The organism is Microbacterium sp. UNCCL10, assembly GCF_000746195.1.
Lineage (GTDB): Bacteria > Actinomycetota > Actinomycetes > Actinomycetales > Microbacteriaceae > Microbacterium > Microbacterium saccharophilum.
Window position 1 is genome coordinate 506,422 of sequence record NZ_JQKT01000007.1, and the last position, 229,103, is coordinate 735,524.

The 229,103-nt window shown below is 72.2% G+C and carries 209 protein-coding genes, 3 tRNA genes and 2 riboswitches (2 of these 214 only partly in view); of the genes, 120 read left to right on the plus strand and 92 right to left on the minus strand.

Annotation, left to right across the window (positions count from 1 at the left end):
- Positions 1-30, plus strand: partial view of a M20/M25/M40 family metallo-hydrolase gene (locus BR85_RS02640; RefSeq protein ID WP_028495122.1) — the 3' end only. 1,323 nt of this gene lie to the left of the window's left edge; only the last 30 of its 1,353 coding nucleotides appear in the window; its start codon lies off the left edge, out of view; the stop codon is at positions 28-30.
- Here BR85_RS02640 and BR85_RS15600 read toward each other — a convergent pair.
- Positions 17-193 carry a hypothetical protein gene (locus tag BR85_RS15600; RefSeq protein WP_231478553.1) on the minus strand — a complete coding sequence of 59 codons (177 nt, stop codon included), beginning with the start codon at positions 191-193 and terminating at the stop codon, positions 17-19. The genes BR85_RS02640 and BR85_RS15600 overlap by 14 nt on opposite strands.
- 497 nt (positions 194-690) lie before the next feature.
- Between BR85_RS15600 and BR85_RS02650 the strand changes: the two genes are divergently transcribed.
- The 6 genes from BR85_RS02650 (at position 691) to BR85_RS15360 (ending at position 6,821) form a co-directional block, all read left to right on the plus strand.
- Positions 691-1,701, plus strand: a complete 1,011-nt coding sequence (locus BR85_RS02650) for a LacI family DNA-binding transcriptional regulator (protein ID WP_028495123.1) — start codon at positions 691-693, stop codon at positions 1,699-1,701.
- Positions 1,702-1,895: 194 nt separating this feature from the next.
- Positions 1,896-2,588, plus strand: coding sequence for an L-ribulose-5-phosphate 4-epimerase (locus BR85_RS02655; protein WP_028495124.1), 693 nt, complete (start codon positions 1,896-1,898; stop codon positions 2,586-2,588).
- 70 nt (positions 2,589-2,658) lie between these two features.
- Positions 2,659-3,780 (plus strand): multiple monosaccharide ABC transporter substrate-binding protein, encoded by a 1,122-nt coding sequence (chvE, locus tag BR85_RS02660; RefSeq protein WP_028495125.1) that lies wholly within the window; start codon positions 2,659-2,661, stop codon positions 3,778-3,780.
- A gap of 101 nt (positions 3,781-3,881) precedes the next feature.
- A complete protein-coding gene (gene mmsA, locus BR85_RS02665) occupies positions 3,882-5,411 on the plus strand; it encodes a multiple monosaccharide ABC transporter ATP-binding protein (RefSeq protein ID WP_028495126.1) in 1,530 nt (509 codons plus the stop codon).
- 17 nt (positions 5,412-5,428) lie between these two features.
- Positions 5,429-6,661, plus strand: a complete 1,233-nt coding sequence (gene mmsB / locus BR85_RS02670) for a multiple monosaccharide ABC transporter permease (protein WP_036272162.1) — start codon at positions 5,429-5,431, stop codon at positions 6,659-6,661.
- Between the two features lies 1 nt (position 6,662).
- Entirely contained in the window at positions 6,663-6,821 is a 159-nt protein-coding gene (locus BR85_RS15360) for a hypothetical protein (protein WP_155947948.1), read from the plus strand.
- A 27-nt stretch (positions 6,822-6,848) separates the two neighbouring features.
- Here BR85_RS15360 and BR85_RS02675 read toward each other — a convergent pair whose 3' ends face one another.
- The gene (locus tag BR85_RS02675) at positions 6,849-7,802 is read right to left on the minus strand and encodes a quinone oxidoreductase family protein (RefSeq protein ID WP_028495128.1); all 954 of its coding nucleotides are present in this window, start codon (positions 7,800-7,802) and stop codon (positions 6,849-6,851) included.
- Positions 7,803-7,820: 18 nt separating this feature from the next.
- Positions 7,821-11,693 carry an ATP-dependent RNA helicase HrpA gene (gene hrpA, locus BR85_RS02680; RefSeq protein WP_028495129.1) on the minus strand — a complete coding sequence of 1,291 codons (3,873 nt, stop codon included), beginning with the start codon at positions 11,691-11,693 and terminating at the stop codon, positions 7,821-7,823.
- 54 nt (positions 11,694-11,747) lie between these two features.
- Between hrpA and BR85_RS02685 the strand changes: the two genes are divergently transcribed.
- Positions 11,748-12,575: an aldo/keto reductase gene (locus BR85_RS02685; RefSeq protein ID WP_028495130.1), complete on the plus strand. Its 828-nt coding sequence runs from the start codon at positions 11,748-11,750 to the stop codon at positions 12,573-12,575.
- On the opposite strand, the gene BR85_RS02690 is transcribed toward BR85_RS02685, so the two are convergent.
- On the minus strand, positions 12,572-14,161 hold the full coding sequence (locus BR85_RS02690; RefSeq protein WP_028495131.1) for a dolichyl-phosphate-mannose--protein mannosyltransferase: 1,590 nt from the start codon (positions 14,159-14,161) through the stop codon (positions 12,572-12,574). The genes BR85_RS02685 and BR85_RS02690 overlap by 4 nt on opposite strands.
- 24 nt (positions 14,162-14,185) lie before the next feature.
- Here BR85_RS02690 and rsmI point away from each other — a divergent pair, with 24 nt between their 5' ends.
- Positions 14,186-15,013, plus strand: a complete 828-nt coding sequence (gene rsmI / locus BR85_RS02695; protein WP_028495132.1) for a 16S rRNA (cytidine(1402)-2'-O)-methyltransferase — start codon at positions 14,186-14,188, stop codon at positions 15,011-15,013.
- 20 nt (positions 15,014-15,033) lie between these two features.
- Here the strand turns inward: rsmI and BR85_RS02700 are convergent, their stop codons facing one another.
- From BR85_RS02700 to BR85_RS02715, 4 genes are all read right to left on the minus strand, one after another.
- Entirely contained in the window at positions 15,034-15,948 is a 915-nt protein-coding gene (locus BR85_RS02700) for a sugar ABC transporter permease (RefSeq protein WP_028495133.1), read from the minus strand.
- The gene (locus BR85_RS02705; RefSeq protein WP_028495134.1) at positions 15,948-17,579 is read right to left on the minus strand and encodes an ABC transporter permease subunit; all 1,632 of its coding nucleotides are present in this window, start codon (positions 17,577-17,579) and stop codon (positions 15,948-15,950) included. Before BR85_RS02705 ends, BR85_RS02700 begins: the two co-directional genes overlap by 1 nt.
- A 69-nt stretch (positions 17,580-17,648) precedes the next feature.
- A complete protein-coding gene (locus BR85_RS02710; protein ID WP_028495135.1) occupies positions 17,649-18,893 on the minus strand; it encodes a sugar ABC transporter substrate-binding protein in 1,245 nt (414 codons plus the stop codon).
- A 158-nt stretch (positions 18,894-19,051) separates the two neighbouring features.
- The gene (locus BR85_RS02715; RefSeq protein ID WP_028495136.1) at positions 19,052-21,076 is read right to left on the minus strand and encodes a beta-galactosidase; all 2,025 of its coding nucleotides are present in this window, start codon (positions 21,074-21,076) and stop codon (positions 19,052-19,054) included.
- Positions 21,077-21,244: 168 nt separating this feature from the next.
- Between BR85_RS02715 and BR85_RS02720 the strand changes: the two genes are divergently transcribed.
- From BR85_RS02720 to BR85_RS02730, 3 genes are all read left to right on the plus strand, one after another.
- A complete protein-coding gene (locus tag BR85_RS02720; protein WP_028495137.1) occupies positions 21,245-22,258 on the plus strand; it encodes a LacI family DNA-binding transcriptional regulator in 1,014 nt (337 codons plus the stop codon).
- A 279-nt stretch (positions 22,259-22,537) separates the two neighbouring features.
- Complete coding sequence (metG, locus tag BR85_RS02725) at positions 22,538-24,106, plus strand: methionine--tRNA ligase (protein ID WP_028495138.1); 1,569 nt, start codon at positions 22,538-22,540, stop codon at positions 24,104-24,106.
- Between the two features lie 20 nt (positions 24,107-24,126).
- Positions 24,127-25,023: a TatD family hydrolase gene (locus BR85_RS02730; RefSeq protein WP_036272164.1), complete on the plus strand. Its 897-nt coding sequence runs from the start codon at positions 24,127-24,129 to the stop codon at positions 25,021-25,023.
- Between the two features lie 31 nt (positions 25,024-25,054).
- Here the strand turns inward: BR85_RS02730 and BR85_RS02735 are convergent, their stop codons facing one another.
- Together BR85_RS02735 and BR85_RS02740 are read right to left on the minus strand one after the other, a co-directional pair.
- On the minus strand, positions 25,055-26,032 hold the full coding sequence (locus BR85_RS02735) for a LacI family DNA-binding transcriptional regulator (protein ID WP_028495140.1): 978 nt from the start codon (positions 26,030-26,032) through the stop codon (positions 25,055-25,057).
- Entirely contained in the window at positions 26,029-27,330 is a 1,302-nt protein-coding gene (locus BR85_RS02740) for a glutamyl-tRNA reductase (protein WP_231478554.1), read from the minus strand. Before BR85_RS02740 ends, BR85_RS02735 begins: the two co-directional genes overlap by 4 nt.
- A gap of 93 nt (positions 27,331-27,423) precedes the next feature.
- On the opposite strand from BR85_RS02740, the gene hemE reads away from it, so the two are divergent.
- The 9 genes from hemE to BR85_RS02785 all read left to right on the plus strand — a co-directional run bounded on the left by hemE (position 27,424) and on the right by BR85_RS02785 (position 37,412).
- Positions 27,424-28,488, plus strand: a complete 1,065-nt coding sequence (hemE, locus tag BR85_RS02745) for a uroporphyrinogen decarboxylase (RefSeq protein WP_231565522.1) — start codon at positions 27,424-27,426, stop codon at positions 28,486-28,488.
- Positions 28,473-29,888: a protoporphyrinogen/coproporphyrinogen oxidase gene (locus BR85_RS02750; protein ID WP_231478556.1), complete on the plus strand. Its 1,416-nt coding sequence runs from the start codon at positions 28,473-28,475 to the stop codon at positions 29,886-29,888. Before hemE ends, BR85_RS02750 begins: the two co-directional genes overlap by 16 nt.
- A gap of 11 nt (positions 29,889-29,899) precedes the next feature.
- Entirely contained in the window at positions 29,900-30,574 is a 675-nt protein-coding gene (gene hemQ, locus BR85_RS02755) for a hydrogen peroxide-dependent heme synthase (RefSeq protein ID WP_028495143.1), read from the plus strand.
- Positions 30,574-31,788 (plus strand): ferrochelatase, encoded by a 1,215-nt coding sequence (locus tag BR85_RS02760; RefSeq protein WP_036272406.1) that lies wholly within the window; start codon positions 30,574-30,576, stop codon positions 31,786-31,788. The genes hemQ and BR85_RS02760 overlap by 1 nt, the downstream gene beginning before the upstream one ends.
- Entirely contained in the window at positions 31,785-32,726 is a 942-nt protein-coding gene (gene hemC, locus BR85_RS02765; protein ID WP_028495145.1) for a hydroxymethylbilane synthase, read from the plus strand. The genes BR85_RS02760 and hemC overlap by 4 nt, the downstream gene beginning before the upstream one ends.
- Complete coding sequence (locus BR85_RS02770; RefSeq protein WP_028495146.1) at positions 32,723-33,499, plus strand: uroporphyrinogen-III synthase; 777 nt, start codon at positions 32,723-32,725, stop codon at positions 33,497-33,499. The genes hemC and BR85_RS02770 overlap by 4 nt, the downstream gene beginning before the upstream one ends.
- On the plus strand, positions 33,496-34,494 hold the full coding sequence (hemB, locus tag BR85_RS02775; protein WP_028495147.1) for a porphobilinogen synthase: 999 nt from the start codon (positions 33,496-33,498) through the stop codon (positions 34,492-34,494). Before BR85_RS02770 ends, hemB begins: the two co-directional genes overlap by 4 nt.
- A complete protein-coding gene (gene hemL, locus BR85_RS02780; RefSeq protein ID WP_028495148.1) occupies positions 34,491-35,801 on the plus strand; it encodes a glutamate-1-semialdehyde 2,1-aminomutase in 1,311 nt (436 codons plus the stop codon). Before hemB ends, hemL begins: the two co-directional genes overlap by 4 nt.
- 144 nt (positions 35,802-35,945) lie before the next feature.
- Complete coding sequence (locus tag BR85_RS02785; RefSeq protein WP_028495149.1) at positions 35,946-37,412, plus strand: HNH endonuclease signature motif containing protein; 1,467 nt, start codon at positions 35,946-35,948, stop codon at positions 37,410-37,412.
- 84 nt (positions 37,413-37,496) lie between these two features.
- On the opposite strand, the gene BR85_RS02790 is transcribed toward BR85_RS02785, so the two are convergent.
- The 3 genes from BR85_RS02790 to BR85_RS02800 are packed head-to-tail and all read right to left on the minus strand — an operon-like array spanning position 37,497 to position 41,886.
- The gene (locus BR85_RS02790) at positions 37,497-39,476 is read right to left on the minus strand and encodes a glycosyl hydrolase (protein ID WP_036272167.1); all 1,980 of its coding nucleotides are present in this window, start codon (positions 39,474-39,476) and stop codon (positions 37,497-37,499) included.
- Positions 39,473-40,204, minus strand: coding sequence for an efflux RND transporter periplasmic adaptor subunit (locus tag BR85_RS02795; protein WP_028495150.1), 732 nt, complete (start codon positions 40,202-40,204; stop codon positions 39,473-39,475). Before BR85_RS02795 ends, BR85_RS02790 begins: the two co-directional genes overlap by 4 nt.
- Complete coding sequence (locus BR85_RS02800; protein ID WP_231478557.1) at positions 40,201-41,886, minus strand: glycosyltransferase family 2 protein; 1,686 nt, start codon at positions 41,884-41,886, stop codon at positions 40,201-40,203. Before BR85_RS02800 ends, BR85_RS02795 begins: the two co-directional genes overlap by 4 nt.
- Positions 41,887-42,049: 163 nt before the next feature.
- On the opposite strand from BR85_RS02800, the gene rsmA reads away from it, so the two are divergent.
- Positions 42,050-42,925, plus strand: a complete 876-nt coding sequence (gene rsmA, locus BR85_RS02805) for a 16S rRNA (adenine(1518)-N(6)/adenine(1519)-N(6))-dimethyltransferase RsmA (protein ID WP_028495151.1) — start codon at positions 42,050-42,052, stop codon at positions 42,923-42,925.
- 55 nt (positions 42,926-42,980) lie between these two features.
- A complete protein-coding gene (locus tag BR85_RS02810) occupies positions 42,981-43,910 on the plus strand; it encodes a phosphodiesterase (RefSeq protein ID WP_028495152.1) in 930 nt (309 codons plus the stop codon).
- Here the strand turns inward: BR85_RS02810 and BR85_RS02815 are convergent.
- Positions 43,858-45,444, minus strand: a complete 1,587-nt coding sequence (locus BR85_RS02815; RefSeq protein ID WP_028495153.1) for a stealth conserved region 3 domain-containing protein — start codon at positions 45,442-45,444, stop codon at positions 43,858-43,860. The genes BR85_RS02810 and BR85_RS02815 overlap by 53 nt on opposite strands.
- A 98-nt stretch (positions 45,445-45,542) precedes the next feature.
- On the opposite strand from BR85_RS02815, the gene BR85_RS02820 reads away from it, so the two are divergent.
- Genes BR85_RS02820 through BR85_RS02830 form a run of 3 tightly spaced genes read left to right on the plus strand, consistent with a single transcriptional unit; the run spans position 45,543 to position 48,843 of the window.
- Entirely contained in the window at positions 45,543-46,613 is a 1,071-nt protein-coding gene (locus BR85_RS02820; RefSeq protein WP_028495154.1) for an aldo/keto reductase, read from the plus strand.
- Positions 46,610-47,542: a 4-(cytidine 5'-diphospho)-2-C-methyl-D-erythritol kinase gene (locus BR85_RS02825; RefSeq protein ID WP_036272169.1), complete on the plus strand. Its 933-nt coding sequence runs from the start codon at positions 46,610-46,612 to the stop codon at positions 47,540-47,542. The genes BR85_RS02820 and BR85_RS02825 overlap by 4 nt, the downstream gene beginning before the upstream one ends.
- Positions 47,539-48,843, plus strand: a complete 1,305-nt coding sequence (locus BR85_RS02830) for a GNAT family N-acetyltransferase (protein ID WP_028495156.1) — start codon at positions 47,539-47,541, stop codon at positions 48,841-48,843. Before BR85_RS02825 ends, BR85_RS02830 begins: the two co-directional genes overlap by 4 nt.
- Before the next feature lie 10 nt (positions 48,844-48,853).
- Here BR85_RS02830 and BR85_RS02835 read toward each other — a convergent pair whose 3' ends face one another.
- Together BR85_RS02835 and BR85_RS02840 are read right to left on the minus strand one after the other, a co-directional pair.
- A complete protein-coding gene (locus tag BR85_RS02835; RefSeq protein ID WP_028495157.1) occupies positions 48,854-50,647 on the minus strand; it encodes an ABC-F family ATP-binding cassette domain-containing protein in 1,794 nt (597 codons plus the stop codon).
- Positions 50,648-50,670: 23 nt separating this feature from the next.
- On the minus strand, positions 50,671-51,168 hold the full coding sequence (locus tag BR85_RS02840; protein WP_028495158.1) for a MarR family winged helix-turn-helix transcriptional regulator: 498 nt from the start codon (positions 51,166-51,168) through the stop codon (positions 50,671-50,673).
- Positions 51,169-51,279: 111 nt separating this feature from the next.
- Here BR85_RS02840 and BR85_RS15755 point away from each other — a divergent pair, with 111 nt between their 5' ends.
- The 8 genes from BR85_RS15755 to BR85_RS02880 all read left to right on the plus strand — a co-directional run bounded on the left by BR85_RS15755 (position 51,280) and on the right by BR85_RS02880 (position 63,164).
- Entirely contained in the window at positions 51,280-54,882 is a 3,603-nt protein-coding gene (locus tag BR85_RS15755; RefSeq protein ID WP_197018581.1) for a glycosyl hydrolase 53 family protein, read from the plus strand.
- A 57-nt stretch (positions 54,883-54,939) separates the two neighbouring features.
- Positions 54,940-55,011 (plus strand) — tRNA-Gln (locus BR85_RS02850).
- A 1-nt stretch (position 55,012) separates the two neighbouring features.
- The gene (gene glmU / locus BR85_RS02855) at positions 55,013-56,485 is read left to right on the plus strand and encodes a bifunctional UDP-N-acetylglucosamine diphosphorylase/glucosamine-1-phosphate N-acetyltransferase GlmU (RefSeq protein WP_028495160.1); all 1,473 of its coding nucleotides are present in this window, start codon (positions 55,013-55,015) and stop codon (positions 56,483-56,485) included.
- On the plus strand, positions 56,460-57,494 hold the full coding sequence (locus BR85_RS02860; protein ID WP_028495161.1) for a ribose-phosphate diphosphokinase: 1,035 nt from the start codon (positions 56,460-56,462) through the stop codon (positions 57,492-57,494). Before glmU ends, BR85_RS02860 begins: the two co-directional genes overlap by 26 nt.
- A gap of 19 nt (positions 57,495-57,513) precedes the next feature.
- Positions 57,514-60,189: an HAD-IC family P-type ATPase gene (locus tag BR85_RS02865; protein ID WP_028495162.1), complete on the plus strand. Its 2,676-nt coding sequence runs from the start codon at positions 57,514-57,516 to the stop codon at positions 60,187-60,189.
- 88 nt (positions 60,190-60,277) lie between these two features.
- Positions 60,278-60,742, plus strand: a complete 465-nt coding sequence (locus BR85_RS02870) for an FMN-binding protein (RefSeq protein WP_028495163.1) — start codon at positions 60,278-60,280, stop codon at positions 60,740-60,742.
- A complete protein-coding gene (locus BR85_RS02875) occupies positions 60,739-61,617 on the plus strand; it encodes an FAD:protein FMN transferase (RefSeq protein WP_028495164.1) in 879 nt (292 codons plus the stop codon). Before BR85_RS02870 ends, BR85_RS02875 begins: the two co-directional genes overlap by 4 nt.
- Positions 61,614-63,164, plus strand: coding sequence for an FAD-dependent oxidoreductase (locus BR85_RS02880; protein WP_036272171.1), 1,551 nt, complete (start codon positions 61,614-61,616; stop codon positions 63,162-63,164). The genes BR85_RS02875 and BR85_RS02880 overlap by 4 nt, the downstream gene beginning before the upstream one ends.
- Before the next feature lie 16 nt (positions 63,165-63,180).
- On the opposite strand, the gene BR85_RS02885 is transcribed toward BR85_RS02880, so the two are convergent.
- Both BR85_RS02885 and BR85_RS02890 read right to left on the minus strand, forming a co-directional pair.
- Positions 63,181-64,713, minus strand: coding sequence for a sensor histidine kinase (locus tag BR85_RS02885; RefSeq protein ID WP_331280838.1), 1,533 nt, complete (start codon positions 64,711-64,713; stop codon positions 63,181-63,183).
- Complete coding sequence (locus BR85_RS02890; protein WP_028495166.1) at positions 64,710-65,438, minus strand: response regulator transcription factor; 729 nt, start codon at positions 65,436-65,438, stop codon at positions 64,710-64,712. The genes BR85_RS02885 and BR85_RS02890 overlap by 4 nt, the downstream gene beginning before the upstream one ends.
- A 155-nt stretch (positions 65,439-65,593) precedes the next feature.
- On the opposite strand from BR85_RS02890, the gene BR85_RS02895 reads away from it, so the two are divergent.
- Positions 65,594-66,607 (plus strand): magnesium and cobalt transport protein CorA, encoded by a 1,014-nt coding sequence (locus BR85_RS02895; RefSeq protein WP_028495167.1) that lies wholly within the window; start codon positions 65,594-65,596, stop codon positions 66,605-66,607.
- A gap of 9 nt (positions 66,608-66,616) precedes the next feature.
- Here BR85_RS02895 and BR85_RS02900 read toward each other — a convergent pair whose 3' ends face one another.
- Positions 66,617-67,051, minus strand: a complete 435-nt coding sequence (locus tag BR85_RS02900) for a VanZ family protein (RefSeq protein WP_231478558.1) — start codon at positions 67,049-67,051, stop codon at positions 66,617-66,619.
- 23 nt (positions 67,052-67,074) lie between these two features.
- Entirely contained in the window at positions 67,075-68,523 is a 1,449-nt protein-coding gene (gene gndA, locus BR85_RS02905; RefSeq protein ID WP_028495169.1) for an NADP-dependent phosphogluconate dehydrogenase, read from the minus strand.
- A gap of 85 nt (positions 68,524-68,608) precedes the next feature.
- Between gndA and BR85_RS02910 the strand changes: the two genes are divergently transcribed.
- On the plus strand, positions 68,609-69,112 hold the full coding sequence (locus BR85_RS02910) for a gluconokinase (protein WP_036272174.1): 504 nt from the start codon (positions 68,609-68,611) through the stop codon (positions 69,110-69,112).
- Positions 69,113-69,119: 7 nt separating this feature from the next.
- On the opposite strand, the gene BR85_RS15760 is transcribed toward BR85_RS02910, so the two are convergent.
- Positions 69,120-69,242, minus strand: a complete 123-nt coding sequence (locus BR85_RS15760; RefSeq protein WP_261798689.1) for a hypothetical protein — start codon at positions 69,240-69,242, stop codon at positions 69,120-69,122.
- Positions 69,243-69,440: 198 nt separating this feature from the next.
- Between BR85_RS15760 and BR85_RS02915 the strand changes: the two genes are divergently transcribed.
- From BR85_RS02915 to mfd, 3 genes are all read left to right on the plus strand, one after another.
- On the plus strand, positions 69,441-70,076 hold the full coding sequence (locus BR85_RS02915; RefSeq protein ID WP_028495171.1) for a 50S ribosomal protein L25/general stress protein Ctc: 636 nt from the start codon (positions 69,441-69,443) through the stop codon (positions 70,074-70,076).
- Between the two features lie 77 nt (positions 70,077-70,153).
- Positions 70,154-70,738 (plus strand): aminoacyl-tRNA hydrolase, encoded by a 585-nt coding sequence (gene pth / locus BR85_RS02920; RefSeq protein ID WP_028495172.1) that lies wholly within the window; start codon positions 70,154-70,156, stop codon positions 70,736-70,738.
- A 34-nt stretch (positions 70,739-70,772) separates the two neighbouring features.
- On the plus strand, positions 70,773-74,384 hold the full coding sequence (gene mfd, locus BR85_RS02925) for a transcription-repair coupling factor (protein ID WP_028495173.1): 3,612 nt from the start codon (positions 70,773-70,775) through the stop codon (positions 74,382-74,384).
- A 3-nt stretch (positions 74,385-74,387) separates the two neighbouring features.
- Here the strand turns inward: mfd and BR85_RS02930 are convergent, their stop codons facing one another.
- Together BR85_RS02930 and gdhA are read right to left on the minus strand one after the other, a co-directional pair.
- Positions 74,388-75,812: a basic amino acid/polyamine antiporter gene (locus BR85_RS02930; protein ID WP_028495174.1), complete on the minus strand. Its 1,425-nt coding sequence runs from the start codon at positions 75,810-75,812 to the stop codon at positions 74,388-74,390.
- 16 nt (positions 75,813-75,828) lie between these two features.
- Complete coding sequence (gene gdhA, locus BR85_RS02935; protein WP_092896820.1) at positions 75,829-77,190, minus strand: NADP-specific glutamate dehydrogenase; 1,362 nt, start codon at positions 77,188-77,190, stop codon at positions 75,829-75,831.
- 154 nt (positions 77,191-77,344) lie between these two features.
- Between gdhA and BR85_RS02940 the strand changes: the two genes are divergently transcribed.
- Positions 77,345-77,944, plus strand: coding sequence for a gamma carbonic anhydrase family protein (locus tag BR85_RS02940; RefSeq protein ID WP_028495176.1), 600 nt, complete (start codon positions 77,345-77,347; stop codon positions 77,942-77,944).
- 6 nt (positions 77,945-77,950) lie between these two features.
- Here the strand turns inward: BR85_RS02940 and BR85_RS15365 are convergent, their stop codons facing one another.
- Positions 77,951-78,127, minus strand: a complete 177-nt coding sequence (locus BR85_RS15365) for a hypothetical protein (protein WP_155947949.1) — start codon at positions 78,125-78,127, stop codon at positions 77,951-77,953.
- A 40-nt stretch (positions 78,128-78,167) separates the two neighbouring features.
- The gene (locus tag BR85_RS02945) at positions 78,168-80,837 is read right to left on the minus strand and encodes a phosphoenolpyruvate carboxylase (protein ID WP_028495177.1); all 2,670 of its coding nucleotides are present in this window, start codon (positions 80,835-80,837) and stop codon (positions 78,168-78,170) included.
- Between the two features lie 108 nt (positions 80,838-80,945).
- On the opposite strand from BR85_RS02945, the gene BR85_RS02950 reads away from it, so the two are divergent.
- The 4 genes from BR85_RS02950 to BR85_RS02965 are packed head-to-tail and all read left to right on the plus strand — an operon-like array spanning position 80,946 to position 84,360.
- Complete coding sequence (locus BR85_RS02950; RefSeq protein WP_028495178.1) at positions 80,946-82,103, plus strand: Na+/H+ antiporter NhaA; 1,158 nt, start codon at positions 80,946-80,948, stop codon at positions 82,101-82,103.
- Positions 82,104-82,122: 19 nt separating this feature from the next.
- Positions 82,123-82,785: a nucleoside triphosphate pyrophosphohydrolase gene (locus tag BR85_RS02955; protein WP_028495179.1), complete on the plus strand. Its 663-nt coding sequence runs from the start codon at positions 82,123-82,125 to the stop codon at positions 82,783-82,785.
- Positions 82,786-82,824: 39 nt separating this feature from the next.
- A complete protein-coding gene (hisS, locus tag BR85_RS02960; RefSeq protein WP_028495180.1) occupies positions 82,825-84,087 on the plus strand; it encodes a histidine--tRNA ligase in 1,263 nt (420 codons plus the stop codon).
- A gap of 33 nt (positions 84,088-84,120) precedes the next feature.
- Positions 84,121-84,360, plus strand: coding sequence for a DUF1905 domain-containing protein (locus BR85_RS02965; RefSeq protein ID WP_231478559.1), 240 nt, complete (start codon positions 84,121-84,123; stop codon positions 84,358-84,360).
- A 126-nt stretch (positions 84,361-84,486) separates the two neighbouring features.
- On the opposite strand, the gene BR85_RS02970 is transcribed toward BR85_RS02965, so the two are convergent.
- Complete coding sequence (locus tag BR85_RS02970) at positions 84,487-84,957, minus strand: DUF4442 domain-containing protein (protein ID WP_028495181.1); 471 nt, start codon at positions 84,955-84,957, stop codon at positions 84,487-84,489.
- A gap of 107 nt (positions 84,958-85,064) precedes the next feature.
- On the opposite strand from BR85_RS02970, the gene BR85_RS02975 reads away from it, so the two are divergent.
- The 14 genes from BR85_RS02975 to ilvA all read left to right on the plus strand — a co-directional run bounded on the left by BR85_RS02975 (position 85,065) and on the right by ilvA (position 98,686).
- On the plus strand, positions 85,065-85,739 hold the full coding sequence (locus BR85_RS02975) for an O-methyltransferase (RefSeq protein ID WP_028495182.1): 675 nt from the start codon (positions 85,065-85,067) through the stop codon (positions 85,737-85,739).
- A gap of 99 nt (positions 85,740-85,838) precedes the next feature.
- A complete protein-coding gene (eno, locus tag BR85_RS02980; protein WP_028495183.1) occupies positions 85,839-87,119 on the plus strand; it encodes a phosphopyruvate hydratase in 1,281 nt (426 codons plus the stop codon).
- 22 nt (positions 87,120-87,141) lie between these two features.
- Positions 87,142-87,612: an FtsB family cell division protein gene (locus BR85_RS02985; RefSeq protein ID WP_028495184.1), complete on the plus strand. Its 471-nt coding sequence runs from the start codon at positions 87,142-87,144 to the stop codon at positions 87,610-87,612.
- Between the two features lie 108 nt (positions 87,613-87,720).
- A complete protein-coding gene (locus BR85_RS02990; protein ID WP_051526229.1) occupies positions 87,721-88,191 on the plus strand; it encodes a DUF501 domain-containing protein in 471 nt (156 codons plus the stop codon).
- On the plus strand, positions 88,164-89,498 hold the full coding sequence (locus tag BR85_RS02995) for a S8 family peptidase (RefSeq protein ID WP_028495186.1): 1,335 nt from the start codon (positions 88,164-88,166) through the stop codon (positions 89,496-89,498). Before BR85_RS02990 ends, BR85_RS02995 begins: the two co-directional genes overlap by 28 nt.
- A gap of 32 nt (positions 89,499-89,530) precedes the next feature.
- On the plus strand, positions 89,531-90,949 hold the full coding sequence (locus BR85_RS03000) for an NAD(P)/FAD-dependent oxidoreductase (RefSeq protein WP_028495187.1): 1,419 nt from the start codon (positions 89,531-89,533) through the stop codon (positions 90,947-90,949).
- A gap of 40 nt (positions 90,950-90,989) precedes the next feature.
- Positions 90,990-91,062, plus strand: a tRNA-Leu gene (locus BR85_RS03005).
- 71 nt (positions 91,063-91,133) lie between these two features.
- Complete coding sequence (locus tag BR85_RS03010; RefSeq protein ID WP_028495188.1) at positions 91,134-91,478, plus strand: cupin domain-containing protein; 345 nt, start codon at positions 91,134-91,136, stop codon at positions 91,476-91,478.
- A 418-nt stretch (positions 91,479-91,896) separates the two neighbouring features.
- Positions 91,897-93,126 (plus strand): alanine racemase, encoded by a 1,230-nt coding sequence (locus tag BR85_RS03015; protein ID WP_028495189.1) that lies wholly within the window; start codon positions 91,897-91,899, stop codon positions 93,124-93,126.
- The gene (locus BR85_RS03020; RefSeq protein WP_028495190.1) at positions 93,123-94,436 is read left to right on the plus strand and encodes a D-arabinono-1,4-lactone oxidase; all 1,314 of its coding nucleotides are present in this window, start codon (positions 93,123-93,125) and stop codon (positions 94,434-94,436) included. Before BR85_RS03015 ends, BR85_RS03020 begins: the two co-directional genes overlap by 4 nt.
- Before the next feature lie 78 nt (positions 94,437-94,514).
- Positions 94,515-95,081: a LemA family protein gene (locus tag BR85_RS03025; RefSeq protein WP_028495191.1), complete on the plus strand. Its 567-nt coding sequence runs from the start codon at positions 94,515-94,517 to the stop codon at positions 95,079-95,081.
- 27 nt (positions 95,082-95,108) lie between these two features.
- Positions 95,109-96,194, plus strand: coding sequence for a DNA glycosylase AlkZ-like family protein (locus BR85_RS03030; RefSeq protein WP_028495192.1), 1,086 nt, complete (start codon positions 95,109-95,111; stop codon positions 96,192-96,194).
- A 63-nt stretch (positions 96,195-96,257) separates the two neighbouring features.
- On the plus strand, positions 96,258-97,445 hold the full coding sequence (locus tag BR85_RS03035; RefSeq protein WP_028495193.1) for an AI-2E family transporter: 1,188 nt from the start codon (positions 96,258-96,260) through the stop codon (positions 97,443-97,445).
- Between the two features lie 14 nt (positions 97,446-97,459).
- Positions 97,460-98,686, plus strand: coding sequence for a threonine ammonia-lyase (gene ilvA, locus BR85_RS03040; RefSeq protein WP_028495194.1), 1,227 nt, complete (start codon positions 97,460-97,462; stop codon positions 98,684-98,686).
- A 3-nt stretch (positions 98,687-98,689) separates the two neighbouring features.
- Here ilvA and greA read toward each other — a convergent pair whose 3' ends face one another.
- Both greA and BR85_RS03050 read right to left on the minus strand, forming a co-directional pair.
- Positions 98,690-99,181, minus strand: a complete 492-nt coding sequence (gene greA, locus BR85_RS03045) for a transcription elongation factor GreA (RefSeq protein ID WP_028495195.1) — start codon at positions 99,179-99,181, stop codon at positions 98,690-98,692.
- A 73-nt stretch (positions 99,182-99,254) separates the two neighbouring features.
- Positions 99,255-99,656 (minus strand): DUF4307 domain-containing protein, encoded by a 402-nt coding sequence (locus BR85_RS03050; protein WP_028495196.1) that lies wholly within the window; start codon positions 99,654-99,656, stop codon positions 99,255-99,257.
- A gap of 60 nt (positions 99,657-99,716) precedes the next feature.
- Between BR85_RS03050 and BR85_RS03055 the strand changes: the two genes are divergently transcribed.
- Positions 99,717-99,998 (plus strand): hypothetical protein, encoded by a 282-nt coding sequence (locus BR85_RS03055; RefSeq protein ID WP_036272182.1) that lies wholly within the window; start codon positions 99,717-99,719, stop codon positions 99,996-99,998.
- 8 nt (positions 99,999-100,006) lie between these two features.
- On the opposite strand, the gene trhA is transcribed toward BR85_RS03055, so the two are convergent.
- Entirely contained in the window at positions 100,007-100,705 is a 699-nt protein-coding gene (trhA, locus tag BR85_RS03060) for a PAQR family membrane homeostasis protein TrhA (RefSeq protein WP_028495198.1), read from the minus strand.
- Positions 100,706-100,805: 100 nt separating this feature from the next.
- On the opposite strand from trhA, the gene BR85_RS03065 reads away from it, so the two are divergent.
- The 3 genes from BR85_RS03065 to BR85_RS03075 all read left to right on the plus strand — a co-directional run bounded on the left by BR85_RS03065 (position 100,806) and on the right by BR85_RS03075 (position 104,310).
- A complete protein-coding gene (locus BR85_RS03065) occupies positions 100,806-101,591 on the plus strand; it encodes an isoprenyl transferase (protein WP_028495199.1) in 786 nt (261 codons plus the stop codon).
- Between the two features lie 30 nt (positions 101,592-101,621).
- Positions 101,622-102,776, plus strand: a complete 1,155-nt coding sequence (locus BR85_RS03070) for an aminotransferase class V-fold PLP-dependent enzyme (RefSeq protein ID WP_051526124.1) — start codon at positions 101,622-101,624, stop codon at positions 102,774-102,776.
- 166 nt (positions 102,777-102,942) lie between these two features.
- Positions 102,943-104,310: a PhoH family protein gene (locus tag BR85_RS03075; RefSeq protein ID WP_028495200.1), complete on the plus strand. Its 1,368-nt coding sequence runs from the start codon at positions 102,943-102,945 to the stop codon at positions 104,308-104,310.
- A 48-nt stretch (positions 104,311-104,358) separates the two neighbouring features.
- Here the strand turns inward: BR85_RS03075 and BR85_RS03080 are convergent, their stop codons facing one another.
- Genes BR85_RS03080 through xseA form a run of 7 tightly spaced genes read right to left on the minus strand, consistent with a single transcriptional unit; the run spans position 104,359 to position 110,268 of the window.
- Positions 104,359-105,018, minus strand: a complete 660-nt coding sequence (locus BR85_RS03080; protein WP_028495201.1) for a response regulator transcription factor — start codon at positions 105,016-105,018, stop codon at positions 104,359-104,361.
- Complete coding sequence (locus tag BR85_RS03085; RefSeq protein WP_028495202.1) at positions 105,015-105,992, minus strand: sensor histidine kinase; 978 nt, start codon at positions 105,990-105,992, stop codon at positions 105,015-105,017. Before BR85_RS03085 ends, BR85_RS03080 begins: the two co-directional genes overlap by 4 nt.
- Before the next feature lie 10 nt (positions 105,993-106,002).
- Entirely contained in the window at positions 106,003-107,397 is a 1,395-nt protein-coding gene (locus BR85_RS03090; protein ID WP_028495203.1) for a class II fumarate hydratase, read from the minus strand.
- Between the two features lie 49 nt (positions 107,398-107,446).
- Positions 107,447-108,061, minus strand: a complete 615-nt coding sequence (locus BR85_RS03095) for a carbonic anhydrase (RefSeq protein WP_166657795.1) — start codon at positions 108,059-108,061, stop codon at positions 107,447-107,449.
- A 35-nt stretch (positions 108,062-108,096) separates the two neighbouring features.
- Complete coding sequence (locus BR85_RS03100; RefSeq protein ID WP_028495205.1) at positions 108,097-108,723, minus strand: DUF4245 family protein; 627 nt, start codon at positions 108,721-108,723, stop codon at positions 108,097-108,099.
- Positions 108,723-108,947, minus strand: coding sequence for an exodeoxyribonuclease VII small subunit (locus BR85_RS03105; protein WP_028495206.1), 225 nt, complete (start codon positions 108,945-108,947; stop codon positions 108,723-108,725). The genes BR85_RS03100 and BR85_RS03105 overlap by 1 nt, the downstream gene beginning before the upstream one ends.
- A 10-nt stretch (positions 108,948-108,957) precedes the next feature.
- A complete protein-coding gene (gene xseA / locus BR85_RS03110; RefSeq protein WP_028495207.1) occupies positions 108,958-110,268 on the minus strand; it encodes an exodeoxyribonuclease VII large subunit in 1,311 nt (436 codons plus the stop codon).
- Positions 110,269-110,351: 83 nt separating this feature from the next.
- Between xseA and BR85_RS03115 the strand changes: the two genes are divergently transcribed.
- The 3 genes from BR85_RS03115 to BR85_RS03125 are packed head-to-tail and all read left to right on the plus strand — an operon-like array spanning position 110,352 to position 112,538.
- A complete protein-coding gene (locus tag BR85_RS03115) occupies positions 110,352-111,404 on the plus strand; it encodes a 4-hydroxy-3-methylbut-2-enyl diphosphate reductase (RefSeq protein ID WP_371863051.1) in 1,053 nt (350 codons plus the stop codon).
- Positions 111,401-111,955, plus strand: a complete 555-nt coding sequence (locus BR85_RS03120; RefSeq protein ID WP_028495209.1) for a DUF6264 family protein — start codon at positions 111,401-111,403, stop codon at positions 111,953-111,955. The genes BR85_RS03115 and BR85_RS03120 overlap by 4 nt, the downstream gene beginning before the upstream one ends.
- Positions 111,956-111,989: 34 nt before the next feature.
- A complete protein-coding gene (locus tag BR85_RS03125) occupies positions 111,990-112,538 on the plus strand; it encodes an MOSC domain-containing protein (RefSeq protein WP_028495210.1) in 549 nt (182 codons plus the stop codon).
- Positions 112,539-112,595: 57 nt separating this feature from the next.
- Here BR85_RS03125 and fbaA read toward each other — a convergent pair whose 3' ends face one another.
- The gene (gene fbaA, locus BR85_RS03130; protein WP_028495211.1) at positions 112,596-113,627 is read right to left on the minus strand and encodes a class II fructose-bisphosphate aldolase; all 1,032 of its coding nucleotides are present in this window, start codon (positions 113,625-113,627) and stop codon (positions 112,596-112,598) included.
- A gap of 196 nt (positions 113,628-113,823) precedes the next feature.
- Here fbaA and glpX point away from each other — a divergent pair, with 196 nt between their 5' ends.
- Positions 113,824-114,816: a class II fructose-bisphosphatase gene (gene glpX, locus BR85_RS03135; RefSeq protein WP_028495212.1), complete on the plus strand. Its 993-nt coding sequence runs from the start codon at positions 113,824-113,826 to the stop codon at positions 114,814-114,816.
- 143 nt (positions 114,817-114,959) lie between these two features.
- A complete protein-coding gene (locus BR85_RS03140) occupies positions 114,960-115,151 on the plus strand; it encodes a hypothetical protein (RefSeq protein ID WP_051526125.1) in 192 nt (63 codons plus the stop codon).
- Here BR85_RS03140 and BR85_RS03145 read toward each other — a convergent pair.
- Together BR85_RS03145 and BR85_RS03150 are read right to left on the minus strand one after the other, a co-directional pair.
- Positions 115,126-116,448 carry a DNA recombination protein RmuC gene (locus BR85_RS03145; protein WP_028495214.1) on the minus strand — a complete coding sequence of 441 codons (1,323 nt, stop codon included), beginning with the start codon at positions 116,446-116,448 and terminating at the stop codon, positions 115,126-115,128. The two genes, BR85_RS03140 and BR85_RS03145, sit on opposite strands and share 26 nt — an antisense overlap.
- Positions 116,449-116,491: 43 nt before the next feature.
- On the minus strand, positions 116,492-117,103 hold the full coding sequence (locus tag BR85_RS03150) for an exonuclease domain-containing protein (RefSeq protein ID WP_036272185.1): 612 nt from the start codon (positions 117,101-117,103) through the stop codon (positions 116,492-116,494).
- Positions 117,104-117,172: 69 nt separating this feature from the next.
- Here BR85_RS03150 and BR85_RS03155 point away from each other — a divergent pair, with 69 nt between their 5' ends.
- Together BR85_RS03155 and ychF are read left to right on the plus strand one after the other, a co-directional pair.
- Positions 117,173-117,925: a class I SAM-dependent methyltransferase gene (locus BR85_RS03155; protein WP_028495215.1), complete on the plus strand. Its 753-nt coding sequence runs from the start codon at positions 117,173-117,175 to the stop codon at positions 117,923-117,925.
- Positions 117,926-117,996: 71 nt separating this feature from the next.
- Positions 117,997-119,070 carry a redox-regulated ATPase YchF gene (gene ychF / locus BR85_RS03160; RefSeq protein WP_028495216.1) on the plus strand — a complete coding sequence of 358 codons (1,074 nt, stop codon included), beginning with the start codon at positions 117,997-117,999 and terminating at the stop codon, positions 119,068-119,070.
- 69 nt (positions 119,071-119,139) lie between these two features.
- Here ychF and BR85_RS03165 read toward each other — a convergent pair whose 3' ends face one another.
- Positions 119,140-120,216 (minus strand): 2,3-butanediol dehydrogenase, encoded by a 1,077-nt coding sequence (locus BR85_RS03165; RefSeq protein WP_028495217.1) that lies wholly within the window; start codon positions 120,214-120,216, stop codon positions 119,140-119,142.
- A 138-nt stretch (positions 120,217-120,354) separates the two neighbouring features.
- Between BR85_RS03165 and BR85_RS03170 the strand changes: the two genes are divergently transcribed.
- From BR85_RS03170 to BR85_RS03180, 3 genes are all read left to right on the plus strand, one after another.
- Positions 120,355-120,936: an IMPACT family protein gene (locus BR85_RS03170; RefSeq protein WP_028495218.1), complete on the plus strand. Its 582-nt coding sequence runs from the start codon at positions 120,355-120,357 to the stop codon at positions 120,934-120,936.
- Between the two features lie 82 nt (positions 120,937-121,018).
- Positions 121,019-121,237, plus strand: a complete 219-nt coding sequence (locus tag BR85_RS03175; RefSeq protein WP_028495219.1) for a PLDc N-terminal domain-containing protein — start codon at positions 121,019-121,021, stop codon at positions 121,235-121,237.
- A gap of 29 nt (positions 121,238-121,266) precedes the next feature.
- On the plus strand, positions 121,267-121,653 hold the full coding sequence (locus tag BR85_RS03180) for an MmcQ/YjbR family DNA-binding protein (RefSeq protein WP_036272187.1): 387 nt from the start codon (positions 121,267-121,269) through the stop codon (positions 121,651-121,653).
- Between the two features lie 7 nt (positions 121,654-121,660).
- On the opposite strand, the gene BR85_RS15825 is transcribed toward BR85_RS03180, so the two are convergent.
- Positions 121,661-122,200, minus strand: a complete 540-nt coding sequence (locus BR85_RS15825; protein ID WP_051526126.1) for an NAD(P)/FAD-dependent oxidoreductase — start codon at positions 122,198-122,200, stop codon at positions 121,661-121,663.
- Complete coding sequence (locus tag BR85_RS15830; RefSeq protein WP_051526127.1) at positions 122,179-122,685, minus strand: FAD-dependent oxidoreductase; 507 nt, start codon at positions 122,683-122,685, stop codon at positions 122,179-122,181. Before BR85_RS15830 ends, BR85_RS15825 begins: the two co-directional genes overlap by 22 nt.
- A 99-nt stretch (positions 122,686-122,784) precedes the next feature.
- Here BR85_RS15830 and BR85_RS03190 point away from each other — a divergent pair, with 99 nt between their 5' ends.
- Positions 122,785-124,446: an ABC-F family ATP-binding cassette domain-containing protein gene (locus tag BR85_RS03190; RefSeq protein WP_028495220.1), complete on the plus strand. Its 1,662-nt coding sequence runs from the start codon at positions 122,785-122,787 to the stop codon at positions 124,444-124,446.
- A 4-nt stretch (positions 124,447-124,450) separates the two neighbouring features.
- On the opposite strand, the gene BR85_RS03195 is transcribed toward BR85_RS03190, so the two are convergent.
- From BR85_RS03195 to BR85_RS03205, 3 genes are read right to left on the minus strand one after another with little or no spacing between them, the layout of a single operon-like run.
- Positions 124,451-124,798: a LysR family transcriptional regulator gene (locus tag BR85_RS03195; RefSeq protein ID WP_028495221.1), complete on the minus strand. Its 348-nt coding sequence runs from the start codon at positions 124,796-124,798 to the stop codon at positions 124,451-124,453.
- A 25-nt stretch (positions 124,799-124,823) separates the two neighbouring features.
- Positions 124,824-125,933, minus strand: a complete 1,110-nt coding sequence (arsB, locus tag BR85_RS03200; protein ID WP_051526231.1) for an ACR3 family arsenite efflux transporter — start codon at positions 125,931-125,933, stop codon at positions 124,824-124,826.
- A gap of 10 nt (positions 125,934-125,943) precedes the next feature.
- Positions 125,944-126,294, minus strand: a complete 351-nt coding sequence (locus BR85_RS03205) for an ArsR/SmtB family transcription factor (protein ID WP_028495222.1) — start codon at positions 126,292-126,294, stop codon at positions 125,944-125,946.
- A gap of 108 nt (positions 126,295-126,402) precedes the next feature.
- On the opposite strand from BR85_RS03205, the gene BR85_RS03210 reads away from it, so the two are divergent.
- The 4 genes from BR85_RS03210 to BR85_RS03225 are packed head-to-tail and all read left to right on the plus strand — an operon-like array spanning position 126,403 to position 130,376.
- Positions 126,403-127,713: an NAD(P)-binding domain-containing protein gene (locus BR85_RS03210; RefSeq protein ID WP_028495223.1), complete on the plus strand. Its 1,311-nt coding sequence runs from the start codon at positions 126,403-126,405 to the stop codon at positions 127,711-127,713.
- Entirely contained in the window at positions 127,701-128,240 is a 540-nt protein-coding gene (locus BR85_RS03215; protein WP_036272189.1) for a GNAT family N-acetyltransferase, read from the plus strand. Before BR85_RS03210 ends, BR85_RS03215 begins: the two co-directional genes overlap by 13 nt.
- Positions 128,237-128,644, plus strand: coding sequence for an arsenate reductase ArsC (locus tag BR85_RS03220; RefSeq protein ID WP_028495225.1), 408 nt, complete (start codon positions 128,237-128,239; stop codon positions 128,642-128,644). Before BR85_RS03215 ends, BR85_RS03220 begins: the two co-directional genes overlap by 4 nt.
- A 7-nt stretch (positions 128,645-128,651) precedes the next feature.
- Entirely contained in the window at positions 128,652-130,376 is a 1,725-nt protein-coding gene (locus BR85_RS03225; RefSeq protein WP_028495226.1) for a long-chain-fatty-acid--CoA ligase, read from the plus strand.
- On the opposite strand, the gene BR85_RS14825 is transcribed toward BR85_RS03225, so the two are convergent.
- Both BR85_RS14825 and BR85_RS03235 read right to left on the minus strand, forming a co-directional pair.
- A complete protein-coding gene (locus BR85_RS14825) occupies positions 130,373-131,770 on the minus strand; it encodes an HNH endonuclease signature motif containing protein (RefSeq protein WP_051526128.1) in 1,398 nt (465 codons plus the stop codon). The two genes, BR85_RS03225 and BR85_RS14825, sit on opposite strands and share 4 nt — an antisense overlap.
- A 66-nt stretch (positions 131,771-131,836) precedes the next feature.
- Positions 131,837-132,028: a hypothetical protein gene (locus tag BR85_RS03235; protein WP_036272191.1), complete on the minus strand. Its 192-nt coding sequence runs from the start codon at positions 132,026-132,028 to the stop codon at positions 131,837-131,839.
- A 157-nt stretch (positions 132,029-132,185) separates the two neighbouring features.
- Here BR85_RS03235 and BR85_RS03240 point away from each other — a divergent pair, with 157 nt between their 5' ends.
- Genes BR85_RS03240 through BR85_RS03255 form a run of 4 tightly spaced genes read left to right on the plus strand, consistent with a single transcriptional unit; the run spans position 132,186 to position 135,331 of the window.
- A complete protein-coding gene (locus BR85_RS03240) occupies positions 132,186-133,082 on the plus strand; it encodes an SDR family oxidoreductase (RefSeq protein WP_028495227.1) in 897 nt (298 codons plus the stop codon).
- Between the two features lie 5 nt (positions 133,083-133,087).
- The gene (locus BR85_RS03245) at positions 133,088-133,552 is read left to right on the plus strand and encodes a transglycosylase SLT domain-containing protein (protein WP_231478560.1); all 465 of its coding nucleotides are present in this window, start codon (positions 133,088-133,090) and stop codon (positions 133,550-133,552) included.
- Complete coding sequence (locus BR85_RS03250) at positions 133,549-134,526, plus strand: cation diffusion facilitator family transporter (protein WP_028495229.1); 978 nt, start codon at positions 133,549-133,551, stop codon at positions 134,524-134,526. The genes BR85_RS03245 and BR85_RS03250 overlap by 4 nt, the downstream gene beginning before the upstream one ends.
- A gap of 4 nt (positions 134,527-134,530) precedes the next feature.
- Positions 134,531-135,331 (plus strand): DNA-formamidopyrimidine glycosylase family protein, encoded by an 801-nt coding sequence (locus BR85_RS03255; RefSeq protein ID WP_028495230.1) that lies wholly within the window; start codon positions 134,531-134,533, stop codon positions 135,329-135,331.
- A 163-nt stretch (positions 135,332-135,494) separates the two neighbouring features.
- Here BR85_RS03255 and BR85_RS03260 read toward each other — a convergent pair whose 3' ends face one another.
- On the minus strand, positions 135,495-136,073 hold the full coding sequence (locus tag BR85_RS03260; protein WP_028495231.1) for a carboxymuconolactone decarboxylase family protein: 579 nt from the start codon (positions 136,071-136,073) through the stop codon (positions 135,495-135,497).
- 65 nt (positions 136,074-136,138) lie between these two features.
- The gene (locus BR85_RS03265; protein ID WP_028495232.1) at positions 136,139-137,638 is read right to left on the minus strand and encodes a DHA2 family efflux MFS transporter permease subunit; all 1,500 of its coding nucleotides are present in this window, start codon (positions 137,636-137,638) and stop codon (positions 136,139-136,141) included.
- A 116-nt stretch (positions 137,639-137,754) separates the two neighbouring features.
- On the opposite strand from BR85_RS03265, the gene BR85_RS03270 reads away from it, so the two are divergent.
- Both BR85_RS03270 and BR85_RS03275 read left to right on the plus strand, forming a co-directional pair.
- Entirely contained in the window at positions 137,755-138,396 is a 642-nt protein-coding gene (locus BR85_RS03270; protein ID WP_028495233.1) for a DUF1345 domain-containing protein, read from the plus strand.
- Positions 138,397-138,419: 23 nt separating this feature from the next.
- Positions 138,420-140,429, plus strand: coding sequence for an ABC transporter ATP-binding protein (locus tag BR85_RS03275; RefSeq protein WP_028495234.1), 2,010 nt, complete (start codon positions 138,420-138,422; stop codon positions 140,427-140,429).
- 9 nt (positions 140,430-140,438) lie between these two features.
- Here BR85_RS03275 and BR85_RS03280 read toward each other — a convergent pair whose 3' ends face one another.
- The 6 genes from BR85_RS03280 to BR85_RS03305 are packed head-to-tail and all read right to left on the minus strand — an operon-like array spanning position 140,439 to position 147,021.
- Positions 140,439-141,413, minus strand: a complete 975-nt coding sequence (locus BR85_RS03280; RefSeq protein WP_028495235.1) for a glycosyltransferase family 2 protein — start codon at positions 141,411-141,413, stop codon at positions 140,439-140,441.
- Positions 141,410-142,558 (minus strand): cysteine desulfurase family protein, encoded by a 1,149-nt coding sequence (locus BR85_RS03285; RefSeq protein ID WP_028495236.1) that lies wholly within the window; start codon positions 142,556-142,558, stop codon positions 141,410-141,412. Before BR85_RS03285 ends, BR85_RS03280 begins: the two co-directional genes overlap by 4 nt.
- Positions 142,558-143,412, minus strand: a complete 855-nt coding sequence (gene nadC / locus BR85_RS03290; protein ID WP_028495237.1) for a carboxylating nicotinate-nucleotide diphosphorylase — start codon at positions 143,410-143,412, stop codon at positions 142,558-142,560. Before nadC ends, BR85_RS03285 begins: the two co-directional genes overlap by 1 nt.
- Entirely contained in the window at positions 143,412-144,974 is a 1,563-nt protein-coding gene (nadB, locus tag BR85_RS03295; RefSeq protein ID WP_028495238.1) for an L-aspartate oxidase, read from the minus strand. Before nadB ends, nadC begins: the two co-directional genes overlap by 1 nt.
- On the minus strand, positions 144,971-146,329 hold the full coding sequence (nadA, locus tag BR85_RS03300; RefSeq protein WP_028495239.1) for a quinolinate synthase NadA: 1,359 nt from the start codon (positions 146,327-146,329) through the stop codon (positions 144,971-144,973). Before nadA ends, nadB begins: the two co-directional genes overlap by 4 nt.
- On the minus strand, positions 146,326-147,021 hold the full coding sequence (locus BR85_RS03305) for an NUDIX hydrolase (protein WP_028495240.1): 696 nt from the start codon (positions 147,019-147,021) through the stop codon (positions 146,326-146,328). Before BR85_RS03305 ends, nadA begins: the two co-directional genes overlap by 4 nt.
- A gap of 92 nt (positions 147,022-147,113) precedes the next feature.
- Between BR85_RS03305 and BR85_RS03310 the strand changes: the two genes are divergently transcribed.
- The 5 genes from BR85_RS03310 to BR85_RS03330 all read left to right on the plus strand — a co-directional run bounded on the left by BR85_RS03310 (position 147,114) and on the right by BR85_RS03330 (position 153,643).
- Positions 147,114-148,292, plus strand: a complete 1,179-nt coding sequence (locus BR85_RS03310) for a MarP family serine protease (protein WP_036272193.1) — start codon at positions 147,114-147,116, stop codon at positions 148,290-148,292.
- Positions 148,293-148,333: 41 nt separating this feature from the next.
- A riboswitch (glycine riboswitch) is annotated at positions 148,334-148,436 on the plus strand.
- Positions 148,437-148,530: riboswitch (glycine riboswitch) on the plus strand.
- A 46-nt stretch (positions 148,531-148,576) separates the two neighbouring features.
- A complete protein-coding gene (gcvT, locus tag BR85_RS03315; RefSeq protein ID WP_028495242.1) occupies positions 148,577-149,692 on the plus strand; it encodes a glycine cleavage system aminomethyltransferase GcvT in 1,116 nt (371 codons plus the stop codon).
- Complete coding sequence (gcvH, locus tag BR85_RS03320; RefSeq protein WP_028495243.1) at positions 149,689-150,072, plus strand: glycine cleavage system protein GcvH; 384 nt, start codon at positions 149,689-149,691, stop codon at positions 150,070-150,072. The genes gcvT and gcvH overlap by 4 nt, the downstream gene beginning before the upstream one ends.
- A gap of 53 nt (positions 150,073-150,125) precedes the next feature.
- A complete protein-coding gene (gcvP, locus tag BR85_RS03325) occupies positions 150,126-152,927 on the plus strand; it encodes an aminomethyl-transferring glycine dehydrogenase (protein ID WP_231478606.1) in 2,802 nt (933 codons plus the stop codon).
- Between the two features lie 53 nt (positions 152,928-152,980).
- Positions 152,981-153,643, plus strand: coding sequence for a GntR family transcriptional regulator (locus BR85_RS03330; protein ID WP_028495245.1), 663 nt, complete (start codon positions 152,981-152,983; stop codon positions 153,641-153,643).
- Here the strand turns inward: BR85_RS03330 and BR85_RS03335 are convergent.
- Positions 153,632-154,480 carry a CPBP family intramembrane glutamic endopeptidase gene (locus tag BR85_RS03335; protein ID WP_028495246.1) on the minus strand — a complete coding sequence of 283 codons (849 nt, stop codon included), beginning with the start codon at positions 154,478-154,480 and terminating at the stop codon, positions 153,632-153,634. The genes BR85_RS03330 and BR85_RS03335 overlap by 12 nt on opposite strands.
- Positions 154,481-154,627: 147 nt before the next feature.
- Here BR85_RS03335 and BR85_RS03340 point away from each other — a divergent pair, with 147 nt between their 5' ends.
- The 3 genes from BR85_RS03340 (at position 154,628) to BR85_RS03350 (ending at position 159,239) form a co-directional block, all read left to right on the plus strand.
- Positions 154,628-156,469 carry an ABC transporter family substrate-binding protein gene (locus BR85_RS03340; RefSeq protein ID WP_028495247.1) on the plus strand — a complete coding sequence of 614 codons (1,842 nt, stop codon included), beginning with the start codon at positions 154,628-154,630 and terminating at the stop codon, positions 156,467-156,469.
- A gap of 150 nt (positions 156,470-156,619) precedes the next feature.
- Positions 156,620-158,146 carry an ABC transporter permease gene (locus BR85_RS03345; RefSeq protein WP_028495248.1) on the plus strand — a complete coding sequence of 509 codons (1,527 nt, stop codon included), beginning with the start codon at positions 156,620-156,622 and terminating at the stop codon, positions 158,144-158,146.
- 1 nt (position 158,147) lies between these two features.
- Positions 158,148-159,239, plus strand: coding sequence for an ABC transporter permease (locus BR85_RS03350; protein ID WP_081782647.1), 1,092 nt, complete (start codon positions 158,148-158,150; stop codon positions 159,237-159,239).
- Positions 159,240-159,241: 2 nt separating this feature from the next.
- Here the strand turns inward: BR85_RS03350 and BR85_RS14830 are convergent, their stop codons facing one another.
- On the minus strand, positions 159,242-159,877 hold the full coding sequence (locus BR85_RS14830; protein ID WP_028495249.1) for a hypothetical protein: 636 nt from the start codon (positions 159,875-159,877) through the stop codon (positions 159,242-159,244).
- A gap of 44 nt (positions 159,878-159,921) precedes the next feature.
- Here BR85_RS14830 and BR85_RS03360 point away from each other — a divergent pair, with 44 nt between their 5' ends.
- From BR85_RS03360 to BR85_RS03395, 8 genes are all read left to right on the plus strand, one after another.
- Positions 159,922-161,712, plus strand: coding sequence for an ABC transporter ATP-binding protein (locus BR85_RS03360; RefSeq protein ID WP_081782648.1), 1,791 nt, complete (start codon positions 159,922-159,924; stop codon positions 161,710-161,712).
- An 83-nt stretch (positions 161,713-161,795) separates the two neighbouring features.
- A complete protein-coding gene (gene typA / locus BR85_RS03365) occupies positions 161,796-163,709 on the plus strand; it encodes a translational GTPase TypA (protein WP_028495250.1) in 1,914 nt (637 codons plus the stop codon).
- Between the two features lie 6 nt (positions 163,710-163,715).
- On the plus strand, positions 163,716-164,453 hold the full coding sequence (locus tag BR85_RS03370; protein WP_028495251.1) for an AzlC family ABC transporter permease: 738 nt from the start codon (positions 163,716-163,718) through the stop codon (positions 164,451-164,453).
- The gene (locus BR85_RS03375) at positions 164,450-164,764 is read left to right on the plus strand and encodes an AzlD domain-containing protein (protein WP_028495252.1); all 315 of its coding nucleotides are present in this window, start codon (positions 164,450-164,452) and stop codon (positions 164,762-164,764) included. The genes BR85_RS03370 and BR85_RS03375 overlap by 4 nt, the downstream gene beginning before the upstream one ends.
- Positions 164,765-164,784: 20 nt before the next feature.
- Complete coding sequence (locus BR85_RS03380) at positions 164,785-165,180, plus strand: DUF6113 family protein (protein ID WP_331280839.1); 396 nt, start codon at positions 164,785-164,787, stop codon at positions 165,178-165,180.
- A 10-nt stretch (positions 165,181-165,190) separates the two neighbouring features.
- Positions 165,191-165,511: a ferredoxin gene (gene fdxA, locus BR85_RS03385; RefSeq protein WP_028495254.1), complete on the plus strand. Its 321-nt coding sequence runs from the start codon at positions 165,191-165,193 to the stop codon at positions 165,509-165,511.
- 8 nt (positions 165,512-165,519) lie between these two features.
- Positions 165,520-166,641, plus strand: coding sequence for a succinyldiaminopimelate transaminase (gene dapC, locus BR85_RS03390; protein ID WP_028495255.1), 1,122 nt, complete (start codon positions 165,520-165,522; stop codon positions 166,639-166,641).
- A gap of 101 nt (positions 166,642-166,742) precedes the next feature.
- On the plus strand, positions 166,743-168,038 hold the full coding sequence (locus BR85_RS03395; protein WP_081782649.1) for a citrate synthase: 1,296 nt from the start codon (positions 166,743-166,745) through the stop codon (positions 168,036-168,038).
- A 1-nt stretch (position 168,039) separates the two neighbouring features.
- Here BR85_RS03395 and ppk2 read toward each other — a convergent pair whose 3' ends face one another.
- Together ppk2 and dapD are read right to left on the minus strand one after the other, a co-directional pair.
- Complete coding sequence (gene ppk2 / locus BR85_RS03400) at positions 168,040-168,855, minus strand: polyphosphate kinase 2 (RefSeq protein ID WP_197018582.1); 816 nt, start codon at positions 168,853-168,855, stop codon at positions 168,040-168,042.
- A gap of 24 nt (positions 168,856-168,879) precedes the next feature.
- Entirely contained in the window at positions 168,880-169,824 is a 945-nt protein-coding gene (gene dapD / locus BR85_RS03405; RefSeq protein ID WP_028495258.1) for a 2,3,4,5-tetrahydropyridine-2,6-dicarboxylate N-succinyltransferase, read from the minus strand.
- Positions 169,825-169,878: 54 nt separating this feature from the next.
- Here dapD and dapE point away from each other — a divergent pair, with 54 nt between their 5' ends.
- The 3 genes from dapE (at position 169,879) to BR85_RS15120 (ending at position 172,418) form a co-directional block, all read left to right on the plus strand.
- Positions 169,879-170,955, plus strand: coding sequence for a succinyl-diaminopimelate desuccinylase (gene dapE, locus BR85_RS03410; RefSeq protein WP_028495259.1), 1,077 nt, complete (start codon positions 169,879-169,881; stop codon positions 170,953-170,955).
- Entirely contained in the window at positions 170,937-172,148 is a 1,212-nt protein-coding gene (locus tag BR85_RS03415; protein ID WP_028496167.1) for a membrane protein, read from the plus strand. Before dapE ends, BR85_RS03415 begins: the two co-directional genes overlap by 19 nt.
- A gap of 96 nt (positions 172,149-172,244) precedes the next feature.
- Positions 172,245-172,418 (plus strand): DUF3117 domain-containing protein, encoded by a 174-nt coding sequence (locus BR85_RS15120; protein ID WP_081782650.1) that lies wholly within the window; start codon positions 172,245-172,247, stop codon positions 172,416-172,418.
- A 72-nt stretch (positions 172,419-172,490) separates the two neighbouring features.
- On the opposite strand, the gene BR85_RS03420 is transcribed toward BR85_RS15120, so the two are convergent.
- On the minus strand, positions 172,491-173,126 hold the full coding sequence (locus BR85_RS03420) for an O-methyltransferase (protein WP_028495260.1): 636 nt from the start codon (positions 173,124-173,126) through the stop codon (positions 172,491-172,493).
- Between the two features lie 72 nt (positions 173,127-173,198).
- On the opposite strand from BR85_RS03420, the gene BR85_RS03425 reads away from it, so the two are divergent.
- Complete coding sequence (locus BR85_RS03425) at positions 173,199-173,570, plus strand: twin-arginine translocase TatA/TatE family subunit (protein WP_028495261.1); 372 nt, start codon at positions 173,199-173,201, stop codon at positions 173,568-173,570.
- Here BR85_RS03425 and BR85_RS03430 read toward each other — a convergent pair whose 3' ends face one another.
- The 3 genes from BR85_RS03430 to BR85_RS03440 are packed head-to-tail and all read right to left on the minus strand — an operon-like array spanning position 173,571 to position 176,556.
- A complete protein-coding gene (locus BR85_RS03430) occupies positions 173,571-174,719 on the minus strand; it encodes an Mrp/NBP35 family ATP-binding protein (protein ID WP_028495262.1) in 1,149 nt (382 codons plus the stop codon).
- The gene (locus BR85_RS03435; RefSeq protein ID WP_028495263.1) at positions 174,716-175,255 is read right to left on the minus strand and encodes a DUF1003 domain-containing protein; all 540 of its coding nucleotides are present in this window, start codon (positions 175,253-175,255) and stop codon (positions 174,716-174,718) included. Before BR85_RS03435 ends, BR85_RS03430 begins: the two co-directional genes overlap by 4 nt.
- On the minus strand, positions 175,255-176,556 hold the full coding sequence (locus BR85_RS03440; protein ID WP_036272196.1) for a magnesium transporter MgtE N-terminal domain-containing protein: 1,302 nt from the start codon (positions 176,554-176,556) through the stop codon (positions 175,255-175,257). Before BR85_RS03440 ends, BR85_RS03435 begins: the two co-directional genes overlap by 1 nt.
- 26 nt (positions 176,557-176,582) lie before the next feature.
- On the opposite strand from BR85_RS03440, the gene BR85_RS03445 reads away from it, so the two are divergent.
- Together BR85_RS03445 and BR85_RS03450 are read left to right on the plus strand one after the other, a co-directional pair.
- Positions 176,583-177,287 carry a YflT domain-containing protein gene (locus tag BR85_RS03445; protein ID WP_442921739.1) on the plus strand — a complete coding sequence of 235 codons (705 nt, stop codon included), beginning with the start codon at positions 176,583-176,585 and terminating at the stop codon, positions 177,285-177,287.
- On the plus strand, positions 177,284-177,961 hold the full coding sequence (locus BR85_RS03450; protein WP_036272198.1) for an alpha/beta hydrolase family protein: 678 nt from the start codon (positions 177,284-177,286) through the stop codon (positions 177,959-177,961). The genes BR85_RS03445 and BR85_RS03450 overlap by 4 nt, the downstream gene beginning before the upstream one ends.
- On the opposite strand, the gene BR85_RS03455 is transcribed toward BR85_RS03450, so the two are convergent.
- From BR85_RS03455 to BR85_RS03465, 3 genes are read right to left on the minus strand one after another with little or no spacing between them, the layout of a single operon-like run.
- Positions 177,943-179,661: a gamma-glutamyltransferase family protein gene (locus tag BR85_RS03455; RefSeq protein ID WP_081782705.1), complete on the minus strand. Its 1,719-nt coding sequence runs from the start codon at positions 179,659-179,661 to the stop codon at positions 177,943-177,945. The genes BR85_RS03450 and BR85_RS03455 overlap by 19 nt on opposite strands.
- Positions 179,662-179,720: 59 nt before the next feature.
- Positions 179,721-181,115, minus strand: a complete 1,395-nt coding sequence (locus BR85_RS03460; RefSeq protein WP_028495267.1) for an aminopeptidase P family protein — start codon at positions 181,113-181,115, stop codon at positions 179,721-179,723.
- 38 nt (positions 181,116-181,153) lie between these two features.
- The gene (locus tag BR85_RS03465; protein ID WP_028495268.1) at positions 181,154-182,167 is read right to left on the minus strand and encodes an endonuclease/exonuclease/phosphatase family protein; all 1,014 of its coding nucleotides are present in this window, start codon (positions 182,165-182,167) and stop codon (positions 181,154-181,156) included.
- 86 nt (positions 182,168-182,253) lie between these two features.
- On the opposite strand from BR85_RS03465, the gene BR85_RS03470 reads away from it, so the two are divergent.
- A complete protein-coding gene (locus BR85_RS03470) occupies positions 182,254-183,120 on the plus strand; it encodes a PHP domain-containing protein (RefSeq protein ID WP_028495269.1) in 867 nt (288 codons plus the stop codon).
- A 37-nt stretch (positions 183,121-183,157) separates the two neighbouring features.
- Here the strand turns inward: BR85_RS03470 and BR85_RS03475 are convergent, their stop codons facing one another.
- Positions 183,158-184,672 (minus strand): DEAD/DEAH box helicase, encoded by a 1,515-nt coding sequence (locus tag BR85_RS03475; protein ID WP_028495270.1) that lies wholly within the window; start codon positions 184,670-184,672, stop codon positions 183,158-183,160.
- Positions 184,673-184,836: 164 nt separating this feature from the next.
- Between BR85_RS03475 and BR85_RS03480 the strand changes: the two genes are divergently transcribed.
- Positions 184,837-185,553 carry a ferritin-like fold-containing protein gene (locus tag BR85_RS03480; protein WP_028495271.1) on the plus strand — a complete coding sequence of 239 codons (717 nt, stop codon included), beginning with the start codon at positions 184,837-184,839 and terminating at the stop codon, positions 185,551-185,553.
- Between the two features lie 213 nt (positions 185,554-185,766).
- Here the strand turns inward: BR85_RS03480 and BR85_RS03485 are convergent, their stop codons facing one another.
- Positions 185,767-186,054 carry a hypothetical protein gene (locus BR85_RS03485; RefSeq protein ID WP_028495272.1) on the minus strand — a complete coding sequence of 96 codons (288 nt, stop codon included), beginning with the start codon at positions 186,052-186,054 and terminating at the stop codon, positions 185,767-185,769.
- Position 186,055: 1 nt separating this feature from the next.
- Positions 186,056-186,280, minus strand: a complete 225-nt coding sequence (locus BR85_RS03490) for a DUF3107 domain-containing protein (RefSeq protein ID WP_028495273.1) — start codon at positions 186,278-186,280, stop codon at positions 186,056-186,058.
- Between the two features lie 136 nt (positions 186,281-186,416).
- On the opposite strand from BR85_RS03490, the gene BR85_RS03495 reads away from it, so the two are divergent.
- Together BR85_RS03495 and BR85_RS03500 are read left to right on the plus strand one after the other, a co-directional pair.
- Positions 186,417-189,536 carry an ATP-dependent DNA helicase gene (locus tag BR85_RS03495; protein ID WP_028495274.1) on the plus strand — a complete coding sequence of 1,040 codons (3,120 nt, stop codon included), beginning with the start codon at positions 186,417-186,419 and terminating at the stop codon, positions 189,534-189,536.
- Positions 189,533-192,823 (plus strand): ATP-dependent DNA helicase, encoded by a 3,291-nt coding sequence (locus BR85_RS03500; protein ID WP_028495275.1) that lies wholly within the window; start codon positions 189,533-189,535, stop codon positions 192,821-192,823. Before BR85_RS03495 ends, BR85_RS03500 begins: the two co-directional genes overlap by 4 nt.
- A 13-nt stretch (positions 192,824-192,836) precedes the next feature.
- Here the strand turns inward: BR85_RS03500 and BR85_RS03505 are convergent, their stop codons facing one another.
- A complete protein-coding gene (locus tag BR85_RS03505) occupies positions 192,837-194,117 on the minus strand; it encodes a phosphotransferase (protein ID WP_028495276.1) in 1,281 nt (426 codons plus the stop codon).
- 64 nt (positions 194,118-194,181) lie between these two features.
- On the opposite strand from BR85_RS03505, the gene nudC reads away from it, so the two are divergent.
- Together nudC and BR85_RS03515 are read left to right on the plus strand one after the other, a co-directional pair.
- Entirely contained in the window at positions 194,182-195,084 is a 903-nt protein-coding gene (gene nudC, locus BR85_RS03510; protein ID WP_028495277.1) for an NAD(+) diphosphatase, read from the plus strand.
- Complete coding sequence (locus BR85_RS03515; RefSeq protein WP_028495278.1) at positions 195,081-196,793, plus strand: ATP-dependent helicase; 1,713 nt, start codon at positions 195,081-195,083, stop codon at positions 196,791-196,793. The genes nudC and BR85_RS03515 overlap by 4 nt, the downstream gene beginning before the upstream one ends.
- An 804-nt stretch (positions 196,794-197,597) precedes the next feature.
- Here the strand turns inward: BR85_RS03515 and BR85_RS03520 are convergent.
- Positions 197,598-199,007 (minus strand): zinc-dependent metalloprotease, encoded by a 1,410-nt coding sequence (locus tag BR85_RS03520; RefSeq protein WP_028495279.1) that lies wholly within the window; start codon positions 199,005-199,007, stop codon positions 197,598-197,600.
- A 127-nt stretch (positions 199,008-199,134) separates the two neighbouring features.
- Here BR85_RS03520 and BR85_RS03525 point away from each other — a divergent pair, with 127 nt between their 5' ends.
- Positions 199,135-200,259, plus strand: a complete 1,125-nt coding sequence (locus BR85_RS03525) for a YlbL family protein (RefSeq protein ID WP_028495280.1) — start codon at positions 199,135-199,137, stop codon at positions 200,257-200,259.
- A 51-nt stretch (positions 200,260-200,310) separates the two neighbouring features.
- Positions 200,311-203,205, plus strand: a complete 2,895-nt coding sequence (locus BR85_RS03530) for a UPF0182 family membrane protein (protein ID WP_028495281.1) — start codon at positions 200,311-200,313, stop codon at positions 203,203-203,205.
- Positions 203,206-203,232: 27 nt separating this feature from the next.
- Here BR85_RS03530 and BR85_RS03535 read toward each other — a convergent pair whose 3' ends face one another.
- From BR85_RS03535 to idi, 7 genes are read right to left on the minus strand one after another with little or no spacing between them, the layout of a single operon-like run.
- Positions 203,233-204,108 (minus strand): prenyltransferase, encoded by an 876-nt coding sequence (locus tag BR85_RS03535; RefSeq protein WP_028495282.1) that lies wholly within the window; start codon positions 204,106-204,108, stop codon positions 203,233-203,235.
- Positions 204,105-204,410: a lycopene cyclase domain-containing protein gene (locus BR85_RS03540; RefSeq protein WP_028495283.1), complete on the minus strand. Its 306-nt coding sequence runs from the start codon at positions 204,408-204,410 to the stop codon at positions 204,105-204,107. The genes BR85_RS03535 and BR85_RS03540 overlap by 4 nt, the downstream gene beginning before the upstream one ends.
- Positions 204,407-204,742, minus strand: a complete 336-nt coding sequence (locus tag BR85_RS03545; protein ID WP_028495284.1) for a lycopene cyclase domain-containing protein — start codon at positions 204,740-204,742, stop codon at positions 204,407-204,409. The genes BR85_RS03540 and BR85_RS03545 overlap by 4 nt, the downstream gene beginning before the upstream one ends.
- Before the next feature lies 1 nt (position 204,743).
- A complete protein-coding gene (gene crtI / locus BR85_RS03550; protein ID WP_028495285.1) occupies positions 204,744-206,303 on the minus strand; it encodes a phytoene desaturase family protein in 1,560 nt (519 codons plus the stop codon).
- Positions 206,300-207,169, minus strand: a complete 870-nt coding sequence (locus BR85_RS03555; RefSeq protein WP_028495286.1) for a phytoene/squalene synthase family protein — start codon at positions 207,167-207,169, stop codon at positions 206,300-206,302. The genes crtI and BR85_RS03555 overlap by 4 nt, the downstream gene beginning before the upstream one ends.
- Positions 207,166-208,227 (minus strand): polyprenyl synthetase family protein, encoded by a 1,062-nt coding sequence (locus BR85_RS03560; RefSeq protein ID WP_028495287.1) that lies wholly within the window; start codon positions 208,225-208,227, stop codon positions 207,166-207,168. Before BR85_RS03560 ends, BR85_RS03555 begins: the two co-directional genes overlap by 4 nt.
- The gene (gene idi, locus BR85_RS03565) at positions 208,224-208,772 is read right to left on the minus strand and encodes an isopentenyl-diphosphate Delta-isomerase (protein WP_028495288.1); all 549 of its coding nucleotides are present in this window, start codon (positions 208,770-208,772) and stop codon (positions 208,224-208,226) included. Before idi ends, BR85_RS03560 begins: the two co-directional genes overlap by 4 nt.
- 71 nt (positions 208,773-208,843) lie before the next feature.
- Here idi and BR85_RS03570 point away from each other — a divergent pair, with 71 nt between their 5' ends.
- On the plus strand, positions 208,844-209,314 hold the full coding sequence (locus BR85_RS03570; RefSeq protein ID WP_028495289.1) for a MarR family winged helix-turn-helix transcriptional regulator: 471 nt from the start codon (positions 208,844-208,846) through the stop codon (positions 209,312-209,314).
- A 67-nt stretch (positions 209,315-209,381) separates the two neighbouring features.
- Here BR85_RS03570 and BR85_RS03575 read toward each other — a convergent pair.
- Positions 209,382-209,458, minus strand: a tRNA-Met gene (locus BR85_RS03575).
- A gap of 81 nt (positions 209,459-209,539) precedes the next feature.
- Here BR85_RS03575 and BR85_RS03580 point away from each other — a divergent pair.
- Both BR85_RS03580 and BR85_RS03585 read left to right on the plus strand, forming a co-directional pair.
- The gene (locus BR85_RS03580) at positions 209,540-210,094 is read left to right on the plus strand and encodes a DUF6328 family protein (RefSeq protein ID WP_051526129.1); all 555 of its coding nucleotides are present in this window, start codon (positions 209,540-209,542) and stop codon (positions 210,092-210,094) included.
- The gene (locus BR85_RS03585) at positions 210,091-210,900 is read left to right on the plus strand and encodes a carbon-nitrogen hydrolase family protein (protein ID WP_028495290.1); all 810 of its coding nucleotides are present in this window, start codon (positions 210,091-210,093) and stop codon (positions 210,898-210,900) included. The genes BR85_RS03580 and BR85_RS03585 overlap by 4 nt, the downstream gene beginning before the upstream one ends.
- On the opposite strand, the gene BR85_RS03590 is transcribed toward BR85_RS03585, so the two are convergent.
- The gene (locus BR85_RS03590; protein ID WP_028495291.1) at positions 210,884-212,083 is read right to left on the minus strand and encodes an aminotransferase class I/II-fold pyridoxal phosphate-dependent enzyme; all 1,200 of its coding nucleotides are present in this window, start codon (positions 212,081-212,083) and stop codon (positions 210,884-210,886) included. The two genes, BR85_RS03585 and BR85_RS03590, sit on opposite strands and share 17 nt — an antisense overlap.
- 97 nt (positions 212,084-212,180) lie before the next feature.
- On the opposite strand from BR85_RS03590, the gene BR85_RS03595 reads away from it, so the two are divergent.
- The 3 genes from BR85_RS03595 to BR85_RS03605 are packed head-to-tail and all read left to right on the plus strand — an operon-like array spanning position 212,181 to position 216,411.
- The gene (locus BR85_RS03595; RefSeq protein ID WP_028495292.1) at positions 212,181-213,668 is read left to right on the plus strand and encodes a S1C family serine protease; all 1,488 of its coding nucleotides are present in this window, start codon (positions 212,181-212,183) and stop codon (positions 213,666-213,668) included.
- A gap of 47 nt (positions 213,669-213,715) precedes the next feature.
- Positions 213,716-214,966 carry a CDP-glycerol glycerophosphotransferase family protein gene (locus tag BR85_RS03600; protein WP_028495293.1) on the plus strand — a complete coding sequence of 417 codons (1,251 nt, stop codon included), beginning with the start codon at positions 213,716-213,718 and terminating at the stop codon, positions 214,964-214,966.
- On the plus strand, positions 214,963-216,411 hold the full coding sequence (locus tag BR85_RS03605) for a CDP-glycerol glycerophosphotransferase family protein (RefSeq protein ID WP_028495294.1): 1,449 nt from the start codon (positions 214,963-214,965) through the stop codon (positions 216,409-216,411). The genes BR85_RS03600 and BR85_RS03605 overlap by 4 nt, the downstream gene beginning before the upstream one ends.
- A 9-nt stretch (positions 216,412-216,420) precedes the next feature.
- On the opposite strand, the gene BR85_RS03610 is transcribed toward BR85_RS03605, so the two are convergent.
- Positions 216,421-217,443, minus strand: coding sequence for a glycosyltransferase family 2 protein (locus BR85_RS03610; protein ID WP_051526234.1), 1,023 nt, complete (start codon positions 217,441-217,443; stop codon positions 216,421-216,423).
- A gap of 105 nt (positions 217,444-217,548) precedes the next feature.
- Between BR85_RS03610 and BR85_RS03615 the strand changes: the two genes are divergently transcribed.
- Positions 217,549-218,844 (plus strand): membrane protein, encoded by a 1,296-nt coding sequence (locus BR85_RS03615; protein ID WP_028495296.1) that lies wholly within the window; start codon positions 217,549-217,551, stop codon positions 218,842-218,844.
- Between the two features lie 6 nt (positions 218,845-218,850).
- Here the strand turns inward: BR85_RS03615 and BR85_RS03620 are convergent, their stop codons facing one another.
- The 11 genes from BR85_RS03620 to BR85_RS03670 all read right to left on the minus strand — a co-directional run.
- Complete coding sequence (locus BR85_RS03620; protein WP_028495297.1) at positions 218,851-219,072, minus strand: SCO4848 family membrane protein; 222 nt, start codon at positions 219,070-219,072, stop codon at positions 218,851-218,853.
- 39 nt (positions 219,073-219,111) lie between these two features.
- The gene (locus tag BR85_RS03625; RefSeq protein ID WP_036272203.1) at positions 219,112-219,330 is read right to left on the minus strand and encodes a hypothetical protein; all 219 of its coding nucleotides are present in this window, start codon (positions 219,328-219,330) and stop codon (positions 219,112-219,114) included.
- Between the two features lie 49 nt (positions 219,331-219,379).
- A complete protein-coding gene (locus tag BR85_RS03630) occupies positions 219,380-220,696 on the minus strand; it encodes a patatin-like phospholipase family protein (protein WP_036272205.1) in 1,317 nt (438 codons plus the stop codon).
- Positions 220,696-221,061 carry a hypothetical protein gene (locus BR85_RS03635; protein ID WP_051526130.1) on the minus strand — a complete coding sequence of 122 codons (366 nt, stop codon included), beginning with the start codon at positions 221,059-221,061 and terminating at the stop codon, positions 220,696-220,698. The genes BR85_RS03630 and BR85_RS03635 overlap by 1 nt, the downstream gene beginning before the upstream one ends.
- Positions 221,058-221,549, minus strand: coding sequence for a DUF1772 domain-containing protein (locus BR85_RS03640; protein ID WP_028495298.1), 492 nt, complete (start codon positions 221,547-221,549; stop codon positions 221,058-221,060). Before BR85_RS03640 ends, BR85_RS03635 begins: the two co-directional genes overlap by 4 nt.
- Before the next feature lies 1 nt (position 221,550).
- Positions 221,551-222,489 (minus strand): acetoacetate decarboxylase family protein, encoded by a 939-nt coding sequence (locus BR85_RS03645; RefSeq protein WP_051526131.1) that lies wholly within the window; start codon positions 222,487-222,489, stop codon positions 221,551-221,553.
- Positions 222,486-223,547, minus strand: coding sequence for an alpha/beta hydrolase (locus BR85_RS03650; protein ID WP_028495300.1), 1,062 nt, complete (start codon positions 223,545-223,547; stop codon positions 222,486-222,488). Before BR85_RS03650 ends, BR85_RS03645 begins: the two co-directional genes overlap by 4 nt.
- Positions 223,544-225,394, minus strand: a complete 1,851-nt coding sequence (locus BR85_RS03655) for a metallophosphoesterase family protein (protein WP_036272209.1) — start codon at positions 225,392-225,394, stop codon at positions 223,544-223,546. Before BR85_RS03655 ends, BR85_RS03650 begins: the two co-directional genes overlap by 4 nt.
- Positions 225,391-227,811, minus strand: coding sequence for a GMC oxidoreductase (locus BR85_RS03660; protein ID WP_028495301.1), 2,421 nt, complete (start codon positions 227,809-227,811; stop codon positions 225,391-225,393). Before BR85_RS03660 ends, BR85_RS03655 begins: the two co-directional genes overlap by 4 nt.
- A gap of 141 nt (positions 227,812-227,952) precedes the next feature.
- Entirely contained in the window at positions 227,953-228,879 is a 927-nt protein-coding gene (locus BR85_RS03665; protein ID WP_231478561.1) for a hypothetical protein, read from the minus strand.
- A 53-nt stretch (positions 228,880-228,932) separates the two neighbouring features.
- A protein-coding gene (locus tag BR85_RS03670) for a phosphocholine cytidylyltransferase family protein (RefSeq protein ID WP_028495302.1) crosses the window boundary here: on the minus strand, positions 228,933-229,103 show its end. It continues 522 nt past the right edge of the window; only the last 171 of its 693 coding nucleotides appear in the window; the start codon falls outside the window, past its right edge; the stop codon is at positions 228,933-228,935.

Sequence of the window (229,103 nt, forward strand, 5' to 3'; positions counted from 1 at the left end):
TTCTACCGCGCGCTGCTCAGCGGCGGGTGAGACGCGGCGCGTCGTCGCTGAGCGCCAGCACGAAGGCGAGGATCTCCCGCGCCGTGCCCTCCCGCACCGGCCCGTGGCCGAACGACCAGTCGGCGTCGGTCGCGTGCACCGTGCTGCCGGCGAGCACCGCACGCCGTTCGAACGGTGCGCGGGTGGGCCGCATACAGCGCCACGGCGCCGCTCGTGGTGGGATCCAGCGCCACGTCGCGGTCACCGGCGAGCCGGATCAGCGCGCGGGTCGCCGCCGTCAGGCTCGAGATCCGCCGGCGCCCGCCGATCCGCACCGCGGCCGCGACGGCGAGGAGAGCGGCGTCCGGGAACTCGCCTGCCAGTCGTGCATCCGCGAGGAACCCTCGGGCCTCCTCGTGTCCCGCTGCGAGGCCCGCGGCGAGCGCGATCACGCCCGCGAGGGCCTCCCGCCAGTCGCCGCTCACAGACGACTCGTCGGAGGGGGTGCGGTTGCTCAGGGGGAGATGGCGGGACAGGTCGGCCATGGCGCAAGCATAGGCGGCGACCCGAATGTGACAAGTGCGCAGGTGTCACATGCGCCCGGCCTGCTGGATGTGACGTCACATTCTGGATGCCGCACATTTCGCCGTGGAGTGGGCATAATGGTGCGCGAAGGATGTGACCGTACACATCCGCGGACGTGGAGTTCCCATGAGCGACGACGCCGGAGGCCGCAGGCCCAGCATCCGTGATGTCGCCCGCCTGGCCGGCGTCTCGCATCAGACCGTCTCCCGCGTGCTCAACGATCACCCCAGCATCCGCCCGGAGACACGGGACCGCGTCCGGGCCGTCATGGCCGACCTCTCCTACAGCCCGAACCGTGCCGCCCGAGCGCTCGTCACGAGCCGATCCCGCACGATCGGCATCCTCGCGGCCTCGGCCACCCAGTACGGTCCGGCGTCGTCGATCGCCGCCATCGAGGAGGCGGCGCGGGAGCGCGGCTACTGGGTGTCCACCGCGAACATCGACGCCGGCGACCCGCAGTCCATTCCGGACGGGCTGTCCCACCTGACCGCGCAGGCGATCGAGGGCCTCGTCGTCATCGCGCCGCAGGTGCGGGTCATCCGGGCCCTCGCGGCGCAGCACATCGACCTCCCGTACGTCACGCTGCAGTCGACCGACATCGACCCGGGCCATACGCTCTCCGTCGACCAGATCGCGGGTGCGCGTTTGGCCACGCGCCACCTCATCGAACTCGGGCACCGCCACATCTACCACCTCGCCGGACCGCAGGACTGGATCGAGGCGGAGGCGCGGATGCGGGGGTTCCTCGAGGAGATGAGCGCCTGGGACATCCCCACGACCGCGCCCGTGCTCGGCGACTGGACCGCCGATTTCGGCTACTACGCGGGACGCGAGCTGATGCGCTTCCGCGACTTCACCGCGATCTTCTCCTCGAACGACCAGATGGCCCTCGGGCTGCTGCACGCCATCCGCGACGAGGGACTGGAGTGCCCCCGCGACATCAGCATCGTCGGATTCGACGACATCCCGGAGTCCGGGCACTTCGGCCCGCCGCTGACGACGGTGCGGCAGGACTTCGCGGAACTGGGGCGCCGGTGCGTCGCGCTGCTGCTGGACGGCGCCGCGGCACGCACGGCTCCGGTGATCACGCCGGAGCTGATCGTGCGGTCCTCCACGGGCCCCGCGCCGCGCCTCTAGCGCTCCGTTACCAACCCGTTATCGCGTTCCGGCGTACGCAGGTTGACAGGCGTGCGGAGGGCAGGCCTATAGTGTGGCGATGTGAACGGTCACATGGACCGTCACACGAAAGCGAAACCGCCGCGTGTGCGAGCGCGGGACAAAGGAGTCGGGCAGTGGTGTCGAGCAGCGACGCGGAACGGTACGTCACCGGGGTGCGGACCGAAGTCACGATCGCCCGCGTCCGCGCCGACGTCGCAGCCCTGCACGCCGAACTCGTGCGCAACGGCCTCGTGGTCTGGACCGGCGGCAACGTCTCCGGGCGCGTCCCCGGCGCCGACCTCTTCGTGATCAAGCCGTCGGGCGTCTCCTACGACGAGCTGGCGCCGGAGAACATGATCCTCTGCGACCTCGACGGCAACGTCGTCCCCGGGACGCCGGGCAGCGAGCGCTCACCGTCCAGCGACACCGCCGCGCACGCCTACGTCTACCGGCACATGCCCGAGGTGGGCGGCGTCGTGCACACGCACTCCGACTACGCGGTGGCCTGGGCCGCGCGCGGCGAGGAGATCCCCTGCGTCATCACCGCGATGGCGGACGAGTTCGGCGGCCCGATCCCGGTCGGCCCGTTCGCGATCATCGGCGACGACTCGATCGGCCGCGGGATCGTCGAGACGCTCTCCGGCCACCGCTCCCGCGCCGTCCTGATGCAGAACCACGGACCGTTCACCATCGGCGCGACCGCGAAGGATGCCGTGAAGGCCGCCGTCATGCTCGAAGACGTCGCGCGCACCGTCCACATCGCCCGGCAGGGCGGGGAGCTCATCCCCATCCCGCAGGAGGCGATCGACAGCCTCTACGGCCGATACCAGAACGTCTACGGACAGACCACCGACGACCGCCGGTAGCCCGAGAACCGGGCGCGGTCACACCTGAAAACCGAACACCAAGACATCGATGTCCAGGGAAGGACTCACAGTGAAGTTGAAGCGGATTCTCGTCGCAGGCCTCGCCGCCGGCGCACTCGCCCTCACCGCCTGCGCAGGCGGCACGAGCGGCTCCGGCTCCGAGGGGGAGGGTGACGGCGGACTGATCGGCGTCGCCATGCCCACGAAGAGCTCCGAGCGCTGGATCCAGGACGGCAACGCCGTCAAGGCCGCGCTCGAGGAGCAGGGCTACAAGGTCGACCTGCAGTACGCAGAGGACGACATCCCCACCCAGGTCTCGCAGATCGAGAACATGATCACGAAGGGCGCCGAGGCGCTGATCGTGGCGTCCATCGACGGCACGACCCTGTCCGAGGTGCTGCAGACCGCGGCCGACAGCGACATCCCGGTGATCGCGTACGACCGCCTCATCAAGGGCACGGAGAACGTCGACTACTACGCGACGTTCGACAACGAGCTCGTCGGCAACCAGCAGGCGTGGACGGTGCTCAACGGCCTCGGCCTGACCGACCTCGAGGGCAACCCCCTGCCGGACGCCCCCGCCGGTCCGTTCAACATCGAGCTGTTCGCCGGCTCGCTGGACGACAACAACGCGTTCTTCTTCTTCAACGGCGCGATGGACGTCTTCAAGCCGTTCATCGACGACGGCACGCTCGTGGTGAAGTCGGGCCAGACCGACATCGAGCAGGCCGCCACGCTCCGCTGGGACGGCGAAGAGGCGCAGAGCCGCATGGAGAACCTGATCACGGCGAACTACTCCGACGGCTCCAAGGTCGACGCAGTGCTCTCGCCCTACGACGGCATCTCGCGCGGCATCATCGGCGCCCTCACCGACGCCGGCTACAGCGTCGGCGAGGACTGGCCGATCATCTCCGGCCAGGACGCCGAGGTCGACTCGGTCAAGGCCATCCTCTCCGGCGAGCAGTTCGCGACCATCTTCAAGGACACGCGTGAGCTGGCCAAGGTCGCCGCCGGCATGGCCGTCGCCGTCCTCAACGGCGAAGAGCCCGAGGTCAACGACACCGAGACGTACGACAACGACGTGAAGGTCGTGCCGTCCTACCTGCTGGCCCCCGTGCCGGTTGTGAAGGACAACGTCGAGTCGGCGCTCGTCGAGACCGGCTACTGGACGGCGGAGGAGCTGGGTCTCTGACCCGGCTCGTCAGCTGAACGCCGCGTCGGCGGCGGGGCGACCGCCTCGCCGCCGACGCACCCCGTAACCTCCCCCCAAGTCCACCAAGGAAGTCGGAGATCGTGACCGAGACCATCCTCGAGATGCGCGGCATCACCAAGACGTTCCCAGGCGTGAAGGCGCTGTCCAACGTCAACTTCGCCGTCGAGCGTGGCGAGATCCACGCCATCTGCGGCGAGAACGGCGCCGGGAAGTCCACTCTCATGAAGGTGCTCTCGGGCGTGTACCCGCACGGCACCTACGACGGCGAGATCGTCTACGCGGGCGACACCGTCGAGTTCAAGAACCTCCGCGACAGCGAGGCGCGCGGCATCGTCATCATCCATCAGGAGCTGGCGCTCAGCCCGTACCTGTCCATCGCCGAGAACATCTTCCTCAACAACGAGCGCAAGGGCGCCGGCGGCCTCATCGACTGGAACAAGACCAACTTCGAGGCGGGCAAGCTCCTGCAGCGGGTCGGGCTGCGTGAGAACCCGACCACCAAGGTCAACCAGATCGGCGTCGGCAAGCAGCAGCTCGTCGAGATCGCGAAGGCGCTGTCGAAGGAGGTGAAGCTCCTCATCCTCGACGAGCCGACCGCGGCCCTCAACGACGAGGACTCCGACCACCTGCTCGACCTCATCCTGAGCCTGCGCGAGCAGGGGATCACGTCGATCATCATCAGCCACAAGCTCAACGAGATCAAGAAGGTGGCCGACACCGTCACGGTGATCCGCGACGGCAAGACGATCGAGACCATCGCGAAGTCCGACGTGACCGAAGACCGGATCATCAAGGACATGGTCGGCCGCGACCTCGAGCACCGCTACCCCGACCACGAGCCGCAGATCGGCGAGGAGCTGCTGCGGGTCGAGGACTGGACCGCGCACCACCCGCAGGACCCCACGCGCGTCATGGTGGACAAGGTCTCGCTCACCGTCCGCGCCGGCGAGATCGTCGGCATCGCGGGGCTCATGGGGGCGGGACGCACCGAGTTCGCGATGAGCCTGTTCGGACACAGCTACGGCTCGCGGATCTCCGGCAAGGTGTACCTGCGCGGCAAGGAGATCAAGACGCGCACCGTCGCCGAAGCCATCGACAACGGCCTGGCGTACGCGACGGAGGACCGCAAGACGTACGGCCTCAACCTCATCGAGGACATCAAGCGCAACATCTCGATGGCGTCGCTGAAGAAGCTCGAGAAGGCCGGACTCGTCGACGACAACGAGGAGTTCAAAGTCGCCAACGAGTACCGCACGAGCATGAACATCAAGGCGCCGAACGTCCTGGTGCCCACGGGCAAGCTCTCCGGCGGCAACCAGCAGAAGGTCGTCCTGTCGAAGTGGATCTACTCCGACCCCGACGTCCTCATCCTCGACGAACCGACCCGCGGCATCGACGTGGGCGCCAAGTACGAGATCTACACGATCATCAACAAGCTCGCCGCAGCCGGCAAGGGGATCATCGTGATCTCCTCCGAGCTGCCCGAGCTCCTCGGAATCTCCGACCGCGTGTACGCGCTGTCGGAGGGCCGGATCACCGGTGAGATGCCGATCAGCGAGGCCACGCCCGAGACCGTCCTGAAGCTCATGACCATGGAGAAGCCCCGCTGACGGGGCAGGAGAGACACATGTCGAACGACACCCTCATTTCCGAGACCCCCTCGGGCACCGGCAGCAACCCGACCGACAACCGGTTCACGCGCTGGCTCACGACCGTCCTGTCCGACCTCGGCAAGAACGGCATCTTCATCGCCCTCATCGCCGTCGTGGCGCTGTTCGCGGTCCTCACCGACGGCATCCTGCTGCGGCCGCAGAACATCTCCAACCTGATCGTGCAGAACGGGTACATCCTGGTCCTCGCGATCGGCATGGTGATGATCATCATCGCCGGCCACATCGACCTGTCCGTCGGCTCGGTGGCCGCCTTCATCGGCGCCGTGTCCGGCGTCCTGGCGGTGAAGATGGGCCTGCCGTGGTGGCTGGCGATCATCCTCTCCCTGCTGATCGGTGCTCTGGTGGGCGCCTGGCAGGGGTTCTGGGTCGCGTACGTCGGGATCCCCGCGTTCATCGTGACCCTCGCCGGCATGCTGATCTTCCGCGGACTCGCGCTCGTCGTCCTCGGCAACGCGAACATCGGCTCGTTCCCCACCGAATACCGAGCACTCGGGAACGGCTTCCTCGGCGGGATCTTCGGTGAGACCGATCCGGACGTGTTCACCCTCGTGATCGGCGTCGTGGCCATCGTCGCGCTCGTCGTGCAGCAGGTGCGCACGCGGATGGCCCGCCAGAAGTACAAGCAGGACGTCGACCCCACCATCTGGTTCGTCGTGAAGCTCGCGCTCGTCGCGCTCGTCATCGGCTGGTTCACGTGGGCGCTCGCCTCGTACAAGGGCATCCCGGTGACCCTCATCATCCTGGCGGCGCTCGTGATGATCTACGGCGTCGTGATGAACCGGACGGTCTTCGGACGCCACATCTACGCGATCGGCGGCAACCGTCACGCCGCGGAGCTCTCCGGCATCAAGACGCGCCGGGTCGATTTCTGGCTCTTCGTGAACATGGGCGTGCTCGCGGCCCTCGCGGGACTCATCTTCACGGCGCGACTGAACCTCGCCGGGCCCAAGGCCGGTGACGGCTTCGAACTCGAGGCCATCTCCGCCGCGTTCATCGGCGGCGCGGCCGTTCAGGGCGGCGTCGGCACCATCGGCGGCGCGATCATCGGTGGTCTCATCATCGGCGTCCTGAACAACGGCATGTCGATCATGGGCATCGGCATCGAGTGGCAGCAGGCGGTCAAGGGCCTCGTGCTGCTGCTGGCGGTCGCGTTCGACGTCTACAACAAGCGCCGCGCAGGTCACTGACGTGGCGAAGGAGTCCTTCGGGCTCGGGGAGGGCCGGCCGGGCGACGATGCGTCGCCCGGCGGGCCCTCGACCGCACGCATCACGATGTGGATCATCGGCGGCGCCGTCGGCCTCTACATGGTCGTCACCGGTCTCGTCGGCGCGCTGACCGGCGGCTGACCCTCCCGCCGGCGCTCCGGTGAGCGCTCAGGGGAGCAGGACGATCTTGCCGTCGGTGCCCGCCTCCACGAGACGGTGCGCCGCGGAGGCGTCGGCGAGCGGCAGCCGGGGGCCGACCTCCACGGCGAAGCGGCCCGCCGCCATGAGATGCAGGGCCACCGGGATCGCCTCGGCGCGCCACGCCTGCTCCTGCGCGTTCAGGGGGCGGGGGCTCCCGCCCAGGAACGCGCGGATGCCGAGCCCGGCGGCGTCCTTGCCGCGGACGAGGGTCACGATGCGGTGCCGGTCGGCCACGAGGTCGAGGGAGGTCTGGATCGCCTCGTCGGTGCCGGCGATGTCGATGACGGCGGTGACCCCGCCGGGCGCCGCCGCGCGCACCCGCTCGGTGAGCGTGCCGCCCTCCGGGTCGTCGTAGCGCAGGGCGGTGCCGCCGAGCGCCGTCACCCGCTCCGCACGGCGGGTGCTCGTCGTCGCGAGGACCGTGACCCCCCACAGGACGGCGAACTGGATGACGGCCTGACCCACGGAGCCGGACCCGCCGTGCACGAGCAGCGTGTCGCCCGCGCGCACGTCGAGGGAGCGCAGCGTCTGGTAGGCCGTGCCGATCGGGACGCCGAGCGCCGCACCCTCGGCCGCGGACACCTGCGGAGGGCGCGGCGCGAGCTGGGCGGCGGGGACGACGATGTCGGAGGCGTAGACGCCGGCGGCACCGAAGACGACGACCTCGTCGCCGGCGCGGAAGCCCTCGACGTCCGCGCCGACGGCCGTGACGACACCCGAGCCGTCGCTGCCGACGCGGCGCGGATCCGTGATGGGTCCGGACGCACGGGCGCCGGAGCGCAGCTTGTGGTCGAGCGGATTGACGCCCGCCGCCGTGACGCGCACCGCGACCTCGTCCGCCCCGGGTGCGGGCACCTGGATCTCGGTGAGGGTGAGGACCTCGGGTCCTCCGAATGCGGTGTAGGTGATCGCCGTCGCCATGGCGGGTCCTCTCGGTCGTCAGTCCTTGCCGGACAGGGCCTTCGTGATGCGCTGGATCGACACCGGCTGCGCCGTGCCGAGCTGCTGCGCGAACAGGCTGACACGGTACTCCTCGAGAAGCCAGCGCGCGGCGTGCAGGGTCGCGGGGGCGTCCGGGTCGAGCGGGATCGTGCCGCCGGCATCCGTGTAGAGAGCGGCGGCGCGTTCGTACTCGGTCTGCCGCTGCCGGTCGCGGCCCGGGTTGTCGCCGAGCCCGCGGACACGCTCGAGCGCCCCCTGCAGATAACGGGGCAGGTGCGCGAGCCGCGCCGTGCCGGTCCGGGAGAGGAACGCGGGATGCAGCAGGCCCGCGACCTGCGCCTTCACATCGCCGAGGGCGGAGAGGAGCGTCATCGAGTTCTGCGCGCGGACGGCCCGGTCGACGTCACGCTGCAGCGTGAGGATGCGGGCGGCCAGTGACACGGTCCGGAACAGGTCGTCGACGATCACGGCCGACAGGCGGTCGCGGGTGGCCTCGAAGGCGGCGGTCGTGCGCACCTCGGCTCCCGCCAGGACGGCGTCGGCGACGGCGACGCGGGCGTCCTCGATGAGCGCCTTCGCGGACGGGTAGGGAGAGGTCGCGAGGGCGAGCTTCTCCGCGGCGGTGAGGTGCTCGAGCACATAGGCGGCGGGCGAGGGGACGGCCAGCAGCAGGAGGCGGCGGACGCCGTCCTGCGAGAGGCGCACGGCGCGCTCGGCCGTCGCCTCGATCCGCAGGGCGACGCTTGCGCCCTCGTCGACGAGGGCCGGGTAGCCGCGGACGACGCCGCCGGCGACCTTCGTGTCGACGACGGCGGGGAGGTCGCCGACGTCCCATGTCGTCAGGCCCGAGCGCTCCAGCGGCGCGGCGGCCGCCGGTGCCGCGGGTGAGGGTCGCGCGGTCCGCGCCGGGGCGCTCAGCGACCGCGCGACGGATTCCCGCGCGCGACCGGACAGCCGGTCCTGCAGTTCGCGGAGGTCCCGCCCGGAGCCGACCGCGCGCCCGCGCTGGTCGACGGCGCGGAACGAGACCATCAGGTGCGGGGGCACGCGGGAGAGGTCGAAGTCGGCCGCCGACACGCGCTGGTTCGCGACCGGCTGGACGCGGGCGGCGAGGGCCTCGAGGAGACTGGCCGGGGGAAGCCCGTCGTGCGACTCCGGACCGGCGCCGGCGAGCTCGTCGCCGAGCTTGGCGGCCCAGTCCGCGGCGGGGACGACGTGCCGGCGGATCGCCTTCGGCAGCGCCCGGAGGAGCGCCGTGATGAGCTCGCCGCGGAGTCCCGGCACCTGCCAGTCGAAGCCGTCCGGGCGCAGCTGGGCGAGGAGGGCGAGCGGCACGACGACGCTGACGCCGTCGTCCGGGGCTCCCGGCTCGAACCGGTAGGCCAGGGAGAGCACCTGATCGCCCTGCGTCCAGCGGGTCGGGAAGTCGCGCTCGTCCGCGCGGGAGGCGTCGTCGATGAGGTCGGCCGCGGTCATGTCCAGGAGCCGCGGCGTCCGCGCCGAGGCCTCCCGCCACCACGTCTCGAAGGACCGGACGTCGAAGACGTCGCGGGGCACCCGCGCGGCGTAGAACGCGTACACGGCCTCGTCGCCGACGAGGATGTCGCGTCGGCGCTCCCGCTCCTCGACCTTCTCCAGGTTCCGGCGGAGCTCGAGGTTCCGGCGCTCGAACGCCGTCAGCTTCTTGTCCAGGTGGTGCGTGTTCCACTCCCCGTCGACGAGCGCGTGCCGCAGGAACAGCTCACGGGCGAGGTCCCGGTCGATCCGCGCGAGCTGCACGCGGCGGCGCGGGATGATCTCGACCCCGAAGAGCGTGACCTTCTCCGCGGCGACGGCGGCGCCGGCATCCTTCGACCAGTGCGGGTCGCTGATGCTGCGGTGCGCGAGGTCGCCGGCGAGCTCCTCGGCCCACGCCGGGTCGATCGCGGCGACCGTCCGGGCGAACAGGCGCGAGGTCTCCACGAGCTCGGCCGCCATGACGGCATCCGGTGACGCCTTCCGCAGCCCCGAGCCGGGGAAGATCGCGAACCTCGCCCCGCGCGCGCCGCGGTACTCCGCGAGGGGCCGCCGCTTCGGATCGGGCTTCGCGCCGCCGGTCTTCCCGGCGCTGCGCGTGTCGAGGATGCCGATGTGCGAGAGCAGCCCGGAGAGGATCGCGCGGTGCACGGCGGCCGGGTCGGCGGCGGCCCCCTCCGTCGTGGCGCTCCGCCGCTCCCCGTCGCGCCCGCCGCGACGCTCCCCGCTCAGCTGGCGCAGCTGGCGGTGCACGTCGAACCACTCCCGCACCCGCACGTAGTTGAGGTGCTCCGCGCGGCACAGGCGCCGGAAGGCGCTCGAGCCGAGTTCGGCCTGCTGCTCCTGCAGGTGGTTCCACAGGTTCAGCAGCGTGAGGAAGTCGCTCGTCGGGTCGGTGAATCGGGCGTGGAGGCGGTCGGCCTCCTCGCGTCGCTCCTCGGGGCGCTCGCGGACGTCCTGGATCGAGAGCCCGGCGACGATCGCGAGGACGTCGGGAGTGACGTTCAGGCGCCGCGCCTCCAGCAGCATCCGGGCGAATCGCGGGTCGATGGGGAGCCGGGCGATCTCCCGGCCCATCTTCGTCAGCTTCGGGGTCGTCCCGCCGGTGATCGCCTGCAGCTCGGTGAGGAGTTCGAGCGCCGCCTTGACGCCGCGGGAGTCGGGCGGGGTGAGGAACGGGAACTCCGAGATGTCGCCGAAGCCGAGCGCGAGCATCTGCAGGATGACGGAGGCCAGCGATGTGCGGAGGATCTCCGGCTCGGTGAACTCCGGCCGGGCCGCGAAGTCCTCCTCGGCGTAGAGGCGGATGGCGATGCCGGGCGAGGTGCGCCCCGCGCGGCCGGACCGCTGCTGCGCCGACGCCTGCGAGATCGCCTCGATGGGGAGCCGCTGGATCTTCGAGCGTGCGCTGTAGCGCGAGATGCGCGCGGTGCCGGCGTCGACGACGTAGCGGATGCCGGGGACCGTGAGGCTCGTCTCGGCGACGTTCGTCGCGAGGATGATGCGGCGGCGGACGCCCCGCACGGTCGACGGCTCGAACACGCGGTGCTGCTCGGCGGCGGAGAGCCGGCCGAACAGGGGCAGGACCTCGGTGGGCCGCGCGTCCTTCGCGTACCGGCCGCGGACGGCATCCATCGCGTCGCGGATCTCCGCCTCGCCGGGCAGGAAGACGAGCACGTCGCCGTCGGACTCGCGGTCGAGCTCCCCGAGCGCGCCGAGCAGGGCATCCACGTCGTCGTCGGTGTCGTCGTGCGCGCGGTAGCGGATCTCGACGGGGTAGGTCCGGCCGGAGACCTCGATGACCGGGGCGGGCGTGCCGTCGGGCGCGGCGAAGTGGCGCGCGAAGCTCTCCGGATCGATCGTCGCGGACGTCACGATGACCTTGAGGTCGGGGCGCTCGGGGAGGATCCGCGAGAGGTACCCGATGAGGAAGTCGACGTTGAGCGAGCGCTCGTGCGCCTCGTCGATGATGATCGTGTCGTAGCGGCGCAGCAGCCGATCGCGGTGGATCTCGTTGAGGAGGATGCCGTCGGTCAGCAGCGCGACCTTCGTGTCGGCGGAGACCTGGTCGGTGAAGCGGACCTTGAAGCCCACGGTCGAGCCGAGGGGCACATCCATCTCCTGCGCGATGCGCTCGGCGATCGTCCGGGCCGCGATGCGGCGCGGCTGCGTGTGCGCGATGGACTGCCGGCCGAGCTCGAGGCAGATCTTCGGCAGCTGCGTCGTCTTGCCCGATCCGGTGGCGCCGGCCACGATGACGACCTGGTGCTCCGCGATGGCGCGCGCGATCTCCTCCCGCGCGGCGCTGACGGGCAGCTCCGGCGGGTAGAGGATGCGGGGTTCCGGCGCGGGCATAGCGTTCCATCGTATGACGGTCCGGGCCGTGGCCGGGTTCCTTAGGCTGGACCCATGACGATTCCCGCGCTCACGCTCAACGACGGCCACACCATCCCCCAGCTCGGCTTCGGCGTCTTCAAGGTCGACCCCGCCGAGACCGAGCGGATCGTCTCGGAGGCCCTCGCCGCCGGCTACCGGCACATCGACACCGCCGCGATCTACGGCAACGAGGAGGGTGTCGGCCGCGCGATCGCCGCCAGCGGCATCCCGCGCGAGGAGCTCTTCGTCACGACGAAGCTGTGGTTCGAGGACCAGGCCGGAGACAAGCCGCTCGCCGCGATCGACACGAGCCTGGACAAGCTCGGCCTCGACCGCGTCGACCTGTACCTCTCGCACTGGCCGGCACCGAAGAACGGCCACTTCGTCAACGCCTGGGAGCGCATGATCGAGATCCGGGATGCCGGCAAGGCCACGAGCATCGGCGTCTCCAACCACCTGCCCGAGCACCTCGAGAAGGTCATCGCGGCCACCGGCGTGACGCCCGCCGTCGACCAGATCGAGCTGCACCCCGCCTATCAGCAGCGCGAGGTGACGAGCTTCGCCGCCGATCGCGGCATCCTCATCGAGGCGTGGGGGCCGCTCGGCCAGGGCAAGTACCCGCTGTTCGAGGAGGAGCCCGTTGCCGCGGCGGCCGCTGCGCACGGCAAGACCCCCGCGCAGGTCGTGCTGCGCTGGCACCTCCAGCAGGGCCACATCGTGTTCCCGAAGTCGGGCACGCCGGAGCGCATCCGGGAGAACCTCGACGTCTTCGGCTTCGCGCTCACCGACGACGAGCAGGCCGCCATCACGGCGCTCGAGCGGGGCGGGCGGGTCTCCGCGCACCCCGACGAGGTGAACTAGACCCAGCCCTGCATCCAGTTGTGCAGGCGGTAGAACTCGTACGGCACCTGCATCGCCGACCACAGCGGATACCAGAAGACCGAGAGCGCGAGGGCGACCGCCAGCACGACCAGGACGACCCGCTGCCCCGCGAGCCGCCGTGCCGCCGAGGCGTGGGCGGGCCCGGCGATGTCGCGGAGCGCGAAGGTCAGCGCGAGCAGCAGGAACGGCAGCAGGGCGATCGTGTAGAACTGGAACACCGTGCGCTCCGGGAAGAGCAGCCACGGCAGCCAGGTCGCCGCGATCGCGGTGAGGAGCACGGCGTACCGCCAGTCACGGACCACGACGAAGCGGTACCCGATCCACACCGTCGCGGCGACGCTCGCGTACCAGAGCAGCGGGTTGGGCATCGAGTAGAGGATCTGCAGGCAGCCCTGCGCGCTCGCGCAGCCGTCCTGGCCGTCCGGGACGCTGCCGGTGAACATCGCCGTCGGGCGCCAGAGGAACGGCCACGCCCACGCCGGCGACATGTAGCTGTGCGGCGTCGACATGCCGGCCATCGAGGTGTAGATCGTCTCGTGGTAGCGCCAGAGGCTCTGCAGCGACAGGGGGACCCAGCTCCAGACGCCCGTCGCGGGCTGCGCGTCGGCGTCGTGGCGGCCGTAGCCGCCGTCGGTCAGCAGCCACCCCGCCCAGGAGGACAGGTAGACGACGAACGCGACGGGGACGAGCAGGACGAAGGACGCCGCGCCCTGGCGGACGGCGTCCATCGGCCAGAACGAGATGCCGAGGCGCCGCCGCTCGAGGGCATCGGTGACGACGAGGTAGAGGCCGACGGCGGCGAGCACCCAGACGCCGGACCACTTCACGGCGCACGCGGCGCCCGCCGCCGCGCCGGCCGCGACGACCCACGGCCGGTTCCAGCGCACCGGGCCCCACCGCGGGGGTGCACCACCGTCGGTGCGCGCGCGCACGATCCCGGCGAGCCGGTCGAGGTGCGCGCGGCGGTCGAGGACCATGAACCACACCGCCAGCAGGATGAAGAACGCCAGGAAGATGTCCAGCAGGGAGACGCGGCTCATGACGATCGCCTGGCCGTCGATCGCCAGGAGCCCCGCGGCGATCGTCGCGAAGACGACCGAGGGCACGAGCGCCTTGGCGAGGACGTACAGCACGAGCACGCATGCCGTGCCGATGAGGGCCGCCGCGATCCGCCAGCCGAACGACGAGTCCGCGCCGAACAGCGCCATTCCCGCGCCGATGAGGTACTTCCCGAGCGGCGGGTGCACGACGAAGCTCGGGTCCGTCGTGAAGATGTCGGTCTCCCCGGCGGCGAACCGCGCGTTGGCGTCCTCCGGCCAGGTCGCGGCGTACCCCAGGACCCATTGCGACCAGGCGTCCTTCACGTAGTAGGTCTCGTCGAAGACGAGGGCGTGCGGGTGGCCGAGGTTCACGAGCCGCAGCACGGCGGCGAGCAGGGTGACGAGCAGGGGAGCGAGCCACCCGGCGACGCGGCGGAGGCGGGGCTCGCCGGACAGCCGGGCGCGCCAGCGCTCGTAGGGGGTCGGGGGTGCCGTCGGCAGGAGGGTCTCGACCGTCGTCGTCACGTCGACCAGCCTATGCTGGGGCGGGTGATCATCCTCGCCGCGACGCCCATCGGCAACCTGGGGGATGCCTCGCCCCGCCTCGTCGCGGCGCTAGAAGCCGCCACCGTGATCGCGGCGGAGGACACCCGCACGGCGCAGCGGCTCCTGCAGGCGCTCGGCGTCGACAACCGGCCGCGGCTCGTCGCCCTCCACGAGCACAACGAGCGCCAGCGCGCCGCCGACCTCGTGGAGCGGGCGCGGGAGGAGGACCTCCTGGTCCTCAGCGACGCCGGCATGCCGACCGTGAGCGACCCCGGCTACGCGCTGGTCGTGGAGGCCGTCTCGCAGGGGGTGGCGGTCACCGCGATCCCCGGCCCGAGCGCCGTCGTCACGGCGCTCGCCGTCGCGGGACTGCCCACGGACCGCTTCACCTTCGAGGGGTTCCTCCCACGCAAGGCCGGAGACCGGCGATCGACGCTCGCCCCACTGTCCGCAGAGCGGCGCACCATGGTCTTCTTCGAGGCCCCGTCGCGCATCGCGGAGAGCCTCGCCGCAATGGCGGGCGCCTTCGGCGCCGACCGGCCCGCGGCCGTCTGCCGCGAACTGACGAAGCTGCACGAGGAGGTCGTGCGCGGACCGCTCGGCGAGCTCGCGACGTGGGCAGAGGGCGGCGTGCGCGGTGAGATCGTCGTCGTCGTCGCCGGGGCCCCGGCGCGCGAGGTGTCCGCCGAGGATGCCGTCGCCGAAGTGCATCGGCTCGTCGCCGACGGCATCCGTCTCAAGGATGCCGCCGCCGAGGTGTCGGCGCAGACGGGCCTGTCGTCGCGGACGCTGTACCAGGCGGCTCTCGCCGCCCGGTCAGCCACCTCCTGAGGCGCGCGTGACGCGCCCGATCAGCCCTTGACGGAGCCGGCGGTCAGGCCGCCGATGATGTAGCGCTGCAGCGCGAGGAACAGCACGAGCACCGGGATGGCGGCGAGGATCGCTCCGGCCGCGAACAGCCCCCAGTTGCTGGAGAGCTGGTTGGACACCCACTGGAACATGCCGACGGCGAGCGTCCAGTTGTCCTCGGAGACCAGGATGATCTTCGAGATGATGTAGTCCCCGAACGCCGAGATGAACGCCAGCAGCGCCACGACCGCGAGAATCGGAGTCACGAGCGGGAAGATCAGCCGCCAGAAGATCACGGCGTGCGAGGCGCCGTCGATCTTCGCGGACTCGTCGATCTCGATCGGGACCGTGTTGAAGAACCCGTACATGAGGAACGTGTTCACGCCCAGGGCGCCGCCGAGGTACACGCAGATCAGGGCGATCTTCGAGTTCAGGCCGAGGGCGGGGAAGACCTCGCCGAGAGCCAGCAGCATGAGGAAGATCGCGACGAACGCGAGCGCCTGCGGGAACATCTGGATGATGAGCAGCGCGGTGAGGCTCGTCCGGCGGCCCTTGAAGCGGAACCGGGAGAACGCGTAGGCCGCCGCGGCGCCCATCATGACGGCGCCGATCGCCGAGACGCCGCCGACCAGCAGCGTGTTGCCGTACCAGGTCCAGTAGCGGGTCTCCGACAGGGCGGCGTAGTTCCCGAGGTCCAGCACGCTGAAGATGGCGTTGCTGGCGGCCAGGTTGCCGTTGGGGTTCAGCGACGCGGACAGCACGTACACGAGCGGGAAGATCGCGTAGAAGAGGATCACGAGGGCGACGAGGTACTTCCAGCCGACCTCGGTCAGCCAGCGTCGCCGCCGCGCCTTCGTCCGGTCCTGGGCCGGGCCGTGGTCCGAGGTCGTCGCGCGCGTCTGAGTGGGAGCGGACATCACTGGTACTCCTCGAGCTTCTTGGTCTGGCGGAACGCCAGGGCGGAGATGAGGCCGACGACGATGAACACGAGGATCGACAGGGCGCTGGCGAGGCCGTAGTCCGCCTTGCCGCCGGAGACCCCCGAGATGTCCCAGATCGCGGAGATCAGGATGTCGGTGGATCCGAGCGCGTACGGGGCGCCGGGTATCGCGGGGCCGCCGTTGTTGAACATGTAGATGATGGTGAAGTTGTTGAAGCTGAAGGCGAAGGACGAGATCAGCAGCGGCGCCGTCGCGACGAGCACGAGCGGAAGGATGATGGAGCGCAGCTGCCGGAAGCGGCCCGCCCCGTCGATCGACGCGGCCTCCAGGGCGTCCGCGGGCAGCGCCTGGATCGCGCCGGTGCAGACGAGGAAGTAGTACGGGTAGGTCAGCCACACGTTGACGAACAGCACGGCCCCCCGGGCGAGCCACGGGTCGCCGAGCCAGTCGATGTTCGCCCCGCCGAAGAAGAACTCGTTGATGACGCCGAACTCGGCGTTGAACATGCCCCGGAACAGCAGCGCCGACATGAACGCCGGGAAGGCGTAGGGGAGGATGAACAAGGTCCGCAGGATCTTCCGGCCCTTGACCCGTTCGTCGTTGAAGATGATCGCGAAGACGAGCCCCATCGCGAAGGGGATCAGCACCGAGAGGATCGCCCACGCGAACGTCCACACGGTCACGAGGCCGAGCGGCTCGAAGAGGTCCGGATCGGTGAAGAGGCGGACGAAGTTTGCGAAGCCGACGTTCGCGGTCCAGCCCGTGGCGAGGGTCGTCCCGTCCTCGGCGGCGAAGGTGCCGTCCGCGGTGGCGGAGTAGACCGTGCCCGTCGCCGTGTCGGTGATCGTCTGCGCGTCCGGGTTCCACTCCATCGTGGAGAGGTAGACGGCGCCCGTCGTGCCTTCACGCGTGCGGATCGAGCCGTCGTTGGGGTCGTCGGAGATGGGCACCCGCAGCTCGACGACGGCGTCCTGCATGGCCGGGTCGCTGATGAGCGTGTTGCGCGGCACGACGTTCCAGCCGGGCACCTCGGTGGCGGCGCCCGATCCGGACGCGTCGCCGACGACCTGCAGCGGCTGGTCGGCGGTGCCGGCCTTGATCTCGCCGTCCTCGACGATCGCGAACCCGAGTTCGCCGTTCTGCTCGATGACGGTGAGCGGGTAGGAGGGGGAGCCCTCGACGCGGCGCTCGCCCTGGCTGAGCGCGGCGTTGACGGCCTGCTCCTGCGAACCGACGTGGCCGGCGCCGTAGTTGGTGAAGGCGATGTACGCCGTGTAGCCGAAGATGAAGACCTGGAAGATCAGCAGGAACGTCAGTCCCGGCAGGAGGTACTTCAGCGGCAGGGCTCGCTTGGTGAAGTAGATGATGTCGGCTGCCACCAGGACGAGGACCGCGGCGGCGAAGATCAGCCACGCTTCCGCCCGGAACGCGGCGACGATGCCCATCAGCCCGAAGGCGTTGATCACGGCCATGATGGCGAGCTTCACGAGGAAGCCCCAGCCGAGGCCGCGCCAGTCGCGGCCGTGGGGTTCCTTCGAGGGGGCCGGTGACAGCGGCGCCTTCGGCGGCGTCGTGTCAGCGGCGATCGTGCCCTGCGGGACCGACATGTTCATCTCCTTCGACGAGGCGAATGGTTCCGGGGGCGGGCGGCGTGCGCCGCCCGCCCCCGGAGGGGATCAGCCGATCGTGGCCTCGAGGTCGGCGACCATCTTGTCCCACGTCGACACGGGGTCGGCGCCCTTGATGATCTGCACCTGAGCGGCGTTCCACAGGTCCCAGACGGAGCCCATCTGGGGGATGTTCGGCATCGGGACGCCGTTCTGCGACGACGCGACGAAGCCGGCGATCACCGGGTCGGCCGAGACCTCTTCGGCGATGGTCGACCACGCGGGGATGCGGGGGTCGGCCTCGTAGAGGGCGCGCTGCGCGTCCTCGGTGGCGAGGTAGTTCACCAGGAACTCCTGCGCGACGAGGGCGTTCTCGCTCTCCGCGCTCAGGTAGAAGCCCTGCACGCCGACGAACGGCGATGCGGTCTCGCCACCCGCGGACGGGATCGGGTTGACCTTGACGTTCGCGCCCTGCGCGGTGAGCGCCTCGATGGCCCAGGGACCCTGGATCGTGTAGGCGGCCTTGCCGGAGGCGAACAGCTCGTTGTTCGTGTCGTAGTCGACCGTGGTCGAGATGTTCCCGGTGCCGGTCTCGCCCTTCTCGCCGAGCCACGCGGCGAAGGCCTGGCCGGCCTCGCCGCCCATGCCGACCTCGGTCGTGTAGCTGCCCGAGTCGTCCTGGACGAACACCGGCGCGCCGAACGAGGTCTGGAAGCCGTACATCGTGTACGCGTCACCGGTCTGGCCGGCCGTGTTGATCACGAACGGGCGCTCGGCGCCGGACGCGGTGCCGGCGGCGACCATCTCGTCCCACGTCGCGGGGGCGTCCTCACCGACGAGGTCGGTGTTCTGCACGAGCGCGATGGTCTCGAGGGAGTAGGGCAGCGCGTAGAGCTGGCCGTCGTAGCTGAACGCGTCCAGCGCGACCTGCTCGAACTCGCCCGCCACGTCGCCGAGGTCGAGCGTGGAGACGACACCGGCTTCGACGAGGCCGCCGAGCCAGTCGTGCGCGCCGATCGTGATGTCGGGGCCCTCGCCGGTCGGAACCTGGTTGGTGAAGTCGGTGCGGATGTCGTCGAAGTTCTTCTCGACGAGCTCGACGGTCGCGCCGGTCTCCTCTTCGAACGTCGCGGCGGCCGCCTCGATGGCCGGCTGGCGGTTGGCGTCGGTCCAGATCGTCAGCGTCACGCCGCTGGCGTCGATGGGTCCGGCGTCGGTCTCGTCCGGGGCCGGGGTGTTGCCGCCGCCGGAGCAGCCGGCGAGGAGGATGGTGGTCGCGGCGAGCGCGGCGACTCCGATTCCCAACTTGCGCATGGATTTTCCTTCCATAGGGTGGTCGATCCTGCGAGGCCTCTTACGAGGTCGCGCCGTCACGACCGATGGTGGTTGCTGCGGCCAGCCGGCCGCAACGGGTGTTTCTCAGTGCGATGTGCGCGGGAGGGTGCCCGCACACGGTGTGGTGATGTGGAGTGTCAGGACTGCGCACTCCGATCTGCTGTGTGCGGCGAGCGGATGACGGCGACGTCGCCGCCCGCAAGCTCCAGCATGCCGTCGGTTGCGGTCTGCGTCAGCAGATCCACCCCCGAAACTGACAACGAAACGGTCACGGCCGAATGGTTGATCGCGACGAGGAAGTCGGCGTCCGCACTCGTGCGCCGGACGACCTCGACACCGGCCGGGAGACCGGCGGGGGCGACGCCGGCGTCGGCGTAGACCTCGGTCATGACCGCCGCGAGACCCTCGGCATCCGGGCGGGTGCTGATGTACCAGCCGGTGCCGGCCCCGTGCCGGTTTCGCGTGATGGCCGGCTCACCGGCGGCGGGGCCGTCGACGTACACGCCGCGGACGTCGGCGCCGGAGAGGACGAGGTCCTCCTGCCAGACGTCGGCCGTGACGGGGCGGCCGGCGAAGTCGACGGTGCACGTCGCGCCTTCGCGCAGCGGCAGGTGCTCCTCGACGCGCAGCCCGAGCGCGGGCTCGAGGGGAGCGGCGAAGCCGCCCGCGTGCACGGCGTCGTTCTCGTCGACGACGGCGGAGAAGAACGAGACGACGAGCGTGCCGCCCTGCGCCACGTAGCGGTTCAGGTTGTCGGCATCCGCGGTGCGCAGCATGTACTGGGCCGGCGCGAGGACGAGCTTGTAGCCGGAGAGGTCGTGGCCCGGCAGCGCGAAGTCGGCGGTGATGCCGTCGCGCCACAGGCGCTCGTAGAAGGCGCGGATGCGCTCGCCGTGGTCGACGTCCTCGGAGGGGCGCCATTCGAGATCCTGCGCCCAGAACGACTCGAAGTCCCACAGGATCGCGACATCGGCCTGCACGCGCGAGCCGCGCACCTCGTTCAGTCCCGACAGCTTCTCGCCGAGGTCGACGACCTCGCGCCAGACGCGGGAGGTCGTGCCGGCATGGGGGAGCATCGCGGAGTGGAACTTCTCCGCGCCGGAGCGGGAGGCCCGCCACTGGAAGAACAGGATGCCGTCGGCGCCGCGCCCGAGGTGGGAGAGCGAGTTGCGCGCCATCTCTCCGGGGCGCTTCGCGACGTTGCGGGGCTGCCAGTTCACGGCCGAGGTGGAGTGCTCCATGAGGATCCACGGGGTGCCGCCGCCGACCGATCGGGTGAGGTCCGCGGCGATGGCGAGGCCGATCTCGCCTTCCTCGTCCGCCGCCCAGAGGTAGTGGTCGTCCGAGACGATGTCCACCTCCCGCGCCCACGCCCACAGGTCGCAGCCGTTGTGCTGGTTGGCCATGAAGTTCGTCGTGATCGGGCGGTCGCTGTGCGCGCGGATGGCGTCGCGCTCGGCGATGTAGCACTGGCGCAGCTGGTGGTCGGTGAAGCGCGCGAAGTCGAGGCGCTGCGCGGGGTTCACGACGCTGGGCGCGGCGGCGGGGGCGCCGACGTGCTCCCAGTCGCCATAGTGCTGACCCCAGAACGCGGTGCCCCACGCGGCGTTGAGCGCGTCGAGCGACCCGTAGCGCTCCTGCAGCCAGAGCCGCCAGGCGCGGACGGCGTTCGGGGAGTAGTCCTCGCCGACCGGGACGCCGTACTCGTTGTGCACGTGCCACAGCACGACGGCCGGGTGGTTCCCATAGCGACGGGCGAGCTCGGTCGCGATGCGGACGGCGGCCGCGCGGTACGCGGGGGAGGAGTGCGACGCCATGCCGCGCGCGCCGAAGCCCATCGTGACGCCGTCGCGCGTGAGGACGCGGGCGTCGGGGTGATTCGCGAAGAACCAGGCCGGGGGAGAGGCCGTCGGGGTCCCCATGTCGACGGAGATGCCGTTCTCGTGCAGGAGCTCGACCACCTCGTCGAGCCACGTGAAGTCGAAGACGCCCTCGCTCGTCTCGATGAGCGCCCAGGCGAAGATGCCGATGCTCACGAGGTTGACGCCTGCCTCGCGCATGAGCGCGACGTCCTCGCGCCAGGTCTCGCGGGACCACTGCTCCGGCGTGTAGTCGCCGCCGAACGCGATCGCGTCGAGCTTCGGCCAGGTGGGAGCGGTCATTGCTTCGGGTCCTCGAGAGTCTCGGGGGCTGTGACCGGTCACAGCCTGTGCCGTCAGTTTACGTGCCCGAAACATGCGCCGCGGGGACTCGTTACCGAACTGTGACCGGTCCCATCTTCATGCGCGCCGGGCCGGGCGGCGTGGAGGCGCAGGGGTAGAGTCTCGACCGTGGCATCCCCCGACAGCGTGCGAAAGCCGACGATCCGTGACGTCGCGCGCGTCGCGGGCGTCTCGCACGGGACGGTGTCCCGGGTTATCAACGGCGGTCACTGGGTCTCGCCGGAGGCGCGGACCGCCGTCGAGGAGGCCATCGCCCGCACCGGGTACACCGTCAGTCACGCCGCGCGGAGCCTCGCGACGGGCCGGGCGAACTCGGTCGCGTTCCTGCTCACCGAGCCGCACCACCTGCTCTTCAACGACCCGACCTTCGCCCTGCTGCTGCGCGGGGCGACCGAGACGCTCGCGCAGCGCTCGATGACGCTCGTGCTGCTCGTGGCGGACACGGCCGCGGAGCGGGCGAACATCGAGCACTACGTCCGCGCCGGTCACGTCGACGGTGTCCTCCTCATCTCCTCGCACGAATCCAACCCGCTGCTCGCCTCGCTCATCGCGGCCGGCATCCCGACCGTCTGCAGCGGCGTCCCGCTCGGCGATCGCGCGCATGTGCCGACGGTCTCCGTCGACGAGGAGGGCTCGGCGCGGGAGATGACCCGGTACCTGATGACGCGGGGATACCGGAAGATCGCCGTCATCACCGGCCCCGACGACACCCCGGGCGGTCGCTTCCGGCTCATCGGGTTCCGCCAGGAGATGGGCGACCGGTTCGACCCGGATCTCGTCGAGCAGGACGTCTACTCGAGCGAGGCGGGCGCCGCCGCCATGACGCGGCTGCTGGAGCGCGCCCCCGACATCGACGCCGTCTTCGCGGCATCCGATGTCATGGCCGTCGGCGCGATCGCCGCGATCCGCCGCGCCGGCAAGCGCGTGCCCGAGGACATCGCCGTCGCCGGCTTCGACGACTCCGGGCTCGCCGAGACGCACGACCCTCCCCTCACGACGATGCGCCAGCCCTGGGCGGACATCTCCCGCACGATGGTCGACATGGTGCTGGACGTGATCAGCGGCACCCCGCGCGAGTCGGTCGTGCTCCCGACGACCCTCGTGGTGCGCGAGAGCGCCTGAGCGTCGGCGCGCTGGCGCCCCTGCCACTTCCCCTGCCCGCGGCGTGTCACACCACCGGCGGGTGACCTGCGACCGCATTCGCCGTTGCTGTGACACGGCACGAGGGCGTGTCACACTACGCGCGGGTAGCCCAGGCCCGGACCCGCAGATTCTGTGACACCCCGGAACGGTGGGGAACGCCGGACGGTGACGGCGGCGGCGGGCGGCGCCGGCGGAGGACGAGAAGGGGTGGGCGTCATCTGACCCTGCGGCATCCGGCGCCCCGCCTAGAATCGACGGGTGACTTCCGGCGGCTCGTTCTACATCACCACCCCGATCTACTACCCCTCCGACCTGCCCCACATCGGACACGGGTACACGACGGTGGCCGTCGACGCGCTCGCGCGCTGGCACCGGCAGGCCGGTGACGACACCTGGATGCTGACCGGCACCGACGAGCACGGTCAGAAGATGCTGCGCGCCGCGGCCGCCAACGGCGTGACGCCGCAGGAGTGGGTCGACAAGCTCGTCCAGGAGTCGTGGTTCCCGCTGCTGGAGACCCTCGACGTCGCCAACGACGACTTCATCCGCACGACGCAGCCCCGCCACGAGGAGCGCGTCCAGCAGTTCGTGCAGGCGCTGTACGACCGCGGCTACATCTACGCGGGCGAGTACGAGGCGCTCTACTGCGTCGGCTGCGAGGAGTTCAAGCCCGAGTCCGAGATCGTGGACGGCACCGGTGCGTTCGAGGGCCTCAAGGTCTGCGCCATCCACTCCAAGCCCCTCGAGCTCCTGCAGGAGAAGAACTACTTCTTCAAGCTCAGCGAGTTCCAGGACCGCCTCCTGGAGCTCTACAAGACCGAGCCGGACTTCGTCCGCCCCGACTCCGCCCGCAACGAGGTCGTCTCCTTCGTCCGCAGCGGCCTGAAGGACCTGTCGATCTCCCGGTCCGCGTTCGACTGGGGGATCCCGCTGCCGTGGGACCCGTCGCACGTCATCTACGTCTGGGTCGACGCGCTCCTGAACTACGCCACCGCCGTCGGCTACGGCACCGACCCGGAGCAGTTCGACCGTCGCTGGCCCGCGTACCACGTCGTCGGCAAGGACATCCTCCGCTTCCACGCCGTCATCTGGCCCGCCATGCTCATGGCGCTCGGCCTCGACGTGCCTCGCGGCGTCTTCGCGCACGGCTGGCTCCTCGTCGGCGGCGAGAAGATGTCCAAGTCCAAGCTGACCGGCATCGCGCCCACGGAGATCACCGACGTGTTCGGCTCCGACGCGTACCGCTTCTACTTCCTCTCCGCCATCCCGTTCGGGCACGACGGCTCGTTCTCTTGGGAGGACCTGTCCGCGCGCTACCAGGCCGAGCTCGCCAACGGCTTCGGCAACCTGGCATCCCGCACCACGGCGATGATCGCGCGCTACTTCGACGGCGTGGTCCCCGCGCCCGGCGAGGAGAACGACGCCGACCGCCGCATCCAGCAGGTGGTCGCGGATGCCGCCACCGCCGCCGACGCGGCGATGGCCCGCTTCCGCCCGGACGAGGCCATCGCCGCGATCTGGACGATCGTCGACGCCCTCAACGGATACATCACCGACAACGAGCCGTGGGCGCTGGCGAAGGATGACGCGCAGCGCGCACGCCTCGGCACCGTCCTCTACACGGCCGCCGAGGGTCTCCGCGCGCTCGCCGTGCTGCTCTCGCCGATCATGCCGGACGCAACCGAGAAGCTCTGGACGGCGCTCGGCTCGACCGAGGCGCTCGAAGGCCAGCTGCTCCGCGAGGCCGGCCGCTGGGGACGCCTGCAGCCCGGTACGACCGTGACCGCCCTGGCGCCGCTCTTCCCCCGCGTCGAGCAGACCGCCTGACGCGCGCGGAGCGAGAACGCATGGCCCTGCCCGCCGAGAACACCGACCCGAGCCAGTACGTGCGCCAGCGCGAGAAGGGGTCGCGTGACGTCAGCTACCCGGATGCGCCGGAGGCCCTGCGCATCCCGGTCTACGACAACCACGCCCACCTCGAGATCGAGGACGGCGAGGAGGGGCTGAGCCTCGACGAGCAGCTCGACCGCGCGGCCGCCGTCGGTGTGCACGGCGTCGTGCAGGCCGGCGGTGACATCGAGTCGAGCCGCTGGTCGGCGTGGGCGGCGGCCAGCCATCCGCGCGTGCTCGCCGCCGTCGCCATCCACCCGAACGAAGCCCCGGCGTATGCCGAGAGCGGCATGCTGCCGCAGGCGATCGAGGCGATCGACGAGCTCGCGGCGCAGCCACGCGTCCGCGCGATCGGGGAGACCGGCCTCGACTTCTTCCGCACCGACGAGGCCGGCCGCCCCGCGCAGTTCGAGGCGTTCGAGGCCCACATCGCCCTCGCGAAGAAGCACGACATCGCGATGCAGATCCACGACCGCGACGCACACGACGCGGTCCTGGAGACCCTCGAACGGGTCGGCGGGCCGGCGCGCACCGTGTTCCACTGCTTCTCCGGTGACGAGGCCATGGCGCGGTACACCGCGGAACGCGGCTACTGGCTGAGCTTCGCCGGCAACATCACGTTCAAGAACGCCCAGAACCTCCGCGACGCCCTGGCGGTGACGCCGCTCGAGCGCATCCTCGTCGAGACGGATGCGCCGTTCCTGACCCCGGTGCCGCACCGGGGCCGGCCGAACGCGCCGTACCTCATCCCGGTGACGGTGCGCTTCATGGCCGCCGAGCTCGGCCTCGATGTGGACGAGCTCTCCGCGCAGCTGGCGGCGAACACCCTCGAGGTCTACGGCTCGTTCGACTGACCCCGCCGTCCCCGCACCGGGAGGACCCGGTTCAGCGGGTCGTCGACCCGCGCACGAGCTCCCACGGCAGGTCGACGACGGTCGTGCCCACGAGGCCGCCGATCCGGCCCAGCGTCTCGAAGACCGCCTCGGCCGCCTGCTCGGGGTGCACGCACACGTGCGTCACGCCGAGCCGGGAGTTCAGGGCGCACTCCGTCGTGCACAGCGCGATGAGCTGGATGTCGCGCGGGATCACGAGCGATGTGGCCTCGAGCTGCAGATAGATCTCCGGGCCCTCCTCGCAGAACGCGAAGACGGCGTCCGCGCCGGCGTCGACGACCTCGCGCAGGCGACGGTTCAGCGAACGGCGCCCGGCGTCGACGCGGGCGATCCGCCCGTCGAATCCGTGCACCGTCATCCACGCGCGGTAGGCGGTCTCGCCGATCTCGTCGCGCGGGTGGCCGCCCTCGTCCACGAGGAAGGCGATCCGCTCCGCGCCGCTCGCGGCGAGGAGGTCGAGCCCGGCGCGGACGGCGGCGTCGTAGCCGGTGCGGATGCTGAGACCGCGGTCGGTGTCGATGAGGAGGTCGTTCGCGACGATCGGGATGCCGCGGGCCACGGCCTCCCGCAGGACGGCGTGCGTGCCGTGCGCGTCCGGGAAGTAGAGGACGTCGATGTGCGCGCCGGCGAGGAGGTCGGGGCGCGACTCCGGCAGCACCGTGACGGTGAACCCGTGCGCGGCCGACGCGCGGACGAGGGCGTTGAGCTGGCGGGTCCGGTGCAGCGCCCAGCGCTTCGCGGAGTCGTCGTCGGCATCCTCGGCCATGACGAATCCGACCGACATCGTCCGCCCGCTGCGCAGGGCCGCGGCGTACTTGTTCGGGACGTAGCCGAGTTCGGCGGCGACGGCCTTGATGCGGTCCCGCGTCTCGGGGCGGAGGTTCCCGCGGTCGTTGAGGGCCTGGCTGATGGCGGCCGTGGAGACACCCGCCTTCAGGGCGATGTCCTTCAGGGTCACCGTGCGGCTCACTGCCCGGGCGTCCCTTCGCCGCGGTCATCGGATGCCGTAGCCCGGTCGGGGAAGACGGTCCGCACCGACTCGGCCCAGGCCGTGCCCGACCCGGTCGAAGCGAGCGTGTGGCCCTGCGCGATGAGGTGGTGCAGGACGACGCCGGAGAAGTGCCGGAGCGCCGACTCGACCTCGGCCGCGGCGTCGCTGCGGCGCGCGCGGGCCAGCTCCTCCTCGAGGATCCCCTGCACATAGCTGCGCATGCGCACGACCTCCGGCGACACCTCGTGCACCCGCCGCGCGGCCGCGTGCCGCTGCGCCGCGCTGTGCACGATCTCGCGCGCCTCGCCGATGAGCGTGAACTCGTCGACCGGCGCGTGCACGCGGATCGTGTCGAGGTCGAGCAGCTCGATGCCGGGCAGGTCGGCGATGCGGGGGTCGACGTTGCGGGGGAGGCCCAGGTCGATGATGATCTGCCGCCGGGTGCCCTCACCGCGTGCCGCGGCGTGCGAGTCCGCCGCCAGCACGAACGCGTCGGTCGTCGAGGTGCATGTGACGATGAGGTCCGCCGCGGCGGCCTCGGCCTCGTAGTCCTCGATCGGGACGGAGATGAGGTGCTCCTGCCGGGCGAAGCGCTTGCGGCCCGACCGGGAGTGCACGCGGATGTCCTCGGCGCCCGCGGCGCGGAGGGCGGCGAGGGCTGCGGCGGCGTACCGGCCGGTGCCGACGAGCAGCACGCGGGCCGTCGCCCACTCGAGGCGCGAGGAGACGAGGTCGACGGCGAGGCGGACGAGCGAGCGCCCGGACTCGCCGAGCCGCGTCTCGTTCTTCACGGTGCGTGAGGTCTCCGTCGCGCGCTGGAACAGGTGCTCCAGCGAGGTCGTCGTGGAGCCCTGCGTCCGCGCGGCGTCGAGCGCGCGCTTGACCTGGCCGGCGATCTCGTCCTCGCCGACGGCGACGGAGTCCAGGCCCGCGGCGACGGAGAACAGGTGCTGCGCGACCCGGTTCCCGTGCGCGAAGTCCACCGCGTCGCGGACGTCGCGGTAGGACAGGTCGGCGAGGTCGGAGATCTGCTCCATCGCGGCATCCATCGCCGGAATGGGGGAGGGCAGGTCGGGGTCGTCGTGCAGGTCGAAGTACGCCTCGAACCGGTTGCAGGTTGCGAGGACCACGGCGCCGCGGATGGACTCGTGGGCGTCGCGCAGCCGTACCGCGACGTCGTCGCCGATGAGCGACAGGCGCTCGAGCGATTCGAACGGCGTGGTGCGCTGATGCGCGGTCAGGCAGACGAGCACGGTGCGGGAACCCCCTCGGATCAACGGCTAGTATAACGATTAACTGATTCGAGGAGCGTCACCATCTCCACGTCCACGCACCCCCTCACCGCGCACGGCACGGCCCAGTCCCGGCTCGTGCGCGCGCTGCTCGGCGACCGTCCCGCCGTGACCCCCGTCTGGTTCATGCGCCAGGCCGGCCGCTCCCTGCCGGAGTACCGCGCGCTCCGCTCGCAGGGCACGATGCTCCAGGCGTGCCTCGACCCGGCGCTCGCGAGCGAGATCACGATGCAGCCGGTGCGCCGGCACGGCGTCGACGCCGCAATCTTCTTCAGCGACATCATCGTGCCGCTCGCGCTCCTCGGCATCCAGGTCGAGATCGCGCCGGGGCGCGGACCGGTGTTCTCCCAGCCGCTGCGCACGTCCGCGGACATCGCCGCCGCCGTCCGCATCGACCCGGCCGGCGTGCGGGAGCGGGGCGAGGCGATCGCGGATGCCGTCGGCCGGACCACCGCGATGCTCGCCGACCTGTCCGCCGAGCGCGGCGAGGCGATCCCGCTCATCGGCTTCGCCGGCGCCCCGTTCACCCTCGCCGCGTACCTCGTCGAGGGCGGTCCCTCGAAGGACCACATGGCCGCGCGCCGCCTCATCCACGAAGACCCGGCCGCGTGGGAGGCCCTCACGATGTGGCTCGCCGAGGTGACCGGCCAGTTCCTGGCGCTGCAGGTCTCCGCCGGGGCGAGCGCCGCGCAGCTGTTCGACTCGTGGGCGGGCGGCCTCGCGCCGGCCGACTACCGCAACAGCGTCCTGCCCGCCTCGGCCGCGGCGCTGGACGCCGTGCGCGCGCTGCCGGTGCCGGACGGCGTCGACCACATCCCGCTCGTGCACTTCGGCGTCGGCACCGGCGAGATCCTCGCCGACATGGCGACCCTCGACATCGACGCGCTCGGCGTCGACTACCGTGTGCCGCTCGACGAGGCCCGCCGCCGCATCGGCCGCGACCTCACGCTGCAGGGCAACCTCGACCCCGCCCTCCTCTTCGCGCCGGAAGCGGTGCGCCGGGCCGCGGTGGAGCGGATCCTCGAGGAGGGCCGCCTCTCCCGCGCCCACGTGTTCAACCTCGGCCACGGCGTGCCGATGGATGCCGACCCCGACGCGATCTCGTCGGTCGTGCGCATGGTCCACGAGTGGCAGGCCGCCTGACGATGGTCCCTGTCACGGCTGCCGCCAGCGACATCATCGTGGTCGGCGGCGGGATCGCCGGCCTCGTGATCGCGTGGGAGGCGGCCCGCGCCGGCCGTCGCGTCATCGTCTGCGAGAGCGGCGACGACAGCGGCGGGATGCTGCGCCGCGGCCGCGTGGCAGGCGTCGACGTCGACCTCGGCGCCGAGTCGTTCGCGATCCGCACGAGCGGTGTCGCCGACCTCGTCGCCGACGCGGCCCTGCCCCTGCAGATCGTGGAGCCGCGGCCGGAAGGAGCCCACCTCGTCCTCCCCGGCGCGTTCGGACGGGTGCGCCGGATGCCGCTGCCCCGCCGCGCCGTCGTGGGGATGCCCGCCGAGCCCGAGGCCGGCGACGTCGTGCGGGTCATCGGGCGCGCCGGGGCGCGGCGTGCGGCGCAGGAGCGCGACCTTCCCGCCGGCATCGGCAGGGAGTCCGGCGTCGAACCCTCGCTGTTCGACCTCGCGACGGCCCGCTACGGCCGGCGGGTCGCGGAGCGCCTGGTCGACCCGCTCTGCCAGAGCGTCTACTCGCAGCCGTCCTCCGCCGTCCGCCTCTCCGCCGTGCACCCGAGCCTGTGGGCAGAGTTCGAGCGGCGCGGGTCGCTGACCGCCGCGGCCGGCGCGGTCGCGCCGGCCGCCCGCGCGGGCTCGGCCGTCCGCGGCATCGACGGCGGCATGTGGCGCCTCGCGGCGGCCCTGCGCGACGCCGCAGAGGCCGCCGGCGCCATCATCCGCACCGGGGCGGCCGTGCAGGCGCTCCGACCCGCGGCGGACGGCGTCGAGGTCATGCTCGCCGGCGAGACCCTCCGTGCCGGGCACGTCGTCGTCGCGACCGGACCGGCCGCGGCCGGGGCCCTGCTGCACGTGGACGCCGCCGCGCCCGTCGGCGGCGCCGTCCGCCTCGTCACGGCCGAGGTCGTCTCCCGCGCCCTCGACGCGCATCCGGTCGGGTCGGGCGTCATCGTCGCGCCTGCTGCCGGCGGGCCCGCGAAGGCGCTCACCCACGTCGACGCGAAGTGGGACTGGGCAGCCCGCGCCCTCCCGGCGCACACCCACGTCGTGCGCCTCTCCGCCCGCGACGCCGACGCCCCCGGGGTGGACACGCCCGCCGCCGTCGCCGGGGAGCTGCGCCTACTCACCGGCGCGCGCATCCGTCCCGCCGACGTGTGGGCGCTGACCGAGACCCGCTGGACCGACGCGGTCACGTCCGCGTCCGCCGCAGCCGCCGCGTGGCGCACCGCCGCGCGCGCAGCGACCCCCGCCGGCATCCACCTCGCCGGTGCGACCGTCGCCGGGACGGGGCTCGCCTCCGTCATCCCGCACGCCCGTGAGCTCGCCCGCGAGCTCGTCGCCCGCACGTCCCACCCCCCCACCGCCTGAAGGAGCACCCCATGTCCGACGACACCGCGCTCGGCTACACCCTCTTCGCGATCCTCGCCGGCCCGCGCCCCCGCGGGGCCGCCCCGACGCCCGCCGACCTCGACGCGCTGACCGCCGTGACCACGTCGCTCCCCGGCGACGGCGTGACCCTCCGCGGTCTCTACGACGTCACGGGCATGCGCGCCGACGCCGACCTCATGGTGTGGCTGCACGGGGAGGACCCCACCGCCCTGCAGCGCGCGCTCCGCGCGCTCCGCCGCACGCCCGTCCTCGCGGGCTTCGAGAACATCTGGAGCGCCATGGGCGTGCACCGGGAGGCGGAGTTCAACAAGCGCCACGTGCCCGGCTACCTCCGCGGCGAGCACGCCCGCGGGTGGCTGTGCCTGTACCCGTTCGTCCGCAGCTACGAGTGGTACCTGCTGCCCGAGGAGGAGCGCTCCCGCATGCTCGCCGAACACGGGCGCAAGGGGGCGAGGTTCACCGACGTCGTCGCCAACACGGTGTCGACCTTCGGGCTGAGCGACTACGAGTGGCTGCTGCCGCTGGAGAGCGACGAGCTCATCAGCCTCGTCGACATGATGCGCGACCTCCGCGCCACCGACGCGCGCCGTCACGTGCGCGAGGAGGTGCCGTTCTACACCGGACGGCGCATCGAGGTCGCCGAGCTCGCCGAGGTGCTGTCCTGATGAGCGAGCAGTTCCGTCCCAAGCCCCCGCGGGCGGCGAGCGCCGAGTTCGCACCGGGCTGCGCGGTCGCCGGTGCGACGGCGGCGACGTGCGGCGGCGACGCCTACGCGACGCAGCCGATCGCGTACGACGGCATCCTGCTGCTCGGCTTCGGGGGACCCGAGGGCCAGGACGACGTCATCCCGTTCCTCCGCAACGTCACGGCCGGCCGCGGCATCCCGGACGAGCGTCTCGAGGAGGTCGCGCACCACTACCGGCACTTCGGCGGCGTCTCGCCGATCAACGAGCACAACCGCGAGCTGAAGGCGGCACTGGATGCCGAGCTGTCCGCGCGAGGCATGGACCTGCCGGTGTACTGGGGCAACCGCAACTGGATGCCGTACGTCACCGACGCTCTGACGGCCGCGCACGACGCCGGGAACACGACCCTGCTCGCGATCGCGACGAGCGCGTACAGCTCGTACTCCTCCTGCCGGCAGTACCGCGAGGACCTCGCCGACGCCGTCGCCGCGACGGGACTGTCCGGACAGGTGCAGATCGACAAGGTCCGCCAGTTCTTCGACCACCCCGGCTTCGTGGCGCCCTTCGTCGACGGCATCCGGTCGGCGCTCGCCGAGCTCGCGGAGCGCGGCGTCACCGACCTGGAGCGGGACGTCGAGATCCTCTTCTCGACGCACTCCATCCCCACCGCCGACGCCGACCGCTCCGGCCCGCCCGAGCGCGGGTTCGGTCCCGGCGGCGCGTACGTCGCGCAGCACACCGCGGTCGCGACCGAGATCATGGCGCAGCTCGGGATCGGGAGCGCCTGGCAGCTCGTGTACCAGAGCCGGTCCGGCCCGCCGTCCGTGCCGTGGCTCGAGCCCGACATCAACGACGCGATGCAGGAGCTGCCCTCCCGTGGCCGCCGCGCCGTGCTCATCGTGCCGCTCGGGTTCGTGAGCGATCATATGGAGGTGCTCTGGGACCTGGACACTGAGGCGCTCGAGACCGCGGAAGGGCTCGGTCTCGTCGCGCTGCGGACGGCGACGCCCAGCACGCACCCCGCGTACGTGAGCGGCCTCGTCGACCTCATCGAGGAGCGTCTGCGGGCGACCCCCGCGGCAGACCGCCCGCACGCGACGGACCTGGGACCCTGGTACGACGTCTGCCGGCCGGGATGCTGCGAGAACAAGCGCCTCGGCTTCCAGCCCGCCCTCGCCGGGGTCGCGCCGTGACCCGTACGGCTCTGCGCCTCGGCACCCGGGCGAGCCTGCTCGCCACGACCCAGTCCCAGCTCGTCGCCGACGCGATCACCGCGGCGACCGGCGTGCCCGTCGAGCTCGTCCGCATCACGAGCGAGGGCGACGTGCTCACCGGGTCCCTCGCGCAGATGGGCGGCACGGGAGTCTTCGCGACGGCGCTCCGCGACGCGCTGCTGCGCGGGGAGTGCGACCTGCTCGTGCACTCCATGAAGGACCTGCCGACCGCGCCGTTCGCCGGCATCGTCGTCGGCGCCGTGCCCGTCCGCGCCCCGCAGCGCGACGTGCTGTGCGCGCGGGACGGGCTGACCCTGGCGACCCTCCCGCCGGGCGCGCGGGTCGGCACCGGTTCGCCCCGCCGCGTCGCGCAGCTGCGCGCCCGCCGCCCCGACCTCGACGTCCGCGACATCCGCGGCAACGTCGACAGCCGGCTGCGGAAGGTCACCGACGGCGAGCTGGATGCCGTCGTCCTCGCCGAGGCGGGCCTCCGCCGCATCGGGCGGGACGCCGCGATCACCGAGATCCTCGACTGGCCGACCTCCGCCGCACAGGGTGCTCTCGCCGTCGAGGTCCGCGCCGAGGACGCCGAGGGGGAGATCGGCCGCGCCGTCCGTGCCGTGAACGACGCCGACACGCAGCTGTGCGCCGAGCTGGAGCGCGCCGTCCTCCGCCGCCTGGAGGCCGGCTGCGCCGCACCCGTCGCGATCGACGCCGTCCGCGTCGGCGACGAGGTGACCCTCGTCGCCGACGTGCACGCCCCCGACGGCGCCCGCTCGGTGCGCGCCGAGCGCCGCGTCGCGATGGCTGACGCCGGCTCCGACGACGCGCGCGCGGCCGTGGCCGCCGACGTCGTCGCCGAACTCCTCGCCGGCGGCGCCGCCGACTTCGCCGACCTGCCCGGGACGGCCCGGTGAGCCTCGCGGGAGCCCGCGTCCTGGTCCCGCGCGGGGGAGCCTGGGGGGAGCGCGTCCGCGCCGACCTCGTCCGCCGCGGCGCCGAGGGCGTCATCGCCCCGCTGATCGCCTCCGCCCCGCCCCGCGACACCGAGGCGCGCGACCGCGCCTTCGCGGCGCTCGCGGCGGGGGAGTACGCCTGGCTGTTCGTCACGAGCGCGGCGAGCGTCGAGCAGCTCGTCGCGCACGGCGTCCGCATCCCCGCCGCCACCCGCATCGCCGCCGTCGGCCGCGCCACGGCGCGCGCCGTCGCCGACGCCGGGTTCGAGGTCGAGTTCGTCCCCGTCGGGACGTCGTCGGCCGCCACGATGATCACCCAGTGGGTCGCCGGCCGCACGGCCGCCGGCACCGGACGCTGCCTCGTCCTCCGCTCCGACCTCGCCCAGGCCGTCATCAGCGACGAGCTCGAGCTGCAGGGCTACGCCGTCGACGTCTGCATCGGCTACCGCACCGTCGGCATCGACATCGATCCGGCCGTCGCCGAGGACCTCCGCGCCGGCCGGATCGACGTCGTCCTCCTCACCTCGCTCAGCGTCGGCCGCGAGCTGCGCCGCCAGGTCGGCGCCCTGCCGCCCACGACCCTCGTCGCCACGATCGGCCCCGGCACGACCCGCGACGCCATCGCGCTCGGCTTCACGGTCGGGTACACCGCCCTCACCCAGAGCGTCGACGCGCTCCTCGCCGAGCTCGACGACGCCGACATCCGCACCCTCACGCGTCAGGAGACCCCGTGACCGCCGCCTTCCCCACCCGCCGCCTCCGCCGCCTCCGCGCGACCCCGGCGCTGCGCCGCCTCGCCGCCGAGCACGCCCTCGTGCCGGCGCAGCTCGTCCTCCCCGTGTTCGTGAAGGAGGGGATCACCGCAGCGCAGCCCATCGCGAGCATGCCCGGCGTCAGCCAGCATCCGCTCGAGGCGCTGGCCGGCGTCGTCGACGAGGCCGTCGCCGCCGGGATCGGCGGCATCATGCTGTTCGGCGTCCCCGCCACCCGCGACGCCGTCGGCTCGGGCGCCGTCGACCCGGACGGCATCCTCAACCGCGCCATCACGCTCGCGCGGGATGCCGCGGCCGGACGCCTCACGGTGCAGGCCGACCTGTGCCTGGACGAGTTCACCGACCACGGCCACTGCGGCGTGCTCGCCGGCGACGGGTCGGTCGACAACGACGCGACCCTCGACGTGTACGCGCAGATGGGCGTCGCGCAGGCGCGCGCGGGCGCCGACATCCTGGGACTGTCCGGCATGATGGACGGCCAGGTGGCCGCCGTCCGCGCCGCGCTGGATGCGGCGGGCTTCGCGCACGTCGTGATCCTCGCGTACTCCGCGAAGTACGCCTCCGCGTTCTACGGGCCGTTCCGGGATGCCGTCGAATCGACCCTGCAGGGCGACCGCCGCACCTACCAGATGTCGCCCGCGAACGCCCGGGAGGGCATCGAGGAGGCGCTCGCGGACATCGACGAGGGCGCCGACGTCGTCATGGTCAAGCCCGCGGGGCCATACCTCGACATCCTCGCCCGTGTCGCGGACGTCTCGAGCGTCCCCGTGTGGGCCTACCAGGTGTCGGGGGAGTACGCGCTCATCGAGACCGCCGCCGCGGCGGGTCTCATCGACCGGGAGCGCGCCATCGGGGAGTCGCTGCTCGGCATCCGGCGCGCCGGCGCCGACGCCATCCTCACCTACTGGGCCCTCGAGGCGGCCGGCTGGCTGCAGGACGGGAAGGACCTCGCATGACCGGCAACGACGACCTCTTCGCCCGCGCGCAGGCTGTCATCCCGGGCGGCGTGGACTCGCCGGTCCGCGCCTACGGCTCGGTCGGCGGGACGCCGCGGTTCATCGCGTCGGCCTCCGGCCCGTACATCACCGACGTCGAAGGGCGCGAGTACGTCGACCTCGTCGCGAGCTGGGGCCCGGCGCTCGTCGGGCATGCCCACCCCGTCGTCGTCGACGCCGTCATCGAGGCGGCCCGGCGCGGCCTGTCCTTCGGCGCCCCGACGCGCGGCGAGACCGAGCTCGCCGAGGAGATCCGCCGCCGCGTCCCGGCCGTGCAGAAGCTCCGCCTCGTCTCCACCGGCACCGAGGCGACCATGACCGCGATCCGGCTCGCGCGCGGCGCGACCGGCCGCGACCTGCTCGTGAAGTTCGCCGGCCACTACCACGGGCACTCCGATGGGCTGCTCGCGCAGGCCGGCTCCGGCCTCGCGACGCTCGCGCTGCCCGGCTCGGCCGGCGTCCCCGCGGCGATCGCCGCGCAGACCCTCGTGATCGGCTACAACGACCGCGCCGCCGTCGAGGCGGTCTTCGCCGCCCACCCCGGCCGGATCGCCGCGATCATCACGGAGGCCGCCGGAGCCAACATGGGCGTCGTGCCTCCGCATCCCGGGTTCACGGCGTTCCTCGCCGAGATCGCGCACCGCGAGGGCGCGCTCCTCATCAGCGACGAGGTGCTCACCGGCTTCCGCGCCTCGGCGTCCGGCTACGCGGGCGTCCTCTCCGCCGCGGGGGAGGACGTCACACCCGACCTCGTCACCTTCGGCAAGGTCATCGGCGGCGGGCTTCCCGTCGCCGCCGTCGGCGGTCGCGCGGACGTCATGGACCTCCTCGCCCCGACCGGCCCGGTGTACCAGGCCGGAACCCTGTCCGGGAACCCGGTCGCCGTCGCGGCAGGCCTTGCGACCCTCCGGCTGGCCGACGCGGACGTGTACCGGCGGATCGACGCCGCCGCGCACGTCGTCGCCGACGCGACGTCGGCGGCGCTCGCAGAAGCCGGCGTGCCGCACGTCGTGCAGTGGGCGGGGACGCTGTTCAGCGTCTTCTTCGGCGACGCCGTCGCGGCCGGGGTGCCGGACTATGCGACCGCGGTGACCCAGGACGCGGCGGCGTACGGACGCTTCTTCCACGCGATGCTCGATGCGGGGGTGTCGTTGCCGCCGTCCTCGTTCGAGGCGTGGTTCCTCACCGCCGCGCACGATGAGGCGGCCCTCGCGCGGATCGTCGAGGCGCTGCCGCGGGCTGCGCGGGCGGCAGCTGCGTCGGTGTGATGGACATACGAATGTGAGTAGCATCCCCTCCGACATCCGTACCGCTCGGAGGGTCGCGTCTCCCCAGAAAATCGCCGGTGAGGATGAGAAAATCCTCATGATGCGTTCGTAGCTTTGTTCGAAGGTGGGCGCTAGAATCGACGCATGAGCAGCACTCTCCACGACCTCACCGCCGCGGTGGCGACGGTGTGCGAGCTGTGGCCGGGAGAGCACGTCGAGGGCACGGACGCCGCCCGGCTGGTGGCGCTGAACGACGCGCTGGGAAAGGTGCGGCGGCTCGCGGATGCCCCCACGGTCCAGGTGGCCGCGGAGATCTCCCGTCAGTCCCGCCCCGAACTGGGTGCGGACTCGCTGGCGAAGAAGCAGGGGTTCCGCAACGCCAACGTGCTGCTGGCCAGCGAACTCGGCATCGCCAACGGCGAGGCCGCCCGGCTCGTGGAGGTCGGTGAAGCGACCGCTCCGCGGGTGCTGCTGACAGGTGAGCACGCCCCGGCGAAGCACCCGCACGTCGGCGACGCTGTGGCGGCAGGACGGATCGGGATGCCGGCGGCCTCCGCGATCATCCGGATGCTCGACCGCGTCGTGATGACAGCCGGTCGCGCCGCGACGGATGCGGCCGAGCGGACGCTCGTCGACCAGGCGCCCGGGCTGACACCGGACGCCCTGCTCAAGGTGCTCGCGCGTGCCGAGGCCTACCTCGATCCCGACGGCGTCGCGCTGCGCGAGGACGAGATGCGCTCGAAGGAGTCGCTGCGGATGCGCGAGGACCGCGATGGGATGCTGCACCTCACCGCGGTGTTCGCACCCGAGCGCGGCGCACCGATCAAGGCGGCCCTCGAGGGCTACGTCACCGCGCGGCTCGCGGCCCAGCGTGACGCCGCGGCGACGCGCGATGAGGTCGACGCCGGACGGGAACCTCTCGGCTCCCGTCATGAGAGCGTCGACGGTGTGGCAGGCGAAGCCGCGCCGGAGAACGCCGGCCCATCGGGAGAGGCCCGGTTCGGCGAGGACGTCGACGCGCCGCGACCGTCGATCCCGCAGCTGCAAGCGGAGGCCCTCGCGCTGATCTGCGAGCACCTGCTGGGCTGCACGGACAAGGACGTCCCCGTCCCGGGCGCGACCGTCGTCGTCCGCCTCAGCCTCGACGACCTCCACAACGGCACCGGGCACGCCCTCATCGACGGGCTGACCGCCCCGGTCTCGGTCGGCACCGCCCGTCGCATGGCCGCCGACGCCGGGATCATCCCGTGCGTCCTCGGCGGCGAGAGCGAGATCCTCGACTGGGGGCGGCAGAAGCGCCTCTTCACGGCGGCGCAGCGCCTCGCGCTCGGCGAACGCGACGGCGGCTGCGCCGGCTGCGGCGCCCCGCCGGCGCACTGCAAGGTCCATCACATCGACTGGTGGAAGCGCGACCGCGGCCCGACCGATCTGTCCAACGGGATCCTGCTGTGCACGTCCTGCCACCATCGGATCCACGACAGCGGCTGGACGATCCGCATCGACGGCCCCGGTGTCACCGCGCGGGTGTGGTTCATCCCGCCGCCCTGGATCGACGCCGCCCAGACGCCGCGGCTCGGAGCCCGCCGGAGATTCGACTACATCGCCGCGTGACCCCGCCGCGGTGGGACCGTGCGCAGGCAGCCGGGCGTGCAGGCAGGCGGGCGCCGAGCAGGCGGGCATGCACGACCTCGCCGGTCATCCGCTCCGGAGCCGGACCGCAGCCAGCCACGCGAGCGCGGCCGAACGGGAGAGGCCGTCATCCCACGACGCACGCTCCCGCGCCAGCTCCTCCGCGCGGTCGAGCGCGGCGGGACCGGCCAGCGCCGAGTACAGCAGCACGTAGTCCCCCAGCGGGCCGCCGAACGCCGACTCACCGCCGGCACCCGCCACGTTCAGCGCCACGCGTCGCGGGTCCCCGGCCAGATACTGCAGACCGATCGGGGAGACCGGCAGCAACTGGATGCCCAGGATCGCCGACGGCTCGTCGCTGAACCACGTGGCATGATCGCGCTTGGCCCCCCACGTCAGCGAGACGACGGTGTGCGCGTAGCCTTCGGGGAGCCCCGTCGGCTCGAGCCACAGCCGGCGGGCGCTGTCGGCCTCGCCCGACAACAGCCACTCCGCACGCTCACGCAGGTCGGCATCGCCCGAGGCCGCCGCCCACAGCGCGAGGCCGTTCCACGCGGCCACGGCCTCGGAGCTGGACTCCTGGTTGTTGCCGTCCGCAAACGGCGACAGTCCCGACGCCCACGAGTGGCCGCGGTACGGGTCGAACACCCGCAGACCCGGCAGGGGATCTCCGCCGGCCGCGATGTCCGCGGCGAGCAGGTCCATGACCGGACGCAGCATCTCGACCGCCTCGGGGCGCTCCTCGGCCAGCACCCCCGCAGCGAAGAGGAAGTGGCCGTAGTGGAAGTGATGGTCGTTGCCCTCCTCCGAGCCGAACGAGGGCTCCCTGCCGACGACCGTGTGCAGCCGGGCGTCGTAGGCGAAACAGCGCTCGTCTCGTGCCACGCAGCCATCGACCTGGGCCCACGGTCCCAGGCCCGCCTCGAGCAGATCGGCGGCCCGCGCGGCGAGGTCGTCCTCACCCAGCGAGCGGGCGAGGGCGAGCAGGGTGGCGAGGCGTGCCAAGGCCTTCCCCCCGAAGTACGTGTCCTCCGGAGCGTCGCCCGTCCCTGCGATATCCGCCGAGAGGTGATCCACCAGCTCCTCGTGCGCCTCGCCGTCGAGGCCGGTCAGGTCGAACGACGCGCGGGGCGAGATCCGCGCCACGCGGCGCTCCAGCGTCGTGCCGCGACAGGCGTCGACCTGCCCGTAGGCGGTGTCGTACGAGCCGAGATCGCACGCACCCGCCGCCGCGTCCATGCCCGGGAACGGCACGAGGACGGTCCCGGCCGTTCCCGTGTACTCCAGCCGTGTCGAGGCGGCCTCGCCGCCGCGAGTTGCGGAGGCCTCGAACGAGGTGACCACTCCGGCCACCGGATCGCCGAACGCCGCGATCCAGGTCGCCGGTTCCGCATCGACCGGCAGGGCGGACACCTGTGCGCTCTCGCCCGCCGGGATCTCCAGCGCATCGCCCCGCGCCTCGGCGTTCGCGGCGACGACCGCGAACGCCGTGCCGTCGGCTTTCATCGTCCATGCGCCGTCGCCCGCGGAGGCCAGGCTGCCGCCGAAGGCGATGGGGAGAGCACGTCGCGCCGTCACCCCGACCGCCGGCCAGCCCTCCGCGATCGTCACATCCGCGATCGCCGCCCCGTCGGCGTCGGCATACGTCAGCGTCACGGCCACCTCGTCGTAGGCGGTCACCGTGAACGACGCCGCACCGAGGTCGACCGCCAGGCCGCCCGAGAACGGGGTCGCGATCGAATCCGCGGTCACCGCGACCGTGGGCAGATCGAGTGAGAAGCCTGTCGGAGTGGGCGCGAACGCGAGCGGGAACGGGAACACCGGCAGGGGAACCTCGGAGAACACCAGGCTGGAGAACCAGCGGTTCGTCGGGGGGATCAGATCCTCCGCAAGACGCAGGGGTGCGGCGGCCGGGTTCCGTTCCGCCGGCAGCAGCTCCACCGCGGCCGGCGTCGTGGCGGCGACCGGCGGGGGCGCGGACGCAGTGCAGCCGGTGAGCGCCGCCACCACGACGACCAGTGCGGCGATGACGAGCCGCCGCGTCATAGACCCACCTGGCGCAGCAGGTCGCCGAACGCGTCGGCGACCCCCGCCCACGGTCCGTCGTCACGCAGGTGCAGCGTGGCGACGACGGGCGTACCGGGCCGGTGCAGCCCTCCGATGGGGCGCGCCGCCAGGACGGCGCTGTCGATCGTGATGACCGAGGTGGCCTCTCCCGCGACGGTGTCGACATCGATCTGCACCACCTTCCCGGCGATCGTTCGGTCGTCGGGAAGGCGGAGGTCCACGGTCGCGCCGGAGACGATCCGGCCGTAATCGCGTGCCGTGAGGGTGAACTCCGCGGTCACCCCCATGGTGTCGTCCCGATCGATCCGCGAGAGCACTTCGCCGGCCTGCACGAAGTCGCCGACCGGCGCGAGGCTCTCCGCCACCGTGCCGTCGACCGGCGCGGTCACGACGAAGGTGCCCTCGGCGGTCACGGCGACTCCCAGATCGTCGGCGGTCACCGACTCGGTGGCCAGGTCGCGGGCCAGAAGGGGGCTCCGGATCTCGAAGAGCACGTCGCCCGCGCGCACAGCAGCGCCCGGCGTCACGTTCGACGCACTCACGATGCCGGGATAGGGGGCACCCACCGCGAACTGCTCGGCCGTGATGGCGGCGGTGTCGCTTTCGACACGTGCCTGCCGCTGCGTGAAGACGAGCGTGCCGCCGCCGACGAGGGCGAGGACCACGAGAAGTCCGACGAACAGCCGGATCCGGTTCGGCCAGGTCATCGGGCGTCCTCCGCCCGGAGTCCTGACGGCGCGGGCGACCTCGAGGAATCGGATGCCGGCAGCGGCCGGGCCACCACGGTGATCGGACGGGGCGCGTCCGCCGTGGGGAGCGCGGCGAGAGGCCGCGGCGGCCGACGCCGCTCGCGGAAGGCGGCACCGATGAACGCCGCGAGGATCAGCGTGTTCGTGAGGTTCCAGGCCGTCGCCAGCGCGAGGGTGCCGTTGTGCACGTCGCGCGCGATCGCCACGACCGACGTGAGGCCGAGGAACGCGAAGAACAGCAGCTGCGGCACGATGAAGTCGAACGGCGACCGGCGGGAGCCCGAGCCCGTCACATGCCACCCGACATCCCGCCCGCAGATGACGTTCCACAGTGCCTTCGCGTAGATCGGGAAGGACACCGTCGCGAGGGTCAGCGTCTCCCAGCGGAAGGATCCGACGACGAACCAGGCGAGCACGACCTGCACGAGGTAGAAGCCGGCGTAGAAGACCGCCCAGGTGACGGCCGTGACGCCGATGTTCATCGGCCGGAGGTCGAAGTAGATCTCCAGAGGCGGCACGAGCAGAAGCAGCGCGGGGACGATCCCGGTGAGATAGAAGGTCGCGGTGACCAGGTACTGGATGCGCTGGTCACCCGTCAGGCGGCGCCGCGGGCTGAGCGGGTTGTGGGTCAGAAGGATCTCGAATCCGCCGGTCGCCCAGCGCAGCTGCTGCTTGCTGTACGCCTCGATGGTCTCCGGTGCGTCGCCGACCGCGAGGATGTCGGCGATGTAGACCGAACGCCATCCCCGTTCGTGCAGGGTGAGGGCGGTCCACACGTCCTCGGACTTCGAGTCGGTGTGGATGCCGCCGATCTCATCGACCGCTGCCCGCCGGAAGATGACGTTCGTCCCGACGCAGAACGCCGCGTTGAACCGGTTGCGGCCGCGCTGGATGAATCGGTAGAACACCGACTGCATGTAGGCGGCGCCACGCGAGATGACCGTGTGCAGGTTGTTGTACGCCTGGGGCGTCTGCACGAAGGCGACGTTGCTGTCCGTGAAGAACGGCACGGTCTCGATCAGGAAGTCGGGGTCGGGGGTGAAATCGGCGTCGAAGACCGCGAACAGCTCGCCCTTCGCGATCGTCAGCGCATGGTTGATGTTCCCCGCCTTGGCGCCGTGGGAGCTCAGTCGTCGCACGTACCACGCCCCGTGCTCCGCGGCGATCCGGCGGATCTCATCGGACTGGCCGTCGTCGAGCACCCACGTGCGGTGCGCCCCCCGCAGTGCGACGGCGGCGAGGACCGTCCGGGCGACCACGTCCGGCGCCTCCCCGTAGACGGTGATGAACACGTCGATGAGCAGCGGGCGAGAATCCAGGTGCAGGGTGTCGTCGCCGCGGCCGTCATCCCGGGCCATCAGTTGCCGCTTCGCCTCGTGGTAGGCGAAGTCACGCGGCTCGTATCCCGAGGCGAGGATCGTCCACATCGACAGGAGCGCCTGGAGCACGAGGACGGACTCGGCGACGATCACCATCCCGTACGGCAGCAGGTCGCCCCGGTTGGCCGGATTGAGCAGGAAGAGCATGTAGGCGATGACGCCGATGGTCGCGCACACCGCGACCAGGACGAACAGTGCGGAGGTCTCGGCCGCGCGCACTGCGTGCCCGCGGCCGTCGAGCCTCGTGAGATTGCTGGGCAACGCCGAAATCGTCATGCGGACCCCCCGGACCGTTCATGGACGCGTACACGTGTGCGGCGACGGCGGCGCGACATCCAGTCTCCGCCGCGCGCGCGACGGGGTCGTTCCGAGCCCGTGAACAGCGTGTGACGATCGCCTGGATGCCGCTCGGTACTGTTGAGGCATGCCCGTCACGCTCCTCGGCGCCACCGAGATCCGCTCGCTCGCCGCCGACCTCGACGTGACCCCGACGAAGAAGCTCGGTCAGAACTTCGTCGTCGACGCCAACACCGTCCGCAAGATCGTGCACACCGCGCGCGTGACCGGCGCCGACCGCGTCGTGGAGGTCGGGCCCGGCCTCGGCTCGCTGACGCTCGCCATCCTGGAGACCGGAGCGATCGTCACGGCGGTCGAGATCGACCACCGGCTCGCCGCGCGCCTGCCCGGCACGGCCGCCGCGCACGGCGTCCCCGACGGCGCCCTCACCGTCGTCGACGCCGATGCGCTCCGCGTCACGGACCTTCCCGGTGACCCGAACGTCCTCGTGGCGAACCTGCCGTACAACGTCAGCGTGCCGGTCCTCCTCCACTTCATGGAGACGTTCCCGCACCTCGCGCGCGGTGTCGTCATGGTGCAGGCGGAGGTCGGCGAGCGCCTCGCCGCCCCACCCGGATCGAAGGTCTACGGCGCCCCCAGTGCGAAGGCGGCCTGGTACGGCCGCTGGCGTCTCGCCGGCACGGTCTCGCGTCAGGTGTTCTGGCCCGTCCCCAACGTCGACAGCGTCCTCGTCGCCTTCGAACGCGATCCGCAGCCACGGGGGAGCGAGGAGGAGCGCCTCGCGACCTTCCGCATCGTCGACGCGGCCTTCCAGCAGCGTCGCAAGATGCTCCGGCAGGCCCTCGCCGCCGTCCTCGGCGGCACCGCCGCCGACGCCGTCACAGTGCTGGAGGCCGCGGGGGTCGCACCCACGGCGCGCGGGGAAGAGCTCAGCATCGACGACTTCACGCGTATCGCAATCGCCGCGTGGCGTTCACCCGGCGTACAGGAAACCTCCCGGTAACATTGGCGCGACCGCGGATCGGCCCGCTCGATCCGTCCCGACGGGAAGGGAACCCATGCGCCGCGCCGAGCACCCGGCTGCCGAACGCATCCTGCTGCACATCAGCGACACCCATCTGCGGGCGGGAATCCCGCACCTGTTCGACAGCGTCGACGGGGCCGCCAGCCTGACGAGGGCCCTCGACGGGATCGAGGCCTCGGGTCTCCGTCCCGACGCGGTCGTCTTCACCGGCGACCTCGCCGACCTCGGCGAGCCTGCCGCGTACGGCGTCCTCCGCGCGCTCGTCGAACCGTTCGCGCAGCGCCTCGGCGCCCGCCTTCTCTGGGTGATGGGCAACCACGACGACCGCGCCGCGTTCCGGGCGCGCCTCCTCGACGACGACGGCAGCGCCGACCCGCTGCGTCCCGTCGACCGCGTCGACGAGCTCGACGGCCTCCGCGTCGTGACGCTCGACACCAGCGTCCCCGGACACCATCACGGCGAGGTCACGCCCGCGCAGCGGGAATGGCTGCGCGATGTGCTGGCCACCCCGGCTCCGCTCGGCACCATCCTCGCGATGCACCACCCGCCGATCCCCAGCGTCCTTCCGCTGGCCTCCACCGTCGAGCTGCGCGATCAGGCCGGCCTGGCCGAGATCATCCGCGGCACCGACGTGCGCGGCATCATCGCGGGTCACCTGCATTACTCCACGTTCGCGACGTTCGCCGGTGTCCCCGTGTCGGTCGCCTCCTCGACCTGCTACGCGCAGGACCTCACGGTCCCCGTCGGCGGCACGAGGCCGCAGGACGGTGCGCAGGCGTTCAACCTCGTGCACGTCTACGACGACACGATCGTGCACTCTGTCGTACCGATCGACGCGCCCCGGCCGCTCGAGCACATCGACGCGGGCGAAGCCCTCCGGCGCCTTCAGGCCGCCGGCATCCAGACGTCGCTCAGCGCGTCGCGGATTGCTCCGCCGACCGAGCCGCTGACCGTGCTGCGCTGACGTCCGCGGCCTCCCACGGCGGCCGCGCCGGGAACAGGCGCTCCAGGAGCGACGTGACCGCGCGCACCCGCACCTTCTCGGGCACCTCGGTCTCGCCCCCGTCGTTGAGGCAGAACATGTCGACGTCCTTGCGGTTCGCGAGGCGCTCCATGCGGCCGAGCGACGCCGCGGCGGTCGTCTGGTAGTACCGCACGCGCGGCGCCGTCGACGCGATCGCGCGCCCGGTCGCCTGCGCGTAGTAGTGGTACAGGCAGTTCGTCACCGACACGTCGGTGGCCGACCGGAACCGGGATGCCGCCGTGCGGGCGATCTCCTCCGGGAATTCCCGCTCGAGTTCGAACATGACGCTCCGCCGCAGCGGCGCCGCGCAGTGCTCCAGGTCGCGCACGATCGTCCGGCCGAACCGCTCCTGCAGCAGCGCGCGGTTCACGCGCAGCGCATTGTCGTGGCCGCTGCGCGCGACGCGGGTCGGACCCGTCCCGATGCGCACGTCGCACTCGACGAACGACGAGATCCCCGCGGGGGAGAAGAACAGCTCCGGCGCGACGGGACGACCGAAGAACATGTCGTCGTTGGAGTACAGGAAGTGCTCCGACAGCCCCTCGATGCGGTGCAGCTGCGATTCGACGGCGTGCGAGTTGTGCGTGGGCAGCACCGACGGGTCGGCGAAGAACTCCTCGCTCCGCACGATCGTCACGCGCGGGTGGTCCACGAGCCACGCCGGGGCGGGGGAGTCGGTCGCGATGAAGATGCGGCGCACCCACGGGGCGTACATGTAGACGCTGCGCAGGGCGTAGCGCAGCTCGTCGACATGGCGGTAGCGGGCGGGCCCGGCATCGCCCTCGCCGACGACGTACTCGGACAGCTGCGCCGCCCGCTGACGCTGGAAGTCCGTCGACGACCCGTCGACCCAGGAGAAGACCATGTCGATCTCCCCGGTGAACTCGCCCGGGTGCGGGTCGAACATGCCGCCGACGGTCCGCCACGTGCGGCCGTAGCGCTCCACGGTGCCGGCGGAGAGGTCTTCGGCGGGGAAGGTGCGGCGCGTGAGCGCGTTCGCGTGCGGGGCCTCGACGAGCTCCTCGCCGAACCGCCAGAACTCCAGCCGCGCACCGTACGACGCGCCGTACCGGAGCCCGCCGGTGCGCGCGACGCGCGGCCGGAAGACGCGGACCGCGGAGGGCCCGGTCGCTGTGCCGGCGAACTCCATCGCGGGAACGGCCGAACCGGTCGTGGGCTTGATGTAGAGCGGCTCGTCCGCGCCGCGCGCCGCCAGGGCCGTCATGGCCCGGTCGCGGTCGGCGATGTCGACGACGAGGGCGGGCACATCGGAGGTGTGCCGGATGAGGAGGTGCGCCACACCGGCGCCGTCGAGGGCGTCTGCCGTCAGCAGCAGGTCGGCGATGCGCGCCTGACCGGGGGTGACGTCGTCGTGCGCGAGGTGCAGCATCCCGCGGTGCAGGACGATGTCGTCGCGTTCGAGCAGAGCCGCCCAGAGGTCGGGCTGGGCGGGAAGGGCGGAAAGACGCGCCATGGATGCCTCCGTTCGATGTATCGGGTTCACATGCGGAACCACGGGGTTACGGTGACGTTTCCGGGACACGCGTATGGGACGGCGGATACGCTGGGACGGTGACCGACGATGACCGCTTCCCGCCTACGCGGGGAGGAGACCTGCACCGACCCTACACCGCCGCAGACGGGCGCTACCTGGGAGCTTCCTTCCGACAGGTGGGCGACAGCGGCCTGTATCTGCCGCCGATCTCGCTCGGTCTGTGGTGGAACTTCGGTGACAACATCCCGTTCGACGACCAGCGCGCGCTGCTGCGCCACGCGTTCGATCGGGGCATCACGCACTTCGACCTGGCGAACAACTACGGACCCCCGTACGGGTCGGCGGAGACGAACTTCGGCCGCATGATGCGGGAGGACTTCGCCCCCTACCGCGACGAGCTGATCGTCTCGTCCAAGGCCGGCTGGGACATGTGGCCCGGCCCGTACGGGACGCAGGGGTCGCGCAAGTACCTGCTCGCGAGCGCCGACCAGTCGCTGCAGCGGATGGGCCTGGACTACGTCGACATCTTCTACTCGCACCGCGTCGACACCGTCACGCCGATCGAGGAGACCATCGGCGCCCTCGACACCCTCGTACGGCAGGGGAAGGCCCTCTACGTCGGCATCTCCTCGTACAGCGCCGAGCGCACGGCCGCGGCCAAGGCCGTCGCCCGTGACCTCGGCACGCCGCTCGTCATCCACCAGCCGGCGTACTCGATCCTCAACCGCTGGGTCGAGGACGGCCTGACCGGCGTGCTCCGCCAGGAGGGGATGGGCGCGATCGCGTTCACGCCGCTCGCGCAGGGCCTCCTCACCGACAAGTACCTCGGCGACGGCACCGCCGAGCGCGCCCAGCAGCGCTCCTCGCTGCCGGGCGGCCGGCTCAGCGACCACGGCCTGTCGGCGCTGCGCAGCCTCGACGTCATCGCGAAGGAGCGCGGGCAGAGCCTCGCGCAGATGGCGATCCAGTGGGTGCTCCGCGACCCGGTGGTCGCCTCGGCCCTCATCGGCGCATCCCGCCCGGCGCAGCTGGACGAGAACCTCGCGGCCCTGCACGGCCCCGCGTTCGACACGGCGGAGCTCGAGCGGATCGACGCCCTCTCGGACAGCATCGAGGTCGACCTCTGGGCGGACTCGGCGACCGCGTGAGCCTCCTCGGTGTCCGCGACCGGGTGCACGTGCGTGCCCCCGGAAAGCTCAACGTCTTCTTCGACGTCGGCGACGTGCAGGACGACGGGTACCACGACGTCGCGTCGGTCTACCAGGCCGTCTCGGCCTACGAGGATGTCATCGCCACCCCGGCCGACGACTTCCGCGTCACCGTGACCGGCGCCGTGGACGTCCGCGATGTGCCGCTGGATGACCGGAACCTCGCCGTCCGTGCCGCGCGGATGGTCGCCCGCGAGCTCGACCAGCCCGGCGGCGTGCACCTCGAGCTGCGCAAGGGCGTGCCGGTCGCCGGCGGCATGGGCGGCGGGTCCGCGGACGCGGCCGCGGCCCTCGTCGCGTGCGACGCGCTGTGGGACGGGGGCCTGTCGTCGGCCCGCCTGCACGAGTTCGCCGCCCGGCTCGGCGCCGACGTCCCCTTCGCCCTCCTGGGCGGCACCGCCGTCGGCACGGGTCGCGGCGACGAGCTCGCCCCCGCGCTCGCCCGCGGCCGGTTCGACTGGGTCCTCGTGACGAACGCGGAGGGTCTGTCCACGCCGACCGTCTACGCCGAGCTCGACCGTCTGCGGGCGCAGCCCGACATCACGCCGCCGCGCGGGACGCCCGCCGTCGACCCTGCGGTGCTGCAGGCGCTGCGCGCCGGCGACCCGGTCGCCCTGGCCGCCGCGGTCCGCAACGACCTGCAGGCCGCGGCCTGCCACCTGCGTCCCGAGCTGAACACGCTCATCGAGACCGGCGTCGGCTACGGTGCGCTCGCCGGTCTCGTGTCCGGCTCCGGCCCCACGGTCGCCTTCCTCGCGGCCTCCGACGCCGCGGCCCGCGACCTCCGTGCCGACCTCGTCGCGGCCGGTCACGACGTCCTGCATGTCCACGGCCCCGTGGCCGGAGCGAAGGTGGTGTCCTTCACATGACCGATACCTGGCAGCAGGCCCCCGTCGACGAAGCGTCCCGCCGCGCCCTCCACGACCGCGGCCTGGACTACTGCACCGTCGCCGGAGACGAGGTCGACGGCTGGCTGCAGTCCGTGGCCCGAGGTTTCCAGGACGGCGAGCGCACCCCCGCCCACATCGCGGCCGGCCGCGACCGCAATGCCGGCAAGCGACTCACTGGCGTGTACGACCCCGCAGCCCCGGCCGCCGCATCCGCCGGGCCCGTCGCGACGATCGCGTCCTGGATCGGCGACCTCACCCTCCCCGGGGAGACGGCGGTCCCGGCGTGTGCGATCAGCGCCGTCACCGTCTCCCCGACGCATCGTCGTCGCGGCGTCGCCCGTGCGCTGCTGGAGGGCGAGCTGCGCACGGCCGCCGCGCAGGGGCTTCCCGCCGCGATGCTCACCGTGTCCGAATCCACGCTCTACGGGCGGTACGGCTTCGGCGTCGCGACGGAGAGCGCCGACCTGAAGATCGACACCAAGCGGGCGAACTGGATCGGACCCCGCCCGGAGGGGCGCGTCGACTTCGTCACCCGCGCCCACGCGAAGGACCTCATCGCGCGGCTGCACGAGCGCACCCGCCGGGAGGCCCCCGGCGAGATCGCGCTGCCGCCGGGCCACGAGGACCGCTTCACCGGCACGGCACCCGACGCGCACGAGGGCGGGGACGTGCGCTGCGTGCAGTACACCGACCCGTCCGGCGCCGTCCGCGGCGTCCTCGCGTACCGCATCCGCTCCCACCAGGACGATTTCACGAAGGGCACCGCGGCGCTCTCCCGGCTCGTTGCCAACGGTGCCGACGCGTACGCGGCCCTCTGGCGGTTCGTCCTCGAGCTCGACCTCGTCGGCGAGGTGCACGCGGATCTCGCCGCCACCGACGAGCCGGTGCTGTGGATGATCGACGACCGGCGCGCGGCCACCGTGACCGTCCGCGACCACCAGTACGTCCGCATCCTGGACATCCCGGCCGTCCTCGGCTCGCGGCGCTACGACGCGCCCGGCGCCGTCCTGCTCGACGTCGAAGACCCGCTCGATCTCGCCGGCGGGCGGTTCCTCCTCGAGGTCGACGCCGACGGCCGCGGCGCGGTCTCCCGGGCGGAGGGCGCCGCGCCCGCGGGCGTCCCGCACGTGCGGCTCGGCATCGCAGAGCTGTCCGCAGCCTGCCTGGGCGGCGTGTCGCTGCTGACGCTTTCCCGCGCCGGACGCGTGCAGGGGGCGGATGCCGCCGCCGCGCGTCTGCTGTCCTGGCACGTCGCACCGCGACTGAGCATCTGGTATTGACCCGCCCGGTTCAGGCTTCCAGGCGGTCGCCGAGCTCCAGCCACTCGTCCTCGAGCCGGCCGATCTCCTCGGTCAGCTCGTCGCGCCGCCGGTACAGCCCGGTCAGGTGGTCGTACCCGGCATCCTGACTCGACGTCAGCTCGACGTCCAGCGTCCCGATCTCCTTCTGCAGCCGCGCGATCCGTCGCTCGAGGGCGGACTGCTCCTTCTCCGCCAGGCGGCGATCCGCGCCGGACAGGCCGGGCGCCGACGCCGAGGACGCAGCGGAGGCGACGGGGGTGACGCTGTCCTGCGCGCGGCGCAGCCGCAGGTACTCGTCGACGCCGCCGGGCAGGTGCCGGAGACGTCCGTCGAGGATCGCGAACTGCTGGTCGGTGACGCGCTCGAGGAAGTACCGGTCGTGCGAGACGACGAGGAGGGTCCCCGCCCACGAGTCCAGCAGGTCCTCGATCGCGCCGAGCATGTCGGTGTCGAGGTCGTTGGTGGGCTCGTCGAGGATGAGCACGTTCGGCTGGTCGAGCAGGATCAGCAGCAGCTGCAGGCGTCGCTTCTGCCCACCGGAGAGGTCCTTCACGGGCGTGGACAGCTGCTCCGAGGAGAACCCCATCCGCTCCAGCAGCTGACCGGGGGTGAGGTCCTGCGCCTTCGAGCCCGTCCCGATCGTGTAGCTCGTGCGGAGCCGGGAGATGACGACGCGCACCGGGTCTGCCATGTGCTCGTCGAGCTCGTCCATCCGCTGCGTGAGAGTCGCGACCTTCACCGTCTTGCCGCGCTTCACGCGGCCGGCGGTCGGCTCGACGGTGCCGGAGACAAGACCCAGGAGCGTCGACTTGCCGGCCCCGTTCACGCCCAGGATGCCGGTGCGCTCGCCGGGCGCGATCCGCCACTCGACATCCCGCAGCACCGCGCGCTCGCCGTAGGAGACGCCGACGTCGAGGAGGTCCACGACATCCTTGCCCAGCCGCGAGACGGCGAGGGACTGCAGCGACACGCGGTCGCGGATCTCCGGCACATCCGCGATGAGCGCGTTGGCCGCGTCGATCCGGAACTTCGGCTTCGACGTGCGGGCGGGCGCCCCGCGCCGCAGCCAGGCGAGCTCCTTGCGGGCGATGTTCTGCCGGCGCGCCTCGATCGTGGCGGCCTGCCGGTCGCGCTCGACGCGCTGCAGGATGTACGCGGCGTACCCGCCCTCGAACGGCTCCACGAGACGGTCGTGCACCTCCCACGTCGCGGTGCACACCTCGTCGAGGAACCACCGGTCGTGCGTGACGACGAGGAGCCCCCCGGAGCCCGCGCTCCACCGGCGCTTCAGGTGCTCCGCGAGCCAGGCGATGCCCTCGACGTCGAGATGGTTCGTCGGCTCGTCGAGGAACAGCACATCCCAGTCGCCGGTGAGGAGGCGCGCCAGCGCGACGCGGCGCCGCTGCCCGCCGGAGAGCGAGGAGAGCGGCGCATCCCACGGCAGGTCGCCGACGAGCCCCGAGATGACCTCGCGCACGCGGGCGTCCCCGGCCCACTCGTGCTCGGGGATGTCGCCGACGACCGCGTTGCCGACGGTGTCGTCGTCGTCGAGCGTCTCGGCCTGGTCGAGGACGCCGACGGTCACCCCGCCGCGCACCGTCACGCGGCCGGCGTCCGGTGCCTGCAGGCCCGCGAGCATGCGCAGCAGGCTGGACTTGCCGTCGCCGTTGCGGCCGACGACCCCGATGCGGTCGCCTTCGTCCACGCCCAGCGAGACGGAGTCGAAGACGACGCGGGTCGGAAATTCGAGGTGCAGGGCCTCGGCCCCCAGAAGATGCGCCATGTCCCTCCCAGCGTAGAGGGCGCTCAGGTGTCGAAGCTGAGACTCAGCTTCCGCAGGAGGCCCGCGAGGCGGTCGCTGTCCGAGCGCGACAGGACGCCGAGCAGCAGCGCCTCGGCGTCGACGAGGCGCGTGATCGCGGCATCCACGCGCGTGCGGCCCTCCTCGGTGAGGGTCACGAGGATGCTGCGCCCGTCGCCGGGATCGGCTTCGCGGCGCACGAGCCGGCGGCCCACGAGCCGGTCGATGCGGTTCGTCATGGTGCCGCTGGAGACGAGCGTCTGCTGCAGCAGCTGCTTCGGGCTCAGCTGATACGGCTCCCCGGCGCGGCGGAGCGCCGAGAGCACATCCCACTCCCACGGCTCCAGGTCGCTGCGCCGGAACGCCTCGCGGCGCGCACGGTCGAGGTGCCGGGAGAGCCGGTCGACGCGGGAGAGGACCTCGAGCGGGGAGAAGTCCAGGTCGGGGCGCTGCCGGCCCCATGCCTCGACGATCCGGTCGACTTCGTCATGCTCGCTGGTCACCCGGCCATTATCGCGAAGGGGCATGGACCTCCGCGCCGACGCCTGTTACTGTGACCGGTAACAGGCGGGGTGGACGGTGGCGTCGACCCGCGATCGAAGGGGATCGACAGCATGCGCGCACGACTCACATGGCGGATGACGGCCGTCACGGCCGCCCTCGCACTCGGGCTCGGGACGCTCGCGGCGCCCGCCGCGGCAGACGACGGGCCGGTCCAGGCCGGCATCGTCGTGCAGAAGGTCGAGAATCTCCCCGCCGACTTCATCAACGGCGTCGACGTGTCGTCCGTGCTGTCGCTGGAGGAGTCCGGCGTGGTGTTCCGGGATGACGCGGGGCAGCCCGCCGACCTGTTCGACGTGCTGGCCGATCACGGCATCACCGACGTGCGCGTGCGCGTGTGGAACGATCCCTTCGACGCGGACAGGAACGGCTACGGCGGCGGGAACGTCGGCGTCGACCGCGCCGTGCAGATCGGGGAGCGCGCGACGGCCGCGGGACTGGGCGTCCTCGTCGACTTCCACTACTCCGACTTCTGGGCCGACCCGGGCAAGCAGAAGGCGCCCAAGGCGTGGGCCGGGCTGTCCGTGGCGGACACCGCCGCCGCCGTCGGGGCGTTCACGACCGACGCGCTCGAGCAGTTCGCCGCCGCCGGCGTGGACGTGCGGATGGTGCAGGTCGGCAACGAGACCAACAACGCCGTCGCCGGGGTCACGGGCTTCGCGAACATGGCGCAGATCTTCTCGGCGGGCTCCGCCGCCGTCCGCGCCGTCTTCGCGGACGCCCTCGTCGCCGTGCACTTCACCAACCCCGAGACGACCGGGCGCTACGCCGGGTACGCCGCGAACCTGCAGACCTACGGCGTGGACTACGACGTCTTCGCGTCGTCGTACTACCCGTACTGGCACGGCACGCTCGGCAACCTCACGCGCGTCCTGTCCCAGGTGGCATCCACGTACGGCAAGAAGGTCATGGTCGCCGAGACGTCGTGGGCGCGCACGCTGGAGGAGGGCGACGGGCACGGCAACACGATCGACCTGCCGGGCGAGGCCACGCAGTACCCCCTCAGCGTCCAGGGGCAGGCGACCGCCGTCCGTGACGTCATCCAGGCCGTCGTCGACGTCGGCGCGGCCGGCATCGGCGTCTTCTACTGGGAGCCGGCGTGGCTGCCGGTCGGCCCGGCCGCACAGCTCGAGCAGAACAGGCTGCTGTGGGAGGAGTTCGGCTCCGGCTGGGCATCCAGCTACGCGGCCGAATACGACCCCGACGACGCCGGCGAATGGTACGGCGGCTCCGCGTGGGAGAACCAGGCCCTCTTCGCGTACGACGGCACGCCCGTGGAGTCCCTCAACGTCTTCGCCTACGCCCGCACCGGCGCCGTCGCGCCGCGCGAGGTGACCGCGGTCGAGAACCCCGCCGTCGATCTCGTCGACGGCGCCCCCATCACGCTGCCGGCCACCGTGGGGATCACCTACAACGACGGCTCCACCGAGCAGGAGGCGGTGACCTGGTCGGAGGCCGCCGCGTACATCTCCGGCCAGGGCGTCTACGAGATCTCCGGCGAGACGGCATCCGGTCACGCCACGACCGCCACCGTCACCGTCCGCGCCGTCAACCATCTTCGGAACCCTGGTTTCGAGGACGCCGACGTGTCGATGTGGACGCGCACGGGCGCCGCCCTCACGCTGCGCGCCACGGACGACCCGCACTCCGGCACGCGCTCCGCGCACTTCTACTCCGGCTCGGCGTACTCCTTCACGCTGTCGCAGCAGGTCACCGGGCTCGACGCCGGGTCGTACACGGCATCCGTCGCAGTCCAGGGCGACGGGGAGGATGCCGCCAGCACGCTGCGCCTGAGCCTCGCCGCGACCGGCGGTGCCACCGCGACGACGCCGCTCGAGCTCAACGGGTGGCGCACCTGGCACACGCCGATGACGGATGCCGTGACGGTCCCGGCCGGCGGCACCGCCACCGTGACGATCACCGCCACCCTGCCCGCCGGTGCGTGGGGGACGGTCGATGACATCGTGCTGTCGCGCGCCGCCGCCGCTCCGGCGGACACGTCGGCACTGCAGGCCGCCGTCGACCGGGCGGAGGCACTGGACCGCAGCATCATCACGCCCGCCTCGCTCGCCGGGCTCGACGACGCCCTCGAGATCGCCGGCGTCGTGCTGGCCTCGGCGGCCCCCGCCGCGGACAAGGTCGCCGCCGCGCTCGCCCGCCTGGAAGGAGCCCTCGACGACCTCGAGCTGGTGGGGGAGGAGCCGGTGCCCGTCGTCCTCCCCGTCGAGGTCACGGTCGTGGAGGGCGAGCCGGTCGACCTTCCCGCCACCGTCCAGGTGCGTCGCTGGAACGGCGCCCTCGACGAGCAGGACGTCCGGTGGTCGGACGCGGTGGACTGGATCCACGGCGCCGGCGCCTACACCGTCACGGGGACGACCGAGGACGGCCTCGCCGCCCGCGCCACGGTGACCGTGACGCCCCGCCAGTGGGTGCAGAACCCCGGCTTCGAAGCCGCGGACACGTCCATGTGGGAGGTCACCGGCACGGGCGCCTCCATCGGGGCGACGGCCGACGCGGCCGCCGGCGCGCGCGCCGTCAGCTTCTGGAGCGACACGCCCTACACGTTCGCGGTCACGCAGCGGATCACCGGCGTCACCCCGGGCACCTACACGCTCTCCGCCACGACGCAGGGCGACGGGGAAGCCGCCGGCGACCGGCTGACACTCGCCGCCACCACCACGGCCGGCACCGCGACGGCGCCGCTGGCGCTGGACGGCTGGCAGGCGTGGCGGACGGGCACGACGCCCGCGGTCACGGTCGAGGCCGACGGCTCCCTCACGGTCGCGGTCCGGGGCACCCTGTCCGCCGGCGCGTGGGGCACGATCGACGAGGTGCGGCTCACCCGCGCCGGCGACCGGGTCGACACCGCCGTCCTCGCCGCCGCCGCCGATGCGCTCGCCGCGCTCGACGCCGCCGACTACACCGACTGGTCCTACGCCCCCGTCGGCGCAGCCCTCGAGAAGGCCCGGATCGTCGTGGCCGCCGACTGGCCGAGCGCACAGCTCGTCGCCGACGCCACGGCGCTCCTCGCCGAGGTGCGGGCAGGACTGGTCCGGACGGATGCCGACACGGCCACCGCGGCGCCGGCGAAGGGCGTCCTCTCGCACGACAACGGGTGGGACACCGGTCTCCTGGACGGCGACTACCGCATCACCATGAACCTGTGGTGGGGACAGAACGCCTCGTCGCTCCGCCTCTACGAGAACGGCGTGTTCGTCACGGCGGTGCCGCTGACCTATAACGGGATGACGGCGCAGAAGGCCGTCATCCCGGTCACGGGCCGCGGCAACGGCACCTACCGGTACACCGCGGTGCTCGCCAACACGGCGGGGGAGACCACCCTCGCCCCCCTCACCGTCACGGTCACGGCGGCGAACCCCGGCACCCCCGTGCTCAGCCACGACAACCACGACCGGGACGGCGCGTACACCGTGACGGCGAACATGTGGTGGGGGACCAACGCGACCTCGTACCGCTTCTACGCCGACGGGGTCCTCGTGTCCGAGGGGACGCTCACCGCACGGACCCCCGCCGCGCAGACGGCGAACCTCGCCGTCACCGGCGCCACGCAGGGCACGCACGTGTACCGCGTCGAGTTCCGCAATGCCGCCGGGGCCACCTCCAGCGCCCCGCTGACGGTGAAGGTCACCCGGTAGCGCGCCGGGTGCATGGCAGACTTGACGGGCGGTCCCGGGCAGAGTCCGGGGTCGTGGTCCGCCGTGGTGTAATGGCAGCACGACAGCCTTTGGAGCTGTGAGGTTCAGGTTCGAGTCCTGGCGGCGGAGCATGACGGAGAACACACTCGACGACGCGCTCGCCGTGGTCATCCTCGCCGCGGGGCAGGGCACGCGGATGAAGTCCGCCCTTCCGAAGGTCCTGCACCGCATCGGCGGTCGCCCGCTCGTCGGGCACGTGCTCGACACGGCGCGCGACCTCGCCCCCGCCCACGTCCTCGTCGTCGTGCGCCACGAGCGCGACCAGGTCGCCGACGCCGTCCTCGGAGTCTCGCCGGAGGTCGTGGTCGTCGACCAGGACGAGATCCCCGGCACCGGCCGTGCCGTCGAGGTGGCACTGGACCGTCTCTCCGGCTTCACCGGCGACGTCCTGGTCCTCAGCGGCGATGTCCCGCTGCTGGACTACGACACGCTCGAGGCGCTCGTCCGCAGCCACCGGGACGGCGCCGCCGCGGCGACGCTCATGACCGCCATCGTGGAGGACCCCACCGGCTACGGACGCGTCATCCGCGACGCCGAGGGCGGCGTCGACCGGATCGTCGAGCAGAAGGATGCCACCGCGGACGAGGCCGCCACCCGTGAGATCAACGCGGGTGTCTACGTCTTCCAGGCGACGGCGCTGCGCACCCAGCTGGCCCGCGTCGGCACCGACAACCTGCAGGGGGAGAAGTACCTCACCGACGTCATCGGCCTGCTCCGCCGCGACGCGCTGGCCGTCGCCGCCTCCATCGCCCCCGATGTGTCGCTGACCCTCGGCGTCAACGACCGCGCCCAGCTCGCCGAGGCCGGTCGTCTTCTGAACGCGCGCACCGTCCGCCGCTGGCAGCTCGAGGGCGTCACGATCCAGGACCCCGCCACGACCTGGATCGACGTCACCGCGACGCTCGCCGCGGACGTCACGGTGCTCCCCAACACCCACATCCTGCGCGCGACCGTCGTCGCCGCCGGCGCGACGATCGGACCCGACACGAGCCTTGTGGACTGCGAGGTCGGCGAGGGCGCCACGGTCCGGCGCACCGACGCGACGCTCGCCGTGATCGGCGCCGCGGCGACCGTGGGTCCCTTCGCCTACCTCCGCCCGGGCACGCAGCTGGCCGCAGGCGGCAAGATCGGCACGTTCGTGGAGACCAAGAACGCGACCATCGGCGAGGGCAGCAAGGTCCCGCACCTGAGCTACATCGGCGACACGACGATCGGCCGCGGAGTGAACCTCGGCGCCGGCGCCATCACGGCGAACTACGACGACATCGCCAAGCACCGCACCGAGATCGGCGACGAGGTGCACTCCGGGTCGCACAACGTGTTCGTGGCGCCCGTTAGGATCGGAGATGGCGCGAAGACAGGCGCCGGTGCGGTCATCCGCAAGGATGTTCCGCCCGGAGCGCTCGCTTTGAGCGTCGCCCCTCAGCGCAATGTCGAGGGGTGGGTCGAGAACCACCGACCGGGGACGGGCGCTGCGGATGCGGCGGCCCGGGCTCGCTCAGCACAGGAAGCGGACGATGTCGCGCAAGAAGAACAAGGTTGATCTCGACGTGGAACGCGGAATCGCCCCCGGCCTCGTCGCCAAGACCAAGAAGCGCCTCGTCGTCGCCTCGGGACGCTCGCACGAGGCGCTCTCCGTGGCCGTCGCCGACGCCCTCGGCACGGAGCTCGTCCCCACCGAGCACCGCACGTTCGCGTCCGGGGAGATCCTGACCCGGTTCGAGGTCTCCATTCGCGGCTGCGACTTCTTCCTCATCCAGTCGTTCGGCCCGCCGGTCAACGAGTGGCTCATGGAGACGCTCATCATGCTCGACGCCGCCAAGCGCGCGTCGGCGAAGCGCATCACCGTCGTCGCCCCGTACTACCCGTACTCCCGACAGGACAAGAAGGGCCGCGGCCGCGAGCCGATCAGCGCCCGCCTCGTCGCCGACCTGCTGCGCACCGCCGGCGCCGACCGCGTCATGAGCGTCGACCTGCACGCCGCGCAGATCCAGGGCTTCTTCGACGGCCCCGTCGACCACCTCTTCGCCAAGCCCGTGCTGCTGGAGTACTTCCAGAAGAACCTGTCCGCGGCCGACCGCGCCAAGCTCACCGTCGTCTCTCCCGACACCGGCCGCGTGCGCGTGGCCGACACGTGGTCGGACAGCCTCGATGCGCCGCTCGCGATCATCCACAAGCGCCGCGACCCGAACGTCGCCAACCAGGTCACCGTGAACGAGATCGTCGGCGACGTGCAGGGGCGCGTGTGCCTGCTCGTGGACGACATGATCGACACCGGCGGGACGATCGTGAAGGCGGCGCAGGCGCTGAAGGCGAACGGCGCCGACCGTGTCATCGTCGCCGCGACCCACGCGATCTTCAGCGACCCGGCCGTCGAGCGTCTCCAGGATGAGGCCATCGACGAGGTCGTCGTCACCGATACGGTGCCGATCCCGGACGCGAAGATCTTCCCCGGCCTCACGATCCTCCCGATCGCACCGCTGCTGGCGCGCGCGATCAAGGAGGTCTTCGAGGACGGCTCCGTCACGAGCATGTTCGACGGCGCCGCGTAGCCGGTCCTAGACTCCGGGCATGGCCACGGTCCCCACCGACCTCTCTCTCACCAGAGCCCACGCCCGCCCGATCGCCGACGTCCTCACCTCCCTGCGGGCGGAGGACACCGGGCTCACCGGCGACGAGGCCGCCGCGCGCCTCGAGGCGGTCGGCCGCAACGTCCTGCCGGAGCCGAAGCGCACGCCCGCGTGGCTGCGGTTCCTCGGACACTTCAACGACACCCTGATCTACATCCTGCTGGCCGCCGCCGCGATCAAGGCCATCATGGGCGACTGGCTGGACTTCTGGGTCATCGTCTCCGTCGCGATCATCAACGCCGTCATCGGGTACGTGCAGGAGGGGCGCGCCGAGAAGGCGCTCGCCGGCATCCGCGGGATGCTGTCCGCCGACGCGAGCGTCCGCCGCGACGGCGGGTGGACGACGATCCCCGCCGCGGAGCTCGTCCCGGGAGACCTCGTACGGCTCGCGCCGGGCGACAAGGTCCCCGCCGACCTCCGGCTCACGCAGGCGCACCAGCTGCGGATCGACGAATCCGCGCTGACCGGCGAATCGGTGCCGTCCTCGAAGCAGGACGAGCCGGTCGCGGAGTCCGCCGGCATCGGCGACCGCGCCTGCATGGCCTTCTCCGGCACGATCGTCTCGGGCGGTCAGGGGCGGGGCATCGTCACGGGCACCGGCGCCGGCACCGAGATCGGGAAGATCCAGGCCCTCGTCGGCGACGCCGGCAGCCTCGCGACACCGCTCACCAAGCAGCTGGCCGCGTTCGGGAAGGTGCTGACGCTCGTCATCCTCGGGATGGCGGTCGTCATGCTGCTCATCGGCAAGTACCTCCACGGCATGGAGCTCGGCGAGCTGACGTCGGCGACCATTGGCTTCGCGGTCGCCGCGATCCCGGAGGGCCTGCCGGCTCTCGTCACGATCACGCTCGCGATCGGCGTGCAGCAGATGGCGCGCCGCCGCGCCATCACCCGCAAGCTCCCCGCCGTCGAGACCCTCGGCTCCGTCACGACGGTGTGCTCGGACAAGACCGGGACGCTCACGAAGAACGAGATGACGGTGCGCCGCCTCGTCACCCCGCTCGGCCGGTACGAGACGACCGGTCTCGGCTACCAGCCCGACGGCGACATCCTCGACGAGGACGGCGACCTCGCCTCCGGGCGCGACCTCGCCGCGCTCCTGGCAGCCGGAACCCTCTGCAACGACGCGCACATCGTGGCGGACGGCGAGGGCTGGATGCTGGTCGGCGAGCCGACGGAAGGGGCGCTGAAGGTCGTCGCGCTCAAGGGCGGCGCCACCGGGGAGGCCGCGCGCCGCATCGGCGTCGTCCCGTTCGACTCCGCGCACAAGTTCATGGCGACCCTCAACGAGTCGCCGGACGGCGCGCGCGCCATCCTCGTCAAGGGCGCGCCCGACCGGCTGCTGGATCGCTCGCTCACCCAGCGCGGCGCCGACGGCTCCGCGCCCCTGGACCGTGCGTTCTGGGAGCAGGCCGTCGACGAGCTCAGCGCGCAGGGCCTCCGTGTGCTCGCGGGCGCCCGCAAACCCACCCGCGCGGCGGAGGTCGCGATGGACGACCTGCAGGACCTGGAGTTCCTGGGGTTGTGGGGGATCCTCGACCCGCCGCGACCGGAGGCCATCGAGGCGATCGCGGACTGCCACGCCGCCGGCATCCGGGTCAAGATGATCACCGGCGACCACGCCGGCACGGCGCTCGCGATCAGCCGGGAGATGGGCCTGGTCGGCGCGGAGGGCGACGTGCGCGTCCTCACCGGCGGGGAGCTGGAGGCCCTCAGCCAGGAACAGCTCAAGGATGTCGTCCGGGACGTCGACGTGTACGCCCGCACGAGCCCGGAGCACAAGATCCGGATCGTCCGCGCGCTGCAGTCGCACGGCGAGGTCGTCGCGATGACCGGCGACGGCGTGAACGACGCCCCCGCCCTGACCCGGGCCGACGTCGGCGTCGCGATGGGCATCAAGGGAACCGAGGCGACGAAGGAGGCGGCGGAGATCGTCCTGGCCGACGACAACTTCGCCACCATCCGCAGCGCCATCCGCGAGGGCCGGCGCATCTACGACAACCTCCGCAAGTCGGTGGTGTTCATCCTCCCGACCAACGGCGCGCAGTCCCTCGTCATCCTCATCGCCGTCGTCTTCGGACTCACCCTGCCGCTGACCCCGGTCCAGGTGCTGTGGGTCAACATGGTCACCGCCGTGACCCTGTCGCTCGCCCTCGCCTACGAGCCCGCCGAGGCGGGCATCATGACCCGCCCGCCCCGCCGCCCCGGCGGCTCGATCATCTCGATGCGGGAGCTCGGCTTCGTGCTCGCGGTGTCCTTCCTCATCGGCGGGGCGACGCTCGCGATCTTCGGGATCGTCGTCGCGGCCGGCCACGACGTCGTCTACGCCCGCACGGAGGCCGTGACGATGCTCGCCCTCGGGCAGCTGGCGTTCCTCTTCAACTGCCGGTTCCTGTCGCGCTCCAGCCTCACGACACAGGTGCTCCGCGGCAACCCGGTGATCTGGTGGTCGGCGTTGGCGCTCATCGTCTTCCAGCTGATCTACACCTACGTCCCGTTCATGAACGCGCTGTTCGACTCCCGGCCGCTCGCGGCACAGGACTGGCTCCTGCCGCTCGCGCTGTCCGTCGTGATCTTCCTCGTCGTCGAAGTGCTGAAGTGGCTCCGCCGGCGGTGACCGCCGCCGACCTCGCCGCGTCCGCGTTCCGAGGAACCGCATAGGTTGGTCCGTGAGGATGCCGGAACCGCCTGCCGAGAGGACCGCCATGATCCGTACCACCGCTCTGCCCCGCCGCGCCGCCGTCGCCGCAGCCGTCTCCGTCGCCGGCCTCGCCGCACTCGCGGGCTGCGCCGGCACGACCTCCGCCGCGACGGACGACCCGAGCGACGCCGGGAGCACCCCGCGGGAGACCGGCAGCGCCGGCGCCGCGACGTACGCCGACGGCACCTACTCCGCGGACGGGTCCTACATCGACGGGGGCGGGACGCTGGAGACCATCGCCGTCACCGTCACCCTCGCCGGCGACGTCATCACCGACGTGGAGGTGACGGGCGACCCGCAGAACCCGGAGTCCGGGCGGTACCAGTCCGAGTTCATCGGCGGCATCGCCGACGAGGTGCTCGGCAAGGACATCGACGAGATCTCCCTCGACCGCGTCGCCGGCTCGTCCCTCACCAGCGGCGGTTTCAACGACGCGCTGGAGGCCATCCGGTCCGAAGCGTCGGCGTGACGCCGGGCGCCTCCTCCGGCTGGGAGTTCGAGGCGATCGGCACGCGGTGGCACGTGCAGACCGCTGCGCCCGTCCCGGAGGCGGTGCGCGCCGAGGTGCGCGCGCTCATCGAGGAGTTCGACCGCGCGTGGTCGCGGTTCCGCGCCGATTCGCTCGTGACGGCGCTGGCCCGCGGGGCCGGAGCCGTCCCGCTCCCACCGGACGGCCCCGCGATGCTCGACCTCTACGCGGCGCTCTCCGCGACGACCGCCGGCGCCGTGAACCCGCTCGTCGGCGCCGCGCTCGCTCGGCGCGGCTACGACGCGTCCTACGGCTTCGACGACGCGGGGGCGGAGGCGGCGCCGGCCGACTGGACCGACCGGCTCGGGTGGGCGGACGGGATGCTGACCCTCACCGTGCCGGCAATCGTCGACGTCGGCGCGCTCGGGAAGGGCCGCCTCGTCGACCTCGTGGCGGCCGCCGTCGACGGCCCCGTCGTCGTCGACGCGAGCGGCGATCTCGCCGTGCGGGGGACGACCCAGCGGATCGCGCTCGAGCATCCCTACGACCCCGCCCGCGCCATCGGCGTGTGGGAGGTGACCGACGCCGCGCTCTGCGCGTCGGCCGTCAACCGGCGCGCGTGGGGCGCGGGCCTGCACCACGTGCTGGATGCGCGGACGGGGGAGCCGGTCCGTACGATCGCGGCGACGTGGGCGGTCGCCGGTGCGGCGATGACGGCGGATGCCGCGGCGACGGCGCTGTTCTTCGACGGCGGGCCCGCATTCGCCGCCGCACACGACGTGTCCTGGGTGCGGATGACGACCGACGGGCGCGTCGAATGGTCGCCGGGATGCCGCGCCGAGCTGTTCCTGAGGGCCGATAGCGTGGACTCATGAGCGGACTGACTGCCCTGTGGAACCGTGCGTTCGCCGTCATCGGACGCGTGTCGATGTATCGCCTCGTCGTGTTCGCGCTCGCCGCCCTGGGCGCCATCGCCCTCGTCCTGACGTTCTTCGGCGTCGTGGCCCCGACGCCGCTCGAGCTCGTCGTGACGTGGCTCGTGCTGGGTGCGGCCTGCGCCGCCACCGACGCCGTCGCGCACCGCATCCTGCACCGCTCGTGGCGGTGGGAGTCCTCGCTCATCACCGTCCTCATCCTGCTGTTCGTGCTGCGCCCGACGCTCGAGCCGTGGGAGCTCGTCGGAACCGCGATCGCGGGGATCGTCGCCTCCGCCTCGAAGTACGTCCTCGCCTGGCAGGGCCGGCACATCTTCAACCCCGCCGCCGTCGGCGCGGCGTTCCTGACGATCCTCAGCGTGTGGCTCCCCGCGCTCGGCGCATCCTCGTGGTGGGTGGGATCGCCGTTCCTCGCCGGTCCCGTCATCGTCTTCGGGCTGATCGTGCTGCTGCGCACCGAGAAGATCCGCGTCATCGCCGTCTTCCTCGTCGTCGCGGTCGCCGTCGCCGTGATCCGGGCGTCCGCCCAGTTCCAGCAGGCCGGGCTCGCCTTCGACCTCGGCACCGTGTTCTGGCAGATCCTGTGGTCCTCGCCGTTCCTGTTCCTCGGCGCCTTCATGCTCTCCGAGCCCCTCACCCTGCCGCCCCGCCGGAGGCAGCAGTTCCTCGTCGCGGCGGTCGTCGGTGTGCTCGCCGGCTGGCCCCTGGCGATCGGCGAGGTCACGCTCGGGCAGGAGCGGGCGCTCCTGGTCGGCAACCTGGTCGCGTTCGCCTTCGCCGTCCGCTCGGCCGTGCGCCTCACCCTCGTGGAGCGTCGCGCCCTGACCCCGACCGTCCGGGAGCTGACGTTCCAGGCCAAGCGAGGGCTGCGGTTCGCGCCGGGTCAGTACCTCGAGCTGGAGGTGCCGCACCCCCACCCGGATGCCCGCGGGACGCGCCGGGAGTTCAGCATCGTCAGCTCCCCGGAGGAGCTGCCGCTCGTGAAGATCGCACTCCGCGAAGGGTCGCAGTCCAGCTACAAGAAGGCCCTCGCCGCCCTCGGGACGGGGGAGACCCTGTCGGTGACGGGGGTGTGGGGTGACTTCGTGCTGCCGCAGCGCGCCGGCGCGCCCGTGCTCATGGTCGCCGCCGGCATCGGCGTCACGCCGTTCGTCTCGCAGCTGCGACACACGCGGCTCGCTCAGGAGGACCGGGACATCGTGTTCGTGTACGTCGCGTCGGATGCCGAGGAGCTGGCGTTCCGCGACGATCTCGAGGCCTCCGGGGTCCCCGTCATCGTCTTCACCCGCACCGAGCCGGCGCACCTCCCCGCGCACTGGCGCTGGGCGAAGGGCGTGCGGCTGGACGCCGACGGACTGCTGCAGGTCGTGCCGGACATCGCCGCCCGGCACGCCTACATCTCCGGCCCGCCCGCGCTCATCGCCGACCTGGCGCCGGCGCTGGAGAAGGCCCGGTCGATCACGACCGACGCGTTCTCCGGCTACTGACCGGCTGACCGGGCGGTCAGGCGGGCGGGTCGGCGGGGCGCGCCGGCAGGCGCACCTCGAACGTCGTCGATCCCGGGACGCTCTGGACCGTGATGGTGCCGTGATGGGCGTCCACGATCGCCTTGGCGATGGAGAGCCCGAGACCCGTGCCGCCGGTCTGCCGGGCGCGGGAGGCGTCGGCGCGGGCGAACCGCTCGAACAGGCCGCCGGCGAACGCCGGATCGATGCCGGGCCCGTCGTCGTGCACGCGGAGCACGGCGCTGCCGCCGGAGGCCGTGACGGTCGTCGTGACGTGCGTGCCGGCCGGCGTGTGCACGCGCGCGTTCGCGAGGAGGTTCGCGGTCACCTGATGCAGCCGTGCGGCGTCGCCGGCGACGACCACCGGCGCGTCGTCGACCTCCAGCGCCCACTCGTGGTCGGGGCCGGCGGCCCGTGCGTCCGCGACGGATTCCACGGCGAGACGCGTGAGGTCCACGGCCCCGTACACGAGCTCCTTCCCCTCGTCCAGGCGCGCCAGCAGCAGCAGGTCCTCCACGAGCGTCGTCATCCGCAGCGACTGCGCCTGGATGCGCTCGAGCGCCTGCTCGGTGTTCTGCGCCGCGGCCTCCGCGAGGGCGCGGCTCTCGCCGGTGGCCTCGCGGCTCTGCCGGATGCCGCGCAGCGACAGCTCCGAGTAGCCGCGGATGGAGGCGAGGGGCGTCCGCAGCTCATGACTGGCGTCCGCGACGAACGCCCGCATCCGCTCCTCGTTGCGCTGGCGCGCCGTCAGCGACGAGCCGACGTGGTCCAGGAGCGTGTTCAGCGCGGCGCCCACCCGCCCGATCTCGGTGCGGTCGTCGGCCTCCTCCGCGGGCACCCGCTCGGCGATCGTGACGTCGCCTTCGGCCAGCGGCAGCGCCGCGACCCGCGTCGCGGTGTCGGCGACGGCGCGCAACGGCGCGAGCGAGCGCCGGATGACGAGGGCCACCGCGACGGCGAGCAGCAGGAGGCCGCCGATCGTGACGAGGAGGATCGTCGTCAGGATCTCCGCGAGGGTCGATTCCAGCTCGCTGAGGGGGAGCCCCGCGATCCCGGTCACCGTTCCCGCCGTGAACGGGGTGACCCGGTAGCTGCCCAGTCCGGGGACCCGCACGGTGGAGAACCCGCGCGTGGCGGCCTCCGCTCGGAGCGCGTGGATCTGGGTGGAGGTGAGGGGCGCGACCTCTAGGTCGTCGTCGGCGACGATGACGGCGCCGGAGACCCCGTCGAACGGCGAGTCCACGAGGAGCAGGTAGCCGTCGGTCAGGGGGCCCTGTGCGAGGGCCTCGTCGGCGCGGCGCACGTTCTGCAGGGGGCCGGGCTCGAACAGCTGCAGCTGGCGGGTTGTGGCCTCCAGGTTGGCGTTGAGCGACTTCGACAGCGCGTCGCCCACGCCGGCGCCGATCGCGACGGCGCTCCCCACGAGGATGAGGGCGACGATGCCGATCACCGTCGCCATGAGACGCGCCTGCAGGCTCCAGGGCCGGCGCGGCGTCCTCGTGCGGGTCCGCTCGCTGACCGGGTCGTTCACTGCGGCGCTTTGATCATGTAGCCGACGCCGCGCACCGTGTGGATGAGCGGCTCCCGGCCGGCATCCAGCTTCTTGCGCAGGTAGGAGATGTACAGCTCGACGACGCTCGAGCGTCCGCCGAAGTCGTAGTTCCAGACCCGGTCGAGGATCTGCGCCTTGGATACGACGCGACGCTGATTGCGCATGAGGAAGCGCAGCAGCTCGAACTCGGTGGCCGTCAGCTCGATCTCGGTGCCGGCGCGTTCGACCTCGTGCGAGTCCTCGTTGAGGGACAGGTCGCCGACGCGCAGGATCGGGTCGGCCCCGCCGGCGGTCGCGGTGCCGGCGCGGCGCATGAGGCCGCGGAGGCGCGCGACGACCTCCTCGAGGCTGAACGGCTTCGTGACGTAGTCGTCGCCGCCGGCCGTGAGACCGGCGACCCGGTCGGCGACGGCATCCTTGGCGGTGAGGAAGAGCACCGGCACGTCGTTGCCGGAGTGGCGCAGCCGCTGCAGGACCGCCATCCCGTCGAGGTCCGGCATCATGATGTCGAGCACCATGGCGTCCGGGTCGAACTCCCGCGCGGCGGCCAGCGCCTCGAACCCGGAACCGGCCGCCTTGACCTCCCAGCCCTCCATCCGCAGCGCCATGGAGAGCAGGTCGGTGAGCATCTGCTCGTCGTCGACCACGAGGACGCGGAGGGCGGAGCCGTCGGCGCGGCGGAGGGCAGGGGCGGCGGTGGTCATGTCCTCCATTGTGACCGCGATGCTATGGGGTTCCTATGGGCGTCGCTATGCGCTCCCTGTGAATCTCGGGTTCCGTTCCGGGATTCCAGAGGCGGTTCATGACAGAGATCACGCGTTGACGCGGACCAGTCCCACCCCGCGCGTAGGGTGTGCGTATGGCGACAGCGCGCACCGTGGTCTACGTCCGCGGCGAGCGGGTTCGGGAGGGGATCTCCCCCGCGGAGGGCCTCGCCCTCGCCCGGGAGCAGGACGGGATGCTGTGGGTCGGCCTGCAGGGACCGACGCCCGAGGAGGTCGTCGCCCTCGGCGAGGAGCTGGGCCTGGACCGTCTGGGCATCGCGGAGATGACCCGTACGCACCAGCGCTCCAAGCTCGACCACTTCGGCGACCGGCTGTTCCTCGTCATGCAGCCCGCGGAGTACACCGACCGCACCGAGAGCGTGCACTGCCACGAGGTGGACGTCGTCGTCGGCGACCATCTCGTCTTCGCGGTGTCCGCGCATCCCGCCGTGGACCTCGAGCGCATGCGGACCCTTCTCGAGCAGTACCCGGACATTGTCACGCGAGGGCCGTACGCGGTCCTGTGGGCGGTGTGCGAGTACGTCACCCGCGGGTACCGCGACGTCATGGACGGCATCGAGAACGACATCGACGAGATCGAGGAGGAGCTCTTCGGTGACGAGGAGGATGTCTCCCACCGGATCTTCGCGCTCCAGCGCGAGGTGATCGACCTCCACCATGCGACGGCGCCCCTCGCCGAGATCATCGAGCGCCTCGGACGCGTCGTCGCGAAGAAGCAGGGTGTGTCTTCGGTCGCGCCGTTCGCCGAGGTCGCCGACCGCGCCCGCTACGTCGACGGACGCGTCGCCGCCTTCCGCAGCACGCTGGACAGCGCGCTCACGATCCACGCGACGCTCGTCGAGCAGCGCCGCAACGAGCAGATGCGCGAGATGACCCGGGTCAGCCTCGAGCAGAACGACCAGGTCAAGAAGGTCTCCTCGTGGGCGGCCATCGGCTTCGCGCCCACGCTCATCGCCGGCGTGTACGGCATGAACTTCCGCTTCATGCCGGAGCTCGACCAGCCGTGGGGATACCCGTTCGCGGTCGCGCTCATGGTCGGGGCGAGCCTCGGGCTCTACTTCGTGTTCAAGAGACGCGGCTGGCTCTGACGCCGGCGGTCACCGTCGCCTCCTCGCGGGAGCGCTCGCGAGGAGGAACCACAGGAAGACCATGGCGGCCGCGCCGAGGACGGCCCCCGTCGTGTTCGCGACGAGGTCGCGCGGATCTGCGAACCGCGACGGCAGGAGCTGCAGCTGCGCGATCTCGATCGCCGCGCTCAAGACGAAGCCGATCGGCGGCGCGAGCCACCAGCGCCGGACGCCGAACCACAGCACCACGAACACGCCCAGCGGCACGAACATCGCGATATTGGCGAAGAACTCCAGCCACCGGAACGTCACCCACTCGGTGACCGGGCGTCGCGACAGCCATTCCAGGAGCCGGTCCACGACGCCGCCGATGTCCTCGCCGTACGGACGCACGCTCAGCGTCATCCATCCGACCGCGACGAGGTAGCCCAGCGACAGCGGAGCCAACATCAGGCGCGCGATCACCGTGCGCGCCTGCAGGCTCGTCGTCAGTGGGTGTCCTCGGCTTCGATCTCGGTGCGGTCGCCGGACCATTGCGTGTGGAAGGTGCCGGGCTTGTCGGTGCGCTGGTAGGTGTGCGCCCCGAAGAAGTCGCGTTGGCCTTGGATGAGCGCGGCGGGGAGGCGTTCGGCGCGGAGCCCGTCGTAGTAGGCCAGGGACGAGGAGAACGCGGGGGCGGGGATGCCGGCGGTCGCCGCGGTGGCGACGATGTTGCGCCACGCGGCCTGGGCGCGGGTGAGCGCGTCGACGAAGTACGGCGCCGTCAGCAGGACCGGCAGGTCGGGGGTCGCCTGGTAGGCGTCGGAGATGCGGTTGAGGAATTGGGCGCGGATGATGCAGCCGCCGCGCCAGATCTTCGCGATCGCGCCGAGGTCGATGCTCCAGTCGTACTCCGCGGCGCCGGCGCGGATCTCGTCGAACCCCTGCGAGTACGCGACGATCTTCGACGCGTACAGGGCCAGGCGGACGTCTTCGATGAACGCGTCGGCGTCCTCGACCTCGAGCTCCTCCTCCGCGCCGGGCAGATCCCGGGACACGGCCCGCTGTTCCGGGTGGGAGGAGAGGGACCGGGCGAACACGGCCTCGGCGATCCCGGAGACGGGGGTGCCGAGGTTCAGCGCGGTCTGCACGGTCCAGGCGCCGGTGCCCTTGGCGCCGGCCTGGTCGAGGATGACATCCACGAGGGGGAGGCCGGTGGCGGCGTCGGTCTGGCGCAGCACGTCGGCGGTGATCTCGATGAGGTAGGACTCCAGCTCGCCGGCGTTCCACTCCGCGAACACGTCGGCGATCTCGGCGGGGGTCTTGCCGGTGCCGCGGCGGATGAGGTCGTAGGCCTCGGCGATGAGCTGCATGTCGGCGTACTCGATGCCGTTGTGCACCATCTTCACGAAGTGCCCGGCCCCGTCGTGCCCGACGTGTGTGACGCACGGTTCCCCCTCCGCGACCGCCGCGATCGACTTCAGGATCGGGCCGAGGGTGACCCAGGACTCATCCGACCCGCCGGGCATGATCGAGGGTCCGGTCAGGGCGCCCTCCTCGCCGCCGGAGATCCCCGCGCCGACGAAGTTGATCCCGGTGGCCCGGACCGCCTTCTCCCGCCGGATCGTGTCGGTGAACAACGCGTTCCCACCGTCGACGATGATGTCGCCCGGCTCGAACACCCCCGTCAACGCGTCGATCACGGCATCCGTCCCCGCACCGGCCTTGACCATGATGATCGCCGTGCGCGGCTTCACCAGCGACGCGGCGAACTCCTCATAGGAGAACGCCGGCGCGAACCCCGCCTCCGGGTGCGCCGCCACCAGCTCATCCGTCTTGGACCGCGACCGGTTGAACACCGCCACGGTGTTCCCCTCCCGGCTGGCGAGGTTACGGGCCAGGTTCGAACCCATGACGGCCAGGCCGACCACTCCGATGTTCGCGCTTGCTTCGGGCACTGTGAGACTCCTCGAGGTGTGCGGGGGACCGTTTCAGCGTACCCGTGCTCCCGGATCGCCCGCCGCCGCGTGACAGGATGCGATCATGCGGATCGTCGTCATGGGGCCCAGCGGCTCGGGGAAATCGCTCGTCGGAGCGGCCTTGGCCGCGCAGGTGCGTGCGCGATTCGTCGACGGCGACGACCTGCACCCCGCGGCCAACGTCGCCAAGATGGCGGCCGGGATCCCGCTGACGGATGCCGACCGGGAGCCGTGGCTGGACGTCGTGGGCCGCGTCCTCGCGCGGGAGTCGCACCTCGTCGTGGCCTGCTCCGCGCTGCGCCGCGTCTACCGCGACCGGATCCGTGTCGCTGCCCCGGACGCCGTGTTCGTCGAGCTCGTCGTGCCGGTGACCGAGCTCGCGCACCGCATGTCCCGCCGCGACCACTTCATGCCGCCGGCGCTCCTGGATTCGCAGCTCGCGGTGCTCGAGCCGCTCGCGGCGGACGAGCAGGGCGTCCGGATCGCCAACGACGCCGACCTCGTGGCGGTCGTCGATCGTGCGGCGTCGCTGCTCAAGCGCCGCCTCGGCGGCGAGGCCGCCGGCTGACCGGGGCTCAGTCCTTGCGGTAGGCGGTGCGGCCCATCGAGAACAGGGCGCCCGCGGCGCCTAGGGTGGCGGCGACGGTCATGATGCCGATGATCCAGCCCAGCGCGTGCGACATCCAGCCGTATTCCATGGGTTCCTCCGTCGTCCGATGTGACGTCCTCATCGTATCGGGCGCGCTGATAGACTGAGGGACAACTTCGGCGAGGGGTGCAGCAGGCATCCGTGATCGACGCGGTGATGCAGGCTTCGCGGCTTTCCTCACGCGCATGCGTTCGAGTCGAAACACAGACCACATCTGGGCCGCGAAGGCCCCGCAAGGAGAACAACCATGTCGACCGAGACCGACACCAAGGTCCTCGCCGAGCTGCGCGACAGCTTCGGCAAGGGCTACGCCCGCCGCCTCCGCGCCGCCGGCAAGATCCCCGCCGTCATCTACGGACACGGCACCGACCCCGTCCACGTCGCCCTGCCCGGCCACCAGGTCGCGCTGCTCATCCGCCGCGCCAACGCGGTCCTCGAGCTCGAGGTCGACGGCACGCAGCAGCTCACGCTGGTCAAGGACGTCCAGAAGGACCCGGTGCACCAGATCATCGAGCACATCGACCTCCTCGTCGTGAAGAAGGGCGAGAAGATCCAGGTCGACGTGCCCATCGTCGTCACGGGTGAGTCCTTCGCCGGCACGATCGTCAACCTCGACAACGCCACGGTGCTGCTCGAGGTCGAGGCCACGCACATCCCGCAGCACATCGAGGTCGACATCGAGGGTCTCCAGGAGGGCGCGCACATCACCGCCGCCGACCTGAAGCTGCCCAAGGGCTCCTCGCTCGTCACCGACGCGGAGACCCTGATCGTCGCGATCACGACCCCCTCCGGCCCGTCCGCCGACGACGAGGCCGCCGACGCCGCCTCCGCCGCGGCAGGCGAAGAGGCCGGCGCCGAGTCCGGCGACGCGGCCGCCGAGTAATCCGCACCGCACGTCCCGGGGCCCGTCTCCACCGATACTGGTGGCGGCGGGCTCCGTCGTCGAAGGGAGAGGGCGCCATGGCCGACACCTGGCTGGTCGTGGGATTGGGCAATCCCGGTCCGCGGTACGAGATGACCCGGCACAACGTGGGCCAGATGGTCGTGGACGAGCTCGCCGCGCGACGCTCGGAGACCCTCCGCGCGCACAAGGCCAACGCCCGGGTCGCGGAGACCTGGCTGCGTCCCGGCGCCGCGAAGATCGTGCTGGCCAAGCCCAACTCGTTCATGAACGTCTCCGGCGGGCCGGTCTCCGCGCTGGCATCGTTCTACGGCGTCCCCGCCGAGCGCGTCGTCGTCATCCACGATGAGCTCGACATCCCGTTCGACTCGCTCAAGCTCAAGGTGGGCGGCGGTCACGGCGGTCACAACGGCGTCCGCGACGTCGCGAAAGCGCTCGGCACCGCCGACTTCCCGCGCGTCCGGGTCGGCATCGGGCGTCCGCCCGGTCGGCAGGACCCCGCCGACTGGGTCCTCGACGCGTTCGGCGGGAGCGAGCGGAAGGACCTTCCCCTCGTCCTGTCGGACGCGGCGGACGCCGTCGAGCAGCTGATCGCCGAGGGCCTCGTCGCCGCGCAGCAGAAGCACCACGCGCCCCGCCCGTGAGGCCCGTGTCCGCACCCGGGCATAGACTCATCCGGTGACAGTTCCCGGGATCGTGCGCGCCCTCGAGCAGGCGGAATCCTTCCGGGATGCCATGGGCGATGCCGTCGTCGACGGCGAGTTCTCCCTCACTCCGGGCCTGGACGCCCCCGTGCTCGCGGGTCTCCTCGATCGCCGTCGCGCGGCCGGCCTCCCGGCATCCCTCCTCGTCATCGCGCCGACCGGGCGCCGGGCGGAGAGCGTGGGGACGGCGCTGGAGTGCCTCGTGCCCGGCGCCCTCGTCCTGCACTTCCCGGCGTGGGAGACGCTCCCGCACGAGCGGCTGAGCCCGAGCGCCGAGACCGTCGGCAAGCGCCTCGAGGTGCTCCGGCAGGTCGCCGCGTGGGACGGCACGGTGCCCCTCATCGTGACGGCCTCGGTCCGCTCGGCCGCCCAGCCCCTCGCGTCCGGTCTCGACCATGCCGGCGTCGTCGAGCTGTCCGTCGGCGGGCGCGGCCATGACCTGGATGCCGTCATCCGGCGCCTCGTCGAACTCGCCTATCACCGCGTCGACATGGTCTCGCGGCGCGGCGAGTTCGCCGTCCGCGGCGGCATCCTCGATGTCTTCCCGCCCGTCGCCGACCACCCGTACCGGGTGGAGTTCTTCGGCGACGAGATCGACCAGATCCGCGCGTTCTCCGTCGCCGACCAGCGCTCGCTTCCCGGCGAGATCTCCCACGTCCTCATGACGGCGAGCCGCGAGCTGCTGCTGACCCCCGAGGTGCGCCGCCGCGCCGCGGAGCTCCGGGACCGCTTCCCCGGCCTGCGCGGCATGCTGGAGAAGATGTCCGAAGGCATCCCCGTCGAGGGGATGGAATCGCTCCTCACGGCGGTCGCCGACGCCGTCGTCCCGCTCGTGGACTACCTGCCCGCCCGCACCGCCGTCGGCCTCGTCGACCCGGAGCGCGCCGTCGCACGCGCCGTGACCCTCACCGAGACCAACCGGGAGTTCCTGGAGGCGGCGTGGAGCGCCGCGACCGCCGGCGCCGACACGCCCATCGACCTGGGGGAGGGCGACTTCCTCACCCTGCCCGCCCTCCGCGAGGCCTCCGCCGCCCGCGGCGGCGTGTGGTGGAGCTTCAGCACCTTCGACTCCGGCTCGGCGGAGATCGCCGCCGACGGCGTCGAAGGTGCGCCGGACGGCGCCGTGCGCGTCGCCGGGTCGGCCGTGCCGTCCTTCCACGGGAACGTCGACGGCGCGTCCGGGCACATCGCCACGCTCCTCGCGGATGGGTGGCGCGTCGTCGTCGCCGCGTCCGGCACCGGGCTCGTCGACCGCGCGCGGGACGTCCTCGCCGAACGCGGCATCGCCGCCCGCACCGTCGAGCGGGTCGAGGAGCCGCCGCCGCCCGGCATCGCGGTCGCCGTCGTCGCGACCCTGGAGAACGGGTTCCAGGCACCTGACGCGAAACTCGCCGTCTTCACCGAGAGCGACTTCTACGGGCGCACGATCGGCTCGGACTCCCGGGTCGTGAAGAAGCTCGCCTCCCGCCGTCGCAATGTCGTGGACCCGCTGCAGCTGAAGGCCGGCGACTTCGTCGTGCACACGACGCACGGCATCGGGCGCTTCGTGGAGCTCGTGCAGCGCGAGGTCTCCACCGGCGGCCGGAACGCCGTCAAGACGACCCGCGAATACCTCGTGCTGGAGTACGCGCCGTCCAAGCGCGGGTACCCCGGCGACAAGCTCTTCGTCCCCACCGACCAGCTCGACCTGCTCTCCCGCTACGTCGGCGGGGAGGCCCCGACCTTGTCGAAGATGGGCGGCACCGACTGGGCGGCCGCCAAGGGCAAGGCCCGCCGCGCCGTGCGGGACATCGCCGTCGAGCTCGTCAAGCTGTACTCGGCGCGCATGGCCGCGAAGGGGCACGCGTTCGGGCCGGACACGCCGTGGCAGCGTGAGCTGGAGGAGGCGTTCCCGTTCGCGGAGACGCCGGACCAGCTGCAGACGATCGACGAGATCAAGGCCGATATGGAACGCCCGATCCCGATGGACCGGCTGCTGTCCGGCGACGTCGGGTTCGGCAAGACCGAAGTGGCCGTCCGTGCGGCATTCAAGGCGATCCAGGACGGCAAGCAGGTCGCCATGCTCGTGCCGACGACGCTGCTCGTCAAGCAGCACCTCGAGACCTTCACGGAGCGGTTCGCAGGGTTCCCCGTCAAGGTCCGGCCGCTGTCGCGCTTCCAGACCGACAAGGAGGCGCGCGACACGCTCGACGGCGTCCTGGACGGCACCGTCGACATGGTCATCGGCACCCACCGCATCCTGACCGACCAGGTGATCTTCAAGGACCTCGGCCTTCTCATCATCGACGAGGAGCAGCGCTTCGGCGTCGAGCACAAGGACAAGCTGAAGAAGCTGAAGATGAACGTCGACATCCTCGCGATGAGCGCGACGCCGATCCCTCGGACGCTGGAGATGGCGGTCACCGGCATCCGGGAGATGTCGTCACTGCAGACGCCGCCGGAGGACCGGCATCCGATCCTCACCTACGTCGGCCCCCGCAGCGACAAGCAGGTCGCCGCCGCGATCCGTCGCGAGCTGCTGCGCGAGGGGCAGATCTTCTACGTGCACAACCGGGTGCAGTCGATCCAGCGCGTCGCCGCGCAGCTGGCCGAGCTCGTCCCGGAGGCGCGCATCGCCGTCGCGCACGGCCGGATGGGGGAGCACGCGCTCGAGCAGGTCGTCGACGACTTCTGGGAGCGCCGCGCCGACGTGCTCGTCTCGACGACGATCATCGAGACCGGCCTCGACATCGCCAACGCGAACACCATCATCATCGACCGCGCCGACAAGTACGGGCTCAGCCAGCTGCACCAGCTGCGGGGCCGCGTCGGACGCGCCCGCGAGCGCGCGTACGCGTACTTCCTCTACGACGAGATGAAGCCGCTCAGCGAGACGGCCGCCGACCGCCTGGAGACCATCGCGGTCAACAACGACCTCGGCAGCGGCATGCAGGTGGCGCTGAAGGACCTCGAGATCCGCGGCGCCGGCAACATGCTCGGCGCCGAGCAGGCCGGGCACATCGCCGGCGTGGGCTTCGACCTGTACCTGCGGATGATCGGGGAGGCCGTCTCCACGTTCCGCGGGGAGGAGACCGAGGGGCCCGCCGAGCTGCGGCTCGAGCTGCCCGTGGACGCCCGCATCCCGGAGTCGTACATCGACAGCGAGCGCCTGCGCCTGGAGGCCTACCAGAAGCTCTCCGGCGCGGCCTCCGCCACCGCGAAGGACGAGACCATCGACCTCGTCGTGGAGGAGCTCGTCGACCGCTACGGCGACCTGCCGCGCGAGGTCGAGGGCCTCATCGCGGTGGCCCGCCTGCGGCGCCGCGCCGCACGCTCCGGCCTGACCGACGTCGTCGCGATGGGACCGAACCTGCGGATCGCCCCCGCGCACCTGCCCGACTCGCTTCGCGTGCGGATGCAGCGCCTGCACCCCAAGGCGAAGATCCTCTCCGGCGGGGAGGCCATGATCGTCCCGCTCCCGACCGCCGGGGGGGAGAGCGTCGTGGACGCCGACCTCATCACCTGGACGGCGCAGCTGCTCGACCAGCTCTTCCCCCTGCCGGCCGCCGAGACACCGGCACCCGCGGACGGGGCGACCGGCTCCTGAGCCTCAGAGCCCGATGGCCCCGGTCGCCAGCAGCGCCGCCGCGGTGACCGCGCCGGCGACCGCGAGCGCGAACACGACCCACTCGGCCGGCGTGAACACCCGCTCGCCGCGCTCCCGCTTCGCCGCCGCGAACAGGGCGGTCGCGGGCACCAGCACGATGAGCGAGAGCAGCACGTACGTCGCTCCGGCGGCCAGGAGCAGGAACGCCGTGTACGCCGTCGCGAGCGCCGCGACCACCACGGCGCCCACGCGCACCGGGCCGGGCGTCGTCAGCGCGAGCTTGAGACCGAACGCCGCGGACAGGACGTACGGGATGAGGATGAGCGCGCTCGTGAGGTCCAGCGCGATGTCGAACGCGTTGTCGGAGAAGAGCACGACGATGAGCATGAGCTGCGCGAGCGCCGTCGTGATGGTGAGCGCCCCGACCGGCACGTCCTTCGCGTCGACGCGCCGCAGCGGGCGCGGAAGCACCCCGGCGCGCGCGGCCACGAGGAGAACCTCGGCGGCCATCAGCGTCCAGGCGAGGTAGGCGCCCAGCACGGCGACGATGAGGGCCACCCCGACGAACACGGAGCCCCACGGGCCGACCGCCTCCTCGAGGATCGCCGCCATCGAGGGCTGCCGGAGCTGCGCGATCTCGGCGCGCGGCAGGACGCCGTAGGACACGAGCGTCACCGACGCGAAGACCGCGAGCACGCTCAGGAACCCGAACAGCGTCGCACGCCCGACATCCCGTCGGCGCCGCGCGTGGCGCGAGTACACGCTCGCCCCCTCGATGCCGATGAAGACGAACACGGTGACGAGCAGGGTCGAGGTGACCTGGTCCCACAGCGGCGGGGCGTCGATGCCGCCCGTCCAGTTCGCGGCGAACACGGTCGGGTCGAAGACGAACAGGCACAGCACGACGAACAGCACGATCGGGGCGACCTTGGCGATCGTCACGACGCGGTTCAGGGCCGCGGCCTGCGTCACGCCGCGGCGGATGAGGGCGTAGAACAGCCACAGCCCCGCCGAGGCCACGAGGATCGCGGCCGGGGTATCGCCCTCGCCGAGGGCGGGGAAGACGGCGCCGAGCGTCGTAGTCACGAACACCCAGTAGAAGACGTTGCCCGCGACGGCGCTCGCCCAGTACCCGAACGCGGAGACGAAGCCGAGGTAGTCGCCGAAGCCGGCTTTCGCGTACGCGAACACGCCCGCGTCCAGGTGCGGGGCCTGCACGGCGAGACGCTGGAAGACGAGCGCCAGCATGAGGGTGCCGGTGCCGGCGAGCGCCCAGGCCAGCAGGGCGCCCGCAACGCCCGCCGAGCCGGCGAACTGCCCGGGCAGGGAGAAGACGCCGGCCCCGACCATCGACCCGACGACGAACGTCGAGAGGGTGAGGGTGGAGACCTTGGCGGGCGAGCCGGCCGCGGTGGGCGTGGTGGTCACGCTGTCATCCTGCGCTTCAGATGACGCCCTGCGCGAGCATGGCGTGCGCGACGCGCTCGAAACCGGCCGAGTTGGCTCCCACGACGTAGTCGCCGGGGGCGCCGTAGCGCTCGGCGGCCTGGAACGAGGCGCGGTGCACATCCCGCATGATGGCGTGAAGCTTCCCCTCGCTGTCCTCGAAGCCCCAGCGCTGGCGCGCCGCGTTCTGGCTCATCTCCAGCGCGGACGTCGCGACGCCGCCGGCGTTGGCCGCCTTGCCGGGGCCGAACAGCACGCCGGCGGCCTGCAGGGCGGCGACGGCGGCGGGCGTGGAGGGCATGTTCGCGCCCTCGGCGACGGCTCGGACGCCGCCGTCGATCAGGGCGCGGGCGTCGTGCTCGTCGAGCTCGTTCTGCGTCGCCGACGGGATGGCGATGTCCACCGGCACCTCCCACGGGCGGGCGCCCTCGACGAAGCGGGCCTGCGGGCGGTGGGTGACGTACTCGGAGATCCGGAGCCGGTTCTCCTCCTTCAGGTGACGGAGGAGATCCAGGTCGATCCCGGCGTCGTCGACGATGTAGCCGGAGGAATCGGATGCCGTGACGGGCGTCGCGCCGAGCTGGCGGGCCTTCGCGATCGCGTAGATCGCGACGTTGCCCGAGCCGGAGACCGCGACGCGCTTGCCGTCGAGGCGCTCGCCGTGCACCGCGAGCATCTCCTGCGCGAAGAAGACGGCGCCGTACCCGGTCGCCTCGGTGCGCACCTCCGCGCCGCCCCACTGGACGCCCTTGCCGGTGAACATGCCGGACTCGTGCCGGTTCGTGATCTTGCGGTACTGGCCGAACAGGTAGCCGATCTCCCGCGCGCCGACGCCGATGTCTCCGGCCGGCACGTCCGTGTGCTCGCCGAGGTGGCGGTACAGCTCGTTCATGAACGACTGGCAGAACCGCATGACCTCGCCGTCGGAGCGCCCGTGCGGGTCGAAGTCGCTGCCGCCCTTGCCGCCGCCGATGCCCTGCCCGGTGAGGGCGTTCTTGAAGATCTGCTCGAAGCCGAGGAACTTGATGATCGAGAGGTTGACCGACGGGTGGAACCGGAGGCCGCCCTTGTACGGGCCGAGGACGGAGGAGAACTGGATGCGGTAGCCGCGGTTGACCTGCAGCTTCCCGCCGTCGTCGACCCACGGCACGCGGAACATGATCTGCCGTTCCGGCTCGACGATGCGCTCGAGGATGCCGCCCTCCACGAACTGCGGGTGCGCCTCCAGGACCGGGGTGATGGAGTGCAGCACCTCGTGCACCGCCTGCTGGAACTCGGGCTCGTGCGGGTTGCGGGCCACGACCCCCTCGAAGACGGAGCGCACCGAGTCGGGCAGCGGGGAGAGGGGGGTTTCAGGCACAGCGGTTTCGGACACAGCGGTTTCAGGCACAGTGGAGCTTCCTGCCGGGAGAGGGAATGTCGGCGCGAGCGGCCACTACAACTTTAGTCCCGGTCGCGCGGGCTTCCGTCCAGATGACGGGCCGATACGCTGGCGGGGACGCGAGGGAGCAGCCATGCGATTCGAGCACCTCGGGGCGCAGCCCCGCATCCACCCGGACGCCGTCGTGGCGCCCACGGCCGTCATCTCCGGCGATGTCACGATCGGCGCGGGCAGCCAGGTGCTGCACGGCGCCGTCATCACGGCGGAGGGCGGACCCGTCATCCTGGGCGAGAACGTCATCGTCATGGAGAACGCCCTCATCCGGGCGACGTCCGTGAATGCGGTGCGCATCGGCTCGCACGTGCTGGTGGGGCCCATGGCGAGCATCTCCGGCGCCACGATCGCCGACGAGGTGTTCCTGGCCACCGGGACCCGCGTCTTCAACGGGGCACGGGTGGGGGAGCGCTGCGAGGTCCGCATCAACGCGGTCGTGCACCTGCGCACGGTGCTGCCGCCGGAGACCGTCGTGCCCATCGGCTGGGTGGCGGTGGGCGACCCCGCCCGGCTCCTCTCCCCGGACCGGCATGAGGAGATCTGGGAGCTGCAGCACGACCTGGACTTCCCCGGCTACGTCTTCGGCCTGGACCGCGAGACCCCCGACCTCATGATGCAGCTCACGGAGCGGTACGGCTCGTCGCTCGCGCGGCACGCCGACGACCGCCGCGTCGACTGACGGCGCTCAGGTCCAGCTGAGGCCGCACTCCCGGCACGCGAAGTCGATGTGCTCCGCCCACCCGCGGTCGAGTTCCGGGCGCCGGTCGATGTCGACCTGGAACCACCTGGGCTCGATCGCCCGTACGTCGAAGGAGCCGCACGAGGGGCAGACCTCCGCGGATACCGCCGTCTTCCCGTCCATGCGCACACGATAACCCCGCGTGGCGCCGGCGGGCGGCTGATCAGCCCGTGTTCTGCAGGCCGGCCGCGACCCCGCTGACGGACAGCAGCAGCAGGCGCTGCCAGCCCTGCACGTCCTGACCCTCCGGGGCGGTCCGCAGGGCCCGGAGCGCCCGCAGCTGCAGGAGCGACAGCGCGTCCACATACGGGTCGCGCATCTTCACGGCCCGCTGCAGGACCGGCTTGTTCGCGAGCAGGTCGCCGCCTCCAGTGATCCGCACGACCCATTCGCGGGTGAGCGCCATCTCCGCCATCACGAGGTCGGCGAGGTCCGGGCGGTCGCCGAGGGCGAGATAGCGGCGCGCGATGCGCTGATCGGCCTTGGCGAGGCTCATCCCGACGTTGTCGATGACGGTCCGCAGCAGCGGCCACTCCTCGTAGGCGCGGCGGAGGAGGTCCTCGTCGCCGACGGCGTCCAGCGCCGTGCCCAGCCCGAACCAGCCGGCGAGGTTGATGCGGGCCTGCGACCACGCGAACACCCACGGGATCGCGCGGAGGTCCTCGAGGGACTCCACCGACAACCCGCGGCGGGCGGGGCGGGAGCCGAGCGCGAGCAGCCCGATCTCCTCCATGGGTGTGACGGTCGCGAACCAGGGGGCGAAGCCGGGCGCTTTCACGAGCGAGAAGAACCGGTGCCGCGACGCGGTGTCCATCGTCGCGGCGATCTCCGCGTACCGCTCGGCGGCGGCGCGGTTGCGGTTCTCGATCGAGGGCGCCGATGCCAGGAGCGTGGCCGCGGCGACCTGGTCGATGTGACGCATCGCGATCGCGGGGTCGCCGTAGCGGGCGAAGATGACCTCGCCCTGCTCGGTCAGCTTGAACCGGCCGTCGACCGAGTGCGGGGGCTGCGCGAGGATCGCGGAGTTCGCCGGTCCGCCGCCGCGGCCGAGCGCGCCGCCCCGGCCGTGGAAGAGGGTCAGCGCGATGGCGTTGTCCTGCGCCCACGCGGCGATCTTCGCCTGCGCCTCGTAGAGGGCGAGGTTCGCCGCGACCGGGCCGACGTCCTTCGACGAGTCGGAGTAGCCGAGCATGACCTCCAGCCGCCGGCCGGTCGCCTCCAGACGGGCCGCGAAATCGGGGTGCTGCACGATCTCGGCGAGCACTCCGGGGGCTGCCTGAAGGTCGGCGAACGTCTCGAACAGCGGGATGACGTCGAGGACCGGCATCCGGCCGGACGGGCCGACGGCGTGCCGGGCCAGCGCATGCACGGCGGCGAGGTCGGCGGCAGTGCGGGTGAACGAGACGATGTAGCGCCCCGCGGCGCCGGGGCCGTAGCGCTTCTGGATCTGCGCGATGGCGCGGAAGACCTCGAGCACCTCCTCGGCCTGCGCGCTGAGGGGGCCGCCGGCCTCGCATTCCGCGAGGACCTTCTCGTGCACGGCGGAGTGCTGACGCACCTCGAGCTCGGCGAGATGGAAGCCGAACGTCTCGACCTGCCAGAGCAGCTGCTGCAGGCCGCCGTAGGCCTGCCGGGCGGCGCCGGCGGCCACGAGCGAGCCCTGGACGACCCGGAGGTCCGCGAGGAGATCGGCGGGATCCTGGTAGGCGAGGTCCGCGTCCCGGGCGCGCGTCGCGGCGATCCGGCGGGCGAGGAGCATGAGGACGCGCTTGTGCGGCTCGGCGGCGGCGCGCTTGAGGGCATCGGCGGCGCCGTCCTCGTCGGCGGCGGCGAGCCGCTGCCACAGGGCGGTGAGCTCGGCGCTCGGCGGCGTCGTCTCCGCCGACAGCGTGAGCGCGCGCGCCACGGTGTCCGCCGTGCGCTCCAGGCCGCGCAGGATGTGCTCGGAGGCGATGGCGGCGGCTTTCTTCGTGACGGCGGCGGTCACGAACGGGTTGCCGTCGCGGTCGCCGCCGACCCACGTGCCGAGCCGCACGAACGGGCGGACGACGGGCGCCCGGCCGCCGGCGGCGGGACCCTGCAGGGCGTCGTCGACGCGTCGGTACACGTGCGGCACCGCGGTGTAGAGCGTCTCGTCGAACACCGCCATGATGGCGCGCACCTCGTCGGTGGGCGACGGCTTCTCGGCGCGGAGGGGAGCGGTTCGCCAGAGGATGTCGATCTCCTCCAGCATCCGGCGGCCGGCGCGGCGCTCATCGGCCCCGCCGCGCAGCGAGGCGTCGTACTCGCGGAGGAGTCCCGCGAGGCGCCGGATGCTCGTGGACACCGCGCGGCGGCGGGCCTCCGTCGGATGCGCCGTGAAGACGGGGTGGAAGCGCAGGGCCTGCAGGCGCCGGAGCGCCGTGTCGTCGCCGACCTCCGCGGCGAGGCGGACGAACGCGGCGGCGACGGAGTCGGTGGCGTCCTCCCGGTCGGGGCGTCCGTCGCGCTCACGCAGCACGCGCACGCGCTGGAACTCCTCGGCGAGGTTCACGAGGTGGAAGTACACCGTGAAGGCGCGAGCGACCTCGTCGGCGCGCTCGACCGTGAACGACTCGGCGATCTCCGCCGCGCGTGCGTAGGCCTCCGGCGACTCGTCCGTGTAGGCCGCGATCGTCGCGAGGCGCAGCCGCTCCACGTCGTCGTACAGGCCCGGCGAGCCGCTTTCGCGCAGCACCTGCCCCAGGAGACCGCCGAGCAGCCGGACGTCGGCCCGCATCTGCTCGGGAAGCTCCTGCTCGGCGTCGGCCCGGCCGACCAGATCGATGGCTTCGGTGCGCGTGGGTTCTCGCATCCTTTTACGCTAACGGCCCGGCGCGCCCGTCGTGACGCGTATAGGATCGCGGGCAGGTGAGCCGGGAAGTCTGGTCGGCGCTCATCAGCCGACCCCCGAAAGGCCCGCATGCCACTCCTGCGCTCTGCACGCTTCCCCGCCGTCCTCCTCCTCGCCGCCGCGGCGGCGGGACTGCTCCTGGCCAACAGCCCGCTCGGCGACGCGGCGTTCGCCGTGCAGGGCGCGCATCTCGGCATCCCCGGCACGCCGCTGGACCTGTCCGTCGGGCACTGGATCTCCGACGGCCTCCTCGCCGTGTTCTTCTTCACCGTCTCCGTCGAGCTGCAGTACGAGCTGACGCAGGGGGAGCTCGCCGACAAGCGCCGCGCCGTGCAACCGGCGATCGCGGCGGCCGGCGGCGTGCTCGTGCCGATCGCCGTGTACCTCGCCGTCGTCGCCGCGAGCGGTCAGAGCGGCCAGGCCGCAGGATGGCCCATCCCCACCGCCACCGACGTCGCCTTCGCGCTCGGCGTGCTGGCGGTCTTCGGGCGTGGGCTGCCGAGCGGGGTGCGCGTCTTCCTCCTCGCCCTGGCGATCCTCGACGACATCATCGGCATCGTCTTCATCGCGGTGCTCTTCGCCGACGGAGTGCAGGCCGGCTGGCTCCTCGGAGCGCTTCTCACGGCCGCCGCCGTGGCCGTGCTCACCCGGGCACGGGACGACCGGATGACGGTGGGCGTCTGGGCCGTCGTCGTCGTGCTGTCGGTCGCGACCTGGGTGTTCGTGCTGGCCTCGGGGGTGCATGCGACGATCGCCGGCGTCCTCCTGGGCCTCGCGATGGCGCAGCTGCCGGCACTGCGTGCCCGGCACATGCTCGAGCCCGCGGTCAACGGGCTCATCCTCCCGCTGTTCGCGCTCTCCGCGGCGCTCGTCGTGATCCCCGCGGTCGGCGGCGCGCTGTCGGCATCCTTCTGGGCCGTCACCCTGGCGCTGCCCGTCGGCAAGCTCATCGGCATCGTCGGCGGCGGGCTCCTCGCCCAGCGGCTGTTCGGCGGGGGGTCGGACCGGCTCTCGTTCGGCGACTTCGCGGCGGCGGGCGCGCTGGGCGGCATCGGCTTCACGGTGTCCCTGCTGCTGGCCGGGCTGGCGTTCGCGGGGGACGCCGCCGTCCGCGATCACGCGACCCTCGGCGTGCTCGCCGGATCCGCGATCGCGCTCGTCGCCTCGTCGGCCCTCGTCGCCTGGCGGGCCGCGTACCATCGTCGCCTGAAGGCCACCGCCGCCTGACGATCGAGGGAGCCGCCGCATGACCGACGCCGCCGCCGACCCGCTGCGCGCCGCCGCAGACACGATGCGCGCGGTCCGCGACCGGTGCGTCTGGTCGCAGCGGATCGACCATCGCGCGCTCGTGCCGTACCTCGTGGAGGAGGCGGCCGAGCTCATCGACGCCGTCGAGGGCGGCTCGCGCGCCGAGCTCCGCGAAGAGCTCGGCGATCTGCTGTGGCAGGTGCTGTTCCACGCCGAGATCGCGTCGCGCGACGAGGCGGAGCCCTTCGGCATCGACGACGTCGCACGCGGGCTCACCGAGAAGATGGTGCGCCGGCATCCGCACGTCTTCGGCGACGCCGTCGCGCGCACGCCGGAAGAGGTGCTCGTGCACTGGAACGCGGCGAAGGCGGCGGAGAAGAGTGCGCGCACGAGCGTTCTGGACGGCGTCTCGCCGCACATGCCCGCCCTCGCGCTGGCGCAGAAGATGCTCGGCAAGGCCGCTCAGGCGCGCGTGCCCGCACCGCCGGTGGCGGACGGCGCGGAACCGGTGCTTGCAGACGAATCCGCGCTCGGCGACGCCCTCCTCGCCCTCGTTGCGACGGCCCGCGCGCAGGGCTGGGACGCCGAGCGGGCGCTGCGCGAGCGGCTGCGGATCCTGGAGGCGGAGATCAGGGAGACCGAGGCCTCTTCCGCCACCTGAGAGAATCATCCTGTGGCATCCGTGAACCCGCCGCGCGGCATGCGCGACTTCCTCCCCGCCGACAAGGCCCGCCGCGAGCGCGTACTCGCCGTCATCCGGGAGCGCTACCGCGCGCACGGGTTCGACGAGATCGAGACGCCTGTCGTCGAGGACTACGCGAAGCTGCACGCCGGCATCGGCGGTGACAACGAGAAGCTGGCCTTCACCCTGCTGCGCCGGGGCCTGGATGCCGACGGCATCCGCGCCGCCGCCGAGGACCCGGCCGCGCTCAGCGACCTGGGGCTGCGCTACGACCTGACCGTGCCGCTCGCCCGGTTCTACGCGACGCACCGCGGCGAGCTGCCGACGGTCTTCCGTTCCATCCAGATCGCGCCGGTGTGGCGCGCCGAGCGCCCGCAGAAGGGCCGCTACCGGCAGTTCGTGCAGTGCGACATCGACATCATCGGGGATGCCACGGCCCGCGCGGAGGCGGAGCTCATCGTCGCGAGCCTCGACACCCTCGACGCGCTGGGGTTGACGGGCGGCAGCATCCGGATCAACGACCGCCGGGTGCTGGACGGGATGCTGGACGGCTTCGGCTTCACCGGTGACGAGCGGCCCGGCGTCCTCATCACGATCGACAAGCTCGACAAGATCGGCCCCGACGGGGTCATCGCCGAGCTCGCCGAGCGCGGCGCGACCTCGGACGCCGTCGCCGCGTTCGGGGCGTTCCTGCGCCGCCCGCAGACCCGCGAGTTCCTCCCGTACGGCGAGGCCCAGATCCGCAGGGCGCTGCCCGAGGGCGCCGCCGGCGACGTCGTCGCGCACCTCGTCGGCATCGGCGAGGCCGTCGCCGCGGCGCGCGGCGCCGACGAGTCCGGCGTCCCGCTCGTCTTCGACCCGTTCCTTGTCCGGGGCATGGGGTACTACACCGGGACGATCTTCGAACTCGCGCATCCCTCCGTGGACTACTCGCTCGGCGGCGGCGGCCGCTACGACGGCATGATCGGCCGGTTCCTCGGCCAGGATGTGCCGGCCGTCGGCTTCTCCATCGGGTTCGAGCGGATCGTCGACCTCGCCCCCGACGCCGGAGACACCGGCGCGTCCGCCGTCGTCCTCGTGCACGACCGTGACGTGCCCGTCGCCGAGCTCGTCGCCCTCAAGGCTTCCCTCGTCGCCGAGGGCATGCGCGTGCGCCTCGAGCAGCGCACGAAGAACCTCAAAGCGCTCCTGGAGCGGGCCGCCTCCGACGGCTACACGTCGTTCGCGACCGTCGCCGCCGGCGCGACCCGCGAGCAGCTGGAGCTCAAGCCCCTCTCCTGACCCGGGGCCCATCTGTGCCCGCTCCCCTCGGGCATGATCGTCCTCATGTGGCTGCATGTCCGCACCGTCCTGCCCGCGAACGGCCCCGCCACGGCCATCGAGCTGACCGATGAGCAGGTGGCCGAACTCGGTGGAGGGAAGCGCGCCGCCGTCATCGTCCCGATCGGCGAGCGCTCGGCCCGCCTCCGACTCGCCGTCATGGGCGGGCGCAACCTCATCGGGATGTCCAAGGCCGCCCGGGCCGAGCTCGCCCACGCTTCGCGCTGCCGATAGCGGCACGCGCTGCGGAAAGTTCGACCGCGTGTGCTGCTTTCGACCGCGCGACGGGCTGCACCGGCGATGTGGTGGATGCGGTGCCGCGGCGCTGGGGTCTCCGCATGACCCGTCCGGACCCCGGCGTCAGTCTGCCGAGGCCGTGACGCGACGCTTCTCGCGGACATAGACCTCGCGCCGCACCCGTGCCACGACCGTGCCGGAGCGATCGGTGATCTCCGTGTCGAACCACTCCAGCACCTTCACGCCGCCCCGGGCGCGCTCGCGCAGCTCCTCGGCCTTCTCCCGCGACACCGCGAACTCGGCGGTGAGCACGCCGCGCCCCGGCGTCAGGAACTCGATCTCCCCGCGCGTGTCCCACACGACGTAGTCGCGTCCGAGCTGGTGCATGACGAGCATGAAGAAGTACGGGTCGGTCATCGCCGACAGCGACCCGCCGAACGCCGTTCCCACGTAGTTGCGCGTGAGCACGTTGACGTGCAGCTCGACGCGCGCGTGCGTCCAGTCCTCGGAGAACTCGCGCACGCGGATGCCGCTGAAGAGGTTCGGGAACCACAGGCTCATGCCCAGGGCCAATCGGCGGGGAGTCACACGCATGCCCGGCAGTGTGCCGGAACCTCACAGTCCCGCGCACATCGCTTGTCTGCATCCGACAATCGCATCCGCCTCTGGCGCGCGGCGCGGCGGTGCGGTTGGCTGGGCGGATGACCGATCCGCTGCCCCGCCGCGACGCCTGGCTCGCCGTCGACGGCTACCTCGCCGACGAACTGGTCGGCCACGACCCCGCCTTGGAGGAGGCCGTGCGGCGTCAGAACGCCGCCGACCTCCCCGCCATCGAGGTCGCGCCCGTCAACGGCAAGCTCCTCCACCTCCTCGCCCGGATCGCCGGCGCCCGCCGCGTGCTGGAGATCGGCACGCTCGGCGCGTACTCGACGATCTGGCTGGCCCGCGCCCTGCCTGACGACGGGCGGGTCGTGACGATCGAAGCCGAGCCGCGCATCGCCGCGCTCGCGCGGGAGAACCTCGACCGTGCCGGCGTCGGCAGCAGAGTCGAGATCAAACTCGGCCGGGCGGCAGAGGTCCTCCCGACCCTCGCGGGGGAGGAGCCCTTCGATCTCGTCTTCATCGACGCCGACAAGGAGTCGAACACGATCTACCTCGACTGGGCCGCGCGGCTCGGCCGCCCGGGCACCGTCGTCGTCGTGGACAATGTCGTCCGATCGGGTCGCATCGCGGATGCCGGGGACGAGGACCCCCAGATCGTCGGCGTGCGGGCGGGGCTCCGGATGCTGGGGTCCGATCCGCGGTTCGACGCGACGGCGCTGCAGACGCTGGACGCGAAGGGGTGGGACGGCATCGCCGTCGCCCTCGTCGTTTGATCCGGCCGGTGCCCTGTGGCCCCGGCACCGGCATCACTAGACTCGACCACGGACCGACGACGCTCCGTGATCCATCCTCCACAAGCAAGGAGTACCCCTGTGGCACTGATCGAGGCTGTAGGCGCACGCGAGATCCTGGATTCGCGTGGCAACCCGACCGTCGAAGTGGAGGTGCTGCTCGACGACGGAATCGTCCAGCGTGCGGCTGTCCCCTCCGGCGCATCAACCGGAGCGTTCGAAGCGTATGAGCTGCGCGACGGCGACAAGAGCCGGTACGGCGGCAAGGGGGTCCTCAAGGCCGTCGCGGCCGTCATCGACGAGCTCGGCCCTGCCATCGAAGGCGTCGAGGCTGCCGAGCAGCGCATCATCGACGAGATCCTCATCGAGACCGACGGCACGGAGAACAAGTCGCGCACGGGCGCGAATGCCATCCTCGGCGTGTCCCTCGCCGTCGCGAAGGCCGCTGCCGACAGCGCCGACCTCCCGCTGTTCCGCTACCTGGGCGGCCCGAACGCGCACATCCTGCCGGTCCCGCTGTTCAACGTCATCAACGGCGGCGAGCACGCCGACAACGGCATCGACATGCAGGAGTTCTTCCTCGCCCCCCTCGGCGCGGAGAGCTTCTCCGAGGCGCTGCGCTGGGGCGCCGAGGTCTACCAGGTCCTCAAGGGCGAGCTGAAGGCCGCGGGCTACGCGACCGGCCTCGGCGACGAGGGCGGCTTCGCCCCCGACCTGCCCAGCAACCGCGAGGGCCTCGAGTTCCTCGTCAAGGCGATCGAGAAGGCCGGCTTCACGCCCGGCACCGACATCGCCCTGGGCCTCGACGTCGCCGCGACGGAGTTCTTCAACGACGGCGTGTACCGCCTCGACAAGAAGGACTGGAACGCCGACCAGCTCACCGACTACTACATCGACCTCGTCGACTCGTTCCCGATCGTCACGATCGAGGACGCCCTCGCCGAGGACGACTGGGAGAACTGGACCGCCCTCACCGAGAAGCTCGGCAAGCGCGTGCAGCTCGTCGGCGACGACCTGTTCGTCACCAACCCGGAGCGCCTCGCGCGCGGCATCGAGCTCGGCGCCGCCAACTCGCTGCTGGTGAAGGTGAACCAGATCGGCACGCTGTCCGAGACGCTGGATGCCATCGACCTCGCGCACCGCTCGGGCTACACGACGATGCTCTCGCACCGTTCCGGTGAGACCGAGGACACCACGATCGCCGACCTCGCGGTCGCGGTCAACTCGGGTCAGATCAAGAGCGGCGCGCCCGCTCGCAGCGAGCGCGTCGCGAAATACAATCAGCTTCTGCGCATCGAAGAGGAGCTGGGTGACGCGGCGGAGTTCATCGGCCGCGCCGCCTTCCCGCGCTACAAGGCCTGACAGATCGAGGAGAGGGGGAGCCGTGCGCAACACGACGGCTCCCCCTTCCCCTGCCCGCCGCACGGTCGACGTCCGCGACTGGGTCGGGGGAGTGCGCCTCTCGGCGTTCTCCGGCATAATGCTGGGGCTCGTCGTGCTGGCCGCGTTCGCACTCGTCCCGACTCTCGGCACGTACCTCGATCAGCGGCAGCAGATCGCCGCGCTGCAGGAGAGCGTGCGGTTGAGCGAGGAGCAGGTGGTGGCCCTCGAGGCCGAGCGCGACCGGTGGGCGGACCCCGCCTACATCACCTCCCAGGCGCGTGAGCGGCTCTACTACGTCCAGCCCGGCGACGTCGTCTACCTCGTGGACGACGACCTGCCGCAGGGCGTGATCCCGCCCGAGCAGGCCCCCGTCAGCGAGGACGTCGAAGAGACGACGGGCGACTGGATGACGCAGTTCGTGCGCTCCGTCGCGAACGCCGGCCTCGCCCGCACCGTCGCCGTCGGCGGCTGACCTCGCCGGCCGGCGCGGCATGCGCGACCCAGCGTCCCGCCAGGCGACGGCCGGTACCCTGGAGGGGTGCCCCCTCTGACGCCTGCGACACCCGCCGACCTCGACGTCATGCGGGAGCAGCTGGGTCGCCCCATGCGCGGTGTCGTCGGCATCGCGGCGCGGTGCGTGTGCGGTAATCCCACGGTCGTGGCGACGGAGCCGCGGCTTCCGGACGGCACCCCGTTCCCGACGTTCTACTACCTGACGCACCCCGGGGCGACCGCGGCGATGTCCGCCCTCGAGGCCACGCAGGTGATGCGGGAACTGGCCGACGAGCTGGCCGGTGATGAGCAGCTGCAGGCGGAGTACGCGGCCGCGCACGCCGCGTACCTCGCCGATCGTGCCGCCTACGGGGAGGTGGAGGAGATCGCGGGCATCTCCGCCGGCGGGATGCCGACCCGTGTGAAGTGCCTGCACGCGCTCGCGGGTCACGCGCTGGCCGCGGGCCCCGGGGTGAACCCGATCGGGGACCGCGCGCTGGCCCGCGGCGACTGGTCACCGGAGCGCTGCACGTGCGCCCACCCGCGGACGGCGACGTGACGGGGCGCGTGACGCGGCTCGCCGCCGCGCTCGTCGTGTCGCTCGCCCTGGGTGTCACGACCGTCGGGGCGACCGCCGCCGCCGCCGCGCCGGTCGGCGAGCGGCCCGGGACCGCCCAGACCGACCCGATCCGCGCGGCCGAGTACTGGCTCGACGACTACGGCGTGCGCGAGGCCTGGAAGACCTCCCGGGGCAAGGGCGTCACGATCGCCGTCATCGACACCGGCATCGGCCGCACGCCGGTCGAGTTCGCCGGTGCCGTCACCGGCGGCAAGGACTTCTCCGGCGTCGGCTCGCCCGACGGCCGCACGCCCGTCGGCGCCGTCGACGCGAACCACGGCAGCTGGGTGGCGTCCCTCGCGGCGGGGCGCGGCACGAGTGCGGATGCCGGCATGATCGGCGTCGCGCCGGAGGCGAGCCTGCTGTCGCTGTCGATCGGCTTCGGCGCGTCGGCATCCGTGCCCTTCGTCGACCAGGTCGCCGACGCGATCCGCTGGGCCGTCGACAACGGCGCCGACATCATCAACATGTCGTTCACGACGAACACGCTGGACTGGGACGAGAGCTGGGATGACGCGTTCCTCTACGCGTTCGAGCACGACGTCGTCGTGGTCGTCGCCGCCGGCAACAAGGGGAGCGGCACCGACATCGTCGGCGCTCCCGCGACCATCCCGGGCGTGCTCACGGTCGCCGGCGTCGACAAGGCCGGCAACGCCAGCCGCGAAGCCTCGACGCAGGGCATCACGATCGGCATCGCGGCGCCCAGCGAAGAGCTCCTCGGCGTCTCCGCCGACGGCCAGATGGTGCTGTGGAACGGCACGAGCGGCGCGGCACCCATCGTCGCGGGGATCGCCGCACTCGTCCGCTCCGCACACCCCGACCTGGACGCCCCCAACGTCATCAACCGGCTCATCCGCACCGCCAAGCAGGTGCCCGGGGTGACGCGGCTTCCGAGCGCGCTGTACGGGTACGGGCTCATCGACGCCGCCGCCGCAGTGGAGACGCCGGTCGCGGCCGTGAGCGCCAACCCGATGGGCAGCCTCAGCGAATGGATCCGGGTGTTCCGGAGGGCGGAGGCAGCACCGGCGCCGACACCCACGGTCGCCCCCGTGGAGATCCCGCCGCTGCCCGCCGCGGACCCCGTCGCACAGCCCCGTTCACCGCTGCTGCCGAGTCCCGAGACGCTTCGCTACGGGACGGTCCCGCTCGTGGCCGGAACCCTGGCGGCTATAATGGTGGCGCTCGGCGTCACCGCTGCTGTCCGACGCATCAGATCGGCGCGCGACTCGCGTACGCCGAGCCGTTGATACAAGGAGTTCTTCCGACTGTGACTAGCACTGTGCCCAAGATTCTCATCGTCGGAGGCGGCTATGCGGGGTTCTACACCGCCTGGAAGCTCGAGAAGCACCTGCGCAAGGGCGAGGCCGAGGTCACGATCGTCGACCCGCTCTCGTACATGACCTACCAGCCGTTCCTGCCGGAGGTCGCGGCCGGTGAGATCGAGGCGCGCCACGTCATCGTCGGGCTGCGCCGTCACCTGAAGAAGACCCGTGTCGTCACGGCGAAGGTGACCGGGATCGACCACGCGAACCGCGTCGCGACGATCACGCCTGAGATCGGCGACTCCTGGGAGGAGCCGTACGACCAGATCGTCGTCACGGCCGGTGCCGTCTCGCGCACGTTCCCGATTCCCGGCATCGCCGACAACGCGATCGGCCTCAAGACGATCGAGGAGGCCGTCGCGATCCGCGACCGCATCCTCACGAACTTCGAGCGCGCCTCCAACCTGCCCGCGGGCCCCGAGCGCGACCGCCTCCTCACCGTCGTCGTCGTGGGCGGCGGTTTCGCCGGCATCGAGGTGTTCGCCGAGGTCCGTGCGCTGGCATCCTCGCTGCTGAAGGACTACCCGCAGCTGCGCTTCGAGGACACGCACTTCCACCTCATCGAGGCGATGGGGCGCATCATGCCCGAGGTCTCGCTGAAGACGAGCGAGTGGGTCCTGAAGGACCTCGCCAAGCGCGGCGCGTACGTCCACCTGGACACGCAGGTCACCGGCGCCGTCGACGGCAACGTCGAGCTCTCCACGGGCGAGGTGCTGCCGACCGACCTCATCATCTGGACCGCGGGCGTCATGGCCAACCCCACCGTCGTGCGCGGCAGTGACCTGCCCGTCGAGGAGCGCGGCCGCATCCGCACCCGCGCCGACCTGCGGGTCGGCACGCCGGAGGAGATCGTCGAGGGCGCCTGGGCGGCCGGCGACGTCTCCGCCGTCCCCGACCTCACCGGCGGCGGGGTCGGCGGGTACTGCGTGCCGAACGCCCAGCACGCCGTACGCCAGGCGAAGCTTCTCGCGAAGAACCTCGTCGCCGTCCTCCGCGACGAGCTGCCCAACGAGTACGTCCACAAGAACCTCGGCGCCGTGGCCGGCCTCGGGCTCTACAACGGCGTCTTCCAGTCCGGCAAGATCGCGCTCAAGGGCTTCATCGCGTGGGTCGCGCACCGCGGCTACCACGGCCTGGCGATGCCGTCGTGGGAGCGCAAGTTCCGCGTCGTCGGCGACTGGTGGCAGAACTTCTGGCTGACGCGCGACAACGTGTCGCTGCAGACGGTGCAGAACCCCCGGTACGTCTTCGAGGAGTTCGCCGCGCGTCCGCGTCCGGCGGCGCCCGAGGCTCCGGCCGTCGCGCCGGAGAAGAGCAGCCCGGCCAAGAAGGCCCCCGCCGGGAAGCTCCCCGCCACGGCGAAGTCCGCCGGCTGACCGGCTAGCGTGGTGGCGTGACCGGCGGTGACGCCACCACGCCCCCATAGCCCAATGGCAGAGGCAGGCGACTTAAAATCGCTTCAGTCTGGGTTCGAGTCCCAGTGGGGGCACGTCACCGCCTGAGGATCCGTTCGCGCGGCGGGACTGTCCGACTCCCGACGCCCGGAGTACCCTCACGACCATGGTCGATGAGGATCCCGTGTCGACGAACCCCGAGCATTACCGCACGCTGTTCGAGAACGACGTCGTCCGCGTCCTGGAGTACCGGGACGAGCCGGGGGATCGGACGACGCCCCATGTCCATCCGAACAGCGTCATGGTGACGCTCAGCGAGGTCCGGCGCCGGCTCACGACGGAGGCCGGACAGCGAGACGTCGACATTCCCGCGCATCGGGCGGTCTGGCTCGCGGCTCAGCGTCATGCGGGCGAGAACATCGGGCAGACGACGACGCACGCGATCTTCGTAGAGCTGAAGGGCTCCGCCGCCGGCGACGCCGGGCCAAGTGCCCTCGGTCCGGATCTCTGAGCGGGGAGCTCATCGACACGGGTGACCGGCATCCCCGACGCACGGTCCGAGATCATCATGCGGCGCCTACGAGGGCGTGTGGCGGATGGCGTACGTGCGCGGCCCCGAGGGGATCATCGTGGCGCTCGCGGAGCGCCTCGGCTGACGGGCGGCGCTCAGTCGTACCCGAGGACGACGCACACGGCCGTTTCGGTCGAGGGCTCCTGGGATCGCGGGGGGTCGGTCTGGTCCACGAGTGCGACGATACCGGGCGGTCCCCCTCGGATGCGGGATGCACGCGCCGTGCAAATGGCCCCGCCGCGCCGTCCCGCCCGGGCGGTAGTGTGGCCGCACGGACATGTCCGACACCCGGGACCACCGCGGGTGGGACCCGGTCCGACCCGCCCCCACCGCCGCACCGCCGAGGAGCCCCCCCGCCATGAGCCTCGACCTCCTCGGCCGACCCACCGGCGCCGAGCCGTGGACGCAGCCCGCGGACTACTGGGCGGCCCGGACGGCGGCGATCTCCGACCTGTCCGGACCCATCGCGACGATCGATCTCGACGCGCTGCGCTACAACGCCCTGGACCTCGTGATCCGCTCCAGCGGCGTTCCCATCCGGGTGGCGAGCAAGTCCATCCGGGTGCGGGAGGTGCTCGCCGCGACGCTCGCCCTCGCCGGGTACCGCGGCATCCTCGCGTTCACGCTGCCGGAGGCGCTCTGGCTCGCCGAGACGCACGACGACGTCGTGCTGGGCTACCCGAGCGTCGATCGCGCCGCGATCGCCGCGCTGGCCGCCGACGAGGTCGCGGCCGCCCGCATCACGCTCATGGTCGACGACCTCGCCCAGCTCGACCTCATCGACGCCGTCGTGCCGGCGGGGCGGCGCCCCGCGCTCCGGGTCGCGATCGACGTCGACGCGTCCTGGCGGGCCCCGATCCTGGGGCACATCGGCGTCCGGCGCTCGCCCGTGCACGATGTCGCCGACGTGCAGCGCCTCGCGCGCGCGATCGTCCGGCGGGAGGGGTTCTCGCTCGTCGGCCTCATGATGTACGAGGCGCAGATCGCCGGACAGCCGGATGCCGCAGGCTCCGGTGACACCGTCGTGCGGTGGATGCAGCGGCGCTCCGGCCGCGAACTCGGCGAACGGCGCGGGGAGATCGTCGCGGCGCTGCGGGGCATCGCGCCGCTCGCGTTCGTCAACGGCGGCGGCACGGGCTCCCTCGAATCCACGGCATCCGACCTCGCCGTCACCGAGACGACGGCCGGCAGCGGCCTGCTCGCGGGGCACCTCTTCGACGGCTACCGCGCCTTCACGCCGGCGCCCGCCGCGGCGTTCGCCCTCGAGGTCGTCCGCAAGCCCGCGCCGGACATCGTCACGGTCCTCGGCGGCGGCTGGATCGCCTCCGGCCCGGCGCTCGCCTCCCGCCAACCGCTTCCGGTCTGGCCGGAGGGCCTGCAGACCCTCGGCCGGGAGGGCGCCGGCGAAGTGCAGACGCCGCTCCGCGGCGAGGCGGCCCGGGGGCTCACCGTCGGCGACCGCGTGTGGTTCCGGCACGCCAAGAGCGGAGAGCTGTCGGAGCGCGTCGACCGGTTCCACCTGGTGGCCGGCGGCGCACGCGTCGGCGAGGTCCCCACGTATCGAGGCGAAGGGAAGAGCTTCCTGTGACACGACCCGGCGGCACCTGGGAGAACTGGGGGCGCACCGAACGGGTCCGCCCGGTGCGCGTGGAATTCCCCTCCACGGTGGCCGCGGTGCGCCGCTCGGTGAGCGCCGCGGCGGCGCGGGGACTGCCCCTCAAGGCCATCGGCGCGGGGCACAGCTTCAGCGGCATCGCGGTGGCGCCGGGCGTCCTGCTCGACCTGGCCGACCTCTCCGGCCTCGTGCACGTCGACCGTGAGCGCGCCCGCGTGCGCCTCCTCGCCGGCACGCGGCTGCAGCGCATCCCGGCGCTGCTGAAGCCGTACGGGCTCGCCATGCCGAATCTCGGCGACATCGACCGCCAGTCGATCTCCGGCGCCATCTCGACCGGCACGCACGGGACGGGGCTGGGCTTCGGCGGCATCGCCACGCAGGTCGTGGCCGCGACCCTCGTGACAGCCGACGGCGCGCTGCTCACGGTCTCCGAGGACGAGAACAGCGAGCTCCTCCCCGCCGTCGCACTGAGCATCGGCGCCCTCGGCGTGCTCGTGGACGTCACGCTGCAGTGCGTCCCCGCGTTCGGCCTGCGCGCCGTGGAGCGGCCCGAGCCGATGGCCGACGTCCTGGGCGCCCTACCCGCGCGGGCGGCGGCTGCGGACCACTTCGAGTTCTACTGGTTCCCGCACACGGATGCCGCGCTCACGAAGACCAACACGCGGCTGCCCGGTGACGAGCCGGTGGCCCCGCAGCATCCCGTGCGCGCGTGGATCGACGACACCCTTCTCGGCAACACCCTCCATCAGGCCGTCTGCTCCCTGGGGCGAGCGCTGCCCCCGCTCGTCCCCACGATCAACCGCGTCTCCGCCTCGGTATGGGGGAACCGCACCTACTCCGACCGTTCGCACCGCGTGTTCGCCACCTCGCGTGGCGTCCGCTTCCGCGAGATGGAGTACGCCGTCCCGCTGGACCGGCTGCCCGACGCCTTCCGGGCTGTGCAGCGCGTCATCGCCGACCACGGCTGGCGGATCGAATTCCCCGTCGAGGTGCGCACGGCCGCCGCCGACGACCTGTGGCTGTCGACGGCGCACGCCCGCGCGTCCGGGTACATCGCCGTGCACCGCTACGCGAAGGTGGACCCGGCCGCCTACTTCACCGCCGTCGAGGAGGTCCTCTTCGCCCACGAGGGACGTCCGCACTGGGGCAAGATGCACACCCTCGACGCCGCCGAGCTGCGGGATCGCTACCCCCGGTTCGACGACTTCGTGGCGCTCCGCGACCGCCTCGATCCCGCCCGCCTCTTCCGCAACGTCTACCTCGACCGCGTCCTCGGTGGGTAACGCCTGGGAGTACCCGGGCGGGAGTGGGGCGCCTGTCGTCCCGGTGGCTAGGATGAACAACATATCGATGGGAGTGCTATGGAATGGCTGATCCCGGTAGTCATCGTCGTCGGTCTGATCGTGATCGTCGGGATCTACCTGTGGGCCACGTACAACTCGCTGGTCGCGCTCAACGTGCGCGTGGACGAGGCGTGGAGCGACATCACGGTGCAGCTCAAGCGTCGCGCCGACCTGCTGCCCAACCTCATCGAGACCGTGAAGGGCTACGCGGCTCATGAGAAGGCCGTCTTCGAGAACGTGACCCGTGCCCGCGCGGAGACCCTCGCCGCCGGCTCACCGGCCGACGCGGGCGTCGCCGAGGGCCACATGCAGCAGGCCCTGAAGTCGCTGTTCGCGGTCGCCGAGGCGTACCCGCAGCTCCAGGCCAGCCAGAACTTCCTTCAGCTCCAGCAGTCGGTCGTCGACACGGAGGACAAGATCCAGGCCTCGCGCCGGTTCTACAACGGCGGCGTGCGCGAGCTGAACACGAAGATCAAGGTCTTCCCGAACAACCTGTTCGCCCGCAACCTCGGATTCTCCGAGCGGGAGTTCTTCGAGGTCGTCGACGGCGCCGCCATCGCGGAGCCGCCCCGCATCCAGTTCTGACGCCGGCGCGGCGGAGTCCGGGTCGGGATGCGGCACCTCACCGCCGTCGATGCGCGGCGGATCGCCGTCGCGGCGCAGCTGCTCGACGATCACCGGCCCGCCGGGATCGTGGAGACCATCTACGCGCTCACGTCGGTCAACATCGACCCGGCCGCCACCATCGCGCCCAGCGCCGACCACATCCTGTGGAGCCGCTTGTGGTGGCCCTATCAGCACGCCGATCTCGTGCGCGCCGTCGAGGTCGACCGGGACGTGTTCGAGTGGCGCGGGGCCTACCGCATCATGAGCGATCTGCCGCTCCTGCGCCACGAGATGGCGGCGTCCCCGCGCTATGCGCAGCCGCGGGAGTGGCTGAGGGTGAACGAGTCGTTCCGCCGCGAGGTGCTCGCGCGCCTGCGCGACGAGGGTCCCCTCCGCGCCGCGCAGATCCCGGACACCGCGCAGGTCTCGTGGCGCTCGACCGGCTGGACGCACAGCCGCAACAGCACGCAGATGCTCGAGATCCTCGTCGCGAACGGGCAGGTCGCGGTGTCCTCCCGGGACGCGAAGGGCCGCGTGTTCGACCTCGCCGAGCGTGTGTATCCGGCCGGGCTCCCGGACATCCCACCCGCCGACGCCGCCCGCGAGCGGGCGGAGCGCCGGCTCGGCGCCCTCGGCATCGCCCGTGCGAAGGCGCTCGTCACGGCGGAGGAGGACGTCGATCCCGCGACCGTGGGGGAGGAGGCGGTCGTCGACGGAGTCGACGGGACGTGGCGTGTGGATGGGGCAGCGCTCGAGCGCCTCGACGGCTTCGCCCCGCGCACCGCCCTCCTCTCGCCGATGGATGCGCTCGTCTTCGACCGCGAGCGCCTGCTGGCCCTCTTCGGCTACGAGTACCTCCTGGAGATGTACAAACCCGCGGCGCAGCGCCGCTGGGGCTCCTTCGCCCTCCCGATCCTGCACGGCGACCGCTTCGTCGGGAAGCTCGACGCCAAGACCGATCGCCGAGCGGGCGTGCTCCGCGTCCATGCCGTGCACGAGGACACGCCATTCGACACGGCCACGGCCGAGGCCGTGGACGCCGAGATCGCCGAGCTCGCCCGGTGGCTCGGGGTCGAGGTCGTCGGTCGCTGACCCCGGCCCGGCGGGGCATCCCGCATTCCCGACAGGGAACGTGAGCACGCCTAGACTGACGAGGTGACCGGTCCAGAAGACAAGCCCCGCGGCGGCTTCTTCGATGCTCTGCGCCCCCGGACCGTGATCTCCGACGCCGCCGACAGCGTCCCCCGGGGTCTCCGCGTCGCATCCGCCTACTCCTGGCGCTTCCTCCTCATCGCCGGCGCGATCGGCGTCGCGATCTGGCTCGTCATCCAGCTGAAGCTCCTCGTCATCCCGCTCCTCGTCGCGATCCTCGTGACGGCGCTCGTGTGGCCCGCGTTCGGCTTCCTGCTGCGGGCGCGCTTCCCGCGCTGGCTCGCCATCGTCATCACGGTCCTCGGCACGCTCGCCATCGTCACGGGCCTCATCTGGCTCGCCGTGTGGCAGATCACACGGGAATGGTCCGCCGTCCAGGCCCGCACGGTCGGCGCCGTCGCCGATTTCCGCCAGTACCTCATCGCCGGACCCCTGCACCTCACGCCCGCGCAGATCGACGACCTCCTCGATCAGGGCTGGGCCCTCCTGCAGGAGCAGGCATCCCTCCTCTGGTCGGGGGCGCTCGCGATCGGCTCGACCGTGGGTCACGTCGCGACCGGTGCGCTGCTGACGCTCTTCATCCTGCTGTGCGTCCTCGCCGACGGCGCCGGGATCTGGCGCTGGACCGTGCGCCTCTTCCCCCAGCGGGCGCGGCCGGCCGTCGACGGCGCCGGCCGGGAGGGCTGGGTCACGGTCGTCAACTACGCCCGCACGCAGCTGCTCGTCGCGACGATCGACGCCACCGGCATCGGCCTCGGCGCGTTCCTCCTCGGCGTGCCGCTGGCGATCCCCGTCGCCGTCCTGGTGTTCCTCGGCGCGTTCATCCCGTTCGTCGGCGCCGTCATCACCGGCGCCCTCGCCGTCTTCCTCGCCCTCGTCTACAACGGGCCGTGGATCGCCCTGTGGATGCTGATCATCGTGCTCGGCGTGCAGCAGATCGAGGGTCACATCCTCCAGCCGCTCCTCATGGGATCCGCCGTCAAGGTTCACCCCCTCGCGGTCGTGCTCGTCGTCGCCGGCGGCGCCATGATCGCCGGCATCCCCGGCGCCCTCTTCGCCGTGCCGCTGGCCGCCTTCTTCAACGTCGTCTGGATCTACCTGTCCCGCCGCGGGTGGGAGACGGGCCTGCGGCCACCCCCGGACGACCTCATCTGGAGCACCGTTCCGCGCAGCAGAAAGGCCCCCGCGTGACGGAGGTAGTGAACATGACCCATCCCACCCTGGCGGAGTTCGAGGACGCGGCCGCGCTGCTGCGCGACGTCATCGTGCACACGCCCCTGGAGGATTCCGAGCACCTCTCCGACGTGCTCGGGGCCCCCGTGCACCTCAAGCTCGAGAACCTGCAGCGCACCGGGTCGTTCAAGATCCGCGGCGCCGTCTACCGGCTCTCCCGCCTGACACCGGAGGAGATGGCGCGCGGCGTCGTGGCGGCGTCCGCGGGCAACCACGCGCAGGGGGTCGCCCTGGCGGCGCAGAAGCTGGGCATCCCCGCGACGATCTTCATGCCGCTCGGCGTGCCCGTGCCGAAGCTGCTCGCGACCCGGGGGTACGGCGCGGAGGTGATCCTCGAGGGTGCGACGGTGGAGACCCCGCTGCGGCTCGCGGCGGAGTTCGCCGAGCGCACCGGCGCGATCCTCATCCCGCCGTACGACCACCGCGACATCATCATCGGCCAGGGGACGCTCGGCCTCGAGCTCATGGACGAGGTGCCGGGCCTCGACACCCTCGTCGTGGGAATCGGCGGCGGGGGACTCATCGCCGGGGTCGCGGCGGCCGTGAAGGCCCGCGCCGCACAGGAGGGCCGCACCGTCCGTGTCATCGGCGTGCAGGCGGAGAACTCCGCCGCCTACCCCGCCTCGCTCGCCGCCGGCACCCCGCTGGAGGTCGCGACGACACCGACGATCGCCGACGGCATCGCCGTCGCCCGCCCCGGCGACATCCCGTTCGAGATCATCCGGGATCTCGTCGACGAGGTCGTCACGGTCACCGACGACGACATCGCCCGGGCCCTGCTCGTGCTCCTGGAGCGCGCCAAGCAGGTCGTCGAGCCGGCCGGCGCCGTTGGGGTCGCGGCGATCCTCGCCGGCAAGGTGACGGCGACCGGACCCACCGTCGCCATCCTCTCCGGCGGCAACATCGACCCCCTGCTGCTGCAGCGGGTCGTCGCGCACGGCCTCGCGGCATCCGGTCGGTACATGACGCTGCAGGTGCCGCTGCCCGATCGTCCCGGTCAGCTCGCGCGTGTGTCGGAGCTGCTCGCGATCGCCGGCGCGAACGTCATCGAGGTGCTGCACACGCGGCACGGCCAGGGGATGCAGATCAGCGAGGTCATCCTGCAGCTGAGCGTGGAGACGCGCGGCGAGGAGCACCGCGCGCAGGTGATCTCGATCCTGCAGGATGCCGGCTACGCGCCGCGCGTCGTGCGGGACTGACGCCTACTGCCCGGTGTAGGTCTCGACCTTGACGACCTCGACGGCGATCTCCCGGCCGTTGGGCGCCGTGTAGGACGTCTTCTCGCCCTCCTTGAGCCCGAGGATCGCGGCGCCCAGCGGGGAGGCCTCGCTGTAGACGTCGAGGTCGGAGACGCTCGCGATCTCCCGGCTGCCGAGGAGGAAGACCTCCTCGCCGCCGGCGACGACGGCTGTGACGACGGTGCCGGGCTGCACGACGCCGCCCGCCTCGGGGGCCTCGCCGACCTTCGCGTCCTTCAGCAGCTGCTGGAGCGTCCGGATGCGGGCCTCCTGCTTGCCCTGCTCGTCCTTCGCGGCGTGGTAGCCGCCGTTCTCCTTGAGGTCGCCCTCCTCGCGGGCGGACTCGATGCGCTTGGCGATCTCCTCGCGGCCCGTCGTCGACAGGTGCTCGAGCTCGGCGGCGAGCCGGTCGTAGGCGTCCTGAGTGAGGAAGGGGGCGTTGCTGTCGCTGGACACGTCATCTCCTTGCGTCGCGGGGCGTAAACCGAACGCCCCGGCAAGCAGCCGGGGCGCGAAGGTGGGTCTCAGACTACGGGATCCAGCAGGAGGTCGCCAATCCCGTCGTCGCCTCGGCGGTCGTCGGGATGTCCTCGCTGAAGGCGCGGCTGCGGGTCGGCTCCGCGGCGTATTCGATCACCCGCCAGCCCACGACGCCGTGCTCCTCGTCGCGTGCCTCCACGGCGCAGGCGAAGGCGGTGTCGGGGTCGGCCGTCACCTGGAACGTCACCGTGACGCGGTGGGCGTCATGCACGACGAAGCCGGTCGTGTCGTAGTCGACCGAGTCGGCGGCGCTGCTCCAGGTCGTCCACGCGACGTAGCCGAACAGCGCCGCGGCCACGAGCCCGATGACGACCCAGCGGGCGCGCCGCGACCCCGGGCGGGAGCGCCCGTAGCGGTCGGCGAGCTTGCGGTCGATCGCGGCGGTGGTCATGCGGCATCCGATCTAGGCTGGGATTCCAGGCTATTCGCTTGCGACGAGGAACGAGGACCCATGGACGTGCTGATGTGGCTGGCGACGACTCCGACCCCGTCGGGGACCTCGGGCGTCGACCCGGAGGACGTCACCCCCGGTTTCATCGGCTTCGTCGCCATCGCGGTGATCGCGGTCGCCGTGGTCTTCCTGCTGATCGACATGCTGCGCCGGATCCGCCGCGCGGGGTACCGTGCCGACGTCAACGAGCAACTGGATGCCGAGGAGCAGGCCGCTGCGGAGGGCCGCGCCGCCGACCGCGCCACCGACGTCGACGACCAGGACGTCGACCCGGCCCGCTGACGGCGGGGTCAGCCGCCGAGCGACGGGACGACCGGGTCCAGCACGATGAGCAGGCTCGCGGTCCAGTGGCACAGGAACGCGAGCACCGTGCAGACATGGAAGATCTCGTGGAAGCCGAAATGGCCGGGCCACGGGTTCGGCTTCTTCAGGGCGTAGACGATGGCCCCGGCCGTGTAGAGCAGGCCGCCGACGACCACGAGGAGCATCATCGCGACGTTCGCCTGCAGCAGGTCGCCCATGTACATGACGGCCGCCCAGCCGAGCAGCAGGTACAGCGCGACGTACAGCCAGCGCGGCGCGCCGATCCAGAAGACGCGGAAGAGGATGCCGGCCAGCGCACCCGACCAGACGAGGATCAGCAGCAGGCTGCCCTTCTCGGGCGGCAGGGCCAGCACGGACAGCGGCGTGTACGTCCCGGCGATGAGCAGCAGGATGTTGGCGTGGTCGATGCGCTTGAGGATCGCCTTGGTACGGGGGCCCCAGTCGAAGCGGTGGTAGAGGGCGGAGTTGCCGAACAGCAGGAGCGAGGACACCGCGAACACGACGCACGCCCAGGTCGCGGCGGCGCCTTCCGCAGCGAACACGAGGACGATGCCCGCGACGATCGCGACGGGGAACGTGCCGGCGTGGATCCAGCCGCGCCAGGTCGGCCGCAGCTCGACCTGGGCATCGACGGCCGCGGCTTCGATGAGCGGAAGCTCCGGCATCTCGGCGCCGGCGTCCGATGCAGGTCGGGTCACGGCCCGACTCTACGCGTCGGCGTATGCCTGCCACTACATACGGCGGACGGCGCGATAGCGTAGGGGGGTGACACGCTCAGGCGCTGCAGACGGACGGGGACTGCTCTACCGTCTCTACAGTTCCCGCCTGCGGCGCAGGCTCACGCCGGAGACCGTCCCGCACCACGTCGCGATGATGATCGACGGCAACCGCCGCTGGGCCCGCCAGGCCGGGTACCCCACCGCCGCCGACGGGCACCGCGCCGGGGCGGCCAAGATGCACGACTTCCTGCGGTGGTGCGATGACCTCGGCGTCCGCGTCGTCTCGCTCTACCTCCTCTCGACGGATAACCTCAGCAAGCGCGACTCGAAGGAGCTCGCCGATCTCATCGAGATCATCGCGGAGCTCGCCGACGAGCTCTCGCACGAACCGGGCTGGCGCGTCCAGCACGTGGGCCGCGCCGAGATCCTGCCCGCGGAGCTGGCCCGTGTGCTCGCGACGGCGCAGGAGCGCACCCGGGAGAACACCGGTCTGCACGTGAACCTCGCGGTCGGCTACGGCGGGCGCAGCGAGATCGTCGACGCCGTCCGGAGCATCCTCGCGCAGCACCACGAGAACGGCGGATCGCTCGAAGACCTCGCGGCGAACCTCACCCCCGAGCAGATCGGCGAACACCTCTACACGGTCGGCCAGGCCGATCCCGATCTCGTCATCCGCACGTCGGGGGAGCAGCGGCTCAGCGACTTCCTCCTCTGGCAGTCGGCGCACTCCGAGTTCTACTTCGTGGAGGCCCTGGGGCCCGACCTGCGGAAGGTCGACTTCCTCCGCGCCATCAGGGATTATGCCTCCCGCGACCGCCGCTACGGGGGCTGATCGCCGGACTCCGCGTGCCAGAATGGACATGTGAACGACCTGGAGCCCTACCTCGAGACCTTCGACGCGGAATCCGGGTATCTCAACTGGGCGTCCTTCGGCCCGCTCTCGCCCGCGGTCCGCGCCGAGGCGCAGGCCGACGCCGAGCTGCTCGGGACGGGCCGGCGCAGCGGCATCGACCTCGTCTCGTCCCGCGTCCCGGAGGCGCAGGGGCTCCTCGCCGCCCTGCTCGGCGTCGCCGCCGACGAGGTCACGCTGCAGCCGTCCACGACGCACGGCCTCATGCAGGCGCTGTACGGCGTCACCGGCGAACTGCTCCTCTCGCCGCGGGAGTTCCCCGCGCTGACCGTCACGGCTCGGCGCGCCGCCGACGCCCGCGGCATGCTCCGTGTGCACGACCTGCCGGGCGGCCCGGTCACGGCGGATGCCGTGCGCGAGGCGCTGACCGACGAGACCACGGCCGTCGCGGTCAGCCTCGTGGACTACCGGACCGGCTACCTCGCCGACCTGGCCGCGCTGCGCGACGTCATCGGCGACCGGCTCCTCATCGTCGACGCCGTGCAGGCCTTCGGTGTCGTGGAGGCCGACTGGACTGCCGCGGACGTCGTCTGCGGGAACGGCTACAAGTGGCTGCGCGCCGGCCGCGGAACGGGCTTCGCCTGGTTCTCCGCGCGCGCCCGAGAGCGCATCGAGCCGGTCCTGTCCGGGGTGGCCGGCATGGACGGCGATCTGTCCACCATCGGCGTCCCGGCTCCGCTGGGCACCGCCGCCGCGTACACCGTCTCGCCCGCTGACCCGCTCGCCGCCGCACGGCTCGCAACCGCGCTGCGCGAGATCCAGACCGCCGGGGTCGCCGGGATCGCGGCGCAGCTGCGGGAGCGGGCGCGCGACATCATGGCCCTCGCCGACCGCTACGGCGTGCCCGTCCTCACCGACCGCGAGCGTCACGCCGGCATCGTCGCGCTGGAACCCGAGCCGGCCGAGGCCGGGCATCTCGCCGCGGCGCTCGCCAACCACGGCGTCACGGCCACGGCGCGCGGCGGCACAATCCGCCTCTCTCCGCACATCGGCACCGGCGCGGACACGTTCCTGCTGCTGGGCGATGCGCTGGCCGAGGCCTCCGCGGCCCGCATGGCGCTGGAGGCGACCTCCGGCGCGACGGACGTCGTCGTCTCCGGAAGTTAACCTGCGCGCCACACGGCGCGGCGTGTCGCTTGCGCTGCGCGTCGCACCCCGGACGTACGGTCATCACATCGGGCATGGTGCCCGGTCGGGTCGGCCTCTCCACTGACTCGTGGCCAACGGTCGACTCGTGACTGCCGGGTGAAACCACCCGGGGCGGGAGTGGGTTGTGATCACACGAGCACCAGAGAAGCAGCGCCGTGTCACTCAGGAAGGCGCGTCCGCACACGGACGGGCCGCCGACCAGGATCTCCGCACGTATGTGCTGGACACCTCGGTCCTGCTGAGCGATCCGCGGGCCTTCTTCCGTTTCGCCGAGCACTCCGTCGTGGTCCCCGTCGTGGTGATCACGGAACTGGAGGGCAAGCGCCACGACCCGGAGATCGGGTACTTCGCGCGCCAGGCGCTGCGGCACCTCGACGAACTCCGGGTCGAGCACGGGCGCCTCGACTTCCCCGTCCCGGTGGGGGAGGACGGGACGCTCCGCGTCGAGCTCACCAACACCGATCCGACGGTCCTCCCCGCCGGCATGCGCCTGGGCGACAACGACACGCGCATCCTCTCCGTCGCGATGCACCTCTCCCAGGAGGGGCAGTCGGTCACGGTCGTCTCCAAGGACCTTCCCATGCGCGTGAAGGCCGCCTCGCTCGGCCTGCACGCGGAGGAGTACCTCGCCGAGCAGGCCGTGGACTCCGGGTGGACCGGGATCGCGGCGATCGACGTGTCGGGCGACGACGTCAGCGATCTGTACGAGAGCGAGGTGGCCTCCAGCGCCGACGTCATCGGGCTGCCGGTGAACACCGGCCTCGTGATCCACTCCGAACGGGGATCGGCCCTGGGCCGGGTGACCGGCGACGGGGAGTACCGGCTGGTCCGGGGGGATCGCGACGTCTTCGGGCTGCACGGCCGCTCGGCCGAGCAGCGCATCGCGATCGACCTGCTGCTGGACCCCGAGGTCGGCATCGTCTCGCTCGGCGGGCGCGCCGGGACCGGCAAGTCCGCCCTCGCCCTGTGCGCCGGGCTCGAGGCGGTCCTGGAGCGTCAGCAGCAGAAGCGGATCCTCGTGTTCCGCCCCCTGTTCGCCGTCGGCGGCCAGGAGCTCGGCTACCTGCCCGGCGACGCCCAGGAGAAGATGAACCCGTGGGGTCAGGCGGTCTTCGACACGCTCGGCTCCGTCGTCTCCGGCAACGTCGTCGAGGAGATCGTCGACCGGGGCCTCCTCGAGGTGCTGCCGCTGACCCACATCCGCGGACGCTCCCTGCACGATGCGTTCGTCATCGTCGACGAGGCGCAGTCGCTGGAGCGGAACGTGCTGCTGACGGTGCTGAGCCGCATCGGCCAGAACTCGCGGGTCGTGCTCACGCACGACGTGGGCCAGCGCGACAACCTCCGCGTCGGTCGCCACGACGGCATCGCGTCGGTCATCGAGACGCTCAAGGGCCACGGTCTGTTCGGGCACGTGACGCTCATGCGCTCGGAGCGCTCCGCCATCGCGGCGCTCGTGACCGAACTCCTCGAGGCCGCCGAGCTCAGCTGACCATCGGGAAGGCGGGATCCCCGGGGCGCCGCCCCGGGGATCCTTCCGTCAGTCCCAGCGGTACCCCTCGCCGCGCACCGTGACGATGTTGTCGGCGCCGAGCTTGGAGCGCAGGTACCGCACGTACACGTCGACGACGTTCGACCCGGGGTCGAAGTCGAGGCCCCACACGCGACTCAGCAGGACCTCGCGGGTGAGGACCTCGCCGGGGTGGCGGAGGAACTGCTCGGCGAGGGCGAACTCGCGCGCGGAGAGGTCCACATCGCGGCCGCCGACGCTCGCGTGCCGCCCCAGGATGTCCAGGGTCACGTTCCCGCGGGTGAGGATGACGGGCGCGGTGCTGGACGTGCGCTCCCGCAGGCGCGAGCGCACGCGGGCGAGGAGCTCGGCCACCGCGAACGGTTTCGGAACGTAGTCACTGGCGCCGGCATCCAGCCCTTCGATCGCGTCGCGTGTGGAACTGCGCGCCGTCAGCATGATCACCGGGATGCCGCTGCCCCGGGCGCGCAGGTGCCGCAGCACCTCGAACCCGTCCATGCTCGGCAGGCCGACGTCCAGCACGATGAGGTCGATGTCGCCCTCGAGCGCGCGGTCCAGGGCCGCTTGGCCGTCATCGGCGGTCACCGTCTCGTAGCCCTCGACGTGGAGGCCGCGCGTGACGAGCGAGACGATGTGCGGTTCGTCGTCGACGACGAGGATGCGTGTCATCCGGTGGCCTCTCTCTGTATGACGACGTCTCCAGCGCGCACGGGCGTCGGCAGTGCCGCCCGCGTGCCGATGGGGACTTCGAGGGTGAAGGTGGCTCCGCCACCCGGGGTGTCCGAGACGGCGCAGTGGCCGCCGTGCGCCTTGGCGATCGCGTCGACGATCGCAAGGCCCAGGCCCGACCCGCCGACGGCGCGCTTACCGGTCCCGCGGTCGAACCGACGGAAGATGCGGTGCCGCATGGCCGGCGGGATGCCGGGACCGTGATCGCGCACCCACAGCTGCGCGCCGCCGGCGTTCACGGCGCTGCCGACCTCGATGGCGGCACCCGCTGGCGTGTACTTCGCCGCGTTGTCGGCCAGCTGCAGCCAGGCCTGCAGCAGGCGGTCGGTATTGCCGCGGATGACGGCATCCGCCGTGTTCTCGACGCTCCAGGTGTGGCCGGGGATGACGCCGACGAGCTCGGACACGCGCTGCGTGAGGCTCGCGACGTCCACGTTGCCCATCGGGAGGCGGTCCATCTCCACGTCGGCGAGCAGGTCGATGTCGCCGATGAGCCGCGTCATGCGGTCCAGCTCCGCGATCCCGATCTCCCGGATGGCGGCGACGTCCTCCGTGTCGCTGGGGTCCATGACCTCGAGATGTCCGCGGACGATCGTGATCGGGGTCTTCAGCTCATGGCGGACGTCGTCGAGGAGGCGGCGCTGCGCGTCGAAGAACGTCTCCGCCGAATCGCCGCCGGTGGAGTCGGTGGGGTCCGCGGCGAACACCGCCCAGCCGACGATCCCGGTCACCACGACGCTCGCGGCGGCGACCGCCGCGTACAGCGCGACGGCCGCCCAGCTGATCGGCTGACCGATCACGGCGTGGACGATCCCGACGCCGAGCGCCGCCACGGCGTAGCCGGCGGACACGACGGCGAGCACCAGGCCGAGGGTGCGGGAGCGACGGGTATCGTCCGCCGGTGAGCGGTTCACACCTTGATTATCAACCAGGGTGGGTCATCGAGAGCAGATCCAGCTTTTCATCGAGCTGCGCCTCGGTCAGGTCGCCCCGCTCGAGGTAGCCGAGATCGATGACCGCCTCGCGCACGGTGATGCCCTTGGCGACCGAGTGCTTGGCGATCTTCGCGGCGGCTTCGTAGCCGATGAGCTTGTTCAGCGGCGTCACGATCGACGGCGACATGCCCGCGTACGCGGCGCTGCGCTCGAGGTTCGCCTCGAGCCCGTCGACGGTCTTGTCGGCGAGGACGCGCATCGCGTTGGAGAGGAGGCGGATCGACTCGAGGAGCGCCGTGCCCATGACGGGGATCGCGACGTTGAGCTCGAACGAGCCGGAGGCGCCGGCCCACGCGACGGTCGCGTCGTTGCCGATCACGCGTGCGCACACCATGAGGGTCGCCTCGGGGACGACGGGGTTGACCTTGCCCGGCATGATCGAGGAGCCCGGCTGCAGGTCGGGGATGTGCAGCTCACCGAGACCGGTGTTGGGACCGGATCCCATCCAGCGGATGTCGTTGTTGATCTTGGTCAGCGAGACCGCGATGGTGCGGAGGGCGCCGGACGCCTCGACGAGGCCGTCGCGGTTGGCCTGGGCTTCGAAGTGGTCCTTGGCCTCGGTGATGGGCAGCTCGGTCTCGGCGGCGAGCAGCGCGATGACCTTCTGCGGGAAGCCCAGCGGCGTGTTGATGCCGGTGCCGACGGCCGTGCCGCCGAGCGGCACCTCGCCGACCCGCGGGAGCACGGACTGCACACGCTCGATGCCGAGGCGCATCTGGCGGGCGTACCCACCGAACTCCTGGCCGAGGGTGACGGGGGTGGCGTCCATGAGGTGCGTGCGGCCGGACTTCACGGCGTCCTTCCACAGCTCCGCCTTGGCCTCCAGTGCCACGGCGAGGTGGTCGAGCGCGGGGATGAGGTCGTCGATGAGGGCCTGCGTCACGGCGATGTGCACGGAGGTCGGGAAGACGTCGTTGGAGGACTGGGACGCGTTGACGTGGTCGTTCGGGTGCACCGGGGCCCCGAGCTTCTGCGTCGCGAGGTTCGCGAGGACCTCGTTCATGTTCATATTCGACGACGTGCCGGAGCCGGTCTGGTACGTGTCGACGGGGAAGTGCTCGTCGTAGCGGCCGGTGATCACATCGTCGGCGGCGGCGGCGATGGCATCCGCGATGGCGCCGTCGAGGGTGCCGAGCTCCTTGTTCGCGAGGGCCGCGGCCTTCTTGATGCGCGCGAGCGCCGCGATCTGCGTCGACTCCAGGCCCTTGCCCGAGATGGGGAAGTTCTCCACCGCCCGCTGCGTCTGGGCGGCGTAGAGCGCATCCTTGGGAACGCGCACCTCTCCCATCGTGTCGTGCTCGATGCGGTACTCGATCTCGGCCATGGCGGTCACGTCCTCGTTTCCTGGGGTGGGGTGTGTGGGGAAAGGCGGGTCAGGCGGCGGAGCCGGCGATGCCGACCATCACGTCGGGCACGGCGGTGCCCTCGCCGAGGCGGTAGTTCGCCCCGACGATGCCGAGGCGTCCCGCGGCGACGGCATCGCTGATCAGTTCGGAGCTGTGCAGCAGCTCCGTCACGGTGTCGCGCAGGTGCTCGCGGCCGACCTCCTCGGCATCCACCGACTCCGGCGTGATGCTCTTGCCCGCCCCCGCGCGCAGCACGCGGCGAACGGCAGGGACGATCGGCGCGATCTGACGCCAGATGGCGGCCGGCAGATCGGGGGAGTCCAGCGATGCCGAGTCGATCGCGGCGCGGACGGCGCCGCACTCGTCATGGCCGAGCACGACGATGAGGGGCACATCGAGCACGGCGACGGCGTACTCGAGGCTCCCGACCACCGAGTCGGAGATCACCTGGCCGGCGTTGCGGATGACGAAGAGGTCGCCGAGACCCTTGTCGAAGATGATCTCAGCCGCCAGGCGCGAGTCGGCACAGCCGAAGAGCGCCGCGCGCGGCGTCTGAGTGTGCGCGAGCTCGTGACGGCGCTCGACGTCCTGACGAGGGTGGCGGGGCTCGCCGGCGACGAAGCGCGCGTTGCCGCGCTGCATCTCGGACCACACCTGGGCGGGGGTTGGGCGATCGGTCACGGCGTCTCCTCCTGCAGTCGGCGGACCTGGTCGGCGACGCCCTCCGCGGCGCGGGCCGCCGTGGCGGCGTCGGTCGCACCGTAGATGAGGACGGTGTCCCCGCCGGCGCGGGTCGCGAGGGCGTACGAGATGTTGTCGGCGCGGGCGGACGCGGGGATCTCGTAGACCTCCCAGTCGACGTCGTCGATCGCGATGTCACCCGAGGGCGCGAAGCCGCCGAGCGTCTGCGAGACCCACGTCTCGTCGACGCCGATGCCCTGCGCGACGCGCACGAAGCCCGTCGCCGGCGCGTACACGACGCGCCACACGCTGCCCTCCATCCGCGCCGAGTTGGCGCGCCAGTCGCCCGGCACCTCCGGGATCAGGAGGGGATGCTCGACCCGCTCCTGCGCCTGCGCGGCGGCGGCCGCGACATCGACGGGCTCCGGTTCGTCGAGTGACCCGCGGGGGACCGCGGCGATGATGACGGCGACGACGGCGAGGGTCACGAGGAGCGCGGTGATGAGGTTCCGGAACGTCTTGCTCGAGCGATAGGCCTGCGAGGACGCGGCCTTCCGGTCGGCGATCTCCTCGGGTGTCTCGGGGCGGCCCAGCTCGGCCACGATGCGTGGTGTCGTGGCCATCACGACACCACGTCGGCGGCGGGGCGGGACTCGTCGAGGCGGCGCTTGGCGCCGCGCAGCCACTCTTCGCAGCGGGCCGCGAGGGCTTCTCCGCGCGTCCACAGCAGGAGCGATTCCTCGAGCGTCGGAGCGCCCTGCTCGAGCTCGGCGACAACGCGCACGAGCTCGTCGCGGGCCTGCTCGAACGTGAGGCTCGAGACGTCGGCGGCGCCTTCGCTGGTCATGTCTTCCATCCTAGAGCGGCCTCGCGGACGCCTCGTCGACGGCGGCGGGGGTCGCGGACTCGGCGACCTCCCCCTCGGAGCGGGCGGCGAACGACCCGCGCGCGACCGTCACGACGACCGGCGCACCCGCCGGTGCCTGCGCCGCGTCGCGCAGGATGACGCCGTCACCGATGTGCGCGATGGCGTACCCGCGGGCGAGGGTCGCACCGGGGGAGAGCGCCCGCAGCGACGCGCGCAGCTCCGCCGTCGCCCGGGTGGCGGCATCCATCCGCCGGCGCGACTGGTCGCGGCCGCGGCTGAGCAGCGTCCACACCTCCTGTGCGCGGGCGGAGAGCATCGACTCCGGGTCGCGGAGGACCGGACGGGAGCGCAGCTGCTCGAGCTGGGCGATGTCGTGCGCGACGCGCTGCGTCAAGCGCGTCCGGGCGCGGCTGCGCAGCTGCTGCACGAGGGCGCGCTGCTCCGACACGTCCGGCACGACCCGTTTCGCGGCATCCGTCGGGGTCGACGCGCGGACGTCGGCGACGTCGTCGAGGAGGGGATGGTCGTTCTCGTGGCCGATGGCCGAGACGACGGGGGTGGATGCCGCGGCCACCGCCCGCAGGAGGCGTTCGTCGCTGAAGCCGAGCAGGGTCTGCGGGTCGCCGCCGCCGCGCGCGATGACGATGACGTCGACCTCGGGATCGGCATCCAGCGCGGCGAGGGCCGCGAGGGTCTCCGGGACGCACCGGTCGCCCTGCACGGCCGCGTGGATGGTGCGGAACCGCACCTCCGGCCAGCGCAGCTCGGCATTGCGGTGCACGTCCTTCTCGGCGTCGCTGCGTTCGCCCGTGATGAGGCCGATGACGTGCGGGAGGAAGGGCAGGGGACGCTTGCGGGCGGGGTCGAACAACCCCTCGGCGCGCAGTGTCGCGCGCAGTCGCTCGAGCCGCTCCAGCTGATCGCCGAGCCCCGTGTGCCGCATCGCGGAGACGGTGTAGCTGAACTCGCCGCTCTTGACGTAGTAGTCGCCCTTGACGCACGCGATGACGCGATCACCGACCGCGAGGTCGTCGGGGAGGCGCTGCAGCGTCGAGGACCAGAGCCGGAAGGAGATCGAGGCGTCGCCGGTGGCGTCCTTCAGACGGCCGAAGACGTGACCGCCGCGTTTGTTCCACGCCGTGATCTCCCCCTCGACCCACACCGCGCCCCAGCGCTGCACGAAGTCCCGGACCGTCTCGCCGAGACGCGAGACCGACGTCGGCGTCTGCGGTGACGAGTCGCGCGGGTGCACGGCATCCGGCGGCGGGGTCTCCCCGGCGGCAGCCTGGAACGACGTCATGAGCACCCTTCGGCCCGCGCTCAGCGGGGCATCCGTAGAATCGACGTGTGAGCACAACCGCCGTCCGTCTGCCTTCGCCCCGTATCCCGGGGCCCCGCGGGCGGCTCCAGGATAACCCCGTCAACGGACACAAGAAGATCCTGCTCGCCGCCCCGCGCGGCTACTGCGCAGGCGTGGACCGGGCGGTGATCGCGGTGGAGAAGGCGCTCGAGCGGTTCGGTGCGCCCGTCTACGTGCGCAAGCAGATCGTCCACAATATCCACGTCGTCACGGAGCTGGAGGCGCAGGGCGCCATCTTCGTCGAAGAGGTGGATGAGGTGCCGCCGGGCGCGCATGTCGTCTTCAGCGCCCACGGGGTCTCGCCCGCCGTCGTGACGGCCGCCGCCGACCGCGGACTGCAGGCGATCGATGCGACGTGCCCGCTCGTGACGAAGGTGCACCGCGAGGCCGTCCGCTTCGCACGGGACGATTTCGAGATCCTGCTGATCGGGCACGACGGCCACGAAGAGGTGGAGGGGACAGCCGGTGAGGCTCCCGAGCACATCACGGTCGTCAACTCTCCCGATCACGCCGATGTCGTCGAGGTGAAGGACCCCTCGAAGGTCGTCTGGCTCTCGCAGACCACGCTGTCCGTCGACGAGACCATGGAGACGGTGCGCCGGCTCCGGGTCCGCTTCCCGCAGCTGCAGGATCCGCCGTCCGACGACATCTGCTACGCGACGCAGAACCGTCAGGTCGCGATCAAGAAGGTCGCGAAGGATGCCGACCTCGTGATCGTCGTCGGCTCCGCCAACTCCTCGAACAGCGTCCGGCTCGTCGAGGTCGCCCTGGAGTACGGCGCGCAGGCGGCGTACCGCGTCGACTACGCGCACGAGATCCAGCAGTCCTGGCTCGACGGTGTCGAGACCGTCGGCGTCACGTCGGGCGCCTCGGTCCCCGAGGTCCTCGTGCGCGAAGTGCTCGACGAGCTCGGCGGCGCCGGCTACCGCGATGTCGAGGAGATCCGCACCGCGGAGGAGGACCTTCTGTTCTCCCTGCCCAAGGAGCTGCGGCAGGACTCGTCCGGGCGCCGTGACGAACGCGCCCTCGGCGGGCGGGTCAGCGGCCGTGCAGGCGAGGGAGAGGCCCCGGCGTGAGCACGCCGGAGGAGCCGCGCCCGCGCCCCCAGTACGGCGAGTACGCCACCCCGGAGGAGCAGCGGGCGCGCATCCGCCGACCCGAGCCCGCCGCGGTGCCGCAGGCGCCCGCGCCTGACCAAGCCCCCTACGTCCCGCACCCGCCGACACCGCGTCCCACCACGACGGCGGCGCGGCCTTCGCGGACGGCGGACCGGGTCATCACCCTGGCGCTCCTCGCCTACGGTCTCGTGACGGTGCTGACCGCCGTGCCGCAGCTGCTCGATTTCGCGGCGTTCGCGGAGGCGTGGATGGAGATGGCGGGGATCGAGGAGCAGTTCAGCAACACGGCGCAGGGTGCCCAGTTCGGCGCGATCGGCGCGGTCGTGTTCGCGGCCGGGTGGGTGCTGACGGCGCTGATCTCGTGGCGGTCGCTCTCCCGTCGCCGGCTGACCTGGTGGATCCCGCTCGTCGGCGCGATCGTCACCTTCCTCGCCGTGAGTTCCCTGCTGACGGTCCCGCTGCTCGGCGACCCGGCGATCGCCCGGCACTTCTCCGGCCTCGGCGGCTGAGCCGCGACCTCGAACAGGACGGAGCGCTGATCCGATGGCACATCTCCTCGCCGTGTGCGCCGTGCACCGGCTGCACCCCGACAGCGGGACCAACGGGGTGACCGCGATCGACAAGCGGCCCCTGGAGACGCCGGTGCGGATCGGACCCTACGGCGTCCGCAGCGATGTGCAGGCGAACCGCAAGCACCACGGAGGACTCGACAAGGCGCTCTACGCGTACGCGCAGGAGGACGCCGAGTACTGGGAGCGGGAGCTCGGCCGCGATGTGCCGCCGGGTCTCTTCGGCGAGAACCTGCGCACGACGGGCATCGACGTCAACGCCGCCCGCATCGGGGAGATCTGGCGGATCGGCGCGGTCGTGCGGGTCGAGGTCACGATGCCGCGCACCCCCTGCCAGACCTTCGCGCGCTGGATGGGCGGCGCCGAGCAGCGCGGCTGGGTCAAGCGCTTCTTCGCGGCGCAGCGACCGGGGCCGTACCTGCGGGTCGTCAAGGGCGGCACCGTGCAGGCGGGCGATGAGATCGTCGTCGAGCACCGGCCCGAGGAGGCACCGGCCCTCCTGGACGGCTATCGCGCGCCGTAGCGGACCGGACACGACGATGCCCCGACCGCCGGGGCCGGGGCATCGAGGTGGTGCGGGTCAGGCGCTGATCGAGTGCCCCGCCGAGCCGAGCTGCTGCGTCGCCTCGACGACGCGGGCCGCCATCGCCGTCTCGGCGATCTTGCCCCAGGCGCGCGGGTCGTAGGCCTTCTTGTTCCCGACCTCGCCGTCGACCTTCAGCACGCCGTCGTAGTTCTGGAACATGAAGCCCGCCACCGAGCGCGTGAAGGCGTACTGGGTGTCGGTGTCGATGTTCATCTTCACGACGCCGTTCGCGACCGCGAGGGCGATCTCCTCGGGGGTCGAGCCGCTGCCGCCGTGGAAGACGAGGTCGAGGGGCTTCTCGCCCGTGCCGAACCGCTGGGCGATGCCGGCCTGGATCTCGCCGAGCAGCTCCGGGCGGAGCTTGACGTTGCCGGGCTTGTACACGCCGTGCACGTTGCCGAACGTGAGCGCCGCGATCCAGCGACCCTGGTCGCCGAGGCCGAGCGCCTCGACGGCCTTCGCGACGTCTGCGGTCGTCGTGTAGAGCGCCTCGTTGGAGCCTTCGTGCTTGACGCCGTCCTCCTCGCCGCCGACGACGCCGATCTCGACCTCGAGGATGGCGTTGATGGCCTTCAGGCGGGGGAGCAGGTCCTTCGCGATGGCGACGTTCTCGTCGAGGGGTACGGCCGAGCCGTCCCACATGTGCGACTGGAACAGGGGCTCGCGACCGGCCTTGACCTCTTCCTCGGATGCCGCGACGAGCGGCAGGACGAAGTCCTCGAGGGCGGGCTTGGGGCAGTGGTCGGTGTGCAGCGCCACCGTGATGGGGTAGTTCTTGGCGACCTCGGTCGCGAACTTCGCGAACGCGATGGCACCGCGCGCGCGACCCTTGACGGTGTGGCCGGCGAAGTAGTCGGCGCCGCCGGTCGTGACCTGGATGATGCCGTCGGATCCGGCCTCGGTGAGTCCCTGGAGGACGGCGTTGATCGACTGCGAGCTCGCCGCGTTGATCGCCGGGAACGCGAAGCCACCGGCCTTCGCGCGGTCCAGCATCTCGGCGTACTGATCGGGGGTTGCGACGGGCATGTCAGCTCCTCATATGGGCATTGCGTGCGGTTCGGTGTTCCACGGTCACTCTAGCGAAGCGGGGTTGCCCGGGTCAGCGGGGGAGCCGTGCAAACCCCCGCCGCGGTCCTGCCGATCTGGCAAGAATCGCGAATCCTTCGCACCGGCGGGGCACGAATCCTCCGTTCCGCGTCGCGGCGGGTCGTAGGCTGACGACATGGTGAGCCTGACTGCAGACATGAGTCCCCTTCATCCGGACCGCAACCTGGCTCTCGAGCTCGTGCGTGCGACGGAGGCCGCGGCGATCCGCTCGGTTCCGTTCATCGGACGGGGCAAGAAGGAGCTCGCCGACGGTGCCGCCGTGGACGCGATGCGTGCGTTCCTGTCGACGGTGAACTTCGACGGCGTCATCGTGATCGGCGAGGGCGAGAAGGACAACGCGCCCATGCTCTACAACGGCGAGCATGTCGGCACGGGGCGCGGCCCGCAGTGCGACATCGCCGTCGACCCCATCGACGGGACGACCCTGACGGCCGAGGGCCGCAACAACGCGCTGTCGGTGCTCGCGGTCTCGGACCGCGGGACGATGCTCGACGCGTCCGCCGTCTTCTACATGGACAAGCTCGTGACGGGCCCCGCCGGGGTCGGCGTCGTCGACATCCGCCTGCCGATCGGGGAGAACATCCGCCGCCTCGCGAAGGCGCTCGACAAGCCCGTCGATGAGCTCGTCGTGTCCGTCCTGAACCGTCCGCGGCACGCGAAGCTCATCGATGAGATCCGCGAGGCCGGCGCCGGCACCCGTCTCATGAGCGACGGCGACGTCGCCGGTGGGATCAACGCGGCGCGCTACAACGCCCGCACGGACATGTGCGTCGGGATCGGCGGCAGCCCCGAGGGCATCGTCACGGCGTGCGCCATCAAGGCGCTCGGCGGGCACATCCAGGGTCGGCTGTGGGCGCGGGACGACGAGGAGAAGCAGCGCGGGATCGACGCGGGACTCAAGCTCGACGACCACGTCTACGAGGCCGACGACCTCGTGAAGGGCAGCAACACGATCTTCGTCGCGACGGGCGTCACCAACGGCGAGCTCGTCGCCGGCGTGCGGCGCGCCGGCGCGGACTACCTCTTCACCGAGAGCGTCGTGCTGCGCGGGGCTTCGGGCACGATGCGACGGATCACCTCGGAGCACCTCACGTCGAAGTGGCTGTAGCCCCGACGCGGTGATCCTCGTTCCGTGATCGGATCGAGACGACCGCCTGCGTGCCGACACAGGGAATGTGCATCCGCCTCTGGCACAATGGTCAGCGTGTCAGCGGCGACATTGTTCGCCGTCCATGCACATCGGGAGACCTAATGACCGCAGCTTCGAGCAGTCCGAGGACCGGGCAGCTGACCGTCCCCATCGACCCGGCGCGTCGTCCCGACGTCCTGCTGCGCCGCCGTGCTCCCGAGGGTCACCAGGTCAGTGCATGGTGGATGATCGGTGCTTTCGTCGTCGTCTCGGCCGCCGTCGTCGGTCTCATGAACTTCTTCCCGGGCGGCTGAGCCCCTCCTCCCCCTCGAGCCGGGCCCGCAGTTCGCCCACATCCGCGACGAGCGAGGGCTCCTCCACGGTTGTCTCGGGCATCGTCAGCTCCGGCGCCGTCACGCGCTTCGGCGTCTTCTCCACGAACGCCGGCGCCGCCACGGCATCCAGCTTCGTCTCATCGATTCCCGGGAACCGGCGGGCGCTGACCAGGACCCGCGTCTCGAGCGACCCGACGAGCCGGTTGTAGCTGTCGACCGTGCGCTCCAGCGCGCGGCGCAGGTCCTCCGCATGTCCGGCGAGCCCGCCCAGGCGGTGGTACAGCTCGTTGCCGAGCTCGAAGAGGGTCCGGGCCTCGTCGCTGACGTCCTGCTGGGTCCACGTGTAGGCGACGGTCTTCAGCACCGCCCACAGGTTCACCGGCGAAGCGAGCGCCACGCGACGCCCGAACGCGTAGTCCAGCAGTGACGGGTCTTCCTCCAGCGCCGCGGCGAGGAGCGACTCGCTCGGGATGAAGCAGACGACGAACTCGGGGCTCGACCGCAGCCCCGCCCAGTACGACCTCTTCGCGAGCGCGTCCACGTGCGCGCGCACCGCCTTCACATGCTTCTCCAGGAGCGTCTTGCGCCGCGCGCCCTCCTCTCCCTGCGCCGTCACGGGGATGGCGCTCGCCTCGAGGTAGGCGTCCAGCGGCACCTTCGCGTCGACCGCGAGCGCCTTGTCGCCGGGAAGGCGCACGACGAGGTCGGGGCGGCCCGCGCCGGCATCCGAGCTGATCGAGGACTGCGTCTCGAAGTCCACGAAGCGCGTGAGGCCGGCCGACTCGACGATGCGCCGCAGCTGCGTCTCGCCCCAGACGCCGCGCGCGGAGCTCGAGCGCAGCGCGCCGGCGAGCGATTCCGTCGTCGCCCGCAGGGCCTCGTCGGACTGCTGTGCGCGGCGCAGCTGCTCGGCGATGGACCCGTACTGCGACTGCCGTTCGCGCTCGAGCTCGTCGACCTTCTGCTGCATGGTCTGCAGGGTCTCCTGGACGGGCGCGAGGGCCCGCAGCACCAGCTGCTCGCGCCGCTCCCGCTCCTGGGCCGCCAGCTGGTCGGCGCGGGACTGGGCGCCGAGCTCCCGGTGCAGGGCGCGCTGCTGATCCAGCTGCGCAGCCAGGGCCTCGCGCGCCGCCTCGGCGGCGGCGAGGCGCGCAGTCAGCGTTTCGCGGGCGGCGGCGGAGCGCTCTGCGGTGCGCGCGCCGCCGGCGAACCAGCCCGCGAGCAGCCCGGCGAACAGGCACGCGATCGCGACGACGGTGAACATGACGGCATCCATACCGTCAGGATGCCGTGGGGGTGCGACACCGGCCGCGCGACACTCAGACCGCGGCGGGGAGCAGCGCCGGGACCGGCGCCTCGGCGGGCACCGGGATCTGCGGGACGCGCAGGCCCAGCAGCATCGCGAGCTCGACGACATCCACGGCGCCGGCACGCTGCGCGGCGTCGATCATGATGTGCGCGCATGCGGCGGCATCGGCTGTCGCGTCGTGGTGCGCGAAGTCGAGGTAGCCGGCGGCGGAGGCGACGAGGGGGAGCCGGTAGGACGGCAGGTCGTAGCTCTTGCGGGCGACCTGCAGGCTGCAGACGTAGCGGTAGGGGGCCACGGTGTCGCCGGTGACGTCGCAGGCGCGCCGGAGGACGGCCATGTCGAAGCCGGCGTTGTGCGCCACGAGCACGTCGTCGCCGACGAACGCGGCGAGATCGGGCAGCTGCTCGCTCCACGTCTTCGCGCCGACGACGTCCTCCGCCCGGATGCCGTGGATGCCGGTGTTCAGCTCGAAGAAGCGATCGTGCCCGGCGGGAGGCCGGATGAGCCAGCCCGTCGTCGCGACGATGCGACCGTCACGGACCCGGGCGAGCCCGACGGCGCAGGCCGAGGCGCTGGAGGAGTTCGCCGTCTCGAAGTCGATCGCGGTGAAATCCAGGGCCACGACTTCACCCTCGCGCCGGTCGGGCGCCCGGTCCGGGAGGCGCGCCGAGGTCGTCCGACGTAGGGTCGGATGGTGACCAGCGATCGGGAGATGTCGACCTCGTTCGGCCGTGCCGCCGGAGCGTACGAGCAGGGCCGTCCGGAGTACCCGTCCGCCGCCGTGACGTGGATGCTGGCGCCCGCCGCCCGGGACGGACGGGCGACGCGCGTGGCGGATGTGGGCGCGGGGACCGGGAAGCTCACGCGCGCGCTCGTCGAGCTGGGTGCCGAGGTGGTGGCCGTGGATCCCGACCCCGAGATGCTCGCGGCCCTGCGGGGCGCCGTGCGGGGCGTGCCGACCTTCACCGGCACGGCCGAGCAGCTCCCGCTCCCGGAGGCGTCCGTCGACGCCGTCGTCCTCGGCCAGGCATGGCACTGGGTGGAGCCCGTCGCGGCCTCGGCCGAGGTCGCCCGCGTGCTGCGCGCCGGCGGCGTGCTGGGCCTCATCTGGAACATCCGCGACGAGAGCGTTCCCTGGGTGGCGCGCCTGACAGCCATCATGCAGGGCAGCAATGCGGAGAAGATGCTCGCGGCGGGCGATCCGCCCGTCGCGGCGCCGTTCACCGGGCTCGAGGCGGAGGAGTGGCGGTGGTCCCGCCCGATGACGCGGGCGACCCTGACGGCGATGGTGCGCTCGCGGAGCTACATCATCACGGCGGGCGCGGAGGAGCGCGCACGCATCGATCGCGAGATCGCCGAACTGTTCGACGACATCGAAGCGGTGGGGGATGCCGCCGTCGAGCTGCCGTACGTGACCCGTGCGTATCGGGCGGTCCGTCCGTAGCGACGGATCGGGCGGTCCGTCCGTAGGGACGGGGCGGGGCCGCGCGATCCCGCCACGTAGACTGGATGCCCGTGGCTCTTACCATCGGAATCGTCGGTCTCCCCAACGTCGGCAAGTCGACGCTCTTCAACGCCCTGACCAAGAATCAGGTGCTCGCGGCGAACTACCCGTTCGCGACGATCGAGCCGAACATCGGGGTCGTGAACCTCCCCGACCCCCGGCTGGAGAAGCTCGCCGAGATCTTCGGCAGCGAGCGGATCCTGCCCGCCGCCGTCTCGTTCGTCGACATCGCCGGCATCGTGCGCGGCGCGAGCGAGGGTGAGGGTCTCGGCAACAAGTTCCTCGCGAACATCCGTGAGGCGGATGCCATCGCGCAGGTCGTCCGCGGCTTCTCCGACGCCGACGTCGTGCACGTCGAGGGCGCCGTGAACCCGCGCAACGACATGGAGACCATCAACGCCGAGCTGCAGCTGGCCGACCTCGAGACGCTCGAGAAGGCGATCACGCGGTACGAGAAGGAGGTCAAGGGCCGCAAGCTCGACCCGTCCGTCCTCGAGGCCGCCGTCGCCGCGCGCGACGCGCTGCAGCGCGGCGAGCTGCTGTCGGCGTCCACGCTCGACCTCGCCCCCATCAAGGAGCTGGGCCTGCTGACGGCGAAGCCGTTCATCTTCGTCTTCAACGTCGACGAGGCCGTCCTCACCGATCCCGCGCGAAAGGCCGAGCTGGAGTCGCTCGTCGCGCCCGCGAAGGCCGTGTTCCTCGACGCGAAGATCGAGTCGGAGCTCATCGACCTCGACCCGGCGGATGCCGCCGAGCTCCTGGCATCCACGGGTCAGGAGGAGTCGGGACTCGACCAGCTCGCCCGCATCGGCTTCGACACCCTCGGCCTGCAGACGTACCTGACCGCCGGCCCCAAGGAGTCGCGCGCGTGGACGATCGGCAAGGGGTGGAAGGCGCCGCAGGCGGCCGGCGTCATCCACACCGACTTCGAGAAGGGCTTCATCAAGGCCGAGGTCATCTCGTTCGAGGACCTCGTCGCGACCGGCTCGGTCGTCGAGGCCCGCGCGAAGGGCAAGGCGCGCCTGGAGGGCAAGGACTACGTCATGCAGGACGGCGACGTCGTGGAGTTCCGCTTCAACGTGTGACGCCGCGGATCGGCGAAGGCCCGGTGCGGGGCCGGCGTCCGGCTCCCGCACCGGGCCTTCGATGAGGCCCTAGAGACCGGCTCCGCTGGGCGAGACGAGGATCTTCACCGCGGTCTCGTTGTGGTGGATCAGCGTGTCGAAGCCCTTGGACACCAGATCGTCGAGGCCGATCTTCCCGGTGATGAACGGCTTGAGGTCGATCTTGCCGTCTTCCACCAGCTTGATCGTGGCGGGGTGGTCGTTCACGTAGGCGATCGTGCCGCGGAGGTCGATCTCCTTGAGCACGAGCTTCTGCATGTCCAGGCTCGCCGGGTGCCCCCAGATCGAGATCACCACGACCACGCCCTGCGGGCGCACCGCGTCGAGCAGGGTGTCGAACACCGCCTGCACGCTCGTCGCCTCGAAGGCGACGTCCGCGCCGCGACCGTCGGTGAGCCGCTTGACCTCGGTCACCACGTCCACCTCGAGCGGGTTCAGCGCGACATCGGCGACACCGGCATCGAGCGCCTTCTGGCGGCGGAGCGAACTGATCTCCGAGATGACGACGTTCACCCCCTCCGCCTTCAGCACGGCAGCGGTGAGCAGGCCGATCGGGCCGGCACCTCCGACGAGTGCCCACTGGCCGGCGCGCGCCCCCGAACGGATGACCGCATGGTGCGCGACCGAGAGGGGCTCGATGAGCGCGGCTTCGTCCAGCGGAACAGAGCTGTCGACCGGATGCACCCAGCGGCGCTCGACGACGATGTTCTCCGCGAGGCCGCCCCCGCGTCCGCCGAGACCGATGAAGTTCATGTTCTCCGACAGGTGGTAGTCCGTGCTCTCCGGGCCGGTGTCGACTGCGGAATCGATGATGTACGGCTCGACGACGACATGCTGGCCGACCTCGAGGTCGGTGACGCCCTCGCCGAGCTCACGGACGACGCCCGAGAACTCGTGTCCGAGGGTGATCGGGGCTGACTCGCCCGAGATCGGGTGGGGATGGCCTGCCGGCGGCACGAAGATCGGACCGTCGAGATACTCGTGCAGGTCGCTCCCGCAGATCCCCGTCCAGGCGACGTCGATGCGCACGGTGCCGGGCTGCAGCGGCTGCTGCTCGATGTCCTCGATGCGAATGTCCTCGCGACCGTAATATCTCGCGGCTTTCATGGGTTCTTCCTCTCTCGAACGGAAGACGGCGTCTCCGGTCGATTCCGAGTTCGTTCACCCGTCCGCCGTTCCCAGCCTAAACCTCGGCGGGTCGTCCCATCCGGGGTTGTACTCTGGCGTGAGGCAGGAGGTCTGAGGATGCCGTTCAATCTCACCGGACCCGGCCACAGCGAACTCCTCGTCAAGCGGAGTCGCTTCCTCGGATGCGTCGAGCCCGTCTCCGGTCGGGACCAGGCCGTCGCGCGCGTCGCCGGGCTGCGCGCCGAGCACCCGGGTGCGCGGCACGTCTGCTGGGCGCTCATGGCAGGCGGGCACTCGGCGGCCCACGACGATGGCGAGCCGAGCGGCACCGCGGGGCGGCCCATGCTCGAGGTGCTGCGGCATCAGGAACTCGAGGGCGTCCTCGCGACGGTCGTGCGCTATTTCGGGGGAGTGAAGCTCGGCGCGGGCGGGCTTGTCCGCGCCTACACGGATGCGGTGGCGCAGGCGCTACTGGGCGCCGACCGCGTGCCGCTCATCCGGATGCGGATGGTGCGGATCACGGTGCCGTACTCCGTCGAGGGGGCGGTGCGCCGCGAGCTGGAGGCGCACGCCGCGACGCTCGAAGCCGTGCAGCACGGCACCGAGGCGGGGATGACCGTGCAGGTCGCCGAAGACCGCGCCGCGGCGCTTATCGCGCGCGTGAACGACGCATCGCTGGGGCGGGCGGTCTTCGGCTGAGCCGCTCGCGCCGGAACCCGCACACGGCCGTCGCTCGCGCACTACCGTGGAGTGGAGCGCGTGCAGCGACGGAGGTACAGACATGACCACGAAGAAGACGGACCTTTCCCCTGCGGCGAAGGTCGGGCTCGGCATCATCGGCGTCGCGCAGATCGCGTTCGCCTTCCTCGCGTTCTGGGATCTGGCCCTGCGCTCGGCCGCCGACGTGCGCGGGCCGAAGCCGGCCTGGATCCCGGCGATCCTCGTCAACTGGATCGGGCCGGCCGCGTACTTCGTGTTCGGCATCCGGCACCGCCGCTGACTGTCGGTGCCGCGACCTACGCTGGCACCATGCCCTCCCTCGACGACGTCCGGCGCATCGCGGCGACGCTTCCCGGGAGCGAAGAACGCACGACCACGGGCGGAGCGGCGTGGTTCGTGCGTGGCAAGCTCTACGCCTGGGAGTGCCACCCGTGGCCGAGCATCCCGGAGGGGGTCCGCGCCGTCATCGCGTCGGAGCTCGTCGTCGGCGTGAAGGTCGCCGACCCGCTCGATGCGCTCGCGCTCCGCGAGATGGCGCCCGAGGTCTTCCTGCCGCGCACGACGGGCTGGGGCGAGCCGAAGATCGCGTTCCGCATGGCCGCCATCGACGCGGACCATCTCGACGAGCTCGTGTCGGAGGCGTGGCGTTCGCAGGCGCCGAAGTACCTGTGCGCCGGGCTCGACGAGGCGGGCTGAGGCCGCCTCATGCCCGGCCCTGCAGGATCAGGTGCCAGTAGACCTGCGGGAAGACGTAGCGGTCGATGATCCAGTTCCGCCGGCTCTCCCGGTACGACGTGCGCCACAGGGTGGGGGTCAGGCGACGCTGGTCGTCGAACTCGGCGAAGACCGCGGTGGAGCGGGTGACCGTGAACGGGCAGACGCCGTACCCGTCGTAGCGTGCCTCCGGCTCCCGACCGCGCAGCACGGCGACGAGGTTCCGGGCGAGCACCTTCGTCTGCGGGCGGAGGGCGCCGCCGGACTTCGAGTTCGTCGTGCCCGCCGCATCGCCGAGCGCCCAGACGTTCGAGAACCGCGCGTGCCGCAGCGTCCGCACATCGACGTCCACGAACCCGCCGGAGTCCGTGCCCGCGAGCCCGCTCTCCGCGATGAAGGGCGGTGCCGACTGCGGCGGCTCGACGAGCAGCGCGTCATAGGCGATGGTCTGCGCGTGGCCGGCGCCGGTCGTGAAGATGAGGGAGCGGGCCTCCGCGTCGATCTCGGTCACCCGCGCCGCGGTGTGCACCTCGATGCCGTACTCGGCGACCTTGCGCTCGAGCTCGGCATCGATCTCCGGGATGCCGAAGATCGTCGGGTCCGGAACGAGGAGGACGACCCGGCGACCGTCCCCGCGCGGAGATCGCGCAGGAGAGGGGATGCCTTCGCGGCGAGGTCGAACAGGTAGTTGGAGGCACCGGCGGGGGAGAGACGATGAGGTGCTCGTATTGCAGGCGGCCCCTCGGGCAGGACGGAGGCGACGGCATCCTGCACCCACTCCACGCCGCGTGGCGTGACATCTGCCTGCGGGCGCACCGCCTCGCTCGCGCGGGCCGTGCCGCCGGCGACATGCGAGAAGAGGGGCTTGTAGTAGTGGTCGGTCTGCGGTTCGACCACGACGATGTCCGTCACGCCGGCGCGCCGGAGGCGCCCGGCGACCGAGAGGCCGCCGTTGCCGCCCCCGATCACGACGACGTTCACGCGGCGGGCAGGGGTCGTGCCGGAATCATCCATGCCGGTGAGGGTAGGTCGCCGCTCCGCCGAGCGCGCCCGCCTTGACAGGCGGGGGCGGGGATGGCAGGGCCCCGCCACCCTCGATGGGAGGATGGAGGGATGTCCGCAACACTCGTGGCGCAGAGCCTGGCCGGCGGGTACGGTCACCGCACCCTCTTCGACCGGCTCGACCTCACGGTCGCCCCCGGCGACGTCATCGGGGTCGTCGGCGCGAACGGAGCCGGCAAGTCCACGCTGCTGCGGCTGCTGGGCGGCGTCGACGAGCCGCAGGGCGGCACGGTGTCGCTCGCCCCGGCGGACGCGTTCGTCGGCTGGCTTCCCCAGGAGCACGAGCGCCTCGCGGGAGAGACCGTCGCGGCGTACATCGCGCGCCGGACGGGCTGCGCGGACGCGACGAAGGACATGGATGCCGCAGCGGCGGCACTCGGCGACCCCGCCCTGGCCGCGCCCGGTGTCGACCCCGCGGACGCCTACTCGACGGCGCTGGACCGGTGGCTCGCGAGCGGTGCCGCCGACCTCGACGAACGCCTCCCCGTCGTGCTGGCCGACCTCGGGCTCGACCTCGGCGACGACCCGGCCGACGCGCTGATGACCTCCCTCTCCGGCGGGCAGGCGGCCCGCGTGGGTCTTGCCGCCCTCCTTCTCTCCCGCTTCGACATCGTCCTCCTCGACGAGCCCACCAACGACCTCGACCTCGACGGGCTCGAGCGCCTCGAAGCGTTCGTGCGCGGACTCCGCGGCGGGGTCGTGCTCGTCAGCCATGACCGCGAGTTCCTCGCCCGGTGCGTCACGCGCGTCCTGGAACTCGATATCGCCCAGGGCTCGAACCGCGTCTTCGGGGGTGGCTACGACTCGTACCTGGAGGAGCGCGCGACGCTCCGCCGGCACGCCCGGGAGAAGTACGACGAGTTCGCCGACAAGAAGGCCGACCTCGTGGCGCGTGCGCGGGTGCAGCGGGAATGGTCGAGCCAGGGCGTGCGCAACGCGATGAAGAAGTCGCCGGACAACGACAAGATCCGCCGCAAGGCCGCGACGGAATCCAGCGAGAAGCAGGCGCAGAAGGTGCGCCAGATGGAGAGCCGCATCGCCCGCCTCGACGAGGTGGACGAACCGCGCAAGGAGTGGCAGCTCCAGTTCACGATCGGCTCCGCGCCGCGTTCCAGCTCGGTCGTCTCGACGCTGAGCGGCGCCGTGCTCCGGCAGGGCTCCTTCACGCTCGGCCCCGTCTCGCTGCAGGTCAACGCGGGGGAGCGCATCGGCATCACGGGGCCCAACGGCGCCGGCAAGTCGACCCTGCTGCGGGCGCTCCTCGGCCAGCAGGCGCCGGACGAGGGAACGGCGGGTCTCGGCGCGAGCGTGCAGATCGGCGAGATCGACCAGGCCCGCTCCCTGCTGGCAGGCGCCCGGCCGCTCGCCGACGCGTTCGAGGCCGCCGTCCCCGAGATGCCCTCCGCCGAGGTGCGCACCCTGCTGGCGAAGTTCGGGCTCAAGGCCGACCATGTGACCCGGCCGGTCGACGAGCTGTCGCCGGGGGAGCGGACGCGGGCGGGACTGGCCCTCCTGCAGGCGCGCGGCGTCAATCTGCTGGTGCTCGACGAGCCCACGAACCACCTCGATCTCCCGGCGATCGAGCAGCTCGAAGAGGCGCTGGAGACGTACGAGGGGACGCTGCTGCTCGTCACGCACGACCGGCGGATGCTGGAGACCGTGCGCACCGACCGCCACTGGCGCGTCGAGTCCGGGCGGGTGACCGAGCTGTAGGCGGTCAGCGCCCCTGGCGCTTCTTGTACGGCTTCGGCTGTCCCTTGACGACCGGTGCGCGCCCCTTCCCCTTCGACGCCTTCGCCTTCCCGCCTGCGGGCGCGGTCGGCTTCTGCTCCGGTGCGGGCTCCGCCGCGATCCGCTCCTTCGCCTCGACGAGGAGGAGCGTGCCGGCGGGGGTCAGCCGCGGGGTGGCGCCGTCCCGCGTGAAGAGGGCGTGGCCGACCTCCGCCTCGAGCTTGTCGATCGAGGAGTAGAGCGCGGGCAGGGGGATGCCGAGGGCCTGCGCCGCGCGCGGGAAGTGCAGCTCCTCGGCGGCGGCGACGAAACGCGTGAGCGCGGTGATGTTCACGGGGCGTTCCTCGGGTCGGCGGTCGTCACCTGCTCAGGATAGGCGTTCCCACGGCGGGCGATTCCGCTCCCGGCTCGGACGGTCCGCCGGGGAACAGGCGCGGACGCAGCCACAGCGCGACGTAGACGAGCCCGACGAGCACCGGCACCTCGATGAGCGGACCCACGATCCCGGCGAGCGCCTGGCCGCTCGTGGCGCCGAAGGTGCCGATCGCCACCGCGATGGCGAGCTCGAAGTTGTTCCCCGCTGCGGTGAAGGCGAGGGTCGCGGTGCGCTCGTAGCCGAGACCGGCGAGCCGACCCGTGAGGAATCCGACGAGGAACATGGCCGCGAAGTACGCCAGCAGGGGCAGCGCGATGCGCGCGACGTCGAGCGGCCGCGCGATCACCTGCTCGCCCTGCAGCGCGAAGAGCATCACGATCGTGAAGAGCAGCCCGCCGAGCGCCAGCGGGGTCACCTTCGGCAGGAACACCGATTCGTACCAGTCGCGACCGCGCCGGCGCTCGCCGAGGGTCCGGGACAGGTACCCCGCGAGGAGCGGAACACCCAGGAAGACGAGGACGCTGACGGTGATCGCCCACACCGAGAACTCCGCGCTCGTCGTCGGCAGGCCGAGCCAGGTCGGGAGCACCTGAAGGTAGAACCAGCCCAGCGCCGAGAACGCGAGCACCTGGAAGACGGAGTTGAGCGCGACGAGGAACGCCGCCGCCTCACGGTCGCCGCACGCGAGATCGTTCCAGATCAGCACCATCGCGATGCACCGCGCGAGCCCCACGATGATGAGGCCCGTGCGGTACTCGGGCAGGTCGGGCAGGAGCAGCCACGCGAGGGCGAACATGAGGGCCGGCCCGATGAGCCAGTTCAGGACGAGCGAGGTGACGAGCAGCCGACGGTCGCGGGCGATCACGGCGGCATCCGAGTACCGCACCTTCGCGAGCACGGGGTACATCATGACCAGTAGGCCGATGGCGATCGGGATGCTGACCGACCCGATGGATGCCGCGTGCAGCAGGTCGCCGAAACCCGGCGCGAAGACGGCCAGGGCGATGCCGACGCCCATCGCGAGGAGGATCCAGACCGGCAGGAAACGGTCCAGCGGCCCGAGGCGCGCCGGACGGGCGGAGATCGTGCTCATCGCCCGCACTTCAGGCCGGCGTCGAGAGCACGTGCGCCACGCGGTCGATGGCACCCGGCACGAGGGCGAAGTAGGCCCACGTGCCGCGCTTGCTGCGCGTGAGGAACCCGGCGGTCGTGAGGATCTTGAGGTGGTGCGAGACCGTCGGCTGGCTGAGCCCGAGCGGCTCGATGAGATCGCACACGCACGCCTCGGCGTCCTTCGACGCGGCCACGATCGACAGGAGGCGCAGCCGGGCGGGGTCGGCGAGGGCCTTCATCGTCTTCGCGAGCGTCTCCGCCTCGTCGGCTGACAGCGGCTCCCGCAGCAGCGGAGCGCTGCACGTCGCCGCGGTGATGTCCGTCAATTCGAGGGTGACCATGCATTGATGCTAGTCGATATTGACAACTGTCGATACCCCGGGTAGAACTGGACATCGAAGACCATCGATGTCCTCTTCGTGTCCCTTTCCTGTCTTTTCGGAGTCCGCATGACCCTGCTCGATCTCACCCCCCGTGTCGCCACCGGCGACCGGCTGGCGACCCTTCCCGTCGCGGTCATCGGCGCCGGGCCGATCGGCCTCGCCGCGGCCGCGAACCTCCTCGAGCGCGGAATCGACGTCGTCGTGTACGAGGCGGGCGACGACGTCGCCGCGAGCGTCCGCGCGTGGGGTCACATCCGGCTCTTCTCCCCGTGGAAGCACCTCGTCGACCCGGCATCGCATCGCCTGCTCGCGGCCGGCGGGTGGGTGCTCCCGACACCGGAACGGGCGCCCACCGGGACGGAGCTCGTCGAGCAGTACCTCGTCCCGCTCTCCCAGGTCGACGAGATGAAGCGCCGCATCCGCACCGGCGTCGAGGTCGTCGCCGTCGCCCGCGAGGGGATGGACCGCACCCGTACCCGCGCCCGCGCGGCGACGCCGTTCGTGCTCCGGCTGCGCGACGCATCCGGAGCGGTCACCGAGGAGACGGCGCGCGCCGTGATCGACGCGTCGGGGACGTACACCTCACCGAACCCGCTGTCCTCGAACGGACTCGACCTGCTGGGGTTGGACGCGATCGCCGACCGCGTCACGGCGGCGCTGCCCGACGTGCTCGACGGCGACCGCGCGACGTTCGCCGGCCGCCGCGTCACGGTCGTGGGCGCCGGGCACTCCGCCGCCAACACGCTGCTCGCCCTCGTGAGGCTGGCGCGCGACGAGCCGGGGACGACGGTGACGTGGCTCATCCGGGGCGCACGGGCGGTGCGCGTGTCGTCCTCGCCCGACGACGAGCTCGCCGGGCGTGCCCACCTCGGCAGCCGGGTCGACCGGGCGGCGGCGCGCGGGGAGATCGCGGTGCTGGACGGGTTCGAGATCCTCCGCGCGGAGCGCGACGGCGACGCCGCCGTGCTGATCGGACGCCGACGCGGTGAGCTCGTGCGGCACCAGACCGACGTCATCGTGAACGCGACGGGCTTCCGCCCCGATCTGGATATGCTCCGCGAGGTCCGGCTCGACCTCGACGACATCGTCGAGGCGCCGAAGCGCCTGGCTCCGCTCATCGACCCGAACGTGCACTCGTGCGGCACCGTCGAGCCGCACGGATTCCGTGAGCTCACGCACCCCGAGCGCGGGTTCTTCATCGTGGGGATGAAGTCCTACGGGCGGGCGCCGACCTTCCTGCTGGCCACGGGGTACGAGCAGGTGCGCTCCGTCGTCGCATGGCTCGCCGGCGACACCGCCGCGGCATCCACCGTGACGCTGACGCTCCCCGCGACCGGCGTGTGCTCCACCGACCAGGCCGGCGGATGCTGCTCGTGATCCGTGTGCGGACGATGAGGCGTGCGGACTGGGAACGCGTCGAAGACATCTACCGGCAGGGGATCGAGGAGGGCGAGGCGACGTTCGAGTCGGACCCCCCGACGTGGGACGACTTCGATGCCGGCCGGCTGGCGGCGCCCCGCCTCGTCGCCGTCGACGAACACGACCGCGTGCAGGGCTGGGCGGCGGCGTCCGTCGTCTCGGCCCGCGAGGCGTACCGCGGCGTGATCGAGCACTCCGTCTACGTTGATCGCGCTGCCCGCGGGCAGGGGGTCGGGCGGCTCCTGCTGGCAGCGTTCGTCGCGGCGGCGGAGGAGTTGGGCGTATGGACGATCCAGTCGAGCATCTTCCCCGAGAACGCCGCGAGTCTGCGACTGCACGAGTCCGCCGGGTTCCGCGTGGTGGGCCGGCGCGATCGGATCGCCCGCTCCGTACGCGGCCCCCACGCCGGGACGTGGCGGGACACCATCCTCATCGAACGCCGCCGCGCCGAACAGCGCACCGACCCTCACCAGGAGACCTCATGACCGACAAGCCCACCGTCCTCTTCGTCTGCGTCCACAACGCCGGTCGCTCGCAGATGGCCGCCGGCTACCTGCGCGCGCTCGCCGGCGACGACGTCGAGGTGCTGTCCGCCGGCTCGGAGCCGAAGGACCAGATCAACCCCGTCGCCGTGCAGGCGATGGCCGAGGAGGGGATCGACATCGCCGGGCAGGCGCCGAAGATCCTGACGGTGGATGCCGTCCGCGAATCGGACGTCGTCATCACGATGGGCTGCGGCGACGCGTGCCCGATCTTCCCCGGCAAGCGCTACGAGGACTGGGAGCTCGACGACCCCGCCGGACAGGGGATCGACGCCGTCCGCCCGATCCGCGACGAGATCCGCCGGCGCGTCGAGGCGCTCATCGCGGAGGTGCGATCGGGAGGATGATGGGGGTATGCCCCGCACCCCCTACGCCGACCGGCCGTGGCTCTCCGCGTATGCCGACGGTGTTCCCGCCGACATCGACGAGCCGTCGCAGACCCTTCCCGAGATGATCGCGCTGAGCGCGAGCGCGTACGGCAAGCGCACGGCGCTGGAGTACTTCGGCGCCACGACGACCTACGCCCGTCTCGGTGAGCAGATCGAGCGCGCCGCGGAAGGACTGCGGCGTCTGGGCGTCGTGAAGGGCGACCGCGTCGCGATCGTCCTGCCGAACTGCCCGCAGCACGTCGTCGCGTTCTACGCCGTGCTGCGCCTGGGAGCGATCGTCGTGGAGCACAACCCCCTCTACACGGCACGGGAGCTGCGCCACCAGTTCGAGGATCACGGCGCACGGCATGCCATCGTGTGGGACAAGACGGCGGATGTGGTGGCCGGCTTCCCCGACGACGTGCGACCGGCGCACATCATCAGCGTCGACCTCACGACGGCGCTGCCGCTCGGGACGCGTCTCGCGCTGCGCCTGCCGGTGCCGAAGGCGCGGACCGCTCGGGCGCAGCTCACCACCCGACCGCGTGCGAAGCACCTGCACGCGTGGAGCGGGGTCGTCGACCAGCGGCGGCTGTCGCGCCGTGTCCGCGGGCCCGTGCTCTCCGACATCGCGGTGCTGCAGTACACGAGCGGGACGACCGGGATGCCGAAGGGTGCGATCCTCACGCACGCGAACCTCCTCGCGAACGCGATGCAGGGGCGGGCGTGGGTGCCGGGCCTCGTCGACGGCGAGGAGACCTTCTACGCCGTGCTGCCGCTGTTCCACGCGTACGGGATGACGCTCTGCCTTACGTTCGCGATGAGCATCGGCGCCAAGCTCGTGCTGTTCCCGAAGTTCGACCTCGACCTCATGATCGACGCGGCGCGGACGAGCCCGCCGACGTTCCTCCCGGCGGTGCCGCCGATCTACGACCAGCTGGCGCGCGCGGCGTCCCGTGGGAAGATCGACCTCTCCGGCGTCCGGTTCGCGATCTCCGGCGCCATGAGCCTGCCCGTGTCGACCGTGACCCGGTGGGAGGAGGCGACCGGAGGTCTGCTCGTCGAGGGGTACGGGATGACGGAGACCTCGCCGGTCGCCGTCGGCAACCCCATGGGCCCGTCACGCCGCCCCGGCACGGTGGGTGTGCCGTTCCCGAGCACGGAGATCCGCGTCGTCGACCCCGAGAACCCCACCGTGGACCGGCCCCTGGGGGAGACCGGCGAGCTCCTGGTCCGCGGGCCGCAGGTGTTCCAGGGGTATTGGCAGCGCGAGGAGGAGACCAAGGCGGCCCTGATCGACGGCGGATGGCTGCGCACGGGCGACATCGCCTCGGTGTCGCCGGACGGCTTCGTCACGATCGTCGACCGGCTCAAGGAGCTCATCATCACGGGCGGATTCAACGTGTCGCCGAGCGAGGTGGAGGCGACGCTCGATTCGCATCCGGACGTCACGGCCGCCGCCGTCGTCGCGCTCCCGCGGTCAAGCGGAGGCGAGGAGGTCGCCGCCGCGGTCGTCCTGCGCGAGCGCGCGGTCCTCGACGTCGAAGCGCTGCGCGACTTCTGCCGCACCCGCCTGGCCGCCTATAAGGTCCCGCGCCGGATCGTGGCGATGGACGACCTGCCGCGCTCGCTCATCGGCAAGGTGCTTCGCCGCGAAGTGCGGGACCGGATGCTGGAGGGTCAGGCGAAGGGCGGCGGCGGGGGAGCCTAGAACGGCGGCGGATCGACGCCGGCCCGAAGCCCGCTGGGACTGACCCAGACGAGATCGCCGGATTCCTCCTCGCAACGCCACAGCGTCTCGTGCTTCACGCGATGATGGCTCCGGCAGAGCGGTGCGGTGTTGTCGGCCGCGGTCCGTCCGCCGTGGGCCCAGGCCTGTCGGTGATCGATGTCGCAGTCGGCGGACGGGCGCCCGCATCCGGGGAAGATGCAGACCGGATCGCGGACGCCGAGCCATCGCCGGAGCGCGACGGGGACCCGGTACGTCGTGCGGTCGAGGTCGAGGACCGTGCCGTCGATCGGGTGGGTGAGGATGCGGGTCCACGAGGTCGCCTCGCCGGCGAGGCGTCGCGCGGTGTCGAGATCAATCGGTCCGTAGCCGTCGAGCGTCGCGGGTTCGTCGGAGGCGCCCAGCAGGGTCAGCACCGGCACCGTCACCGACACGGCGGGCTTGCCGGGGCCGGCGGGTGCGTCCGGTGACGTGAGGTCGCACAGTACGTCGGCCCGCAGCTGGGCGAGGGTGCGCGTCTCTCCGTCGACGCCCGCGAGGTGCGCGGCGGCGGTGTCGAGCGTATGCAGGAGGTGCTCGCCCTTGTCGGCCGGAACAAGGGCCGTGAGTTGCGACATCCCGTCCAGCAGCGGAGTCAGCCTGACGTCGCGGTCTTCGCGTGCCCGCGCATGCCGTTCCTCCAGGGATTCAGGATGCACGCGCTCACGGATCGTCCGAGCGCGCATGCGGAAGCGGCCCGGAGCGAGTGAGACGGCGGCGGGCGACGCGGTGGAGTCGAACGCTGCCCACGTTTCCGGGGCGTCGGGCGGGAGGGTGTCGGCGAGCACTGCGGCCGCCGCCATGTTCTGCTCGGAGACCGTGCCCGCCACGCACAGCGACCACAGCTGCGGGCAGCGCTCCTGCAGCACGCTCGCGCGGTGTCCACGGCCGCGCACGCCCAGCTCCGAGAGGCGGAGTCGGACGGCGATGTCGGCGACCGCGGCACGTACGGCGAACTCGCGACGCCGCGCGCGGAAAGCGTGGACGGGGTCGTGCGGCGGCAGCTTGAAGGCGGGGTCGAGGGTCGGATCCGGTCCGACCCACGGGCCGGGATCCGCGGCCGCGTCATCCAGGATCGCGGCGATCGCCTGGTCCTGCGCGGCGCTCAGGGCCCGTGCCCGCACCGCGGCATCCTCCAGGAGAGCCAGCGCCGAGCCGTCCGCGGGCGAGTCGCATACCTCGTCGAAGACGCCGTCGTCCGGTTCACCGAGGACGCGGGCCTGGCCGGCGAACCGGCCGTCGGCCTCGTCGCACAGCGCGGCGAGGTACTCGTCGACGAACGCGGGGTCGCTCCACAGGTCGCCCTGCGGATCCACGTCGGTCGAAGAGAACTTCATATCCCAACGGTAGGGAGGGCCTCCGACATTCCGACGTCTATCCGTCGTGCGAGGACCGCTCGGATATCAGGCCGGCGCGTCCTCGTCTTCCTCCGGCTCGAATGTCGAGGTCACACCCGTGTGACCGGCCGCGACGCCGTCCGCCTCTGCGGGGATCGTCCCGTCCTCGCCGAGACCGCCGGCCTTCGGCTCGGCGGTGTCCCGCTCCGCATCCGAGGCGTTCTCCAGTTCGTGATCCTGCTCGTTGTCGTGGTGCATCTTCCGATCCCTTCTCGATGCCCCGAGCGTAAGCACGGTCCCCGCCGCACAGCGAGGGGTTGACATCGCCGCGTCAACCCCCTTCGCCGCGCCACCGGCGACGCCTAGCGTGAACATCCGGACCACCCCGGCCACCCCCGACCACAGGAGAACGCCCATGAGCACCCCCGCCGGCGACACCCCGCAGGACCCCCGCACGAAGCACCCCGAGGGCGGCTTCCCCGCGCAGGAGCAGGAGCAGCCCGGCCTCACCGACGAGACGATGCCCGAACCCGACCACGGCGAGACCAGCTACACCGGCTCGGGGCGCCTCGAGGGCCGGCGGGCCCTCATCACCGGCGGCGACTCGGGAATCGGCCGCGCCGTCGCGATCGCCTTCGCGCGCGAGGGAGCCGACGTCGCGATCGTGCACCTCCCGGAAGAAGCGGAGGATGCCGCCGACACGGTCGCGCTCGTCGAGGCCGAGGGGCGGCGGGGGCTGGCTCTCGCCGGCGACATTCAGGACGAGTCGTTCGCGACGCGGATCGTCACCGACACGGTCGATGCGCTCGGCGGCCTCGACATCGTCGTGCTCAACGCCGCGTACCAGAAGGACCGGGACAGCCTCGAGAGCCTCGAGACGGCGGAGTTCGACCGCGTCTTCCGCACCAACCTGTACGGCATGATCTTCACGGCCCGCGCGGCGGTCCCGCACCTGGCTCCCGGAGCGTCCATCATCGTCACGTCCTCCATCCAGGCCTTCGACCCGTCGCCCGGTCTCATCGACTACGCCATGACGAAGGCCGCCCAGGTCGCCTTCGTCAAGGCGCTCGCGCAGCAGCTCGGCGAGCAGGGCATCCGCGTGAACGCCGTCGCGCCGGGCCCGATCTGGACGCCGCTCATCCCGGCGACGGGCTGGGACGCGGAGCGCATCGCGAGCTTCGGGAAGGACACGCCGCTCGGCCGCCCCGGCCAGCCCGCCGAGCTCGCGGGCGCCTACGTCTACCTCGCGTCCGAGGCCGCGTCGTATGTGTCCGGCGCCGTCCTCCCCGTCACGGGCGGAAAGGGGCTGTAGCCGCCGTGCCGCGTGTGCTGCGCATCCTCGCCGTCGCCTCCCTGGCGCTCGCCCTGACCGGGTGCGGCATCCCCACCGACCCGGAGGGCACGCTCGCGCGCATCGACGCGGACGGGACGCTCCGCGCGGGCGCCTCGCCCAGCGGCGCGCTCGTCCGGGTCTCCGGCGACGATGTCGCGGGGAGCCTCGTCGACCTCGTCGAGGGATTCGCGCGCTCACGCGGCGCGGAGGTGACGTGGGAGGTGGACAGCGAGGAGGCGCTCGTGGACGCCCTGGAGTCCGGCGCGCTCGACCTCGCGGTCGGGGGGATGACCGACCAGACGCCGTGGAGCGACCGCGTGTCGGTCACGCGTGGCTTCACCGGCATCGACGGTGCCGAGGACACGCCGGTCGTGTTCCTCCTCCCGATGGGGGAGAACGCGACGCAATCGGCGCTCGAGGCGTATCTGGATGAGGAGCTCCGGCGATGAAGAGCATGGGGCGCACCGATCTTCCCCCCGAGCAGCAGCGGGCTCTGCGCTCGGCGGTCCGCTGGGAGTGGTTCACGATCGGGTACACGGTCGTCACGATCGTGCTGATCGCCTTCGTCGTCGGCGGCTCTCAGGCGATGAAGACGGCCTGGATCGAGGACATGCTCTCCCTCATCCCGCAGATCTCCTTCCTCGTCGCCCTCCTCCTCATCCGCCGCAAGCCCACCCGCGCGTTCCCCTACGGCCTCCACCGTGCGATGGGCGTCGGGCACCTCGTCGCGGGCGTCGCCCTGCTCGCGATCGGCGGCAGCCTCGCCGTCGAGTCGGTCCTGGGGCTCCTGCGCGCCGAGCACCCCGCGATCGGCACCGTCTACCTCTTCGGCCAGACGATCTGGCTCGGCTGGTTCATGGTCGCCGTCATGACCCTGATCGTCGTGGGGCCGTTCTTCTACGGACATGCCAAGGCCAAGCTCGCCCCGACCCTTCACAACAAGGTCCTGTTCGCGGATGCCGACATGGCCAAAGCGGACTGGACGACCACGGTCGCGTCGGTCGTCGGCGTCCTCGGGATCGGCCTCGGGTGGTGGTGGCTCGACGGCGCGGCGGCCCTGTTCATCTCGGCCGGGATCGTGTGGGACGGGTACAAGAACGCGCGCTCCGCGATCCTCGACCTCATCGACCAGCGGGCGCGCACGCACGACGACGCCGAGGCGCAGCCGCTCATCGGGCGGATCGTCGACGCGCTCGAGGCGCAGCCGTGGATCGGCGAGGCCGGCGTGCGGATGCGCGACATGGGCCAGGTCTTCCATGTGGAGGCCTTCGTCGTGCCGCACCGACGGAAGGTCACCGTCGCGCAGCTGGAGGCCGCACGGCATGCGATCAGCGAGATGGACTGGAAGATGCAGGACGTCGTCGTCATCCCCGTCACCGACCTCCCGGACGAGACCGAACGTCGCAGCCGCGTGGCAGGATGACGGCATGCCGGAGTCGCCGGAGGTCCAGGCGCTCGCCGAGTTCCTCGCCGAGCACGCGGTCTCACGCCGCATCGAGACCGTCGACCTCGACGAGTTCCGCGCGCTGAAGACGCGTGACCGTCCCCTCACGGAGCTCTCGGGTGCCACGATCACGGGCGTCCGGCGGTTCGGGAAGCACCTCGACCTCCAGACCGACGCCGCGCATCTCGTGATCAGCTTCGGCCGCGCCGGCTGGGCGCGCTGGGATGGGGAGGCGGCGCCCGATGACGCACCCGTCATCGCCCGTCTGCCGCTCGACGGCGCGCTGCTGGAACTCACCGACGCGGGTGACTGGCTCTCCCTCGGCCTGTCCGTCGTGGACGATCCGCTCTCCGTGCCGGCGCTCGCCAAGCTCGGTCCCGACCCGCTCAACCCCGCGTTCGGCCAGGCCGACCTCGACCGCGCGGTCTCGGGGCGACGCAAGCAGCTCAAGGCCCTCCTGCAGGAACAGGAGACGCTGGCCGGCATCGGCAACGCCTACTCCGACGAGATCCTGCACGCCGCGAAGCTGTCCCCGCTGGGCCACGGCTCCCCGCTCGACGAGGGAGAACGGGAACGCCTCTTCGGCGCGGTCACGACGACACTCCGGGACGCCGCCGCGGCACGCCGCGGCGTTCCGCCGCACCGCCTGAAAGAGGCGAAGGTCGCCGCCATGCGGGTACACGGCCGCGGCGGACAGACGTGTCCGGTGTGCGGCGACACGATCCTCGACCACGATGCCGCGGCCTCGTGGCAGTACTGCCCGACGTGCGAAGCGACCCGATGACCGGATCGCCGGGTAGCATCGAGACATGGCCACTTCGAACCTCCCGACTCCGACCCTGCAGCCCGTGCCGGACGAGAAGAACCTCCTGACGGTCGCCGAAGAGGGCGCCTCCTGCTGCGGCGGCGGCTGCTGCAGCTGACGCAGACCGCGTGATGCGACCCGCTCAGCGGGTCAGCGGCGACAGCAGCGCGTCCGTCACCCGCCCGGTCAGTCCGGGCACCTCGTCGACGTCGACCGACAGCGCCAGCAGGGCCCGGCTGAAGTAGTTCCGCGCCGCGGCCGCCAGCGTGATGTCGACGATCTGCCGGTCCGTGAAGCCTGCATTCCGCAGCTCCTGGCTGTCGGCATCCGTCATCTCGCCCGCAGCCGTCGACAGCTTGACGGCGAAGCGCATGACGGCGACCTCCGCGGGATCCAGTTCCGCGTCCTCGGGATCACGCGCGAGCCGGATGAGCTCCTCCTCGTCGATCACCCCGCCGCGCAGCGCCTTCCGGCCGTGCGCCAGCAGGCAGTGCGGCGACCCGATCGCGCCGGCGGCCGCAAGGGTCACGAGCTCGTAGATGCGCGGTCCGATCGAGGGCGTGATCGCATGGACGAGATCCTCGAACGCGGCATGCGCCTCCGGGTTCACGGCCATCGCCCGCGTGTGCCGGTAGACGAATCCGTCGGTCTCGATATCGCCCGCGTACATCGCCGCCACGTGGCCGTCGGCGCTCTCCGGTGCCGGTGTCGTGATGATCATCGCCTGCCCCTCCCTGATCGGTGGGACTCAGGATGCCACCGCCGCCGCCCGGCGTCGAGGGAGCGTCAGTGCATCGCGGGTGTCGCGCCCTCGAGGTCGTCGGCGGGCTTGCGGATGAGGAACGCGCCGATCAGGAGCGGCAGCGCGACACAGGCGGAGAGCAGGAACGCGGCGTGCGCGCCGGCGGCGCCGGCGACCTGCTCGGCGACCCCCGCCTCGCGCTGGGCGGCCGTGACACCGGCCATGACGGTCACCAGGACCGCGATGCCGGCGGCGCCGGCGACCTGCTGCACCGTGCCGAGGATCGCCGAGCCGTACGCGTAGAACTTCGGCGTGAGCGAGGCCAGCGACGCGGTGAAGAGGGGCGTGAACGACAGTGCGAGGCCGAGGGACAGGGCGGTCTGGGCGGGGATGATACTCCACAGTGCCGTGTTCTCGTCGAACGTCGTGAACACCCACAGCATCGAGATCGCGATGATAGATCCGGGCACCAGCAGGACGCGGGTGCCCTTGGCGTCGTAGATGCGGCCGATGACCGGACCGGCGAGTCCCATCAGCAAAGACCCGGGGAGGACGGCGAGCCCGGTCTCCAGCGGGGAGATGCCCAGGACGCTCTGCATGTACAGCGGCAGCACCGTGATGGTCCCGAAGAACGCCATCGACAGCAGCGTCATCTGCGCGATGGAGCGGGAGAAATTGCCGCTGCGGAAGACGCGGAGATCCAGCAGGGCATCGTCCACGCGCTGCAGGAGCAGCTGACGCCACACGAAGAGCGCGAGCGCGAGCACCCCGACGCTCAGCGACACGACGAGCGACACGGTGGACAGGCTCTGCGCGGCCGCCTCGGCCGCCGTCCCGCCGTGCGTCTGCGCCCCGCCGATCTGGCTGAGCCCGTAGACGAGTCCGCCGAACCCGAATGCGGAGAGGATGATCGAGAGCACGTCGATGGGTGCCCGCGTCGCCTGGCCGAGGTTGTGGATCCACCGCGCCCCCATCGCGAGCGCGACGAGCGCGATCGGCAGCACGATCCCGAAGATCCACCGCCAGCTGAGGGTGTCCAGCAGGAAGCCGGACATCGTCGGCCCGATCGCCGGCGCGAGCGACATGACGATCGAGACGCGGCCCATCATCCGGCCGCGGGCGTGCGGCGGGACGATCGTCATGAGCGTGGTCATCAGCAGCGGCATCATGATCGCCGTGCCGGAGGCCTGCACGACACGGGCGACCAGCAGCACCTCGAAACCGGGGGACAGGAGCGCCGTCAGCGTCCCGAGCGAGAACAGGCTCATCGCGGCGATGAACACCTGACGCGTCGTGAACCGGCGCAGCAGGAACCCCGTGATCGGGATGACGACGGCCATCGTCAGCATGAACGCCGTCGTCAGCCACTGCGCCGCGACGGCCGTGATGCCGAGGTCGCCGATCAGGTGCGGGATCGCGACACCCATCGTCGTCTCGTTCAGGATCGCGACGAACGCCGCCGCCAGCAGCAGCCAGACGACGCGCCCCTCCTCAGGACTCAGCACACCCTGCGATGGGCGGGCGGTGTCGGTGTCGGTCGCCAAAAGGGCCTCCCAGTCGGGCGGAAAGTGCGGGGATCCCCTGCCGGATCCGGCACGGGTTCTCACGATAACCGCCGGGTCGGACGTCGCATTCCCGCACCGGGTGCCACCATTCGGTCATGGCGCATCCGGCCCGTCGTTCTCCCGCGCTCGTCCGCGGTCTCATCGCCCTCGCCGTCGGCGCGGCCGCCGCCGTCCTGCTGGTCCCCGTGCTCGGCTGGGCGGGTGCGCTCCTGGCGGGCTGGTCGGTGCTGGCCCTCACCGACGTGATCTGGGTGCTCGTGCTGATCTGGCCGATGGATGCCGTGCGCACGCGGGCGCACGCGACCGCGGAGGATCCTGGCCGCCCGATCGCACGTCTCGTCGTCCTGATCGGCGGGTTCGCGAGCCTCGGCGCGGTCGTCATCGTGCTGCTGCAGACCGGCTCGGCGCATCCCGCCCGCGCCTTCGTGCTCGCGGGCGTCGCGGTGATCGCCGTCGCCGCGTCGTGGGCGCTCATCCAGGTGGACTACCTGCTGCGCTACGCGCACGTCTACTACACCCCGCCCGAGGGCGGCATCGACTTCAACCAGGACGAGGACCCCGTCTACTCCGACTTCGTGTACTTCTCCGTCGGGCTCGGCATGACCTACCAGGTCGCGGACACGAGCGTCCGCACGAACGCCATCCGGCGCATCGTCGTCGCCCAGACCCTCCTGGCGTACCTGTTCGGCGCCGTCATCCTCGCCACCGTGATCAATCTCGTCACGAGCCTGCGCTGACGCCGGTCGCTTAGGCTGACCGGATGAGCATGGGAGGCCCCGGCGGTCGCGGCGCCGGATTCCGCGGTGTCGACGAGGCGGCGCAGAAGAAGCTCAACGCCGACGCGCCGCACGTGCCCGATCTCGGGCCGCGTGTCATCGCCCTCTTCCGCCCCTACCTCGGGCGCATCGCCGTCACGGCGGTGCTCGTCATCCTGGGCGCCGCCATCGCCGTCATCCCGCCGCTCATCGTGCAGCGGATCTTCGACGACGCGCTCTTCCCCGTCGACGACTCCGGGCCGGACCTGCCGCTCCTCATCCGCCTCGTGCTCCTCATGATCGGGTTGTTCCTGCTCTCGGCCGGGCTCGGCGTCGCGCAGACGTGGTTCACCTCGACCGTCGGCAACCGCGTCACGGGCGACCTGCGGGTGCGCCTCTTCGAGCACCTGCAGTCGATGGAACTCGGCTTCTTCACGCGCACGAAGACGGGCGTGATCCAATCCCGCCTGCAGAACGACGTGGGCGGCGTCTCCGGCGTGCTCACGAACACGGTGACGAGCATCCTCGGCAACGCCGTGACCGTCGCGTCGGCCCTCGTCGCGATGATCATCATCGACTGGCGGCTGACGATCATCGCCGTCATCCTCATGCCGTTCCTCATCGTCGTGCAGCGACGCGTCGGCCAGGTGCGCGCCCGCATCGCCGGGCAGACGCAGGAGTCGCTCTCGGAACTGACCTCCATCACGCAGGAGACGCTGAGCGTGTCCGGCATCCTGTTGTCCAAGGCGTTCAACCGGCAGCGGGCGGAGTCGGCCCGCTACCAGGACGAGAACGCCAACCAGGTCGTCCTGCAGGTGCGCCGCGCGATGAGCGGCCAGGGCTTCTTCGCCGTCGTGCAGGTGCTCATGGCCTCGGTCCCCGCGATCATCTACCTGGTCGCCGGCTACCTCATCGCCGGCGGCGAGGGCGCCGTGACGGCCGGCACCGTCGTCGCCTTCACGACCGTGCAGGCGCGGCTCCTCATGCCCCTGATGGGACTCATGCGCGTGGCCCTGGACCTCCAGACCTCGGCCGCGCTCTTCGCCCGCATCTTCGAGTACCTCGACCTCGTCCCGGCCATCCAGGAGCGCCCGGGCGCGATCCCGGTCGCCCGCGCGCCCGGGCCGATCGGACGGATCGAGTTCCGGGATGTGGTGTTCCGCTACCCGGATGCCGCCCCGGAGACGCGCCCGACGCTCGGCGGCGTCTCGTTCACGGCCGAGCCCGGCGAGCACATCGCGTTCGTGGGACCGTCCGGCGCAGGCAAGACGACGATCCTCTATCTCGCGCCGCGACTGTACGAGGCGTCGGAGGGCGCCGTCCTCTTCGCGGGTGCCGACGTCCGCGACCTCACGCAGGAGTCGATCATCGACCACATCGGGATCGTGTCGCAGGAGACGTACCTCTTCCACGCCACGATCCGCGAGAACCTCCGCTACGCCAAGCCCGATGCGACCGACGCGGAGCTGGAGGCCGCGTGCACCGCGGCGAACATCCACCACATCATCGCCGGGTTCGAGCGCGGCTACGACACCGTCGTGGGGGAGCGCGGCTACCGGCTCTCCGGTGGGGAGAAGCAGCGCATCGCGATCGCCCGCGTCCTGCTGAAGGACCCTCCGGTCCTGCTGCTGGATGAGGCCACCTCGGCCCTGGACACGGTCTCGGAGCGGGTCGTGCAGGACGCACTGGAGGAGGCCGCCCGGGGACGGACGACCCTCTCGATCGCGCACCGCCTGTCCACGGTGATCGGCGCCGACGTCATCCACGTCATCGAGGCGGGCGAGATCGTCGAGTCCGGCACGCACGCCGAACTCCTCGAGCGGGGCGGCCTGTACGCCGAGCTCGCCGCGCAGCAGATGGCGGCCTCGCGCATCGAGGGCTACGAGGAGACCGCCCCGGCGCCCCCGCATCCCGAGCGCCGCGCCGACAAGGCGCCCGACGACGGCGCCGCGGCCCCCGCCGTCCGGCTCGCGGCCGATCCGCTGCCCGAGCGGGTCTGGCCCGACCTCAGTTGAGGGAGCCGGTCACCACAGTCGCGCGGCGGCGAGGGCCGCAGCGGACGCGTCCGCGAGGGTGACGGACTCCTCCTCGGCGCGGTCGTCCAGCTCGCGGATGAACGCCCCCAGCAGGCGCCGGTACGCCGCGTCCGGGTGCGTGCGGGCGATCTCGATGAGCGGCGGCACGTCCATGTCGAGGATGAGACGCACGCGCGCCCGCGCGGCGGCGCGCTGACCCGCCGCGTCGAGGACGGCGATCCCGTTCCGCATCGCCGCCAGGTAGTCCGTCAGCACGCCGAGATAGTCCTTGTGCTGCGTGATCGACGAGCCGTCGGCGCGCTCGCGCCACAGCACGACGACATCCGGCACGACATCGAACGCCCGTGCGCCGCTGTACATCTGCTGGGCGACGACCTGGTCCTCGTAGGCGCGCCCCTCCGGGAAGCGCAGGCCGTGCCGGCGCCAGAACTCGATCCGGCTGACCTTCGACCACGCGACGATGTTGCCGGATGCCTCCGGATGCTCCGCGAGCGTCGTCCCCTGGCGCGCCGGCGAGGTGGATGCCGCCACCCACGGCTGCACGACGCCCGGGGTGTACCCGCCGTCGTCGTCCGGCCGGAGCCGCACGTACGCCCCGACGGCGAAGTCGCTGCCGCTCGCGGTGAGGGAGCCGACGAGCACCTCGAGCGCGGTCGCGGTGAGGACGTCGTCGGCGTCGAGGAAGGCGACGAGAGGCGTGTCGACGAGGTCGAGCGCGGCGTTGCGCGCGGCGCCGAGGCCGCGGGACCGCTCGTGCCGGACGAGCCGGAACCGGGGGTCCGTGTCCGCCGCCGCCGCGAAGATGCCGGCGGTGGCATCCGCCGACCCGTCGTCGACGAGGATCGCGCGCCAGTGCGGGAAGGTCTGGGCGCGGAGGGAGTCCAGCGCCTCCGGCGCGTAGGCGGCGACGTCGCGGCCGGGGACGATGACGGTGACCGTGGCGGGGGCGGCGGGCGAGCTCACCTGCCCGATCGTACCGTCGCGACGGAGGCGGCCACCGCGTCGGCCAGCGGCGCGGCGAGGTCGCCCGGTGCCGCCGCGTGCCCGAACGTGAAGCGCACGGCGGTCTGGGCCACCTGCGGCGGGATGCCGAGCGCGAGGAGCACGTGCGAGGGCTCGTCGCTGCCCGCGGCGCACGCCGAGCCGCTCGAGGACACGACGCCGCGCCGTTCGAGCTCGAGGAGCACCGCCTCCCCGCTCGTCCCCTCGAAGGTGAAGCTCGCGGTCCCGGGCAGCCGCCGCACCGGGTCGCCGGTGAGCCGCGCCTGCGGGACGAGGTCGAGCACCCGCGCGATGAACGCCGTCGTCAGCGCGCCGACGCGTGCGGCGTCCGCGGCCCGCTCGCGCTCGGCCGCCTCCAGCGCGACGGCGAACCCCACGGCGCCGGCGACGTTCTCCGTGCCGCTGCGGCGCTCGCGCTCCTGCCCGCCCCCGTGCAGCAGTGGCTCGAGGGGGATCCGTCCGCGCACCGCGAGCACGCCGATGCCCGGCGGGGCACCGATCTTGTGTCCCGCGATGGACAGGGCGTCGGCGCCGGTGCCGGCCAGCGGCAGCCAGCCGGCCGCCTGCACGGCATCCAGATGCAGCGGCACGCGTCCCCCGGTGGCGACGGCGGCGAGACCCGCGACGTCCTGCACCGTCCCGATCTCGTTGTTGGCGTACCCGACGGTGAGGAGGGCGGTGTCATCCCGGAGCGCCCCCGCGACCTCGTCCGGGTCGACGCGGCCGTGCCCGTCGACGGGCACGCGCGTCACCGCGAAGCCGTGCACCCGCTCCAGGTAGGCGCAGGAGGCGAGCACCGACTCATGCTCGATGGGCGTCGTGACGACGTGCGCCGGTCTGCCGGACCGCAGCGCCGCGGCGATCGCGATCCCCTTCACGGCGAGGTTGTTGGCCTCCGTGCCGCCGGAGGTGAACACGACGTCGCCCGCGCGCATCCCGAGCAGCGCCGCCACGTGCGCGCGGGCGTCCGCGAGGGCCGCCGCGGCCGCCTCGCCCACCGTGTGGTGGCTCGACGGGTTGCCGAACCGCTCGCCCAGGTAGGGGAGCATCGCGTCCCGCACCTCGGGGCGGACCGGTGTCGTCGCGGCGTGGTCGAGGTAGAGCATCACGCCTCGATGCGCACGTCCAGGCCGAGGTCGAGGGCCGGTGCGGAGTGCGTCAGCGCGCCGACGGAGATGACGTCGACGCCCGTCTCGGCGATCGCGCGGACCGTCGCCAGCGACACGCCGCCGGACGCCTCGACCGTCGCGCGTCCCGCGATCCGCTCCACACCGGTGCGGAGGTCCGCCAGGGAGAAGTTGTCGAGCATGATCGTCCCCACCCCCGCCGCGAGGACGGCGTCGATCTGGTCGAGCCGGTCGACCTCCACCTCGACGTGCGTCGTGTGCGGCAGGCGCGCGATGGCGGCCTGCAGGGCCTGCGTCACCGACGCCCCGCGCGCCGTGAGCACCGCGAGGTGGTTGTCCTTGGCCATCACGGCGTCCGACAGCGAGTGTCGATGGTTGTGCCCCCCGCCGGAGCGCACGGCGTGCCGCTCGAACGCCCGCAGTCCGGGCGTCGTCTTGCGGGTGTCGGCGATGCGTGCGCCGGTGTGCGCGACCTCCGCGACGTAGCGCGTCGTCAGCGTCGCGATGCCGCTCATCCGCTGCGTGAAGTTCAGCGCGACACGCTCGGCCGTGAGGACCGCGCGGGCGGGGCCGTGCACGGAGGCGAGCCGGTCGCCGGCGGCGAACGCGTCGCCGTCCCGCACCGCGAGCTCGACCCGCGTCGCCGGATCGGTGAGCGTGAAGGCGGCCGTGAACACCTCGCCGCCGCTGAAGACGCCGGCCTCGCGGGCGACGAGCTCCGCGGTCGCGACCGCGTCCTCGGGGATGAGGTACGCACTCGTGACGTCGCCCCACGGGGCGTCCTCCTCGAGGGCGGCGGCCACGGCGCGCTCGATCTGCACCCGGGCGAGCATCAGGCGGCCCCCTCCAGGACGACGGCTTCGAGGACGGTGTCGCGCCGGAAATGGGCGCCGACGCTCTCCCGCCGCGCGCCGGCCGCGGCGACGAGGTGCTCGGCGACGAGCAGGAGGTTCTCGTCCTCCAGCTCGGCCTCGGTGCGCGCGGCGCGGTGCTCCCCGCGCCAGCCCGCCAGGACGGATGCCGCATGTGCGAGCCCGTCGGCATCCCGCACGAGGCCGGCGTCCTCCCACAGCAGGTGCTGCAGCGCCGCGCGGGAGAACGGCGGCGCGGAGCGGGCCGGGGCCGTGGCGCCGACGGCCGCCGGTACAGCGGCGGGGCGGACGGGCCAGGCGCCGCCCGCGGCATCCGCGGCGATCACGTCGCCCGTGCGCGCCCCGAACACGGCGCCCTCCAGGAGCGAGTTCGACGCGAGGCGATTCGCGCCGTGCACGCCGGTGCGGGCGACCTCGCCCACGGCGTAGAGGCCCGGCAGGCTCGCCCGGCCGGCGAGGTCGGTGGCGACGCCGCCCATCAGGTAATGCGCCGCCGGGACGACGGGGATCGGCTCCCGCGCCCAGTCCAGGCCACGCGCGCGGACGGCGGCATCGATCGTGGGGAACCGTCGGGCCAGGAAGGCGGCGGTCTGCTCCGGGTCCGCGCGCAGGTGCGTCGCGTCCAGGCGCACCGGGCGCCCGTCCTGTCGCTCCATCTGCTCCGCGATGGCGCGCGCGACGACGTCGCGCGGCGCGAGCTCGCCGTCGGGGTGCGCGTCGAGGGTGAAGCGGCGCCCGGCGTCGTCGAGCAGGGTCGCGCCTTCGCCGCGCACGGCCTCGGACACGAGGAACGCCTCGTCGCCGGGGAGGACCGTGGGGTGGAACTGCATGAACTCGAGGTCGGCCACCGCCGCCCCGGCCCGCAGCGCCGCCGCGATCCCGTCTCCGGTCGCGACCGGCGGGTTCGTCGTGTGCGCGTAGAGCTGCCCCGCGCCCCCGGTGGCGAGGACGACCGCGTCGGCGTCGATCCGCGCACGCGCACCCGCCCGACCGGGCGCCTCGCCGACGAGGAGGTCGACCCCCGAGACGCGGCCGCCGGTCACGACGAGATCGACGAGGAACGCGTGCTCGATGACGCGCAGGCCGCCGTCCTGGGCGCCGCGGAGGCGGGCCACGAGCGCCTTCTCGATCGCCGTCCCGGTCGCGTCGCCCCCGGCGTGCAGGATGCGCGGGTAGGAGTGCGCCGCCTCCAGGCCCTTCACCCACTCGCCGTCCGCCCCCCGGTCGAAGGCGACGCCGAGCGCGACGAGCTCGCGGATCCGCGCGGGCCCCTCCTCGACGAGCACCCGCACGGCGGCGGGGTCGCCGAGACCCGCGCCGGCGGTGAGGGTGTCACGCTCGTGGTCCTCCGCGCGGTCGTCGGAGAACATGACGCCCGCGATGCCGCCCTGCGCGAAGCGCGTGTTGGCGTGCTCGAGGACGTCCTTCGTGACGAGCGTCACGCGGCAGCCGGCGTCCGCGGCGTGCAGCGCCGCCGTGAGCCCGGCGATCCCGGAGCCCACCACGACGACGTGCACGCTCATGACGCGTTCTCCCAGCCGGCGGCCGGCGCTGCCGGGGGCTTGGCGGCCAGCATCCGCTCAAGGGCGACGCGGGCGGGCTCGGCGACGTCCGCGGGGACGGTGATGCGGTTGCGCACCTCGCCGGCGACGAGCCCTTCCAGCACCCACGCCAGGTAGCCGGGATGGATGCGGTACATCGTCGAGCAGGGGCAGACGACGGGGTCGAGGCAGAAGATCGTGTGCTGCGGGTGGGCGGCGGCGAGGCGCTGCACGAGGTTCACCTCGGTGCCGATCGCGAACGTCGTCGGCTCCGTCGCGGCCTCGATGGCCTTCCGGATGTAGTCGGTCGACCCGGACTCGTCGGCCGCGTCGACGACGGCCATGGGGCACTCGGGGTGCACGATGACGCGGACCCCGGGGTGCTCGGCGCGCGCCTGGTCGATCTGGTCCACGGTGAACCGGCGGTGCACGGAGCAGAACCCGTGCCACAGGATCACGCGGCTGTCCGCGAGCTCCTCCGGCGTGCTCCCGCCGAACGGCTTCCGCGGGTTCCACATCGGCATCTGCTCGAGCGGCACGCCCATGGCCTTCGCGGTGTTCCGGCCGAGGTGCTGGTCGGGGAAGAACAGCACCCGGCGGCCGCGCGCGAACGCCCACTCCAGCACCGTCCGGGCGTTCGAGGACGTGCAGACGATGCCGCCGTGACGCCCGACGAAGCCCTTGATGGCGGCCGAGGAGTTCATGTAGGTGACGGGGACGACGGGCAGGAGCCCCTCGGCATCCGGCGTGTCGAGGTCGCCGAGCGCATCGGCGAGCTGCTCCCAGCACTCCTCGACCTGGTCGATGTCGGCCATGTCCGCCATCGAGCAGCCGGCGGCGAGGTTCGGCAGGATGACGGCCTGTTCGGTGCCGGAGAGCAGATCGGCGGTCTCGGCCATGAAATGCACGCCGCAGAAGACGATGGCCTCCGCCTCGGGATGCGCCTTCGCGGCGTTCGCGAGCTGGAAGGAGTCGCCGACGTAGTCGGCGTGCACGATGACCTCTTCGCGCTGGTAGAAGTGGCCGAGCACGACGACGCGGTCGCCGAGGAGCGCCTTCGCGGCACGGATGCGCTCCGCGAGCTCGGGTTCGGAGGCCTCGCGGTAGGCGGCGGGCAGCTCGCCCTGGCGGGGCGCGCCGGTGGGGATGACGTCGCCCATGGACGAGCCGGGACCGTAGCCGGGCCGCGCGTCGAAGGTCCAGGGCGCGGCGGCCAGATCGGTGTTGCAGGTCGCGCCGAGCGTGCTGCCGGCCACGATGGCCTGGATCTCGTGGTCGACGCTGGGGTCGGGGGTGCTCCCCGGACGGCGGTCGAGGGTGAGGGGTGTCGTGGTCATGACGGTTCCTTCAGGAAAACGCGGTGGGGGAGCGGGCCGCGATCGGCCAGCTCGACGTCGTGGTTGTAGCGGTAGAGGCGGGCGGGCCGGTGGCTGCCGGTGCGGAAGGCCTCGGTGGGGATGAGGGTGCCGGAGTTCTCGACCTGGCGTCGGAAGTTCGCCGGGTCGAGGCGCCGGTCGAGGATCGCCTCGTACACCTCGCGCAGCTCTGCGAGGCTGAACTCGTCATCGAGCAGGCCGTGCGCGATGCGGCTGTAGCCGACCTTGTTGCGCAGCCGCCAGAGCGCGTACCCGACGATCTGGTTGTGGTCGAACGCGAGCCGGGGGAGCGCGGTGGCGTCGAACCATGCGACGTTGTGCGGGGAGGCGGTGCGGGAGATGTCCTCCCGCACGAGCGCCCAGTACACGATCGACACGACCCGCGAGGGGGAGCGGTCGGCGTCGCCGAACGCGTACAGCTGCTCGAGGTAGCTGGGCGAGAGGTCGGTCGTCTCGCGGAGGGTGCGGGAGGCGGCGACCTCGAGGTTCTCCTCCGCGCCCAGCCAGCCGCCGGGGAGCGCCCAGCGGCCCTCGTGCGGGTCGCGCGTGCGGCGGACGAGCGGCAGGACGACGGTGGGTCGCGTGTCGCCGCCGTGGCGGCGCAGGCTGAAGATCACCGTCGAGACGGCCAGGCGGATGCCGGTTTGTGTCATGGTGACCCTAACTGATCGCCGCCATCTTATAGTCACGCTGACACGAAGCGCAAGAAGAGCTCGCGATCAGGTGCACCCCCTACGCTGGCGGCGTGGTCGACATCCTCATCGTGCTCGTGCTGATCGTGGCGCTGCTCGCCGGCATCCTGCGCGGCTTCGTCGCCACCGCCGGCACGATCGCGGGAATCGTCGCGGGCGCCGTCGGGGCCCTCCTGCTGGTGCCCCTCCTCGGCAGGGTGATCCCGGTCGCGGAGTGGCGCGGCGCCGCCCTCGCCGCAGCGGCCGTGGGCATCGTGGTGCTCGGCGGCGTGGCGGGATCCGCCGTCGGGCGGGCGCTGCGTCGCGGCGTGGAGCGGTCGAAGCTGCGGATCCTCGACCGCGGGCTCGGCGCCGTGCTGAACGTGCTGGCGGCGACCGTCGTGCTGCTGCTCGTGTCGGCGTCGGTGACGGCGGCCGGCATCCCCGGCCTCTCCTCCGCGGTCGCCTCCTCCCGCGTGCTCGACCTCATCGACCGCATCACGCCGCCGGCCGTGGATCAGGCCGTCGCGCAGCTGCGCTCCCTCGTGATCGACGAGGGCATCCCGCGGGTCGGCGAGCAGCTGGCCGAGCTCATCGGCCCGACCGTCGCGCCCACGGCGCCGGCGGTCGCCCTCGACGACCCGGAGCTCCAGGCGGCCGCCGCCTCCGTCGCGCGGATCAGCGGCACCGCGTACGCGTGCGGCGTCAGCGTCACCGGCTCGGGGTTCGTCGCGGAGGACGGGCTCGTCATCACGAACGCGCACGTCGTCGCGGGGGTCGACGCGCCGCTCGTGCAGCTTCCCGGCGGTGCCGCGCGCGACGCGCGCGTCGTCTACTTCGACCCCGTCGACGACCTCGCCGCCCTCGCCGTGGAGGGGCTCGACGCCGCGCCGCTTCCGACCGTCGAGACGCTGGCGGCCGGGTCTGCCGCCGTCGTGCAGGGCTACCCGCTCGGCGGACCGTTCACGAGCACCCCCGCCCACGTCCTCTCCGCCGGCGTCGTCCCCGTGCTCGACATCTACGAGGAGTCCGCGACCCCCCGCGAGATCTTCGCTCTCCAGGCCGCGGTGCAGCCGGGCAACTCCGGCGGCCCGCTCCTCACGGCGGACGGTCAGGTCGCCGGCGTCGTCTTCGCCCGCGGCGACGACGGCAGCGGACGCGGATTCGCCATGACGAACGCCGAGCTGCTGCCGGTCCTCGACCGCGTCTCGAGCGCGGACGATGCCGTCTCCACGGGGCGGTGTCTGGGGTGATCCCTGCCGCTATGCTGAGCAGGTAACTGAAGACAGGCCGCATGACGTGTGCGGGAGAGCCCCGCACCGCCGCGCACGCGGGTCGGGCACCGAAGGAGCAAGCCTCCCCGCCAATCTCTCAGGTCCGCGTACCGCCCACGTCCGGCCGCTCTGAAAAGCGATTCTTCGAATCCGCCGACGGTGAAAGCCGGGCCTGTGCGCCCGGTGAAGCTCTCAGGCCCATGACAGAGGGGGAGTTCACGGATGCCGATCCCGGCGTCCGCCCGTCCGCGTCGGGAGAACTCATGACATCGCCCCGCAGTACACCGCTCCGCGAGCGCCACGAGGCGCTCGGCGCGTCCTTCACCGACTTCGGCGGGTGGGAGATGCCCGTCCGGTACACCTCCGACCTCGCCGAGCACCACGCCGTCCGCACCGCCGCGGGCCTCTTCGACATCTCGCACATGGCCGAGTTCATCGTCGAAGGCCCCGACGCCGGAGCGTTCCTGGACTACGCGCTCGCCGGACGGCTGTCCACCCTCGCCCTCGGCAAGGCGAAGTACAGCCTCGTCCTCGCCGAATCCGGCGGCATCCTCGACGACGTCATCGTCTACCGCCTCGACGAGGGCTGGTACCTCGTCATCGCCAACGCCGGCAACCGCGAGCCCGTCGCCGCGGCGCTCGCCGAGCGGGCGCAGGCGTTCGCCGGAAGCGTCGCGGTCGAGGACGCGAGCGACAGCTTCGCCCTCCTCGCCGTGCAGGGTCCGCTCGCCCGCTCGGTCGTGGAGGCCACGGCGGGGATCGAGGGGTGGGAGTCGCCGCTGGCCGACCTGCCGTACTACGCCGCCGTCCGCGCGACGTTCGAGGGCGAGCCGCTGCTCGTCGCCCGCACCGGCTACACCGGCGAGGACGGGTTCGAGCTGCTCGTCCCGGCGGCCGCCGCCGTGGCGCTCTGGGACGCGCTGCGCGCCGCCGGGGCCGACCGCGGACTCGTCCCCGCCGGGCTCGCCTCCCGCGACACGCTCCGCCTCGAGGCCGGCATGCCGTTGTACGGCCATGAGCTGTCCCTCGACGTCCGCCCCGCACAGGCCGGCCTCGGCCGCGTCGTCGCCGCCGGCAAGGAGTCCTTCGTCGGGCAGAGCGGCCTCGCCGCACCGCTCCCCGAGGACGCGCCCGTCCTCGTCGGCCTCGTCTCCGAGGGCCGCCGCGCCGGCCGTGCCGGCTACCCGGTCCGCAGCGCCGACGCCGTCGTCGGTGAGGTCACGAGCGGGGCCCTCAGCCCGACGCTCGGTCACCCGATCGCGATGGCCTACGTCGCGCCGGGCCTCAGCGCGCCGGGCACCGAACTGACCATCGACGTGCGGGGGACCGCCATCCCCGCCACCGTGACCGCCCTTCCCTTCTACCGGAGGACAACATGACCGATCTCACCGCCCTGAAGTACACCGCCGAGCACGAGTGGGTCGCCGTCGACGGCGACGTCGCGACCGTCGGCATCACCGACTACGCCGCCGACAAGCTCGGCGACGTCGTCTACGTCGACCTGCCCGCCGTCGGCACGAACGTCACCGCCGACGCGGTGTGCGGCGAGATCGAGTCGACGAAGTCCGTCGGCGAGCTGTACGCGCCGCTGTCCGGCGAGGTCGTGGAGATCAACGACGCCGCTGTGGACGACCCGTCGCTCGTGAACGCCGAGCCGTACGAGGCCGGCTGGCTCATCAAGGTCAGGGTCGACGCGGCCGCCGTCGACGCCCTCCTGGACCGCGCCGCCTACGTCGCGCTCACGGGCGGCGATCAGTGACCGTCCCCTTCACCGCCCGGCACATCGGCACCGACGCCGCCGCGCAGCGGCAGATGCTGGACGGTCTCGGGTACGACAGCCTCGACGCGCTCGTGCAGCGCGCGGTCCCGGCATCCATCCACGTCGCGCCCGTGCGCGACAGCGTCATCCCGCCGGCGGCGAGCGAAGCCGAGGCGCTCGCCGAGCTCCGCGGTCTCGCCGCGCTCAACCGGCCCGCCCGCAGCCTCATCGGCCTGGGCTATTACGACACCGTCACGCCGTCGGTGATCGCCCGGAACGTGCTGGAGAACCCCTCCTGGTACACCGCGTACACGCCGTACCAGCCGGAGATCTCGCAGGGGCGCCTGGAGGCGCTCATCAACTTCCAGACCATGGTCACCGACCTGACCGGTCTCGCGACGGCGGGCGCGTCGATGCTCGACGAGTCCACGGCCGTCGTGGAGGGGATGCTGCTCGCCCGCCGGGCGTCGAAGTCGCGCTCGGACGTCTTCCTCGTCGACGCCGATGCGCTCCCGCAGACGAAGGCCCTCCTCGCGCACCGGGCGGCGGCCCTCGGCATCCGGCTGCACGAGACGGCGTACGACCAGTCGCCGCCGCCGGAGGACATCGACGTGTTCGGCGCGTTCGTGCAGTACCCCGGCGCCACCGGGCGCGTGTGGGACCCGTCCGAGGTCATCGCCGCCGTGCAGGCGCAGGGCGGACTCGTCGTGGTCGCCGCGGACCTGCTCGCACTGACGCTCCTGCGCTCGCCCGGATCGCTCGGCGCCGACATCGCCGTCGGCACGACGCAGCGCTTCGGTGTGCCGATGGGCTTCGGTGGCCCGCACGCCGGCTACCTCGCCGTCCGTGCGGGTCTCGAGCGCCAGCTGCCCGGCCGCCTCGTCGGCGTCTCGCAGGACGCCGCAGGCCACCCCGCCTACCGTCTGTCGCTGCAGACCCGCGAGCAGCACATCCGCCGCGAGAAGGCCACGAGCAACATCTGCACGGCGCAGGTGCTGCTGGCCGTCATGGCGTCGATGTACGCCGTGTATCACGGCCCGGACGGGCTCCGCGCGATCGCGCAGGACGTCGCCGGCAAGGCGGTCCTGCTGCGCGACTGGCTCGTCGCCGCGGGCCACGAGGTGCTGCACGACGACTTCTTCGACACCGTCGTCGTCCGTGCGCCCGGACGCGCGGGGGAGCTCGTCGAGCTCGCCCGCGGCCGCGGTTTCCAGCTGTGGTTCCGCGACAGCGACTCCGTCGGCATCTCGGTCGACGAGACGACGACGATCGACGAGCTGCACGCCCTTGTGCAGGCGTTCGACGGCCAGGACATGCGGGCGTTCGCCGTCGCCACGGAGACGGCCGTGCCGGCGAACCTGCGCCGCGACGACGAGTACCTCACGCATCCCGTCTTCAACACGCACCGCTCCGAGACGGCGATGATGCGCTATCTCAAGCAGCTCGCCGACCGCGACTACGCGCTGGACCGCGGCATGATCCCGCTCGGGTCCTGCACCATGAAGCTCAACGCCGCCACCGAGATGGCGGCGGTGTCGTGGCCCGAGTTCGCCCGCGTGCACCCGTTCGCGCCCGCCGAGGACGTCGCGGGCTACCTCGTCATGATCGAGCAGCTCGAGTCCTGGCTCGCCGAGGTCACCGGCTACGACGCCGTCTCGCTGCAGCCCAACGCCGGCTCGCAGGGCGAGCTCGCCGGACTCCTCGCGATCCGCGGCTTCCATCACGCACGCGGCGAAGCGCACCGGGACGTGTGCCTCATCCCGTCGTCCGCGCACGGCACGAACGCGGCGTCGGCCGTGCTGGCCGGCATGAGCGTCGTCGTCGTCGCCTGCGACGAGGCGGGCAACGTCGACCTCGCCGACCTGCGCGCGAAGATCGCGGCGCACGCGGACCGTCTCGCGGCGCTCATGATCACCTACCCGTCCACGCACGGCGTGTACGAGCACGACGTGCGGGAGATCACCGGCGCCGTCCACGACGCCGGCGGCCAGGTCTACGTCGACGGCGCGAACCTCAACGCCCTCCTCGGCTTCGCGCGCTTCGGCGACCTGGGCGGCGACGTGTCGCACCTCAACCTGCACAAGACGTTCGCGATCCCGCACGGCGGCGGCGGCCCGGGCGTCGGCCCCGTCGCGGCCAAGGCGCACCTCGCGCCGTACCTGCCGAGCCACCCGCTCGCGCAGCGCGCCGAGCACGCCGGCGGGTTCGTCTTCGACGGCGGACCCGTCTCGGCGGCGCCTTACGGCTCCGCATCCATCCTGCCGATCTCGTGGGCGTACGTGCGGATGATGGGGGCGGACGGACTGCGGGACGCGACCGGCGCCGCCGTGCTCGCCGCCAACCACATCGCGCACCGCCTGCAGGCGCACTACCCCGTGCTGTACGCCGGTGCGGGCGGGCTCGTGGCGCACGAGTGCATCCTCGATCTCCGGCCGCTCAAGGAGCAGACCGGCATCACCGTCGACGACGTCGCGAAGCGGCTCATCGACTACGGCTTCCACGCGCCGACGATGTCGTTCCCGGTCGCCGGTACGCTTATGGTGGAGCCCACCGAATCGGAGGACCTCGGCGAGATCGAGCGGTTCATCGAGGCGATGGTCGCGATCCGCGCGGAAGCGGATGCCGTCGCCGCCGGCGAGTGGCCCGCGGATGACAACCCGCTCGTGAACGCCCCGCACACGGCGGAATCCGTCGTCGTGGGGGAGTGGGCCCACCCGTACAGCCGCGAGCGCGCCGTCTTCCCCGTGCGGGCCCAGATGCGGTCGAAGTACTGGCCGCCCGTCCGCCGCATCGACAACGCGTACGGCGACCGGAACCTCGTCTGCGCCTGCCCCCCGCCGGAGGCCTTCGCGTAGTCGCGGCGCCGGCGGGTTTGACGCGGCGCGGAATCCTGTGTGCAATACATCGCATGCCCATCCCCGCGACGTCCGGCTCGCTCGGCCGCTCCCTCCTCCGTGACGACGTGCACACCCGCCTCCGGGACGCGATCGTCGACGGCACCTTCGCGCCGGGGGAGAACCTCAAGGACGGCGACCTCGCGGAGTGGCTCGGCGTGAGCCGCACGCCCGTCCGGGAGGCGCTGCTGCGTCTCGCCGAGAGTGGGCTCGTCGTCGCGCGCCCCGGCCGGTCGACGGCCGTCGCGGAACTCGAGGAGGACGCCGTCCGCGACGCCCGCGACGTCGTCGCGGCGATGCATGCCCTCGCCGCCCGCACCGCCGTCCCCGCCCTGTCGGAGGAGCACCTCGACCGGATGCGGGACGCCAACGCCCGGTTCCGCGCGGCGCTCGCGGCGGAGGACGCCGTCGCGGCCGTGGCCGCCGACGACGACTTCCATGACGTGCTCGTTCGGGCGTCCGGCAACGACGCGCTCGTCGCCGTCCTCGACCGGTACAGCCCGGTCCTCCGCCGCGCCGAGGTGCTGCGCTTCCTGTCGCTGGACCGCTTCACGTCGCTCGAGCGCCACGAGCAGCTGATCGCGGTGTGCGCCGCCCGTGACGCCGACGCGGCATCCGCGCTGGTGTTCCGAACGTGGCACAGCCTGCCGGTGCCCGGCGGGGGCTCAGGAGGATGACGGCGTCGGGGACGGTGTGGGGCCGACCGGCGGAGCGAACACGCCGGGCAGCAGCGCGGCGGCGAGGGGATACCCCACGAAGGCGACGACGTCGATGACGACGTGTGCGATCACCAGCGGCATGACCCGGCCCCAGCGCTGGTAGGCCCATCCGAACACGATGCCCATCGCGGCGTTGCCGATGATCGAGCCGAACCCTTGGTACGCGTGGTAGGCGCCGCGCAGCGCCGCCGTGGACAGGATGATCGTCCACGTGCCCCAGCCGAGGCGTCGCAGCCGATCGAAGAGGTAGCCGAGGAGGATCACCTCCTCCGTGAGGCCCGCCCGGAGCGCGGCCAGCAGCAGCAGCGGGATGGTCCACCACGAGGGGTCGAGCGGTGACGCGTTGACCTGCACCGTGATCCCGAGCGCACGACCCGCCGCGTAGAGCGCGAGCCCTGGCACCCCGATCACGAGGACGAACAGGAGGCCGGCCCCCAGATCGCGCCCGAACATGCGGAAGTCGAGCCCGATCCGGCGCAGCGCCGAGACGCCGGGCTCCCACAGCAGGTAGACGGCGAGCACGATGGGCGCGAACGCGAAGAGCTGGCTGAGGAACTGGGAGAGCACATCCCAGAACTCCTGCGCGCTCGCCCCCGGGTTCAGCGAGGTCTGCTGATCGCCCAGGGCGACGTCGCGCGTGAGGGCCTGGACGAGCGCGACGACCGAGTAGACCGCCGAGCGCCCGATCGAGAGCGCGAGGACGATCGCGATCTCCCACCACAGCCGCGTCCGGCCGGTACCGACGGGCCAGGCGGGGGCGGACGGCGGTGCGGGCACGTTGTCAGATTGCCACATCATGCGCACGCTGAGTAAAGAGCATGTAACGCTTTGCGCTTTGGTTTTGATCAGTGATGCCGCTTTGCCTATGGTTTCCTCATCCGTGTTCAGCGAATGCCACAGGCCTTCGCAGAGAACACATATCCCTGCACAGGAGGAATCAGAGTGAAGATCACACGTCTGGTCGCGGGTGTGGGCGTTGTGGCTGTGGGAGCTCTCGTGCTCTCCGGCTGCACCCCGCCGCGCGAGTCGGAGGTCATCGAGGGGACGAGCATCACCGTCGCCTGGAACGACTTCTATTACGCATGGAACGACGGGCTCGCCGACACCAACGCGACGTCGAACGCCGTCGTCAACTACATGGCCAAGTCGGGCTTCTCGTACTACGACGCCGACAGCGAACTGGTGCAGGACACCGAGTTCGGCACGTACGAGCTCGTCTCCGAAGACCCGCTGACGGTCAAGTACACGATCAACGACGGCGTGAAGTGGACCGACGGCACCCCCGTCGACGCCGCCGACCTCCTCCTGCAGTGGGCCGCCAACACGACCCACCTCCAGGACGGCGAAGGCACCGTCGACGAGGAGACCGGTGAGCTCACCGGCCAGAGCGGCACGTTCTGGAACACGGGCGCGTCCGAGGACTACGGCCTCGACCTCGTCTCGGAGACCCCGGAGATCGGCGACGACGGCCGCTCGATCACGATGACCTACGACGAGTTCTACGTCGACTGGGAGCTCGCCCTCACCGGCGCCGAGGTCGCCGCGCACGGCACCGTCATGCTCGCGTACCCGGACGAGTACAAGGAGGGCGACGAGGAGAAGGCCAAGGACGACCTCGTCAAGGCCATCCAGGACAAGGACCTCGAGTGGCTCGCGCCGGTCTCGAAGTCGTACAACCAGGACTACAAGTTCTCCTCCGGCACGCCGGAGAACCCGCTGCAGCTCCTCGGCAACGGCCCGTACATGATCACCGAGATCAACGCGACGGACGGTTACACGACCCTCGAGGCGAACCCCGACTACACGTGGGGCCCGTCGCCGAAGTACGAAACCATCACGGTCCGTGTCATCCCCGACATGCAGGCGCAGATCACGGCGCTGGAGAACGGCGAGATCTCGATCGCGTCCGGCCAGCCCACCGCTGACATCGCCAGCCTGCTCGAGGCCGGCGTCCCCGGCGTCGAGTACGAAGGCTCCCCGGAGGGCACCTACGAGCACGTCGACCTCCAGGTCACCAACGGCGGCCCGTTCGACCCGGCCACCTACGGCGGCGACGCTGAGAAGGCCCTCAAGGTCCGTCAGGCGTTCCTCTCGATCATCCCCCGCCAGGAGATCCTCGAGAAGCTCATCCAGCCGCTGCAGCCGGACGCCGAGCTGCGCAACTCGCAGATCTTCCTCCCGGGCACGCCCGGTGCGGAGGCCGCTGCCGAGGTCAACGGCTACCCGGAGATGACCGAGCCCGACGTCGACGGCGCGAAGGCGCTGCTGGCTGAGGCCGGCGCCACCAACCCGACCGTCCGTCTGCTGTTCTCGAACACCAACGAGCGCCGCAAGCAGGAGTTCCTGCTCATCCAGCCGTACGCCGAGGCAGCGGGCTTCACGCTCGTCGACGCGTCGCGTCAGGACTGGGGCACGGCGCTCGGCACCGCGACGAGCGAGTACGACGCAGCCCTGTTCGGCTGGCAGTCCACCTCGACCGCCGTGGGCGAGTCGGCGGCGAACTACCAGACCGGTGGCCTGAACAACTACTACGGCTGGTCGGTCCCCGAGCTCGACGACATCTTCGACGAGCTCGCCGGCACGGCGGACGTGGACGAGCAGGTGAAGCTCCAGGCCGAGGCCGAGCGCATCATCGGCGAGCAGGCCTGGTCGGTTCCGATCTTCCAGTTCCCCGGCATCACCGCCTGGAGCGAAGACACGACCGGCGTGGTTCCCGGCTTCCTGAGCCCGACCTACTTCTGGAACTTCTGGGAGTGGGCTCCGGCGGACGCCGCAGCGGAGTAAATCCTGAGGACCATCAGGTAAAACCCGTACAGGAGGGGGCGCCGGCACGCCGGCGCCCCCTTCCCCTGGGCATGAGGCATCGCGAACCGGTGCCGTAATGTCTTACGTTGGGCCTTCACCCGGGCTCACGAGAGAGGGAACCACTCGAACGTGTTCAGCTACATCGTCCGCCGCCTCATCGCAGCGGTGCTCATCGTCTTCGCGGCGAGCTATCTCATCTACATCCTCGCCGCCTACGCCGGCGACCCCCTCGAGGACCTGCGCCAGTCCACCGCGCCGAACCGTGACGCGCTCATCGCGGCGAAGATCTCGCAGCTCAACCTCGACGTGCCACCCCCGCTCCGCTACTTCATCTGGCTGGGCGGCGTCCTGAAGATGTTCATCGGTGACATCGACCTCGGATTCAACATCAAGGGCCAGGAAGTGGCCGCCCAGGTCGGCATCGGCATCGGCCAGACCGTCCAGCTCGTGACCGCGGCAACGGTGCTCGCGATCCTGCTGGGCATCTCGATCGGCATGGCCACGGCCCTGCGGCAGTACAGCGGCTTCGACTACTCGGTCACCTTCGTCGCGTTCCTCTTCTTCTCCCTCCCGGTCTTCTGGGTCGCGCAGCTGCTGAAGATGTACGTCGCCATCGGCTTCAACAACTTCCTCGCAGATCCCGTCCTCGCGCCATGGGTCGTGGTCATAGCGGCGGTGGTGCTCGGATTCGTCTGGGCGAGCATCGTCGGCGGGGCGGCGCGGAAGTACTTCCTCAACTTCGGCGTCGCGACCCTCGTCGTCGGTGCCGGCCTGTTCTTCGTCCTGTACACCGGCTGGCTCGACACGCCGCAGCTCGGCATCCTCGGCATCCTGCTGATCGGCGTCGCGGCCGCGTTCGCCGTCGTGTTCGTGACGGCCGGCTTCTCCAACCGCAAGGTGATCTACACGGCGCTGACCGTCGCGGTGGCCGGCGCCGCGCTGTGGTTCCCCTTCAACTACCTCTTCTTCTACGTCCCGAACTACCTGTCGTGGCTCATCGTGTTCGCCGTCATGATCGGCATCGCGATCGGCGCGGCCTACATCTTCGGCGGCGACGAACGCGCGTCGTCGGTCCGTGCGGGCATCATCACGGCGGTCGTGTCGTCGATCCTGATCCTCGTCGACCGGATCATGCAGTACTGGCCGGACTACGTCTCGCTCACCAAGGGGCGTCCGATCGCGACGATCGGGGCCTCGACCCCGAACCTCAAGGGGTCGGTCTGGATCCAGACGCTCGACCAGTTCACGCACCTCCTGCTGCCGACCCTCGCGCTCATGCTGCTGTCGCTGGCCGCGTGGAGCCGCTACTCCCGCGCGAGCCTCCTGGAGGTCATGAACCAGGACTACGTGCGCACGGCGCGGGCGAAGGGCCTGAGCGAGCGCACCGTCATCATGCGGCACGCCTTCCGCAACGCCATGATCCCGATCACGACGCTCATCGCGTTCGAGATCGGCGGCATCATCGGCGGCGCGGCGATCACGGAGACGGTGTTCGGCTGGAACGGCGTCGGACGCATGTTCGTGCAGGCGATCCTCCAGGTCGACCTCAACACCGTGATGGCGATCTTCCTCATCACGAGCATCGTGACGATCGTCTTCAACCTCATCGCCGACCTCACGTACTCGGCGCTCGACCCCCGGATCCGGGTGAACTGACATGGCACGCAAAGAACCGACTCCCACGTCCTCGATCAACGAGGTCCTGACGATCGAGCAGCGCGAGGTCGAAGGCCTCAGCCAGGGCACGATCGTCCGCCGCCGCTTCTTCCGGCACCGCGGCGCGCTGTCCGCGATGGTCGCGCTCGGCCTCATGGCGATCCTCATCTACTCCTCCGTCGGATTCGACATCTTCGGCCTGAAGATCCCGGGCTGGTACCCGCACACCTACCTCGACCGCTTCGACGTCGCCCTGCCGGGCGGCGCCCCGACCTGGGTGCTCCCGTTCGACTTCGGCGCGTTCCCGTTCGGTCAGGATGAGATCGGCCGCGACATCTTCGCGCTCGTCATGCGCGGGGCGCAACAGTCCATCATCGTGATGCTCCTGTACGGGCTCGTCGCCGGCGTCCTCGGCATCGTCATCGGCGCCGTCGCCGGCTTCTACCGGGGTTGGGTCGACGCGGTCCTGATGCGTTTCACCGACATCATCATCATCGTCCCGTTCCTCATCCTCGCCGCCGTCATCGGCCGCGCCACGGGTGAGTTCGGCGCCCCCGTCCTCGCGATCGCGCTGGGCCTGTTCGGCTGGACGGCGCTCGCGCGACTCGTCCGCGGCGAGTTCCTCTCGCTCCGCGAGCGCGAGTTCGTCGACGCGGCCCGGGTCGCCGGCGCCGCGAACACGCACATCCTGTTCAAGCACATCCTGCCCAACGCCATGGGCGTCGTGATCGTCGCCATCTCGCTGCTCATGTCCGGCGCCATCCTCACCGAGGCGGCCCTGAGCTTCCTCGGCGTCGGAGTGAAGAGCCCCGACGTGTCGCTCGGCCAGATCCTCAACCAGTACCAGGGCGCCTTCGCCTCGCGGCCGTGGCTGTTCTGGTGGCCGGGTCTGTTCATCATCGCGATCGCGCTGTGCGTCAACTTCATCGGCGACGGCCTCCGCGACGCGTTCGACCCGCGCCAGCGCCGCATGCCCGGGAAGAAGGGCCCGTACCGCCAGGTCTTCGACAAGGTCTTCCGCCGCGACGCGGAGACCGTCGAGCCGGACGCCGGCGCGGCGGAGCCCGTGCTCGGTGCGAAGGGGCGGGGCTAGTGTCAGCCGCCCAGCAGCACCGCGGCGGCGGCGAGCAGCAGCACGACGGCGCTGACGGCCGTCAGAACGGGATGCCGCGTCACCGTGACGCGCGCGGTCTCGTCGCGGCGGATGCCGTGGCGCTCGCGACGCTCCAGCTCCCGGCGGATCACCGTCGCGGGCGCGCCGGAGGCGGTCGTCACGGCGTCGCCGGGGCGAGCCGACCCGGCCTCGCGCACCGCGCGGGGAGTGTCGCGCCACGACTCGTGGTCGCCGGCGCGCGGACGCCGCGTGCCGGAGCGGATGGCGGACGCGCCGCCCGGCGCGGGTGCGCCCCACGCCGACCAGACGCGGCCCTCGGCGCGCACCTGCAGCGAGTAACGCGTGTCGACGTCCTCGATCGCATCGAACGGGATGTCCACGTCGCTCAGCAGGTTCCGCAGGACCACGCCGCGCGCATCGGTCACGACGCACGGCCGCCAGTAGGCGAGCCACACGAACCAGGCCAGCGCGCCCAGCAGGGCGACAGGGACCGCACCCGCGCCGGTGAGCACCGAGGCGACGATCCCCGCGGCGGCGATCGCCCACATCACCACCGTCAGCACGATGCCGAACATCGATCGGAAGACGATGGGCTCGGCCGGCTGCTGCACACTCATGACTTCATGCTTTCACGACCCACGGGAGAGGACGGTGCCTCGGTATGAGCACGGTCGACATCACTGACGAGCTCGCGCACTCCACGGAGAAGGATGCGCCGATCATCGAGGTCTCCGGCCTCGCGGTCGACTTCTGGGTCAACGGCGAATGGGTCAATGCGGTCCGCGACATGGACTACGTCGTGCACCCCGGCGAGGTGCTCGCCATCGTCGGCGAGTCCGGCTCCGGCAAGTCGGTCAGCAGCATGTCCCTCCTGGGACTGCTTCCGCCGAACTCCCGCTCGCGCGGCAGCGTCAAGCTCAACGGTCTCGAGATCCTCAACGCCCCCACGGAGAACCTCCGGAAGGTGCGCGGCAACAAGATCGCCGTCATCTTCCAGGAGCCCATGACGGCGCTGAACCCCGTGTACCGGATCGGGTTCCAGATCGTCGAGTCGATCCGCGTGCACAGCCACATGCCGCCGCACCAGGCGAAGGAGCGCGCGCTCGAGCTCCTGCGCCTCGTGGAGATGCCCGACCCGCAGAAGGCGTTCGACTCCTTCCCGCACCAGCTCTCCGGCGGTCAGCGCCAGCGCGCCATGATCGCGCAGGCCATCTCGTGCGACCCCGACCTGCTCATCGCGGACGAGCCGACGACGGCGCTCGACGTCACGATCCAGGCGGAGATCCTCGAGCTGCTGCGCAACCTCCACAAGCGCCTCAACAGCGCCATCGTGATCATCACGCACGACCTCGGCGTCGTCGCCGACCTCGCCGACAACGTCATCGTCATGCGCACCGGCGACGTCGTCGAGCGCGGCACCGTGCACAAGATCTTCGACGAGCCCGAGCACCCGTACACGCAGGAGCTGCTCGCCGCGGTCCCGCGCCTGGGCTACACGAGCGAGGGCAAGACGGTCCGCGCCGGCACCCCCGTCCTCGAGCTGCGCGACGCGGTCATCGAGTACCCGGGCCGCCGCCGCGTCCCCGCCTTCCGCGCGGTCGACCAGGTCAGCTTCTCCATCCACCCCGGCGAGATCGTCGGCCTCGTGGGGGAGTCGGGCTCCGGGAAGACCACGGTCGCCCGCGGCGCCATCGGCCTGCTGCCCTTCAAGGAGGGTTCGGCGAAGGTCGAGGGCGTGGAGATGGTGGGCATCAAGCCCGGCGACCTCCGCGAGCTCCGCAAGAACATCGGCATCGTCTTCCAGGACCCGGGCTCGTCGCTGAACCCGCGCTGGCCCGTCGGGGAGTCCATCGGCGAGCCGCTGAAGCTCCTCGGGGACTTCACCGACAAGGAGATCGGCGTCCGGGTGGAGGAGCTGCTCGACCAGGTCGAGCTGCCCCGCTCCTTCCGCAACCGCTACCCGCACGAGCTGTCCGGCGGCCAGCGTCAGCGCATCGGCATCGCCCGGGCGCTCGCGCTCAAGCCGAACCTGCTCATCGCCGACGAGCCCACGAGCGCGCTCGACGTGTCGGTGCAGGCGCGCGTGCTCGACCTCCTCGAGGAGATCCAGGCCGAACTCGGCTTCGCTTGCCTGTTCGTCAGCCACGACCTCGCCGTCGTCGACCGCCTGGCCGACCGCATCGTGGTGATGAACCACGGCAAGCTCGTCGAGGAGGGGACGCCCGACCAGATCCTCCGGAACCCGCAGCAGGCGTACACGAAGCGCCTCATCGCGGCGATCCCGGTCCCGGACCCGACCGAGCAGGCCGTGCGCCGCGAGGAGCGGCGCCGCGTGCTGGACGAGCTGAAGGCCTCCGGGGTGCAGGTCGACGACGACGAGACGCCCTCGCGGCCCGTCGCCGGCGGCGTGTCGGGAGAGCCCGGTCTGCCGCCGGAGCTGCCGCACGCGTAGTCGCTGACGGCGGATTCAGCATCGCCGAGTAGAATGGAACGTCGGCATCCCGGCGCACCCCCATTCTGCTTAGGAACATCTTCATGGCGCATGCCCTCCGTCCGGACCTCCGCAACGTCGCAATCGTCGCGCACGTCGACCACGGCAAGACGACCCTCGTCGACGCCATGCTGCGCCAGACGGGCTCCTTCGGCTCGCACGAGCACATGGAGGAGCGCGCCATGGACTCCAACGACCTCGAGCGCGAAAAGGGCATCACGATCCTCGCCAAGAACACGGCGATCACCTACTCCGGCCTCCACGCGACCGACGGCCCCGTCACGATCAACGTGATCGACACGCCCGGTCACGCCGACTTCGGCGGCGAGGTCGAGCGCGGCCTGTCCATGGTCGACGGCGTCGTGCTGCTCGTCGACGCGAGCGAGGGTCCGCTGCCGCAGACCCGCTTCGTGCTGCGCAAGGCCCTCGAGGCGAAGCTCCCCGTCATCCTGCTGGTCAACAAGACCGACCGCCCCGACGCCCGCATCGCCGAGGTCGAGGAGGAGGCGCACGACCTGCTGCTGGGCCTCGCGTCCGACCTCGTCGACGACGTGCCCGACCTCGACGTCGACGCGCTGCTCGACGTGCCCGTCGTGTACGCGTCGGGCCGCGCCGGCGCCGCATCGCGCAACCGCCCCGCCAACGGCGAGCTGCCCGACAACGGCGACCTCGAGCCGCTGTTCGAGGCGATCCTCCAGCACGTGCCGGCTCCCGCGTACGACGACGAGGCGCCGCTGCAGGCGTGGGTCACGAACCTCGACTCCTCGCCGTTCCTCGGCCGCCTCGCGCTGCTGCGCGTCTTCAACGGCACCCTCAAGAAGGGCCAGACCGTCGCCTGGGTGCGCTCGGACGGCACGACCAGCAACGCCCGGATCACGGAGCTGCTGAAGACCCGTGCCCTGGACCGCTACCCGGCGGAGAGCGCCGGCCCCGGCGACATCGTCGCGATCGCCGGCTTCGAGGACATCACGATCGGCGAGACCATCGCCGACCCCGACGACATCCGTCCCCTCCCGGCCATCACGGTCGACGACCCCGCCATCTCCATGACGATCGGGACGAACACCTCCCCGCTCGTCGGGAAGGTGAAGGGCCACAAGCTCACGGCGCGCATGGTGAAGGACCGCCTCGACCGGGAGCTCATCGGCAACGTCTCGCTCAAGGTCGTCGACATCGGCCGTCCGGACGCGTGGGAGGTGCAGGGCCGCGGCGAGCTCGCCCTCGCGATCCTCGTCGAGAACATGCGCCGCGAGGGCTTCGAGCTCACCGTCGGCAAGCCGCAGGTGGTCACGAAGAAGGTCGACGGCAAGACCTACGAGCCGTTCGAGCACCTCACGATCGACGCGCCCGAGGAGTACCTCGGCGCCATCACGCAGCTGCTCGCCGCCCGCAAGGGCCGCATGGAGAACATGACGAACCACGGCACCGGCTGGGTGCGCATGGAGTTCGTCGTCCCCTCCCGCGGCCTCATCGGCTTCCGCACGGAGTTCCTCACGACCACGCGCGGCACCGGCATCGCCAACGCCATCTCGCACGGCTACGAGCCGTGGGCAGGTCAGATCGTGACGCGCCAGAACGGCTCGATCGTCGCCGACCGCAGCGGCGTCGTCACCCCGTTCGCGATCATCGCGCTGCAGGAGCGCATGTCGTTCTTCGTGCAGCCCACGCAGGAGGTCTACGAGGGCATGGTCATCGGCGAGAACTCCCGCGCCGACGACATGGACGTCAACATCACGAAGGAGAAGAAGCTCACCAACATGCGCTCTTCCACCTCGGACTCCTTCGAGTCGATGACGCCCCCGCGGCAGCTGTCCCTCGAGGAGAGCCTCGAGTTCGCCCGCGACGACGAGTGCGTCGAGGTGACCCCGGAGATCGTGCGCATCCGCAAGGTCGAGCTCGACGCGACCGCCCGCGGCCGCGCCACGGCGCGGCTGAAGCGCCAGGACGCGAACGCCTGATCGGGGATGCCGGCCGAACGCGACGAGGCACGCCGCGCCTGGCGTGACGGTCTCGGCGTGGCACTCGCCACGAGCGCGTACGGCGTGTCCTTCGGCGCGCTCGCGGTGGCATCCGGACTCGATGTCTGGCAGACCTGCGTCCTGAGCCTCCTCATGTTCACGGGAGGGTCGCAGTTCGCCTTCGTCGGCGTCATCGGCGCGGGCGGCCTCGCCGCCGCGCCCGCCGCGATCGCGTCGGCGGGTCTCCTGGGGGCCCGCAACATCGCCTACGGGCTGCGGATGTCGCCGGTCGTCGGGGAGGGCTTCTGGCGGCGCGCGGCCGCGGCGCAGTTCACGATCGACGAGTCCACGGCGGTCTCCCTCGCGCAGGCCTCGCTCCCCGCCCGGCGGATCGGGTTCTGGGTCACCGGCATCGGGATCTACCTCGGCTGGAACCTCTCGACCCTCGCCGGCGCCCTCCTCGGCGACGTGCTGGGCGATGTGCGCGCGTACGGATTGGATGCCGCCGCCGCGGCGGCCTTCCTTGCGCTGCTCTGGCCGCGCCTCCGACGCCGGCAGGCGATCGCCGTCGGGGTCGCCGCGGCCGTCGTCGCGACGGCCGTGACGCCCGTGCTGATGCCCGGGCTGCCGGTCCTCCTCGCCGCCGTCGTCGCCGTCGTCGTCGGCTGGACGAACTGGCTGGGAGCGGGGGAGCCGCCCGGCGCCGAGCCGGACGACGTCCCGGAGCGGGAGGGGCTGCCGTGACCCTCTGGAACGCCGTCCTCGTGGCGTCCATCGTGTGCGTCGCCCTCAAGACGCTCGGCTACCTCATCCCGCCCCGCTGGTTCGAGGCGCCGACGCCGTCGCGCATCACCGACCTGCTCACCGTCGCCCTCCTCGCGGCCCTCGTGGCCGTCCAGACCCTCGGCGCCGGTCAGGACGTCGTCGTCGACGCGCGGGTCCCTGCCCTGCTGGCCGCGGCGGGCCTCCTCCTGCTGCGGGCGCCCTTCCTCGTCGTCGTGATCGCCGCCGCCGTCGTCGCGGCGCTCCTGCGGCTGTGGGGATGGGCGGCCTGAGCGCCGCCTAGACTGACGCGGTGGGTGTGTCGATGAACGGGTCGGTGGCGCGTGTGGGGACCTGGGCCGTCGCCCTCCTGACCGGCGCGGTGTACGGCGTGGCGGGCACCGTCGGCCAGGCCGCGCAGTGGGGCTGGTTCCCGCTCGGACTCCTCGTCGCCGTGGTCGGCATCGGCGCGCTCCTGCTCGCGGTGCGTCTGCTGACTTCCGACCGCTGGGCGGCGCTCGCGACCGGCCTCGGGGCCATGGTCGCGACGCTCGTCTTCTCCGGGCGCGGTCCGGGGGGCTCCGTCGTCGTCCCCGCGCCGGAGGACGGGCAGCTCTCCACAGGCATCGTCTGGACCCTCGCCGTGCCGATCATCGTCGCGATCGTCGTCGCGTGGCCGTCGACGACCCGCCCCTCGACCACGAACTAGACTGGTCCCCGTGACGTATGTGATCGCCCTCCCGTGCGTGGATGTCAAGGACCGAGCCTGCATCGACGAGTGCCCCGTCGACTGCATCTACGAAGGCGAACGGTCGCTGTACATCCACCCCGACGAGTGCGTCGACTGCGGCGCCTGCGAGCCCGTGTGCCCCGTCGAGGCGATCTACTACGAGGACGACCTGCCCGACGAGTGGCAGGACTACTACACCGCCAACGTCGAGTTCTTCCAGGACATCGGCTCGCCGGGCGGCGCCGCCAAGGTCGGCGTCATCGCGAAGGATCACCCCGTGATCGCCGCGCTCCCTCCGCAGAGCCACTGAGTCCCGCCGTGGCCGTCAGCGACCTCGCCGACTACCCGTGGGATGCCGTCGCCCCCTACGCCCGCACCGCGCGGGCGCACCCGGACGGCATTGTCGACCTCTCGATCGGCTCGCCCGTCGACCCGACGCCGGATGTCGTGGCGGACGCCCTGCGCGCCGCCACCGACGCGCACGCCTATCCGCAGACCGTCGGCACGCCCGCCCTGCGTGAAGCCGTCGTCGCCTGGTACGCGCGGCGGCGCGGCGTCCCCGGGCTGAGCGTCGACCAGGTGCTGCCCACGGTCGGATCGAAGGAGCTCGTCGCGCTGCTGCCGCTCCTCCTCGGGCTCGGCGCCGGCGACGTCGTCGTGCACCCCCGTGCCGCCTACCCGACCTACGAGGTGGGTGCGCGTCTCGTCGGCGCGACGCCCCTCCCCGGCGACGACCCTGCCGACTGGCCCGCCGGCACGCGCCTCGTGTGGCTGAACTCGCCGGGCAACCCGGACGGCCGGGTCCTCGGCGTGGCGGACCTCCGCGCGGCCGTCCGGCGCGCGCGGGAACTCGGCGCGGTGCTGGCCTCCGACGAGTGCTACGCCGAGCTCGGCTGGGACGGCGAGTGGGCGCAAACCCCCGTGCCGAGCATCCTCGACCCGCGCGTCACGGACGGCGATGCCACCGGCATCCTGTCGGTGTACTCGCTCAGCAAGCAGTCGAACCTGGCCGGCTACCGCGCGGCCTTCCTCGCCGGCGACCGCGCCATCGTCGCGCGCCTGCTGACGGCCCGGAAGCACCTCGGACTCATGCTGCCGGCGCCCGTGCAAGCCGCCATGACGGCGGCGCTCGGCGACGACGCGCATGTCGCGGCGCAGAAGGAGCTGTACCGCGCCCGCCGCGCCGTCCTCCGCCCCGCCGTCGAGGCCGCAGGGCTGCGCATCGACCACAGCGAGGGCGGGCTGTACCTCTGGGCGACCGCGGGGGAGGATGCCTGGGCCACCATGGGGCGCCTCGCCGAACGCGGCATCCTCGCCGGGCCCGGCCACTTCTACGGCACCGGCTTCCCGCAGCACGTGCGCTTCTCGCTGACCGCGAGCGACGAGCGGATCACCGCGGCAGCGGCGCGGCTGACCGCATCACCCCTCCGCGATTCGTAGGGAATCCACTACGCAATCGGCGTTCCTTTGGCGCCGAACGGAGTAGGCCCGCACGCGGACTAGGCTGTAATGAACCCCATCGGACGATCCAAGGAGGCTGCGTGAGCAACGCGGACACCCCTCAGATGGCCACCGTCACCGTCGGTGACCGGACCGCGCAGCTGCCGGTCCTGCCGGGTACCGCGGGTGTCCCGAGCGTCGACTTCTCCACCTTCACGAAGCAGACCGGGCACACGACCCTCGACTACGGGTTCGTGAACACCTCGGCCACGAAGTCGGCCATCACCTACATCGACGGCGACCAGGGGATCCTCCGCTACCGCGGCTACCCGATCGAGCAGCTCGCGAAGAACTCGACCTACCTCGAGATCGCCTGGCTGCTGCTCTACGGCGAGCTGCCGACGGCCGACGAGCTCGGCGAGTTCGACGAGAAGATCCGGCGCCACACCCTGCTGCACGAGGACCTGAAGCGCTTCTTCTCCGCCCTCCCGCACACGGCCCACCCCATGTCGATGCTGTCCGCCGCGACCGCCGCCCTCTCCACGTACTACGAGGGCCAGTCCGACCCGAACAACCCCGAGCACGTCGAGCTGAACACCATCCGCCTGCTCGCGAAGCTGCCGGTGATCGCCGCCTACGCGCACAAGAAGAGCATCGGCCAGGCGTTCCTGTACCCGGACAACTCGATGAGCTTCGTGGACAACTTCCTCAAGCTCAACTTCGGCGTCCTCGCCGAGCCGTACGAGGTCGACCCGGTCATGTCCCGCGCCCTGGAGCGCCTCCTCATCCTGCACGAGGACCACGAGCAGAACGCGTCGACGTCGACCGTGCGGCTCGTCGGCTCCACCGGCGCGAACCAGTTCTCCTCCGTCTCGGCCGGCATCAACGCCCTGTACGGCCCGCTGCACGGCGGCGCCAACGAGGCCGTGCTCGACATGCTCGCGCGCATCCGCGACTCCGGCGAGAGCGTCCAGCGCTTCGTCGAGCGGGTCAAGAACAAGGAGGACGGGGTCAAGCTCATGGGCTTCGGCCACCGCGTCTACAAGAACTACGACCCGCGCGCGAAGCTCGTCAAGGAGTCCGCCGACGAGGTCCTCGAAGCCCTCGGCGTCAACGACCCGCTGCTGGACCTGGCGAAGGAGCTGGAGGAGCTCGCGCTCAGCGACGACTACTTCAAGGAGCGCCGCCTCTACCCGAACGTCGACTTCTACACCGGCGTGATCTACAAGGCGATGGGCTTCCCGACGCGCATGTTCACGGTGCTCTTCGCGATCGGCCGGCTCCCGGGCTGGCTCGCGCACTGGCGCGAGATGCAGTACGACCCGCAGACGAAGATCGGCCGTCCGCAGCAGCTCTACGTGGGCGCGCCCGCCCGCGACTACCCCGGCGCGGTCTGACTCAGTCCGCCGCCGCGTCGCCCAGGAGGTGCGCTGCCCGGTCCGGGACGTAGCCGGACAGCTCGATGGGCGGCCGCACGTAGCCCCGCGGCTCGGGCCGTGGCGGGATCTCGATCGGCGGCCGGGTGACCTCGCGGTACGGGATCTGGTCGAGCAGGTGCGTGATCATGTTGATCCGTCCGCGCCGCTTGTCCTCGTTGTCGACCTCGTGCCACGGGGCCTCGGGGATGTCGGTGTGCACGAACATGGCGTCCTTCGCCCGCGAGTAGTCCTCCCACTTCGTGATCGACAGCACGTCGTTCGGGCTCAGCTTCCAGCGGCGCATCGGGTCGTCGTTGCGCGAGCGGAACCGGCGCTCCTGCTCGACGTCGGAGACGCTGAACCAGTACTTCAGCAGCAGGATGCCGTCCTCGACGAGCATCCGCTCGAAGATCGGCGCCTGGTGGAGGAACCGGTGGTACTCGGCGTCGCTGCAGAACCCCATGACGCGCTCGACACCGGCCCGGTTGTACCAGGACCGGTCCATCAGCACGATCTCGCCGGCGGCGGGCAGGTGCGCGATGTAGCGCTGGAAGTACCACTGCGTCCGCTCCCGCTCCGTGGGGGTCGGGAGCGCGACGATCCGGGTGACGCGGGGATTCAGGTACTGCGCGACGCGGCTGATCGTCGAGCCCTTCCCGGCGGCATCGCGTCCTTCGAAGATCACCACGACGCGCGCGCCGGTGTCCTGGACCCAGGCCTGCATGTCCACGAGGCGGGCCTGCAGGCGCGCCAGCTCCGCCTCGTACAGGCGCTTGGGCAGCCTTCGTCTGGTCATTCCCCGAGCATAGGGCGGGGCGCCTCAGGCGTGCAGGGCCTCGTTGAGCGTGACGCCCACGCCCTCGCGGCGCACCGCCTCGACGGCGCCGGTCAGCGAGTTGCGGCGGAACAGCAGGCCGTTCTGCCCGGACAGCTGCGCGCCCTTGACGACGGGCCGGGAGCCGTCGTGCAGCGGCGGCTCGGCGCTCAGCACGATCTTCGTGCCGGCCGTGACGTACAGCCCCGCCTCCACGACGCAGTCGTCGCCGAGGGAGATGCCGATGCCGGCGTTCGCGCCGAGGAGCGTCCGGGCGCCGATCGACACGCGGTGCGCGCCCCCGCCGGAGAGCGTCCCCATGATGGATGCGCCGCCGCCGATGTCGCTGCCGTCGCCGACGACGACGCCCTGCGAGATGCGTCCCTCGACCATGGAGGCCCCGAGCGTCCCGGCGTTGAAGTTGACGAAGCCCTCGTGCATGACGGTCGTGCCGGGGGAGAGGTGGGCGCCCAGGCGCACGCGCGAGGCGTCGGCGATGCGCACGCCCGGGGGCGTCACGTAGTCGGTGAGGCGCGGGAACTTGTCCAGCCCCTGCACCTGGATGCCGGCGCGCTGCAGCCGCGGGCGCAGGCGCGCGGCGTCGTCGGGGTGCACGGGTCCCGCATTGGTCCACGCGATGTTCGGCAGGTGCCCGAAGATGCCGTCGAGGTTGACCTCGTTCGGGCGGACGAGGAGGTGCGAGAGGGCGTGCAGCCGGAGGTACGCATCGCTCGTGCCCGCGGGCGCGGCATCCAGGTCGATCTCCAGGACGACGACCTCGGTGACGACGGCGCGGCGCTCATCCGGCCCCGCGAGCGCCGCGAGGGAGGCCGTGTCGACGTCGGCGGGGGCGCGGCCGGCGGCGGGCTCCGGGAACCACGTGTCCAGGACGGTGCCGTTCGCACCGATCGTCGCCAGCCCCGCGCCCCACACCCAACGTCCGTCGCTCATCCCTCCAGGGTATCGGCCGCGGGAGCCGGGCACGCCCTCGGTAGACTCGACGCCATGCCCCGGCTCGACCTCACCGCCTCCTCCGTCGACCTGACGCGCGCGATCTGCGACATCCCGAGCGTGTCGGGGGAGGAGACCCCCCTCGCCGACGCGATCTTCGAGGCTGTGAGCGCGCTCGGGCACCTCGAGGTCTTCCGCGACGGGGACACGATCGTGGCGCGCACCCAGCTCGGGCGGGCCCAGCGGGTCGTGATCGCCGGTCACATCGACACCGTCCCGATCAACGCGAACGTCCCCACGCGCGACGTGACGGAGGACGGCACCGCGTACCTCTGGGGCCGCGGCACCGTCGACATGAAGGCGGGCGTCGCCGTGCAGCTGAAGCTCGCCGCCGAGCTCGCCGCGCCGCGCGTCGACCTCACCTGGATGTGGTACGACCACGAGGAGGTGGATGCCGACCTCAACGGCCTCACCCGCCTCGCCCGCACCCGCCCGGACCTGTTCGCGGGCGACTTTGCGATCCTCGGCGAGCCCTCGAACGGCCAGGTCGAAGGCGGCTGCAACGGCAATCTGCGCGCCCGCGTGCGCGCGACGGGCGTGCGCTCGCACAGCGCCCGCGCGTGGATCGGCGAGAACGCCATCCACAAGGCCGCCCCCATCCTCGCCCGTCTCGCCGAGTATCACCCGCGCGAGGTCGAGGTGGAGGGCCTCGTCTACCGCGAGGGCCTGAACGCCGTCCGCATCTCCGGCGGGGTCGCCGGCAACGTCATCCCCGACCTCTGCGAGGTGGAGGTCAACTACCGTTTCGCCCCGAGTCGCAGCGGCGAGGAGGCCGAAGCGCACGTACGGGACGTGTTCGCCGGCTTCGACGTCGAGATCACCGACCTCGCCGCCGGCGCGCGCCCGGGTCTGGACGCGCCGCTCGCGCAGGAGTTCGTGGCCGCCGTCGGGGCCGAGCCGCGCCCGAAGTACGGCTGGACCGATGTCGCGCGGTTCTCCGCCATGGGCGTTCCCGCCGTCAACTACGGCCCGGGCGACCCGCACCTCGCGCACCACGACGAGGAGCGGGTGCCGCTCGCGCAGATCGAGGACGTCGAGCGGGGCCTGCGGGCGTGGCTGACGGCGCCCTGACGGCGTCGCCTCCCGCCGGGACCCGGCCGGCGCTGCGCATCGCGATCGTCTACCTCGCGGCGCGGGCGCTCACGACCCTCTTCCTCCTCCTCGCCGCGGAGATCTCCGGCCCGGCATCCCGGTTCGGCGCGGACGCCACCGTCGGCTCCCTCTCGATGGGGTGGGACGCGCAGTGGTACTGGCTCGTCGCGACAGGAGGGTACCCGTCCGAGCTGCCGCGCGACGAGTCCGGCGCCGTCGCGGAGAACGCCTGGGCGTTCATGCCGGTCTACCCGGCGCTGGCCCGCATTCTCGGGCTCGTCACCGGCTACCCCGTCGCGGCCGTCCTCATCTCGCTCGTCGCGGGCTACCTCGCGTGCCTCGCGCTGCACGCACTGCTCCGGGGCCGCCTCGACAGCACCGCCGCGCTGTGGGCCGTCGCGCTCTTCGCGAGCGGCCCCCTCGCCGCGCTCTTCCAGATGGGCTACGCCGAGTCGCTGTTCCTGCTCTGGCTGCTCCTCGCGCTGCGGGCGCTGCAGCGGCGCCGCTTCGGGTGGCTGTACCTGCTCATTCCGCTGATGGGATACACCCGGCCGGGCGTGCTCGCGTTCGCGCTGCTGCTGGCCCTGTACGGCATCGCGCGGTGGGGGCGCCGCCGCCGCGATGCCCTCGGAGCCCGCGAGATCGTGCACATCGTCGCGCTCGGGCTCTTCTCCGCCGCCGTCGGGTTCTCCTGGCAGGTGATCGCGGGACTCGTCACGGGCGAGCCGGGGGCGTATCTGGAGACGGAGCTGTCCTGGCGCCGTTCCTGGACGGGTGACCCGGACGCCCCGTTCCGGCCGTTCGACGGCTTCGTGCAGGCCTCGGCGCTCTGGTTCCGGCTGTGGGGGCTGCCGCAGTGGTGGGGCTGGATATCCCTGGCGGCCTGCGTTCTCGCGGTGGCCGCGGCGCTGCTGTTCGCGCCGCAGGTGCGCGTTCTCGGCACGGAGATCCGGCTGTGGTCGGCGGCGTACCTCGTCTATCTGCTGGCGGTCTTCTTCCCGCAGTCGAGCCTCTTCCGCCTCCTCCTGCCGCTCGCGCCGCTGTACGGCGCCCTCGCCGTCCCCCGATCATGGGCATGGCGGGGCGGGATGCTGGCGCTCGGCCTTCTCGGGCAGTGGTGGTGGATCTACAACATGCTGGCGCTCGGGAACACCTACTACCAGATCCCCTGACGGCCCGCAGAGCGGCTGCCCGGGTACCCCGCGCGGCCGGTGTCCGCCATTCCCGCTAAACTTGACTGGGTAGTCCTACGACGAAAGGGAGCCGCAATGGCAGCCATGAAGCCGCGAACCGGTGACGGACCGATGGAGGCCGTGAAGGAGGGGCGCCTCATCATCGTGCGCGTCCCGCTCGAAGGCGGCGGCCGTCTGGTCGTGTCGGTGAACGACGAAGAGGCACGCGAGCTCCACGGCGTACTGGGTGGCGTCGTCGGAGCAGTCTGACAGAATCCGCACGCGACGGCCGGTCCTCGGACCGGCCGTTTCGTCATTCCCGGGGTGCTCCCGGGATGCCGGTCAGCGCGGCGTCGTGGTCGTCAGCTGCAGGAGACCCTCGCCGACGATCGACAGGGCGCCCAGGACGGCGGGCGAGGACTGCGTCTCCTGGATGAGCGAGCGGTAGGCGCTCGTGAGCGGGTCGCGCTTGACGGGGTCGGCGACGGCGCCGCCGGCGAGGACGCGCGGGACCAGCACGGTGCCGCCGGCGCGCACGAGGCGCAGGCCGTGCTCGACGTACTCGATGACCCCGTCCGCGTCGGCGTCGACCAGGACGATGTCGTAGGACGCCTCGTTCATGCGGGGGAGGACCTCCGCGGCGCGGCCCGTGATGAACCGCGCGCGGGCCGGCGGGATCTTCGCATCCGCGAACGCGGCGCGGGCGAGCGCCAGGTGCTCCGGCTCCTTGTCGATCGTCGTCAGGGTCGCGCGCGGCGAGCCGTGCAGGAGCCACAGTCCCGAGACGCCGCCGCCGGTGCCGATCTCCACGATGTTGAGGGCGTTCGTCGCCGCCGCGATCACGGCGATCTGCGCGCCGACGGGTGCGCTGATCGGGTCGGCGCCGATCTCGAGGGCGTGCGCACGCGCCCGCCCGATCGCGTCGGGTTCGATCGTCGCCTCTTCGGCGAACCTGCGGATCGCGTCGTTCTCGGCCATGCCTGGACCTCCGTGTTCAGCCTATGGCGCGCGCGGCGCTCGGGCCGAGAGGCGCACGGGTAACCTGGAGGCATGTTCTTCGGGCTCGACTGGGAGAAGTTCCTCCTCATCCTGGTCGTCGCCGCGCTCCTGGTCGGGCCGGAGCGGCTGCCGCGCTACGCCGAGGCCCTCGCCCGCCTGACGATGCGCGTGCGCGAGTGGCTGCAGGGCGCGAAGACCCGCGTCAAGGAGGAGATGGGCGAGGAGTTCGACGACGTCGAGTGGCGCAAGCTCGACCCGCGGCAGTACGACCCGCGACGCATCATCCGCGATGCCCTGCTCGAGGACGCGCCCGTCCCGACCGTCAAGGCGGTCAGCGCGGGGGCCGCGATCGCGGCCACCGCGCCCGCGCGCCCCGTGCCGGAGGTCACCGGCGACGTGCCGTTCGACTCCGAAGCGACCTGATCAGCGCGGCGCGACCGGCAGGGAGCGTCCCGCGAGCCCGCGCGGCGTCGCGGCGAGGACGGCGGCGATGCGGGTGATCTCCTGCGCGGCCGGATCGTCGGGGTCGGAGGCCACGACGGGTCTGCCGGCGTCGCCGCCCGCGCGGAGGGCCGGGCTCAGGGGGACCGAGCCGAGGAGCGGCACCGTCTCGGCATCCGTCGACAGCGCCGCCGCGACGGCGTCCCCGCCGCCCGAGCCGAAGAGGTCCAGCCGCGACCCGTCCGGGAGCGTCAGGGCGGCCATGTTCTCCACGACCCCGACGACCCGCTGGCCGGTCTGACGGGCCACGAGACCGCTCCGCACCGCGACGTCGGAGGCCGCCGCCTGCGGCGTCGTGACGACGAGGACGTCGGCGTGCGGGAGGAGCTGGCCGACCGAGATGGCGACGTCGCCGGTTCCGGGCGGCATGTCCAGGAGCAGGATGTCGAGGTCGCCGAAGAAGACGTCGGTGAGGAACTGGTTGACGGTGCGGTGCAGCATGGGCCCGCGCCACGCGACGGCGCCGGAGGCGGCGGGGGAGTCGCGGGGCAGGAACATGCCGATCGAGATGGTCTTCACGCCGTACGCCACCGGCGGCAGCATGAGGTCGTCGAGCCGCGTCGGCTGCGGGGGGCGGCCGTCGTCGCCGACGAGGCCGAGCAGGGCGGGGATGGAGAAGCCGTGCAGGTCGGCGTCGATGAGCCCGACCGCGAGCCCCCGGGCGGCCAGCGCGACAGCGAGGTTCGCCGTGAGGGTGGACTTGCCGACGCCGCCTTTGCCGCTCGTCACGGCGACGACCCGGGTCAGGGAGTCCGGGCCGAACGGCATGGCCCGCGCCGGCCGGCCGGCGCGGAGGCGCTCCGTGAGCGCGGAGCGCTCGGCGGGCGTCATGACGCCCAGCGCCACCTCGACCTCGTCGATCCCCGGGACCGCGGCCGCGGCGGCGCGGACGTCGCGCTCGATGCGGTCCGAGGCCGGGCAGCCCACGATCGTCAGCGCGACCTCGACGCGGGCCCGGGTGCCGGTCACGGCGACGCCGCGGATCATGTCGAGCTCCCCGAGCGGACGGCGCAGCTCCGGGTCGATGACCGCGGCCACCGCGCGCCGGACGGCGTCGCCGGGCGCCGTCATGGCCGCGCGGGGCGTTCGGTGCGCCCCGGCGCCGCGTCGCGCTCGTCCAGCTGCTCGAGGAGGCTCCGCAGCTCCTGGCGGAGGGTGTCCTTCGTGACGAGCTCGTTCGTCAGATCGCTGAGGCCCATGCGCAGCGCCACGACCTCGCGGGCCAGGTACTCCGTGTCGGCGAGGTTGCGCTCCGCGCGCTGGCGGTCCTGCTCGATCTGCACGCGGTCGCGGTCGTCCTGGCGGTTCTGCGCGAGGAGGATGAGGGGCGCGGCGTAGGAGGCCTGCAGCGACAGGATGAGGGTCAGCAGCGTGAAATTCGTCTCCGCCGGGTCGAATTGGTACGCGCGCGGCATGAGGATGTTCCATGCCAGCCACACCACGACGAAGAGCGTCATCCCGATGAGGAACCCGGACGTGCCCATGCCGCGTGCGAACGCCTCGGAGAAGCGACCGAACCGGTCGCGGGAGGGCTGCGACGAGCGGGTCAGCATCCCGGTGCGCCCGCGCGGCGCGTCCAGCGACACCTGACGGGGGTTGCGGGCCATCAGCGCCTCCTCGCCTTCGCGGCGGTGGTCCTCGGCGGCGTCGTCGCGGGGGCGAGGGCCTCCTCGTCGCCGTCGTGCGACCGCCAGTCCTCGGGCAGCAGGTAGTCCAGCACGTCGTCGACGCTCACGGCGCCGACGAGGCGGTGCGCCGGATCGACGACGGGCACCGAGACGAGGTTGTAGCTCGCGAGCAGGCGTGCCACCTCCGCGGCGGAGGCCGTCGAGGGCACCGCGTCGAGGCTGTCGTCGATGATCGCGCCCAGCCGCTCGTGCGGCGGGTAGCGCAGCATCTTCTGGAAGTGCACCGTCCCCAGCAGCCGGCCGGTGGGCGTCTCGTACGGCGGGAGCGTCACGAAGACGGCGGCGGCGAGGGCGGGATGCAGCTCGTGCCGGCGGATGAGCGCGAGCGCCTCGGCGACCGTCGCGTCGGCGGAGAGCACGATGGGCTCGCTCGTCATGAGACCGCCCGCGGTCTCCGGAGCGTACTTCAGGAGGGCGCGGACGTCCTCGGCCTCCTCGGGCTCCATGAGCTCGAGGAGCTCCTCGCGCTGCTCCTCGGTGAGCTGGGCGAGCACGTCGGCGGCGTCGTCGGGCTCCATGGCATCGAGGATGTCGGCGGCGCGCTCCTCGCCCAGGGCTTCCAGGATGTGCACCTGATCGTCCTCGGGCATCTCCTCCAGGGCGTCCGCGAGCCGGTCGTCCGGGAGCTCCTCGGCCACTTCGAGCAGTCGCTCCTCCGGGAGGTCGAGAAGCGTGTTGGCGAGGTCGGCGGGCTTCAGTTCGGAGTAGGTCGCGACGAGCTGCTCGGCGGACTGGGCTTCGCCGGGCACCTGGCTCTCCCGGACGTCGGACCAGGCCGCGAACGTCGTGGGGCCCTTCGCGAAGGGGGAGGCGCTCGTCTTGGGCTTGCGCAGGAACAGCTGGCCGATGTCCCACTCGCCGAGGCGGTCGCGCTCGATCCCGACGTCCTCGATGACGGCCTCGCCGGAGCCGTCGGTGAAGTACACGCGGCGCCCCAGCAGCTCGGACATGACGCGCACCTCGCCGCCGCGCTGCTGGAAGCGGCGCACGTTGATGAGGCCGGTCGTGATGACCTGACCCGTCGCGATCGAGGTGACGCGTCCGATGGAGAGGAAGACGTGCCGGCGGCCGGGGATCTCCACGACGAGCCCGACGACGCGCGGCGGATCGTCGCGGCGATAGATCACCACGACGTCGCGGACCTTGCCGAGCCGGTCGCCCGCAGGGTCGAAGACGGTGCAGCCGGTCAGGCGCGCCACGAAAACCCTCTGCGTACTCACCTCACCAGCGTAGACCGCCGCACCCGGTGAGCACCGGCGGGGCGCGTGACAAGATGGACCCCGTGAGCATGATGGGCGGGACCCCGCAGCAGCACGGCGAGACGATCGCGGACTACCCCTCCTACGAGGGCGCGCAGAAGGCGGTGTCGAAGCTCATCGAGGCCGAGATCCCGGCGAAGGACATCGCGATCGTCGGCCGGGGGCTGCGCTCCGTGGAGACGATCACGGGCCGGCTCGGCTACGCCGCGGCGGCTCGCACGGGCGCGATCAACGGCATCCTGCTGGGTCTGCTGTTCTCCGCGATCTTCGTGCTCGGCAACCCCAGCGCCGTCATCCAGCTGTTCATCGGCGTCATGCTCGTGGGCATCGCGATCGGGATGCTGATGAGCATCATCAGCTACTCGATCCTGCGCCGCCGGCGCGACTACACGTCGGTGACGCAGGTCGTCGCCGACCACTACGAGGTGACGGTCCTGCCGCGCAGCCTGCAGAAGGCGCGCGAGGCGTCCGGCCGTGCCGCGTCGTCGGTGACGACCCTGCCCGCGCCGGTCGCGGGCACGGCGGTCATCCCGCCCGCCGTGCCGCCGCAGTCGCCGCCGCATGTCTCCCCGGCGGAGCCGCCGCGGTACGGGGAGCGCGTCGACCCGGCACCGGAACCCACCGCCGAGCCCGCGCCGCCCGCCCCGGCACCTGAGCCGCCCGCCGACCCCCCGCTCGCCCCCCGACCATGAGCGGCATCCGCGTCGCGCTGCCCGCCGGTGAGGTGGAGGTCTCGGCCGCGTTCGAGAGCCCCGACGAACCGTGGGCGGCGGTCGCGATCGCGCACGGCGCCGGCGCCGGCATGGACCACCCGTTCCTCGCGGGCCTCGCCGCGGGACTCGTGGAGGCCGGCATCGCCGCCCTGCGGTTCACCTTCCCCTACCGGGAGGCGGGACGGCGGATGCCGGGACCCGCGCCGCACGCGATCGCGACGTGGGGCGCCGCCCTGGCCGACCTCGCCGAGCGTGCGCCCGAGCTGCCGCGGTTCGCCGCCGGCAAGTCCTACGGCGGGCGGATGGCGTCGATGGCGGCCGCGGCCTCCACCATCAGCCCGGCCGGGCTCGTGTACCTCGGCTACCCGCTGCACCCGCCGGGGGAGCCCGCGAAGGCCCGCACGGCGCACCTGCCGCACGTGGTGCCGCCGCAGCTGTTCGTCGCCGGCACCGGCGACCCGTTCATCCACCCGCTGACGCAGCTGGAGGAGGCCGTCGCGTCCTGCCAGGACGCCGAGATCGCGTGGATCACCGGCGGCGGTCACTCGTTCGAGATCAAGGGCGCCAAGCGCCCCGCCGACGAGGTCGGCGCGGGACTGGCACCCCTTCTGGCCGAGTGGATGCGCGGCGTGGTTCAGCGCCCGGTGGCGTAGCCCTGCATCCCGCGGGGGTTCGCGGCCGCCCACACGGTGTCGCCGTCGACGCCCACGCCCGAGAGGCGCCCGAGCGACCAGTCCCCGGCCCGCAGGACGTCGTGCCCCCGGGCGCGGAGACCCGCGATCGCCTCCTCGCCCACGCGGTCCTCGACCACGACGCCCGCCGGCGTCCAGGTGCGCGGCCAGAACGAATCGACGAGCGCCGTCGTGTGCAGGGTGGGCGCGTCGATGGCTTCCTGCGCCGAATAGCCGCCCGCGAGCATCCGCAGCAGCATCGGCAGCTGCCACTGGTCCTGCTGGTCGCCGCCGGGCGTCCCCATCGCGATGACCGCCGTGCCGCCGCGCAGCACGAGCGTGGGGCTCAGCGTCGTCCGCGGCCGGATGCCGGGACGGAGGGCCCCGGGCGACGCCTCGTCCAGCCAGCACATCTGCAGCCGCGTCCCGAGGCAGAAGCCCAGTTCCGGGATGGCCGGCGAGGACTGCAGCCAGCCGCCGGACGGGGTCACCGCCACGATGTTGCCCCAGCGGTCCACGACGTCGATGTGGCAGGTGTCCCCGCGGGTCTGTCCCGTCCGGCTCACGGTGGGCTCGCCCGTGCCGGCGACGGGCGCGGGGGTGCCGTCGTCGGTGTGCAGCGGCGGGCGGAACGGGGTGCGGCCGGGGAGTGAGCCGGGGCGCCAGGCGCGGGATGCCGTCTCGCCGATCTCGCCGCGGCGCTGCGCGGCGTAGTCCTCGGTGAGGAGTGCCGCGACGTCGGCCCCGTCGCCGAAGTAGGCGTCGCGGTCGGCGAGGACGAGCTTGAGCGTCTCGACGATCGTGTGCGCGCCGAGCGGCGTCTGCGGATCCAGGTGCTCGTCGTCGAACGGCTCGAGGATGCGCAACGCCTCCAGCAGCGCCGGCCCCTGGCACCACGCGCCCGCCTTCGCGACGGTGTGCCCGCGGAACGGGACGGTCAGAGGCTCCTCGTAGCCGGCGTCGAACGCCGCGAAGTCCGCCGCCGTGATGACACCGGCGTGGTCGGTGCCGGTCGCGTGCCGGTGCGGCCGGGACAGGAAGTCCGCAGCGGCGTGCGCCACGAGGCCGGTCTTCCATTCCACGCGCGCCGCGTCGATGCGTCCCTCGCGGGAGGCGGCGCCGCGGCCGGCGGCGACGAGCGAGTCCAGGACGGCGGCGTACGCCGGGTTCCGCACGAGCGCTCCGGCATCCGGGACCTCGCCGTCCGGCATCCACAGCGCCGCCGACGACGGCCAGGCCTCCCGGAAGAGGCCCGCGACGCGCCCGATCGTGGCGGCGGCGGCTGCGAGGAGCGGGTGCCCGTCGCGCGCGTACCCGATCGCGTAGCCCAGGACGTCGGCGAGCTCCCACGTCCCGTGGTCGCGGAGGAGCAGAAGCCAGGCGTCGACGGCGCCGGGGACGGCGGCGGCGAGGCCCCCCGCGCCCGGGACGAGGTCGAGGCCCTCCGCCTGGAAGTGGGCGATCGTCGCGCCGGCCGGCGCCGGGCCCTGCCCCGCGAGCACCGTCGCGGGGCCGCCGGCGGCCTGGAAGAGGCCCACGAGATCCCCGCCCGGGCCGTTGAGGTGGGGTTCGACGATGTGCAGCACGAACCCGCCCGCCACGACGGCGTCGAATGCGTTGCCGCCGCGTTCCAGCACGGCCTGCGCGGTCGCCGTGGCCGTGGCATGCGTGGACGCCGCCATGCCGAACGTGCCGGTCAGCTGCGGGCGGGTCGTGAACGCCGGCGGCGGCGTGAAGGCCGTCACCGCGCGCTGCGCGCGATCCAGGCCTCGACCTCGTCCGCCGTCCGCGGGATGTCCGCGGAGAGGTTGACGGGGCCGTCCTCGGTCATGAGGATGTCATCCTCGATCCGCACGCCGATGCCGCGGTACTCCTCGGGGACCGTGAGGTCGTCGATCTGGAAGTACAGGCCCGGTTCGATCGTGAACACCATGCCGGGTTCGAGGAGGCCGTCGTAGTACATCTCCCGCCGCGCCTGCGCGCAGTCGTGCACGTCGATGCCGAGGTGGTGGCTCGTGCCGTGGACCATGTACCGGCGGTGCTGGCCGCCGGTGTCGGCATCCAGTGCCTCTTCGGCCGTCACCGGCAGCAGGCCCCACTCGGCGGTGCGTCGCGCGATGACGGCCATCGCGGCCTCATGCACGGCGCGGAACTTCACACCCGGACGGGCCGCCGCGAATGCCGCGTCGGCGGCTTCGCGCACCGTCTCATAGATCTTCCGCTGGATGTCGGTGAACGTGCCGGAGACCGGGAGCGTGCGCGTGATGTCGGCGGTGTAGAGGCTGTCGACCTCCACGCCCGCGTCGATGAGGATGAGGTCGCCGGGGACCACGGCGCCGTCGTTGCGGGTCCAGTGCAGGTAGCACGCGTGCGGCCCGGAGGCCGCGATCGTGTCGTACCCCTCGCCGTTGCCCTCGGTGCGGGCCCGCAGGTGGAAGACGCCCTCGACGGCGCGCTCTCCGCGCGGCGTGGCGATGATGCGGGGCAGGTCGGCGACGATGTCGTCGAACCCGCGCGCGGTCACCTCGACGGCGAGGCGCATCTGCGCGATCTCGTACTCGTCCTTCACGAGTCGCATCTCCGACACGAAGCGCGTCAGGTCGGCGTCCTCGTCGAGGACGAGCTCGCCGTCCACGTGCGTGAACGCGTCGATGTGCGCGGTCGCGATGCCCACCTCGGCCGCGACGCCGGCCAGCGCGGGCCGCGGGCCGATCCAGAACTCGCCGATCGACGCGTCGCCGTAGAACTCCGCCGTCGTGCGGTCGGCGCGCTCGCGGAGATAGAGGGTGACGTCATGGCCCGTGTCGGTCGGCTCGAACACCAGCACCGAGTCGGGGACGGCGTCGCTGGCCCAGCCGGTCAGGTGCGAGAACGCCGAGTGCGCGCGGAACGGGTAGTCGGTGTCGTTGGAACGCTGCTTGTACGACCCCGCCGGGAACACGAGCCGGCGGCCGGGGAAGGCGGCGGACACGACCTCGCGCCGGGCCGCGGCGTACGGCGCGGCGTCCCGCTGCGGCGGATGCTGGTCGGGGCGCTCGGCCCAGCCCGTGGAGATCGTGTCGAGGAAGCCCTTCGGGAAGGGCTGCTTGCGGTTCGTGGTCGCCTCGGTCTCGGCGATCGTGTCGCTGTCGCTCATACGACCAGTCTCCCACCGTCGCGGCGCGGCGTCGCCCCTCAGCCTGCGGGCTCGAGCTGGACGACGAGCGGACGGTGGTCGCCGCCGGCGCCGTCGAGCGAACGCAGCACGACGGAGCCCGTCGCGCGCCACGCGTCCGTTGCCATGACGTGGTCGATGGGGGTGCCGAGGAGGCTCGGGTACGCGGCGGACCACGTGCCCACGGCGCCGTTCCCCGTCGCGACGGCTGCATCGTGGCAGCGTCCGAGCGTGCCGCCGTCGACGCCCAGGCGGCCCATATTGTCCACCGTCGCGTTGAAGTCGCCCGCCATGATCACGCTGTCGGCGGCGCATTGGTCGGCGAGCCAGGTGAGGTCCGCGCGCCACTCGGCCGTGTCGTCGCGGCGGGGGGCGATGGCGTGCGCGCCGACCACGACCGGGCCGGAGCCGTCCACCGGCATCGCCACGACGGTGGGCACCGTCGTGGTGTTGGTGGTACCTCCCGCGTTGGACTCCACGACGGAGTACTCGCCGAGGTCGGGGGAGATCAGCAGGGTCGTGGAGTTGGCATCCCAGCCGTCGAATTCCTCGTGGTGCGCCCACATCGGCCGGCCCATCTCGCGCATCGCGATCGCGACCTCCTCGCCGGTCTCGATCGTCGTCTCCGGGAGCGAGACGATGTCGGCCTGCATCGCGACGGCGGTCTTCGCGACCAGCTGCGGGTCGGTCGCGGCGCCGGCGGTGTTCCAGGTCATGACCCGCACGGCGGACGCCGTCTTGGCGGGAAGCGCGTCGGTGCCGAGCCCCCGCACCGTGAGGACGCCGGCGTTGGCCACGGCGCCCAGCACCGCGATGACGGCGAGGGATGCCGCGAACGCGCGCATCGGACGGATGAGGCACAGCAGCAGTGCGAGGGCGAGGAGCACGAGGAAGGCGAGGACCACGACGCCGCGGAGCGAGACGACCTGCGCGAACGGAAACGTGCGCTCGAGGCGGAAGAACTGCGGCCACGTCACGACGGCGCTCGCGATCGCCACGACGAGCGTGACGAGGATCCCGAGCAGACGCAGCACGTCGGCGACTCTATGACAGCTGTCTGGGAGTTCTCGGACGCGGCGCGCGCCCGCTCCGGCATCCGGACGCGCGCTACTCTCGGAACATGGCGGCGGGAGCATACGGCGGGGGCGGCGGGGCCGATCTGCACCTGCACTCCGACCACTCCGACGGCACCGAGCCGCCCGCGATGGTCATGGCCGCCGCGCACCGGCATGGCCTGCGCACCGTCGCCCTGACCGACCATGACACGACGTCCGGGTGGACGGAGGCCGCCGAGGCGGCATCCTCCCTCGGGATGACGCTGCTGCCGGGCATGGAGCTCTCCGCGAAGCACGAATGGCGGAGCATCCACGTGCTCGGGTACCTCTTCGACCCCGACGACGAGGGGCTCCGCGCGCTCACCGACCGCATCCGCTCCTCGCGCGTCACCCGGGCCCGCACGATGGCGGACCGCATCGGGCGGGACTACGACCTGGAGTGGGACGACATCGTCGCGCAGACCGCGGTCGGGGCGACGGTGGGGCGACCGCACATCGCGGACGCCCTCGTGGAGAAGGGGCTCGTGCGCGACCGGGGCGAGGCGTTCGCCGGCATCCTGAGTCCGCAGAGCGACTACTACGTGTCCCTGTACGCGCCGGATCCCGTGACGGCGGTCGCGGCGATCGCGGACGCCGGGGGCGTGCCGATCATCGCCCATCCGGCGGGGCGGGCCGGGCTCCTGCCGGACCGCCTCCTCGAGCGGATGCTGGACGCCGGTCTCGCCGGTTTCGAGCTCGGGCACCGGGAGAACGTGGAGCCGGCGCTCGGGACCCTTCGCGACCTCGTCCGGCGCCGGGACCTCATCGCGACGGGATCGAGCGACTACCACGGTCTCGGCAAGCCGAACCTGCCGGGGGAGAACACCACGAGCCCCGAGATGGTCGCCCGCATCATCGCGCGGGCGACGGGCAGCGAGCCCGTCTACCCGTGACCTGAGCCGAGCTCAGCCGAGCCGACGACCCGGCGGGTCAGGCGCCCGCGACGGGAGCGCCCGCGCCGGAGCCGCCGCGGCGGCGGCGACGACGGCGGGGCGGGGCCGGCTTGCCGTCGTGGTGCTCCTTGCCGGCGCCGTCGTGCGTGCCGGCGCCGTCGGCCTCGCGCGACTCCGCACCGCCGTCGGCGGACGCGGCGGCCGGCGCCGCGGCGTCTTCCGCGCCGTCCGCGAAGGTCGCCCCGACGCGGTCCTCGCCCGAGCGACGACGGCGACGGCGGCGCGTGCCGCCTTCGGTCGTGTCGCCGCTTGCGACATCCGCTGCGCGGGCGGGCGGCTGCGTGCGGACCGTCTGGGTCTTCGGGGCCGTCACGATGCGACCCTTCGTGCCGGCCGGGATGTCGAGGTCGGTGTACAGGTGCGGGCTCGACGAGTAGGTCTCGACGGGCTCGGGCTGGCCGAACTCGAGGGCGCGGTTGATGAGCGCCCACTTGTGCATGTCGTCCCAGTCCACGAACGTCACGGCGATGCCGGTCTTGCCGGCACGGCCGGTGCGGCCCGCGCGGTGCAGGTACGCGTGGTCGTCGTCGGGGATGGTGTGGTTGATGACGTGGGTGACGTCGTCCACGTCGATGCCGCGCGCGGCGACGTCGGTGGCGATGAGGACGTCCTTCTTGCCGGCCTTGAACCCGGCCATCGAGCGCTCGCGCGCCTCCTGGCTCATGTCGCCGTGCACCGCGCCGGCGTTGAAGCCGCGGTCGTTGAGCTCGTCGACGAGCTTCTGCGCGGCCCGCTTGGTGCGCGTGAAGACGACGGTCTTGCCGCGGCCCTCGGCCTGCAGGATGCGGGCGATGATCTCGTCCTTGTCCAGCGAGTGCGCGCGGTAGACGAGGTGCTTGATGTTCGCCTGCGTGAGCCCCTCGTCGGGGTCGGTGGCGCGGATGTGGATGGGGTTCGACATGAACCGCCGCGCGAGCGCCACGATCGGGCCGGGCATCGTCGCGGAGAACAGCTGCGTGTGCCGGACGGCGGGAAGCTTGGAGAAGATCTTCTCGATGTCGGGGAGGAACCCGAGGTCGAGCATCTTGTCGGCCTCGTCCAGGACCACCTCGGTCGCGTGGGAGAGGTCGAGCAGGCGCTGGTTGTTCAGGTCGATGAGCCGGCCGGGGGTGCCGACGACGATCTGGGCGCCGGCCTTGAGCTGGTCGATCTGCCCCTCGTACGCCTTGCCGCCGTAGATCGCGACGATGCTCGTGGAGCGGTTGGAGGTGAGCATGTCCATGTCCTCGTAGACCTGGACGGCGAGCTCGCGCGTGGGGACGACGATGAGCGCCTTGACGCCGGGCTCGGGGTTCAGCCCGAGTCGCTGGACGACGGGGATGCCGAACCCGAACGTCTTGCCGGTGCCGGTCTTGGCCTGGCCGATGATGTCCTGGCCGGGAAGGCCGAGCGGGATCGTCTGCTCCTGGATGGGGAACGAATCGACGATGCCCTTGGCGGCGAGGGCGTCGACGATGTCCTGATCGACTCCGAGGTCGGTGAAGGTCGTCACGATGAAAGCCTGTCTGGCGGTGAGAGCCGCCGGGGGTGAGAGGGTCCACGCCCTTTACTCAGCCACAGGCGCGGTGGTCCCGATCCGTCGCCGGGACCCGACCAGCCTACCCGAGCCGACCCGCGCTTCCCGGATGGCGATGCCCGCGCCTCTAGGCTGGGGGCGTGGTCACCTGGTTCTGGCAGCGCAGCTCGCCCGCCGCACGCACCCTCAAGGTGCGCTCCCGCGGGGATCACGGCGATGTGCGCCGGGTCGACTTCGAAGAGCTCGCGCCGGACATCGACACGTTCCTCGGTCAGGCCGCGTACCTGCAGCTCGGCTACTTCGAGACCCTCAGCGAGCTGATCGCGCCGACGCCGGAGCTCTCCCAGAAGGAGTCGCTGTCCCTCGCCGCGGGCGCAGCGCTGAACAAGCATCGTGAGCTCGTGGGGCTCATCCGCGATCGCGGCGACGACCCGCTCGGCCTCATGCTCCCGTTCCGGGAGCCGCTGGACGCGTTCCGCCGCGCGACGCACGGCGCGCGGCAGCTCGAGACGATGCTGTCGGTGCACATCACGGCCGGCATGCTCGACGACTTCTACCTCGCGCTCTCGGCGAGCTACGGGTCGACGGGGAGCCGGGTCGCCGGCATCCTGCGCGGGGACGACGACCGGCAGGCGATCGTGGAGATCGTCACGGCCGCCCTCGCGGCGGATGCCGAGTGGAAGTCGCTCCTGAGCATGTGGGGGCGCCGGCTCGTCGGTGACACGCTGCTCATCGCCCGCGCGGCGCTGCGCCCCCTGTCCCTCGACGCGGCGGGGGAGAAGAAGGTCGAGCCGGTGTTCACCGACCTGCTGGCCGCGCACTCGCGCCGCATGGCGCAGATGGGCCTCGACGCCTGAACCGGGCGCCGCGACGTGCTCCGGGCGCCGATCGGGGTCGCTCCGCGTCGCTTCGGCGCGCCTGAGGCGGCGCGAAGCGCCCCCGATTCGCGGCTTCGCAGCCCGCGGCGCGGGATGGGGGTCGGTCCGCGTCGCTTCGGCGCGCCCGAGGCGGCGCGAAGCGCCCCCGAAACGGGATGCCGCGGGCGCCGACCCGGGACGCCGCCGGCGCGGTCAGCTCAGGCGCAGGCGGGCGCGCTCGTGCGCGTCGTGCGCGGTGCGGCGGCGCGACAGCAGCGTGAGGACCAGCGGCACGACGAGCGCCGTGACGGCGATCGTGGCGAGCCAGATCCAGACGGTCTCGGCCAGGCCCGCCCACGTCAGGACGGCGTACACCAGCCCGGCGGCCACGGTCCCCAGGAGCGGCGCCAGCGCCACGCCGCGCGAGGCGCGCCCGCGCATCGTGAAGTGCAGCACCGCCCCGTACACCGCCCCGAAGATGAGGGCCAGCAGGATCAGCACGTCACGCCACGAAGCCGATGCGGCGGGACTCCTCGGTCCCGATCTCGATGAACGCGATGCCGGCCGTCGGGACGACGTAGCTGTTGCCCTTCGTGTCGGCGAAGGTCACGATGGCCGCGCCCTCGGCGAACGCGTCGGCGACGGTCTTCTTCAGGATGTCGGCCGACTGGTCGGACTCGAAGTTGAGCTCTCGTGCGGTGTTCGTGATGCCGATGCGGATGTCCACGGATGACTGCCTTTCCGGCCCGCAGGGCGGGCGCATCTCGATGCTACGACACCGTGCACAGGGGTCGACGCGCGGCGCGGGCGCTGCTGCACGCTGTCGGCGAACGGTGTCCGCGGCGGCCGCTAGCGTGAAGGGCATGGGTCATCCGCCGCTCCCCGTCGACACCGACGAGGCGCAGCGCACCGTGCTTACCCTTCCGCCCGATGCGTCCGGCGTCGTCGTGGGCGCGCCGGGCACGGGCAAGACCCGCACGATCGTGGAGCGGGTCGCCCGGCTCGTCGCCGACGGGATGCCCCCCGAGGCGCTGATCGTGCTCACCCCGACCCGGCAGGCGGCCACCTCCCTGCGCGACCGGCTCGCCCTCGCCGTCGGGGTCGCCACGACGGGACCGCTCGCCCGCTCCGTCGCCGCATTCGCGTATCAGCTCGTGCGCGCCGAGATGGTCCGCACGGCCGCGGAGCCTCCGCAGCTGCTGACGGGACCCGACGAGGATCAGCTCGTCGCCGACCTCCTCGCCGGCGACGCGGAGGACGAGCAGGCGGGCCCGTCCCGCTGGCCCGACTGGCTGCCCGCCGAGGTCCGCGCGACCCGCGGGTTCCGCACCGAGGTGCGGGCGTTCCTCGCGGAGTGCACGACGCTCGGGATCGAGCCGGACGCGCTCGCGGCGCGGGCCGCCGCGGAGGACCGGCCGGTCTGGGCGTCGATGGCGTCGTTCGCACGGGAGTACCACCGCGTCCGCGCCGACATGCGCGGCGCGCATCGGGATGCCGCGGGCCTCGTGCGCGAGGCCGTGGGTCTCGCGCGGGCGGGCGGCGGCGCGCAGGGCGCGTTCGCGCAGCTCCGCGCGATCCTCGTCGACGACGCACAAGAGCTGACCCTCGGCGGCGTGGAGCTGCTTGAGGCCTGCCGCGACCGCGGCATCGCCGTGCTCGCCTTCGGCGACCCCGACGTCGCATCGGGCGCGTTCCGCGGCGCGACGCCGGAGAACTTCGCGCGGCTCGCGGCATCCGGTCGGGTCCACGTCCTCCCCGTGGTGCACCGCGGCACTCCCGGGCAGCGCGACCTGACCGCCGAGGTGACATCGCGGATCGGGGCGGCGGGCGTCGTCGCGCACCGGCAGCGCCCGACGGCCGCGGAACCGGACGGCACGGTGCGCGCCCTCGCGCTGCGATCCCCGGCCGAGGAGCACGACGCCATCGCGCGGCTGCTCCGCGAACGGCACGTGCACGCCGGGGTCCCGTGGTCGGACTGCGTCGTCATCGCCCACGACACGCGGCAGGTGCTGACCCTGGAGGCCGAGCTCGCGGCACGCGAGGTCCCCACCCGCGCGACGGGGCAGGGGGCACCGCTCGCCGGCGCCCGCGCCGTCCGGGACCTGCTGCGCCTGGTCCTCCTCGCCGCCCGCGACAGCGCCGAGTGGACGAACGACGAGGTCGGGGACGCGCTGCGCGGCGCGGGCCTGGATCCCGTCGAGCTGCGGCGCCTACGCACCGCCCTGCGTCATCAGACCCTGCGTCATCAGACCCTGCGCCAGGCGGCGGGCGCCCCGGCGACGCCCGGCACGGTCGAACCGACCGGGGCGGCGCTGCTCGCGTCCGCGCTCGCGCACCCCGCCGAGTTCGCGCTCGTCGACACGAGCGAGGCGCGGCGCGCCGCGCGCATCGGCACGGCCATCGCGGCGCTGCGCACACAGCTCGAGTCCGACGCCACCGCGCACGAGCTGCTGTGGACGGCATGGGAGAGCCTCGACGGGCAGCGCGCCTGGCAGGCCGCGGCCGCCGGGCACGGTCCGCTCGCCGAGCAGGCCGGGCGCGAGCTCGACGCCGTCGTGGCCCTGTTCCAGGCCGCGAAGCGGCACGGCGAACGCGACGACGGCACCGCGCCGCTGGCCTTCCTCCGCGGCGTCCTCGACTCCGACGTCGCGGAGGACCGCCTCGGCGGCCCCGCCCCGGACGGGGTCGTGCAGGTGCTGACGCCCGCGGCCGCGCTCGGCACCGAGTTCGACACCGTCGTCGTGGCCGGCGTGCAGGACGGCGTGTGGCCGAACCTGCGGGCGCGCGGCAGCCTCCTGGAGACGTGGCGGCTGTCGGCGCCGGGGGATGCGGATGCCGTCGACCGGCGCCGCGGCGTGCTGCACGACGAACTGCGGCTCTTCGCCCGTGCCGTCTCGCGGGCCCGCGCGCTCCTGGTCGTCACGGCCGTGGACGACGACGACACGGGGCCCAGCGCCCTGTTCGAGCTGCTGCCGCCCGCGGACGGCGTCGGACCCGAGCACCCGCTGTCGCTGCGGGGCCTCGTCGCCCAGCATCGCCGCGTCCTCACCGAGCCGCGGTCGAGCGCCGCGGCGCAGACGCACGCCGCGGGGCAGCTCGCGCTCCTCGCCGCAGCCGGCGTCGCCGGCGCCGACCCCGCGGAGTGGTACGGCATCCGGCCACCCACCTCCACGGCGCCGCTGCGCGACCTCGACCGGGAAGATGTGCGGGTCTCGCCGTCCCGCCTGCACACGCTCGACGAGTGCGAGCTGAACTGGGTCATCGGCGACCTCGGCGGCGACAGCGGCGGCGCCGTCGCCGGCCTCGGCACGATCGTGCACGCCGCGCTCGAGCATGCCGAGGGCATCGACGAGGAGTCGCTGTGGGCCGTGGTGGAGGCGCGCTGGGGCGAGCTGGACTTCGAGTCCGCGTGGCGCGACCGCGCCGAGCGCACGCGGGCCCGCGAGCTCGTCCGGCGCCTGGCCGTGTACCTCCGCCGGTTCGAGGCGTCCGGCGGGCGCCTCATCGGCGTCGAGCCGCACTTCGAGATCCCGATCCCCGTCGAGGAGGGCGCCGCGCACGGCGCGATCCTCAGCGGCTACATCGACCGCGTCGAGCTCACCGGCGACGGGAGCGTCGTCATCGTGGATCTGAAGACCGGCAAGCGCGAGCCGCAGACCGATGAGAAGGTCGGCGACCACCCGCAGCTCGCGGCGTATCAGCTCGCCTTCGAGTCCGGCGCGATCCCGGAGGCGGCCGGGCACCCCGGAGGCGGCGCGAAGCTCCTCGTGCTGCGCCCCACGGCGACGAAGAAGGACTATGCGGAGCCGCGCCAAGCACCGTTCACCGAGGAGACGCGCGCGGCGTTCCTCGGCCGCGTGCAGGATGCCGTCCGCGTCATGCGCGGCACGACCTTCACGGCGCCGTACGAGGAGCACTGCCGCGACGACCACTCGTACGGGCTCTGCCGCATCCACACGATCGGGGCGGTGAGCGCGTCATGACCGCCTCGGCCCGCACCCTCTCCCCGGAGACCATCGCGGCGGCGCTCGGACAGTTCCCGCCGACGGCCGAGCAGTCCCGCGTCATCGCCGCGCCACTCGCCCCCGCGCTCGTCGTCGCGGGCGCCGGGAGCGGCAAGACGGAGACGATGGCGGGGCGGGTCGTCTGGCTCGTCGCCAACGGGCTCGTCCGCCGCGACCAGGTGCTCGGCCTCACCTTCACGCGCAAGGCCGCGGGGGAGCTCGCCGAGCGCATCCACCTGCGCCTGCAGCGGCTCGCCGAGTTCGAGGCGCGGGGGCTCCTGCCGCTCCTGCCCGACCTGCACGCCGCGGGCCGGCTCGACGTCTTCGCGCGACTGGAGCGCGCCGGCGCCGGCGCGTCCTCGCGGCGCCTCGCGCTCGACGAGCTGGGCGGCAGCACCCCCGCCGCCCCCGACGGCGATGCCCTCCTGCACCGGCCGACGGTCGCGACCTACAACGCCTTCGCCGACCAGATCGTGCGGGAGAACGCCGTCCGGGTCGGCCGGGACGCCGAGGTCGCGGTCCTGAGCGAATCGGCGGCGTGGCTGCTCATGCGCCGCGTCGTGCTCGACTCCGACGATCCGCGCCTCGAGGAGCGGGAGGAGGCGCTGCGCACCGTCATCGACGCCGCCCTGCGGATCGCGCGCGACGCCACCGACAACCTCGTCGACCTCGACGAGCTCGCCGCGTTCCCCGCCCGGTTCGCCACGGTGCGGGGCCGCGAATCGACGTCGGCGCGCGTCACCGTGTACGCCGACGTCGCGAAGGCGGCGACGGCGGTCGGCGGACTCGCCGTGCTCGTCGACCTCGCGCGGGAGTACGCCGCGCAGAAGCGCCGCCTCGGGGTCATCGACTTCTCCGACCAGGTCGCCGGTGCCGTCGAGATCGTCCGCGGGCACGCGGCTGTGCGGGATGAGCTCCGCGACCGCTACCGCGTCGTCCTCCTCGACGAGTACCAGGACACCTCGGTCGTGCAGACCGACCTCCTCGGCACCGCGTTCCGCGACACCGCGGTCATGGCCGTCGGCGACCCGCACCAGTCCATCTACGGGTGGCGCGGGGCGAGCGCGGGAAACCTCGGGGACTTCGCGGCCGCGTTCTCGGCGGCGGGGGCCAGCGCCCGGTTCTCACTCATGACGAGCTGGCGCAACAGCGACGACGTCCTGACGGCGGCGGGCGCCGTGCTCGCCCCGCTCGCGGATTCCTCGCCGGTGCCGGTCGAACCGCTCCGGCCCCGCCCCGGTGCCCCGCGCGGACGCGTCGACATCGCATTCGAGGCCGACATCGACGCCGAGGCCGAGCGGGTCGCGGCGTGGTTCGCCGACATCCGCGTGCAGCGCACCGGCGAGGCGACGACCGGCGCCATCCTCTTCCGCAGCAAGAAGCACATGGTCCGCTTCGCCGACGCCCTCGGCCGGCGCGCGATCCCGCACCGGATCCTGGGACTCGGCGGTCTCCTCAGCACCCCCGAGGTCGTCGACGTCGTCGCGGCGCTGCGCGTCATCAGCGACCCGCGGGCGGGGTCCGCGCTCCTCCGCCTCCTCGCCGGCCCCCGCTGGGCGATCGGTCTCGCCGACCTTCGCGCGCTCGCGCAGCTCGGACGGAGGATCGCGCGGCACGACGCGGCCCTGCAGCCCCTCGAACCCGAGATCGCGGAGCGGATGCGGGCATCGGCCGGCGACGAGGAGGGCTCCCTCATCGACGCGCTCGACTTCGTGCTGCGCCATCCCGCCGATCACGGCTGGCTCGCCGAGCTCACCCCCGCGGCGCGGGAACGCCTGCGCGATGCGGCCGGGGTCTTCGCGGGTCTCCGCCGGGCGGCGGGGATGCCGATCCCCGAGCTCGTCCGGCTCATCGAGCTGGAGCTGCGGCTGGACGTCGAGCTCGCCGCAAACGAGGCGCGCGGCCCGGCGCGGATCGCGGGCGACCAGCTGCGCGCGTTCGTCGACGAGCTGCACGGCTTCCTCGCGACCGACGAGAGCGGGTCGCTCACGAGCCTGCTCGCCTGGCTCGACCATGCGGAGCGCCTCGACGAGTTCGCACCGCGCACCGAGCCCCCCGAGGACGATGTCGTGCAGCTCCTCACGATCCACGGCAGCAAGGGGCTGGAGTGGGATGCCGTGGCGGTCGTGCGGCTCGTGGAGGACGAACTGCCCACCCGCTCCAAGGACAGACAGGGCTGGCTCGGCTTCGGCGTCCTGCCGTACTCGTTCCGCGGCGACGCCCGGTGGCTGCCCCGCCTGGCGTGGGAGGCGCACGAGGCTCCGACGCAGCAGCACCTCCGGGACGCCCTCGAGGCGTTCGGCGAGGAGAATCGGGCCCGTCAGATCGCGGAGGAGCGCCGTCTCGCCTACGTCGCCGTCACACGCGCGCGCGACCGCCTGCTGCTCACCGGCTCCAGCTGGTCGGGCACGAAGAAGCCGCGCGAAGCGAGCCCGTTCCTCCGGGAGATCGCGGACGCCCTCGGCGCGTCGCTTCCCGAGATCGAGCCCGGCGAGAACCCGTTCGAGGGGGAGCGGCGCCTGCTGCAGTGGCCCCTCGACGCCCTCGGCGGTCGCCGACTGGCCGTGGAGCGCGCCGCGGCGGCCGTCGCGGCGGCCCAGGCCGCGCCCCCCGCGGAGCCGTCCCGCGATCTCGCGCTGCTGCTCGCCGAGCGGGCGTCCCGGGCCGCCGGCGGGACGGGACGCGCCCCCACCCGCATCCCCGCATCGCGGTTCAAGGACTTCGCCACCGACTACGCCGCCGCCGTCGCCGCCGCGACCCGGCCGCTCCCGGAGCGGCCCTACCGGCAGACCCGGCTCGGCACCCTCTTCCACGCCTGGGTCGAGCAGCGGTCCGGGCTCACGGGGCTCGGGATGTCGATCGACGACGCGCTGTGGGAGGCCGAGGACGACACGCCGGGCGCGGCGCACCCGGACGCCGACGCCCTCGAGCGGCTCATCGCGAACTTCCTCGCCTCGGAGTGGGCGTCGCTGCAGCCCATCGAGGTGGAGACCGAGATCGACTTCGCCGATGAGGACGCCCTCGGCGACGGGCAGCCGCACGTCATCATCTGCAAGCTGGATGCCGTGTACCGCCGGGCGGACGGCCGCATCGAGATCGTCGACTGGAAGACCGGGCGACCGCCGCGCACCCCGCAGGAGCGCCGGGAGCGGATGATGCAGCTCGAGCTGTACCGTCGCGCGTATCACGCCAAGCACGGCGTCCCGCTCGAGCAGATCGACGTCGCGCTGTACTACGTCGCGGACGACCTCGTGCTGCGCGGCTGAGCCGGGGGCGCGGTCAGGCCGTGCCGGTCCAGCGGCGGAGGGCGTTGCGCGCCGACGTGCCGGGGTCGTCGCCGTCGTCCTCGGCCTCCGCGGCGTCGGCCTCCGCAGCGCGCGCGCCCGCCGTGCGGGCGACGTCGCCGGTGTGCGCGGCGACGCTCTGCGGCGACCAGTCGGACAGCTCGATCGGCATCGTCTCGATGTCGGGCGCCGGACCGTCCGCGTCATCCGCGTCGTCCATCGCGAACGCGGATATCGTGCCGGCGTCGTACGTGTCGGTGTGCATCGACGTGTCGACCTCGCCGGTGGCGTCCGGCACGCGACGGATCGCGGCGAACGCGTCGTCGACGGTCACCCGCGGCTGCGTCAGCGGCGGCTCGTCGCGGACGTTCTCGTCCAACGCCTCCAGCAGCGCGACGGCGTCGCCGACGACCGACTCCGCACCCACGGCGTGGCCGTGCACGAGCCACTTCGCGAACTCCAGCTCGGCGTGCAGCCGCGCCCGCTCGGCGATGAGCGCATCCGGCGCGCGGTGCGAGGCGTGCGTGTAGGCGTCCAGGACGTCTTCGCGTGCGTCCGTCGCCGATGCCAGCCAGCGCAGGTCGGTCGCCGGGTCGCCCGCGCTCAGCCCACCCCAGGTGAGGAGCCCCGTGACGGCGGGGACGCCGTCCTCGTCGTCCTCGAGGACGAACGATGCCGGTTCCACGCCGCCGAGGACGACCGTGGTCTCGAAGCGCCACAGGACGTCGGCGGCGACGGCGGTGCTCCAGCGGCGGAGGAGCCCGAAGGGCAGGCGACCGGTGGCCTCGGCGCGGTCGAGCAGGCGCTCGACCTCATCGCGCACCTGCATCGCGGTGAGCACCGGGAGACCGGCGTCGCGGACGACCGTGACCGGCAGGTCGTGGACGGCGGCGAGGGCGAGGCCGATCGCGGTGGCGACGCCGGGGCCGGCGGGGATGTGCGCCGCATCGACCCGGTAGCCGGGGAGCATGGTCTGCACGAGGGCGTGCATGCCGTCCACCGTCGTCTCGCCCAGCACATCGGGGGCACGGAAGGGCAGGACGCCGCGGACGCCGGCCGACAGGGCGCGCAGCGCCCGGGCCTCCGCCCGGAGGTCGCCGTCGGCGTCGACGTCCACGGGCACGCGGACGACGACCCGGCGGCCGTCATCGAGGGTCGCGACGGCACTGTCGTACCGTCCCGACGAGCCTTCGGTGAGCGCGCCGACCCTCACGACCCCGATCCGGGGGAGGGCGGACGTCACCGACGCGGCTAGAGTGAGAGGTGAGCGTGCCATGCCCCCAGGGTAGGCGGGGCACGCCCCGGCGCCCACGCGCCACGCCCGGCAAGAGAGGTCCTCGATGACGTCGCAGGAGTCTTTCCCGCCGCCCGCTCTGGCGCGGGCGAGCCTGGACCGGGCCGCCGACGAGCGGCTCGAGGACGGACTCGTCGACCGCCTGCGCGCGGCGGGCGACACGCACGTCCTCGTCGTGCACGGCGACCGCGCCCCCGTGGCGGGAGCCGCCCTGCACTACGTCACCCCCGCCGAGGTGCACGGCGACGGGGAGTGGGCCTTCCTCGGGCGCGATGACGCCGGCGCCCCCGTCCTCGTCGCCGCGTTCCCCTCCGCCGCCCCCACGCCCGTCGACGCGCCGGGCTGGGAGTCGCTGCGCGTCATCGGCGGCGAGCTGTCCGCCTCCGATGCGGGCGCCTTCGTCGAAGCGCTGAGTCTCGGCCGCTGGCTGCTGGACGCGCCGTTCTGCCCGGCATGCGGAACGCGTGCCGTCATCCGCTCCGCGGGCTGGGCGCGCACGTGCCCCGCGTGCGGGCGTGAGCACTTCCCGCGCACCGATCCCGCCGTGATCGTCGCCGTGCTGAGCGCGGACGGCGAGCGCATCCTGCTCGGCAAGAACGCCCTGTGGGCGGCCCAGAACCGGTACTCGACGTTCGCCGGCTTCGTGGAGGCGGGGGAGTCCCTCGAGTCCGCCGTCGGGCGGGAGATCTTCGAGGAGGCCGGCGTGCACCTCACGGACCTGCGCTACCTCGGTTCGCAGGCCTGGCCGTACCCCCGCTCCCTCATGCTCGGCTTCCACGCGACGGCCGTCGACGCCGCCGCCGCGCGGGCGGACGGCGAGGAGATCGTCGACGTGCGCTGGTTCACGCGCGACGAGATCGCGGTGGCGCTGCGCGGCGAGGCGGACTTCGGCCTCCCGGGCACCGCGTCCATCGCGCACCGCCTCATCCTCGATTGGCACGCCGGATGAGCGATCGCGCCCTCGAGGGCCTGGACGAACGCCAGCGGGAGGCGGCATCCGTCCTCCGGGGACCGGTGTGCGTGCTCGCCGGCGCCGGCACCGGCAAGACCCGCGTCATCACGCATCGCATCGCCCACGGCGTCGACACCGGCGCGTACTCGCCGGGCCGCGTCATGGCGGTGACCTTCACGGCGAAGGCGGCGGGCGAGATGCGCGGCCGTCTCCGCGCGCTCGGCGTCGAGGGTGTGGCCGCCCGCACCTTCCACGCGGCGGCGCTCGCGCAGCTGAACTTCTTCTGGCCGCAGGTCGCGAAAGACACCGCGCCCAGCATCGTCGACAACAAGGTGCGCCTCCTCGGGCAGGCCGCCGATGCGCTGCGCATGCGGCTGGACGGTGCGACCCTCCGGGACGTCGCGAGCCGCATCGAGTCGCGCAAGGTGACGATGCGGACGATCGAGCAGGACGCCGCCGCGCGCCCGCAGGGTCTCGGCCGCGTCGAACTCGGCGCCCTCGTCGACCTGCAGCGCGCCTACGAGAAGCTCAAGGACCAGCGCCGTCAGCTCGACTTCGAAGACGTCCTCCTCGCGTGCGCCGGGATGCTGGAGTCCGAGCCGCGCGTCCAGGCGGCCGTCCACGAGCAGTACCGCCATTTCACGGTGGACGAGTTCCAGGACATCTCGCCGCTGCAGCACCGCCTCATGGAGCTGTGGCTCGGCGACCGTCAGGACTTCTGCGCCGTCGGCGACGCCAGCCAGACCATCTACTCGTTCGCCGGCGCCGAACCGCGCTACCTGCTGGAGTTCGCCGACCGGTACGAGGACGCGCACGTCGTGCGGCTGGAGCGCAACTACCGGTCGGATGCCGCCGTCCTCGCCGTCGCCAACGAGCTCATGCGGGGCCGTCCCGGCGCGCTCGAGCTCGTCTCGGCGGCCCCGCCGGGACCGACGCCGGAGGTCCGGGCGTACGAGGACGACGCGGCCGAGGCCAGCGGCGTCGCCGCGGCGGTCGCGGCGCAGACGGCGGCGGGCGTCGATCCCCGCCGCATCGCCGTGCTGTACCGCGCGAACGCGCAGTCCGCGCCGCTGCTCGCGGCGCTCGCCGCCCGCGGCGTCGCGGCGACCGTGCTCGGCGGCAAGCGGTTCTTCGACATCCCGGAGGTGCGGCAGGCGCTCCTGGCGCTGCGGGGCGCGTCGGTCGCGCCCGTGGAGACCACGTTCGTCGCGGCCGTCCGCGACGTGCTGCGCTCCCTGGGGCTCACCGACGAGCCGCCGCCGGCCGGCGGCGCGCTCCGCGACGCGTGGGAGGCCCGCGCGGCGCTGCTGCGGCTCGCGGAGGAGGCGCCGGAGGGCACCACCCTGCGGAGCTTCACCGACACGCTCACGGCGCGCGCGAAGGACCAGCACGAACCGTCCATGCGCACCGTCACGCTCGCGACCCTGCACGCCGCGAAGGGACTCGAGTGGGATCACGTGCACCTCGTCGGCCTCGCCGAAGGGCTTCTGCCGATCTCCTACGCGACGACCTTCGAGCAGGTGGACGAGGAGCGCCGCCTCGCCTACGTCGGCATCACGCGGGCCGCGCGAACGCTGACGCTGTCGTGGGCGCGCACGGGCGGGCATCGCGAGCGTCAGCCGTCCCGCTTCCTGCGGGAGATTGGCACAGGCACGCTGCGTGCGGTCGATGGGCGTGCCAGCTCCGCCGCACGCTCTCGCCGCTGAGGGTGACCGACGCCCCCGGGACGCCGCCGCCGACGAGCCGGGCGGCCAGCAGCGCGGCCTCCAGGAGCAGCGCGGGCTCGGTCGGCGCCGGCCCCCGCGCGAGCAGCTGAGCGGCCACGAGCGGCCAGGTCGGGTCGCCGTCGCGGCGGTGCGCGTGCAGGCACGCGAGGCAGGCCGTGACACCCGGGATCACGAGCGGCCCGACCGTGACCCGGTCCCCGGCCAGCTCGACCGGGATGTGCGGCGCATCCCGGGAGACGAGCCGTGCGGCGCGCAGCGGATCGAGCAGCCGGAAGGCGACCGCCACGACCGGGAGGCGCGGGCCGCCGTCCTCGACGGGCCACGCCGTGCAGCCTGTGACGTCGAGGCCGCCGCCGCGGAGCCCTGCCAGCAGGATCTCCGTCTCGTCGCGCCCGAACGACTCGGGCACCTCGACGCGCACGCGTGGAGCCGTCGCGGGGACCCGTCCGAGGGCGCCGCCGATGCGCCGGAGGAACGCATCCGCCTCGCCCGGCGCGGCGCCGAAGCTCGCCGCGAGGGGCAGCAGCATGGCATCCGGGATGCCGTCCACGAGCGCGTCGAGCAGGCGCTCCTGCCACGGCGCGACATCGTCGACGCGGGCGACGGACTCGGGACCGAGCTGGATGCTGGACGGGCTCCGCCACAGCGGCGGATGGGAGGGGGCGAGGCGCAGCATCTGCCGATTGTGCGCCCGATGATCCTCCCGGGTGCGGATGCTCCACAGCCGACGCCCACGGCGCAGCCGGCACCTCGCTGGGGAGGAGGCGCCGCAGCCCCGCCGCGTCAAACCGGTCGCGGGTCCTGGGGAGCGTCGTCTCCGGGGTCCCCGTCGTCCGCGCCGTCGTCCGCGGACGTCTCGGCATCCCGTCCCGCGGCCGCCTCGTCCAGCAGCGCGTCCAGCGCGTCGTCGAACGCATCGCGCGCGGGCTCCTCGCCGCGGGCGCGGGCCTGCAGCCGCGCGACGAGTCCGGCCGGGTCGTCGATGTCCTCCGCGGTCGGCATGAGGTCGGGGTAGTCCCACAGGCTGTCGCGCGCCTCGGTGCCGACGGCATCCGTCACCGCACGCCACATGGCCGCCGCCTCGCGGAGGCGGCGCGGTCGCAGCTCGAGGCCGACGAGGGAACCCATCGCCTGCTCGGCCGGTCCGCCCACGGCCCGCCGGCGGCGCACCGCCTCGGCGATCCGGTCCGCGGCGGGCAGGCGCTGCGTCGCGTCGGCCGTGACGACGTCGACCCAGCCCTCGATCGTGGCGAGGAGGTTCTCCAGCCGCGTGAGGGCGGTCGTCTGGGACTCGGAGCGCTGCGGCAGCAGGGCGCCGCTCTCCAGCGCCGCCTTCAGCTCCTCCGGCGCCGACGGGTCGAACCGCGACGCGAGCTCCTCGAGCGCGTCCATGTCGACGTGGATGCCGCGGGCGAAGTCGGTCACCTGCGAGATCACGTGCAGCCGCAGCCAGCGCGCGTGCCGGAACAGCCGGGCGTGCGCGAGCTCACGGGTCGCGAGGTACAGGGCGAGCTGCTCCTCGTCGATCTCCAGGTCGCGGCGGAAGTCCGCGAAGTTCTGCGGCAGGATGGCGGCGTCGCCGTCCGGCATGACGGGGATGCCGACGTCGCCGCCGGAGACCACCTCGAGCGAGAGGCGGCCGATGACGGCGCCGAGCTGCGCCGCGAACAGCGACCCGCCGACGGTGCGCATGAGGCGTCCGGCGCCCGCGACGATCCCCTTCATCTCCTCGGGCGTCTGCGCGTCGATGGCCGCCGTCATGGCATCGGCGATGGAGTTGGCGACGGGCTCGGCGAGCTCCTGCCACACCGGCAGCGTCGCCTCCACCCACTGTCCGCGGGTGAGCGCGCGCGCCGGGGCGGCGAGGTCGGAGATCGACGTCGCCTCGCTCAGCCACAGCGTCGCGAGCGAAAACGCATGGTCGAAGTCCTGGCGGTCGCCGGCGGAGATGCTGAGGCCGTCCTTGTTGGCGAGGTGCAGCGCCTGCGTCTTCGCCGCGTTCCAATCGATGCCGTCCGCGCCGGAGGCGAAGACGCCCTGCATCTGCCGCATCATCTGCTGCAGCATCGCCGGGTCGACGCCGAGGCCGGAGAGGCGCTGCAGAGCCTCGGGGTCGAGGCCGCCCTGACCTCCCAGGAGGTTGCGCAGCAGCTCCTGGAATTCGTCTTCGGGGGAGCGGTCGTCCTCAGCCATGTGCAGGGGCCTTTCAGCAGGGAGCAGGCGTCTCGCTCTACGCTAGTCGGGGTCTTCGCCGCGCAGTCCGCGCACGGGGACCTCGCGCTTACGCCGGCCGCGAACGACCGGCTCAGGAAGGTCACCCGTGGCACTGTTCGACGAGAACGTGACGATCACCCCCGCGCCGCGCCGTCGGATGTCGCGCACGGTGACCACGGGGATCTGGGCGCTCACCGTCGCGCTGATCGCGCTCCTCGCCCTCACGGTCCTGCCGACGACGTACGTCATCCAGCGACCCGGCCCGGTCTTCAACACGCTGGGCACCGCCACCGGCTCCGACGGCGCCGACGTGCCGCTCATCTCCGTCGACGGGGCGAAGACCTTCCCGACCGCGGGATCCCTGGACCTGCTGACCGTGCAGGTCGTCGGCAACCGCGAGCGCACGCCGTCCTGGTTCGAACTGGCCGTCGCCTGGTTCGACTCCTCGCGGGCGGTGCTGCCGCTGGACGAGGTGTTCCCGGAGGGCCAGTCCACCGAGCAGCGCAACGAGCAGAGCGCCGTGCAGATGGTCGACTCGCAGAAGGAGGCGACCGCCGCGGCGCTCGTCGAGCTCGGCTACGACGTCCACCCGATGGTGCGGGTGCACTCCCTCACGGACGACTCCGCGGCGCAGGGCATCCTCCAGCCGGACGACATCATCCGCGCGGCCGAGGGCACACCCCTCACCGACACCGAGACGCTCCGGAAGATCATCAACGCCGGCGACGGCGCCCCCGTCGAGCTCACCGTCGAACGGGACGGCGAGGAGCTGACCGAATCGATCACGCCGCGCGAGGGCGAGATCGAGGGGGAGTCGACGTGGCTGATCGGAGTGAGCACGCTGCACGACTACGACTTCCCGATCGACGTCACGATCCAGCTCAACAACGTCGGCGGGCCGAGCGCCGGGATGATGTTCGCGCTCGGGATCATCGACACGCTCACCCCCGGCGAGCTCAACGGCGGCGCGGACGTCGCCGGGACCGGCACGATCGACGCCGCAGGCACGGTCGGCCCCATCGGCGGCATCCGCCAGAAGCTCTACGGCGCCCGGGACGCCGGGGCCGAGTGGTTCCTCGCGCCCGCGGACAACTGCGACGAGGTCGCCGGGCACGTCCCGGCCGATCTGCAGGTCTTCGCGGTCGCGACGCTCGACGACGCGCAGGACGTGCTAGCGGCCATCCGGAGCGACGGCGACCTGGCGGACCTGCCCACCTGCGACGCCGGCTGAGCGTTCGCCGGGTGCGGCGCCCGCCCTCCGGCCCCCGCCTAGGATGGACGGGTGACCACGACCTCTGCGCCGACCCAGGCCACACCGAGTCCGTTCCGCCGTGCAGTGACGATCACGCTCGTCGTGATCGCCGCGCTCGTGGTGGCCTTCTTCGTCTTCGCGAGCCTCTTCGCCGACTGGCTGTGGTACCGCCAGCTCGGCTTCGACGGCGTGCTCGTGACGCAGTGGACCGCCCGGATCGTGATGTTCCTCGTCGGCTTCGTCGCGATGGCCCTCCCGGTGTTCGCCGCGATCCAGCTCGCGTACCGCCTCCGCCCCGTCTACGCACGGCTGAGCTCGCAGCTGGACCACTACCAGGAGGTCGTCGAACCGCTCCGCCGGCTCGCGATGTGGGGCATCCCGGTGTTCTTCGGCTTCTTCGCCGGGTTCGCCGCCTCCGCCCAGTGGGAGACCATCTGGCTGTGGCGCAACGGCGTCACGACCGGCGACGCCGACCCGGAGTTCGGGCTGGACACCGGGTTCTACCTCTTCCAGCTGCCGGCCTACAGCGCGGTCCTCGGCTTCGCGTCCGCCGTCCTGCTGGTCTGCCTCGTCGTGACGGCCCTCGTCGCGTATCTCTACGGCTCCGTCCGGATCGGCCAGCGGGAGCTGCGCATCTCCAAGGCCGCGCGCATCCAGCTCGCGATCATCGCCGGCGTCTACCTCCTCGTGCAGGCCGCGAGCCTGTGGCTCGACCGCTACAAGACGCTGCTCTCCGAGGGCGACCGGATCACCGGTGCCGCCTACGTCGAGGTCAACGCGATCATCCCCGGCCAGACGATCCTCGCGATCGCCGCCGCGATCGTGGCGCTGCTCTTCTTCGTCACCGCCGTCATCGGCCGGTGGCGGTTCCCGCTCATCGCGACGGGCCTCCTCATCGTCTCCTCCCTCGTCGTCGGCGTCGCCTACCCGTGGGTGCTCTTCAACATCCAGGTGCGGCCGAACCAGCAGAACCTGGAGAGCGAGTACTACCAGCGCAACATCGACGCCACGAAGCTCGCGTACGGCATCGACGGGCTCGAGAAGAGCGACTTCCAGGCCGTCACCGACGCCGCCCCCGGCCAGCTGCGCGCGGACGCCGAGACGACGGCATCCATCCGCATCATGGACCCGGCGATCATCAGCCCGACGATCCGGCAGCTCGAGCAGTACCGCGGCTACTACCAGTTCACCGACCCCATGGACGTCGACCGCTACGAGATCGACGGGACGTCGCAGGATGCCGTCGTGTCGGTGCGCGAGCTGGACATGACGCAGCTGGGGCAGGCCGCGTCCTGGTACAACACGACCCTCGTGTACACCCACGGCTACGGCATGGTCGCGGCCAAGGGCAACGCGCGCACGGCCGACGGCAACCCGCAGTTCCTCGAGCGCGGCATCCCGACCGCCGGTGAGCTCACCGACGGCGAGAAGTACGAGCCCCGCGTGTACTTCGGCGAGACCTCGCCGCTGTACTCGATCGTGGGCGCGCCGGACGGCACCGACGACATCGAGCTGGATTACCCGCGCGGCTCGGACGGCGCCGCGCAGACGAAGACCACGTTCTCCGGAGACGGCGGCCCCGAGGTGGGGAGCGTCCTGAACCGCCTCATCTACTCGATGAAGTTCCAGTCCACCGACATCCTGTTCTCGGACGCCATCAACGACGAGTCGCAGATCCTCTACGACCGCGACCCCGTGACGCGCGTGAAGAAGGCGGCGCCGTACCTCGAGCTCGACAACGACCCGTACCCGTCCGTCGTGGACGGCCGGATCGTCTGGATCGTCGACGGCTATACGCTCAGCGCCAACTACCCGTACTCCTCGATCGTGAGCCTCCGGGACGCGATCAGCGACACGACGAACACGGCGCCCCGCGTGGCCCTCGACGACGTCAACTACATCCGCAACTCCGTGAAGGCCACCGTCGACGCCTATGACGGATCGGTGACCCTCTACGCGTGGGACGAGGAAGACCCGCTGCTGCAGGCGTGGCAGAACATCTATCCCAACACGGTCGAGCCGATCTCGGAGATGTCCGGCGACCTCATGAGCCACGTGCGGTACCCGACCGACCTCTTCAAGGTGCAGCGCGCCATGCTCGGCACCTACCACGTCGACGACGCGGCCTCCTTCTACGCCCGGGACAACGCCTGGAAGACGCCCGATGACCCGGTGTCCAAGACCACGGTGCTGCAGCCGCCGTATTACCTGACGATGCAGATGCCGGGCCAGGACGCCCCGAGCTTCTCCATGTTCACCTCGTTCATCCCCGCCTCGGTGGGCGACAACGCGCGGAACGTCCTGATGGGCTACCTCGCCGTCGACTCGAACGCCGGCAACGCCGACGGCAAGAAGGCGGAGGGCTACGGGAAGCTCCGGATGCTGGAGATCAGCGCCGACGTGAGCGTTCCCGGCCCCGGCCAGGTGCAGAACACGTTCAACTCGGACGACACGATCTCCTCGCAGCTGAACCTGCTCAAGCAGGGCCAGTCCGAGGTGCTCAACGGCAACCTCCTGACCCTCCCGGTCGGCGGTGGCCTGCTGTACGTCCAGCCCGTGTTCGTGCAGGCCTCCAGCGGCACGCAGCTGCCGACGCTGCGGAAGATCCTCGTCGCGTTCGGCGACGAGGTCGCCTTCGAGGACACCCTGCAGGAAGCGCTCGACGAGCTCTTCGGCGGCGATTCCGGCGCGAGCGCCGGCGACGGGGAGGTCACCCCGAGCCCCGACCCGTCCGAGACGCCGACACCCGACGATCCGGCCGACCCCGGCATCCCGGTGGATGAGATGCAGGCGGCGCTGGACGAGGCCCGCCAGGCCCTCCTCGACCGCGCGGCCGCGCTGCAGGACGGCGACTGGGCCGCGTACGGCGAGGCGGACGCCCGCCTGACGGCCGCGCTCGAGAAGCTCCTCGCCCTCGAGGAGTGACCCGCCTGATCTGAGGGTGGTGGACGCTCACGCGGTGAGCGTCCACCACCAGATCAGCAGCAGCGTCACGAGGAAGCCCGCGATCTGATTGATCCAGAGGAAGCGGCGCCATCCTGCCGTCGCCGCCGCGGAGTCGGCATCCGGGATGCTGCGGTACGGCCAGACGGCGACCAGATACGGGGTGACGGCGACGGCCGCGAGCGGCCCCGGCCAGGCCGTCCCGAGCATCGCGATGCCCGCCGCGGCGTAGCAGACGAGCGCGAACCGCGACGTCCACGCGGCGCCGCGCGCCGTCGCGATCGAGGCGATGCCCGCCTCCCGGTCGGCGACGACGTCCTGGACGGCGCCGAACGCGTGCGAGGCGACGCCCCACAGCGCGAAGGCCAGCAGGATGAGACCCAGCTGCCACGTCCACGTCGCTCCGGCCAGGACCAGCCCGTACACGGCGGGGGAGAAGAAGTGGATGCTGCTGGTCACCGAGTCGGCGAACGGCCGCTCCTTCATCCGCAGGGGCGGCGCACTGTAGAAGACGACGAAGAAGAGGCTCGCGGCGAGGACCGCCCAGCTCGCCGGTGAGCCCACGACGACGAGGTAGACGACGAACGGCAGGCACGACAGGCCTGCGGCCCACAGGGTGATGGGGTGCATGCGGCGATCGAGCACGGCGCCGTGCGCGCCGCCCTTGCGGGGGTTGCGGAGATCGGACTCGTAGTCGAAGACGTCGTTGATCCCGTACATCGCGAGGTTGTACGGGATGAGGAAGAACAGCGTCCCGATAACGAACGTCGCGTCGATCTCGCGGGACGTGAGCAGGGAGGCCGCCGCGAACGGGTACGCCGTGTTGATCCAGCTCACGGGGCGGGAGGACACGAAGAGCTCCCGGGCGACGGTCAGCGCGTTCATTCGGCCTCCCGCGGCTGCAGCAGCACCCAGAGCGCCGGCAGCAGGAACGCCGCGCAGAGCGGGTAGGCGAAGTCCTCGACGGGCGCCAGTCCCACGCGGATGCCGCTGATCCGGTCGGCGGGATATGTGAACAGCCCCGCCGCGATCATGACGTTGTCGAAGATCGCGGTGAGGATGCCGAGGATCACGGCCGCGATGCCGGAGGCGCCCATCCGCCGCGCGAAGCGCGGGCGCCGCAGGGTCGCGAGGGTCACGGCTGCGGTGAGCGCGACGAACGGCAGGACGATCCAGAGGTAGGTCATGCCCGGCGCCCCCGGGTGGCTCGCGTGTGAAGGCGGCGGAGCGCCGCGGCGTGGACGACGAGGGCGAGGTAGCAGAGGAACGCGAGGAAGACGGGCTCCTCCAGCGGCAGGTGCGGCGCGAGGTCGATCCCCAGCAGCAGCGGGCTCCCGCCCTTCACGAAGACGCCGGTCGCGATGCCGACGGCATCCCAGATCAGGAAGAACGCCGTCCCGATGAGGATCGCGACCGCGGCTCGCCGGGGACGCCGCCACAGCACGAGCCGGCCGCGGGCGTCCAGGGCGGCGACGCCGGCGGCCGAGACGAGCAGCGCGAGCAGATACGCTCCGGGCACCTCAGCCGCCCGTCCGCGCAGGCTCGGCGAGCGGACCCGCGCTGCGATCGCCGCGGAGCCGCTTGACGACGAGCTCGGCGGAGATGAGGCACATCGGCAGCCCGATGCCGGGCAGGGCCGACCCGCCGGCGTACAGCAGCGCGTCGACCTTCGCGGAGGCGTTGCGGGGCCGGAAGAGCGCGCTCTGGCGGAGCGTGTGCGCGAGTCCGAGCGCCGTGCCCTGCCAGGCGCCGAAGTCGTCCGCGAAGTCCCCCGGCGCGATCGTGCGGCGCACCCGGATGCGCGCCGCGAGGTCGGGGACGCCGATCCACTGGGCGATCTGCGCGATGGCGGCGTCGGCGAGCTTCTCGATGCGGGCATCGCCGTCGCCGTCGACACCACCGTGGCCGAGCCCCGGGTCGGCGGGGACGGGGACGAGGACGAAGAGGTTCTCCGCCCCGGCGGGTGCGACGGTGTCGTCGGTCGCGCTCGGCTTGCAGATGTACAGCGACGCCGGGTCGGGCACCGTCCGGGTGCCGAAGATCGCCTGGAAGTTCTCCTTCCACGCATCCGTGAACAGCAGCGTGTGGTGCGGGAGCTCGGGCAGCTCGCCGTCGACGCCGAGGAGGAGCAGGAGCGCGCCCGGCCCCGCCGTGCGCTTGCGCCACCATGACTCCGGGTAGGTGCGCTCGTCGTCCCGGAGGAGTTTCGTCTCGGTGTGGTGCAGGTCGGCGGTGGACACGACGACATCGGCCTCGAGCACCTCGCCGTCCCGCAGCCGCAGTCCGGTCGCCCGGCCGCCCTGCGTGCGGATCTGCGCCACCGGGGTGCCGGTGCGGATCCGCACGCCGCGGGCCTCCGCGAGCCGCTGGACGGCCGCGATGACCTCCGTGAAGCCGCCGCGAGGGTACAGCACGCCCTCGTCGAGGTCGAGGTGGCTCATGAGGTGGTACAGGCTCGGCGCCTCGTAGGGGGAGGTGCCGAGGAAGACGCCCGGGTAGCCGAGGATGCGGCGCAGCAGCGGGTCGCGGAAGCGCTTGTCGATGACGGACTGCAGCGACCGGGTGAGCATGGGAGCGAGGGCGGGGAGCCGGCGCAGGAGCGTCCGGTCGCGGAGCCCGGCGTACGACTCGTAGGTGTCGTACAGGAACCGCGTGACGGCGAGCTCGTACGCGTCGGCCGCGGAGTCCAGGTAGGCGTCCAGCTGCGCGCCGGCACCGGGCTCGCGGGATTCGAACAGCGCGCGGGCGTGGTCGCGGCCCGACACGACATCGACGTGCTCACCGGCGCCGGGACCCTGCGGCTGGGCATAGACGCGGTACGCGGGGGTGAGCGGGACGAGGTCCAGTTCGGCGTCGGCGGTCGTGCCGAGGAGGCGGAAGAAGTGGTCGAAGACCTCCGGCATGAGGTACCAGCTGGGGCCCGTGTCGAAGCGGAATCCGTCGCTCTCCCACGATCCGGCCCGTCCGCCGGTGACGTCGCGGGCCTCGACGACCGTGACGTCGTACCCCTCCTCCGCGAGGAGCGCGGCCGTCGCGAGGCCGGCGATGCCGGCGCCGACGACGGCGGCCGTGGGCCTCACGAGTCCGACCGCCGCGGCCGGCCGAACGCCGCGGCGCGCACCGCGATGCCCGCCTTCCGTGCGTTCGGGACCCGCACGCGAGCGTCCGGGTCGGGCTCCTGCCGGAGCCGCTTGGCGAGCTCGGCGAACAGGTCGTGGGCCGTCGTGACGGCGCGGCGGCAGTCCGCCGGGAGATCCGGGATGACGGCGGCCGCGGCGGCGAGGTCGCCGTCGATGCGGGCGAGGACCTCGGCCCGCGAGGTCGTTCCCGCCTCGACCCCCAGGTAGTCGCGGCCGAGCCGGTGCGCGTCGTCGGCGTGGTCGCGGAGGAAGTTGATGTCCTGGAACGCGGCGCCGAGCCGCCGCGCACCGCTCACGAGCGCCGGGGCGGCGGTGGCGGGAGCCGGGGCCCCCGCGGAGACGAACACCTGCAGGCACATGAGCCCCACCACCTCGGCGGATCCGTAGACGTAGGCCTCGTGCGACTGGGCGTCGTGGACCGTGCGGTCCAGGTCCGTCCGCATGGAGGCGAAGAAGGGGCGCACGAGGTCGGCGCCGATGCCGCACTCGCGCGCGGTCTGGGCGAACGCGTGCACGATGAGGTTCACGCTGAAGCCGCGGGCGATCGCCGTGAGCGTCTCCGCCTCAAGCTCGTCCAGCACGAGCCGCTGCGTCGCGGGCGCGAGGCCGGCGTCGGCGGCGGTGCCGTCGACGATCTCATCGGCGATCCGCACGAGCGCGTAGACGTTCCGCACGTGCGGGCGCACGCGGGGCCCCAGGAGGCGGGACGCGAGCCCGAAGGACGTCGAGTAGGCGGCGATGACGGTCGCCGCCGCCTCCCGGGCCACCCGGTCGTAGCGGTCGAGGTCGGGGATCTCCGCGCTCACGGGATGCGCTCGTCGATCGCGGTGGCGAGCTGGGCGAGCAGGCTCACGACGGGAGCGCCCAGCGACGTCTCCGCCCCGAGCCGCTGCGCCTGCGCGAGCGTCTCGCGCACCAGCGTGATGAGCTCTTCGCGGGCTCCGCTCGCGTCGAGCTCGCGCTGCGCGGCCCGCAGCGCGATGGGGCCGGTGTGCGCGACGGCGAGGGCGGAACTCACCCGCGGCCACGCGGGGGAGTGCTGGGCGAGCGCGATGAGCGGCGTGCGCTTGGCCTCGCGCAGGTCGGCGCCGGGTTCCCGGCCGGCCTGCTCCGCCGTCCCGAAGGTGCCGATGAGGTCGTCCACGAGCTGGAAGGCGAGGCCGAGCAGCCCGCCGATCGTCTCCACCGCCGTGCGCTCGGCGGCCGTCGCATCTGCCATGAGGGCGCCGGCGGCCAGGGGTGCGCGGAACGAGTAGGCCGCGGTCTTGTCGTGCGCGGCGTTCAGGAGCGCGGGGGTGTCCGGGTAGTCCGGGAGCACGGCGTGCTCGACGTCGGCCAGCTCGCCGATGACGGAGACGAGGATCGCGTCGTCGAGGAGCTCCAGCAGCGCGGCGCGGGTCGCGTCGGGCAGGGCGGCCGTGGCCACCATGCGCGTGGCCTCGAAGAGGAGCAGGTCGCCGGAGAGCACGGCGGCGGCGTCGCCGAGGAGGGCGGCGCCGTCGGCGGTGGCGCCGGCACCGCCGGCGCGCGCCCGGAACTCCCCGCCGACGTTCGGGGCGCCTCGGCGCTGCGTGTCGCGGTCGATGAGATCGTCGTGCACGACGAACGCCGTGTGCAGCAGCTCGAACGCCGCGGCGACCTGCGAGACGCCGCGGGTCTCCGCCGCGCTGCCGCCGAACGCCTCGAAGGAGGCCACGACGAGCGCAGGACGCAGGCGCTTCCCGCCGGCGGCGGCGCGCGCCGTCGCGTCCGCGAGCGCCCGCGCGGACGGGCCCCGGCGGGCGGTGCGGGCCTGCAGTCGCGACAGCGACGCGTCGATCTCGACGTCGACGGCCTCGCGGGCGGCGGGGGAGACGGTGATCATGAGGCGCGGCGGACTTCGGGGGACCGGAAGAGGTGGAGCTGCTCGGCCTGCAGGACGAGCCACGGGCTGAACGCCCAGGGGGTCGTCACGAGCGACGAGCCGAGGTCGGCGGGGTCGACCCAGCGGGACTCGACGACCTCGAGCGGGTTCAGCACGAGCTCATCGTCGGTGACGGCCGTGTAGACGGGGCAGATCTCGTGCTCGACGATCCCGGACGCGTCGACCGCGCGGTACCGGAAGAGCGGGAGGGCGAGCCGCACGTCCTGCAGTGTGATGCCGAGCTCGTACTCGGCACGGCGGTGCACGGCGGTCAGAACCGGCTCGGCGGGCTTGGGGTGACCGCAGAACGAGTTCGTCCAGACACCCGGCCACGCCGTCTTGCCGAGCGCGCGACGGGTGACCAGGAGCTCCCCGCTCGAGTTGTAGACATGGCAGGAGAAGGCCAGGTGAAGGGCCGTATCCGTGCCGTGCACGCTCGACTTGGGTGCCGTGCCGATCTCGCGGCCGTCTTCGTCCAGTAGGACGACGTGTTCTGTGTCTGACATCTCGCCTCGTTTTTTGCTAGTTTAGCTAGCGATTTCGATTGAGCATACCGAACCGACCCGGAGGTGTCCACGTGACGCAGCGGTGGGTCCCGCAGACAGATCACGATCACCTCATGATGGAGGCGATGAAGGCCGTGCGCGCCTTCACCGACGCGATGGATCGCATGCACGGCGATCTGCGCGGTGACATGGGCATGAACGCGACGGACCTCGCGGCCATGCGGATGCTCATCCTCCGCGAGCAGCGGGGGGAGCTCGTCAAGCCGCACGACATCGCGAAGCACCTCTCCATCACGTCGGCGTCCACGACGAAGCTGCTGGAGCGGCTGGAGGAGAGCGGGCATCTGCAGCGCCTCCCGCATCCCACCGATCGCCGCGCCCGCATCGTCGTGCTGACGGAGGATGCCCGGGCGGAGTTCTACCGGCGCTTCGGCGAGCGGATGCGGAAGATGCGCGGGGCGATGTCGGGATACGAGGTCGACGAGCTGAAGGTCGTCGTGCGTTTCCTGTCCGAGATGGAGGAGGCCCTCGTCGGACGGTGACGGGCCTCGGTAGCCGAGCCCGTGGGGGAAACGAAGAAGGCGCCCCGTGCGGGACGCCTTCTTCATCTGGTTGCGGGGGCAGGATTTGAACCTACGACCTCTGGGTTATGAGCCCAGCGAGCTACCGAGCTGCTCCACCCCGCGGCACATGAAAAGCCTAACATGCCTTCCGGGGGCCGGATGCACGCGTTGCCCGCCGACGCCCCGGCAGGGGAGGATGGGCACATGTCAACGCCGCCGCACCCGCACAGGGCTCGCTCGCGCGACGACACCGCGAACGACACCGCGGACGACACCGCGGACGACACCGCGGACGGCCGCGCGGAGACGCCGAATGAGCGCGCCGACCGCAACTGGAACGATGTCCTGCAGGAGCTGCGGGTCCTCCAGACCGGCACGCAGATCATCACGGGCTTCCTGCTGGCCCTCGCCTTCCAGCCGGCGTTCGCCGATCTGACGCCCGGCCAGCGCACCTTCTACCTCACCCTCGTCGTGGGCTCCGCGCTCAGCGCGATCGTCGCGCTGGCTCCCGTCGCGCTGCACCGGTTCCTGTTCCGGCACCGCGCGAAGCAGACCGTCGTCGCGTACGGTCACGCCGCGCTCATGACGGCGCTCCTGACCGTGTCGCTGCTGCTCGTCGGGGTCGTGGCCTTCATCTTCGAGGTCGTCGTCGGGGACGCGGCATCCTGGACCGCCGGGATCGTGCTCGGCGTCATCATCGCGGTGCTGTGGGTCGCCATCCCGCTGGTGCTGCGCGCGCAGAAGGGACGCGACACATGAGCGCCTCCGCCGTGCCCGTCGCCGTCGCCCAGTTCGGCCCGACGGCGGACGTCGCGGCGAACCTCCGGCTGATCGAGGAGCTCGTGGCGCGGGCGGCCGGTCGCGGCGCGCGCGTCGTGCTCTTCCCGGAGTACTCCAGCTACTTCACCGACCCGTTCGACGAATCGCTCGCCGCTCACGCCGAGCAGATCGACGGCCCGTTCACGCAGGCGCTCACGGGGCTCGCCGAGCGGTACGGCGTCGTCGTCGTCGCGGGGCTCCTGGAGCGCGCCGGCGACGGCCGGCGGGTGCGGAACACCGTCGTGGCGGTGGGGGCGGACGGCATCCGTGCGACCTACCGCAAGCTGCACCTCTACGACGCGTTCGGCCAGCGCGAGTCGGACTGGGTCGAGCCCGGTGAGATCGCCGCGCCGGAGACGTTCGAGGTCGACTCGCTCCGCTTCGCCCTCATGACCTGTTACGACCTGCGCTTCCCGGAGGTGGGGAGGGTGCTCGCCGACACCGGCGCGCATGTCCTCCTCGTCGCGGCGGAGTGGGTGCGCGGACCGCTCAAGGAGCACCACTGGCGGACGCTCCTGCACGCCCGCGCGATCGAGAACACGGTGTTCGTCGCGGCGGCCGACCACCCGCCGCCGCTCGGGGTGGGCGCGTCGATGATCGTCGACCCCCAGGGCGTGGAGATCGCCGCCATCGGGACGACGAGCGACGTCGCGGTGGCGTATGTCGACGCGGATGCCGTGACGCGGGTGCGCCGCGTGAACCCGTCGCTGGCGCTGCGCCGCTTCCGCGTCACTGCGCGCGACTGAGGCGCGCCGCGGCCTCCTCGAGCACGTCGACGCGCTTGCAGGCGGCGAACCGGACGAGCGTGCGGTACTCGTCCTGCCGCGCGGGAGTCGCGAACGCCGTGAGCGGGATCGCGACGACGCCGGCGCGGTCGGGGAGCGCGCGGCAGAACCGGGCGGCGTCCTCGGCGCCGAGCGGGGCGGCGTCGGCGACCGTGAAGTATGACCCCGCCGGCCGGGACACGGCGAAGCCCGCCGCGCGGAGGCCCTCGCCCAGGATGCGGCTCTTGTCCTGCATCGTGGCGGCGATGCCGGTGAAGAACTCGTCCGGGAGCCGGAGCCCGGCGGCGATGGCCGGCTGGAAGGGTGCGCCGCCGACGTAGGTGAGGTACTGCTTGACGGTGAGGACCGCCTGCACGAGATCGGCGGGACCGGTCACCCACCCGATCTTCCATCCGGTCGTGGAGAACGTCTTCCCGCCCGAGGAGATCGACAGCGTCCGCGCCGCGGCACCGGGGAGGGTCGCGAGCGGCGTGTGCGGCCCGTCGAAGACGAGGTGCTCGTACACCTCGTCGGTCACGATGATCGCGTCATGCCGCTCGGCCAGCTCCACGACGAGATCCAGGACCTCGCGGGCGAAGACGGTGCCGGTGGGGTTGTGCGGGTCGTTGACGAGGATGAGACGCGTCCGGTCCGTGACCGCGCGGCGGAGCTCGTCCGGGTCGGGCTGGAAGTCGGGCCAGTGCAGCGGCACGGTGACGAGCCGGGCGCCGGCGAGAGCCACGCACGCGGCGTACTCGTCGTAGTACGGCTCGAAGACGACGATCTCGTCGTCGGGGGAGTCCACGAGCGCCAGGATCACGGCGGCGAGAGCCTCGGTGGCCCCCGCGGTGACCAGCACCTCGGTCTCCGGGTCGAGGCGGAGGCCGTAGAACCGCTCCTGGTGCTCGGCGATCGCGGCGCGCAGATCCGGGATGCCGCGCCCCGGCGGGTACTGGTTCGCTCCCGCCGCGATCGCCGCACGGGCGGCCTCGAGGACCTCCGCAGGACCGTCCTCGTCGGGGAAGCCCTGGCCCAGGTTGATGGCTCCCGTGCGGGCCGCGAGAGCGCTCATCTCCGCGAAGATGGTCGGCGCCGCCGAGCCGTCCTCGCCGAGGAGTCCCGCCCCGCGGGCGGTCCGCCGCCAGGCACCCGGAATCGCTCGCATCGCGCTCACGTTACACGCATAGGGTCGCCGGGGGCCTGGCATAAGAAACGCACAGAAACCCGGGGCATCCTGAAGGGGCTTGGGAAAGAGGACCATCATGAGCGACAACCCCGCATCCACCGACGAACCGCAGAACCCCGCGCAGCAGCCCGATCCGCAGCCGGATCCGCAGCGCGCCGCCGACGCTTCCGGGATCCCGCCGCGTCCACCGCTGCCACCGCAGGCCCCCGACTATGCGGCGCAGCCGCCGTACACGGCGCCGCAGGCACCCGCCTACGGTGCGACGTCGCCCCAGACGTCCGGCCAGCCGGCGTTCCCGACCCAGCCGACCCAGCCCTACGCCGAGCGGGCGCCGGAGCCCGCCGCTGCGGCGCCCGCCGAGGGCGGGAAGGTCGGCGCCGGCAAGATCGTCGCGATCATGGTCGCCGCGGCCCTCGTGGGCGGGGCATCCGGTCTCGGCGCCGCCGCCGCCGGCGGGTCCCTTTTCCCGGCTGCGCAGACGGTCGTCCAGAGCGGTCCGACCACCGTGACGGTCAACGATCCCGACAGCGTGAACCGGACCACCGCGATCGCCACCAAGGTGCTCCCGAGCGTCGTCACGATCTCGGCGAGCTCGTCGTCGGCCGGCGGTACCGGCTCGGGCGTCGTGCTCTCGGCCGACGGCTACGTCGTCACGAACACCCACGTCGTCACCCTCGACGGCGCCACCGACTCGCCCGACCTGAAGGTCACCACGAGCGACGGCAAGGTCTACTCGGCCGAGGTCGTCGGACTCGACCCGATGTACGACCTCGCCGTCATCAAGCTCGACGGCGCCGAGGATCTCACCCCCATCGAGATCGGCGACTCCGCGGGTCTCAACGTCGGCGACGGCACGATCGCGATCGGCGCCCCGCTGGGCCTGTCCAACACGGTCACGACCGGCATCGTCAGCGCCCTGAACCGCTCCATCCAGATCGCCTCGTCGGCGGTGCCGGAGACCGAGCAGGACACCGAGCAGAACCCCGACGACGAGAACGGCAACGGTCCCTTCCAGTTCGACTTCGGGCAGGGCCGGCAGCAGTCCGGATCGGCCGGCACGATCTCGATCGCCGTCATCCAGACCGACGCGGCGATCAACCCCGGCAACTCCGGCGGCGCGCTCGTGGATGACGAGGGCAAGCTCATCGGCATCAACGTCGCCATCGCGACCGCCGGCGGCTCCTCCTCCAGCCAGTCCGGCTCCATCGGGGTCGGGTTCTCCATCCCGTCGAACATCGTCGAGCGCGTGACGGACGAGATCATCGCCGACGGCGCGGCCACCCACGGTCTCCTCGGCGCGATGGTCGGCGACGCGGCGAGCCAGGAGGATGCGACGACGGCCGGCGCATACATCAGCGAGGTGACGAACGGCGGCGCGGCGGATGCGGCGGGCCTGAAGGCCGGTGACGTCGTCACCCAGTTCAACGGCGTGCCGATCTCGGACGCCACCGACCTCACCGCCCAGGTGCGGGCCCTCGCGGCCGGCAGCTCCGCGAAGGTCGTCTACCTGCGGGGCGGCAAGACCGCGTCCGTGGAGGTCACCCTCGGCGAGCTCGCGCCGTAAGCGCTCTGCTCCCGGACCAGGACGCCACCCCGCGATAGGCTCGCGGGGTGGCGTCCTTCTCGTTCGGCGCGGGCAACGCCGGGAAGCTCGTGCGCATCCCGCTGTACCTCCTCGGACGCCTCGCCACGATCCTCATCCCGCGGTCCCGCGACGAGTGGGTGTTCGGCTGCGCCGTCGGCATCGCCGACGGCGCACTGGCCCTGTGGGACCGTGCCGCCGTCGCGGGCGAGCGGGCCGTGTGGCTCACCGGCGGCGCCCGGGACGCCGCCGAGGCGGCGGCCCGCGGCATCCCGCACGTCCCGAAGCAGTCGCTCCGCGGCTTCTGGCGGACGGCGCGCGCGCGGGTCGTCGTCGTGACGCACGGACTCGGGGACGTGAACCGGTACGCCGTCACGGGCGCATTCATCGTGCAGCTGTGGCACGGGATACCGCTCAAGCGCATCGGCCTGGACTCCGCGGAGACGACGCGCAGCCCGGTGCCGGTCGCCTCGGGTGCCGTCAGCCGCCTCCTCGCGGTCCTCTATCGGCGTGCGCAGCGCGGGATCCGCCTGCTCCCGGCCGCGTCCGAGCTCGTCCGCGGGCGGCTGGAATCCGCGTTCGGGCTCGACCACGAGAGCGTGCTGGTGACCGGCGAACCGCGCGTGGACGTCCTCTCCCGCGGCACCGCGGAGGAGCGCCGCGCCCGCGCCCGCGCGGCGATCGGCGAGGTCGCCGGCCCGCTCGGCGCCGGCACGCGGCTCATCCTGTACGCGCCCACCTGGCGCGACGGCGAACCCGACCCGGCCGTGCCGACCGCCGAGCAGTGGACGCAGCTGACGGAGATGCTGACGGCGCAGGATGCCGTGCTGCTCATCCGCTCGCATCCCCTCGGCGCCGGCGACTACACGCCGCCGGCGGCGACCGATCGCATCCGGCTGCTCGGCAGCGACCTCGTGGCCGACGTCACGCCGCTCCTGCCGGGACTCGACGTGCTCGTCACCGACTACTCCTCGCTCGCGTTCGACGCCGCGCTGGTGCCGCTGCCGTGCGTCTTCCTCGCGCCCGACATCGAGGCGTACGGCGCACGCCGCGGCTTCTACGGCACGTATGCCGACGTGGCCGGCGACGAGGTCGCCCCGTCCTGGACGCAGGCGACCGGCCGGCTCGAGAGGCTGCTGGCCGATCCGGGGGAGCGGGACCGGGCGCGGGCCGAGGCGGCGGCCCTCAGCGCACGCATGCACGCGCACCGCGACGGGTGCAACACCGAGCGCGTCTATACGGCCGTGCGCGCCGGACTGACGCGAGGGAGGACGACGTGAACGCCGAGTTCGACGTGGCGGGCGGTGCGCTCGTGGTGACGGGGACGGGGGCCGCTCCGCGGGCCCTCGAGGCGGTCGGGCCGCGCGCGCGGAGCACGTCCGAGGTCACCTCCGACCCGGCCGGGTGGCGCGCCGTCCTGCCGCTGCGCGCGGCACGCTGGGGCGGGCCGGAGCTGCCGCTGCCTGCCGGCGACTACCGCGTCGGGCTCACCGACGCCGACGGACGGCCGGCCGAGGTCACGGCATCCGTCCCCCTGACGATGTTCCCGGACCTCCGCGCCGGCCTCGACGGCGCGACGCTCCGCATCGGCCCGCCCATCGACCCCGCCTACGACTCCGGCGACGGGCAGGCCGCCCTCGAGCGCCGGTACGCGACCCGCCCCGGAGGGCTCGAGAACGCCGTGTTCTTCGAGAGCTTCTACGGGCGAAACGCCAGCTGCAATCCGCTCGCGATCGACCGGGAGCTCGCCCGCGTCGCGCCCGGCGTCACGCGGTACTGGAGCGTCGTGGACCGCTCCGTCGCCGTCCCGGACGGCGCGATCGCGGTGGTCGAGGGGAGCCCGGAATGGTGGCGGGCACGGGGCTCGTCGCGTCTCCTCGTCGTCAACGACTGGCTGCGTCGCCGCTTCGCCCGCCGCACCGGGCAGGTCGTGCTGCAGACGTGGCACGGGAGCCCGCTCAAGCGCCTCGCCCTGCACCGTCCCGGCTTCGACCCGCGGCGCGCCGCCGCCGTCCTCAAGGAGAGCCGCCGCTGGGACGTGCTCCTCGCGCAGAACCCGTACGCCGCGGGCATCCTGCGGAAGGCGTACGCGTTCCTCCGGCGCCCCGTGTGGGTCGAGGGGTACCCCCGCAACGACGTGCTCGTGACCGGCGACGGCGCCGCGACCCGCGAGCAGCTCGGCATCGGGGCCCAGGAGCGGGTGCTCCTGTACGCGCCGACCTGGCGGGACGACCGCGCCGAGATGGTGGACTTCCTCGACCCTGCGGCGCTGGCCGCCGAGGCGGATGCCGTCGTGCTCGTCCGCGGGCACTCGCGGACCCTCGCCGCGGGGGCGGACGCCACCGGTCCGCGGGTCCTGGACGTCACGACGTTCCCCGACATCGCCCGGCTGCTCCTCGTCGCCGACGCACTCATCACCGACTACTCGTCCGTCATGTTCGATTTCACCGCGACGGGGAAGCCGATCTACTTCCTGACACCCGACGTCGAGCACTATCGCGGTGAGCTGCGCGGCTTCTACTTCGACCTGGCCGCGCACGCGCCCGGCCCCCTCGTCGCGACGCAGGGAGAGCTCGTGGCGGCCCTCGCCGATCCCGGCGTGACGGACCGCTTCGCGGCGGCGTACCGGGACTGGCGGGCGCGGTTCAACGCGCGCGACGACGGCCACGCGGCCGAGCGGGTGGTCGCCCGCATCCTGGACCAGGGGTTCGTCGACCGCGCCTGAGGTCGCAGGTCAGGGCAGCGGCGTGTTCCGCCGCAGCCGCGACGTGTCCACGTTCTCCTTCGCGCCGCGCGTGATGCCGATGAGGAAGCCGACCCCCCACGCGAGGTGCATCGACGGCAGCACGACGAGGCTCCACAGGCGTTCCCGCACGCCCCGCGCACCGGCCGGCGCCAGCGAGACGACGAGGACCAGCACGAGATATGCCACGACGGGCACATGCACGAGGGATGCCGCGAGCGCGGCCGTGCCGGTGAGGACACCGCCCAGCTGCAGCCCCGCCACGACGAGCGAGGCCACGAGGGCGACGACGAGCAGCGGAGGCGCGAAGAACCGCAGCGCGTTGCGGCGCCCGTAGCGGCGCACCAGTTCGCCGCGCCACGTGCCGGTGGAGCGGAACTGCCGGACGAGCCGCGCCCAGCTCTCCCGGGGCCAGTAGGTCACCGCGAGGGCGGGGTCGAACCAGACGCGGTACCCCGCGCGGCGGATGCGCAGGTTCAGCTCCCAGTCCTCGCCGCGACGGATCGTCTCGTCGAAGAGACCGACCTCCTCCAGCACGCTGCGGCGCATGACTCCGAGATAGGCGGACTCGGCCGGACCCTCGGCGCCCCCCGAGTGGTACGCGCCGCCGCCGAGCCCGATGGGGGAGTTGTACCAGCGGGCGACGGCGCGCTGGAAGTCCGTCCTGCCGTCGGCGCGCATGACGCCCCCGACGTTCGCGGCGCGGACGCGGGTCAGCGTCTCCATGGCGCGGCGGGTATACGCCGGGACGAGTTCGGAGTGCGCGTCGACGCGGACGATCGTCGGGTACCGGGCGGCGCGGATCGCGAGGTTCAGCCCCACCGGGATGTGGGCGGCCGGGTTCTCCACGACGCGGATGCGCGGGTCGGCGGCCGCCAGACGGTGGGCGAGGGCCGTCGTCCCGTCGGTGGAGGGACCGATCGCGAGGATGAGCTCGCCGGGCCCGTCGTGCTCCTGCGCGAGGACGGTCGCCACGGCCCGCTCGAGATAGTCGTGCTCGTTGAGCACCGGCATGACGAACGTGACGCCGGAGCCGGGCGCGGGGATCGGGGCGTCCCGGTCCGCGGGCTCGTCGTCGTGCACCCGTCGATCATCCCATGGCCCGGATACCCTGGGAGGATGTCGATTCTCGGGGATGCTCGCAAAGTCGTCCGACTCCTCTCCGGGGCGCTGCGCTCCCGGGGGGCGATCGCGGAGGCGGAGCGTCTGGACCGGGAGCGCGGTCCGCTCCCGCGGCGGCACTTCCGGGTCGCGGTGTACTTCGCCGACGGACCCGTGAACCTGTACCAGATGCGGCAGTGGTACGCCCCGCTCGCGAAGCTCGCCGAGACCTGGCCGGTCGTCGTCATCGCCCGCGCGGCGAGCGGCGCGGCTGCGCTGCTGAAGGAGTCCCCGCTCCCCGTCGTGTACGCCCGCACGATCGACGACGTCGAGAGCGTCCTGGCATCCCAGCAGATCCGCGTCGTGCTGTACGTGAACCAGAACACGCGGAACTTCCAGATGTTCCGGTACGGCCACCGGTGGCACGTCTTCATCAGCCACGGCGAGAGCGACAAGGTCTACATGCGCAGCAACCAGATCGGCGCGTACGACTACGCGTTCGTGGCGGGGGATGCCGCGCTCGCGCGCCTGCGCGGGGCGCTGTGGGACTACGACATCGACCGCCGCGCCCTGCCGATCGGCCGCCCGCAGGCCGACTACTTCGGGGCACGGCCCGCCCCGTACCCCGCCGACGGACGCACCACGGTGTTCTACGCGCCGACGTGGGAGGGGGACCGGGCCTCGATGTCGTACGGCTCGATCGTGACGCACGGCGAGGCGCTCGCGCGCGCCGTGCTCGCGGACCCGCGGCTGCGGCTCGTCTTCCGTCCGCACCCGCGCTCCGGGGTGTCCGACCGGGAGTACGGCGTGGCCCTCCGCCGCATCGTCGCCGCGATCGCGGCGGCGAACGCGGCCGACCCGGCCGCGCACCACATCTTCGACGAGTCACCCGACCTCGACTGGCAGCTGCTGGCGCCCGATATCGCGGTCATGGACGTCTCCGCGATGGTCTACGACAGGCTCGCGACGGGGAAGGCGCTGTTCGTGACGCGCCCCGTCGACGCGTCCGCCGTGATCGACGACGAGGGGTACCTGTCGGAGTGCGAGTGGCTGGACGCGCGGGATGCCGCCGACGTCGGCGCACTCGTCACCCGCGCACAGCAGCCCGACGTGACCGCGCGCCTCGCGCACTGGTCGCAGCACTACTTCGGCGACACGTCGCCCGGCGCCGCGACCGCGCGTTTCGAGGAGGCCGTCGGGCATCTCATGCGCGAGTGGGAGATCTGGCACGAGCGGACCGGCGCGGAGGGCGCCGACGACGAAGGCGTCGAGTCGTTCGCGGACGCCGACGATGAGGAGGAGCCGGACGCCTGAGCGCCCTCAGACTCCGGCGGTGAGCGCCACGATCGCGGCGCTCGCCGAGGCCAGCGCGATCAGCAGGGCCAGCCCGATCAGGACGGCGTGCACGATCAGGAACGACGTCGGCTTGCCGGCGTCATCCCGTGCCCGCGGGTCCTTCGCGACGCGGCCGTAGAACCGGGGCCAGACGACGACGTTGAAGACGGCGTTCAGCAGAAGCAGGGCGATGAGGACGGGGACCACCCGTCGAGCCTAGCCGCGGCGGGGATCACGCGCGGTTGCTCAGTCCCCGTCGCCGCCGTCGCCGGACTCCACGGCGGCGGGCTCGGCGGGCGTCAGCGCGATCGCGATCGTCTCCACGCCGACCGGCTCGCCGAAGATCGTGTACTCGACGTTCGGCGCGTCGCCCAGCTGCTCGACGGGCGACCGCGGCTGCCACGGCTCCGACGGGAGCCCGGTCCACTCGGTCGGCTCTTCGGGGCGCGTCTGGAAGATTCCCATGCGCCCATTGTGCGCCTGAATCCGGCATCCGTCTCCGTCATCCGTCTCGTCAGACGCGCACCGATCCCAGGAGGGCGAGGAACCGCCGCACCGCGTCGGCCCGCTGCATCAGGCCGTGGGCACCGACAGGCTCGATCGACGCGAGGAGGCGTGCGACGCCGCCGGCTCCCGCCGACACGGTCCCGGCATCCTCGTCGATCACGAGCATCGCCTCCGTGAAGTCACCCCATGCATCGGGGCCGGGATCGTCCCGCAGCGTGCGCGTGCACCGCAGATCCACCTCCCGCCCGCCGCGGCGCACCGTCCCCGCGTAGGTCAGCGCGCCCGCGGCGAGCGTCACGGCGCCGTCCGCGAGGTACACCGTCCCCTCGCCCGGGATCGCGAGCGCCCCGACGAGAGACCCCTCCGACACCGGGGCCGCCAGCGGAACCTCGACCGTGAACGTCACCTCGACCTCGTCCGCGCCGACGCGGCCGCGCAGCCGGTCGGTGATCCGCACCGACACGGGCGGATCCGTCATCCGCGTGCACGTCGCATCCTTCGGCACGCCGTCCGCCGATCGACCCGCGAGGTAGGCGTGCGCATCCCGGTAGCCCATCGCGAGGAGGGCGTCGGAGGAGATCCGGCCCAGGTAGAACTCCGGGTCCAGCGGCAGCGGATGCCGCGGCGCCACGACGTGCAGCGTGAAGTCGCGGCCGAGCGCCCGGGCGAGCTCGAAGTCGGCGAGGAGCGCGCCCATCGCGCTCATCTCGATCATGTGCACGTACTGCTCCAGCGGTCCCTCGCCGTAGGACGGCGTGTTCCCGATGCACCACACGAGCCAGATCTCATCCGCCCCGCGGCGCACGGCCTCGGCGACTCCCGCGTCGCGCACCCACACGGCATCCGTGAACACCTCGTCGCCGCGGCGCAGCGGGGTGAGCCAGCCGGGCAGCGACATCCCGGCGGCCAGCAGCTCGAGATCCACATCGGCGGGCTCGAGCGCCCGGCACTCCTTCGTCGTGAACTCCACGATCTGGAACGTGCCGGCCATCTCGCTCCGCCGCATCCGCTCGACATCGACGCCGAGCCGGGGGAGCACCGTCTGCACGATGGCGTCCGCGTCGCCGATCGCGGGGAGCGACCAGGGACCCGTGAGGTACTCGTGCAGCGGCAGCAGCGATGTGAAGGCGGATGCCGACAGCCCGCGCCACCGGTCGCACATCTCCACCCCGGAGACCCCGGAGAGCATCATCGCGGCGGTCATGATCCCGCCGGACGCCCCGTCGACGTGGTCGAAGGTGAGCCCCTCCTCCTCGAGCGCCCGGACGACGCCGGCCTGCCACGCGACGCGCATCCCGCCGCCGGCCAGCACGAGGGACCGCATCAGCGCAGCCGGTTCCGGTAGACCGCGAGCAGCACCGCGGTCACCGCGTCGAACCCCGCCACGAGCAGGGCGACCGACGCGAACACCCCGCGTGCGACACCGAGACCCACCGCGGCCGCGGCGCCGGCCTTCTGCGCGGCGCCCCAGCCGAGCGCCGCCCGGTCCGGGGACGCCGAGCGCAGCGTCCCGACGACGAGGCCGCCGACCACGACCATGAACATCCCGACCGTGCCGAAGAGGTGCCGCGCCGTCTTCTCGTCCGCCCCGCCGATCGCGCGGAGAACGAAGCCCGGGGCGACGACCTGCAGCGCCCCCGTGCCGACCGTGCCCCACCCGATGGCGGCGAGCACGCCCCGGAGCGTCATGTCAGCGCTCCGACGAGGTCGCCCCGCACCACGAGGTACCCGATGATCACGGCCCACGTCGCCGTCGCGCCGTAGAAGCGCACGCTGTTCAGGGCCATCCATCGCCGGAGCAGGTCCTGCAGCTCGGCGACGTCGGTGACCTCGCCACTGCGGACCCGCTTGTTGATCGGGATGATGAGACCCTGCCCCACGAAGGTCAGCACGAAGATCCCCGCGAGGCAGCCGGCCCCGAACCACACCAGCGGGCTGCCCCATTCGGCGACGATGAGCCAGAGCGACGCGAGGAACATCACCGGCACGATCCACGTGAAGAAGACGGTCGCCAGTCGCGTCGGGATGCCGAAGTGCGCCTCCACCTGGTCGGGTGTGAGCGACCGCCACGTCGGGAAGAGGAAGAGCCGCAGCGTCCACATCGTGCCCATGTACAGCGACGCGCCGAACGCGAAGTACAGCGCCGCGATCAGCGTCACCCAGCCCGCGCCGCCCATGTCACACCGCCTCGGACACGCGCGAGCGGTCCGGGGGCGCCGGCCACTCCTCGCCACGACCGAGGCCGACGACGCTCTCCAGCCCCTCCATGGGCACGGCGTCGGCCGCGTGCTGCGTGGGAGCCGTGAGGAACCACGACTCGAAGTGGTCGTCGAGCACCCCGGTGGCCTTCTCGATCCACACCGTCGCGATCGGCTTCCGGCCGATCTTCAGGTGCGCCAGCCTCTGCGCGAGCTCGCCGCCGAGCACCAGCCGCCCCCGCGCCGCCGTGCCGACGGCGATGTCGGCCGCGCCGGAGAAGTAGATGCTCGACTTCATCAGCATCCCGCGGTAGGCGCAGTAGTTGTCGGCCGCGAGCTTCAGCGGCAGCGCCGTGCGGGGCGGTCGGGCGATCTCCACGAGGCACGCCGTCTGCCCGTCGTGGTCGTAGAGCGCGGAGACGGCCTGCGCCGAGACGCGGACGTCGAGGCTGTCCTGGTGCTTCGGCATCCCCCAGATGCCCTTCCCGCCCTTCACCGAGATCTCGGTGCTCACCGGCAGGTCCACGACGTACTGGCCGAGCCCGGCGGCTCGCTGCAGCACGAGCGGCAGGATCGGCAGCCGGGGACGATGCCCGTGCGTCACGGCGATGGCGACGGAGTACTCGATGTACGCGCCGATGTCGGTCTTGCGATAATCGACGACGGTGATGAGGAGCACCCCGACGCCGAAGCCGATCGTCGCGGGGTGCAGCGCGGTTCCCGGCAGCAACCGCTTCGCGGCGGCGGCGGAGATCGGGAACGCGGCCATGAGGCAGGACGCGTCCTGCGTGTCCACGGGCATCGTGTACGGGATGCCGTCGACGCGGGCGTGCGTGCCGCGGAGACGCCTCTGGCGACCCGGCACAGGCGAGGGCAGCAGGGAGAGGACGGCGCGCACCGGCGCCCACAGCGAGGTCATGAGGCCAGCTCCTTCAGGATGATCGGATACGTGTCGCGCCAGGCGTTGCGCGCCCAGAACACGTCGAGGTGCCCGTAGCCGGGCACGACGTGCAGGGCGTGGCGGCCCGGCTGGTGGTGGTCCAGGTGCGCATAGCTGAGCGCCTGGCTGTCCGGCAGGAAGCACCGGTTGTCCTTGCCCGCGATGAGGGCGAAGCGCGCCTGCGTCTGCGGCGGCGCCGTCGCGAGGTCGTCCGGGAGCTCCGGGTGCTCCCGCACCGGCACGAGGTGCCCCGCGCGCACACTGCGGCTCATCTGCGCGAAGAAGCTCATCGGCACGCGCCCGAACTCCCCGGTGATCCAGTCGTGCGTTGCCTTGTCGATGTTGCGGTGCGCCCACAGCGCCGGGTGCCCTGACCCGTACGTGAAGCTCACCATGCGGCAGACGAGGTTCCGGCACTCCGGATGCGTGACGTCGACGGTGCGGCGGACGAGGCGCGAGAAGTACCCGTCCGACCGGTACGCCCACGCGGGGGACAGGTACGGCGTCGCGCGCGTGATGAGGGGCGCGAGCCGGTGGATCTTGAACTCCGAGAAGGTGGGGATGACGGGATGCAGCGACACGGCGTTGCTGACGATGCGGTCCACACGCGGGAGTAGCCCCGCGACGGCGGCCATCGCGAAGGACGTCGAGCCCTGGCAGTGCACGACGGCGGCGAGGCTCGCCGCCCCGGTCTCCTCGAGGACCCGCTCGACGGCGGCCGGGTGGTCGTACACGGCGGCGTCGCACAGCGTCCAGTCCGTCGGCTCCAGGTCGATCGAGGCGCGCCAGTTCAGCATCCACACGTCCCACCCGGCCTCCAGGAGCACGTCGACGAGGGTGCGCGGGATCGGCGGGCGGAAGATCTCGGCGCGGACACCCGCACCGTGGACGAGCAGCACGGGCCCCCGGTGCGGCTCCTGCGGCCCCCGCACGTGCACGAGCGTGAGGGGGCGGCCGTCCCGCGCGGTGAGGGGGAGCACCTCCGTGCGGTGCTCGGCGCGGGAGAGGGTGCCGGTGGGTGTCAGGGTGTCGCTCATGCGGGTGCCTTTCCGGTATCCGGCGTCGCGCCGCGGTTCCGCGCGACGGTGATGGGGCCCTCGAGGAGGCGGACGCCGGTGATGCGCGTCGCGGGGACGACGCGCAGGGCGCCGTCCGGCGCGGTCGTCGTCGCCCAGTCGGTGCAGATGCGGTCGACGACGATCGTGTGGATCTCGATGCTGCCGCCGGGCTGCAGCCGCATCCGGAGGAAGCCCTTGTGGTCGGCGATCGCCTGCGCCGACATCCGCCAGGAGGCGACCGTGCCGCTCGGCTGCGTGAGCAGGAAGAGGCCGAACATCGCCGTGCCGAGGAGGGCGCCGATGCCCCACGACCCGATCGCGGCGACCCCGAGCAGGACGATGCCCGGCAGCGGCGGCATCCCGAGGGACCGCGCCGCGAGGAGGAGGCCCACGAGCGCGAGGAGGGTGAGGCACCCGGCGACCAGCTGGAAGACGATCGCCAGCGTCGCCACGACGCCGCCCCAGCCGAACAGGACGCTCGTGAGCCAGTGCAGCAGCCAGCTGCCGAGCGCGATCGCGACGACCAGGGCCAGCGCGCTCGCCGTCGTGGGGACGGGACCGCGCAGGACCGCGCCGATGCTGTCCGGCGCGGGCTGCACGAGGCCGACGACGGCGCCCAGCAGCCAGGCGAGCACGAACTGCACCCAGCCGAGCCCGACCATGAGGCCTGGATTGCGCCAGCCCAGCCACCACCGGGAGAACGGGTTCGCCACGCGACGGTACAGACGGCGCGACGTCGCCTGGTCGGGGTAGGTGGGGCCCACGCGCCGCATCGGCATGCCGGGGACGTCCTTGCTGCGCATCCGGGAGGCCGCCGGCGGCAGCTCGAGGGTCTCCGGGAGGCGGTGGGTCTCGGCGAGGTACGCGCCGCCCAGCCCGCACGTGATCGCCTGGATGCCGAGCGCCTCGTCGGGCTCGCCGTCCGGTCCCAGCTGGACGTACCGCGAATAGTGGTGCTGGTCGCCGGTGAGCCACAGGCGGATGGCGGCACCGGTCGGCTCGGTCTGCCCCGACTTCTCCCGGTTCCGGACGATCGTGCGATCGAAGAAGTGCAGCTGGTTGAAGCCGTCCGGGCCCTTCGAGGCGGTGTGCACCCAGGCGGGAGCGGCGGTGCACACGATGACGCCGTCGCCGGGCTGCAGATGCGCCGTCAGGTGCTCCCGGAAGTAGTCCAGCTGCGGTTCGTCGATGTATTCGCCGAGCTGGGAGTCGAGCCCCACGAGCCACCACCCCGGCGCGATGGCGACGACGAAGTAGCTGCGCGTCTGGGTGGTCTGCCACCCGCCGATCCGCGCGCCCCTGGCGAAGACGCGCAGGAAGGAGGTGAGCCCGTCGTACCAGTCGTGGTTGCCGGGCACGGCGAGCATCGTGGGGCTCGGGTTCCCCGCCTCGGCGGGGAACGCCGTCGCGTAGGGGCCGATGGTGCGGTTCTCGTACGCCCGGGCGGATGCCGCCGGGTACACCTCGTCGCCGCCCAGCACGAGCACGTCGCCGCGGGGCAGCTCGAGGTCGGTCCCGCTGGGCGTGTCGACGAACAGGGTGGGGGCGGCGAGCAGCGTCGCAATGGTCGTCGTGGCGTCGAAGCCGTCGCCGAGGTCGGCGGCGAAGTCGATCCACACGTCTCCATCGACGGGGGATGCCAGCGGCGCCGGGCCGCTCGGCAGCACGGCCTGGACTTCGCGCTTGTCGCCGTAGTCGGCGAACACCTTGGCCATCCCGGCCTTCAGGGCGGTGCGCGCGAGGGCGGGCGGATCGAGCCAGCGGGTCATGCCGGCCGGCGCGAACCCCAGGACGCTCTCCAGGGCCAGGAGCTCGCGCCGCCTCATCGTGCTGCTCCGTCGCGGTCGCCGGTGAGGTAGACCCGCGACAGCTCGCCGAGGAACAGCCGCCCGAATGCGGCCAGCGCCGCGATTCCGGCGGGGCCGTCGGTGCGGAATGTGGTGAGCTGCTTCGCGAAGTCGAGGGGCTTGATGACGAGCATCCCCGCCGCGCGGACGTCGGCGCCGGCCGGAATGTCGCCGGCGGCGGCGCGGGCCGCGGCGCGCTCGGCCGGGGTCTGCGCGGGGGGCGGCGGCACGTGCCCGGCGAGCAGATGGACGTACAGAGTGGAGGTGTCGCGCCAGAGGTCGAAGCCGTCGTCGTCGGCGACGTCCTTGACCCCCACGAGCGTGACGGGGTCACCCGCGGCGTCGTGGAGCCACAGCCGGTAGAGCATGCGGCGGCCCGGCCGGGCGGGCGGGTCGACGAAGAGGTGGAACCAGCCGCGCTCGACCTCGCAGCGCCCGCCCAGCGCGACCCCGTCGACGTGGCCGGTCGCGGCGCCCTCGTGCAGCGGGTCTTCCGTGAAGGCGTCGATGTCGGCGGCCGTGATGGTCAGGACGAACTCGAGGTCGTCGTTCCGGTAGCGGGCGCGCTCCGCCCCGCGCCGGGGGTCGGTCTCGCCGAGGGCCACGTGGCCCACCATCCGCTCCGTGAACGACACCGACGTGGCATCCGCCCGGGCGGCGGGCGGAGGGCCGGCGACGCCGGCGGGGACTGCCGGTTCGGCGCGGCGGGGGCGCTCCGGCCACGGCTGCTCCAGCATCCGCGTGCACGCCCGGTCGGCGAGGGCCGCGATCGTCAGCGACGGGTTCGCGCCGACGGGACCGGGGAGGGCCGCGCCGTCGAGCACGTGCAGACCCGGGTGGCCGAACACCTCGCCGTAGGCGTCGCACACGCCCTCGCCGGGGTGACGCCCCATGGGCGCCCCGCCGACCGGATGCACCGTGATGACGCGGCCGAGCCACCACAGCGGGTTGTCGCTGACGTCGGCGCCGAGCTCGGCGCCGATCCGCTTCATGACCTCGCGCATCCGAGCGAAGTAGGGCCGGGAGGTCGCGACCGTCCAGTCGACCGCGAGCCGTCCGCGGCGCAGGGACATCCGGCCGTCCGGCGTGTCGCGCCCCATGCCGAGGAGCGGCAGCGAGCTGCCGGAGAGGTGTCCGTCGCCGAGCAGCTGCGCGATGCTCGCGGAGAGGTTGGAGCGGCCTTCCGTGAAGAGGCGGTTGCGCACGGACTCCCAGCCGAACCGCGCCCCGCGCCGCGCCATCGCGCGCAGCTGCGCGACCTCGACGAGCCACGTGAGGAACGCCGGGAACCCGGCATCCTCGATGTAGAAGCCGCGCCCGCGCGCGCCGTCGCCGTCCTGGCCGTCCGGCATGCGGATCGCGGAGGTGATGACGGTGCCCCGGCCGCCGTCGACCCGCAGCGGCGCGCCGTCCCGCGTGCAGCCCATCAGGAACGTGAGGAGGTCGCCGTTGCCGCTGAACCGCGACCCGAGGGCGGGCCCCAGACCGCGGAGGGCGGCGCGGCTGCGCAGCAGCAGGTACGTCGTCCCGAAGCTCCCCGCGCCCAGGATCACCCGGCCCGCCCGGATCGTCCGGACGGGGAGCGCCTTCGTCGAGGTGTCGCCCGAAGCCCCCGGCTCGTGGATGACGTAGCTGACGATGTAGCCGCCGCCCTCTGCCGGTCGGATGCCGCGCACTTCGTGCAGCGTCCGGATCTCCGCGCCGTGATGGCGGGCCGCGGAGAGGTAGGTGTGGTCGAGGCTGTTCTTCGCGCCGGTGTTGCAGCCCACGTCGCACTCCGCGCACAGCGTGCACGTGACACGGCGATGCCCGTGCAGGTTCCCGTACGCGGGGGTGGGGAGTTCTGCTCCCGGCTCGGGCGCCTCACCCGGGCGGGCGAAGGTCACCGCGAGCGGCGGGCGGAACGCCGGCATCCCGATGTCCACGGCGGCCCGCTCGAAGGCGACCGTCTTCGCGGTGTCGCGGTACGGGTACGGCGTCGCGCCCATCATCTGCTCGACAGCCTCGTAGTGCGGCTCGAGGTCGTCGTAGCCGACCGGCCAGTTCTCGTACCCGCCGCCCGGCAGCGGCGCATCCTTCACGAACCAGGCCGGGTCCTTGCGCAGCAGCACGTTGGCGTAGATGAGGGAGCCGCCGCCGAGGCCGCTGGAGACGAGTCCCTCGAGGCCCCGGAACGTCCACGCATCGAACAGGCCGTACATGCCGGCGCTCGGATCCCAGAAGTTGCCGGCCATCTCGGCGGGTGTGCGCGCGAAGTCGCCGGGTCCCCAGGCCTTCCCGCGCTCCAGGACGACGACGTCCTTGCCCGCCTCCGCGAGGCGGTACGCGGCGACGGACGCGCCGAAGCCGGAGCCGACCACCAGGACGTCGGTGGCGTCGGGGAGCTGATGAGGCACGGCAACCTCCTGCAGGGGTCAGAGCGAGCGCATCCGATCACCCAGAGGAGCGCCGTGGCCCCGCCGTGATACACCCCCAGACGTCCCCCCGGATCGATCTACCGAGGCAGAGCGTACGCCGCAGGTCGCGTCGGCGACAGGTCAGTCGTCGGCGAGATCGTCGGCGTCCGAGGCGGGCAGCACGCGCCCGCCGCGACGGCGCGTGAACGTCGACGCCGCGGCGTCGGCAGCTCCGCGACCCGCCGCCGCGATGGCTCCGCCCACCCGGCGGACGCCCGACAGGGCGGTGTGCTCCACACGGCTGGCGCCGGGTTTCGGCTCCAGCTCGACGGGGTACGCGACCGGGGGGATCCCGAACGCACGCCGGGAGTTGACGAGGACGCGCCGGCCGAGCACGTGGTTGCCGGCGCCGCCGACGGCCGCGCCGATGCCGAAGGGGAGCGCCTTGCCGAAGAACGATGCCCCGCCGCGGGCGGCGAACTGCCGCACGAACGCGGCCTTCAGACGATCCACGAGCGGGGCCATCGCGGCGCGGGGGAGCGACTTCGTGACGATCTCGCCCCAGTACTTGTCCCGCGGGGTGCCCTTGCCGATCGCCTGGCGGGCGAGCTGCGACACGAGATCGACGCCCTCCTGGCCGAGCATGAGGGTCAGCACGAGCGCGCGGGCACGGTCCGGATCGGTCATGTGGATGCCGTGCACCTCGGCGAGCGACTGCGCGTACAGGGCCGTCGCCTCCAGGAACGCGACGGTCTCCGCGCCGCTGAGCACGAGGGTGACCCCCGTGCCGATGCCCGGTACGACGGCGGTGGCGCCGACGGCGGCACCGCCGGTCGTCACGGTCGCGAGGTAGCGTCGCTCGAGGATCCGGATGATCTCGGCCGCCGTCGCGTCCGGGTGGCGGAGGCGGACGCTCCGCAGGTGGGCGATGACGGCGGGACGCTGGATCGCCAGGACGCGATCGAGCGCGCGCACGGCGAACGGATGCTCCGCGGCCCCGGGCGGGGGGAGCGGGCCCTCCCACGGGGCGTCGGCGGGAAGCGAGTGGATCCGGTGCACCTTTGCCATGACAGCGTCGATCCTAAGCGCGGCCGCTGAGCGACCCCTGAGGACGGGCGGGATCAGACGAAGAGGTTCGCCCGCTCCAGGTCTTCCGCGAAGTCGACCTCGACGGCGTAGAGGTCGGAGATGTCCATGGGCTCCAGGCGCAGGCCGTTCTCGACGATCGCGAGCTCGAGGCCGCGCTCGAAGTAGTCCTGGTCGTCGACGCGCCCGAGCTGGGCGATGAGAGC

Excerpts from the sequence above, each read along its gene's own strand:
- BR85_RS15600 (WP_231478553.1), bottom strand. The coding sequence starts at position 193 with ATGCGGCCCACCCGCGCACCGTTCGAACGGCGTGCGGTGCTCGCCGGC.
- BR85_RS02650 (WP_028495123.1), top strand. The coding sequence starts at position 691 with ATGAGCGACGACGCCGGAGGCCGCAGGCCCAGCATCCGTGATGTCGCC.
- mmsB (WP_036272162.1), top strand. The coding sequence starts at position 5,429 with ATGTCGAACGACACCCTCATTTCCGAGACCCCCTCGGGCACCGGCAGC.
- BR85_RS02675 (WP_028495128.1), bottom strand. The coding sequence starts at position 7,802 with ATGGCGACGGCGATCACCTACACCGCATTCGGAGGACCCGAGGTCCTC.
- hrpA (WP_028495129.1), bottom strand. The coding sequence starts at position 11,693 with ATGCCCGCGCCGGAACCCCGCATCCTCTACCCGCCGGAGCTGCCCGTC.
- BR85_RS02685 (WP_028495130.1), top strand. The coding sequence starts at position 11,748 with ATGACGATTCCCGCGCTCACGCTCAACGACGGCCACACCATCCCCCAG.
- BR85_RS02700 (WP_028495133.1), bottom strand. The coding sequence starts at position 15,948 with ATGTCCGCTCCCACTCAGACGCGCGCGACGACCTCGGACCACGGCCCG.
- BR85_RS02705 (WP_028495134.1), bottom strand. The coding sequence starts at position 17,579 with ATGTCGGTCCCGCAGGGCACGATCGCCGCTGACACGACGCCGCCGAAG.
- BR85_RS02710 (WP_028495135.1), bottom strand. The coding sequence starts at position 18,893 with ATGCGCAAGTTGGGAATCGGAGTCGCCGCGCTCGCCGCGACCACCATC.
- BR85_RS02715 (WP_028495136.1), bottom strand. The coding sequence starts at position 21,076 with ATGACCGCTCCCACCTGGCCGAAGCTCGACGCGATCGCGTTCGGCGGC.
- BR85_RS02730 (WP_036272164.1), top strand. The coding sequence starts at position 24,127 with ATGGCCCTGCCCGCCGAGAACACCGACCCGAGCCAGTACGTGCGCCAG.
- hemQ (WP_028495143.1), top strand. The coding sequence starts at position 29,900 with ATGTCCGACGACACCGCGCTCGGCTACACCCTCTTCGCGATCCTCGCC.
- BR85_RS02760 (WP_036272406.1), top strand. The coding sequence starts at position 30,574 with ATGAGCGAGCAGTTCCGTCCCAAGCCCCCGCGGGCGGCGAGCGCCGAG.
- hemL (WP_028495148.1), top strand. The coding sequence starts at position 34,491 with ATGACCGGCAACGACGACCTCTTCGCCCGCGCGCAGGCTGTCATCCCG.
- BR85_RS02785 (WP_028495149.1), top strand. The coding sequence starts at position 35,946 with ATGAGCAGCACTCTCCACGACCTCACCGCCGCGGTGGCGACGGTGTGC.
- BR85_RS02790 (WP_036272167.1), bottom strand. The coding sequence starts at position 39,476 with ATGACGCGGCGGCTCGTCATCGCCGCACTGGTCGTCGTGGTGGCGGCG.
- BR85_RS02795 (WP_028495150.1), bottom strand. The coding sequence starts at position 40,204 with ATGACCTGGCCGAACCGGATCCGGCTGTTCGTCGGACTTCTCGTGGTC.
- rsmA (WP_028495151.1), top strand. The coding sequence starts at position 42,050 with ATGCCCGTCACGCTCCTCGGCGCCACCGAGATCCGCTCGCTCGCCGCC.
- BR85_RS02810 (WP_028495152.1), top strand. The coding sequence starts at position 42,981 with ATGCGCCGCGCCGAGCACCCGGCTGCCGAACGCATCCTGCTGCACATC.
- BR85_RS02815 (WP_028495153.1), bottom strand. The coding sequence starts at position 45,444 with ATGGCGCGTCTTTCCGCCCTTCCCGCCCAGCCCGACCTCTGGGCGGCT.
- BR85_RS02830 (WP_028495156.1), top strand. The coding sequence starts at position 47,539 with ATGACCGATACCTGGCAGCAGGCCCCCGTCGACGAAGCGTCCCGCCGC.
- BR85_RS02835 (WP_028495157.1), bottom strand. The coding sequence starts at position 50,647 with ATGGCGCATCTTCTGGGGGCCGAGGCCCTGCACCTCGAATTTCCGACC.
- BR85_RS15755 (WP_197018581.1), top strand. The coding sequence starts at position 51,280 with ATGCGCGCACGACTCACATGGCGGATGACGGCCGTCACGGCCGCCCTC.
- glmU (WP_028495160.1), top strand. The coding sequence starts at position 55,013 with ATGACGGAGAACACACTCGACGACGCGCTCGCCGTGGTCATCCTCGCC.
- BR85_RS02860 (WP_028495161.1), top strand. The coding sequence starts at position 56,460 with ATGTCGCGCAAGAAGAACAAGGTTGATCTCGACGTGGAACGCGGAATC.
- BR85_RS02865 (WP_028495162.1), top strand. The coding sequence starts at position 57,514 with ATGGCCACGGTCCCCACCGACCTCTCTCTCACCAGAGCCCACGCCCGC.
- BR85_RS02870 (WP_028495163.1), top strand. The coding sequence starts at position 60,278 with ATGATCCGTACCACCGCTCTGCCCCGCCGCGCCGCCGTCGCCGCAGCC.
- BR85_RS02880 (WP_036272171.1), top strand. The coding sequence starts at position 61,614 with ATGAGCGGACTGACTGCCCTGTGGAACCGTGCGTTCGCCGTCATCGGA.
- BR85_RS02890 (WP_028495166.1), bottom strand. The coding sequence starts at position 65,438 with ATGACCACCGCCGCCCCTGCCCTCCGCCGCGCCGACGGCTCCGCCCTC.
- BR85_RS02895 (WP_028495167.1), top strand. The coding sequence starts at position 65,594 with ATGGCGACAGCGCGCACCGTGGTCTACGTCCGCGGCGAGCGGGTTCGG.
- BR85_RS02910 (WP_036272174.1), top strand. The coding sequence starts at position 68,609 with ATGCGGATCGTCGTCATGGGGCCCAGCGGCTCGGGGAAATCGCTCGTC.
- BR85_RS15760 (WP_261798689.1), bottom strand. The coding sequence starts at position 69,242 with ATGGAATACGGCTGGATGTCGCACGCGCTGGGCTGGATCATCGGCATC.
- BR85_RS02915 (WP_028495171.1), top strand. The coding sequence starts at position 69,441 with ATGTCGACCGAGACCGACACCAAGGTCCTCGCCGAGCTGCGCGACAGC.
- pth (WP_028495172.1), top strand. The coding sequence starts at position 70,154 with ATGGCCGACACCTGGCTGGTCGTGGGATTGGGCAATCCCGGTCCGCGG.
- BR85_RS02940 (WP_028495176.1), top strand. The coding sequence starts at position 77,345 with ATGCGATTCGAGCACCTCGGGGCGCAGCCCCGCATCCACCCGGACGCC.
- BR85_RS15365 (WP_155947949.1), bottom strand. The coding sequence starts at position 78,127 with ATGGACGGGAAGACGGCGGTATCCGCGGAGGTCTGCCCCTCGTGCGGC.
- BR85_RS02945 (WP_028495177.1), bottom strand. The coding sequence starts at position 80,837 with ATGCGAGAACCCACGCGCACCGAAGCCATCGATCTGGTCGGCCGGGCC.
- BR85_RS02950 (WP_028495178.1), top strand. The coding sequence starts at position 80,946 with ATGCCACTCCTGCGCTCTGCACGCTTCCCCGCCGTCCTCCTCCTCGCC.
- BR85_RS02955 (WP_028495179.1), top strand. The coding sequence starts at position 82,123 with ATGACCGACGCCGCCGCCGACCCGCTGCGCGCCGCCGCAGACACGATG.
- hisS (WP_028495180.1), top strand. The coding sequence starts at position 82,825 with ATGCGCGACTTCCTCCCCGCCGACAAGGCCCGCCGCGAGCGCGTACTC.
- BR85_RS02965 (WP_231478559.1), top strand. The coding sequence starts at position 84,121 with ATGATCGTCCTCATGTGGCTGCATGTCCGCACCGTCCTGCCCGCGAAC.
- BR85_RS02970 (WP_028495181.1), bottom strand. The coding sequence starts at position 84,957 with ATGCGTGTGACTCCCCGCCGATTGGCCCTGGGCATGAGCCTGTGGTTC.
- BR85_RS02975 (WP_028495182.1), top strand. The coding sequence starts at position 85,065 with ATGACCGATCCGCTGCCCCGCCGCGACGCCTGGCTCGCCGTCGACGGC.
- BR85_RS02990 (WP_051526229.1), top strand. The coding sequence starts at position 87,721 with ATGCGGGAGCAGCTGGGTCGCCCCATGCGCGGTGTCGTCGGCATCGCG.
- BR85_RS03010 (WP_028495188.1), top strand. The coding sequence starts at position 91,134 with ATGGTCGATGAGGATCCCGTGTCGACGAACCCCGAGCATTACCGCACG.
- BR85_RS03015 (WP_028495189.1), top strand. The coding sequence starts at position 91,897 with ATGAGCCTCGACCTCCTCGGCCGACCCACCGGCGCCGAGCCGTGGACG.
- BR85_RS03025 (WP_028495191.1), top strand. The coding sequence starts at position 94,515 with ATGGAATGGCTGATCCCGGTAGTCATCGTCGTCGGTCTGATCGTGATC.
- BR85_RS03030 (WP_028495192.1), top strand. The coding sequence starts at position 95,109 with ATGCGGCACCTCACCGCCGTCGATGCGCGGCGGATCGCCGTCGCGGCG.
- ilvA (WP_028495194.1), top strand. The coding sequence starts at position 97,460 with ATGACCCATCCCACCCTGGCGGAGTTCGAGGACGCGGCCGCGCTGCTG.
- BR85_RS03050 (WP_028495196.1), bottom strand. The coding sequence starts at position 99,656 with ATGACCACCGCCGCGATCGACCGCAAGCTCGCCGACCGCTACGGGCGC.
- BR85_RS03055 (WP_036272182.1), top strand. The coding sequence starts at position 99,717 with ATGGACGTGCTGATGTGGCTGGCGACGACTCCGACCCCGTCGGGGACC.
- trhA (WP_028495198.1), bottom strand. The coding sequence starts at position 100,705 with ATGCCGGAGCTTCCGCTCATCGAAGCCGCGGCCGTCGATGCCCAGGTC.
- BR85_RS03080 (WP_028495201.1), bottom strand. The coding sequence starts at position 105,018 with ATGACACGCATCCTCGTCGTCGACGACGAACCGCACATCGTCTCGCTC.
- BR85_RS03090 (WP_028495203.1), bottom strand. The coding sequence starts at position 107,397 with ATGGCCGAGATCGAGTACCGCATCGAGCACGACACGATGGGAGAGGTG.
- BR85_RS03095 (WP_166657795.1), bottom strand. The coding sequence starts at position 108,061 with ATGCAGCGCGGCAACGCGCGCTTCGTCGCCGGCGAGCCCCGCCACCCT.
- BR85_RS03100 (WP_028495205.1), bottom strand. The coding sequence starts at position 108,723 with ATGGCCACGACACCACGCATCGTGGCCGAGCTGGGCCGCCCCGAGACA.
- BR85_RS03105 (WP_028495206.1), bottom strand. The coding sequence starts at position 108,947 with ATGACCAGCGAAGGCGCCGCCGACGTCTCGAGCCTCACGTTCGAGCAG.
- xseA (WP_028495207.1), bottom strand. The coding sequence starts at position 110,268 with ATGACGTCGTTCCAGGCTGCCGCCGGGGAGACCCCGCCGCCGGATGCC.
- BR85_RS03125 (WP_028495210.1), top strand. The coding sequence starts at position 111,990 with ATGGCACATCTCCTCGCCGTGTGCGCCGTGCACCGGCTGCACCCCGAC.
- fbaA (WP_028495211.1), bottom strand. The coding sequence starts at position 113,627 with ATGCCCGTCGCAACCCCCGATCAGTACGCCGAGATGCTGGACCGCGCG.
- glpX (WP_028495212.1), top strand. The coding sequence starts at position 113,824 with ATGGTGAGCCTGACTGCAGACATGAGTCCCCTTCATCCGGACCGCAAC.
- BR85_RS03140 (WP_051526125.1), top strand. The coding sequence starts at position 114,960 with ATGACCGCAGCTTCGAGCAGTCCGAGGACCGGGCAGCTGACCGTCCCC.
- BR85_RS03145 (WP_028495214.1), bottom strand. The coding sequence starts at position 116,448 with ATGGATGCCGTCATGTTCACCGTCGTCGCGATCGCGTGCCTGTTCGCC.
- BR85_RS03155 (WP_028495215.1), top strand. The coding sequence starts at position 117,173 with ATGGTGACCAGCGATCGGGAGATGTCGACCTCGTTCGGCCGTGCCGCC.
- BR85_RS03165 (WP_028495217.1), bottom strand. The coding sequence starts at position 120,216 with ATGAAAGCCGCGAGATATTACGGTCGCGAGGACATTCGCATCGAGGAC.
- BR85_RS03170 (WP_028495218.1), top strand. The coding sequence starts at position 120,355 with ATGCCGTTCAATCTCACCGGACCCGGCCACAGCGAACTCCTCGTCAAG.
- BR85_RS03175 (WP_028495219.1), top strand. The coding sequence starts at position 121,019 with ATGACCACGAAGAAGACGGACCTTTCCCCTGCGGCGAAGGTCGGGCTC.
- BR85_RS03180 (WP_036272187.1), top strand. The coding sequence starts at position 121,267 with ATGCCCTCCCTCGACGACGTCCGGCGCATCGCGGCGACGCTTCCCGGG.
- BR85_RS15830 (WP_051526127.1), bottom strand. The coding sequence starts at position 122,685 with ATGGATGATTCCGGCACGACCCCTGCCCGCCGCGTGAACGTCGTCGTG.
- BR85_RS03190 (WP_028495220.1), top strand. The coding sequence starts at position 122,785 with ATGTCCGCAACACTCGTGGCGCAGAGCCTGGCCGGCGGGTACGGTCAC.
- arsB (WP_051526231.1), bottom strand. The coding sequence starts at position 125,933 with ATGAGCACGATCTCCGCCCGTCCGGCGCGCCTCGGGCCGCTGGACCGT.
- BR85_RS03205 (WP_028495222.1), bottom strand. The coding sequence starts at position 126,294 with ATGGTCACCCTCGAATTGACGGACATCACCGCGGCGACGTGCAGCGCT.
- BR85_RS03210 (WP_028495223.1), top strand. The coding sequence starts at position 126,403 with ATGACCCTGCTCGATCTCACCCCCCGTGTCGCCACCGGCGACCGGCTG.
- BR85_RS03215 (WP_036272189.1), top strand. The coding sequence starts at position 127,701 with ATGCTGCTCGTGATCCGTGTGCGGACGATGAGGCGTGCGGACTGGGAA.
- BR85_RS03220 (WP_028495225.1), top strand. The coding sequence starts at position 128,237 with ATGACCGACAAGCCCACCGTCCTCTTCGTCTGCGTCCACAACGCCGGT.
- BR85_RS03225 (WP_028495226.1), top strand. The coding sequence starts at position 128,652 with ATGCCCCGCACCCCCTACGCCGACCGGCCGTGGCTCTCCGCGTATGCC.
- BR85_RS14825 (WP_051526128.1), bottom strand. The coding sequence starts at position 131,770 with ATGAAGTTCTCTTCGACCGACGTGGATCCGCAGGGCGACCTGTGGAGC.
- BR85_RS03235 (WP_036272191.1), bottom strand. The coding sequence starts at position 132,028 with ATGCACCACGACAACGAGCAGGATCACGAACTGGAGAACGCCTCGGAT.
- BR85_RS03240 (WP_028495227.1), top strand. The coding sequence starts at position 132,186 with ATGAGCACCCCCGCCGGCGACACCCCGCAGGACCCCCGCACGAAGCAC.
- BR85_RS03250 (WP_028495229.1), top strand. The coding sequence starts at position 133,549 with ATGAAGAGCATGGGGCGCACCGATCTTCCCCCCGAGCAGCAGCGGGCT.
- BR85_RS03255 (WP_028495230.1), top strand. The coding sequence starts at position 134,531 with ATGCCGGAGTCGCCGGAGGTCCAGGCGCTCGCCGAGTTCCTCGCCGAG.
- BR85_RS03260 (WP_028495231.1), bottom strand. The coding sequence starts at position 136,073 with ATGATCATCACGACACCGGCACCGGAGAGCGCCGACGGCCACGTGGCG.
- BR85_RS03270 (WP_028495233.1), top strand. The coding sequence starts at position 137,755 with ATGGCGCATCCGGCCCGTCGTTCTCCCGCGCTCGTCCGCGGTCTCATC.
- BR85_RS03275 (WP_028495234.1), top strand. The coding sequence starts at position 138,420 with ATGAGCATGGGAGGCCCCGGCGGTCGCGGCGCCGGATTCCGCGGTGTC.
- BR85_RS03285 (WP_028495236.1), bottom strand. The coding sequence starts at position 142,558 with ATGCTCTACCTCGACCACGCCGCGACGACACCGGTCCGCCCCGAGGTG.
- nadC (WP_028495237.1), bottom strand. The coding sequence starts at position 143,412 with ATGCTCGCCCGGGTGCAGATCGAGCGCGCCGTGGCCGCCGCCCTCGAG.
- nadB (WP_028495238.1), bottom strand. The coding sequence starts at position 144,974 with ATGAGCGTGCACGTCGTCGTGGTGGGCTCCGGGATCGCCGGGCTCACG.
- nadA (WP_028495239.1), bottom strand. The coding sequence starts at position 146,329 with ATGACCACGACACCCCTCACCCTCGACCGCCGTCCGGGGAGCACCCCC.
- BR85_RS03305 (WP_028495240.1), bottom strand. The coding sequence starts at position 147,021 with ATGACACAAACCGGCATCCGCCTGGCCGTCTCGACGGTGATCTTCAGC.
- gcvT (WP_028495242.1), top strand. The coding sequence starts at position 148,577 with ATGACATCGCCCCGCAGTACACCGCTCCGCGAGCGCCACGAGGCGCTC.
- gcvH (WP_028495243.1), top strand. The coding sequence starts at position 149,689 with ATGACCGATCTCACCGCCCTGAAGTACACCGCCGAGCACGAGTGGGTC.
- gcvP (WP_231478606.1), top strand. The coding sequence starts at position 150,126 with ATGCTGGACGGTCTCGGGTACGACAGCCTCGACGCGCTCGTGCAGCGC.
- BR85_RS03330 (WP_028495245.1), top strand. The coding sequence starts at position 152,981 with ATGCCCATCCCCGCGACGTCCGGCTCGCTCGGCCGCTCCCTCCTCCGT.
- BR85_RS03335 (WP_028495246.1), bottom strand. The coding sequence starts at position 154,480 with ATGTGGCAATCTGACAACGTGCCCGCACCGCCGTCCGCCCCCGCCTGG.
- BR85_RS03350 (WP_081782647.1), top strand. The coding sequence starts at position 158,148 with ATGGCACGCAAAGAACCGACTCCCACGTCCTCGATCAACGAGGTCCTG.
- BR85_RS14830 (WP_028495249.1), bottom strand. The coding sequence starts at position 159,877 with ATGAGTGTGCAGCAGCCGGCCGAGCCCATCGTCTTCCGATCGATGTTC.
- BR85_RS03360 (WP_081782648.1), top strand. The coding sequence starts at position 159,922 with ATGAGCACGGTCGACATCACTGACGAGCTCGCGCACTCCACGGAGAAG.
- typA (WP_028495250.1), top strand. The coding sequence starts at position 161,796 with ATGGCGCATGCCCTCCGTCCGGACCTCCGCAACGTCGCAATCGTCGCG.
- BR85_RS03370 (WP_028495251.1), top strand. The coding sequence starts at position 163,716 with ATGCCGGCCGAACGCGACGAGGCACGCCGCGCCTGGCGTGACGGTCTC.
- ppk2 (WP_197018582.1), bottom strand. The coding sequence starts at position 168,855 with ATGACCAGACGAAGGCTGCCCAAGCGCCTGTACGAGGCGGAGCTGGCG.
- dapD (WP_028495258.1), bottom strand. The coding sequence starts at position 169,824 with ATGAGCGACGGACGTTGGGTGTGGGGCGCGGGGCTGGCGACGATCGGT.
- dapE (WP_028495259.1), top strand. The coding sequence starts at position 169,879 with ATGCCCCGGCTCGACCTCACCGCCTCCTCCGTCGACCTGACGCGCGCG.
- BR85_RS15120 (WP_081782650.1), top strand. The coding sequence starts at position 172,245 with ATGGCAGCCATGAAGCCGCGAACCGGTGACGGACCGATGGAGGCCGTG.
- BR85_RS03420 (WP_028495260.1), bottom strand. The coding sequence starts at position 173,126 with ATGGCCGAGAACGACGCGATCCGCAGGTTCGCCGAAGAGGCGACGATC.
- BR85_RS03425 (WP_028495261.1), top strand. The coding sequence starts at position 173,199 with ATGTTCTTCGGGCTCGACTGGGAGAAGTTCCTCCTCATCCTGGTCGTC.
- BR85_RS03430 (WP_028495262.1), bottom strand. The coding sequence starts at position 174,719 with ATGACGGCGCCCGGCGACGCCGTCCGGCGCGCGGTGGCCGCGGTCATC.
- BR85_RS03435 (WP_028495263.1), bottom strand. The coding sequence starts at position 175,255 with ATGGCCCGCAACCCCCGTCAGGTGTCGCTGGACGCGCCGCGCGGGCGC.
- BR85_RS03450 (WP_036272198.1), top strand. The coding sequence starts at position 177,284 with ATGAGCGGCATCCGCGTCGCGCTGCCCGCCGGTGAGGTGGAGGTCTCG.
- BR85_RS03455 (WP_081782705.1), bottom strand. The coding sequence starts at position 179,661 with ATGGCGGCGTCCACGCATGCCACGGCCACGGCGACCGCGCAGGCCGTG.
- BR85_RS03460 (WP_028495267.1), bottom strand. The coding sequence starts at position 181,115 with ATGAGCGACAGCGACACGATCGCCGAGACCGAGGCGACCACGAACCGC.
- BR85_RS03470 (WP_028495269.1), top strand. The coding sequence starts at position 182,254 with ATGGCGGCGGGAGCATACGGCGGGGGCGGCGGGGCCGATCTGCACCTG.
- BR85_RS03495 (WP_028495274.1), top strand. The coding sequence starts at position 186,417 with ATGGGTCATCCGCCGCTCCCCGTCGACACCGACGAGGCGCAGCGCACC.
- BR85_RS03500 (WP_028495275.1), top strand. The coding sequence starts at position 189,533 with ATGACCGCCTCGGCCCGCACCCTCTCCCCGGAGACCATCGCGGCGGCG.
- BR85_RS03505 (WP_028495276.1), bottom strand. The coding sequence starts at position 194,117 with ATGGCACGCTCACCTCTCACTCTAGCCGCGTCGGTGACGTCCGCCCTC.
- nudC (WP_028495277.1), top strand. The coding sequence starts at position 194,182 with ATGACGTCGCAGGAGTCTTTCCCGCCGCCCGCTCTGGCGCGGGCGAGC.
- BR85_RS03515 (WP_028495278.1), top strand. The coding sequence starts at position 195,081 with ATGAGCGATCGCGCCCTCGAGGGCCTGGACGAACGCCAGCGGGAGGCG.
- BR85_RS03520 (WP_028495279.1), bottom strand. The coding sequence starts at position 199,007 with ATGGCTGAGGACGACCGCTCCCCCGAAGACGAATTCCAGGAGCTGCTG.
- BR85_RS03535 (WP_028495282.1), bottom strand. The coding sequence starts at position 204,108 with ATGAACGCGCTGACCGTCGCCCGGGAGCTCTTCGTGTCCTCCCGCCCC.
- BR85_RS03540 (WP_028495283.1), bottom strand. The coding sequence starts at position 204,410 with ATGACCTACCTCTGGATCGTCCTGCCGTTCGTCGCGCTCACCGCAGCC.
- BR85_RS03560 (WP_028495287.1), bottom strand. The coding sequence starts at position 208,227 with ATGATCACCGTCTCCCCCGCCGCCCGCGAGGCCGTCGACGTCGAGATC.
- idi (WP_028495288.1), bottom strand. The coding sequence starts at position 208,772 with ATGTCAGACACAGAACACGTCGTCCTACTGGACGAAGACGGCCGCGAG.
- BR85_RS03580 (WP_051526129.1), top strand. The coding sequence starts at position 209,540 with ATGTCAACGCCGCCGCACCCGCACAGGGCTCGCTCGCGCGACGACACC.
- BR85_RS03585 (WP_028495290.1), top strand. The coding sequence starts at position 210,091 with ATGAGCGCCTCCGCCGTGCCCGTCGCCGTCGCCCAGTTCGGCCCGACG.
- BR85_RS03590 (WP_028495291.1), bottom strand. The coding sequence starts at position 212,083 with ATGCGAGCGATTCCGGGTGCCTGGCGGCGGACCGCCCGCGGGGCGGGA.
- BR85_RS03595 (WP_028495292.1), top strand. The coding sequence starts at position 212,181 with ATGAGCGACAACCCCGCATCCACCGACGAACCGCAGAACCCCGCGCAG.
- BR85_RS03610 (WP_051526234.1), bottom strand. The coding sequence starts at position 217,443 with ATGCCGGTGCTCAACGAGCACGACTATCTCGAGCGGGCCGTGGCGACC.
- BR85_RS03615 (WP_028495296.1), top strand. The coding sequence starts at position 217,549 with ATGTCGATTCTCGGGGATGCTCGCAAAGTCGTCCGACTCCTCTCCGGG.
- BR85_RS03625 (WP_036272203.1), bottom strand. The coding sequence starts at position 219,330 with ATGGGAATCTTCCAGACGCGCCCCGAAGAGCCGACCGAGTGGACCGGG.
- BR85_RS03630 (WP_036272205.1), bottom strand. The coding sequence starts at position 220,696 with ATGCGGTCCCTCGTGCTGGCCGGCGGCGGGATGCGCGTCGCGTGGCAG.
- BR85_RS03635 (WP_051526130.1), bottom strand. The coding sequence starts at position 221,061 with ATGACGCTCCGGGGCGTGCTCGCCGCCATCGGGTGGGGCACGGTCGGC.
- BR85_RS03640 (WP_028495298.1), bottom strand. The coding sequence starts at position 221,549 with ATGGGCGGCGCGGGCTGGGTGACGCTGATCGCGGCGCTGTACTTCGCG.
- BR85_RS03645 (WP_051526131.1), bottom strand. The coding sequence starts at position 222,489 with ATGACCTCGCTGTGGGCGCCGGTGCGCGCCGTCCTCTCCCTGCTGCCC.
- BR85_RS03650 (WP_028495300.1), bottom strand. The coding sequence starts at position 223,547 with ATGAGCGACACCCTGACACCCACCGGCACCCTCTCCCGCGCCGAGCAC.
- BR85_RS03655 (WP_036272209.1), bottom strand. The coding sequence starts at position 225,394 with ATGAGGCGGCGCGAGCTCCTGGCCCTGGAGAGCGTCCTGGGGTTCGCG.
- BR85_RS03665 (WP_231478561.1), bottom strand. The coding sequence starts at position 228,879 with ATGGCAAAGGTGCACCGGATCCACTCGCTTCCCGCCGACGCCCCGTGG.